General features: G+C 73.0%; 215 protein-coding genes and 5 pseudogenes (2 of these 220 cut by a window edge). 122 read left to right on the plus strand and 98 right to left on the minus strand.

The features are described 5' to 3' along the window. Window positions 1-312, minus strand: partial view of an MFS transporter gene (locus tag OVA32_RS02110; protein WP_122054753.1) — the 5' portion only. It extends 924 nt beyond the left edge of the window; 312 of the gene's 1,236 nt are visible here — the first part of the coding sequence; its start codon is at window positions 310-312; its stop codon lies off the left edge, out of view. Window positions 313-336: 24 nt separating this feature from the next. Between OVA32_RS02110 and OVA32_RS02115 the strand changes: the two genes are divergently transcribed. Next, window positions 337-846, plus strand: a complete 510-nt coding sequence (locus OVA32_RS02115) for a MarR family winged helix-turn-helix transcriptional regulator (protein WP_122054751.1) — start codon at window positions 337-339, stop codon at window positions 844-846. Between the two features lie 15 nt (window positions 847-861). Here OVA32_RS02115 and OVA32_RS02120 read toward each other — a convergent pair whose 3' ends face one another. Next, window positions 862-1,680: a spermidine synthase gene (locus OVA32_RS02120; protein ID WP_122054749.1), complete on the minus strand. Its 819-nt coding sequence runs from the start codon at window positions 1,678-1,680 to the stop codon at window positions 862-864. A 35-nt stretch (window positions 1,681-1,715) separates the two neighbouring features. On the opposite strand from OVA32_RS02120, the gene OVA32_RS02125 reads away from it, so the two are divergent. Together OVA32_RS02125 and OVA32_RS02130 are read left to right on the plus strand one after the other, a co-directional pair. Then, the gene (locus OVA32_RS02125; protein ID WP_119217677.1) at window positions 1,716-1,970 is read left to right on the plus strand and encodes a glutaredoxin family protein; all 255 of its coding nucleotides are present in this window, start codon (window positions 1,716-1,718) and stop codon (window positions 1,968-1,970) included. A gap of 73 nt (window positions 1,971-2,043) precedes the next feature. Continuing rightward, window positions 2,044-2,523, plus strand: coding sequence for an SRPBCC family protein (locus OVA32_RS02130; RefSeq protein WP_063189385.1), 480 nt, complete (start codon window positions 2,044-2,046; stop codon window positions 2,521-2,523). A gap of 161 nt (window positions 2,524-2,684) precedes the next feature. On the opposite strand, the gene OVA32_RS02135 is transcribed toward OVA32_RS02130, so the two are convergent. Together OVA32_RS02135 and OVA32_RS02140 are read right to left on the minus strand one after the other, a co-directional pair. After that, complete coding sequence (locus OVA32_RS02135) at window positions 2,685-3,983, minus strand: fatty acid desaturase family protein (protein WP_061873189.1); 1,299 nt, start codon at window positions 3,981-3,983, stop codon at window positions 2,685-2,687. A 67-nt stretch (window positions 3,984-4,050) separates the two neighbouring features. Next, entirely contained in the window at window positions 4,051-5,103 is a 1,053-nt protein-coding gene (locus OVA32_RS02140) for a ferredoxin reductase (protein ID WP_036314533.1), read from the minus strand. A gap of 86 nt (window positions 5,104-5,189) precedes the next feature. On the opposite strand from OVA32_RS02140, the gene OVA32_RS02145 reads away from it, so the two are divergent. From OVA32_RS02145 to OVA32_RS02160, 4 genes are all read left to right on the plus strand, one after another. After that, window positions 5,190-6,428, plus strand: a complete 1,239-nt coding sequence (locus tag OVA32_RS02145; RefSeq protein ID WP_036314531.1) for a PucR family transcriptional regulator — start codon at window positions 5,190-5,192, stop codon at window positions 6,426-6,428. Between the two features lie 99 nt (window positions 6,429-6,527). Then, window positions 6,528-6,872, plus strand: coding sequence for a hypothetical protein (locus tag OVA32_RS02150; protein ID WP_010079880.1), 345 nt, complete (start codon window positions 6,528-6,530; stop codon window positions 6,870-6,872). A 267-nt stretch (window positions 6,873-7,139) separates the two neighbouring features. Continuing rightward, the gene (locus OVA32_RS02155; protein WP_036314529.1) at window positions 7,140-8,255 is read left to right on the plus strand and encodes a type I restriction endonuclease; all 1,116 of its coding nucleotides are present in this window, start codon (window positions 7,140-7,142) and stop codon (window positions 8,253-8,255) included. Window positions 8,256-8,390: 135 nt separating this feature from the next. Beyond that, window positions 8,391-8,603 carry a hypothetical protein gene (locus OVA32_RS02160; RefSeq protein WP_010079881.1) on the plus strand — a complete coding sequence of 71 codons (213 nt, stop codon included), beginning with the start codon at window positions 8,391-8,393 and terminating at the stop codon, window positions 8,601-8,603. Between the two features lie 35 nt (window positions 8,604-8,638). Here OVA32_RS02160 and OVA32_RS02165 read toward each other — a convergent pair whose 3' ends face one another. Next, window positions 8,639-9,184 carry a GNAT family N-acetyltransferase gene (locus OVA32_RS02165; protein WP_113914261.1) on the minus strand — a complete coding sequence of 182 codons (546 nt, stop codon included), beginning with the start codon at window positions 9,182-9,184 and terminating at the stop codon, window positions 8,639-8,641. A gap of 128 nt (window positions 9,185-9,312) precedes the next feature. Here OVA32_RS02165 and OVA32_RS02170 point away from each other — a divergent pair, with 128 nt between their 5' ends. Next, entirely contained in the window at window positions 9,313-10,320 is a 1,008-nt protein-coding gene (locus tag OVA32_RS02170) for an IS481 family transposase (RefSeq protein WP_267715000.1), read from the plus strand. A gap of 59 nt (window positions 10,321-10,379) precedes the next feature. Then, complete coding sequence (locus OVA32_RS02175; protein ID WP_044659331.1) at window positions 10,380-10,889, plus strand: GNAT family N-acetyltransferase; 510 nt, start codon at window positions 10,380-10,382, stop codon at window positions 10,887-10,889. Here the strand turns inward: OVA32_RS02175 and OVA32_RS02180 are convergent. Both OVA32_RS02180 and OVA32_RS02185 read right to left on the minus strand, forming a co-directional pair. After that, window positions 10,879-11,568 carry a M23 family metallopeptidase gene (locus tag OVA32_RS02180; RefSeq protein ID WP_020624712.1) on the minus strand — a complete coding sequence of 230 codons (690 nt, stop codon included), beginning with the start codon at window positions 11,566-11,568 and terminating at the stop codon, window positions 10,879-10,881. The genes OVA32_RS02175 and OVA32_RS02180 overlap by 11 nt on opposite strands. 12 nt (window positions 11,569-11,580) lie before the next feature. Next, window positions 11,581-12,837: an NAD(P)/FAD-dependent oxidoreductase gene (locus tag OVA32_RS02185; protein ID WP_036382323.1), complete on the minus strand. Its 1,257-nt coding sequence runs from the start codon at window positions 12,835-12,837 to the stop codon at window positions 11,581-11,583. 74 nt (window positions 12,838-12,911) lie between these two features. Here OVA32_RS02185 and OVA32_RS02190 point away from each other — a divergent pair, with 74 nt between their 5' ends. Further along, entirely contained in the window at window positions 12,912-13,679 is a 768-nt protein-coding gene (locus tag OVA32_RS02190) for a sulfite exporter TauE/SafE family protein (protein ID WP_078025647.1), read from the plus strand. A gap of 21 nt (window positions 13,680-13,700) precedes the next feature. Here the strand turns inward: OVA32_RS02190 and OVA32_RS02195 are convergent, their stop codons facing one another. Beyond that, a complete protein-coding gene (locus OVA32_RS02195) occupies window positions 13,701-14,309 on the minus strand; it encodes a TetR/AcrR family transcriptional regulator (RefSeq protein WP_020624715.1) in 609 nt (202 codons plus the stop codon). Window positions 14,310-14,381: 72 nt separating this feature from the next. Between OVA32_RS02195 and OVA32_RS02200 the strand changes: the two genes are divergently transcribed. From OVA32_RS02200 to OVA32_RS02210, 3 genes are read left to right on the plus strand one after another with little or no spacing between them, the layout of a single operon-like run. Then, window positions 14,382-15,167 (plus strand): ABC transporter ATP-binding protein, encoded by a 786-nt coding sequence (locus OVA32_RS02200; protein WP_069941208.1) that lies wholly within the window; start codon window positions 14,382-14,384, stop codon window positions 15,165-15,167. After that, window positions 15,167-17,626, plus strand: coding sequence for a YhgE/Pip domain-containing protein (locus tag OVA32_RS02205; RefSeq protein WP_267715006.1), 2,460 nt, complete (start codon window positions 15,167-15,169; stop codon window positions 17,624-17,626). Before OVA32_RS02200 ends, OVA32_RS02205 begins: the two co-directional genes overlap by 1 nt. Window positions 17,627-17,632: 6 nt before the next feature. Next, a complete protein-coding gene (locus tag OVA32_RS02210) occupies window positions 17,633-18,193 on the plus strand; it encodes a GNAT family N-acetyltransferase (protein WP_036382331.1) in 561 nt (186 codons plus the stop codon). Window positions 18,194-18,205: 12 nt separating this feature from the next. Here the strand turns inward: OVA32_RS02210 and OVA32_RS02215 are convergent, their stop codons facing one another. Continuing rightward, window positions 18,206-18,736, minus strand: coding sequence for an SgcJ/EcaC family oxidoreductase (locus tag OVA32_RS02215; RefSeq protein ID WP_036382333.1), 531 nt, complete (start codon window positions 18,734-18,736; stop codon window positions 18,206-18,208). A gap of 29 nt (window positions 18,737-18,765) precedes the next feature. Continuing rightward, complete coding sequence (locus tag OVA32_RS02220) at window positions 18,766-18,906, minus strand: hypothetical protein (protein WP_179288595.1); 141 nt, start codon at window positions 18,904-18,906, stop codon at window positions 18,766-18,768. Window positions 18,907-19,213: 307 nt separating this feature from the next. Between OVA32_RS02220 and OVA32_RS02225 the strand changes: the two genes are divergently transcribed. From OVA32_RS02225 to OVA32_RS02235, 3 genes are read left to right on the plus strand one after another with little or no spacing between them, the layout of a single operon-like run. Next, window positions 19,214-20,464: a polysaccharide deacetylase family protein gene (locus OVA32_RS02225; protein WP_036382336.1), complete on the plus strand. Its 1,251-nt coding sequence runs from the start codon at window positions 19,214-19,216 to the stop codon at window positions 20,462-20,464. Between the two features lie 10 nt (window positions 20,465-20,474). Further along, window positions 20,475-21,029: a TIGR03086 family metal-binding protein gene (locus OVA32_RS02230; protein WP_036382338.1), complete on the plus strand. Its 555-nt coding sequence runs from the start codon at window positions 20,475-20,477 to the stop codon at window positions 21,027-21,029. 39 nt (window positions 21,030-21,068) lie between these two features. Next, window positions 21,069-21,377: a hypothetical protein gene (locus OVA32_RS02235; protein WP_036382387.1), complete on the plus strand. Its 309-nt coding sequence runs from the start codon at window positions 21,069-21,071 to the stop codon at window positions 21,375-21,377. 17 nt (window positions 21,378-21,394) lie between these two features. Here OVA32_RS02235 and OVA32_RS02240 read toward each other — a convergent pair whose 3' ends face one another. The 4 genes from OVA32_RS02240 to OVA32_RS02255 all read right to left on the minus strand — a co-directional run bounded on the left by OVA32_RS02240 (window position 21,395) and on the right by OVA32_RS02255 (window position 25,208). Next, window positions 21,395-22,192, minus strand: a complete 798-nt coding sequence (locus OVA32_RS02240) for a TVP38/TMEM64 family protein (protein ID WP_036382340.1) — start codon at window positions 22,190-22,192, stop codon at window positions 21,395-21,397. Window positions 22,193-22,354: 162 nt separating this feature from the next. Then, window positions 22,355-23,227, minus strand: coding sequence for a GTP pyrophosphokinase (locus OVA32_RS02245; protein WP_069941204.1), 873 nt, complete (start codon window positions 23,225-23,227; stop codon window positions 22,355-22,357). A gap of 65 nt (window positions 23,228-23,292) precedes the next feature. Continuing rightward, complete coding sequence (locus tag OVA32_RS02250; protein ID WP_036382344.1) at window positions 23,293-23,748, minus strand: acyl-CoA thioesterase; 456 nt, start codon at window positions 23,746-23,748, stop codon at window positions 23,293-23,295. Then, entirely contained in the window at window positions 23,745-25,208 is a 1,464-nt protein-coding gene (locus tag OVA32_RS02255; protein WP_228070574.1) for an FAD-binding oxidoreductase, read from the minus strand. Before OVA32_RS02255 ends, OVA32_RS02250 begins: the two co-directional genes overlap by 4 nt. Before the next feature lie 86 nt (window positions 25,209-25,294). On the opposite strand from OVA32_RS02255, the gene OVA32_RS02260 reads away from it, so the two are divergent. From OVA32_RS02260 to OVA32_RS02270, 3 genes are all read left to right on the plus strand, one after another. Then, entirely contained in the window at window positions 25,295-25,957 is a 663-nt protein-coding gene (locus tag OVA32_RS02260; protein ID WP_036382347.1) for a GNAT family N-acetyltransferase, read from the plus strand. A gap of 1 nt (window position 25,958) precedes the next feature. After that, complete coding sequence (gene glsA, locus OVA32_RS02265) at window positions 25,959-27,329, plus strand: glutaminase A (protein ID WP_101967473.1); 1,371 nt, start codon at window positions 25,959-25,961, stop codon at window positions 27,327-27,329. A 126-nt stretch (window positions 27,330-27,455) separates the two neighbouring features. Next, window positions 27,456-28,235, plus strand: a complete 780-nt coding sequence (locus tag OVA32_RS02270) for a Pr6Pr family membrane protein (protein ID WP_267715018.1) — start codon at window positions 27,456-27,458, stop codon at window positions 28,233-28,235. 27 nt (window positions 28,236-28,262) lie between these two features. Here OVA32_RS02270 and OVA32_RS02275 read toward each other — a convergent pair whose 3' ends face one another. The 6 genes from OVA32_RS02275 to OVA32_RS02300 form a co-directional block, all read right to left on the minus strand. Then, the gene (locus OVA32_RS02275; RefSeq protein ID WP_041104097.1) at window positions 28,263-28,928 is read right to left on the minus strand and encodes an SDR family oxidoreductase; all 666 of its coding nucleotides are present in this window, start codon (window positions 28,926-28,928) and stop codon (window positions 28,263-28,265) included. A 98-nt stretch (window positions 28,929-29,026) separates the two neighbouring features. Next, a complete protein-coding gene (locus OVA32_RS02280) occupies window positions 29,027-30,082 on the minus strand; it encodes a siderophore-interacting protein (protein WP_041104096.1) in 1,056 nt (351 codons plus the stop codon). After that, window positions 30,079-30,948 carry an ABC transporter ATP-binding protein gene (locus OVA32_RS02285; RefSeq protein ID WP_069941200.1) on the minus strand — a complete coding sequence of 290 codons (870 nt, stop codon included), beginning with the start codon at window positions 30,946-30,948 and terminating at the stop codon, window positions 30,079-30,081. Before OVA32_RS02285 ends, OVA32_RS02280 begins: the two co-directional genes overlap by 4 nt. After that, on the minus strand, window positions 30,945-32,015 hold the full coding sequence (locus tag OVA32_RS02290) for a FecCD family ABC transporter permease (protein ID WP_119217686.1): 1,071 nt from the start codon (window positions 32,013-32,015) through the stop codon (window positions 30,945-30,947). Before OVA32_RS02290 ends, OVA32_RS02285 begins: the two co-directional genes overlap by 4 nt. Next, the gene (locus tag OVA32_RS02295; protein ID WP_036314493.1) at window positions 32,012-33,070 is read right to left on the minus strand and encodes a FecCD family ABC transporter permease; all 1,059 of its coding nucleotides are present in this window, start codon (window positions 33,068-33,070) and stop codon (window positions 32,012-32,014) included. Before OVA32_RS02295 ends, OVA32_RS02290 begins: the two co-directional genes overlap by 4 nt. A gap of 9 nt (window positions 33,071-33,079) precedes the next feature. Then, window positions 33,080-34,156 (minus strand): iron-siderophore ABC transporter substrate-binding protein, encoded by a 1,077-nt coding sequence (locus OVA32_RS02300; RefSeq protein WP_248086804.1) that lies wholly within the window; start codon window positions 34,154-34,156, stop codon window positions 33,080-33,082. A 202-nt stretch (window positions 34,157-34,358) separates the two neighbouring features. Here OVA32_RS02300 and OVA32_RS02305 point away from each other — a divergent pair, with 202 nt between their 5' ends. The 4 genes from OVA32_RS02305 to OVA32_RS02320 all read left to right on the plus strand — a co-directional run bounded on the left by OVA32_RS02305 (window position 34,359) and on the right by OVA32_RS02320 (window position 38,363). Further along, entirely contained in the window at window positions 34,359-35,102 is a 744-nt protein-coding gene (locus OVA32_RS02305; RefSeq protein ID WP_267715024.1) for a ubiquinone/menaquinone biosynthesis methyltransferase, read from the plus strand. 333 nt (window positions 35,103-35,435) lie between these two features. Then, the gene (locus tag OVA32_RS02310) at window positions 35,436-36,164 is read left to right on the plus strand and encodes a response regulator transcription factor (protein WP_036382391.1); all 729 of its coding nucleotides are present in this window, start codon (window positions 35,436-35,438) and stop codon (window positions 36,162-36,164) included. A 94-nt stretch (window positions 36,165-36,258) separates the two neighbouring features. Next, a complete protein-coding gene (locus OVA32_RS02315) occupies window positions 36,259-37,836 on the plus strand; it encodes a HAMP domain-containing sensor histidine kinase (protein WP_257966166.1) in 1,578 nt (525 codons plus the stop codon). Between the two features lie 140 nt (window positions 37,837-37,976). Beyond that, window positions 37,977-38,363 (plus strand): WGxxGxxG family protein, encoded by a 387-nt coding sequence (locus OVA32_RS02320; RefSeq protein WP_036314487.1) that lies wholly within the window; start codon window positions 37,977-37,979, stop codon window positions 38,361-38,363. A gap of 94 nt (window positions 38,364-38,457) precedes the next feature. On the opposite strand, the gene OVA32_RS02325 is transcribed toward OVA32_RS02320, so the two are convergent. Then, window positions 38,458-39,381, minus strand: a complete 924-nt coding sequence (locus OVA32_RS02325) for an ArgP/LysG family DNA-binding transcriptional regulator (protein WP_080695961.1) — start codon at window positions 39,379-39,381, stop codon at window positions 38,458-38,460. Window positions 39,382-39,450: 69 nt separating this feature from the next. Between OVA32_RS02325 and OVA32_RS02330 the strand changes: the two genes are divergently transcribed. The 5 genes from OVA32_RS02330 (at window position 39,451) to OVA32_RS02350 (ending at window position 44,989) form a co-directional block, all read left to right on the plus strand. Further along, on the plus strand, window positions 39,451-40,281 hold the full coding sequence (locus OVA32_RS02330) for a LysE/ArgO family amino acid transporter (protein WP_235186484.1): 831 nt from the start codon (window positions 39,451-39,453) through the stop codon (window positions 40,279-40,281). Between the two features lie 25 nt (window positions 40,282-40,306). Then, window positions 40,307-40,777 (plus strand): NUDIX hydrolase, encoded by a 471-nt coding sequence (locus OVA32_RS02335; protein WP_036336764.1) that lies wholly within the window; start codon window positions 40,307-40,309, stop codon window positions 40,775-40,777. 58 nt (window positions 40,778-40,835) lie between these two features. Then, window positions 40,836-42,719: an ABC transporter ATP-binding protein gene (locus OVA32_RS02340; protein ID WP_036382365.1), complete on the plus strand. Its 1,884-nt coding sequence runs from the start codon at window positions 40,836-40,838 to the stop codon at window positions 42,717-42,719. 178 nt (window positions 42,720-42,897) lie between these two features. Continuing rightward, complete coding sequence (locus OVA32_RS02345; protein ID WP_036314481.1) at window positions 42,898-43,893, plus strand: hypothetical protein; 996 nt, start codon at window positions 42,898-42,900, stop codon at window positions 43,891-43,893. A gap of 118 nt (window positions 43,894-44,011) precedes the next feature. Then, complete coding sequence (locus OVA32_RS02350; RefSeq protein WP_095695092.1) at window positions 44,012-44,989, plus strand: bile acid:sodium symporter family protein; 978 nt, start codon at window positions 44,012-44,014, stop codon at window positions 44,987-44,989. A 15-nt stretch (window positions 44,990-45,004) separates the two neighbouring features. Here OVA32_RS02350 and OVA32_RS02355 read toward each other — a convergent pair whose 3' ends face one another. The 3 genes and pseudogenes from OVA32_RS02355 to OVA32_RS02365 form a co-directional block, all read right to left on the minus strand. Beyond that, entirely contained in the window at window positions 45,005-45,400 is a 396-nt protein-coding gene (locus OVA32_RS02355; RefSeq protein WP_228070611.1) for a VOC family protein, read from the minus strand. A 9-nt stretch (window positions 45,401-45,409) separates the two neighbouring features. Beyond that, window positions 45,410-45,865, minus strand: a complete 456-nt coding sequence (locus OVA32_RS02360; RefSeq protein ID WP_231866301.1) for a VOC family protein — start codon at window positions 45,863-45,865, stop codon at window positions 45,410-45,412. Between the two features lie 119 nt (window positions 45,866-45,984). Continuing rightward, window positions 45,985-46,464, minus strand: a pseudogene (locus OVA32_RS02365) (ABC transporter ATP-binding protein); the annotation flags it as partial. A gap of 165 nt (window positions 46,465-46,629) precedes the next feature. Here OVA32_RS02365 and OVA32_RS02370 point away from each other — a divergent pair. Continuing rightward, complete coding sequence (locus OVA32_RS02370; RefSeq protein WP_041105146.1) at window positions 46,630-47,205, plus strand: TetR/AcrR family transcriptional regulator; 576 nt, start codon at window positions 46,630-46,632, stop codon at window positions 47,203-47,205. 13 nt (window positions 47,206-47,218) lie between these two features. On the opposite strand, the gene OVA32_RS02375 is transcribed toward OVA32_RS02370, so the two are convergent. The 4 genes from OVA32_RS02375 to OVA32_RS02390 form a co-directional block, all read right to left on the minus strand. Continuing rightward, window positions 47,219-47,485 carry a hypothetical protein gene (locus tag OVA32_RS02375; protein WP_020625619.1) on the minus strand — a complete coding sequence of 89 codons (267 nt, stop codon included), beginning with the start codon at window positions 47,483-47,485 and terminating at the stop codon, window positions 47,219-47,221. 370 nt (window positions 47,486-47,855) lie between these two features. Further along, a complete protein-coding gene (locus OVA32_RS02380) occupies window positions 47,856-48,548 on the minus strand; it encodes a response regulator (RefSeq protein WP_020625618.1) in 693 nt (230 codons plus the stop codon). A 56-nt stretch (window positions 48,549-48,604) separates the two neighbouring features. Continuing rightward, a complete protein-coding gene (locus tag OVA32_RS02385) occupies window positions 48,605-49,948 on the minus strand; it encodes a sensor histidine kinase (protein WP_063189408.1) in 1,344 nt (447 codons plus the stop codon). Window positions 49,949-50,013: 65 nt separating this feature from the next. After that, entirely contained in the window at window positions 50,014-51,168 is a 1,155-nt protein-coding gene (locus OVA32_RS02390; protein WP_144818892.1) for a nitronate monooxygenase, read from the minus strand. Between the two features lie 81 nt (window positions 51,169-51,249). Between OVA32_RS02390 and OVA32_RS02395 the strand changes: the two genes are divergently transcribed. The 3 genes from OVA32_RS02395 to OVA32_RS02405 all read left to right on the plus strand — a co-directional run bounded on the left by OVA32_RS02395 (window position 51,250) and on the right by OVA32_RS02405 (window position 55,033). Beyond that, window positions 51,250-52,704, plus strand: coding sequence for an L-lactate permease (locus tag OVA32_RS02395; protein WP_144818894.1), 1,455 nt, complete (start codon window positions 51,250-51,252; stop codon window positions 52,702-52,704). 317 nt (window positions 52,705-53,021) lie between these two features. Further along, on the plus strand, window positions 53,022-53,687 hold the full coding sequence (locus OVA32_RS02400) for a response regulator transcription factor (RefSeq protein WP_036316202.1): 666 nt from the start codon (window positions 53,022-53,024) through the stop codon (window positions 53,685-53,687). Then, window positions 53,684-55,033: a sensor histidine kinase gene (locus OVA32_RS02405; RefSeq protein WP_051995287.1), complete on the plus strand. Its 1,350-nt coding sequence runs from the start codon at window positions 53,684-53,686 to the stop codon at window positions 55,031-55,033. Before OVA32_RS02400 ends, OVA32_RS02405 begins: the two co-directional genes overlap by 4 nt. A gap of 128 nt (window positions 55,034-55,161) precedes the next feature. On the opposite strand, the gene OVA32_RS02410 is transcribed toward OVA32_RS02405, so the two are convergent. Then, window positions 55,162-58,539: a beta-phosphoglucomutase family hydrolase gene (locus OVA32_RS02410; protein ID WP_041103426.1), complete on the minus strand. Its 3,378-nt coding sequence runs from the start codon at window positions 58,537-58,539 to the stop codon at window positions 55,162-55,164. A 286-nt stretch (window positions 58,540-58,825) separates the two neighbouring features. On the opposite strand from OVA32_RS02410, the gene OVA32_RS02415 reads away from it, so the two are divergent. Beyond that, the gene (locus OVA32_RS02415; RefSeq protein WP_041103424.1) at window positions 58,826-59,416 is read left to right on the plus strand and encodes a hypothetical protein; all 591 of its coding nucleotides are present in this window, start codon (window positions 58,826-58,828) and stop codon (window positions 59,414-59,416) included. 16 nt (window positions 59,417-59,432) lie between these two features. Here the strand turns inward: OVA32_RS02415 and rlmC are convergent, their stop codons facing one another. Next, a complete protein-coding gene (rlmC, locus tag OVA32_RS02420; RefSeq protein ID WP_036384552.1) occupies window positions 59,433-60,644 on the minus strand; it encodes a 23S rRNA (uracil(747)-C(5))-methyltransferase RlmC in 1,212 nt (403 codons plus the stop codon). Window positions 60,645-60,654: 10 nt separating this feature from the next. Next, complete coding sequence (locus OVA32_RS02425; RefSeq protein WP_020628173.1) at window positions 60,655-61,263, minus strand: HEAT repeat domain-containing protein; 609 nt, start codon at window positions 61,261-61,263, stop codon at window positions 60,655-60,657. A 120-nt stretch (window positions 61,264-61,383) separates the two neighbouring features. Here OVA32_RS02425 and OVA32_RS02430 point away from each other — a divergent pair, with 120 nt between their 5' ends. The 14 genes from OVA32_RS02430 (at window position 61,384) to OVA32_RS02500 (ending at window position 77,947) form a co-directional block, all read left to right on the plus strand. Continuing rightward, on the plus strand, window positions 61,384-62,358 hold the full coding sequence (locus tag OVA32_RS02430; protein ID WP_036316197.1) for an acyl-CoA thioesterase: 975 nt from the start codon (window positions 61,384-61,386) through the stop codon (window positions 62,356-62,358). 24 nt (window positions 62,359-62,382) lie between these two features. Beyond that, the gene (locus OVA32_RS02435) at window positions 62,383-63,651 is read left to right on the plus strand and encodes a phospholipase D-like domain-containing protein (RefSeq protein ID WP_267715046.1); all 1,269 of its coding nucleotides are present in this window, start codon (window positions 62,383-62,385) and stop codon (window positions 63,649-63,651) included. Between the two features lie 301 nt (window positions 63,652-63,952). Further along, on the plus strand, window positions 63,953-65,356 hold the full coding sequence (locus OVA32_RS02440) for an MBL fold metallo-hydrolase (protein WP_036384546.1): 1,404 nt from the start codon (window positions 63,953-63,955) through the stop codon (window positions 65,354-65,356). 34 nt (window positions 65,357-65,390) lie between these two features. Continuing rightward, a complete protein-coding gene (locus tag OVA32_RS02445; RefSeq protein ID WP_052007121.1) occupies window positions 65,391-65,984 on the plus strand; it encodes a rhodanese-like domain-containing protein in 594 nt (197 codons plus the stop codon). 6 nt (window positions 65,985-65,990) lie between these two features. Next, window positions 65,991-66,773: a sulfite exporter TauE/SafE family protein gene (locus OVA32_RS02450; protein ID WP_080696032.1), complete on the plus strand. Its 783-nt coding sequence runs from the start codon at window positions 65,991-65,993 to the stop codon at window positions 66,771-66,773. A 72-nt stretch (window positions 66,774-66,845) separates the two neighbouring features. Continuing rightward, the gene (locus OVA32_RS02455; RefSeq protein ID WP_036384544.1) at window positions 66,846-67,121 is read left to right on the plus strand and encodes a metal-sensitive transcriptional regulator; all 276 of its coding nucleotides are present in this window, start codon (window positions 66,846-66,848) and stop codon (window positions 67,119-67,121) included. A gap of 522 nt (window positions 67,122-67,643) precedes the next feature. Continuing rightward, window positions 67,644-69,401 carry an ABC transporter ATP-binding protein gene (locus tag OVA32_RS02465; RefSeq protein WP_036384543.1) on the plus strand — a complete coding sequence of 586 codons (1,758 nt, stop codon included), beginning with the start codon at window positions 67,644-67,646 and terminating at the stop codon, window positions 69,399-69,401. Continuing rightward, complete coding sequence (locus tag OVA32_RS02470) at window positions 69,398-71,386, plus strand: ABC transporter ATP-binding protein (protein ID WP_036384541.1); 1,989 nt, start codon at window positions 69,398-69,400, stop codon at window positions 71,384-71,386. The genes OVA32_RS02465 and OVA32_RS02470 overlap by 4 nt, the downstream gene beginning before the upstream one ends. A 624-nt stretch (window positions 71,387-72,010) precedes the next feature. After that, window positions 72,011-72,616, plus strand: a complete 606-nt coding sequence (locus OVA32_RS02475) for a hypothetical protein (protein ID WP_230594463.1) — start codon at window positions 72,011-72,013, stop codon at window positions 72,614-72,616. Next, on the plus strand, window positions 72,613-73,668 hold the full coding sequence (locus tag OVA32_RS02480) for a hypothetical protein (RefSeq protein ID WP_036384988.1): 1,056 nt from the start codon (window positions 72,613-72,615) through the stop codon (window positions 73,666-73,668). Before OVA32_RS02475 ends, OVA32_RS02480 begins: the two co-directional genes overlap by 4 nt. Beyond that, the gene (locus OVA32_RS02485; protein WP_010079956.1) at window positions 73,665-74,309 is read left to right on the plus strand and encodes an ABC transporter ATP-binding protein; all 645 of its coding nucleotides are present in this window, start codon (window positions 73,665-73,667) and stop codon (window positions 74,307-74,309) included. Before OVA32_RS02480 ends, OVA32_RS02485 begins: the two co-directional genes overlap by 4 nt. A 16-nt stretch (window positions 74,310-74,325) precedes the next feature. Then, window positions 74,326-75,420 (plus strand): permease, encoded by a 1,095-nt coding sequence (locus OVA32_RS02490; RefSeq protein ID WP_010079957.1) that lies wholly within the window; start codon window positions 74,326-74,328, stop codon window positions 75,418-75,420. A gap of 324 nt (window positions 75,421-75,744) precedes the next feature. Further along, window positions 75,745-76,371, plus strand: coding sequence for a hypothetical protein (locus tag OVA32_RS02495; protein ID WP_010079958.1), 627 nt, complete (start codon window positions 75,745-75,747; stop codon window positions 76,369-76,371). 58 nt (window positions 76,372-76,429) lie between these two features. Next, on the plus strand, window positions 76,430-77,947 hold the full coding sequence (locus OVA32_RS02500) for a SulP family inorganic anion transporter (protein WP_041103419.1): 1,518 nt from the start codon (window positions 76,430-76,432) through the stop codon (window positions 77,945-77,947). 79 nt (window positions 77,948-78,026) lie between these two features. Here the strand turns inward: OVA32_RS02500 and OVA32_RS02505 are convergent, their stop codons facing one another. Beyond that, window positions 78,027-78,440, minus strand: coding sequence for a VOC family protein (locus OVA32_RS02505; protein WP_041103417.1), 414 nt, complete (start codon window positions 78,438-78,440; stop codon window positions 78,027-78,029). A 143-nt stretch (window positions 78,441-78,583) separates the two neighbouring features. On the opposite strand from OVA32_RS02505, the gene OVA32_RS02510 reads away from it, so the two are divergent. The 4 genes from OVA32_RS02510 to OVA32_RS02525 all read left to right on the plus strand — a co-directional run bounded on the left by OVA32_RS02510 (window position 78,584) and on the right by OVA32_RS02525 (window position 82,185). Further along, window positions 78,584-79,537: a CPBP family intramembrane glutamic endopeptidase gene (locus OVA32_RS02510; RefSeq protein ID WP_012751117.1), complete on the plus strand. Its 954-nt coding sequence runs from the start codon at window positions 78,584-78,586 to the stop codon at window positions 79,535-79,537. 1 nt (window position 79,538) lies between these two features. Continuing rightward, window positions 79,539-80,951, plus strand: a complete 1,413-nt coding sequence (locus OVA32_RS02515) for an MATE family efflux transporter (protein ID WP_036385008.1) — start codon at window positions 79,539-79,541, stop codon at window positions 80,949-80,951. Between the two features lie 60 nt (window positions 80,952-81,011). Next, window positions 81,012-81,593 carry a hypothetical protein gene (locus OVA32_RS02520; protein WP_010079963.1) on the plus strand — a complete coding sequence of 194 codons (582 nt, stop codon included), beginning with the start codon at window positions 81,012-81,014 and terminating at the stop codon, window positions 81,591-81,593. A gap of 190 nt (window positions 81,594-81,783) precedes the next feature. Next, window positions 81,784-82,185, plus strand: coding sequence for a hypothetical protein (locus OVA32_RS02525; protein WP_036317513.1), 402 nt, complete (start codon window positions 81,784-81,786; stop codon window positions 82,183-82,185). 10 nt (window positions 82,186-82,195) lie between these two features. Here the strand turns inward: OVA32_RS02525 and OVA32_RS02530 are convergent, their stop codons facing one another. Further along, window positions 82,196-83,182 (minus strand): L-lactate dehydrogenase, encoded by a 987-nt coding sequence (locus OVA32_RS02530; protein ID WP_041103415.1) that lies wholly within the window; start codon window positions 83,180-83,182, stop codon window positions 82,196-82,198. A gap of 96 nt (window positions 83,183-83,278) precedes the next feature. After that, a complete protein-coding gene (locus tag OVA32_RS02535; RefSeq protein ID WP_095353837.1) occupies window positions 83,279-84,040 on the minus strand; it encodes a CGNR zinc finger domain-containing protein in 762 nt (253 codons plus the stop codon). Between the two features lie 167 nt (window positions 84,041-84,207). Here OVA32_RS02535 and OVA32_RS02540 point away from each other — a divergent pair, with 167 nt between their 5' ends. Next, window positions 84,208-85,863, plus strand: coding sequence for a thiamine pyrophosphate-dependent enzyme (locus OVA32_RS02540; protein WP_095353838.1), 1,656 nt, complete (start codon window positions 84,208-84,210; stop codon window positions 85,861-85,863). A gap of 32 nt (window positions 85,864-85,895) precedes the next feature. Here OVA32_RS02540 and OVA32_RS02545 read toward each other — a convergent pair whose 3' ends face one another. Then, a complete protein-coding gene (locus OVA32_RS02545; RefSeq protein ID WP_095353839.1) occupies window positions 85,896-86,447 on the minus strand; it encodes a GNAT family N-acetyltransferase in 552 nt (183 codons plus the stop codon). 265 nt (window positions 86,448-86,712) lie between these two features. Between OVA32_RS02545 and OVA32_RS02550 the strand changes: the two genes are divergently transcribed. The 4 genes from OVA32_RS02550 (at window position 86,713) to adhP (ending at window position 91,305) form a co-directional block, all read left to right on the plus strand. Then, window positions 86,713-87,150 (plus strand): DUF779 domain-containing protein, encoded by a 438-nt coding sequence (locus OVA32_RS02550; RefSeq protein ID WP_010079970.1) that lies wholly within the window; start codon window positions 86,713-86,715, stop codon window positions 87,148-87,150. Beyond that, a complete protein-coding gene (locus OVA32_RS02555; RefSeq protein ID WP_267715062.1) occupies window positions 87,147-88,574 on the plus strand; it encodes a helix-turn-helix domain-containing protein in 1,428 nt (475 codons plus the stop codon). The genes OVA32_RS02550 and OVA32_RS02555 overlap by 4 nt, the downstream gene beginning before the upstream one ends. 122 nt (window positions 88,575-88,696) lie before the next feature. Then, the gene (locus tag OVA32_RS02560) at window positions 88,697-90,220 is read left to right on the plus strand and encodes an aldehyde dehydrogenase family protein (protein WP_145015936.1); all 1,524 of its coding nucleotides are present in this window, start codon (window positions 88,697-88,699) and stop codon (window positions 90,218-90,220) included. Window positions 90,221-90,273: 53 nt separating this feature from the next. Continuing rightward, window positions 90,274-91,305 carry an alcohol dehydrogenase AdhP gene (gene adhP, locus OVA32_RS02565; protein ID WP_036316753.1) on the plus strand — a complete coding sequence of 344 codons (1,032 nt, stop codon included), beginning with the start codon at window positions 90,274-90,276 and terminating at the stop codon, window positions 91,303-91,305. Between the two features lie 154 nt (window positions 91,306-91,459). On the opposite strand, the gene OVA32_RS02570 is transcribed toward adhP, so the two are convergent. Next, complete coding sequence (locus OVA32_RS02570) at window positions 91,460-92,365, minus strand: alpha/beta fold hydrolase (RefSeq protein WP_020624651.1); 906 nt, start codon at window positions 92,363-92,365, stop codon at window positions 91,460-91,462. 61 nt (window positions 92,366-92,426) lie between these two features. Between OVA32_RS02570 and OVA32_RS02575 the strand changes: the two genes are divergently transcribed. Next, window positions 92,427-92,867: a hotdog fold thioesterase gene (locus tag OVA32_RS02575; protein ID WP_020624653.1), complete on the plus strand. Its 441-nt coding sequence runs from the start codon at window positions 92,427-92,429 to the stop codon at window positions 92,865-92,867. Beyond that, window positions 92,864-93,181 carry a putative quinol monooxygenase gene (locus OVA32_RS02580; protein ID WP_020624654.1) on the plus strand — a complete coding sequence of 106 codons (318 nt, stop codon included), beginning with the start codon at window positions 92,864-92,866 and terminating at the stop codon, window positions 93,179-93,181. The genes OVA32_RS02575 and OVA32_RS02580 overlap by 4 nt, the downstream gene beginning before the upstream one ends. Window positions 93,182-93,330: 149 nt before the next feature. On the opposite strand, the gene OVA32_RS02585 is transcribed toward OVA32_RS02580, so the two are convergent. Next, the gene (locus OVA32_RS02585) at window positions 93,331-93,888 is read right to left on the minus strand and encodes an SRPBCC family protein (RefSeq protein WP_020624655.1); all 558 of its coding nucleotides are present in this window, start codon (window positions 93,886-93,888) and stop codon (window positions 93,331-93,333) included. Between the two features lie 98 nt (window positions 93,889-93,986). After that, window positions 93,987-94,881, minus strand: a protein-coding gene (locus OVA32_RS02590) for an IS5 family transposase (RefSeq protein WP_119217444.1) whose coding sequence is annotated in 2 segments (ribosomal slippage) — window positions 93,987-94,523 and window positions 94,525-94,881 — 894 coding nt in all. Because the reading frame shifts where the segments join, the coding sequence is not laid out codon by codon here. A gap of 59 nt (window positions 94,882-94,940) precedes the next feature. Here OVA32_RS02590 and OVA32_RS02595 point away from each other — a divergent pair. Then, complete coding sequence (locus tag OVA32_RS02595; RefSeq protein WP_036316745.1) at window positions 94,941-95,354, plus strand: DUF4259 domain-containing protein; 414 nt, start codon at window positions 94,941-94,943, stop codon at window positions 95,352-95,354. Window positions 95,355-95,405: 51 nt separating this feature from the next. Here the strand turns inward: OVA32_RS02595 and OVA32_RS02600 are convergent, their stop codons facing one another. Genes OVA32_RS02600 through OVA32_RS02615 form a run of 4 tightly spaced genes read right to left on the minus strand, consistent with a single transcriptional unit; the run spans window position 95,406 to window position 99,326 of the window. Further along, window positions 95,406-97,874, minus strand: a complete 2,469-nt coding sequence (locus OVA32_RS02600; protein ID WP_267715073.1) for a heavy metal translocating P-type ATPase — start codon at window positions 97,872-97,874, stop codon at window positions 95,406-95,408. Window positions 97,875-97,878: 4 nt separating this feature from the next. Continuing rightward, a complete protein-coding gene (locus OVA32_RS02605) occupies window positions 97,879-98,097 on the minus strand; it encodes a heavy-metal-associated domain-containing protein (RefSeq protein WP_036339566.1) in 219 nt (72 codons plus the stop codon). Between the two features lie 41 nt (window positions 98,098-98,138). Beyond that, window positions 98,139-98,519, minus strand: coding sequence for a metal-sensitive transcriptional regulator (locus OVA32_RS02610; RefSeq protein ID WP_010079981.1), 381 nt, complete (start codon window positions 98,517-98,519; stop codon window positions 98,139-98,141). 39 nt (window positions 98,520-98,558) lie between these two features. Then, window positions 98,559-99,326, minus strand: a complete 768-nt coding sequence (locus tag OVA32_RS02615; protein WP_267715076.1) for a low molecular weight phosphatase family protein — start codon at window positions 99,324-99,326, stop codon at window positions 98,559-98,561. Between the two features lie 198 nt (window positions 99,327-99,524). On the opposite strand from OVA32_RS02615, the gene OVA32_RS02620 reads away from it, so the two are divergent. After that, window positions 99,525-100,769: an isochorismate synthase gene (locus tag OVA32_RS02620; RefSeq protein ID WP_129867022.1), complete on the plus strand. Its 1,245-nt coding sequence runs from the start codon at window positions 99,525-99,527 to the stop codon at window positions 100,767-100,769. A gap of 256 nt (window positions 100,770-101,025) precedes the next feature. On the opposite strand, the gene OVA32_RS02625 is transcribed toward OVA32_RS02620, so the two are convergent. Next, complete coding sequence (locus OVA32_RS02625) at window positions 101,026-101,298, minus strand: three-helix bundle dimerization domain-containing protein (protein ID WP_081091283.1); 273 nt, start codon at window positions 101,296-101,298, stop codon at window positions 101,026-101,028. Between the two features lie 345 nt (window positions 101,299-101,643). Here OVA32_RS02625 and OVA32_RS02630 point away from each other — a divergent pair, with 345 nt between their 5' ends. Further along, the gene (locus tag OVA32_RS02630) at window positions 101,644-102,516 is read left to right on the plus strand and encodes an oxygenase MpaB family protein (protein ID WP_267715082.1); all 873 of its coding nucleotides are present in this window, start codon (window positions 101,644-101,646) and stop codon (window positions 102,514-102,516) included. Then, window positions 102,509-103,906: a 23S rRNA (adenine(2503)-C(2))-methyltransferase RlmN gene (gene rlmN / locus OVA32_RS02635; protein ID WP_036384305.1), complete on the plus strand. Its 1,398-nt coding sequence runs from the start codon at window positions 102,509-102,511 to the stop codon at window positions 103,904-103,906. Before OVA32_RS02630 ends, rlmN begins: the two co-directional genes overlap by 8 nt. Before the next feature lie 75 nt (window positions 103,907-103,981). Here rlmN and OVA32_RS02640 read toward each other — a convergent pair whose 3' ends face one another. Together OVA32_RS02640 and aroQ are read right to left on the minus strand one after the other, a co-directional pair. Continuing rightward, entirely contained in the window at window positions 103,982-104,464 is a 483-nt protein-coding gene (locus OVA32_RS02640) for a pyridoxamine 5'-phosphate oxidase family protein (protein ID WP_036316730.1), read from the minus strand. A gap of 96 nt (window positions 104,465-104,560) precedes the next feature. Next, window positions 104,561-105,013: a type II 3-dehydroquinate dehydratase gene (gene aroQ / locus OVA32_RS02645; RefSeq protein WP_144819710.1), complete on the minus strand. Its 453-nt coding sequence runs from the start codon at window positions 105,011-105,013 to the stop codon at window positions 104,561-104,563. Window positions 105,014-105,225: 212 nt separating this feature from the next. Here aroQ and trxA point away from each other — a divergent pair, with 212 nt between their 5' ends. After that, window positions 105,226-105,666, plus strand: a complete 441-nt coding sequence (trxA, locus tag OVA32_RS02650) for a thioredoxin (RefSeq protein WP_051995255.1) — start codon at window positions 105,226-105,228, stop codon at window positions 105,664-105,666. Between the two features lie 30 nt (window positions 105,667-105,696). Here the strand turns inward: trxA and idi are convergent, their stop codons facing one another. Beyond that, window positions 105,697-106,326, minus strand: coding sequence for an isopentenyl-diphosphate Delta-isomerase (gene idi, locus OVA32_RS02655; RefSeq protein ID WP_020626536.1), 630 nt, complete (start codon window positions 106,324-106,326; stop codon window positions 105,697-105,699). Between the two features lie 146 nt (window positions 106,327-106,472). Between idi and OVA32_RS02660 the strand changes: the two genes are divergently transcribed. The 9 genes from OVA32_RS02660 to crtX all read left to right on the plus strand — a co-directional run bounded on the left by OVA32_RS02660 (window position 106,473) and on the right by crtX (window position 113,788). After that, on the plus strand, window positions 106,473-107,021 hold the full coding sequence (locus OVA32_RS02660) for a hypothetical protein (RefSeq protein WP_020626537.1): 549 nt from the start codon (window positions 106,473-106,475) through the stop codon (window positions 107,019-107,021). A 161-nt stretch (window positions 107,022-107,182) separates the two neighbouring features. Then, window positions 107,183-108,259, plus strand: coding sequence for a polyprenyl synthetase family protein (locus OVA32_RS02665; protein WP_267715090.1), 1,077 nt, complete (start codon window positions 107,183-107,185; stop codon window positions 108,257-108,259). Between the two features lies 1 nt (window position 108,260). After that, window positions 108,261-109,157 (plus strand): phytoene/squalene synthase family protein, encoded by an 897-nt coding sequence (locus tag OVA32_RS02670; protein WP_063189943.1) that lies wholly within the window; start codon window positions 108,261-108,263, stop codon window positions 109,155-109,157. After that, on the plus strand, window positions 109,154-110,854 hold the full coding sequence (gene crtI, locus OVA32_RS02675) for a phytoene desaturase family protein (protein ID WP_101966188.1): 1,701 nt from the start codon (window positions 109,154-109,156) through the stop codon (window positions 110,852-110,854). Before OVA32_RS02670 ends, crtI begins: the two co-directional genes overlap by 4 nt. Beyond that, the gene (locus OVA32_RS02680; RefSeq protein WP_036384345.1) at window positions 110,851-111,735 is read left to right on the plus strand and encodes a prenyltransferase; all 885 of its coding nucleotides are present in this window, start codon (window positions 110,851-110,853) and stop codon (window positions 111,733-111,735) included. Before crtI ends, OVA32_RS02680 begins: the two co-directional genes overlap by 4 nt. After that, the gene (crtYg, locus tag OVA32_RS02685) at window positions 111,705-112,094 is read left to right on the plus strand and encodes a C50 carotenoid gamma-cyclase subunit alpha CrtYg (RefSeq protein WP_036314902.1); all 390 of its coding nucleotides are present in this window, start codon (window positions 111,705-111,707) and stop codon (window positions 112,092-112,094) included. The genes OVA32_RS02680 and crtYg overlap by 31 nt, the downstream gene beginning before the upstream one ends. After that, window positions 112,091-112,447 (plus strand): C50 carotenoid gamma-cyclase subunit beta CrtYh, encoded by a 357-nt coding sequence (crtYh, locus tag OVA32_RS02690; RefSeq protein WP_036384348.1) that lies wholly within the window; start codon window positions 112,091-112,093, stop codon window positions 112,445-112,447. Before crtYg ends, crtYh begins: the two co-directional genes overlap by 4 nt. A gap of 1 nt (window position 112,448) precedes the next feature. Next, window positions 112,449-113,000 (plus strand): hypothetical protein, encoded by a 552-nt coding sequence (locus OVA32_RS02695; RefSeq protein ID WP_180949560.1) that lies wholly within the window; start codon window positions 112,449-112,451, stop codon window positions 112,998-113,000. Next, window positions 112,997-113,788, plus strand: a complete 792-nt coding sequence (gene crtX, locus OVA32_RS02700; RefSeq protein ID WP_036384352.1) for a C50 carotenoid glucosyltransferase CrtX — start codon at window positions 112,997-112,999, stop codon at window positions 113,786-113,788. Before OVA32_RS02695 ends, crtX begins: the two co-directional genes overlap by 4 nt. Here crtX and OVA32_RS02705 read toward each other — a convergent pair. Next, window positions 113,773-115,458 carry an SDR family oxidoreductase gene (locus tag OVA32_RS02705; protein ID WP_044659278.1) on the minus strand — a complete coding sequence of 562 codons (1,686 nt, stop codon included), beginning with the start codon at window positions 115,456-115,458 and terminating at the stop codon, window positions 113,773-113,775. The genes crtX and OVA32_RS02705 overlap by 16 nt on opposite strands. 134 nt (window positions 115,459-115,592) lie before the next feature. On the opposite strand from OVA32_RS02705, the gene OVA32_RS02710 reads away from it, so the two are divergent. The 3 genes from OVA32_RS02710 (at window position 115,593) to OVA32_RS02720 (ending at window position 122,121) form a co-directional block, all read left to right on the plus strand. Next, window positions 115,593-119,024 (plus strand): DEAD/DEAH box helicase, encoded by a 3,432-nt coding sequence (locus OVA32_RS02710; protein WP_036384356.1) that lies wholly within the window; start codon window positions 115,593-115,595, stop codon window positions 119,022-119,024. 156 nt (window positions 119,025-119,180) lie between these two features. After that, window positions 119,181-120,449, plus strand: coding sequence for an aminotransferase class I/II-fold pyridoxal phosphate-dependent enzyme (locus tag OVA32_RS02715; protein WP_041103388.1), 1,269 nt, complete (start codon window positions 119,181-119,183; stop codon window positions 120,447-120,449). 244 nt (window positions 120,450-120,693) lie between these two features. Then, the gene (locus OVA32_RS02720) at window positions 120,694-122,121 is read left to right on the plus strand and encodes a PQQ-binding-like beta-propeller repeat protein (RefSeq protein ID WP_041103386.1); all 1,428 of its coding nucleotides are present in this window, start codon (window positions 120,694-120,696) and stop codon (window positions 122,119-122,121) included. A 24-nt stretch (window positions 122,122-122,145) separates the two neighbouring features. On the opposite strand, the gene OVA32_RS02725 is transcribed toward OVA32_RS02720, so the two are convergent. The 7 genes from OVA32_RS02725 to OVA32_RS02755 form a co-directional block, all read right to left on the minus strand. After that, on the minus strand, window positions 122,146-122,559 hold the full coding sequence (locus tag OVA32_RS02725) for a DUF805 domain-containing protein (RefSeq protein WP_036381342.1): 414 nt from the start codon (window positions 122,557-122,559) through the stop codon (window positions 122,146-122,148). 10 nt (window positions 122,560-122,569) lie between these two features. Continuing rightward, entirely contained in the window at window positions 122,570-122,866 is a 297-nt protein-coding gene (locus OVA32_RS02730; protein WP_036381344.1) for a DUF7010 family protein, read from the minus strand. Further along, window positions 122,845-123,168 carry a hypothetical protein gene (locus OVA32_RS02735; RefSeq protein WP_036381347.1) on the minus strand — a complete coding sequence of 108 codons (324 nt, stop codon included), beginning with the start codon at window positions 123,166-123,168 and terminating at the stop codon, window positions 122,845-122,847. Before OVA32_RS02735 ends, OVA32_RS02730 begins: the two co-directional genes overlap by 22 nt. A gap of 560 nt (window positions 123,169-123,728) precedes the next feature. Continuing rightward, window positions 123,729-124,241: a GNAT family N-acetyltransferase gene (locus OVA32_RS02740; RefSeq protein WP_036381349.1), complete on the minus strand. Its 513-nt coding sequence runs from the start codon at window positions 124,239-124,241 to the stop codon at window positions 123,729-123,731. Window positions 124,242-124,319: 78 nt separating this feature from the next. Further along, window positions 124,320-124,733, minus strand: a complete 414-nt coding sequence (locus OVA32_RS02745) for a VOC family protein (protein WP_036381449.1) — start codon at window positions 124,731-124,733, stop codon at window positions 124,320-124,322. Window positions 124,734-124,778: 45 nt separating this feature from the next. Beyond that, a complete protein-coding gene (locus OVA32_RS02750) occupies window positions 124,779-126,104 on the minus strand; it encodes an MFS transporter (protein WP_230594459.1) in 1,326 nt (441 codons plus the stop codon). Then, window positions 126,101-126,829, minus strand: coding sequence for a class I SAM-dependent methyltransferase (locus OVA32_RS02755; protein WP_041103385.1), 729 nt, complete (start codon window positions 126,827-126,829; stop codon window positions 126,101-126,103). Before OVA32_RS02755 ends, OVA32_RS02750 begins: the two co-directional genes overlap by 4 nt. A 294-nt stretch (window positions 126,830-127,123) precedes the next feature. On the opposite strand from OVA32_RS02755, the gene OVA32_RS02760 reads away from it, so the two are divergent. From OVA32_RS02760 to OVA32_RS02785, 6 genes are all read left to right on the plus strand, one after another. Then, on the plus strand, window positions 127,124-128,473 hold the full coding sequence (locus OVA32_RS02760) for an O-acetylhomoserine aminocarboxypropyltransferase/cysteine synthase family protein (RefSeq protein ID WP_020626562.1): 1,350 nt from the start codon (window positions 127,124-127,126) through the stop codon (window positions 128,471-128,473). A 1-nt stretch (window position 128,474) separates the two neighbouring features. Next, the gene (locus OVA32_RS02765) at window positions 128,475-129,785 is read left to right on the plus strand and encodes a cystathionine gamma-synthase (protein ID WP_041103384.1); all 1,311 of its coding nucleotides are present in this window, start codon (window positions 128,475-128,477) and stop codon (window positions 129,783-129,785) included. After that, entirely contained in the window at window positions 129,782-130,828 is a 1,047-nt protein-coding gene (locus OVA32_RS02770) for a DUF1852 domain-containing protein (RefSeq protein WP_052520042.1), read from the plus strand. The genes OVA32_RS02765 and OVA32_RS02770 overlap by 4 nt, the downstream gene beginning before the upstream one ends. Next, window positions 130,825-131,856 (plus strand): methionine synthase, encoded by a 1,032-nt coding sequence (locus tag OVA32_RS02775; RefSeq protein WP_036314939.1) that lies wholly within the window; start codon window positions 130,825-130,827, stop codon window positions 131,854-131,856. The genes OVA32_RS02770 and OVA32_RS02775 overlap by 4 nt, the downstream gene beginning before the upstream one ends. 196 nt (window positions 131,857-132,052) lie before the next feature. After that, window positions 132,053-132,394 (plus strand): luciferase family protein, encoded by a 342-nt coding sequence (locus OVA32_RS02780; RefSeq protein WP_041103383.1) that lies wholly within the window; start codon window positions 132,053-132,055, stop codon window positions 132,392-132,394. A 75-nt stretch (window positions 132,395-132,469) separates the two neighbouring features. Continuing rightward, entirely contained in the window at window positions 132,470-132,982 is a 513-nt protein-coding gene (locus tag OVA32_RS02785; protein WP_041103381.1) for a helix-turn-helix domain-containing protein, read from the plus strand. A gap of 37 nt (window positions 132,983-133,019) precedes the next feature. On the opposite strand, the gene lysE is transcribed toward OVA32_RS02785, so the two are convergent. Beyond that, window positions 133,020-133,634 carry an L-lysine exporter gene (gene lysE, locus OVA32_RS02790; protein ID WP_041103379.1) on the minus strand — a complete coding sequence of 205 codons (615 nt, stop codon included), beginning with the start codon at window positions 133,632-133,634 and terminating at the stop codon, window positions 133,020-133,022. A 71-nt stretch (window positions 133,635-133,705) separates the two neighbouring features. On the opposite strand from lysE, the gene OVA32_RS02795 reads away from it, so the two are divergent. Further along, window positions 133,706-134,326 (plus strand): LysR family transcriptional regulator, encoded by a 621-nt coding sequence (locus OVA32_RS02795; protein ID WP_041103377.1) that lies wholly within the window; start codon window positions 133,706-133,708, stop codon window positions 134,324-134,326. A gap of 24 nt (window positions 134,327-134,350) precedes the next feature. Here the strand turns inward: OVA32_RS02795 and OVA32_RS02800 are convergent, their stop codons facing one another. Next, window positions 134,351-135,421, minus strand: a complete 1,071-nt coding sequence (locus OVA32_RS02800) for a GNAT family N-acetyltransferase (RefSeq protein ID WP_041103375.1) — start codon at window positions 135,419-135,421, stop codon at window positions 134,351-134,353. A gap of 558 nt (window positions 135,422-135,979) precedes the next feature. On the opposite strand from OVA32_RS02800, the gene OVA32_RS11685 reads away from it, so the two are divergent. Both OVA32_RS11685 and OVA32_RS02805 read left to right on the plus strand, forming a co-directional pair. Further along, on the plus strand, window positions 135,980-136,270 hold the full coding sequence (locus OVA32_RS11685; protein ID WP_101967483.1) for a helix-turn-helix domain-containing protein: 291 nt from the start codon (window positions 135,980-135,982) through the stop codon (window positions 136,268-136,270). A gap of 636 nt (window positions 136,271-136,906) precedes the next feature. After that, window positions 136,907-137,260 (plus strand): annotated as a pseudogene (locus tag OVA32_RS02805) (IS5 family transposase); the annotation flags it as partial. 128 nt (window positions 137,261-137,388) lie between these two features. Here the strand turns inward: OVA32_RS02805 and istB are convergent. Continuing rightward, complete coding sequence (istB, locus tag OVA32_RS02810) at window positions 137,389-138,174, minus strand: IS21-like element helper ATPase IstB (protein ID WP_010078636.1); 786 nt, start codon at window positions 138,172-138,174, stop codon at window positions 137,389-137,391. After that, window positions 138,171-139,694 carry an IS21-like element ISMlu14 family transposase gene (locus OVA32_RS02815; RefSeq protein ID WP_031943827.1) on the minus strand — a complete coding sequence of 508 codons (1,524 nt, stop codon included), beginning with the start codon at window positions 139,692-139,694 and terminating at the stop codon, window positions 138,171-138,173. The genes istB and OVA32_RS02815 overlap by 4 nt, the downstream gene beginning before the upstream one ends. Window positions 139,695-139,910: 216 nt before the next feature. Here OVA32_RS02815 and OVA32_RS02820 point away from each other — a divergent pair. After that, a pseudogene (locus tag OVA32_RS02820) lies at window positions 139,911-140,453 on the plus strand (IS5 family transposase); the annotation flags it as partial. On the opposite strand, the gene OVA32_RS02825 reads toward OVA32_RS02820, so the two are convergent. The 5 genes from OVA32_RS02825 to OVA32_RS02845 all read right to left on the minus strand — a co-directional run bounded on the left by OVA32_RS02825 (window position 140,450) and on the right by OVA32_RS02845 (window position 145,194). Continuing rightward, a complete protein-coding gene (locus OVA32_RS02825) occupies window positions 140,450-141,352 on the minus strand; it encodes a cytochrome c oxidase assembly protein (RefSeq protein ID WP_036317477.1) in 903 nt (300 codons plus the stop codon). The pseudogene OVA32_RS02820 and the gene OVA32_RS02825 sit on opposite strands and share 4 nt — an antisense overlap. Before the next feature lie 98 nt (window positions 141,353-141,450). Further along, the gene (locus OVA32_RS02830) at window positions 141,451-142,458 is read right to left on the minus strand and encodes an IS481 family transposase (protein ID WP_135019828.1); all 1,008 of its coding nucleotides are present in this window, start codon (window positions 142,456-142,458) and stop codon (window positions 141,451-141,453) included. A gap of 101 nt (window positions 142,459-142,559) precedes the next feature. After that, window positions 142,560-143,903, minus strand: coding sequence for an IS256-like element ISMlu11 family transposase (locus OVA32_RS02835; RefSeq protein WP_042752856.1), 1,344 nt, complete (start codon window positions 143,901-143,903; stop codon window positions 142,560-142,562). 248 nt (window positions 143,904-144,151) lie between these two features. Next, window positions 144,152-144,865 (minus strand): cation diffusion facilitator family transporter, encoded by a 714-nt coding sequence (locus OVA32_RS02840; RefSeq protein WP_036317504.1) that lies wholly within the window; start codon window positions 144,863-144,865, stop codon window positions 144,152-144,154. Continuing rightward, entirely contained in the window at window positions 144,862-145,194 is a 333-nt protein-coding gene (locus OVA32_RS02845) for an ArsR/SmtB family transcription factor (RefSeq protein ID WP_020628509.1), read from the minus strand. Before OVA32_RS02845 ends, OVA32_RS02840 begins: the two co-directional genes overlap by 4 nt. Window positions 145,195-145,371: 177 nt before the next feature. Between OVA32_RS02845 and OVA32_RS02850 the strand changes: the two genes are divergently transcribed. Next, entirely contained in the window at window positions 145,372-146,121 is a 750-nt protein-coding gene (locus tag OVA32_RS02850) for a cytochrome c biogenesis CcdA family protein (protein ID WP_041102740.1), read from the plus strand. Between the two features lie 85 nt (window positions 146,122-146,206). Here the strand turns inward: OVA32_RS02850 and OVA32_RS02855 are convergent, their stop codons facing one another. The 5 genes from OVA32_RS02855 to arsB all read right to left on the minus strand — a co-directional run bounded on the left by OVA32_RS02855 (window position 146,207) and on the right by arsB (window position 150,173). Further along, window positions 146,207-146,809, minus strand: a complete 603-nt coding sequence (locus OVA32_RS02855; RefSeq protein ID WP_041102739.1) for a cadmium resistance transporter — start codon at window positions 146,807-146,809, stop codon at window positions 146,207-146,209. Continuing rightward, a complete protein-coding gene (gene cmtR / locus OVA32_RS02860) occupies window positions 146,806-147,165 on the minus strand; it encodes a Cd(II)/Pb(II)-sensing metalloregulatory transcriptional regulator CmtR (protein ID WP_041102738.1) in 360 nt (119 codons plus the stop codon). Before cmtR ends, OVA32_RS02855 begins: the two co-directional genes overlap by 4 nt. A gap of 98 nt (window positions 147,166-147,263) precedes the next feature. After that, on the minus strand, window positions 147,264-148,601 hold the full coding sequence (locus OVA32_RS02865) for an FAD-dependent oxidoreductase (RefSeq protein WP_153043221.1): 1,338 nt from the start codon (window positions 148,599-148,601) through the stop codon (window positions 147,264-147,266). 28 nt (window positions 148,602-148,629) lie between these two features. Beyond that, a complete protein-coding gene (locus OVA32_RS02870) occupies window positions 148,630-149,058 on the minus strand; it encodes a low molecular weight phosphatase family protein (RefSeq protein WP_002855764.1) in 429 nt (142 codons plus the stop codon). A 23-nt stretch (window positions 149,059-149,081) separates the two neighbouring features. Next, window positions 149,082-150,173: an ACR3 family arsenite efflux transporter gene (gene arsB, locus OVA32_RS02875; RefSeq protein ID WP_036381392.1), complete on the minus strand. Its 1,092-nt coding sequence runs from the start codon at window positions 150,171-150,173 to the stop codon at window positions 149,082-149,084. Between the two features lie 82 nt (window positions 150,174-150,255). On the opposite strand from arsB, the gene OVA32_RS02880 reads away from it, so the two are divergent. Then, complete coding sequence (locus OVA32_RS02880; RefSeq protein ID WP_044658723.1) at window positions 150,256-150,621, plus strand: ArsR/SmtB family transcription factor; 366 nt, start codon at window positions 150,256-150,258, stop codon at window positions 150,619-150,621. 84 nt (window positions 150,622-150,705) lie between these two features. After that, window positions 150,706-150,942: pseudogene (locus tag OVA32_RS02885) on the plus strand (ISL3 family transposase); the annotation flags it as partial. 118 nt (window positions 150,943-151,060) lie between these two features. On the opposite strand, the gene OVA32_RS02890 reads toward OVA32_RS02885, so the two are convergent. The 3 genes and pseudogenes from OVA32_RS02890 to OVA32_RS02900 all read right to left on the minus strand — a co-directional run bounded on the left by OVA32_RS02890 (window position 151,061) and on the right by OVA32_RS02900 (window position 153,643). Then, complete coding sequence (locus tag OVA32_RS02890; protein ID WP_233437106.1) at window positions 151,061-151,885, minus strand: aldo/keto reductase; 825 nt, start codon at window positions 151,883-151,885, stop codon at window positions 151,061-151,063. 177 nt (window positions 151,886-152,062) lie between these two features. Continuing rightward, window positions 152,063-152,254: pseudogene (locus tag OVA32_RS02895) on the minus strand (DJ-1/PfpI family protein); the annotation flags it as partial. A gap of 45 nt (window positions 152,255-152,299) precedes the next feature. Beyond that, window positions 152,300-153,643 carry an IS256-like element ISMlu11 family transposase gene (locus OVA32_RS02900; RefSeq protein ID WP_104307161.1) on the minus strand — a complete coding sequence of 448 codons (1,344 nt, stop codon included), beginning with the start codon at window positions 153,641-153,643 and terminating at the stop codon, window positions 152,300-152,302. Between the two features lie 359 nt (window positions 153,644-154,002). Here OVA32_RS02900 and OVA32_RS02905 point away from each other — a divergent pair, with 359 nt between their 5' ends. The 3 genes from OVA32_RS02905 to OVA32_RS02915 are packed head-to-tail and all read left to right on the plus strand — an operon-like array spanning window position 154,003 to window position 156,061. Beyond that, window positions 154,003-154,668: a biotin transporter BioY gene (locus OVA32_RS02905; protein ID WP_044658727.1), complete on the plus strand. Its 666-nt coding sequence runs from the start codon at window positions 154,003-154,005 to the stop codon at window positions 154,666-154,668. Then, window positions 154,665-155,426 carry an energy-coupling factor ABC transporter ATP-binding protein gene (locus OVA32_RS02910; protein WP_044658728.1) on the plus strand — a complete coding sequence of 254 codons (762 nt, stop codon included), beginning with the start codon at window positions 154,665-154,667 and terminating at the stop codon, window positions 155,424-155,426. The genes OVA32_RS02905 and OVA32_RS02910 overlap by 4 nt, the downstream gene beginning before the upstream one ends. Further along, window positions 155,426-156,061, plus strand: a complete 636-nt coding sequence (locus OVA32_RS02915) for a CbiQ family ECF transporter T component (protein WP_044658729.1) — start codon at window positions 155,426-155,428, stop codon at window positions 156,059-156,061. Before OVA32_RS02910 ends, OVA32_RS02915 begins: the two co-directional genes overlap by 1 nt. 36 nt (window positions 156,062-156,097) lie before the next feature. Here the strand turns inward: OVA32_RS02915 and OVA32_RS02920 are convergent, their stop codons facing one another. Beyond that, a complete protein-coding gene (locus tag OVA32_RS02920) occupies window positions 156,098-156,550 on the minus strand; it encodes an acyl-CoA thioesterase (protein ID WP_049147545.1) in 453 nt (150 codons plus the stop codon). Between the two features lie 125 nt (window positions 156,551-156,675). On the opposite strand from OVA32_RS02920, the gene OVA32_RS02925 reads away from it, so the two are divergent. Both OVA32_RS02925 and OVA32_RS02930 read left to right on the plus strand, forming a co-directional pair. Next, entirely contained in the window at window positions 156,676-157,188 is a 513-nt protein-coding gene (locus OVA32_RS02925) for a hypothetical protein (RefSeq protein ID WP_210079080.1), read from the plus strand. Beyond that, entirely contained in the window at window positions 157,185-157,331 is a 147-nt protein-coding gene (locus OVA32_RS02930) for a hypothetical protein (protein ID WP_267715134.1), read from the plus strand. The genes OVA32_RS02925 and OVA32_RS02930 overlap by 4 nt, the downstream gene beginning before the upstream one ends. Before the next feature lie 6 nt (window positions 157,332-157,337). On the opposite strand, the gene OVA32_RS02935 is transcribed toward OVA32_RS02930, so the two are convergent. The 3 genes from OVA32_RS02935 to OVA32_RS02945 all read right to left on the minus strand — a co-directional run bounded on the left by OVA32_RS02935 (window position 157,338) and on the right by OVA32_RS02945 (window position 161,404). Next, on the minus strand, window positions 157,338-159,869 hold the full coding sequence (locus tag OVA32_RS02935; protein ID WP_210079079.1) for an HAD-IC family P-type ATPase: 2,532 nt from the start codon (window positions 159,867-159,869) through the stop codon (window positions 157,338-157,340). 93 nt (window positions 159,870-159,962) lie between these two features. Next, on the minus strand, window positions 159,963-160,529 hold the full coding sequence (locus tag OVA32_RS02940; protein WP_010080071.1) for a DinB family protein: 567 nt from the start codon (window positions 160,527-160,529) through the stop codon (window positions 159,963-159,965). Window positions 160,530-160,798: 269 nt separating this feature from the next. Then, entirely contained in the window at window positions 160,799-161,404 is a 606-nt protein-coding gene (locus tag OVA32_RS02945; protein ID WP_044658732.1) for a TetR/AcrR family transcriptional regulator, read from the minus strand. Window positions 161,405-161,622: 218 nt separating this feature from the next. Here OVA32_RS02945 and OVA32_RS02950 point away from each other — a divergent pair, with 218 nt between their 5' ends. From OVA32_RS02950 to OVA32_RS03000, 11 genes are all read left to right on the plus strand, one after another. Beyond that, entirely contained in the window at window positions 161,623-163,305 is a 1,683-nt protein-coding gene (locus OVA32_RS02950; RefSeq protein ID WP_113914455.1) for a long-chain-fatty-acid--CoA ligase, read from the plus strand. Between the two features lie 45 nt (window positions 163,306-163,350). Then, the gene (locus OVA32_RS02955; protein ID WP_036336657.1) at window positions 163,351-164,565 is read left to right on the plus strand and encodes an acetyl-CoA C-acetyltransferase; all 1,215 of its coding nucleotides are present in this window, start codon (window positions 163,351-163,353) and stop codon (window positions 164,563-164,565) included. Between the two features lie 46 nt (window positions 164,566-164,611). Further along, a complete protein-coding gene (locus tag OVA32_RS02960; RefSeq protein ID WP_049147533.1) occupies window positions 164,612-166,789 on the plus strand; it encodes a 3-hydroxyacyl-CoA dehydrogenase NAD-binding domain-containing protein in 2,178 nt (725 codons plus the stop codon). Then, entirely contained in the window at window positions 166,786-167,637 is an 852-nt protein-coding gene (locus tag OVA32_RS02965) for a CoA transferase (RefSeq protein WP_210079078.1), read from the plus strand. Before OVA32_RS02960 ends, OVA32_RS02965 begins: the two co-directional genes overlap by 4 nt. Window positions 167,638-167,682: 45 nt before the next feature. Then, entirely contained in the window at window positions 167,683-168,864 is a 1,182-nt protein-coding gene (locus OVA32_RS02970; protein ID WP_210079077.1) for an acyl-CoA dehydrogenase family protein, read from the plus strand. A gap of 40 nt (window positions 168,865-168,904) precedes the next feature. Next, entirely contained in the window at window positions 168,905-170,485 is a 1,581-nt protein-coding gene (locus OVA32_RS02975) for a long-chain-fatty-acid--CoA ligase (protein ID WP_245245393.1), read from the plus strand. A gap of 85 nt (window positions 170,486-170,570) precedes the next feature. Beyond that, window positions 170,571-171,482, plus strand: coding sequence for an LD-carboxypeptidase (locus OVA32_RS02980; protein ID WP_050773895.1), 912 nt, complete (start codon window positions 170,571-170,573; stop codon window positions 171,480-171,482). Continuing rightward, complete coding sequence (locus tag OVA32_RS02985; protein ID WP_267715149.1) at window positions 171,472-172,773, plus strand: DEAD/DEAH box helicase family protein; 1,302 nt, start codon at window positions 171,472-171,474, stop codon at window positions 172,771-172,773. The genes OVA32_RS02980 and OVA32_RS02985 overlap by 11 nt, the downstream gene beginning before the upstream one ends. 35 nt (window positions 172,774-172,808) lie before the next feature. Beyond that, window positions 172,809-173,703 (plus strand): IS5 family transposase gene (locus OVA32_RS02990; protein WP_267715151.1). Its coding sequence is split into 2 segments (ribosomal slippage): window positions 172,809-173,165 and window positions 173,167-173,703, totalling 894 coding nucleotides; the frame shifts between segments, so codons are not numbered across the junction. After that, window positions 173,673-175,592 (plus strand): DUF3427 domain-containing protein, encoded by a 1,920-nt coding sequence (locus tag OVA32_RS02995; protein ID WP_267715153.1) that lies wholly within the window; start codon window positions 173,673-173,675, stop codon window positions 175,590-175,592. The genes OVA32_RS02990 and OVA32_RS02995 overlap by 31 nt, the downstream gene beginning before the upstream one ends. Window positions 175,593-175,707: 115 nt before the next feature. Continuing rightward, a complete protein-coding gene (locus OVA32_RS03000; RefSeq protein WP_267715000.1) occupies window positions 175,708-176,715 on the plus strand; it encodes an IS481 family transposase in 1,008 nt (335 codons plus the stop codon). Between the two features lie 143 nt (window positions 176,716-176,858). On the opposite strand, the gene OVA32_RS03005 is transcribed toward OVA32_RS03000, so the two are convergent. From OVA32_RS03005 to purB, 5 genes are all read right to left on the minus strand, one after another. Beyond that, entirely contained in the window at window positions 176,859-178,415 is a 1,557-nt protein-coding gene (locus OVA32_RS03005) for a DUF1846 domain-containing protein (protein ID WP_081097767.1), read from the minus strand. 66 nt (window positions 178,416-178,481) lie between these two features. Further along, a complete protein-coding gene (locus tag OVA32_RS03010) occupies window positions 178,482-179,495 on the minus strand; it encodes a trimeric intracellular cation channel family protein (RefSeq protein WP_060775426.1) in 1,014 nt (337 codons plus the stop codon). A gap of 72 nt (window positions 179,496-179,567) precedes the next feature. Further along, window positions 179,568-180,467: a trimeric intracellular cation channel family protein gene (locus OVA32_RS03015; protein WP_210079074.1), complete on the minus strand. Its 900-nt coding sequence runs from the start codon at window positions 180,465-180,467 to the stop codon at window positions 179,568-179,570. Between the two features lie 150 nt (window positions 180,468-180,617). Beyond that, complete coding sequence (locus tag OVA32_RS03020) at window positions 180,618-181,781, minus strand: hypothetical protein (protein ID WP_180949569.1); 1,164 nt, start codon at window positions 181,779-181,781, stop codon at window positions 180,618-180,620. A 207-nt stretch (window positions 181,782-181,988) separates the two neighbouring features. After that, window positions 181,989-183,428, minus strand: a complete 1,440-nt coding sequence (gene purB / locus OVA32_RS03025) for an adenylosuccinate lyase (RefSeq protein ID WP_210079073.1) — start codon at window positions 183,426-183,428, stop codon at window positions 181,989-181,991. A 184-nt stretch (window positions 183,429-183,612) separates the two neighbouring features. Between purB and OVA32_RS03030 the strand changes: the two genes are divergently transcribed. Next, window positions 183,613-185,193, plus strand: coding sequence for an AMP-binding protein (locus tag OVA32_RS03030; protein WP_095695027.1), 1,581 nt, complete (start codon window positions 183,613-183,615; stop codon window positions 185,191-185,193). Window position 185,194: 1 nt separating this feature from the next. On the opposite strand, the gene OVA32_RS03035 is transcribed toward OVA32_RS03030, so the two are convergent. Continuing rightward, window positions 185,195-188,785, minus strand: coding sequence for a TM0106 family RecB-like putative nuclease (locus tag OVA32_RS03035; RefSeq protein WP_210079072.1), 3,591 nt, complete (start codon window positions 188,783-188,785; stop codon window positions 185,195-185,197). Between the two features lie 217 nt (window positions 188,786-189,002). Here OVA32_RS03035 and OVA32_RS03040 point away from each other — a divergent pair, with 217 nt between their 5' ends. The 3 genes from OVA32_RS03040 (at window position 189,003) to OVA32_RS03050 (ending at window position 191,547) form a co-directional block, all read left to right on the plus strand. Continuing rightward, complete coding sequence (locus OVA32_RS03040; RefSeq protein ID WP_020624995.1) at window positions 189,003-189,419, plus strand: PaaI family thioesterase; 417 nt, start codon at window positions 189,003-189,005, stop codon at window positions 189,417-189,419. Between the two features lie 71 nt (window positions 189,420-189,490). Continuing rightward, a complete protein-coding gene (locus OVA32_RS03045) occupies window positions 189,491-190,840 on the plus strand; it encodes a phenylacetate--CoA ligase family protein (RefSeq protein WP_210079071.1) in 1,350 nt (449 codons plus the stop codon). 95 nt (window positions 190,841-190,935) lie between these two features. Then, window positions 190,936-191,547, plus strand: coding sequence for a TetR/AcrR family transcriptional regulator (locus OVA32_RS03050; protein ID WP_102708800.1), 612 nt, complete (start codon window positions 190,936-190,938; stop codon window positions 191,545-191,547). 13 nt (window positions 191,548-191,560) lie between these two features. Here OVA32_RS03050 and OVA32_RS03055 read toward each other — a convergent pair whose 3' ends face one another. From OVA32_RS03055 to paaZ, 3 genes are all read right to left on the minus strand, one after another. Further along, window positions 191,561-192,508, minus strand: a complete 948-nt coding sequence (locus OVA32_RS03055) for a hypothetical protein (protein WP_267715168.1) — start codon at window positions 192,506-192,508, stop codon at window positions 191,561-191,563. 115 nt (window positions 192,509-192,623) lie between these two features. Continuing rightward, a complete protein-coding gene (locus OVA32_RS03060; RefSeq protein ID WP_144824947.1) occupies window positions 192,624-193,556 on the minus strand; it encodes a 3-hydroxyacyl-CoA dehydrogenase in 933 nt (310 codons plus the stop codon). 138 nt (window positions 193,557-193,694) lie between these two features. Next, the gene (gene paaZ / locus OVA32_RS03065) at window positions 193,695-195,815 is read right to left on the minus strand and encodes a phenylacetic acid degradation bifunctional protein PaaZ (RefSeq protein WP_210079067.1); all 2,121 of its coding nucleotides are present in this window, start codon (window positions 195,813-195,815) and stop codon (window positions 193,695-193,697) included. A 286-nt stretch (window positions 195,816-196,101) separates the two neighbouring features. Between paaZ and OVA32_RS03070 the strand changes: the two genes are divergently transcribed. Further along, on the plus strand, window positions 196,102-197,094 hold the full coding sequence (locus OVA32_RS03070; RefSeq protein WP_267715170.1) for a DUF559 domain-containing protein: 993 nt from the start codon (window positions 196,102-196,104) through the stop codon (window positions 197,092-197,094). A gap of 185 nt (window positions 197,095-197,279) precedes the next feature. Then, on the plus strand, window positions 197,280-197,717 hold the full coding sequence (gene panD / locus OVA32_RS03075) for an aspartate 1-decarboxylase (protein WP_036318106.1): 438 nt from the start codon (window positions 197,280-197,282) through the stop codon (window positions 197,715-197,717). A 21-nt stretch (window positions 197,718-197,738) separates the two neighbouring features. Here the strand turns inward: panD and OVA32_RS03080 are convergent, their stop codons facing one another. From OVA32_RS03080 to paaA, 12 genes are all read right to left on the minus strand, one after another. Next, a complete protein-coding gene (locus OVA32_RS03080; RefSeq protein ID WP_257746890.1) occupies window positions 197,739-198,233 on the minus strand; it encodes an SRPBCC family protein in 495 nt (164 codons plus the stop codon). Beyond that, window positions 198,233-198,616, minus strand: coding sequence for an MmcQ/YjbR family DNA-binding protein (locus OVA32_RS03085; protein ID WP_257746889.1), 384 nt, complete (start codon window positions 198,614-198,616; stop codon window positions 198,233-198,235). The genes OVA32_RS03080 and OVA32_RS03085 overlap by 1 nt, the downstream gene beginning before the upstream one ends. 115 nt (window positions 198,617-198,731) lie before the next feature. Then, window positions 198,732-199,619, minus strand: coding sequence for a 3-hydroxyacyl-CoA dehydrogenase family protein (locus tag OVA32_RS03090; protein ID WP_267715174.1), 888 nt, complete (start codon window positions 199,617-199,619; stop codon window positions 198,732-198,734). A gap of 8 nt (window positions 199,620-199,627) precedes the next feature. Further along, window positions 199,628-200,413 (minus strand): enoyl-CoA hydratase/isomerase family protein, encoded by a 786-nt coding sequence (locus OVA32_RS03095; RefSeq protein WP_036318113.1) that lies wholly within the window; start codon window positions 200,411-200,413, stop codon window positions 199,628-199,630. A gap of 4 nt (window positions 200,414-200,417) precedes the next feature. After that, window positions 200,418-201,635: a thiolase family protein gene (locus OVA32_RS03100; RefSeq protein ID WP_036318114.1), complete on the minus strand. Its 1,218-nt coding sequence runs from the start codon at window positions 201,633-201,635 to the stop codon at window positions 200,418-200,420. Window positions 201,636-201,932: 297 nt separating this feature from the next. Then, the gene (locus tag OVA32_RS03105) at window positions 201,933-203,291 is read right to left on the minus strand and encodes an MFS transporter (protein WP_145950838.1); all 1,359 of its coding nucleotides are present in this window, start codon (window positions 203,289-203,291) and stop codon (window positions 201,933-201,935) included. 231 nt (window positions 203,292-203,522) lie between these two features. Further along, window positions 203,523-204,308 (minus strand): enoyl-CoA hydratase/isomerase family protein, encoded by a 786-nt coding sequence (locus OVA32_RS03110; RefSeq protein ID WP_119217754.1) that lies wholly within the window; start codon window positions 204,306-204,308, stop codon window positions 203,523-203,525. A gap of 31 nt (window positions 204,309-204,339) precedes the next feature. Next, window positions 204,340-205,509 carry a 1,2-phenylacetyl-CoA epoxidase subunit PaaE gene (gene paaE / locus OVA32_RS03115; RefSeq protein ID WP_267715179.1) on the minus strand — a complete coding sequence of 390 codons (1,170 nt, stop codon included), beginning with the start codon at window positions 205,507-205,509 and terminating at the stop codon, window positions 204,340-204,342. Then, window positions 205,509-206,018, minus strand: a complete 510-nt coding sequence (paaD, locus tag OVA32_RS03120; protein WP_069941109.1) for a 1,2-phenylacetyl-CoA epoxidase subunit PaaD — start codon at window positions 206,016-206,018, stop codon at window positions 205,509-205,511. Before paaD ends, paaE begins: the two co-directional genes overlap by 1 nt. Next, window positions 206,015-206,848, minus strand: coding sequence for a 1,2-phenylacetyl-CoA epoxidase subunit PaaC (gene paaC, locus OVA32_RS03125; RefSeq protein ID WP_069941110.1), 834 nt, complete (start codon window positions 206,846-206,848; stop codon window positions 206,015-206,017). Before paaC ends, paaD begins: the two co-directional genes overlap by 4 nt. Beyond that, window positions 206,845-207,147, minus strand: coding sequence for a 1,2-phenylacetyl-CoA epoxidase subunit PaaB (gene paaB, locus OVA32_RS03130; RefSeq protein WP_020624884.1), 303 nt, complete (start codon window positions 207,145-207,147; stop codon window positions 206,845-206,847). The genes paaC and paaB overlap by 4 nt, the downstream gene beginning before the upstream one ends. Window positions 207,148-207,150: 3 nt before the next feature. Continuing rightward, window positions 207,151-208,158 carry a 1,2-phenylacetyl-CoA epoxidase subunit PaaA gene (paaA, locus tag OVA32_RS03135; protein WP_069941111.1) on the minus strand — a complete coding sequence of 336 codons (1,008 nt, stop codon included), beginning with the start codon at window positions 208,156-208,158 and terminating at the stop codon, window positions 207,151-207,153. A 259-nt stretch (window positions 208,159-208,417) separates the two neighbouring features. On the opposite strand from paaA, the gene OVA32_RS03140 reads away from it, so the two are divergent. Together OVA32_RS03140 and OVA32_RS03145 are read left to right on the plus strand one after the other, a co-directional pair. Beyond that, window positions 208,418-208,855: a hypothetical protein gene (locus OVA32_RS03140; RefSeq protein ID WP_145950840.1), complete on the plus strand. Its 438-nt coding sequence runs from the start codon at window positions 208,418-208,420 to the stop codon at window positions 208,853-208,855. Then, a complete protein-coding gene (locus tag OVA32_RS03145; RefSeq protein ID WP_101967625.1) occupies window positions 208,852-210,384 on the plus strand; it encodes a hypothetical protein in 1,533 nt (510 codons plus the stop codon). Before OVA32_RS03140 ends, OVA32_RS03145 begins: the two co-directional genes overlap by 4 nt. A gap of 34 nt (window positions 210,385-210,418) precedes the next feature. Here the strand turns inward: OVA32_RS03145 and OVA32_RS03150 are convergent, their stop codons facing one another. Then, on the minus strand, window positions 210,419-212,332 hold the full coding sequence (locus tag OVA32_RS03150) for an FAD-binding monooxygenase (protein ID WP_267715184.1): 1,914 nt from the start codon (window positions 212,330-212,332) through the stop codon (window positions 210,419-210,421). A gap of 198 nt (window positions 212,333-212,530) precedes the next feature. On the opposite strand from OVA32_RS03150, the gene OVA32_RS03155 reads away from it, so the two are divergent. The 9 genes from OVA32_RS03155 to OVA32_RS03195 all read left to right on the plus strand — a co-directional run bounded on the left by OVA32_RS03155 (window position 212,531) and on the right by OVA32_RS03195 (window position 220,988). Continuing rightward, window positions 212,531-213,259 (plus strand): IclR family transcriptional regulator, encoded by a 729-nt coding sequence (locus tag OVA32_RS03155; RefSeq protein ID WP_078026209.1) that lies wholly within the window; start codon window positions 212,531-212,533, stop codon window positions 213,257-213,259. Window positions 213,260-213,315: 56 nt separating this feature from the next. Beyond that, window positions 213,316-214,446, plus strand: a complete 1,131-nt coding sequence (locus OVA32_RS03160; RefSeq protein ID WP_201749619.1) for a histidinol-phosphate transaminase — start codon at window positions 213,316-213,318, stop codon at window positions 214,444-214,446. A gap of 22 nt (window positions 214,447-214,468) precedes the next feature. Further along, window positions 214,469-215,257: an IclR family transcriptional regulator gene (locus OVA32_RS03165; protein WP_020624878.1), complete on the plus strand. Its 789-nt coding sequence runs from the start codon at window positions 214,469-214,471 to the stop codon at window positions 215,255-215,257. A 123-nt stretch (window positions 215,258-215,380) separates the two neighbouring features. Beyond that, window positions 215,381-216,565: a 4-hydroxybenzoate 3-monooxygenase gene (locus tag OVA32_RS03170; RefSeq protein WP_267715188.1), complete on the plus strand. Its 1,185-nt coding sequence runs from the start codon at window positions 215,381-215,383 to the stop codon at window positions 216,563-216,565. A gap of 69 nt (window positions 216,566-216,634) precedes the next feature. Beyond that, on the plus strand, window positions 216,635-217,444 hold the full coding sequence (gene pcaH / locus OVA32_RS03175; RefSeq protein ID WP_420709550.1) for a protocatechuate 3,4-dioxygenase subunit beta: 810 nt from the start codon (window positions 216,635-216,637) through the stop codon (window positions 217,442-217,444). Then, window positions 217,444-218,091, plus strand: a complete 648-nt coding sequence (pcaG, locus tag OVA32_RS03180) for a protocatechuate 3,4-dioxygenase subunit alpha (RefSeq protein ID WP_020625037.1) — start codon at window positions 217,444-217,446, stop codon at window positions 218,089-218,091. The genes pcaH and pcaG overlap by 1 nt, the downstream gene beginning before the upstream one ends. Before the next feature lie 104 nt (window positions 218,092-218,195). Then, window positions 218,196-219,635, plus strand: coding sequence for a lyase family protein (locus tag OVA32_RS03185; protein ID WP_051995299.1), 1,440 nt, complete (start codon window positions 218,196-218,198; stop codon window positions 219,633-219,635). A gap of 66 nt (window positions 219,636-219,701) precedes the next feature. Further along, entirely contained in the window at window positions 219,702-220,499 is a 798-nt protein-coding gene (locus OVA32_RS03190; RefSeq protein WP_020625038.1) for an alpha/beta fold hydrolase, read from the plus strand. Between the two features lie 63 nt (window positions 220,500-220,562). Then, window positions 220,563-220,988 carry a carboxymuconolactone decarboxylase family protein gene (locus OVA32_RS03195; protein WP_036383603.1) on the plus strand — a complete coding sequence of 142 codons (426 nt, stop codon included), beginning with the start codon at window positions 220,563-220,565 and terminating at the stop codon, window positions 220,986-220,988. 68 nt (window positions 220,989-221,056) lie between these two features. Here OVA32_RS03195 and OVA32_RS03200 read toward each other — a convergent pair whose 3' ends face one another. Continuing rightward, a complete protein-coding gene (locus OVA32_RS03200; RefSeq protein ID WP_129867092.1) occupies window positions 221,057-221,683 on the minus strand; it encodes a DUF4352 domain-containing protein in 627 nt (208 codons plus the stop codon). A gap of 449 nt (window positions 221,684-222,132) precedes the next feature. Here OVA32_RS03200 and OVA32_RS03205 point away from each other — a divergent pair, with 449 nt between their 5' ends. After that, window positions 222,133-222,556 carry the start of an NAD(P)-binding domain-containing protein gene (locus OVA32_RS03205; protein WP_036383606.1) on the plus strand. Its footprint extends 929 nt past the window's final position, so only the first 424 of its 1,353 coding nucleotides appear in the window; its start codon is at window positions 222,133-222,135; its stop codon lies off the right edge, out of view.

Below are 222,556 nucleotides of genomic sequence, written 5' to 3' on the forward strand. Positions count from 1 at the left end.
CAGGGCCGGCAGTGAGGAGGCGACGAGGTAGAGCGTGCAGGACAGTGCGACGGCGACCAGGGCCGCCACCAGGACGCGGCGCTTGCCGAAGCGGTCCACCACGTGGCCGGTGACCACGCGGCTGAGGGTGGCGCCGATGACGAAGGCGCTCGAGGCCAGCCCCGCCCCGGCGTCCGAGGCGGCGAACTGCCGGACCGCGTACACGGCCATGGTGGTGACGAGGGCGTAGAACGCGAGGAACTGGAGGAAGGAGACCACCCAGGCGAGGACGAAGGTGGGGGAGGCGATGCGTTCCTGCTCGGCGATTTGCATGATGCAAAAGGTAGCATCGTTTGCATGATGCAAACATCTGAGGGGGCGTGGGCCGACCCGGTCCGCGGGATCATGTACGAGCACATGCTCCTGCTGCGGGTGGCCACGCAGGGGGTGGCCCCCTACGGCCGGTCGAGCGCGCTGGAGCGCAGCGCCACCGTGCTGCTCGCCCGCCTGGAGGCGGGCGGGGCCATGAGCGTCGCCGAGCTGGCCGAGGCCTTCGACCTCGACGTCTCCACCGTCCACCGGCAGGTGGCCGCCGCCATGAAGGCCGGCCTCGTCGAGCGGGTGGCGGATCCCGACGGCGGCTCCGCCCGGCTGCACCGCCCCACGGAGGAGGGGCGCGCCCGCCTCGCCGCGGAGCTGAGCTCCCGCGCGGACAACGTGGCGCAGATCGTCGCCTCCTGGCCCGCCGAGGACGTCGTCGAGTTCAGCAGGCTCCTGCGGCGTTTCAACGAGGGGGCGGAGGAGCGCCGGGGCCACCCGTGGCCCCGGCCGCAGACGGGCCCCGGTGCGGAGGACCCCCGGCCCTGAGCGCCGCGCCCGCCCTCAGGCGCGACGGATGCGGGCGGCCAGCGCGGCCGATTCCGCCGGGTCCAGCACGGCCGCCGGATGCGGCCCCGCCGCGGCGAGGCGCTCCGTGCAGCCGGCCTCTCCCAGCGGCGCCCCCGCGGCCAGCACGACGTTGCCCCAGTCCAGGCGCTCCAGCATCCCCTGGTCCGCGAGCGTCCACGGGCCGGGCACCCCGGCCTCGGCGGCCGCCTCCTCGAGGGCGCCCAGCTCGGCGCCCAGGAAGTGCAGGCCGGCGTCGTCGCCGATGTTCACCAGCAGCACCCCACCCGCCGTCAGCAGCTCGAGCAGCTCCCCGTAGAACACGGCGCCGCGCAGGTGCTCGGCGCCCTCCTCGCCGGTGCCGATGTCCAGCACGACGGCGTCGAACCGCTCCCCGTCCAGCGCGAGGTCGACGGCGGCCAGGCGCGCGTCCGCGACCACGGAGACGAGGTCCGTGCCCGCCGGCAGGGGCAGCTCGGCGAGCACGAAGGACACGAGCTCCCGGTCCAGGTCGACCACCGTCTGCTCCGAGCCGGGTCGGGTCGCCTGGAGGTAGCGCGGCAGGGTCAGCGCGCCCGCGCCGAGGTGCAGGACCCGCACCGGCGCGCCCGTCGGGGAGGCTGCGTCGAGCACGTGGGCCATGCGGCGCAGGTACTCGTAGCGGATGCGAGCGGGGTCGGCCAGGTCCACGTGGGACTGGACAGCCCCGCCGATCTCCAGGACGAACCCGCCGAACTCGTCGGGGGCGATGCGGGCGTCCACGCCCGACGTGGACAGGTGGACGGTGTGGCCGGAGGGGGAGGGCTGGGCGGGCATGCCCCCAGCATCCCACCCCTCAGTACGCTGGACGGATGAGTCAGAACGACCTCACCGTCTACGGCGCCGACTGGTGCCGCGACTGCCTGCGCACCAAGCGCCAGCTCGATGAGCTCGGCGTCGCCTACGACTACGTGGACCTCGTCGCCGACCCGGCCCAGGCCGATGCCGCCGAGCGGATCTCCGGCCGGAAGAACATCCCCGTGGTCGTGTTCCCCGACGGCGACCACCAGGTGGAGCCGACCAACGAGGAGACCGCGGCCAAGCTCACCGCGCTGGGCCTGATCTGAGATCGGGGGCCGCTCCCCGCGCGAGCCCCGCCGGCCCTCTCGGCGGGTGCGCATCGGGGTCTACGCTCTCCCCATGGAGCACATCGACGAGACCGCCCTGCCCGCCCCCGAGGACCGCGTCGTGTCCGCGACCCACCACGTCGACGCCCCGGCCGGCGTCGTCTTCGAGCTGATCGCGGACCCCTCCCGCCAGCCCGAGTGGGACGGCAACGACAACCTGGCCGAGGCCGCCCCCGGGCAGCGGGTGACCGCCGTCGGGGACGTGTTCGTGATGACCCTGCAGAAGGGCGTGGACCGCGCGAACCACGTGGTCGAGTTCGAGGAGGGCCGCCGCATCGCCTGGAAGCCCTCCGAGGTCGGCGGGGAGCCGTTCGGCCAGCTGTGGCGGTGGGAGGTCGAGGGCGACGACGAGGGCGGCTGCCGCGTCACCCACACCTATGACTGGACCGCCCTGACCGACCCGAAGCGCATCCAGAAGGCGCTGCGGACCGGCGAAGAGCAGCTCCGTGCGTCGATCGACCGGCTCGCGGAGCTCGCCGAGCGCCAGGGCTGACCGGCCTGCCTCGGCTCATACGGAATCCGTTGCGGTTCTGACCCTTCTGACGGCCGAACCGGCGGCCAGAAGGGTCAGATCCGCAGAAGATCCGGCCCCGGCCCCGGCCCCGGCCCGGGCGCGGGACGGTGCCGACGTGGTCTGCCCCGTCGTGCGCCGCTTCACGGCAGCGCCAGCCGGAACACCTTCTTCCACGCGGAGCCCACCTGCCGCAGCAGCGGGCCGGTCGTGTACGGCAGGCCGTAGCGGGCGCAGATCTCGCGGACCCTGGGCGCCACCTCGGCGTACCGGCTGGACGGCAGGTCCGGGAACAGGTGGTGCTCCACCTGGTGGGAGAGGTTGCCGGTCATGAAGTGCATCAGCTTCGAACCGGAGATGTTCGCGGAGCCGATCATCTGCCGCACGTACCAGTCGCCGCGGGTCTCGCCGTCCACCATCTCCTCGGAGAACGTCTCCGCACCCTCCGGAAAGTGCCCGCAGAAGATGACCGCGTGCGCCCAGATGTTGCGCAGGCCGTTGGCCAGCAGCGTGCCCGCGAGCGTGGCCTTGCCCGAGCCCGTCAGCACCTCGGCGACGGCCGGCGTGGCCACGTAGTCCTTGGCGAACTGCCGGGCCGCCTTGACGCCCACGGAGCGCAGATCCGTCATCAGCTCCTCGCGGGACTTCTCGCCGCTCTGCACGCGGTCCAGCTCGAGGTCGTAGAGGGCGATGCCCCACTCGAAGATCGGCGCCAGCCCCGCATTGATCACGGGGTTGAGCAGGTGGCGGGGCCGCCACGGCTCGGACTCGTCCATGCGCAGGACGTTGTAGCCCACGTCGCGGTCCTTGCCCACCACGTTGGTCCAGCGGTGGTGCAGGTCGTTGTGGGTGTTCTGCCACGCCCGCGACGGCGTCACGAAGTCCCACTCCCACGTGGTGGAGTGGATGTCCGGGTCGCGCATCCAGTCCCACTGGCCGTGGAGCACGTTGTGCCCGATCTCCATGTTCTCCACGATCTTCGCGACCGTGAGCATGGCTGTGCCCGCCACGAACGCGGCGGGGTGGCGTGCGTTGAGCAGGAGGGCGCGGCCGCCGAGCTCGAGCCGGCGCTGCCAGCGGATGACGCGGCGGATGTAGGCCGCATCGGAGGCGCCGCGGCGGGCGAGCACGTCGTCGCGGATCGCGTCCAGCTCACGGCCCAGCTCGGCCACCTGCGCGTCCGTCAGGTGGGCGGCGCCGGGCGGGCGCACCGCCGGGCTCCCGACGACGCCCGGCAGCCCCGGCGTCGTGGCGGCGGCGGTGGAGCGGGACGTGGCGGCACGGGACTCGGCGGTGTGGGGAGCCCAGCTCGTGGTGTCGGGGCGGTCCTGCGGCAGGACCCGGGCGGCGCGGCCGCGCACGGTGGTGCCGGGGATGGCCAGGGCCAGATCGTCCGGGGCGGTGGCGCCGGTGCGGTCGGGGGCGGTGGGGGTCTGGGTCATGTGATGCTCCTGGGGGCGGGAGGCGGGGATGGTCAGGGAGGCCCGGGTCGCGGGCCGGGCGTCAGGTTCACAGGCCGAGGCTCAGCGGGCCGGCGGCGGCGCTCACGCAGGTCTGGATCAGTTCGCCGGGCTCGCCGTGCACCTGTCCGGTCCGCAGGTCCGTGACCTGGCCCGAGCGCAGCGGCGTGAGGCATGCGTGGCAGATGCCCATGCGGCAGCCGGCGGGCGCGGCGACGCCGGCGTCCTCGGCCACCACGAGCAGCGGCACGTCGCCGGGGGCGTCCACCTCGACGTCGGCGTGCTCGAACACCACGCGGCCGCCGGCCCCCGCCACGCCCGGGGCGAAGTCGGCCTGGAACCGCTCGATGGTGAGGTCCGCGGCCGCCTCGCGCCGCCACAGGGCCTCGGCGTCGTCGAGGAACCCGGCCGGCCCGCACGCGTAGGCGGCCCGCTCGCGCCAGTCGGGGCAGAGGCCCTCGAGCTGCGCGGGGGAGGAGAGGTCGAGGCGGCCCGCCTCCGCGGTGTGGTGGTGCACCACGCGCAGGCCCGGGAACTGGTCGGCCAGCTCGGCCAGCTCCTCGCGGAACAGGGCGTCCTCGGGGGTGCGGGAGGAGTGGATGAGCACCACGTCGGCATCCCGGCGCGTCGGCACGAGCGTGCGGATCATGGACATCACCGGGGTCAGGCCTGAGCCGGCGGTGAGCATGAGCAGCGGGCGCGGCTCGTCCGGCAGGGTGAAGTCGCCCTCGGGGATGTCGAGGAAGAGGACGTCGCCGGGCTTCGTGTGGCGCACGAGCGTGCCGGAGACGAGGCCGATGTCGGACACCGTGATCTCCGGGTCCGCGCCCGCGGGGGCGGAGAGCGAGTAGGAGCGCCACTGCCGCACCCCGTCCACGTCGACGCCGATGCGTGCCCACTGGCCGGCGTCGTGGGCCCGCCAGCCCGGTCCGGGACGGAACGCGATGGTGACGGCGCCGGGCGTCGCGCGGGCGACGGAGGTGACCACCCCGCGCAGCTGGCGGGAGGAGTGCACGGGGTCGAACAGGCCGAGGACGTCCTGCGGTGTGAGCGGGTGCAGGAGCGTCGTGACCAGGCGGGTGAGCAGGAAGGGGCCGGGCATGCCCCCACGCTATGGCGCAGCGCGCCATGATTCTTCATGTCGGACGTACGATCGACCCGCAGGATTCATCGTGAGGAGACAAGATCATGGCCTCAACCCCCGCCCCGACGCGCGGCACCGACTGGCACCCGCCGTGGCTGTCCCTGCCTTCGGACCTCCCCGGCCGGCTGGCCCCCGCGATCCCGGCCATCATGCAGCGCATCATCGAGACGGTGCCGGAGCAGATCCCGGCGTACGTGAGCGCCCGGGACGGCCGCTACGGCGAGAACCTGACGCGCGGGGTGACCGCGGCGCTCGAGCAGCTGATGAGCCTGCCAGGCACCGCCCGTCCCGCGCTCAGCCCCGAGACGCGGGCGCTCATGGCCTACCTGGGCGCGGGGGAGTTCCGGGAGGGCCGCACGATGGACGCCCTGCTCGGCGCTTACCGGGCCTCCGCACGGATCGTGTTCCGGGACCTGTCCGCCGAATGCGCCCACCTCGGCATGGGCATGTCCGTGGTGATCGACCTCGGCGAGTCCATCTGGGCCTACATCGACGAGCTCTCCTCGGTCAGCGCCCAGGCGTACGCGGAGGCGCAGTCCGCCCAGGCGGGCGTGCTCGAGCTGCACCGCGCCGCCCTCGCCACCGCCCTGGTCCGGGGCGGGACCGAGGAGAAGGAGGTGCAACGGCTGGCCGCGCTCGCGGACTGGCGGCTGCCGCGCCGGCTGGCGGTGGTGGTGCTGCCCGCGGACGCCGGCGTCGCCGTCCGGGAGAGGCTGGGCCGGGCCGGGCTCGTGGTGGAGCGGGACTCGGAGGTGGTCGCCGTGATCGACGCGACGCCCTCCCAGGGCCGCCGCGAGCGCATGCTGCGCCTGCTGGCGGGGACGGCCGCCGTCGTCGGGCCGGCCGTGGACTGGCCGCTCGTGCCCCACTCCTACCGGGTGGCCCGCACGCTGGCCGTCCAGGAGGCGGCGGGCCGGACGGCGGAGCCCGCGCAGGGGGAGGACGACGACGGCGCCCCGTCCCCGATCCTCGCCGCGGACCACCTGGCGCGCGTGGTGCTGGGGGCCGAGCCGCGCGTCGTGACGCAGCTGGCCGAACGCGTGCTGGCGCCCCTGGACGAGGTGAGCGAGGCGAAGCGGGCGGTGCTGGAGGAGACCCTGCTCGCCTGGCTCACGCACTGGGGCCAGCGGGCGCCGATCGCCGCGGAGCTCGGCGTGCACCCCCAGACCGTGGGGTACCGGGTGGGCCGGCTGCGCGAGCTGTTCGGGGAGGCCCTCGAGGACCCCGACGCGCGGTTCGACCTGGAGATCGTGCTGCGGGCGCGGCGGGACGGGGTCGGGTGAGCGGGGCGGCAGGGGGTGCCGTCTGACGGGGGCCTTCACTAGCGTGGGTGGACCACGCATCCCGACGAGGGACCCCGACGAGAGAAGAGGGACAGTGCCATGACGAACGCCCCGAACCGCGACGAGCTCCCCCTGCCGGACTACGACCACATCCCCAACGGCACGCTGCCGACCCGGATCACCGGCCTCGACGAGTCGCAGGTGGAGCAGCTGCTCGCCTACGAGCGCGCCCACGGCGACCGCCTGCCCGTGGTGCAGGTCCTCGAGACGCGGCTCGAGGCGCTGCGCTCCGGCGCCCAGCCCTCCGGCGATCAGGTGCCGGACACCCCGGAGGTCGGCGGCTCCCGCACCGGCTCGCCCGTGACCCCGGAGACGAGCGGCCCGCCCGTGGAGCCCCTGAGCCGCGGCATCCCGGCCGACCCGCAGCACCCCGGCAACCGCTGAGCCGGCCGGGCGTCGCCTGACAGGGCGGCCCCCCGCGGAACGCGGCCACGACGCCCCGTCTCCTTCCTGTGAGAGGCGACGCGTCGTGGCCGCCTCGCGTTCCGGGCGATCCCGCGGTCCGGCCACGGAGCGCCTGCGAGGGTCCCCGTAGCGTGTTTGTGAGCTGGGTTATATTTCGACACAGCTGCGGCGGGCCTTCGGGCGCTGACGTGCGAGGCTGCCGGATTCCCGGCTGTCCGGCTCCTACTCACGGATGGGTGAAACGGCATGACTGAATTCGAGGACAAGCTTGCGCAAGTGGCTCGGCGAGCCCGCGACTACGCAAGCTCCCTGGACACGGAAGAGGCGACGAAGAACGCGCTCGTCATGCCATTCATCTCGCAGGTGTTGGGCTACGACGTGTTCGATCCCCAGGAGGTCGTCCCGGAGTTCGTCGCAGATCTGGGCCTGAAGAAGGGGGAGAAGATCGACTACGCCATCATGCGGGAGGGGAAGGTCAACATCCTCGTGGAGGCCAAGAAGGTCGGCTCGGAGCTGTCCCTGGCGCACGCGAGCCAGCTGGTGCGCTACTTCCACACCAGTGAAGCGCGGATCGGCGTGCTCACCAACGGGCGGGTGTGGAACTTCTACACGGACCTCGACAAGGCCAACATCCTCGACGAGCGTCCGTTCCTCGTCCTCGATCTTCTGGACATCGACCCGGTCACCGTGCCGAAGCTCGAGCAGCTGGCGAAGGGATCCTTCGATCTCGACTCGGTCATCGCCGCAGCCGAGGAGCTGAAGTACGTATCGGCCATCAAGCGCGAGATTTCTGCCGAGATGGCTGCGCCGAGCGATGAGTTGGTGAAGGTCCTCGCCAAGCGCGTGTACTCCGGGTACATGAACGCCAAGGCGGTGGAGACCTTCACCCGGCTCACCGAGGAGGCTGCGCGCCAGTACATCAACGATCGCGTCAACGCGCGGCTGAAGACTGCCCTGGGCGACCAGGTCGCTCCGGTACTGGCGGCTCCCGCTGAGCCCGTGGCCACCGGCGATCAGACGGTCCTGTCCGACGAGGAGAACGGTCAGGAGGGCCAGCTCAAGCCGGGCGTGGTGACGACCGAAGAGGAGATCGAGGGTTTCCGCATCATCAAGGCGATTCTCGCCGGAATCGTGCCGATGAACCGCGTCTACATGCGCGACGCAGCCTCGTACTGCAGCGTCATCCTGGACGACAACAATCGGAAGCCGATCGCGCGCCTTCACTTCGACGGGAAGGTGAAATATCTGGTGCTGTTCGATGCGGACAAGAACAGGACGCGGGCCGACCTCGAGAACTTGGAGGACATCTACGAATCCGCCGAGGCACTGCGGAGCGTCGTCAGCTCCTACGTCGGGGCCTGAGCGGACTCTGACCCGCCTACTGACCGGATCCGGCCCGCGGGCGGGCAGGACTGTGCCCCGCCGCCGTCGATGCGCCACCCTGGTGCGCACGCCCCGGTGGGACAGACCCGCCGGGCGCCGACCCGAGAGGACGTCATGACCCATCACGAGCGCGACGACCGCCAGGCCCTGGCCGCCGGCGAGACCTACCTGATCCACGTGCTGGAGACCTCCGACCCGCCCGGCAACCCGGACCACTACCGGATCACGGACGCGGTCGAGGCCCACCACGCGTCCACCGGCTCCTACGACGTCGAGGCCGGCGGCCTGGACGCCGCCCGCGAGCTGCTCGCCCGCCACGCCAAGTGAGCGACCGGGGCTGAGACGTCCGGCCGGGCCGCGCCTCACGCGCCCGGCCGGAGCCTCATCCCCAGCACGGTGCGCGCCTCGAGCCCCAGAGCCGCGCGGGCCTCGGGCGCGCCGGTGCGGTCCTCGCCCACCACGGTCATCCCGATCCGCTCGGCCACCCGGCGCGAGGCCGTGTTCTCCGGGTGGATGATCGCCACGAGCTCGTGGTGCCCCAGCACGTCCCGGGCGTGGTCCCGGCAGGCGGCGGCCGCTTCGGTGGCGTAGCCGCGCCCCCACAGGTCGGCCCGCACGTGGTAGCCGACCTCCAGGCGAGGCTCCCCGTTGACCTCCTGCCACGTCAGGCCGCAGTCGCCCACGAAGCCGGACCCGCCGTCGTCGTGGGTCTCGATGATCCACAGCCCGTGCCCGTCCTGCGCGTACCGGCGCCGGTTGCCCGCGATCCACGCCGCCGCCTCCGCGCGCGTGCGCGGGGCGGGGTAGAAGCGCATCACCACGGGATCGGCGAGGAGGCCGGCCAGGTGGTCGAGGTCGGCGTCGGCCATCTCGCGGAAGCGCAGACGGGCGGTGGGGGCGGGCGGCATGCGCCCAGGCTAGCTGTTGTGGGTCATGAGGTTCTTGACACGAGGCACGGGCTGAGATGAGACGAGCGGGCTCCGCCCCGCAGGATGGGAATTGCGACATCCACTCATCCGCGGAAGGAAGCCCGCTCGTGACTCACGCTAACGCACCTCTGACCCCCACCGGCCGGCTGCGCATGGTCCACCGCCACCTGAACGACGGGATCCCGCAAGCACACGTGGCAGCCGAGTTCCGCGTGAGCCGGCCCACGGTGGCCACCTGGGTCGCCCGCTACCGCGCCCAGGGAGAAGCCGGCCTTCAGGACCTGCCCAGCCGGCCGCACCGTTCACCTGCCCAGCTCGATCCGGTCCTGGTCGCCCAGATCCACGCCCTGCGGCGGGAGCGCAAGTGGTCCGCCCGGCGCATCCATCACCATCTGGTCGGCGAGGGCCACCAGGTGTGTCTTCGCACCGTGGGGCGGTGGCTGCACCGACTCGGGATCTCCCGCCTACGGGACCTGACCCCGGCCGGAGAAGACCTGCGCCAACGACCCCAGAAGATCACCGCCCGCGGCCCGGGGCACATGGTGCACCTGGACGTGAAGAAAATCGGGCGCATCCCCGAGGGGGGAGGCTGGCGTGCTCACGGCCGGGACTCCGAGAACGCGCGAGCGGCCAAACGCGGGCCTGGCCGACGGGTCGGGTACACCTACCTGCACTCGGCGATCGACGGGTACACCCGCCTGGCGTACACCGAGGCGTTGGAGGACGAGAAGGCGGTGACCACGATCGGGTTCTTCTGCCGGGCGAGGGCGTTCTTCGCCGCCCACGGCATCACCGTGGACCGGGTGATCACGGACAACGGCAACAACTACCGGGCCGTGGACTTCACCCGGAAGGTGGTCTCGCTCGGGGGCCGGCATCACCGGATCCGCCCCTACACCCCGCGTCACAACGGGAAGGTCGAACGCTACAACCGGCTGATGGTGGACGAGGTCCTCTACGCCCGCCCCTACACCTCAGAGCGGGCTCGGCGTGAGGCCCTTCAGGTGTGGGTGAATCACTACAACTACCATCGGCCGCATACCTCCTGCGGAGATGCTCCACCGGCCTCGTTGGCCCCGGTGCGTGTCAACAACGTCATGCCCTCCTACAGCTAGCGGCGGGCGGATGCGCCCCGCCTCTTGTCTGCGCGGGGCCGGGCTGGTCGACTGTGCCCATGCCGCATTCCCTCTCCCTGCGCCCGTTGCGGGTGGATGACGCCGAGGCCATGGCCGCGGTCCTCGCCGACCCGGACCTGTACACGTACACCGGCGGGACGCCGCCGGGCGAGGAGGAGCTGCGGCAGCGGTACGCGATCCTCGCGCGCGGTCGCTCCGAGGACGGCGCGGAGGACTGGGCCAACTGGATCGTGGTGCTGGAGCCGGAGGGCCGGCCGGTCGGCTACGTCCAGGCCACCATCCCCGTGGACGGGGGACCCACGCAGATCGCCTGGCTGATCGGCACGCCGTGGCAGGGCCGCGGGCTGGCGAAGGAGGCCGCCGGCCTCCTCAAGGGCGAGCTGCGGGACCGGGGGGTGCGGCGCCTCGTGGCGGATGTCCACCCCGAGCACACGGCCTCCCAGCGGGTCGCCCAGGCGATCGGCCTGGCGCCGACGGACGAGGTCGTGGACGGGGAGGTCCGCTGGGCCGGGTCCGTGGACGACGGCGGCGGCCCGGTCACCGGCTGAGGCCGCGGCGCCGCTCCGGGTAGGAGCCGCCGAGCTCCACGCCCCGCTCGGCCAGGTAGGCCTCCGGGTCCACCGGCTCGCCGTCCACGCGCAGCTCCAGGTGCAGGTGCACGCCGGTGGCGGCGCCGGTCTGCCCGACGCCGGCCAGGTGGTCCCCGGCGGAGACGCGCTGGCCCGCGTCCACCACGGTGGAGTCCGGGGCGGCGTGCAGGTAGCGCCACACGTGGCCGTCCCCGGCGTCCACGGCGAGCAGGTTGCCGCCCGCGTCCCCGCCGGCCTCCACGAATAGGACTCGGCCGTCGGACACCGAGTGGAAGGGCGTGCCCTCCGGCACCCCGCCGAGGTCCACGCCGTCGTGGCGGGTCAGGGCCTCCTCGGACACCCCCGAGGGCACCACGCCCTCGCCGAACGGGTTGGGGCGGGGCCCGAAGCGGGAGGTCACGCGGCCCTGCACGGGCTCGGCGTACCCCTGCGTGTTCACCGTGGGCGGGGCGGGGGTGAAGCCGCCGTTCCAGCGCCGCCGCTCGGCGCCCGCGCCGGCGTCGTCCCGGCCGGCCGGACCGAACGCGAGGACCAGCGCCAGGACGGTCGCGATCAGGGCCAGCGCCCCCACTGCGGCCAGCACGCCCCCGGCCACACCGCTGCCCGGGGAGCCGGCGCCGGGGGTCGGGGTGGTCATCCCCTCAGTCTGTCATGCAGGGTCGGGACGGCCCCGGCCTTCGCCCACGGCATCCCGGCCCGCCACCAGCTCCCGCCCGCGCTCGTAGTCCTCGTCCGCGTTGTAGGTCAGCACGCCCACCACGCGGTCCTGCGCGTCCGTGTACCAGAGAGTGAACCCGCCGGTGCGCTCCACCATGCGGGCCTGCTCGTGGCCGTCGCCCCACGCGGCGTGCTTGAGCGTGTGCTCGCCGATGGTGCTCCAGAACCCGGGCACGGCCTCCCACCGCCGCAGGGACTCCGGGTCCGCCGTCGCCGCGTGGGCCAGCACGGAGGCCTGGCCGGCGCCGCCCGGCACGCCGACCTCGGTGCGGGCCGCGTTGTGCCCGGCGACCTCGCCCATGCCGAGGGCGTCGCCCCAGTGCTCCACGGGGATCGGCCGGCCGGCCACGGCGTGGTGGGCGCGGGCCACGTCCCCGGCCACCCACACGCCCGGCGCCGCCGCCAGGTGCTCGTCCGCCACGATCCGCCCCTCGTGCATGGTCAGCTCGGAGTCCTCGAGCCACCCGCCCCCCGGCTCGACCCCCACCGCGGCGAGGATCAGGTCCGGGGCGAGCGTGGCGCCGTCGTCGAGGTGGACGGTGCGCGGGGCGCGCACCTGCCCCACCCGCACGCCGGTGCGCAGCTCGACGCCGGCGCCGATCAGCCACTGCGCGATCCGATCGCCCGCCTCGCGGCCGAGCCGCTTCTGCTGCGGCACCTCGTCCGGGGTGACCAGCGTGGTGGCCACCCCGCGCAGGGCCAGGGAGGCGGCCGCCTCGCAGCCGATGAACCCCGAGCCCACCACGACGGCGGAGCGCGCGTGCCCGGCGGAGGCCACCAGGCGGCGGGCGTGGTCGAGAGAGCGCAGCAGGTGCACCTCGGCGTCGTCGTCCGCGACGGGCAGGGGCTTCGGGTGCGCGCCGAGGGCGAGGATCAGGCGCTCGAAGCGGACCGGCTCCTCGGCGGCCCACAGCGTCCGCGCACCCAGGTCCGCGTGGGTGACGGTCACGCCCCGGCGCAGCTCGACGGCGTCCGGCAGCTCGTCCAGCACCGTCGGGTCGGGTTCGGCGGTGCCGCGCAGCAGCTCCTTGGACAGCGGCGGGCGCTCGTAGGGGTGGTCCACGTCCGAGGTGAGCATGAGGACGGGGCCGGGTCCCCCGGCGTCGACGTAGGCGCGGGCGGCGCTGACGCCGGCGGGGCCGCTGCCCACGATCACGAGCGGGTACGGAGTGGAGCTGTGCTGGGCCATGCGGCCAGCATGCGCACCCGTCACGGGCGGGCGCCAGGGCCGACGGGCACCCCCGGCTCCGGCATACTGCCCGCATGGACCCCTCCCTGGTGTGGCTGCCGGCCGTCGTCGCGCTGGCCGCGATCACCGTGGGCGGCACGCTCCAGCGGGTGAGCGGAATGGGCGTCGGCATGATCGCCGCACCCACGCTGTCCCTGCTCCTGGGCCCGGTGGCGGGGGTGACGCTGTCCAACGTGGCCGCCTCGGTGTCCGCGGTGCTGCTGTTCGCGGTGCTCCACAGGCACGTGGACTGGCCGCGCTTCGTCCGCCTCGCACCCCTGCTCGTGGCCGGCTCGTTCGCGGGGGCGTGGGCCGTGCGGGTCCTGGACGCCCACGCGCTCGAGATCCTCCTGGGGTCCTCCGTGCTGGTGGCCGTGGCCGCCGTCCTGGGCCTGCAGCAGCGCTTCACCGCCCAGGGGAACGGGGCCGTGTTCGCCTCCGGCGCCGTGGCCGGGTTCATGAACACCACCGCGGGCATCGCCGGGCCGGCGCTCGCGGTCTACGCGGTGGCGAGCCGGTGGGACCAGCGCTCGTGGGCGGCCACCCTCCAGCCCGTGTTCCTGCTGGCCAATCTCACCTCGCTGGTCACCAAGTCGCTGTTCGGCGCGGCCGTGCCCGCGGGGCTGCACGTGCCGTGGCCGGTGTGGGTCGCCGTGGTGGTGGGCGGTCCGCTGGGTGTCCTGCTCGGTTCGGTGGTGGCCCGCCGGGTGGACCCCGCGAAGGCGCGCGTCCTCGCGATCTGCCTCGCCGGCGTCGGGGGCACGGTGGCGCTGGTGCGCGGTGTGGCCGGCACCCTGGGCTGAGGCGGGGCCGGCGCGCAGGCGTCAGGGCAGGAGGGAGCGCACGGCCGCGGCCAGCGTGTCCCGCACGTCGTCCACCGTCAGGTCCTCCGGGGCCAGGTGCCGCTCGACCGACAGCGTGTGCACGAGCATCAGGAGCATGGCCGCGGTGTGCGTGACCTGCTCGTCCGGGACGTCGGCCAGCACGCGGTGCTCACGCAGCAGGCCGGCCAGGAAGTCCCGCCGCCGGACGGTGAGCGTCCGGTAGGCTCTCCCCACGGCGGGCTCGCGCAGGCCCACGGCCTGGAACTCGTGGAGGAGCAGGGGCCAGGAGCCCGTGGTCTCGAGCACGACGTCGGCCAGGGCCTCCGCCACGCGGGCCACCAGGTCCTCGCGCGGCAGGTCGGGGTCGTCCAGGGCGTCGGCGACGCCGTCCATGGCTCGGGTGGTCGCCCGCTCGAACTGGACGGTGCAGGCGGCGGCGAAGAGGTCCGGCTTCCCCGCGAAGCCGGAATAGACGGCGCCCTTCGTGTAGCCGGCCTCCGCCGCGATGCGGGCGAGGGAGGAGCGCGCGTAGCCCTCCCGTCCGAACACCCGGGCCGCGTGGTCGAGGATGGCCGCGCGGACATCCTCGCGGCGGGGTCGGGTGGCCATGTTGCCCTCTCGATGCCGATGGTATTGAATACCGATGGTATTGAATCCGCCTCGACTCGGCAAAGAGGGCCTATGTCTTCCACTCCCACCGACGCCGATCACCATGGCCCCGGGCCCGCCCCCGTCCCGGCGCACCTCGACGACCTCCCGCCCGCCACCCTCGTGGCGCGCGGTCTGACCCTGCGCGGCGGTCGCGGGCCGGTGTTCGGCCCCCTCGACCTCGTGCTGCCCCCGCAGACCCACCTGGCCGTGCTCGGAACCCAGGGCTCGGGCCGCTCGGCCCTGCTGCTCGCCCTCACGGGGCGCCTGCAGGGCGTGCGGGGCGAGCTCGTGCTCACCGGCGGCCCCGTGGACGTCGCCCTGGACGGGCCGGAGCGGCCCGCCGCCCGCGCGTACCGGCCCCCGATCGACGCCGCGCGCCACCCGCACGCCCTCCGCGCCCGCACCGCCGTCGCCCACACCACCGACGTGGTGGAGCTCGAGCCGGCGCTGACCGCGGCCGAGGTCGTGGACGAGCGCTGCCTCGCCGACGGCGTGCGCCGCCGCGCCGGCCGCGCGCGCTTCGCCCTCCTCGCGGACGCGGTGAGGCTGAGCGTGGCGCCGGAGGCCGTCGTCGGGGAGCTGCCTGCACCCGAGCGCGCGCTGCTGGCCGCCGTCGTCGCCTGCCTGCGCCCGGCCCGCCTCGTCACCTTCGACGACGTGGACGCCACCCTGACCATCGATGAGCTGGTCGCGCTCCACGCGGCCCTGGACGTCCTCAAGGACCACGGCCACCCGTTCGCGGTGAGCGCCGTGGCCTCCGCGCCCGTGCCGCGCGACGCCGTCGTCCTCACCCTGCCCCCCGTCCGGGAGAACTGATGCTGTTCCGCTACGAGCTGCGACGCTTCCGCCGTGGCCTGCCCCTGCTCGCCCTGCTGTTCATCTTCCTCGTCCCCGCCATCTACGGCGCCCTGTACCTGTCCGCGAACTGGGACCCCTACGGGGCCATGGACCGGCTGCCGGTGGCGATCGTCAACGAGGACGAGCCCGTCCAGCGCGGCGACACCACGCTGCGCACCGGCGCGGACATGACCGAACGCCTCAAGGACGACCGCGCCTTCGACTGGCGCGAGACCACGCGCGAGGAGGCCGAGGAGGGACTGCGGGAGGGCCGGTACTACCTCGTCCTGGAGATCCCCGCCGAGCTCAGCCGTGACCTCGTCAGCCCCGAGGGCGGCGGGACACCGCAGCAGGCGCAGATCACCCTGCGCCGAGACGACGCCAACGGCTTCGTGATCGGCTCCGTCACGAACGCGAGCCAGGCCAAGGTCGAGGCCGCCGTGAACCGGTCCGCGATCGAGGCGTACTTCGAGGCCGTCTTCTCCAGCCTCGGCGAGCTGCGGTCGGGCATGGTGGACGCCGCCGACGGCGCCGCGCAGCTGGCCGACGGCACGGCCTCCGCGGAGGACGGCGCGAGCCGGCTGGAGGACGGGATCGTCCAGGCCCACGACGGCTCGGGCAAGCTGGCCGAGGGCGCGGGCCAGCTCGCCACGGGTGCGGGTGACCTCGCGGACGGCGCCGCCCAGGCCGACGACGGCGCCCAGCGACTCGCCGAGGGCGCCGCGTCCGCGCAGGACGGGGCCGGGCGCCTGGCCGACGGGCTCGACCAGGCGCGCGAGGGCTCCCAGGCCCTCGCCGACGGCGCCGGGCAGCTCGCCGAGAACGCCCCCGCCCTGCGTCAGGGCGCCACGGACCTCTCCGACGGGCTGGCCCAGCTGCAGACCGGATCGGCCGAGCTCACCGACGGCGCCACGCAGGTGGCCGACGGCACCCAGCAGCTCTACGACACGGTGGTCCCCGGCCTGGACCAGGTGATCGAGCGCCAGGACGCGGTGGCCGCCGACGTCGCCGCGGTGGACGAGGACGTCCAGCGGGTCGCCGAGGTGGCCGGCACGGCCGAGGACGGCGCGGGCGCCCGCATCGCCGACGCGCAGACCGCCCTGGCCGCGCTCGCCGAAGAGGACCCGACGCTCGCCGAGTCCGAGCAGTACGCCGCGCTCCAGGAGGCGCTCACCGGCGCGGACGAGCGGGTGACCGCCGTCGCCGGCCGCGCCGAGGAGGCCGCCGCGACCTCCGCGGCCGCCAACGAGCGCGTCCAGGGCTTCGTCGAGGACGACGTCGCCGCCTCCGCCAAGGCGGATCTGACGGACCTCAACGACGGCGCCCACGCCGTGGCCGCGGGCGCCGAGAAGCTGCAGGGCGGGATCGGTGAGGCGAAGGACGGGGCCGACTCCCTCGCCGACGGCGCCGGGAAGTTCGCGGACGGCCTCGAGCAGCTGGGCTCCGGCGCGACCGAGCTCGACGGCGGCCTGGCCCAGCTCCAGGACGGCGCCGGGGAGCTGCAGTCCGGCCTCGGCGAGCTGACGGACGGGGCGACCACCCTCGCCGAGGGCAACGCCGCGCTCCACGACGGGGCGCTGACCCTGCAGGACGGTGCGGGCCAGCTGGAGTCCGGCGCCACCGAGCTCGACGACGGCCTGGCCCAGCTCCAGGACGGCGCCGGGGAGCTGCACACCGGCCTCGGCACCCTCGACGACGGCGCCCACGAGCTCGCCTCCGGGCTCTCCGACGGCGTCGACCGCGTCCCCGCCCTGACCGAGGACGAGCGGGACGAGGCCGCCCTGGTGATGTCCCGGCCGGTGGAGGCCGTGATGCAGGTGGACAACTCCGCGGAGGTCTACGGCCGCGGCATGGCGCCGATGTTCTTCTCCATCGCGCTGTGGGTGTTCGGCATCGCCGCGTTCAACATCATGCGGCCCATCAGCGGGCGGCTGCTGGCCGGGCGCCGCAACCCGGTGGCGATCGCGCTGGCCGCGTGGCTGCCCGTGGGCATCGTGGCCGTGGGCGGCGGCCTGCTCATGCTGGCCGCCACGCTGCCGCTGGGCCTGGCCCCCGTCCACCCGGTGCGGGCCGTGGCCCTGACGGTGCTCGTGGCCGTGGTGTTCTCCCTCATCGCGCACCTGGTGCAGACGGCGCTCGGCACCCCCGGTTCGGCGCTGCTGCTGGTCCTGCTGATCCTGCAGCTGGCCTCCACCGGCGGCACCTACCCGGCCGAGGTGCTGCCCGGCTTCTTCCAGGCGCTGCACCCGTTCATGCCGATGAGCTACTCCATCGAGGCGTTCCGCAACGCGATCTCCGGCGGTCTGGACCAGCGCTTCTGGGTGCCGGTGGTCGTGCTGATGGGCATCGGGGCGGCGGCGCTCGCCCTGGACGTGCTCGTGGTGCGGCGCCGGCGTCGGTTCCGCATGAAGGACCTGCACCCCGCGCTGCAGGCCTGAGCGGGGATGACTTCCGCACCCCGCGCCGCCGTCGTCCGTCCGGCCCGCCCCGAGGACGCGCCCGCGATCGCCGCGATCGCCGCGGCCACCTTCCCGGACGCCTCCCCGGCCTCGCTGCCGCGTGCCGCGGTGGACGCGCACATCGCGCTGCACCTGAGCGAGGCGGCCGTGGCCGCGTGGATCGCGGACCCGGAGCGGATCGTGCTCGTGGGCGCCGCGGCCGACGCCCCGGAGACCCTGCTCGGCTACGCCATGTACGAGACCGCCGCGACCCCCGAGGCACCCGTCACGGAGCGGCTCGGCGACGTGCCGGCCGGCCACCTCTCGAAGCTGTACGTGCTCGCCGAGGGGCGCGGCACCGGGCTGGCCGAGGCCCTCGTGCACGACGGCGTCGAGCGGCTGAGGCGGCTGGGGTTCCGGCACGTGTGGCTCGGCACGAACGCGCAGAACACACGGGCCAACCGGTTCTACGAGCGCCTTGGCTTCGCGACGATCGGGGCGCGGCAGTTCGTGGTCGGCGGGGAGCGCGTCGAGGACGACTGGGTGCGGCTGCTGACGGTGGAGTGAGCCCGCCGCCGCTCAGCAGGCCTCCGGGCCGTCGGGGTCGTCGTCGGGATCGATCCACGCCGACGGGTGGTAGTGCACCGCGGCCAGCCCGTCGTCGTCGGCCAGGTGGGTCTGCGCCTCGGGCACGGAGTCCGTGTTCTGCCCGGCTACCGCCTCCCACGCCCCGGCCTCGGTGCGGCGCACCACGAGCAGCAGGACGCCGGTGCGCTCGCCGGCCTCGTCGCCGTCGGGCGCGGTCTGCCCCGTCATGGTCCACGGCGCATGCACCACCGCCACGTCCCCGAGCTCGCGCACGCGCACCTGCCCGAGCACGAGCCGGGAGGCCGGGAACATCCAGCGGAAGCCGAGCGCGTGGTTCACCCGGATCTGCCGCCGCCGCGTCCACCACACACCCACCACGTTCACGAAGTCCGCGTCCTCGGCGAACAGGTCGGCGAGCGCGTCGGCGTCGGCGGCGTTCCAGGCGGCCGCGAAGGCCTCGGCCACCGCGGCGGGGCCGGTCGGTCGGGCCGCGACGTCGGCGGTGGGGTCCGCGGGGGGCATGGCTGCTCCTGGATCGGGGAAGGGCGGGTTCAGCGGGCGGGCCCGTAGGCCAGCATCAGCACGACGGCGGCGAACAGCACCGCCATCACGGCCAGGACCGTGAGCACGGCGCGCAGGGCCGCACGCATGCGCGGGTCGGCCGGGGGTGGCGCATCCGGACGTCGGGTCACGCTCGCCAGTGTGGCACGCGGCACGGCGCGAGGGGCGCGTGCGTCGGCGCGCGTCGAAGGCTCCTCCCAGCCGGCGCTCAGTCGACGCTGACGCTGCGGATGTGGTTGCTGAACACGAAGCGGTCGAACATGGTCCGCGCCGAGCTCGGGTCGTCCGCGTGACCACTCTGGGCCGTCTACGGCGGATCGAGCCCCGCCGCCGGCCGGCCTCCCATGCCCGGCCGGTTCCCACCTCCACCCGCCCGGCAGGGGTGGTCTCGGGCCGGGCGGCCTTGGGATGATGGGTGCCCCCGGAGAAAGGTGCCCGATGCCCCCGCCCGTGCCGCAGCCGACCCGTCGACAGATGCTCCTGGCCGGTTCCGCCCTGCTCGGATCAGGACTGCTGGCCGCCTGCGGGCAGGACGGGGAGGACGCGGCGTCGTCGTCCGTGCCGACCTCGTCCGCGCCCACCTCCGCCGCCCCCGCTGGTCCGCCACCCGCCGGCGACCCGGTGGCCTGGCCGGACGTGGCCCGGGTGCCGCACCTGTTCTTCCACTCCCTGGTGGTGGACCCGGCCCGCGCCTTCGACGGCGACGACAAGGCCGGCGGCTACCTGGACTTCATGGTCACGGTGGACGAGTTCGACGCCGTCATCCGGCAGGTCTACGAGCGCGGCTACGTGCTGGTCTCCCCGCACGAGCTGTACGAGGTGGGGGAGGACGACGTCGTGCGCCCGAAGACCCTCATGGTCCCCGAGGGCCGGACCCCGCTGATCCTCTCCCTGGACGACTGCTCGTACTACCTCTACATGGACGGCGACGGCTTCGCGGACCGCCTGATCGTGGCCGAGGACGGCCGCGTCCGCAACGAGTACACGGACGCCGAGGGCACCACGCACGTCGGGGCGTTCGACGTCGTCCCGCGTCTGGACGAGTTCCTCGCCGAGCACCCGGACTTCAGCCTCAACGGCGCCCGCGGCGTGCTGGCCATGACCGGCTACGACGGCGTGTTCGGCTACCGCACCTCGGCCCGCGAGTTCGGGGACAGCCCCACGTTCGACGCCGACGTCGCGGCCGCCACCGAGGTCGCCGACGCGCTCAAGGACAGCGGCTGGGAGTTCGCCTCCCACACGTGGGGCCACCGGACGGTGCCGAAGCTGACCATGGAGGAGCTCGAATTCGACATGGGGCACTGGCACGAGGAGGTCGAGCCGATCCTCGGCCCCACGGACATGCTCATCTACCCGTTCGGCGCGGACGTCACCGGCCCCGGCACGTACACGGAGGACAACGAGCGGTACCGCTACTTCCGCGAGCTCGGCTACCGCTCCTTCTTCCTCGTGGACGGCACCTCCAAGGCGTGGGGCCAGCTCGAGCCCGGCTACTACCGCGGCTCGCGCATCAACGTGGACGGCATCAGCCTCGCCGCGGCCGTCTCGGGCGAGCGGCCCGTGCTGGAGGAGTTCTTCGACCCCCGGTCCGTCCTGGACCCGGCCCGCCCCGAGTCCATCCGTGGCCCGAAGGCGCCGAGCCCGGCGCCGTCGTCGTCCGCCGCGGCCCCGAGAACCCCGCGACCCTGAGGAGAGCACCATGTCCATCCCCGCCACCGAGGTCGAGGCCCGCTGGAACGCGGCCGCCGAGCCGTTCACCGCCGTCGTCCGGGAGGTGCGGGACTGGGACGCGGCCACCCCGTGCGAGGGCTGGGACGCGCTGGACCTGCTGGACCACGTGATCGCCGGCCAGCGCGACTTCGCCGCCCGTCAGGGCCGGGAGGTGCCCCTCTTCGACGGCTCCCGCCAGCAGATGGCCACCCAGTGGGCCAAGCACGCCGCCGCCATGTCCGCCCTCGCCGGTGACGAGGAGTTCATCATGCGGCCCATGAAGACCGCGCTGGGGGAGATGACCGTGGGCGAGGCGTTGATCCGCTTCCACGCGTTCGACCTGATCGTGCACCGTTGGGACCTGGCCCGCTCGCAGGGCGTGGACGCGCGGTTCACGGACGCGGAGATCGACTGCGTGGAGGAGTCGCTGGAGCTGTTCGGCGACGCCGCCTACACGCCCGGCATCCTGGGCGAGCCCGTCCCCGTGGCTGACGACGCCGACCGGCAGACCCGCCTGCTCGGTCGCCTGGGCCGTCGGAGCTGAGACCCGGGCAGGACCCGTCCTCGAACCGCAGGAGGCACCGTGAGCGAGTCCACCGGTTTCAGCGCCGCGGAGCAGGCCGCGATCGCCGAGCGCGCGCAGGAGCTGCGCGCCCAGCGCGGCGGCAGGAAGAAGGCCGACGCCCTGCAGGACCTGCTGGCGAAGATCGAGGAGATGCCCGAGCAGGACCGCGCCATGGCGGTGGGGGTGCACCGGATCGTCACGGAGGTGGCCCCGGAGCTCGAACCCCGCACCTGGTACGGCATGCCCGCCTACGCGCGCGGCACGGACGTGCTCGTGTTCCTGCAGGTCAGCAGCAAGTTCGGCGTGCGGTACACAACCCTCGGCTGACGTCCGGCGCAGAGTGGTCACGACACGCCGCGTCGCGCACGCGGAGACGGCGTGTCCTGACCACTCCGCGGGCTTTCCGGCCCCTCCGAGCCCGCCGGCCCCTCCGCGGCCCGGGCTGCCCGTCGCCAGCGCCGCACCGCCCACAGGGTCAGACCGCCCACGGCGAGCCAGCCCACCCCGAGCAGCACGCCGTTCACGACGCCCGGGCGCACCGCGAACGCCCCCATCGCCACGAGGGAGAGCTGCCCGGGGATCACGCCGACCGCGGTGGAGCCGGCGAAGATCCCCAGCGGCACGGCGAGCGCGCCCGCCCCGTAGTTCACGGGCCAGTACGGCAGCCCCGGGGCGACGCGCAGGGTCAGCAGGGCGAGGAACCCGGTGTCCTCGAGCCGCCGCTCCACGGTCCCGGCGTGGCGGCCGAGCCAGCGCAGGACCACCTCGCGCCCGACCGCGCGCGCGATGCCGTACGCCCCGAGCGAGCCCAGCAGGGCCCCGACCACGGACAGCACCGTCCCCTCGATCGCGCCGAAGAGCACACCGGCGGTGACCGCCATGATCGTCACGGGGATGGGGGTGAGCGCCACGGCCGCGTACAGCACGGTGAACGCGAGCCAGCTCCACCAGCCGAAGCCGTCCAGCTGGGCGCGCAGCTCGTCCACACCGGGCAGGCGCACGGTGAGTGCCAGCCACACGAACGCCGCCACCACGAGGACGAGGGCGGCGGTGCGCAGGATCGACACCCCGCGGTGCCCGGTGCGGGCGGGCAGGGTGGAGGCGGCGCCGGAGTCGCGCGGCGGCACGGCGGTGGAGGGCATCGGCTCAGGCTACCGGCAGCCGCTCCCTCCGCATGTCCTCCCTGGTCTGCGGTCACGCCCTGCTCGGCTTCGGCGGATCACACGCGTGTGACTCATCCACACCTGTGGACAACTCTGTGGAGAACCCTGTGCACGCGGCCCGCCAGGTGTGGACGGAGGGGCTCAGACGGTGGACGCGCCGGGCGCGTCGTCGCCCGGCTCCGCGGCGCCCGGCCGCGCCTCGCCCGGCCGCGCCTCGCCCGGCCCTGCCGCCGGCTCGTCCTCGAAGGCGGGACCGCCGTCGTCCTCCCAGGCCGCGGCGGCGTCGTCGTCCCTGTCGGTCTCCTGCACCTGGTCGTGCAGGCGCTCCATGCGGGTGTCCAGGTCCGCGGCCACGCGGGCGGCGGCCACGAGCTCGGTCGCGATGTCCGGGGGCACGCCGCCGTCGAACTTGTAGTTGATCTTGTGCTCGAGCGTGGCCCAGAAGTCCATGGCGCTCGTGCGGAACTGCATCTCCACGGTCACCTGGATCGTGCCGGTGGACAGGTGGATCGGCACCTGCACGAGGCAGTGCAGGCTGCGGTAGCCGGAAGGCTTGGGTCGGGAGATGTAGTCCTCCACCTCGAGCACCCGGATGTCCGGCTGCTGCGTGAACTGGCGGAACACGCGGTACACGTCCCGGGCGAAGCTGACGATCACGCGCGCCCCGGCGATGTCCGTGACGTTGGTGCGCAGCGCGTCCAGGTCCAGGGACAGCCCGCGGGCGGAGGCCTTGCGCAGGATCGACTCCGGCGACTTCACCCGCGTGACGATGTGCTCGATGGGGTTGTAGTCGTGCAGGTGCGTGAACTCGTCCCGCAGCACCTCGAGCCGCGCCTCCACCTGGAGCAGGGCCGAGCGGTACTCGAGGTCGAAACGCTCGACGTCCTTGCGCAGCCGATCCAACGCCACGGACATCACGGGGGAGAGCTGCGTCAACGCGGACACGGGGGTGCCGCGCAGCGCCTCGACGTCCGCCGAGGGCACGGGCGCGTCCGGGGAAGGGTCCTGCTCCATGGCCTCAGAGCCTACGGCGGGATCCTGCGAGACGGCTGGCCGTCCACAGGCCCGACGGCGGCCCGTCAGTCCTCGGCGGGGATCAGCACGCGTTCGAAGACGGCGCGCTCCTCGTCGGAGACGGCCACGGGCCGCCCGGCCGCCGGGTCCACCTGCACGAACACGGCGTCGCACAGCACGCAGCGCCGCCCGTCCTGCCACAGCTCGTGGCGCAGCGTGAAGGACGTCCGGCCGATCCGCAGGATCCACACCCGCGCCGTCACCTCGGGCCCGGCGTAGACCACGGGCGCCTCGTACTGGACCTCCATGGACCGCACGACGCGCTGGACGTCCGGGGACGCCGTCGTCGTGGCCCACGCGGCCAGGGCGCGCACGCGCGCCTCCTCGGTGAGGGTGAGCAGGCGGGCGTTGTTGACGTGGCCGTAGCGGTCCTCGTCGGACCAGCGCAGCTGCAGCCCGACCTCGAACGGGGTCGGCGTGCCGGCGTCGGCGGGGGTCTCGGGGGTGGTCGGCTGCGTCACGGGGTGAACACCTTTCCTGGGTTGAGGATGCCGTGCGGGTCGAACACGGCCTTGATGCGCTGCTGGAGGTCGTGCTGGGCGTCGCCGAGCTCGTCCCGCAGGAACGCGCGCTTGAGCAGGCCCACGCCGTGTTCGCCGGTGAGCGTGCCGCCGAGTTCCAGACCCGCGCGGAACAGCTCGCCGGCGGCCTCCCACACGTCCGCCGGAATCGACGCGGCGTCCTCGGCCGCACCGCCCACCTGCGCCGCCGCGCCGAACAGCAGGATCGGGTGCAGGTTGCCGTCCCCGGCGTGGGCCGTGGTGGGGATGGCGACGCCGGTGCGTGCCTCGATCTCACGGATCCGCGCGAACATCTCGGCCATGCGGCTGCGCGGGACGGCCACGTCCTCCACGAGCGGGGTGCCGAGGCGCTCGAGTGCGGGGAACGCGGTGCGGCGCAGGGCCATGAGGGCCTCCCCCTCGGCGGGGTCCACGGTCACGGTGACGTCCCCGCTGTGGGCGCGCATGAGGGCGGCCATGGCCTCCCCGTCCGCCTCGGCGCCGGCGCCGTCGGCCTGCACCAGCAGGAACGCGCCGGACTCGGGCAGGGCGGCCCCGCGTTCGGGCCCCGCGTGCGCGCGCACCGCGGCGAGCGTCGCCTCGTCCATCAGCTCCATCAGGGCGGGCACGTGACCGGCCCCGGTGATCGCCTCGGCCGCGGCGGCGCCCGCGACGACGTCCGGGAAGAACCCGCCGAGCGTCACCGGCACGCCGCGCACGGCCGGCCGCAGCGCCAGCGTCGCACCCACGATCACGCCGAGCGTGCCCTCCGAGCCGATCATCAGCGCGACCAGGTCGTAGCCGGTCACCCCCTTGACGGTGCGGTGGCCCAGCCGCAGCAGGGTGCCGTCCGCGAGCACCACGTCCAGGCCCAGCACCGCCTCGCGCGTGACGCCGTACTTGGCGCACAGCAGCCCGCCGGCGTTCATCGCGATGTTGCCGCCCACCGTGGAGATGTCCTTCGACGCCGGGTCCGGGGCCCACCACAGCCCGTGCTCGGCGAGCGCGGCGTTCAGCGCCCCGTTGAGGATCCCCGGCTCGACGACGGCCACGCGGTCCGCGGGGGAGACCTCCAGGATCCGGTCCATCGCGGTCATGTCCAGGACGATCTCGCCCGCCCCCGCGACGGCGCCGCCGGCCAGCCCCGTGCCCGCTCCGCGGGTGACCAGCGGGGTGCGGGTGCCGTGCGCGACCCGGCACGCGGCCTGCACGTCCTCCACCGTCCGCGCGCGGACCACGGCCAGCGGCGCGGCGGGGGAGCGATGCCCCGAGCGGTCCGCCCGGGCGGCCTCGAGTGCGGCGACGGAGACGTCCACGCGGCCGGGCAGCTCCGCCTGCAGGCGGGCGACGACGTCGGCGGGCGGGGCGTCCGCGGTGGCAGGGCCGGTGGGGGTCGGATCGAGCGGTGCGGAGGAGTCCATGTCCACCAGTGTCGCCGATCACACGGGGTGGAACGTGCGTCGGCCGGTCCGATGACGCGTCCGGCCCCGTCCCTAGACTGGCGACCATGACCTCCCCGGACTCCGCTGCGCCGCGCCCTCGCGTCCACGTGCTCACCCTGCGCCCGGGTGGAGCCCGCGAGGACACCGCCCGCCGCGTGGGCGCCGTCCTCGCCGAGGCCTTCGCCACGGACCCCTACACGCTCGGGCTCGTGCCCGAGGACCGGCGCGAGGCCCGACTCGAGCGCAAGTTCACCACCGCCGTGCGCCACGGGCTGCGCGCGGGGGCCGACGGCGCCCCGCTCGGCGCCGTGGACGTCGCCGTGGACGCTGCCGACGGCACGCTGCTCGGCGCCGCCGTGTGGACCTCCCCCGCCGCCCCCCGCGGGGTCGACGTGCCGGGCCTGCTGGCGGGGCTGCCCACCGCCGTCGCCGTCCACGGCCGCCACACCCTCGCCCTGAAGCGGATCCAGGCCGCCTGCGAGCGTGCCCGCCCGGCAGGCCGGCACTGGTACCTTGAGGAGGTCGGCACCGTCCCGTCCGCCCGCGGGCGCGGGGCGGCGAGTGCGCTGGTGCGCCACGGCCAGCGCCGCGCGTCGGGTCTGCCCGTGCACCTCGAGGCGTCCGTGCCCGCCACCGTCCCGTTCTATGAGCGGCTCGGCTTCCGTGCGACCGGCCACGTGCCCGTGCCCGGGGGCGAGCCCCTGACCTGCCTGCGCTGGGAGGCCTGAGATGAGACACCCGATCCCCGACTACCTGGCGAGCCTGATCACCGAGCTCGGCGCCGTGAACCCGGGAGAGACGGCCCAGTACATCCCCGTGCTCGCGGAGGCGGACCCGGACCGCTTCGGCATCGCGCTGGCCACCCCCACCGGGCGGCTGCACTTCGCGGGCGACGCGGACGTGGAGTTCACCATCCAGTCCGCGTCCAAGCCGTTCACGTACGCGGCCGCGCTCGTGGACCGGGGCTTCGCCGCCGTGGACCGGCAGGTGGGGTTGAACCCCTCGGGCGAGGCCTTCAACGAGCTCTCCCTCGAGGCGGAGTCGCACCGCCCGGACAACGCCATGATCAACGCCGGCGCGCTCGCGGTGCACCAGCTGCTCGTGGGACCGGAGGCGAGCCGGAAGGAGCGGCTGGACCGGGCCGTGGAGATCATGTCCCTGCTCGCCGGGCGTCGGCTCTCGGTGGACTGGGAGACGTACGAGTCCGAGATGGCGGTCTCGGACCGCAACCTCTCCCTGGCGCACATGCTCCGCAGCTACGGGGTGCTGCAGGACTCCGCCGAGGAGATCGTGGCCGGGTATGTGGCGCAGTGCGCCGTGCTCGTCACCGCCAAGGACCTCGCTGTGATGGGCGCGTGTCTGGCGACCGGCGGCATCCACCCGATGACGGGAGAGCGGATGCTGCCGTACATCGTGGCGCGGCGCGTGGTGTCCGTGATGACCTCCTCCGGCATGTACGACGCCGCCGGGCAGTGGCTCGCCGACGTCGGGATCCCGGCCAAGTCCGGGGTGGCCGGCGGTGTGCTCGGCGCGCTGCCGGGCCGCGTGGGGATCGGCGTGTTCTCGCCGCGCCTGGACGAGGTGGGCAACTCGGCGCGCGGCGTGCTGGCGTGCCGCCGCCTCTCCGAGGACTTCCGGCTGCACCTCATGGACGGGGACAGCCTGGGCGGCACCGCCGTGCGCTTCGTAAAACGCGAGGGTGACCGCGTGTTCGTGCATCTGCAGGGCGTGATCCGGTTCGGCGGTGCGGAGGCGGTGCTGGACGCGCTCACGGACCTGGACACCGGGGCGGAGAAACCCGGCACCGGGTGGGACGCCGCCGTCTACCCGCGGTGGCAGGAGGCCGCGGCGGACAGCGCGGCGCTCTCGGCCGCGACCGGCGGCGGGGCGGTGCACGAGGCCGCCGCCGTGGCCGCCCGAGATGAGAACGACGGGCCCATCCGCACCGTGGTGCTCAACCTCACGCGGGTGGACCGGATCGACGACGTCGGCCGACGGCTGATCGCCGAGGGCGTGCGCCGGCTGCAGGCCGACGGCGTGCGCGTGGAGGTCGAGGATCCGGAGCGCATCCTGCCGCTGGAGGAGGCCGGCGCCCACTGAGGCGGCGGGGCGGGCAGGAGGGGGGGCGCGGCGGTGTTCTCCGTCTCGCCCCCTTTCGTTCAACTGCTGTTCATGTGAGAATGGGCGGTCTCATCCCTTGACCCCGCCGTTCGAGGACGACCCCCCATGCCCCTTTCCACCCTCCGCGTCAGCCTGCCCTCCGTCCGCCGCACCCGCCCCGCCCCGCAGGGGGTCCGTGAGCGGATCGCGCACGCCGTCGTGTCCCGGCTGCAGCCGCGTCCCGTGCCGCCGGTGGACCGTCGGAGCCGCCTGGCGTGGCAGGTCTCGGGGGCACTGCCGCTGATCGGGTGCCTGACCTCGTTCCCCATCGGCATGTCCAAGGACTCCATGGTGATCCCGGGCGTCGGCTATCAGGGCGGTTTCCCCGCGGGCTGGTCCCACGCCCTCAACCAGCCGGCGTACTTCACGTGGCTGTCCAACGCGCTGGTCGCGGGCACGTCGCTGACGCTGGCCGCGCGTCGTGAGGCGCCCACGTCGGACGCGTTCTGGGCCGTGCGCACCGCCGGCCTCGGCTCGGTGATGGTCACGGGGACCGTCTACAACGCGGTGCTGCGTGGCCGCGAACAGGACACCTTCCTCTACCGGTTCAACGACGCGCTGCAGCACATCGTCAACCCCGTGCTCGCCCCGGCGGTGTGGGCGCTGTTCGACCCGCGCGGGCAGATCACGCCGCGGCGCGCCGGCCTGGCCTCGGTCATCCCGCTGATGTGGGCGGCGGTGACCATGGCGCGCGGGCCCCGCATCGACTGGTACCCGTACCCGTTCCTCGACGTGCCGCGGCTCGGCCGCCGCAGCGTGGGCGTCGTGCTCGCCGGGATCCTGGCCGGCTTCACCGGGCTCATGGGCGTGCTCGGCACCGTGGACCGCCGCCTCGGCCTGGCCTGAGGGGCCGTCCCCGGCGCTGGCGGCGCGTCAGTCGCCGCGGACGGCCTCGGCCACGGGCACGTCGCCGTCCACGAAGTCGATCTTCCGGCCCACCGTGCCCGGCTCGCTGAGCACGGCCACGATCGCCCGGGCGACGTTGCCGCGGCTGGCCCCACGCTGCGGGGCATCGGAGTCGGAGAGGTCCGGGTCCACGGTGATGCGGCCGGACGGCTCCTCGTCGGTCAGGGCGCCGGGACCGAGGATGGTCCAGGCCAGCCCGGAGTCCCGCAGCGCCTCGTCCGCCTCGGCCTTGGCCTGCGCGTAGGTGTAGAAGGGGTCGTCCTCGGGCACGTCGTGGTGCAGGGACGCGCCGAGGTAGGACACCATCACGTAGCGCCGCACGCCCGCGGCCTCGGCGGCGCGCATGCTGGCGACGGCGGCGTCGTGGTCCACGGCCCGGGTGCGCTGGGCGTCCCCGCCGCCCGCGCCCGCGGAGAACACGACGTTGTCCGCGTCGCGCAGCGCGTGGAGCAGCTCCTCCTGGTCCGCCTTCTCGATGTCCAGGACGAGCGGTTCGGCGCCGGCGGCGCGGACGTCCTCGGCGTGATCGGGGTTGCGGATGATCGAGACGACGTCGTGGCCGGCCTCCGCCAGCAGAGGTGCGGCGAGCAGGGCCACCTTGCCGTGGCCGCCGATGATCACGGTGCGGGTCATGGGAATCTCTCCTTCGGTTCGATCGGGTGCTGAACTCCCACAGTAGGGAGAGCCCGACGCCGGTGCGAGGGCGGAGCGGCGCTCCACCACCCCACTCCTCAGCTCTCCGCCTGGCCCTCCCGCCAGTAGCCCATGAAGGAGACGTGCTTCTTCGGCACGCCGCCGGGGCCCACGCTGAGCCGGCGCAGGGCGCGCACCATCGCGGACTCCCCGGCGAGGAACACGTAGGCCTCGGGCCGTTCGTCGGCCTCGAGGGCGGCGACGGTCCACTCGCGCTCGACGGAGGCCGCGGGCGGCGCGACCGGCCCGCCGGCGTCGTCGGGGTCCACGCCCAGCAGGGCGGCGAGGCGGGCGTGCGCCCAGGACCCCGACGGCGCCCCCGGCGCCCGGCGGCCCACGTGCAGGCGCACGCGGCCCCGGTCCGTCAGCTCCGTCACGGCCCGCCAGTCCCACGGCTCGGGGACGGCCAGGCGCTCGGCGATGAGGTCGGCGGCCTGCCCGTCGTGGGGCAGCTCGAGCACGAGGTCCGCCTCGCCGTCGAACCCGCCGAACGGGTCCGCGAGCTCCTCCGCCACGGACACCAGGGCGGGGACGGCGGTCTCGTCGCCCACGGCCAGCACACGGTGCGCCCCCGTCTGCCGCCAGCCGGACCACGCCGGCGCCTCCGCCGAGGGCACCAGCACGTTCACCGCGTCCCCCGCCTGGACGGCGCGCGCCCAGCGCAGGCCCGGCCCCTGATGCGGGTCGGCGGGGTCGTCCGGGTCGCCGTGCAGCACCACGTCCACGGTCAGCGAGGGCACCTGCCGCCCGTCGAGCCGCACGAGCCCGGCCGAGCGCACCGTGTACGTGCGCATCCAGCCGCGCTCCTCCTCGGGGATGGCCAGGAACCCGGCGCGGAACCCGGCGGACAGGTCCGGGTCCGCCGACGTCCCGCCCGGCGGGGGGATCAGCAGCTTCACATAGGCGTCCCGGCGCGGCCGCGCGCCCCGGTACAGGGCGTGCAGGTCGGCGACGCCGGGCGGCAGCAGTCCCAGCAGGTCCCCGCTGGCGGCCTCCAGGTCCGGGCCCGCCAGCACGATCCGCCGGAACCCGCGGCACGGCTGCTCCACGGACACCACGCGCGTGTGCGCCACGATCATGCCGTCGGCGCTCATCGGCGGTCCCCGTCCCCCCGCGGCAGCACCACGGGGTGGCCCAGCAGCGGGTCGGCCACCACGTCCGCGTCCAGGCCGAACACCTCGGCCAGCACCTCCGGCACGATCACCTCGCCCGGCGTGCCCTGCGCCACCACCCGGCCCGCGGCCATCGCCACGATGTGGTCCGCACTGCGCGCCGCCAGGTTCAGCTCGTGCAGCACCGCGACGACGGTCGCCCGGCCCTCGCCACGCGGGTCCGGGAGCGTGCGCACCAGGTCGAGCACCTCCACCTGATGGCTGAGGTCGAGGTAGCTCGTGGGCTCGTCGAGGAGCACCACCGGGGTCTGCTGGGCGAGCACGAGGGCGAGCCACGCCCGCTGCCGCTGCCCGCCGGAGAGCGTGCCGGCCTCGCGCTCGGCGAGCTCCACGAGGTCGGTGCGCTCGAGCGCCGCGGCGACCGCGGCGTCGTCGCCGGCGGCCCGGCCGCCCAGGAGCCCGCGGTGCGGGTGACGGCCGCGCGCCACGAGCTGCGCCACCGTCATGCCCTCGGGCGCCACGGGATGCTGGGGCAGCAGCGCCACGGTGCGGGCGTAGTCGCGCGCGGACACGCGGGCGGCGTCCCGACCGAGCACCTCGATGCTCCCGGCGCGCGGGGCGAGCTGGCGGGTCAGGCCGCGCAGCAGCGTGGACTTGCCGCAGCCGTTGGCGCCGATGATCGCGGTGACGCGCCCGGCGGGCACGTCCAGGTCGAGGTCCGCGACGATCGGCGGCGCCGAGGCCGGGCCGTAGCCGAGCGTCAGGCCGCGCAGGCGGATCGCGACGTCGTCGGCGGCCCCGGCGCGCGGTGCGGCGGGGGACGGGACGGTGAGCGGGGGAGCGGTCATGCGGAGCGCACGCCTCCTGGGGTCCGGCCCTGGCACAGCAGCAGCCAGAGCATGAGCGGGGCGCCGGCGGCGCCGGTGAGCACACCGGTGGGCAGGGCGGCGCCGGTGAGCAGGGGGACGGCCTCACCGGCCACGAGGTCCGCGAGCAGCACGAGCGCGGCGCCCGTGAGCGCCGCCGCGGGCAGGGAGGGCAGGCCACGGGTGAGCCCGCGCGCCACCGGGGTGGCCAGCAGCGCCACGAACGCCAGCGGCCCCACGACGGCGGTGGCCACGGCAGCGAGCACCGCGCCGAGCCCCAGCGCCGCGGCCGAGGTGGGGCGCGGCCGGGCGCCGAGGGCGTGCGCGAGGTCCGGGCCGACGTCGGCGGGGGCCAGCCGCGCGTGGAGCGCCCCCGCCAGCGGCAGGGCGACCACGAGCACGCCCGCGAGCAGCGCGATGCGGCCCCACGTGACGCCGTTGAGCGAGCCGGCGATCCAGACGGTGGCCGACTGCAGGTCGTGCTGGGCCAGCGAGAGCATGGCCCCGGCCACCACGGCCTGGCCCGCCGCCGCCACCGCGATGCCGGCCACCACGAACCGTTCGCCGCCCACCGAGCGGGCCGTGGCGAACACGGCGGCCACCGCCGCGAGGCCGCCGATCAGTGCCGTGGCGGCGCGCGTCAGGTCCGATGCGCCGCCGGTCTGCCCGGCGGTCGCCAGCATCCCCAGCACGACCGCCGCCGCGGCGCCCTGGGTGACGCCCAGGATGTCCGGCGAGGCCAGGGGGTTGCGCAGCGTGCGCCGGTAGAGCGCGCCGGCCGCGCCCAGGGCGGCGCCGGTGAGCACTGCGGCCACGGCGCGGGGCAGCTTCTCCTCCAGCACGATGAAGCTCGCTCCCGGGATCGTCTCCCCGCCCAGGATCCGCACGAGGTCCGGGACGGTCACCTGGTACGTGCCCCACACCACGCGCAGCAGGGCGAGGACCAGCACGGCCACGGCGAGGCCCGCGCAGGCCCGTCCGAGGCGGCGCCGGTCGGAGCGGCGCAGGCGGGCGACGACGTCGTCCGGGGCGGTGTGCTGGAGGTTCATGCGGCCACCCCCGGGCGGCGCAGCAGCGCCAGCAGCACGGGCACGCCGAGCAGGACGGTGGTCACCCCGAGGTGGATCTCCCCGGGCGCCACGACGAGCCGCCCGGCGAGGTCCGCGAGGATCACGAGGACGGCGCCCCACAGGGCGCAGCCGGCCATTAGGGCTCGCGTGCTCGGCGGCCGCAGACGGCGCAGCGCGTGGGGCACGAGCAGCCCCACGAACCCGACCGGCCCGGCCAGCGCCACCGCCGCGGCCGTGAGCAGCACGACCGCGCCCAGCAGCACCGCGCGCACCCGCTCCGGGCGCCCGCCCAGACCGTGCGCGAGGTCGTCGCCGAGGGCGAGGGCGTCGAGCCCGGGGGCCACGGCGACGGCGGCGAGCAGCCCGACGGCGATCACGGGCGCCAGGGCGAGCGCCTCGCCGAGGTCGGCGCGGGCCACCGTGCCCACGGCCCAGAAGCGCAGTCGGTCCTGGACCGTGGGGGAGAGCACGAGCAGCGCCGTGGTGCCGGCGGTGGCGCCGGCGGTGATCGCGGCGCCGGCCAGCACGAGCGCCATGGGGGAGGGGGCGCCGGGTGTCGTCCGGCCCCTCCGCGTGGCGGCCGCCGCCACCGCGTAGCCGAGCGCCGCCGCGACCAGCGTCCCGACGGCGGCCAGCGCCAGCACCCCGAACGTGGAGCCGGCGACGCCGAGCGCCATGCCCGCCGCCACGGCCAGCCCCGCGCCGGCGGAGAGCCCGAGCAGCCCCGGGTCGCCGAGCGGGTTGCGGGTGGCCCCCTGCAGGGCGGCGCCGGCCACGGCCAGCGCCGCCCCCACCAGCGCCCCCGTCACCACGCGGGGCACGCGGGAGGCCACGGCCGCCGCCTCGATGCCCTCCGGCACGGGGTGCCCGGTGAGGACCGCGCCCAGGGTGTCGAGCGCCGTCGTCGCCGGCACGGTGCGCGCGCCGAGGGCGACGCCGGCCACGAGCGCCGCCAGCAGCAGCGCCGCGGGCAGGGCGCCCATCAGCACGCCCGCGCGGACGCGGGCCGGGGAGGCCAGGGCCGTGGACGGCATGGGGAGGGATCAGCCCTGCGCGGTCTTCGCGGCCTCGGCGATCGGCGGGACGACCTTCTCGAGCGCGAACGGGATGGACAGCGGGGAGATCGCGGAGACGGAGAGGACCTCCTGCTCGTCCGTCTGCAGGACGAGGGCGCCGGCCTTCACGGCCGGGATCGAGCCCAGCAGGGGGTCGGACTCGATGGCCTCGCGGACCGAGTCCTGGGCGGCCCAGGAGACGAACACGTCCGACTCCAGCTCGTCCGCGCGCTCGGGCGACCACGTGAAGAAGAACGCCTGGTCCTCCGGGGAGTTCTCCGTCACCACCGGCGCCTGCTCCATGCCGAGCAGCTCGAGGAACTTCGGGCGGTTGTCCACGTCCGTGTAGATGCTGATCTGGTCCGCGGCGGCGGGGTCGATGGTGCCGTAGACGAAGGACGCGCCCTGGAGGCCCGCGTGCTTCTCGCCGGCGTCCTTGATCTGCTGCTCGAGGTCCGCGATGAGCTCCTCCGCCTCCTGCTCCTTGCCGAGCACGCGGCCGATGACCTCCGTGGACTGCTGCCACGAGGTGCCGTAGGCGGGGACGTCCTTCGGGTAGGCCACGGTGGGGGCGATCTTCGAGAGGCGGTCGTAGTCCTCCTGCGTGATGCCGGAGTAGACGGCGAGGATGACGTCCGGCTTCACGGCGGCGATCGCCTCGGCGTCGATGCCGGAGGCCTCGGACCACTGCACGGGCTTCTGGGCGCCCTCGGTCTCGGCGAGCTTCGCGTCGAACCAGTCGGTGGACTTCTCCGCGTTCCCCCCGAACTCCACGGCGGCCATGCCCACCGGCACCACCCCGAGGGCGAGGGTCACGTCCTGGTTCACCCAGGACACGGTGGCCACGCGGGTCGGGCGCTGCGGGATCTCGGTGGTGCCGTAGACGTGCTCGATGCTGCGGGGGAACGCGGCGTCCCCGCCCGCGGCGTCCGACGACGACGCACCGGCCGACGAGGACGAGGCCGAGCCTCCGGCCGGGCCGGTGGAGCACGCGGCGAGCAGGAGGGTGAGGCCGACTCCCCCGCCGGCGAGGAGGGAGCGGCGGGACAGGGGGGACGGTGCCATGGTGGTGGCCTTTCACGGTCGCGACGCGCGGGCGCCGGGCGGAGGGGGTCGGGTCTGCGGTCGGAGGATGCGTCGGCCCTGCCGGGCCGGCATTAGCAAACACCGACGTGAGGTAACTCCGGAAGATTAGGGCAACCTAACGCCTCTGTGCAATCCCGGTGAGGGGCGTCGTCGGGGGAGGTGGGCGGGATACGGTGGCCTGGTGAGCCAGAACCCCCTCCCCGCCCCGCGCGGCGACGCGCAGCGCGGCGCCGCCGACCACCACGACCGGGTCTCCGCGATGTTCGACGCCATCGCCGGCCGCTACGATCTGATGAACGCCGTCATGACATGGGGTCAGGAGCCGCGCCTGGTGCGCCACACGGTGGCGCGGGCCAACATCCCCGCGCAGGCCCGCGTGCTCGACCTGGCCACCGGCACCGGCGACCTCGCGTTCGAGGTGCTCAAGCGGCACCCCGACGCACAGGTGGTGGGCGCGGACATCGCCGCCGAGATGATGGAGGTCGGCCGTGCCCGCGCGGGCGGGGACCGCATCGAGTGGGTCGTCGCGGACGCGACAGACCTGCCGTTCGAGTCCGGCTCGTTCGACGCCGTGACCCACGGCTACCTGCTGCGCAACGTCGCGGACATCCCGGCGACTCTCGCCGAGCAGTTCCGCGTGCTGCGCCCCGGCGGCTGGGTCGCGGCCCTCGAGACGTCGCCGGCGCCGGACAACGTGCTCAAGCCCTTCTCCTCCTTCTACATCCACCGGGTGATGCCACAGCTGGCGAAGCTGATCGCCGACCGGCCGGAGGCCTACGCGTACCTGTCCTCCTCGACGAAGGCGTTCCACACGCCGGACGAGGTCGCGGACCTCTTCGCGGACGCCGGCTTCGTGAACATCGGCCACGAGACCCACATGTTCGACACCCTGGCCACGCACTGGGCCATGAAGCCGGTCGACTGACGCCGGCCACGCGGCGCGGCGTCAGCACAGGGCGGCCCCGGTGGCGCCGCCGGATGCGTCAGGGCTGTGACGAGTCACGCTGATGTCCGCAATCCGAGAAGACTCTGGGCCGACCCGGCTGATCCGCGTAGCATGGGGCTCCGTCGAGGGGGATCCGCGCACCCCCCGGCCTCCGGTCGCCGCCCGTCCGCCATCCCCCGGAACGGCGTCGCCCCTCCGTCGCGAGGCGCTCGTCCCCCGCAGCCCGCGACGTCCGCGTGGGCACCGTGAACCGTCTCCCGAACGTAGAGGAACTTTGTGAGCCCCATCCAGAGCACCACCGGCCCGTCATCCATGGCAGAGCTGAAGGAGGTCCTGCCCGAGCTCTCGCACCCGGACGGCGCACCGGTGCGGGTGCTCGTCGTGGACGACGAGCCGATGATCGCCGACCTGCTCTCCATGGGCTTCACCCTCTGCGGCTGGGAGGTGATCGTGGCCCACGACGGCGCGACCGCCGTCGAGCTGGGCACCGCCGGCCGGCCGGACCTGGCGATCCTGGACATCATGCTGCCGGACATGGACGGCCTGGACGTCCTGGAGCGCCTGCGCGCCCACTGGTCGGAGATGCCCGCCATGTTCCTCACCGCCAAGGACGCGACGGAGGACCGCGTGGCGGGCCTGGCCGCCGGCGGCGACGACTACGTGACCAAGCCCTTCTCCATGGAGGAGGTGCTCATCCGCGCGCACCGGCTCGTGCAGCGCTCCGGCGTGGTCTCGGGCGGCTCCGAGGTGCTCGTGGTCGGCGACCTGGTGATGAACACCCGCACCCACGAGGTGACCCGCGGCGGCGACGAGATCGAGCTGACCGCCACGCAGTACAACCTGCTGAAGTTCCTCATGGCCAACGTCCGCACGGTGCTCTCCAAGGAGCGCATCCTGCAGGACGTCTGGGGCTACGACTTCGGCGGCCGCGCGAACATCGTCGAGCTGTACATCTCCTACCTGCGGAAGAAGATCGACGCGGACCGGGATCCGATGATCCACACCATCCGCGGCGCCGGGTATGTCATCCGGCCTGCCTGAGACCGCCGCGGTCCCGTCGGGGCACGGCAGCACCCGCCGCAGGCGGCCCACGTCGCTGGCCCGCCGCATCGGCGCCGGCGTCCTTCTGATCCTGGTGGCCACCATCCTGGCCTACTCGTTCTTCGCGACCGGCATCACGAAGGCCCTGCTGACCGAATCCGCCTCTCGGGATGCCTCCGAAGCCTGGATCCGCGCCTCGGAGCAGCTGACGGTCCCCTCGCCGGGCGGAGGGGACGACGTCGGCCCCGGGGAGGGGTACCTGCGCGCGCCAGGCACCCTCGGCCAGCCCGAGGGCACGGTGGTCGCGCTCGTCCCGCTCTCCGGTCTGGAGGAGCATCGGCAGGACGCCCTCACCGGGCACCGGGTCGGTGACGCCGGGCAGTCCGTGCCGCTCACGGCGCGGGAGGCCCACGACCTTCTGCGCGCCGTCCGGGACCGGCCCGGCGGGCCGATGCTGGACGCCGTCGTCGGCGACGTCTCCTATCGCGTCCAGGCCCAGACCCTGACCGCGCCGGGCCCCTGGGTGGCCGCGGACCAGGTGCTCGTGGTGGGGGCGCCGACGGGCGCCATGTCCGACGTCGCGCGCCAGGCGCTGCTCGCGGTCGCCGTCGGACTGTCCGTCACCGTCCTCACCACCGCGATCCTGGTGACCCTGTGGCTGCGTCGGGGCCTGGCCCCGCTGCGCGAGGTCGCCGCCGTCGCCGAGCGGGTCGCCCAGGTGGACATGGCCCGCGCCGGGCTCGATTCGGAGGACTCACGCATGCCGCCTCGGCTCCTGCAGGGGCCGGACGAGGTGGCCGTCGTCGCCCAGGCGCTCGACCGGTTCACCGGCTCGGTCGAGGCGGCCCTGGAGCAGCGCCGCGTGCAGGAGCAGCAGATGCGCCGGTTCATGGCGGACGCCTCCCACGAGCTGCGCACGCCGCTCGCCTCGGTGCGCGGCTACGCCGAGATGATCGCGATGACGGAGGAGCTCTCCGCGACTGGCCGGCGGTCGCTCGACCGGGTGCTGTTCCAGGCCGACCGCATGGCCGCCCTCGTGGACGACATGCTCCTGCTCGAACGGCTCGAGTCCGTCTCCCGCGGCCGGGCCATGGGCCTGGCGCCCTCCGGGGAGGTGGCGCTGGCCGAACAGGTGGACCTGTCCGAGGTGGTCCTCGAGGGCGTGATGGACGCCCGCGCCGCGTGGCCGGACCACACGTGGGTGGTGGACCTGCCCGCAGGGGTGGAGCCGGGCACCCAGCGGTGCGTCACCGGCGACCGGTCGCAGCTGGCCCGCGTGGTCGGCAACCTGCTCTCCAACGCGGCCAAGCACACCCCCGTCGGGACCACCGTCACGGCCTCCGTGCGGCAGGACCAGCCCCGGCCCGGCTTCATGCTCGTCAGCGTCCACGACGACGGCGGCGGCATCCCGGCCGACCGACACGCCACCCTCTTCCACCGCTTCGTCCGGGGCCCCGGGAAGGGCCGGACGAGCGCCCCGGGCACGGAGCCGTCCACGGGTCTGGGTCTGGCCATCGTGCGCTCGATCGCGCGCAGCCATGGCGGGGACGTGACCGTGGCATCCGAGGGCGGGTGGACGCGTTTCGACGTCGTCGTGCCCTGCACCCCGGGGCGCGCCGGGCCGGGGGCTGCGGGCTCCTGCTGCGGCTCCGCCCGGGCCGGCCGGCCCTGACCCCGGGACGGCAACCGTTGACGTACCCCCACCCCCCTGTACGTACGGTGCCTGTGTATGACCGAAAGGGTCGTCCGGGACTTCCGGCCGATCCACCCCGACGCCGGTCGGCGAAGGCCGCCGGTGAGAGGAGCACGAACATGACTGACATCCGCCGAACCGCCACTGCCCTGACCCTCGCCGCCGCCGTCGTCACCGGCCTCGGTGCCCCCGCCGCCGTCGCGCAGACCACGGCCCCGGCCACCGAGGCCGCCACGACGGCACCGGCCTCCGAGTCGCCCGCCCCCCAGGAGGAGGAGAAGGACGACAACGGCAACTGGGGCCTGTGGGGCCTGGCCGGCCTGCTGGGCCTGGCGGGCCTGGCCGGCCGCCGCAAGCGTGAGGTGCACGCCGAGCCCGTGCGCCGCGACCACCACGTGGGCGGCGCGCACCGCGACCATGACGTGCACCGCGTGGACGACCGCGCCGGCGACGTGCGCGCCGAGGGCGCGGACACCCGCCGCCCGGGCACCGGCGACGCCCGCTGACCCGACCCCGGCCGCCCCGAGCGGCCCGTGACCGCGACCCCCGCCCCTCCGGCGGGGGTCGCGGCGCGTCCGGGGCGGGTCTCGAATGCGCCCGTCAGTCCGCGGTGTCCCCCGCCGAGGGCGCGGCGCGCAGCACCGCGTCCGTGAGGCGGTCCAGGGCCGCGGTCCCGGCCGTCCAGCGCTGCCAGTGCAGGTGCACGTCGGCCGCGCCGAGGGCCGGGATCGGCTCGAGGTCGGGGTGCCGGCCCTCGAGCACGCCCGGCGGGATCTGCACCGAGGGGAGCATGCCCCAGCCCAGCCCGAGCTCCACCGCCCGCAGATACGCGTGCACGGACGGCACCAGGTGGGTCGGCGGGACGATCGCGGGGCGGCCCCGGGTGACGCGGCGCAGCACCGTGTGCTGCAGGCCGTCACGGGGGCCGTAGTCCACGATCGGCAGCGTGCCGAAGTCGACCCGGCCCCGCGCGTCTCGGTGCAGCTCCAGCAGGAAGGACGCGCACACCGCGTGATAGCGCATCGTGCCCAGCGGGGTGGAGGTGCACCCGGCCACGGGCGTGGGGTCGTCCGTCACGGCCGCCACGACCGCGCCGTCCCGCAGCAGGACGGCGGTGTGCTCCTGGTCCTCGGACTGCATCTGCAGGACGACGTCGTCCCACGTCGCCGCCTCGCGCAGCACGGGCTCCCACCACGTGTCGAGGGAATCCGCGTTGAGGGCCACGCGCAGCGGCACGCGTCCTCCGTCGCCGCGGCCGAGCGCGGCGAGCGCCTCGTCCTCGAGTGCGAGGGTCTGCCGGGCGAGACGGAGCATGCGCTCGCCGGCCGCGGTCGGCCGGACGGGGACGGTGCGGGCCAGGAGCACCTGGCCCACCTGCCGCTCGAGGGCCTTGATCCGCTGCGAGAAGGCCGAGCCGGAGATCCGCAGGGAGTCCGCGGCGGCGTCGAAGGTGCCGTGGTCGACGGCCGCGACGAGGGCGCGCAGGTGGTCGGAGTTCATGCGGTCCAGGGTAGGGGTGGTCATGAAGGATGTCTTCAGATCTTGAAGAAGATCGCGATGGCACGGACGTGGGACGGCTCCTATCCTCGCTCGGTGACCATCTTCGCCACCGGATTCCTGACCTACCTCGCCCTCATCGTCGCCATCGGCGCGCAGACCCTGTTCCTGCTGCGCCAGATCGTCCGGCGCGACCGCGTGTGGACCGTCCTGACGGTGTGCTTCGTGGCCGATGTGGCGCTGCTCGTGCTCGGCGCCGGCGGCGTGGGCGTGGTGGCCGAACGCTGGCCGTGGCTCGTGCCCGCGCTGACCGTGGCCGGCGTGGTCTACCTCCTCGCGTTCGCCGTGGGCGCGCTGCGCTCCGCCTGGCGCGGGGACCGGACCCTCAGCACCTCGGCCGCGGACGGCGCGGGGACCGGGCACGGCCCCGACCGCATCGACCTCGCGGTCCTCACCGGTGAGCTGCCGCTGATCGACCCGGCGACCGGCCGCCTGGCCGATCGCGAGCCGGCCGGGGCCGGCGTCGGGCGTCACGACGACGGCGCGCCCGGCTTCGGCACCCCCTCGGGCGGCGGGTCGGTGGCGGTGCGGCAGCGCGTGCAGCCGCGCCGCGTGGCGCTGGACCGCCCACAGACGCCGCTGCCGCGGATCATCCTGCTGGCGCTGTCCGTCTCCCTGGTGAACCCGCACGCCATCCTCGACACGGTGGTGATGATGGGCACCTTCGCGCAGACGTTCGGGGCGGCGAAGTGGGCGTACGTGGGCGGCGCGGTGGCGGCCTCGCTCGTCTGGTTCACCGCGCTCGGCTGGGGCGGCACCAAGCTCGCCCCGTCCGTGGACTCGGCGCGGACGTGGCGGATCGTGGACGCCGTGGTGGGCGTGCTCATGCTGGGAATCGCCGTGAAGGTGGGGCTCACGCTCCTCTGAGCCGCCCGGGGAGGATGATGGGGGCATGAGTCCTTCCCCCTCCGACTCCGCCCCCACGCCGACCGTCGCAGCCGGGGAGGTCATCCGCGTCTCCGCCGTCGTGCTGGCCCGCCCGGACCGCCGCGTGCTGACCGTCCGCAAGGCCGGCACCGCCATGTTCATGTTCCCCGGCGGCAAGCACCTGCCCGGCGAGGCCCCCGTGGACACCGCGGTGCGCGAGGTGGCCGAGGAGACCGGGCTGCGCCTGCGCCCGGATGAGCTGACCCGCCTCGGCGCGTGGGACACCGCCGCCGCCAACGAGCCCGGCGCCGCCCTGCACTCGGAGGTGTTCGCGCTGTGGCGGCCCGTCGCCCGGCACGAGGTCCCCGAGCCGACGGACGAGATCGTCGAGCTGCACTGGATGGACCCCGCCGCCCCGGCCGCACCGGGCGGGCACGGCGTGGCCCCGCTGCTGCACCCCGTGCTGGCCGCCGTCGCCGCAGCGCCCCCGTTCTGACCTCCAGGCGGGCCGACCGGCCCGCGCTGATGTCCGCACCGGCCACTAGCCTGGCCGGGTGACGTCGCTGCTCCGCATCCTGCGCTTCGCGCCCCGGCTCCACCGCCTCTACCTCGGCATCGCCGTCAGCTCCGTGCTGGCCGCGGTGCTGGCCCTGGCCACCCCGTTCCTGATCGGTGCGGCCACGGACCGGATCGTCGCCGCCGTCGCGGGGGAGACCGACGTGGCCGAGGCCGTCACCGCGGTGACCTGGCTGGCGGTCGCGTTCCTCGCCGTCGAGGTGGCGACCACCCTGGTGGTGAGCGTGGGCGGCTACTGGGGCGACGTGATGGCCGCGCGCATGCGCACCATTCTCTCCACGCGGTACTTCGAGCAGCTGCTGCACCTGCCCCAGCGGTACTTCGACACCGCGATCACCGGGCGGGTCGTCAACCGGTTGAACCGCACCATCAACGAGATCACCCAGTTTCTGCAGTTCTTCGCGAACAACGCGTTCACCATGCTCGTCACCACCGCCGCGGTGCTCGTGATCACGGCGTTCTACTGGTGGCCGCTGGCGATCCTGCTGGCCGTCGTCTTCCCCGTGTACATGTGGCTCACCGCGCGGACGTCCGCGAAGTGGCAGGTGTGGGAGGGGGAGAAGAACACGGAGGTGGACGTCGCCTCGGGGCGGTTCGCCGAGGTGGTCTCCCAGATGTCCGTGGTGCGGGCCTACAACCGGCAGGACCACGAGCTCACCGGGTTCCGCGACCGGTTCCTGCGGACCGTGGAGATCACCCGGCAGCAGTCCCGGTTCTGGCACGGCATGGACGCCGGGCGCCGGCTCGCCCTGAACGTGGCCTTCGGCGCGATGTACCTGATCGTGTTCGTCCGCACCGCGCAGGGCCTGTTCTCCGTGGGCGACATGGTGATCCTCCTGCAGCTGATGAACATGGCCCGGCAGCCGATCTTCTCCATGAGCTTCCTCGTGGACTCCGCCCAGCGCGCCGTCGCCGGGTCGAAGGACTACTTCGAGGTGCTCGCCGAGGAGCGCGAGCGGGCCGGCGGGGCGGCGCTCGCGGCGGCGAGCGCGAGTGCGGAGTCGGCGGGTGCGGACGCACCGCGCGTGCCGGCGGAGCCGCGGGCCGACGTCGTGCCGGGTGCGCCGGACGTCCCCGCGGACGTGCCGGCCGTGCGCTTCGACGACGTCTCCTTCGCCTACGACGCCGACGCCGCCCGCCCCGTGCTGGACCGCGTGTCCTTCGACATCCCGCAGGGTGCCAGGGTGGCGCTCGTGGGCGAGTCGGGTGGCGGGAAGTCGACCATCGCGCACCTGCTGCTGGGTCTGTACCCGGTGACGAGCGGACGCATCGAGGTGTTCGGACAGGACGTCGCCGGGCTGGACCTGGCCGTGCTGCGCGGGCGGATCGCCACCGTGTTCCAGGAGCCGAGCCTGTTCTCCGGGACGGTGCGCGAGAACATCGCCTACGCGGACCCCGACGCCTCCGACGAGCGCGTCCGGGCCGCCGCCAAGGCCGCGTACGCGCACCGGTTCGTGGAGGCGTTCGACGACGGCTACGACCAGGTGATCGGCGAGCGGGGGCTGCGGCTGTCCGGCGGGCAGAGGCAGCGGATCGCGGTGGCGCGGGCCGTGCTGAAGGACGCGCCGATCCTCGTGCTGGACGAGGCCACCTCCGCACTGGACACGAAGTCAGAACGGCTCGTGCAGGCGGCCCTCGAGGACCTGATGGTGGGGCGGTCGAGCCTGATCGTGGCGCACCGGCTGAGCACGATCGCGTCCGTGGACCGGATCGTCACGCTGCGCGGCGGGCAGGTGCAGGAGATCGGGACCCCGGCCGAGCTGGCCGCGTCCGGCGGGATCTACGCGCAGCTGCTCGAGCTGCAGAGGGCCGGCACCCAGGAGGCCCGGAAGATGCTGAAGGAGTACGGGCTGAGCGGGTGATCCCGGAATCTTCTGCGGATCCGACCCTTCCGAGCGCTGCGCGGCGGCCCAGAAGGGTCAGATGTGCAACGGATTCCCAGCGCGCGGCAGGACGTCCACGACGACGTCGGCCCGACGCCTCCGCAGGGCCTGTGGACAACCGGGCCCGCCGACGTCGGGAGCGAGCAGGATCGGGGCCATGCGCGTGCCCGGACCCTTCCCCGCCCACCTCCAGGACGCCCCGTTCACGCGGGCGCAGGCGCTGGCCGCCGGGGTGTCCGGGTCGCGGCTGCGCAGCCGGGACGTCGAACGCGTCGCGCACGGCCACTACCGCTGGATCGGCCCCGTCACCGGGGCGACGCCGCCCGCGCGTCCCCTCGCCACCGAGCTGTCCCGGCTGCAGGACCTGGCGGCGATGCGTCCCGACGTCGTGGTGACCGGAGAGTCCGTGGCCCGGTTGCTGGGCTGGCCCCTCCCGGACGACGTGAAGGCCCGGGTGCGTCCTACCGTCCTGCGGTCCCGCACCCGCCGGGTGCTACGGGAGCCCGGCGTGCGCACCCGGCTCGTGGACCTGGACCGCGTCCTCGTGCGGAGGGACCGGCTGCACGGGCTGCGATGGACCTCGCACGCCGACACCTGGTTCCACCTGGCCACCGTCCTGGACCGAGACGCGCTCGTGGCGGTCGGAGATCGGCTGGCACGGGAGGACGAACGGCGGGGGAAGGTCGCGCTGGCCACCCGCCGGGAGCTCGGCGCCGCGCTCGAGCGGCACACCGGCGAGGCCGGGATCGTGCGGGCGCGGGAGGCGCTCGCGCTCGTGCGCACCGGTTCCGACTCCCCGGCCGAGACCGAACTGCGCCTGGCGCTGATGGCCGCGGGGCTGCCCGAGCCGGACCTGCAGATCGAGCTCTGGGACCCGGACTACTCGCTGTGGCACCCCGCCAGCGCGGACCTCGGCTACCGGCGGTGGCGGATCGCGATCCACTACGAGGGCAAGACCCACGACGGCGCCGCGCAGGTCGGCAAGGACACCCGCCGGGACGCGGTGTTCCTGCGTCAGGGCTGGCTCAACATCCGGGTGGCGGGGACGGACCGGTGGCGGGGATTCGTCGAGACGGCGGGGCTGGTGCGGGCCGCGATCGCGGAGCGTGGCGGTCTCGACGCCGGTGGCGCGGAGGATCGTCTGCGGAACTGACCCTTCTGGGGCGGGAGCGGACGTCCAGAAGGGTCAGGGGCGCAGAAGATTCCGGAAGGCCGACGACGGCGCCGCGTCACGCGACGACGCACCGCGGTCGCGCTCCTACCATGACGGGATGACCGCACCGGATCCCGCCCCCACCGACGCCCGCCGCGCGGAAGACCGCTCCGCGCGCATCGCCGTCACCGTCTTCCCGCTGCTGGTGCTCGCCGCCGCGCTCGTGGGCTTCCTCGCCCCGACCGCCGCGAAGACGCTGCTGCCCCAGGTGAACCTGTTCCTCGGGATCATCATGTTCGGCATGGGCCTGACGCTGACCCTTCCGGACTTCGGCCTCGTCGCCCGCCGGCCGCTGCCCGTGCTGCTGGGCGTGGTGGCGCAGTACGCGATCATGCCGCTGCTGGGGCTCGGCGTCGCCGTCGTGCTCCAGCTGCCGCCCGAGCTCGCGGCGGGCGTGATCCTCGTGGGCTCGACCCCGGGCGGCACGTCCTCGAACGTGGTCAGCTATCTCGCCCGCGCCGACACAGCCCTCTCCGTGGCCATGACCTCCGTGTCCACGCTCCTGGCTCCGCTACTCACGCCGCTGCTCACCCTGTGGCTGGCCGGCCAGTACATGGCCGTCGACGGCGGCGCCATGGCCAAGTCCATCGTGAACATCGTGCTCCTGCCGGTCCTGGGCGGACTCGTCGTGCGCCTGCTGCTGCGCCGCGTCGTCGACCGCGTGCTGCCCGCCCTGCCGTGGGTCTCGGTGGTGTTCATCGCGCTGGTGGTGGCCGCCGTCGTCGGCAACAGCGCCTCCCGCGTGCTGTCGGCGGGCCTGCTGGTGTTCGCAGCGGTGGTGCTGCACAACGGGCTCGGCTACCTGCTCGGCTACGGCGCGGCGAAGCTGTTCCGGCTGCCCACGCCCGTGGCGCGCACGGTCTCGATCGAGGTCGGCATGCAGAACTCGGGCCTCGCTGCGGGCCTCGCGGCGCAGTACATCTCGCCGGCGGCGGCCCTGCCGGGCGCCGTGTTCTCGATCTGGCACAACCTCTCCGGGGCCGTGCTCGCCATGGCCTACCGCCGTGCGGACGGCCGCAGGGCCGCGCAGGAGTGAGGGCCGCGGCGCAGGTCAGCCCTGCGCGGGCGGCTCGTTGATTTGGAACGTGGCCCCGGCGGGGTCCTGCACGGTGGTGACGCGGCCGAACGGGGAGTCCTGGGGGCCGTCCAGGACCGTGCCGCCGTGCTCGCGGATCACCTCGAGCGCGCGGTCCGTGTCCGCGACGGCGATGTACATGCGCCAGTACCCCACCGCGTTCGGCGGCAGCCAGGCCCGCGCGTCGCACAGGCCCGCGGTCGCGCGGTCGAACGGGTGGTTCGTCGCGTAGCGGGGGCCGTCGTGGGCCGCGTCCTCGGCGTCGGCCGCGGTCTGCGTGTCCTCCGGGGCGCCGTCGTCCCCCAGCGGGGTGGGCTGCCAGCCGGCCACGGCGCGGTAGAACTCGGCGGACTCGTCGAAGCGGGTCGTCATGAGCTCGAATCACACGGAGGTGCCGGGGGTGAGCGGCAGGTCATGGCCGGCCAAGGTGCCGGACTGCCAGAAGCCCACCACCTCGTGGCCCGGGCCCTCGGCCATGGCCATCACACCGAGGTCGCCGACGGGCATGGCGTCCACGAGCACGGCGCCGCCGTTCTCCCGCACGGCGGTGAGGGTGGCGTCCATGTCCTGTGTGCGCAGGTACACGGTCCACGCGGCGGGCGGGGCGTCCTCGCCGGTCATCTGCGAGAGCTGGTCGGCGTCCATGGCGCCGCCCACGGAGGCGCCGTCCTTGGTGATCATGCGGTAGTGGCCGAACTCCTCGCCGGAGTCGGTGAAGGACCAGCCGAAGAGGGCCTCGTAGAAGGCCTGCTGGCGGGCGAAGTCGGGGGCGGTGTAGTCGATCCAGGCGGGGGAGCCGGCGGGGGCGGCAGGGGCAGCGAGGAGGGTCTCGCTCATGCGGCTCAGCGTAGGGCGCGCCCGGGACCCCGTCACGAGGTCTCGGGCGCGTCGCCGGGGCCGCGGACCGGCGCCGAGCTGTGGGGCGCGGCTCGCACGCACCGCGCCCCGCCTGCTCACACCTCGGTGGAGGTGGCGGTGTCCAGGTTGCCGGTGGGCTCGTCCCCGAACACGACGCCCGGTCGGGTGAGCAGGGCGCGGGCGACGGCGACGCGCTGCTGCTGACCGCCCGAGAGCTCGTGCGGGCGGTGGCGCAGGCGGGTCAGGGCGGTGTCGTCCAGTCCTGTGATCTCCGTGCCGCCGATCCTCACGGAGCCCGAGGTCCGCGCGTCCAGCCCGGCCAGGCAGTGCAGGAGCGTCGACTTGCCCGACCCCGAGGGCCCCATGATCGCGGTGAACGCGCCCGAGGCGAAGTCCACGTCCACCCCGCGCAGGGCGTGCACCTGCGCGTCACCGCGCCCGTAGGCGCGGGTGAGGCCGCGGGCGCAGACGGCGGGCGCCGTCGTCGTGGTGGCGGACGACGACGGCGTGCCCGGCCCCGGCGCGACGGGGCCGGGGGTCGTGGGGGAGAAGGGGTGTGCGGGGGAAGAGGTGTCCATGGCGGCCACTCTCCCGCGCGGACCCGGCGGGGCGGATCGGAGGAGGGGACCACCTCCGCGGGCGGCGGGTCATGCCCGGGGATGAGGCGGGCCGGCGAGGCGTGGACCCGAGGGCGTCAGGTCCCCGCCGCCGGGCGGTGCGGGGTGGAGTGGGATGATGGGGACATGAGAGCCGACGCCCGCGCCAACCGCCAGGACCTGCTGGCGGCCGCCGGCCGTCTCATCGCCACCCAGGGGGCGGCGATGTCCCTGCGCGGGGTGGCGCAGGAGGCCGGGATCGGCGTGGGGACGCTGTACCGGCACTTCCCCACGCGTCGGGATCTGCTGGACGCCGTGCTCGAGGACGTCGTGGCCCGCACCGGGGGGATCCTGCAGGCCTTCCTCGACGGGGTGGGCGGGGACGGGCACGGCGGTGGGACCGAGGCGCGGTGGCGGAGGCTCGCGGAGGACCTGGGGGCCGTGAACCTGGCCTCGCTCGCGGCGGCCCGGGACGACTTCGACCCCGCCGACCGGCCGCCCGAGGCCCTCATCGCCGAGGCCGAGCGTGTGATCCTCGAGCTCGCGGACCAGGTGGTGGCCGAGGCGCGGCGGGCCGGGCTCGTGGGCCCGGACGTGACCGGGGCGGACTACCTGTTCGGCCTGCTCATGGTCACCCGGTCGCCGGAGTGCGCGCTGCTGGGCCACGGCCCGGACCAGCGGGGCTGGCTGCTGGACACGTACCTGCGCGGCCTGCGGCCCTGAGGGCGCGGCCGGGTCAGTCGCCCGGGGCGTCGTCCTCCAGGACGGGGCGGGCGGTGGCCCACGCGACGGCGCCGGCGAGCAGGCCGGCGCCCGCGGTGAGCGCCAGGCGGAGCAGCCCCTCGACCCCCGTGAACAGGCTCAGGCCCAGCATCACGACGGCGGCCGTCACCAGCGCCACGAAGAAGGCCACGCATTCACTGTCCCGCTGCGCCTGCTCGGCGGCTGGGTCGGAGGCGCGGGACGTCGTCGGGGTGGGGTGGTCCAGGATGCTGCCGGTCATGGTGCCTCTCCTCCAGTGCGCGTCGGGCCGGGGCGGCCATCGGCGCGTGCACCCCGGCGGCGGACCCGCTGCGGGGCCTGCGTCCAGCATCGCGGAGGGGGTGGGCGCACCGGCAGGGCCATGAGGATGAACCTCGGGGCGTCCGACTCATACCCAGGTATGACCTGTGATTGTGCTGGCAGGCGCCTGGGGAGTGGCTCAGGGAAGGGCCCCGCCGCCCCGGCCGACCGCCCCGGCCGACCGCCGAGGCCGGCCGTTGAGGCCCGCAGACACGCCGCTACGACGACGGCGTAGCGGCGTGTCTGCGGGCCTCGACGAGGGGTGGGGCAGGGGCTAGGGCGGGGGCTGCAGGGCGTGCCGGAACGGCGGGTCAGAACTGCACGAGGCCCGCGCGGTGGGCGATGAGCACGGCCTGCACGCGGTCGCGGGCGCCGAGCTTGGCCAGCACCCGGCCGACGTGCGTCTTCACCGTGGCCTCGGAGAGCACGAGCTCGGCGGCGATCTCCAGATTCGCGGCGCCCTGCGCCATGAGCACCAGCACCTCGTGCTCGCGCGGGGTCAGCGACGCCACGGCCGCCTGCTGCTCCTCGCACTCGGCGCTGCGGACCTGGTCCGAGCGCAGACGCGGGGCCATGTGCGTCAGGAGCCGGCGCGTCGTGGACGGGGCGATCACGGCGTCGCCCCGGTGCACCGTGCGGATCGCGGCGAGCAGCTCCTCGGGCGGGGCGTCCTTGAGCAGGAAGCCGCTGGCGCCCGCCTCGATCGCGTCGAAGGCGTACTCGTCCAGGTCGAAGGTGGTCAGCACCACGACGCGCGGGGCGTCCGGCCGGCGCAGCAGCGCGCGGGTGGCCTCGATGCCGTCCATCTCCGGCATGCGCACGTCCATCAGCACGACGTCGGCGCCCGCCACGGACACCGACGCCACCGCCTCGCGCCCGCTGCCCGCCTCCGCCACGACCGTCAGGTCCGGCTGCGAGTCCACGAGCATGGCCAGCCCGGAGCGGATCAGTGCCTGGTCGTCCACCAGGGCCACGCGGACGGGGGCGGTCTCCTCGGAGCTCATGGGGTCATCCTCTCAAGTCGGGCGGGGTGAGCGGGCGAGACGGGGGCGGCCACCCCTCACACCGCCGAGTACGGCAGGTGGGCGGACACGCGGTACCCGGCCCCGACGCGCGGCCCCGTCTCGAGCGTCCCGCCGAACAGGGCCGTCCGCTCGGCGGCCCCCCGCAGACCCTGGCCGCTGCCCCGGGTGGCGGGGTCGGCGGCGGCGCCGCAGCCGTCGTCGTCGATCTGCAGGTCCAGGCCGTGCGCCGTCCAGGCGAGCGTGACGAAGGCGTCCGCGTCCGGCCCGCCGTGGCGCAGCGTGTTGGTGAGCGCCTCCTGCACGATCCGGTACGCCGCCAGCTCCCCACCCGCCGGCAGCGTGCGGCGGGGTGTGCCGGTCTCCAGCAGGGACACCTCGAGCCCGGACAGGCGCATCGTCTCCACGAGGGCGGGCAGGTCCGCGAGTCGCGGCTGGGGCCGGCGGCCCGGGGGCAGGCGGGTGCCGCGGCCGTCGGGGGAGGCGACGACGTCGGCGGCGGGTCGCCGGGCGTCGTCGTCGGTCACGCCGGGCACCCCGGCCACGGTCTCGCCGGTCTCGCGGAGCACGCCGAGCAGCTGGCGCATGTCCGCGAGCGCGGAACGGCCGGTCTGGCCGATGGTCTCGAGCGCGGTGACCGCGAGCGCGGGCTTGGCGGCGGCGGCGTACCGGGCGCCGTCGGCCTGGGAGATGATCACCTGCAGGGAGTGGGCGACGATGTCGTGCATCTCCCGGGCGATGTGGCTGCGCTCGTCGGCGGCGGCGAGCTCGCGCTCCTGCCGGGACTGCACCTCGAGGCGGTGGGCGCGGTCCTCGAGGGCGCGCACGGCGAGGCGGCGGTTGCGCACGACGTCGCCGAACGCCCACGCGGTGAGCACCACGAGCCCGCAGCCGATCGCCATGATGACCATGGCCAGCGGCTCCGCGGGGGAGCGGACGGTGAGGCCGTCGGGGGTGACGAACTGCGCCGGGAACAGCCACACCTTCACCCCGTTGGCCACGCCGCCGACCAGCCCCAGGAGGAGCCCGGCCACGGAGACGCTCCGGGGCGCGTTTGCAGCGAGGTTGTAGACGGTGAGCGGCACCATCAGCAGGGACAGGCTGAACTCGGGCCCGGCGAGCAGGTGCAGGACGGCCGCGGCCGTCACGACGGCGGCCGAGGCCACCGGGCGCACCCGACGCACGGCCCACGGCAGGACCATGCCGGCCCCGGCCAGGAGGGAGACGGCCGTCTGCCGGCCCTGGGGGTCCGGGGCGACCATCGGCCCGAGCGCGATCCACGGCAGCGCCACGAGCACGGTGAACAGTGCCGCGGCGGCCATCACGTCGGTGCGCACGGGGTGCAGGCGCGTCCACTGGTCGAGGCGGCGCAGGGGGTTCACGCGGGCCAGCCTAGGCCGCAGGCCGAGGGGCCGGCGTCAGTCCGCGGGATGATCCGGGACGGTCCTCAGGGCGCGAGGGAGGCGAGGACGTCGGCGGCCGGCGCCTCACGGACCCGGTGCGCCTCGGTGCCGGCCCACAGGTGGACGCGTTCGAGGTCGCCGGCGGCCGCGGCGGCGGCGCGCAGCCCCTTCGTCAGGACGTTGACCTCGGGGTACGCGGCGGGGGCGTCCGGGTGCTCCGCCATGAACGCGGTGGCCAGCGACCGCGCCCACCGCCCCGTGTAGGCGCGGGTCAGGCCGGTGCGGGCCCGGCCGTCGTCGGCGGAGAAGCGTGTCCCGGCCGCACACGCCGCGACGGCGGCCCGGTGCGCCGCCGAGGTGCCCGCCTCCGGGGTGAGGAGGAACGCGGTGCCGGCCGAGACGGCGTCCGCGCCGGCGGTCAGCAGGGCGCGCACGTCCTCGGCGGTGCCCACGCCGCCGGCGGCCACCACGGGCGCGGCGCTCGCGGCCCCCGTCCCGACGACGTCGCGCACCGCCGCCAGCACCGTCGGCATCTCGGCGCGGGTCGGCTCCGCGGCCGGGTCCGACGTGCCCCGGTGCCCGCCGGCGCGGTGGCCCTGCACCACGAGGAACGCGGCCCCGTGGTCGAGGGCGGCCCGCGCCTCGGTCGCGTCCGTCACGGTGGCTCCGGCCGGGATACCCGCGGCGGCCAGCCGGGCGAACACGTCGGCGGCCGGCAGGCCGAACGTGAAGGAGACCAGCGGCCACGCCTGCTCCTCGGCGGCGGTGAGCAGGGCGTCGAAGTCGGCCCGTTCGGCGTCCGGGTCCGGGACGACGTCCGCGGCGGTGGGCAGGCCGGCGGCGCCGTCGGCCGTCAGGCCCGCCCGGTACGCGGCGACGGCCGCCGTCCGCGCCGACCGTGCCGCCTCCGTGCGCGCCGCGTCCGGGATGGCCGTGTTCACCGCGTCCGGCACGAACAGGTTCACGCCCCAGCGGTCCGGCCCCTCCGCGCCCAGCAGCGCGCGCAGCGCGTCCACCTGCGCGCGCATCTGCGCGGCCGTCCGCATGCCGCCGGCGAGGAACCCGCCGCCGCCTGCGCCCACGACGGCGGCGACCAGCTCCGGGGTCGAGGGGCCGCCGGCCATCGGGGCCACCGCCACGGGCACGGGCGGGATCAGGCGGGCGCGGGTGACGTCGTCGGGGTGGGATGGCTGCGTCATGACCCCCAGAGTAAGGGGAGGGGTGTCGGCCCCACCCCGCGCCTACAGTGGGGCGCAGTACACGAGGGAAGGGGGTGCGCCGTGGAGGTGCTGCTCGCGCTCTCACCCATCCTGCTCACCCTCGTGCTGCTGCTCACCCGACTGCCCGCGTGGGTGGCCCCGGCCGCCGGGACGGCCGTGGCCGTGCTGCTGGCCCTCACGGCCTTCGGCGTGGCCCCGGGCGACCTGGGCGGCGCGATCGGCGCCGGCGTGCCCACGCTGCTCGAGATCCTGGCGATCATCGCGGGCGGCATCACCCTGTCCCGCGTCATGGAGTACTCGGGCGGGCACGCGCGCCTGGCCGCGTGGCTGTCGGCGGGCAACGGCCCCACGATCGCGACCGCGCTGCTCATGGTGCACGGCGTCATCCCGTTCCTCGAGACCGTGACCGGGTTCGGCGTCTCCCTGATCGTGGGTGTGCCGCTGCTGCTGGGTCTGGGCTACACGGCGTTCCGGTCCGCGCTGATCTCCGTCCTCGCGCTCACCATCGGCCCGTGGGGGTCCATGGCGCCGGGCACGCTCATGGGCGCCCGCCTGTTCGGCCTGGACTTCCGGGAGATCGGGGTCACCGCCGCGGTGTTCAACCTGCCGGCCTGCCTGGTGGCGGGCGTGGCCACGGTGCTGCTGCTGCGCGGGGCGCGCGGCATGCGAGTCGACGTCGGCCCGGCCCGGACACTGCCCTGGCTCGGCGTCGCCGTGCTCTCCGGGGTCGCCCAGTGGGCGCTGATCCTGGGGGCGAACCTCGTGGTCGGCACCGCGCCGGCGGGCGCCGTCGCCACGTTCGTGCTCACCGTGGCCTGGCTGCTCGTGATCCGCGGCGGCCGGCTGCTGCCCGGGCCGGGGCGGGACGTGGTGCCGTACCTGACGCTCATGGCCGGCACCGTGCTGGGCACCACCGTGAAGGGCGCGTTCGGGCTCGAGGGGGCGGCGGCCCTCGTGGGGACGCCGGCGCTGTGGGCGTTCGTGGCGGTGGGCGTGGGCGTGTGGCTCCTCCACCTTGACGCCGCCGCCCGCCGCCGAGTCCCCCGCGAGGCCGGGAAGCTGTGGGTGGGCACCGCCATCCCCAACGCGCTCTACGTGGCGTTCGGGCTCATCCTCTCCGCCGGCGGGGTCTCGCAGGCGCTCGCGGGCGCACTCAGCGGGATGGGGGAGTCCTACCTGGTGGCGATGCCGTTCCTCGGCGCGTTCGCCGGCTTCATCACGGCCTCGAACACCGGGGCCATGGCCCTGATCGGCCCCCTGCAGATGGACACAGGCGCCGCCCTGGGCGTCCCCCCGCCCTGGTCCAACGGCCTGCACAACGCGGCCGCGGGCTGGGGCATCGTCGCCGGGCCCGCTCGCATCCAGGTGGCCCACGGCATGGCCGCGGGGGCGCAGTCGCCGCAGATGCCCGGCTGGGCCGTGACGCGGCGGAACCTGTTCGTGGTGCTGCTGCCGGCCATGCTCGCCGGGATCCTCGGCATGGCCGTGATGGGCTGGTTCCTGCTGCCGCGGTGACGCGCGGGGGGTGGAGCGGGGCCCGGGTGGGGCGGCCCGGTTCCTTGGGCGGAAGCGGCAGGCCAGAGCGTTCCGTGGGCAGAAGTGCCCTCTCTTCTGCCCACGGAGGCGACGGGGTTGTGGGTTCTGCCCACGGAGGCGCCGGGGTTGTGGGTTCTGCCCACGGAGGCGACGGGGTTGTGGGTTCTGCCCACGGAGGCGCCGGGACTGCGGTGGCCGGCCGGGCGCGGGAGCCGGCCCGGTCCGCCCCGAGGCGGGGGCCGACGTCGACCTTCGGTGGACGCGCGGCGGCCTGTGCGCCTCCTAGGCTGGACGCCATGATCCGAGTAGTCGTGGCCGACGACCAGGCGTTGATGCGCACCGCCCTCGAGCACTTCGTGGCCCAGGCTGAGGACCTCGAGGTGGTCGGCTCCGCCGAGGACGGGGTCCAGGCCCTCGAGGCGGCCCGCACGCTGGCCCCCGACGTCGTGCTGATGGACATGCAGATGCCCCGCATGGACGGCGTCGAGGCCACCGCGCGCATCTCCGCCGAGGCCCCGGGCGTGCGCGTCCTGGCGATCACCACCTTCTCCTCCGAGCAGTACCTCGTGCCCGCCCTGCGCGCCGGCGCCGCCGGCTACCTCGTGAAGGACGCCCCGCCGGCCGAGGTGGTGGACGCCATCCGCCGCGTCCATGCCGGGGACGCCGTGTTCTCCGCCCGCGTGGCCGCGGACCTGGTGGAGGCCGTCACCGCGGCCCCCGAGCACACCGCCCCCTGCCCGGCCGAGCCCCTCGCCCCGCACGAGCGCCTCACCGAGCGCGAGCTGGACGTGGTCCGCGAGCTCGCCAAGGGCGCCTCCAACGCGGAGATCGCCGGCGCCCTGTTCCTCGCGGAGGCCACGGTGAAGTCCCACATCGGCAAGGTCCTGGACAAGTGGCAGGTCCGTGACCGCGTGCAGATCCTCATCCGCGCCGCCCGCGCGGGCCTCGTGGACATCGGATGAGCATCGCGGCGCCCGCCCCGGCTCGGACGACGACGGCGACGTCGCCCCCGCCCGCCGAGTCTCCCCTGGGCTCCCGCCTGCCGGCGATCCTGCGCACGGAACCCGTCTCCCGGCACACGCGGATCGTCCTCTACGTGATCGTCGGGCTCATGGTGCTGGGGGAGATCCTCACCCTGATGCTGGGGCCCACGGTGGCCGCCGGGCTGAGCGCCGACCCCGAACTCGCGGGCATCCTCGAGGAGGACGGCGGGCTGACGGGTGAGGGGCGGGAGCCGCTCCTGCGCTGGGTCCTGTTCCTGGCGAGCGTGCTGGTCACGCTGCTGTTCGGGTGGCAGCCCACCCTCGCGGCGGTGTTCGTGCTGCTCGGGTGCACGTTCGGTCTGGTGGGCCTCGTGGAGGCGGACCACGCGCACCTCACCCCGCAGGCGTTCAGTGGCGGGGTCGTCCTGGGCGCGGCCATGGTGACGCGGTACTCGCACCGGGTGTTCGTCTGGTTCGCCCTGGGCGCCCTCATCCTGCTCACCGTCGCGGGCGAGGTCCTCACCGACGGCACGTGGGCGGACGAGGACAGCCTCAAGGGCGTCATGGTCATCACGCTCATCGTCGCGCTGTGCGTGGCGGTGCCGGCCTTCATGATCCGCCGATCCCGGCATCGGGCCCGGGACCGCGAGGCGGCCCTGCGCCGGGCCGAGGAGGCCGCCGCCTGCGCCGCGGAGGCCGAGCGGCAGCGGATCGCGGCGGAGCTGCACGACGTCGTCGCGCACGGGCTCACCGTGATCTCGATGCAGGCCGCCATGCTGCCCACCCAGAGGGACCCGGACAAACGGGCCGCCGCGGAGAAGGCCATCGAGGAGGCCGCCCGGCAGTCCCTCGTGGACCTGCGCCGCATGCTCACCGCGCTGCGCGGCTCCTCCCGCAACGCGCAGACGGCGGAGGGGGACGCCGTCGTGGACCTGCCGGCCCGCCTCGACGAGTTCGAGGCCCAGCTGCACGCGGCCGGGTTCGCGGTCGAGCGCTCGCTGACCGAGCTGGACGAGCTGCCGCGCTCCCTGGAGCTGACCGTGCTGCGTGTGGTGCAGGAGTCGGTGACGAACATCCTCAAGCACGCCCCGCGCCGCGGCACGGTGCGCCTGACCTCGCAGCTCGAGGGCGCGGACCGCCTGGTGCTGTGCATCGCCAGCCCCATGGACGAGGGCGAGCCCCGCCGCGACCGCGTGGTGGTCGCGATGGCCAGCGGCTTCGGCCTGGCCGGCATGCGCGAGCGGGTGGCCGTGTTCGGCGGCACCCTCACGGCCGGCCCGCTGGGCGGCTGCTGGGTGGTCCGGGCCGAGCTGCCGCTGCGCTGAGCCGGGGCGGCAGCCGCGTCCTCCCGCGTTTTCCCGCGTCCGGGGGCGAAAGTGGGCGGTATCCGCGCGGGATACCGCCCACTTTCGCCCCCAAAGGGACGGGGTGGGGTGGCCGACGACGGCGGCCCTCAGCCCAGCGGGACCGTCAGCTTCTCGCCGGGGGACAGGGTGTGCTCGCGGCCGGCGATGATCATCGGCACGTCGTGCCACATGCCCTCGCCCGCGGCCACCGTCACCTCCCGCTGGGTCATCTGGATGACCACGGGCTGCTGGCGGAACCGGATGGTGAACCGGGCGCCGGGCAGCTGGGCGGGCATGCGGGGGTGCAGCCGGACGACGTCGTCGCGCGTCTCGAGGCCCGCGTAGCAGCGGATCACCGTGTCCACGGTGCCCGCCATCAGGCCCAGGTGGATGCCCTCCTTCGTGGTGCCGCCCTGCGTGTCCGAGAGGTCCGACTCGAGGGCCTCCGTGAACAGGTCCCAGGACCGGTCCGGGTCCGTGCGGGCCGACACCCACGCGTGCACCAGCCGGGAGAGCGTGGAGCCGTGCGTCGAGCGGGCCTCGTAGTACGTGACCATCCGCTCGAACGCCTCCTGCGGCAGCTCGTAGCCCATGCGGCGCAGGATCCGGTCCAGCTCCTCGGCGGAGAACAGGTATCCGAGCATGAGGGTGTCGGCCTGCTTGGAGAGCTTGTACCGGTTGGTGGCGTCGCCCTCGGCCTGCAGGATCAGGTCCATGCGGCCGATGTTCCCGTACTTGGCGCGGTAGGCCTCCCAGTCGAACTCGAGCAGGTCCTGGTAGCCCTCGAACTGGGCGAGGATGCCGGCCTCCTCGCCCTCCTCGAAGAACGGCACGGTCAGACGGGTGCTGACCTCCTCCCAGCGCTCGATCTCCTCCTCGGAGATCTCCATGAGCTCGGGCAGGCCGTCGTCGATCGTGTCCAGCCAGCGGACCAGGCGGGCGGTCTCCGCGAGCACCCACGAGGTCAGCACGTTCGTGTACGCGTTGTTGCGCAGGCCGGAGCCGGGGGTCTCGGGATAGCCGTCGTGGAACTCGTCCGGGCCCATGACGCCGTGGATCTCGTAGCGGTCCGTGACGGCGTTGTGCAGGGTCATGGACATGAAGAACCGGGAGATCTCCACGAGCATCTCCGCGCCGTAGTCCGAGATGAAGGACGTGTCCTTCGTGATCTCGATGTACCGCAGCACCGAGTAGGCGATGTCCAGGGAGACGTGCCGCTGGTTGTGGGAGTTGTCCGGCATCCACATGCGCGAGCGCGGGTTCCACAGCTCGGTGGGCGTCTCCTCGGAGCCGTCCGCCCCGGACTGCCACGGGTACATGGCACCGGCCCAGCCCTCGGCCTGGGCGTTGGCGCGGGCCTCGTTGAGACGCCGGTAGCGGTACATCAGCAGGCCCCGGGTGATCTCGGGGCGGCGCAGCGTGAGCATCGGGTAGACGTAGATCTCGTCCCAGAAGATGTGGCCGCGGTAGCCCTCGCCGTGCAGGCCACGCGCCCCCACGGAGGCGTCCAGGTCCCGGCGGCGGCCGTAGGCCGTCTGGAGCACGTGGAACGTGTGCAGGTTCAGGGCGAGCTGCTGGCGCAGCGACGCGCCGTCCTTGCCCATCGGGACCGCGGACCCCACCGGGGCCGAGTGGCCGGCGGCGACGACGGGCGGCGCGTATTCGCCGCCGGCCTCCGCCGCCGTGGAGCGGCGCTGATGCCGGTACGGCTCAGCCAGGTCGATGCGCACGGAGAACCGGTCCCAGTTGGTGCCCCAGCGCTGCTCGTGCAGGGTCAGCAGGTTGCGGAAGTTCTGGGCGCGCTGGACGTCCTTCACCGCCGACTCCCACACGGAGGCGTTGGCGTGGTCGTGGCTCGTGGCGACGGCGGCGACCTTCTCCAGCACGAGCGGCACGCCCTCGTCCACGTGGAGGAGGATGTCCTGGCCGACCACCAGGTCCGAGCCGTCCACGGGGCGGCGGATGGGCTCGTGGTGGCCCACCGGCGCCACCTGGCGGGTGCGGGTGGCCATGGCCACGTGGATGCCGGACTGGTTGGTGGCGGTCTCGAGCAGGACGGTCTCGCCGTCGATCTCCCGGGCCTGGACCGGCTCGAGGTGCTGGTTGGCGAGGGTGCGGTCGTCGGAGACGTTGAGGTTGGCCACGCGGCCCTCGATCTTCGAGCGCACCGTGAGGTCCCCGGACCAGTTCTCCGCCACCACGGTCAGCTCGATCGCGGCGAGGTGCCGATTGGCCAGCGAGGTGAACTGCCGGGTGTGGACCGTGGTGCGCCGGCCCTGCTCGTCCTCGAAGGTCATGGTGCGGGAGAGCACGCCGCGGCGCAGGTCCATCTCCTGGCCGTACTCCACGAGGTTCTCCTCACCCGGCAGCAGCGGGCGGCCGTGGCGCGGGGTCACCACGAGCGGGGTCCAGTCCTGGATGTTGACCATGTGCTCGGTCTCCACGACCCGGCCCTGGACCATCGAGGTCAGCCGGTTGAACACGCCGGCCATGTAGGTGCCGGGGTAGTGGACGGAGGAGATGCGCGTGCCGGGCACGGCGCCGCGGGTGCCCCAGTACCCGTTGGCCAGGGTGCACAGCACCTCGCGTGTGCCCTCGGAGGCCGGGTCGAAGCGGTCCCAGCGCAGCACCCACGCGGGGTCGAACGGGGTGGTGGTGCGGTCCTCCAGATGCAGGGTCCCGTAGTCCTGGACCACCAGGTGGGCGCCGGCCGCCTTGAGTCGGCCCTTGCCGAGCTCGGGTTCGCGGTCCACGCCGATCACGAGGCCGAAGCGGCCGTCCGCGGCGGCCTTCACACCGGAGACGGCGTCCTCGAGGACCATCGCGTCCGCGACGTCGACGCCCAGCTCGCGGGCGGCCTCCCAGAACATCGCCGGGTCCGGCTTGCCCGGCAGCCCGCGCTCGACGGCGGTGTTCCCGTCCACGATCACGGGGAAGAAGTCCAGCACGCCGCCGGCCGTGAGCACGGCGCGGGAGTTCTTGGAGCTGGTGACCAGTGCGACCGGCACGCCCTTGGCCCGCAGCCGCTCGAGGAGGTCCTGGGCCTCCGGGAACACGCGGACGCCGTCGCGCTCGAGCACCTGCTCGAAGTAGCCCTGCTTGCGCTCGGCGAGGGCGAGGACCGTCAGCTCCGGGGCCGTGTCCGCTTCGGGGGAGTCGGCCTCGGGCACCTGCAGGCCGCGGGAGGCGAAGAACGTGCGGACCCCGTCCTCGCGGGGACGCCCGTCCACGTGGTGCAGGTAGTCGGCGGCGGCGTCGAAGGGGCGCAGCACGTCCGGGTCCGCGGCGACGACGGCGGCGTTGGCGGGCAGCGCGCCCACGGCGGGCAGCGCCCCGTCGAAGAGCTCCTTCCACGCCTGCGCGTGCACGCCGGCGGTGTCCGTGATGACCCCGTCCATGTCGAAGATGACGGCGCGGTAGCGGCGGAGCCGGTGGCGGCGGGCGTTCAGGTCCTGCGGAGCGGCGGGGGTGAGCGTCTGCGACATGGGAACCAGCCTACGGGCGGGGAAGTGGGGCCGCACGGGGAGTGCCGCGGCGATGTTCACCGCAGCGAGCGCGCCGTCGTTCCGGCCGACCGCACCGCAGCGACATCACAGCGGTTCTCAGCTGCGGTGATGTCGCTGCGGCGCGGTGGGTTCCGGGAATAGGGTCGTGCCGACGGGGCGGACGTGTGCCCCCGCGCGCCGGAAGCGTGGCCCGGGAACGAGCAGGACACACTCGGCGGAGATGGCCGGGGGGCGGAGGGCTCATGAACTGGATGAGGAGCAAGTGATGGATGCGAAGCCGACGCGGTTGCGGAAGAAGGCGACGCGGGAGGAGATCCTGGCGAGTCTGCCGGTGCAGGCGCGGGTGCGTCCGGCGCGGTGGCTGCTCCTGTGGCTGATCGTCGTGGTGTGCATCGCGGTGTTCGTGTGGGTGATCTTCCGGCCGCCGGAGGATGTCTCGGCCGGGTTCGGGGTGTGGCGTGCGGCGTCGTTCATCGGGTTGGCGCTGGCGTTGGCGGTGCTTCCCGCCGCGACGATGGGTCTGTTCCGGCCTCGGCATGTCACGTTCGATGAGCGACGGGTGTGGACGCGGGACTGGTCCGTGGACTGGGCGGACGTGAAGGAAGTCCGTGCTGTGGCGCCAGAGTCGGAGCACACGATGAAGGTGGCGCTCAAGGTGGACGAGCGGCTGTGGAACGAGGGTGGTCTGCGCAAGGCCAACCGGTGGGACTCGGGACGGCCGTTGCAGGGTGGCGGGTTGACGAACCCCCAGCCGTGTGTGCGGACGCAGGCGGCTCTGGCGCCCTCGACGAACACGCTGTTCGACGTGTTCGACGAGTTGAAGAAGCGGAACCGTCGGGCGGGGAGCCCGCGGTGACGCGCCCCGGCTTCCGTCACCGCCGGGTCAGCAGCGTGAGCACCTCCGCGTGCCGGGTCTGGGGGAACATGTCGAACACCTGCACCCGCGCCACCCGATAGCTCGGCATCCGGGCCAGGTCCTGCGCGAGCGTCGCCGGGTTGCAGCTGGAGTACAGGACGGTGGGCACACCCGAGTCCTCCAGCGCGTCGGCCAGCTCGGCGCCGATGCCCCGCCGGGGCGGATTCACGACGACGGCGTCCGGGCGGGGCCGCCGTTTCTTGGACGAAAGCGCCTCCGGAGCCCGCCGTTTCTCGAACGAAAGCGCGGAGGTGGCGTCGCCGGCGGAGAAGCGCGCCCGGTCGGCCAGGCCGAGCTCCGCGGCCGTCTCCCGGGCCGCGGCCACCGCCTCGGCGGAGGACTCCATGCCCCACACGTCGCGCACGCCGGCCCGGGCCAGGTGGAACGCGAACCCGCCCACCCCGCAGTACAGGTCCCACGCCGACGCCGGCACACCGCCCTCGGCGACCCACGCCGCCGCCGTCGCGTACAGCCCCTCGGTCACCGCGGTGTTCGTCTGGAAGAACCCCTGCGGGCGCAGCCGCAGGCCGATCCCGTTCAGTTCCATCCGCAGGGTCGGCCCGCCGGCGAGCACGATCTCCTCGTCGCCCTCGGGCAGGGCCACGTGCTCGGGCAGCAGGTTCGCGCTCACCACGGCGGCGGGTGTCCCGCGCGCCGCGAGGTCATCCAGCAGCCCCGGCACCGCCGCGCGCAGCGCGTCCAGCCGGTCGGCGGAGCGCAGCACGAACCGGACCATCGCCTCCCGGTCGGGGGAGAGCGTCACGATCACGTTCTTCAGCTCGCCCGTGCGGGCGGCGACGTCGTAGGGCTCCAGCCCGGCCGCCGTCACCGCCGCCGCGCACGCCTCGAACACGCCCTCCATGCCGGCCTCGTACAGGCCGCAGTCGCGCAGGTCCACGCCGGCGCCGTCGTGATGGCGGGGGTGCTGCCGCGGGTCCAGGATGCCCAGCCGCGGCGCCGCCGCCGACCCCGTGACCACGAGCTTCGCCTTGTTCCGGAACCCGGCCTCCGCGGAGGCGAACGGCTCGGCCACGACCGTGTCCGCATCGAGCGCGTCCGCCAGCGCGGCCAGGACCGCGGCCTGCTTGTCCGCGAGCTGCCGGGCGTACGGCACGCCCATCAGCGGGCAGGAACGGCACTCGCCGACATCGAAGTGGGGGCACTGCACGGGCGTCGCCTCAGCCCTCGAGGCTGACCCGCAGGCCGGGCCGGTCCAGGCGGATCGCGAGCTGCTCGAGGGCCAGCTCGGCGGCTGCGGCCAGGTCCGCGTCCACGTCCATCACCATGCCGGTGAGCACGGGCAGGGCGGACTCGAGGTCCTCGGGGCGGGCGAGGGCACCCAGTGCGGACGCGGCCGACGCGCGGACCTCCGGGTCCGGGTCGGCACAGCCGGCCCGCACCGCGTCCACGAGGGTGCGGTCGACGGCGGCATCGCGGCGCAGCGAGCCGGCGCGGGAGGCGAGCACGAGGTGGGCCGCCGAGCGGACGTCCGCCTCGGGGGCGGTGAGCGCCCCGGTCAGGGCGGGCAGCGCGCTGCGGTGCCACGCGTGCATCAGGGCCAGGGCGCCGGTCGCGGCGGGGCTGAGGTCGCCGTCGTCGCCGGTGAGGGCGCGGGCGGCGCCCGAGGTGACGTCATCGGGAGTGGCCGCGCCGGTCATCAGGCGCACCGCCAGCCCGGCGACGGCGGCCTCCCCGCGCTCGGCGACGGCGGCCTCGGTGCGGCGGCGCAGGCGGTCGTGCGGAGTCTGGGGCTCCGCGGGCAGGGGGAGACGGTCGAAGGCGGTCATGGGTCCATTGTCCCCCGTGCGCGGACCCGCCTGGGGCGCGGCCGGGAGGTTCCCCGCAGACTCCTGGACGGGGCGTGACCGGCCGCACAGGGCCCGGACTCGGGTGATACGTTCGACGGCATGAGACCCCCCGGAGCCCTCGCCCTCGAATTCCGGGCGGACAGCTTCGATCATCCCACCGGCCTGGTGGACGCCGGCACCGTCATCTCCTGGATCGAGAAGGCCGGCTACGCCGTCGCGGCGAGTTGGGCCGGGACGTTCGTGCGTGCCCGCTACATGGGGCACACCCAGTTCCGGCACCCCGTGCCGGTGGACCGCCGCGCTGTGGTGCAGGCGCGCGTGGTCCACACGGACGGCGCCGAGGTGCACGTCCAGACCCGCCTGCTGCTGCCGGAGATCCGCGACGACGACGGCGACCCCGTGGTCGCCACCTCGTCCCTCGTGGTCTACGCCGCGGAGGAGGGCGGGGTGCCCGTGACCGTGCCGGTCTGGGAGCCCTCGACCCCCGGCCAGATCGAGCGCGACGAACAGGCCCGCCGCTCCACCGTGGCCCGCCGCGCCGTCGAGCGCGGCATGGCCCGACTGCCGTTCCCCGCGCCCGGGGAGGCCCCCGAGGAGATGAGCACCCTCGCGTTCCTGGCCCCCAACGCGGAGGCCACCGTGGGCGGCACCATCAACGCGGGCGCGATCCTGCGCTGGGTGGACGAGGCGGCCGCCGTCTGCGCCGCCCGCTGGACCGGACATGAATCCGTGGTCGCGGTGTTCGGCGGCGGTGTGCGCTTCGTGCGGAACATCCACGTGGGCGACCTCGTGCGCGTGGAGGCCCTCCTGGTGAACACCACGGAGCGGTCCATGCATGTGGCGCTGCGCGTCTACGCGAGCCGACGCACCGGGGCGGAGTCCCGCCTGGTGGCGCACTCGATCGCCGTCATGGTGGACGTCTCCGCGGAGGACCAGGCCCAGCGGGTGCGGCAGTACATCCCCGAGAGCGAGAGCGCCCGGAGGCTGCAGGAGACGGCGATCGAACTCGTGCGCATGCGCTCCGAGGTGAGCGCGGCCTGGACCGAGATGCGCCGCTCGACCGATCCGCGCTGACGGGGCCCTGAGTAGACTGAGCGAATGCGTCGACCGTCCCTGCCGTCCCTGTCCCGCCTGCCGGTCCGTCGTCTCCTCCGGGGAGCGGCCGTGGCCGCGGGCGTCGGTCTCGTGGGACTGCCGCTGACGGTCGCCGCCGGGCTCACCGGCGTGGACATGGTCAAGCGCGGCGGCCGAGTGCGCCGACCCGCGCCGAACCCCGGCGTGTTTGACGCCCACGTGGAGGGCTCCGAGCTGCGCATCTTCACCTCGGGTGAGGACCTCTACAAGGAGATGATCGCCGCGATCGACGGAGCGCAGCGGATCATCAAGTTCGAGACCTTCATCTGGAAGGGCGACCCCACGGGCCAGCGGTTCATGGACGCCTTCAACCGGGCGGCCGTGCGCGGCGTGGAGGTCTACGTCTCCTACGACGGGTTCGGGAACCTCGTGGTCCCGCCCCGCTTCTACCGTCAGCTGGACCCGCGCATCCACGTGTTCCGGCTGCCGGCCTTCGCCCGCCCGATCTGGCGAGGCGTGGTCCGGCACAGCGGGTTCAACCACTCGAAGATCATGGTGGTGGACGACGAGGTCGGCTTCGCCGGCGGCTTCAACATCGGCGACGACTACGCCCGCCTGTGGCGGGACACCCACGTGCGTGAGCGCGGCCCGGCGGTGTGGGCGCTGGGCCAGTCGATCTCCATCAAGTGGAACGCCCACCACCGCGCGGGCGAGCAGATGTCCTGGCGCCCCCCGGACACGTGGGACCCGCGCGTCACCGTGGCCGCGAACCAGCCGCCGCTCCTGGTCTACCCGATCCGGCTGAGCTACCTCGACGCCATCCAGCGGGCGCAGCACCGCATCCTCATCAACACGCCGTACTTCATCCCGGACCAGCAGGTCCTCGAGGCGCTGCTGCACGCGGCCCGGCGCGGGGTGGACGTGCAGGTGATGGTGCCGGAGGACTCCAACCACATCGTGGCGGACTGGGCCTCGCGCGGCTTCTTCGGGAAGATGCTCGAGGCCGGCATCACGATCCTGCTGTACAGGGCCAGCATGATCCACGCGAAGACCGCCACCGTGGACGGCATCTGGTCCACCGTGGGCTCGGCCAACGTCGACCGCCTCTCCCTGGGCTTCAACTACGAGTCCAACGTGGTGGTCGTGGACCGCGACTTCGCCGCCCGGATGGAGGAGATCTTCGCTCTCGACGCCCAGCGGGCCGTCCGGATCGACACCCCGCGCTGGGAGGACCGTCACGGCCTCGCCCGCGTGGTCGAGGCCCTGCTGGTACCACTGCGTCCCCTGCTCTGAGGACCCCGGGCGCTGAGCCAGACGTTTCTGCAGTTCTGACGCCCGATCCGCAGCGGAATCATCTGGCTCACGCCCCCCGCCGCGTGAGCCAGACGTTTCTGCCGTTCTGACGCCCGATCCGCAGCGGAATCATCTGGCTCACGCCCCCTGGCGACGTCTCCCGACCGTGCCGTCCCTTCCCGTCGCCGCCCGGGCTCACCCTCTCTCTTGCATACCCCTGGGGGTATACCCTACGCTCGTTCTCGACATACCCCAGGGGGTATCGGATGGACATCGAGACCCCCCGACCCGGAGGAGAACCATGCTGCTCGAGCGCATCTACGACGAGGACCTCGCCCAGGCCAGCTACGTGATCGGCTGCCAGGCGAAGAACGAGGCGATGGTGGTGGACCCCCGCCGCGACATCCAGGTGTACCTGGACCTGGCCGCCAAGAACGGCATGACCATCACCCACGTGACCGAGACCCACATCCACGCGGACTACCTCTCCGGCACCCGCGAGCTGGCCCACGCCACCGGCGCCCAGATCCACCTGTCCGGCGAGGGCGGCGAGGACTGGGCCTACGGCTTCGAGGGCAACCTCCTCAAGGACGGCGACACGGTGACGCTCGGCAACATCACCGTCGAGGCCGTGCACACCCCGGGCCACACCCCCGAGCACCTGTCCTTCCTCGTCACCGACGGCGCCTTCGCGGACGCCCCGGGCTACATGCTCACCGGCGACTTCGTGTTCTCCGGCGACCTCGGCCGCCCGGACCTGCTGGACGAGGCCGCCGGCGGCGTCGACACCCGCTTCGAGGGCGCCCAGCAGCTCTTCGCCTCCCTCAAGGCGAAGTTCCTGACCCTCCCGGACCACGTGCAGGTGTTCCCGGCCCACGGCGCCGGCTCCGCCTGCGGCAAGGCACTCGGCGCGCTGCCCTCCACCACGGTCGGCTACGAGCGCAAGTACGCGTGGTGGTCCGACTACCTGAAGAACGACGACGAGCAGGGCTTCATCGACGAGCTGCTCGACGGCCAGCCCGACGCCCACGCCTACTTCGCCCGCATGAAGCGCCAGAACAAGCAGGGGCCAGCCATCCTGGGCGAGCTGCCCGAGCTCGAGGAGCTGGACGCCGGGGGCGTGCAGGCGACGCTCGCCGAGGGCGCCGTGTTCGCGGACACCCGCGGTGTGGACGAGATCCTCGCCGGCACCGTGCCGGGCGCGCTGGCCTTTCCGTCCCGCGGCAAGGTCGCCACGCACGCCGGCTGGGCCTACGACCCGGAGAGCGACGACGCCGCCCTCGTCCTGCTCGCCGAGGACCGCGAGGACGCGCACACGATGCGCGACCACATGATCCGCGTGGGCGTCGACGCCGCCGCCGCGTTCACCACCTCCGTGGACGGCCTCACGTTGGAGCCGGTGCCCACCGTGCAGGCCGACGAGCTGCGGTCCCGCATCGAGGCCGGCGAGGTCGGCGCGGAGCAGGACACCGTGCTGGTGGACGTGCGCAACAAGACCGAGTTCTCCCACGGCACCGTGGCGGACGCCCGGCAGCTGAACGCCGGCAAGGTGCTCTTCCACCAGGAGGAGCTGCCGAAGGACAAGACCCTGGTGACCTTCTGCCAGTCCGGCCTGCGCAACATCGTGGCCGCCCAGGCGCTGCGCCGCGCCGGGTTCGACGTGATCGAGCTCGAGGGCAGCTACGCCGCCTGGCAGCAGTCCTGACACACCCCCAGACCAACCCCGAGGAGCCCCTCCCATGAGCGTCACCCTGTCCCCCGTCGCCCCGCGCGACCTGAAGGCCGAGCTGGCCGCCCGCCCCGACGCCGTCGTGCTGGACGTGCGCACCCCCGGCGAGTTCGAGACCGAGCACATCGCCGGCTCCTACAACGTGCCGCTGGACCTGCTCCAGGAGCACGCGGACGAGGTCGCCGCCCGCCTGGACGGCACCGCGGTGCTCGTCTGCCAGTCCGGCAGCCGGGCCGGCACCGCCCAGGACCGTCTGGCCCAGGCCGGCTTCACCTCCGCGCGCGTCCTGCAGGGCGGCATCTCCGCCTACGCCGAGGCCGGCGGCGAGGTCGTCCGCAGCGGCAACCGCTGGTCCATGGACCGTCAGGTCCGCATGACCGCCGGGTCCATCGCGCTGGTCGGGGCCGTGGCCTCCCAGGTCGGCTCGAAGCGGTTCGGCCTCATCCCCGCCGCGATCGGCGCGGGCCTGTCCTTCTCCGCCGTGTCCAACACGTGCGCCATGGCGTCCGTGCTGGCCAAGATGCCGTGGAACCGCCCCGCGCAGGAGCGCTCCGCGGGCGACGTGATCGGCCGCATCCCCACCGGCGCGGGGAAGCGGAGCTGACCCGTGATGTGGATCGTCCTCGCCCTGGCCCTCGTGGTCGGCCTGCTGCTCGGCCTCATGGGTGGCGGCGGGTCGATCCTGATGGTGCCCCTGCTGACGTACGTGGCCGGCCTCGAGCCGAAGCAGGCCATCGCGGGCTCCCTGTTCGTGGTGGGTGTGACCTCGCTGGTCTCAGTGCTGCTGCACTCGCGGCACGGCACCGTCCGGTGGCGCACCGGCCTGATCTTCGGCGCGGCCTCGATGGTGGGTGCCCTCCTGGGCGGCGTCGTCGGCGGCTTCCTGCCGGGGACCCTGCTGCTGATCGCCTTCGCGGTGATGATGCTCTTCACGGCGTGGGCCATGATCCGGCCCAAGAAGACGCAGCCGGCGGCCGCCCCCTCAGTGGAGGCCTCGGCTGACGTCGAGCCCCGCCGCCACCCGCTCGGGAAGATCCTGCTGGAGGGCGTCGTCGTCGGCTTCGTCACGGGCATCGTCGGCGCCGGCGGCGGGTTCCTCGTGGTCCCTGCGCTGGTCCTGCTCGGCGGCCTGCCGATGTCCGCTGCGGTGGGCACGTCCCTGCTGGTGATCGCCATGAAGTCCTTCGCGGGCCTCGGCGGCTACCTGACCAGCGTGACGCTGCCGTGGGACCTGCTGCTGTGGGTCACCGGTGTGGCCGTGGTCGGTGCGCTGATCGGCGTTCCGCTCATGAAGCGGGTCCCGGAGAAGGCGCTGAAGAAGGGCTTCGGCTGGTTCGTGCTGGCCATGGGCCTGGTGATCCTCGTCCGGGAACTCATCGGTCTCCTCGTGTGACCTCCGGCGACGTCGCCGGATACCCCTGGGGATATGATTCCCCTCCCCGCCACCGTGACAAAGGAGGTCGCCGTGCGCACCGCCGACGCCGAGACCCAGCGCAAGATCCTCAACCGCCTCAAGCGGGCCCGCGGCCAGCTGGACGCCGTGATCCGCGAGGTCGAGGGCGAGGGTCGCTGCAAGGACGTGGTCACGCAGCTCTCCGCCGTCTCCACCGCGCTGGATCGCGCCGGCTTCGCGATCGTCTCTGCGGCCATGCAGTATTGCCTCGCCGACCCCGAGAAGGCGGAGGACGAGGAGAAGCTCACCGTCGCCGAGCTCGAGAAGCTCTTCATGACCCTGGCCTGACCGGCCACCCCGAAGCCCCCTCGCCGAAAGGATCCCTCATGTGCCGTCCTGCGCGCTGCCGCGTCTGCCGCAGGGCCACCTGGGCCGGATGCGGCCGGCACGTCGAGTCCGTCAAGGCCGTCGTCCCCGCGGCGCAGTGGTGCGATGGCCGTCACTCTGATGCCGAGCGCGACGCAGCCCGCGCGGGCCGTGCCGGGGCCGCAGGGTTCTTCGCGAGGCTCTTCGGGCGCTGAGCCAGGCGTTCCGGGGGCGTGAGCCAGATGTTCGTGCTGTTCTGAGGGACCCTCAGCAGCGGAAACGTCTGGCTCACGCCCCCCGTCTGGCGTCGCTCAGTCCTCGTGCGGGTCCGCCAGCGGGTGGTTCGGCAGCCGGCTGTCCGGGGTGCGCCCGCGGCGTCCGACGACGACGGCTGCTGCCCGACCTCCTCGCCCGCGGCTGGGGCACAATGAACCCGGCCCACGTCGGCCCACCTCACTGCGGCCCCACGCGGCCGCGCGCCCATCCCGACTCCCTGGGAGCCCCATGCTCTGGACCCTGCTCCGCCGTCACGGCCGGCGCTATCGCGGCGCCGTCGCGGCCGTCGTCGTGCTGCAGCTGATCAGCACGCTGGCCATGCTGTACCTGCCCAGCCTCAACGCCCGCATCATCGACGAGGGCGTAGCCCGCGGTGACACCGCCCGCATCTGGGACATCGGCCTCGTGATGCTCGGCGTCGCGCTGGTGCAGGTGGTCGCCGCGATCGCCGCCGTGTGGTTCGGGGCGAAGGCCTCGATGGGCGTCGGCCGGGACCTGCGCCGCGCCGTCTACACCCGCGTGGACGCGTTCTCCGCGGAGGAGCTCGGCCGCTTCGGCGCCGCGACCCTCATCACGCGCGGCACCAACGACGTCAACCAGGTCCAGATGCTCACCCTCATGGCCCTGAACTTCATGGTGGCCGTGCCGATCATGGCGGTCGGCGGCATCATCATGGCCATCCGCGAGGACCCGGGCCTGTCCTGGCTCGTGTGGGTCTCCGTGCCGGTGCTGCTGGTGATCGTGGCGTGGATCGTCGCCCGTCTCATGCCGCTGTTCCAGCGGATGCAGGACAACATCGACGACGTCAACGGCGTGATGCGCGAGCAGATCCAGGGCATCCGCGTGGTCCGCGCGTTCGTGCGCGAGCGCCACGAGACACGCCGGTTCACGGACGCCAACGCCGCCCTGACGGAGACGTCCGTGCGGATCGGCCGGCTGTTCGTGCTGCTCGGCCCGGTCATCACGATGATCCTCCACCTCGCCACCGCCGCCGTCCTGTGGTTCGGCGGCGAGCGCGTGGACGCGGGGCTCGTGCAGGTCGGCGCGCTCACCGCGTTCATGCAGTACCTGCTGCAGATCCTCATGGCGGTGATGATGGGCACCTTCATGATGATGATGCTCCCGCGCGCCGTGATCTCCGCCCGCCGCATCGGCGAGGTCCTGGACACCGTCCCCACGCTCGCTGAGCCGGTCCGCCCGGTGACCCCCGCGCGTCGCGACGGCGCCGTGGAGCTGCGCCACGTCACCTTCCAGTACCCCGGCGCCGAGGCGCCGGTGCTCGACGACGTCAGCTTCGCCGTCGCCCCCGGCACCACGACGGCGATCATCGGCTCGACCGGCTCCGGCAAGTCCACGCTGATCAGCCTGCTGCCGCGGCTGTACGACGCGACGTCCGGCGAGGTGCTCGTGGACGGTGTGCCGGTGACCGACCTGGCCCGGGCCGAGCTGACCGAGGCCGTGGCCCTCGTGCCGCAGAAGCCGTACCTGTTCTCGGGCACCGTGCGGGAAAACATGCAGTTCGGGGCCCCGGACGCCTCGGACGAGCGCATCTGGGCGGCCCTCGAGACGGCCCAGGCCGCCGACTTCGTGCGCGCCCGCACCACCGGCAAGGCAGAGACGGCGGCCTCCGGTCTGGACTCGCGCCTCTCCCAGGGCGGCACGGACGTCTCCGGTGGCCAGCGCCAGCGCCTGTCCATCGCGCGTGCCCTCGTGGCCGAGCCGCGGATCCTCGTGTTCGACGACTCGTTCTCCGCGCTGGACGTCACCACCGACGCGCGGCTGCGGGCGGCGCTCGACCGCGCGGCGGCCGGGGTGACTCGGATCGTCGTCGCCCAGCGGGTGGCCACCATCACCGACGCCGACCAGATCATCGTGCTGGACGAGGGCCGCGTGGTCGGCCGCGGCACCCACGCCGAGCTGCTGGCGGACAACCAGACCTACCGGGAGATCGTGGACTCCCAGCTGACCGCGGAGGACGTGGCATGAGCGAGCACCTGACGGACGAGGAGATCCTCGAGATCCAGGAGCAGGGCGCCACCGACGACTGGGGCGGCGGGCCGGCCCGCAAGGCCAAGGCGTTCTGGCCGTCCGCGAAGCGGCTCATGAGCCTGTTCCGCACGGAGAAGCTGGGCCTGGTGGTGGTCGCGCTGATGGTGCTGGTCGCCGTCGTGCTCAACGTGTGGGCCCCGCACGTCCTGGGCCGGGCGATGGACGTGATCTTCGGCGGCGTGGTCTCCGCGCAGATGCCCGGCGGGCTGAGCCGCGAGCAGGTCATCGACGGGCTGCGCGCCCAGGGCGAGGACCAGGCCGCAGAGATGCTCTCCGGCATGGCGTTCACGCCGGGCGAGGGGATCGACTTCACCGAGCTGGGCCGGCTGATCCTCATCGTCCTGGGCATGTACCTGGTGGCGCAGACCTTCATGTGGCTGCAGGGCCGCGTGCTCAATGACATCGTCATGCGCATCGTCTTCCGCCTGCGCGAGGAGATCGAGGCCAAGATCAACCGGCTGCCGCTGAGTTACTTCGACCGCGGGCAGCGCGGCGACCTGCTCTCCCGCGCCACCAACGACGTGGACAACGTCCAGCAGGCCCTCCAACAGGCGTTCGCCTCGCTCGTGTACTCGGTGCTGACCGTGATCGGCATCGTCGGCATGATGTTCTGGCTGTCCTGGCAGCTGGCGCTCATCGCCCTGATCGCGCTGCCGGTGGCCGGCGTGGTGGTGGGCGTGATCGGCAAGAAGTCCCAGGCGCTGTTCTCCGCGCAGTGGCGGGAGACGGGCCGGCTCAACGGGCACATCGAGGAGTCGTTCACGGGGCATGAGCTGGTGACCGTGTTCGGCCGTCAGCGGGACATGGCCGCGCGCTTCGACGAGCGCAACGAGGAGCTGTACGAGGCCGCGTTCACGGCGCAGTTCTACTCGGGGATGATCATGCCGATCATGCAGTGGGTGAACTGGCTGGGCTACGTGGGCATCGCGGTGGTCGGCGGCCTGCGCGTGGCCAACGGGCAGATGACCCTCGGCGCCGTCACCGCGTTCATCCAGTACTCGCGCGAGTTCAACCAGCCGCTCGGGCAGATCGCCGGCATGTCCAACATGCTGATCTCCGGCGTGGCGTCGGCCGAGCGCATCTTCGAGCTCCTCGACGAGCCGGAGGAGACCCCCGACGGCGACGTCGTCGCCCACCTCCCGCGCCCGCTGCGCGGTCGCGTGGAGTTCGAGCACGTGCGCTTCTCCTACACCCCGGAGAAGCCGCTCATCACGGACCTGAACCTCGTGGCGGAACCGGGGCAGACGGTCGCGATCGTCGGGCCGACCGGCGCCGGCAAGACCACCCTGGTCAACCTGATCATGCGGTTCTACGAGGTGGACGGCGGGCGGATCCTGCTGGACGGCGTGGACACCCGCACGGTCAGCCGCAGCGAGCTGCGCGCCGCCACCGGCATGGTGCTCCAGGACGCGGTGCTCTTCGGCGGGACCATCCGCGAGAACATCCGCTACGGCCGACTCGACGCCACGGACGAGGAGGTCGTCGCGGCGGCGAAGGCCACCTACGTGGACCGCTTCGTGCACACCCTGCCCGAGGGCTACGACACCGTCATCGAGCACGACGCCTCCAACGTGTCCGCGGGCGAGCGCCAGCTCATCACCATCGCCCGCGCGTTCCTGGCCCAGCCCTCCCTGTTGATCCTGGACGAGGCCACCTCCTCCGTGGACACCCGCACCGAGGTGCTGGTCCAGGGCGCCATGGCGGCGCTGCGCTCGGACCGCACGAGCTTCGTGATCGCCCACCGCCTCAGCACCATCCGCGACGCCGACGTGATCCTCGTGATGGAGCACGGCGACATCGTGGAGCAGGGCAGCCACGCCGAGCTGCTCGCGGCCAAGGGCGCCTACCACCGGCTCTACATGAGCCAGTTCAAGGGCGGGGAGGACGACGACGGCGCGGCCTCACGAGACGACGCCCGGTGATGGCTGCAGCAAGCGCAAAGGGAATCGGGACGGCCTGAGGAGGCCAGGAAGAATCCCTTGCCGTGGGAGGCCTTAGCGCCTAGTGTGTGACGCGGCTCATATTTGAGCTTGAATCCTGAGGAGGATCGTCACGGGTATGAAGCAGCGGGTTGCAAAGGTCGGGGCCGGTATCGCCGTCGCGGGATTGTTGGCCGTTTCTGGGGCAGTGCCGGCACAGGCATTGACGGACTCCGGGCGACAGGACTGCAGTGCCGGAGGTGGATATGTCGGCGTCCGTGGCGAGCAGCAGCGGTACGGGGATTACCTCACGGTGTCGGTTGGGGGAGTGTCGAGTACCAAAGCCAACTACTACGTGAGGTACTGGGAGCCTGGTCTCCGAGGCACCCAGACCTGGAAGGCCGATTCGGTCTCATTGCTTCTTTCGGGTAGCAATGGCTACTGCTACTACCCCTACTGATATTTTCTCTGCGAGCGCTGGGGTGTCTTGTGCCTGAGGGGCGAATGACAAGCGGTTTCGCTGGTGCCATGGTCGGACTCGTCGGGGCCCTCTTGTTGGCGGGGTGTGCTTCCGGCGCGGACGCAGGAGCGTCGGCGCACGCGGAGACAGGCAGTACCCCCTCAAAGGTGTGGGATGCCGCCACATGGAAACCGACCGAGGTCATCGAACCCGTTCTGGCGACGGAGCCGGAGAAGGAAGCGGCCTACCGAGAACAGATGGACCGCCTGGCAGAGAGCGGGGGAACTCCCGAGATCCTTCAGGTCCAGCGGAAGGACTGGTCCACGACTCCCCTGGAATCAGATCAGAAGGTCGCCTCGTGCATGAGGGCAGACGGATTCCCCGTCGAGGTCTCGCCGACGGGCGGTCTCCGATACTCCACGCCGCCGGCTGCGCAGGCTCGCGCCTGGGCGCTGGCGATGAACACCTGCATCGCCCAGCACCCAGTCGACCCGAGCTATACCCAGGATTGGAGCGAACCGCAGCTTCGCCTTGTCTATGACTACTGGGACCAGTACCTCATCCCCTGTCTCGAAGCGCAGGGGTTCACTGTGGACACCAGCACACGGCCGTCCAAGGAGTCCTTCGTGACGGCCTTCTTCACACCAGGCCGCCATGACTGGTGGCCCTTGCAGGCGACCATGAGAGGCGTGCCCGAGGAGCGCCAGACGCAGGTCGTCCAGACCTGCCCGGAGCTGCCCCCGCAGGACGTCTTCTGGGGCACCTCCGGATGACCCGGCCGCTCCGCTGGGCCACGCTGGCCGGGGTGCTCCTGATCGTGGCCGTCCTGGCCTTCTGGGCCGGCCGGGCCACGCTCACCCCTCCGGCCCAGGCCGAGCAGCGTCCGTCCGAGGACGCTCTCGTCACCGTCGCCGAGCAGGAGCTCGGCCGCGTCATCACCCTCGGCGTCTCCGTGACGCGCGAGCAGGCGCCCGCCGCCGTGAACGCGCTGTCCGGCGTCGTCACCCGGGCCGGGGAGTCCGGTGAGGTGGCCGCCGGGGACGTGCTGTACGCCGTCGCGCAGCAGCCCGTGATCACCGTGCAGGGCGAGCTGCCCCAGTGGCGGGCGCTCGGCGAGGGCGCCACCGGCAGCGATGTCGCCGCGTTCCAGCGCATGCTCGCCGCCACGGGGGCGAAGGTGGAGGTCACCGGCACCTGGGACGAGGCCACCGCTGTCGCCTGGAACGGCTGGCTCACCGAGCGCGACTACCCGGCCGCGGACACCGTGGAGCTGGGCCAGCTCGTGGTGCTGGAATCACTCCCCGCCGCGCTCAGCGTGGACGCGAAGGCCACGGCCGTCGGCGGCGCGCTCGCGGGAGGCGAGACCATCGTCGCCCGCCCCGGCGACGAGCCCACGTTCGCCATCGAGGTCAACCAGGACCAGGCCGCCATGATCCCGGCCGGCACCGCGGTGACCGTGCCCCACGGCGAGCACGAGTGGGAAGCCGTGGCCGGCGAGTCCACCGCGGACGACCAAGGGCTGATCCGCATCCCCCTGACCGCCCCCGACGGCGGCGCGGTGTGCGGCGCGGACTGCGACTCCCTGCCCGCCGAGGCCTCCACCTCCCTGCTCTCGAAGGTCAACGTGGTCCCGCCCGTCACCGGGCCCGTGGTCCCCGTGTCCGCGCTGCGCACCCAGCCTGACGGCGCCGCGAGGGTCACCGTGGTTCGCGACGGCGTCCAGGAGGAGCGCACCGTCATCGTCCGCGGCTCCGCGGACGGACTGGCCGTGGTGGACGGCGTGGACGCCGGGGAGACCGTGCGCGTGCTGAACGGCGCCCCGTGAACGCGGAGCTCTCCGTGGCGGACCTGCGCTTCGCGTACACGCGCGGCGCGGAGGAGCTGTTCGACGGCCTGACCCACCGCTTCACCCCTGGCGCCGTCACCGCGCTCACCGGCCCGTCCGGGCGCGGCAAGTCCACGCTGCTGTACGTGCTGGGGCTTATGCTCACGCCCTCGGCGGGCGTGGTGCGCCTGGGCGACGTCGACGCCTCCGCCCTCCCGGACCGGCGCCGGGCGCGGCTGCGGGCCACGTCCGTGGGGTTCGTGTTCCAGGACGCCGAGCTGGACCCGTCCCGGCCCATCCTGGACTCGGTGGTGGAGCCCGGCCTCTACGCCGGCCTGTCCCGTCGCGAGCTCGAAGGCCGGGCCAGGATCCTGCTGGAGCGGTTCGGCCTCGGGCACCGGGCCGAGCACCGGCCGGGCCAGGTCTCAGGCGGCCAGGCCCAGCGCGTGGCGGTCTGCCGGGCACTCGTGAACACCCCTGCGGTGGTGCTGGCCGACGAGCCCACGGGCAACCTCGACCCGGACAACGCCTCCCTCGTGCTCGACGCGCTGGCCGAGGCCGCGGGGGAGGGGCGCACCGTGGTGGTGGCCACGCACGACCCGGCCGTCGTCGCCCGTGCGGACGAGGTGGTGCGACTGTGAACCCGGAGGCCCGCCCGTGAACCTGAGGACCCTGCTGCGCGAGGCCCTCACCGCCGCCCGCACCGCGCCCGTGCCCTCCGCCCTCGTGCTGTTGGTGGTGGCCGCCATGTGCTTCGCGGCCGTCGCCACGGTGGGCCGTCAGGCGGCCACGGAGGCCGCCGTCGCCGCGGAGCTCTCCGGGCCCGCGGCGCGCGTGCTCACCGTGACGGACTCGGGTGGCACCGGCTTCCTCACCGGCGCCACCGTCGCCACCCTCGCCGGTCTCGACTCCGCCGAGGCCGCCCTGGCCCGCGACATGCCCGTGGACACGGTGAACGCCGCGATCGGTGCGGGCGGGACTCGCGTGGCGGTGACCCACGTGGTGGGCACCGTCGACCGCGGCGTCGAGCTCACGCGCGGCCGCCTGCCGGGCCCCGGGGAGGTGGTGGTGCCCGAGGCGAAGCTGGCCGAGCTGGGCCTGGCCCAGCCCTCCGGAGCGCTCGAGTCCGGAGACGGACGCCAGTGGGCCGTGGTGGGCGCGTTCGAGGCGCTCACCCCGTTCGAGGACCTCGCGGACTACGCGATTGCCGTGCCCGCCGCGCCGGCCTCCCTCGTGGTCCAGCAGGTCCGTGTCCTGGCCCCGGACACCGCCGGCACCCGCGCCATGCAGGACTCGGCCCTGGCCGTGATCGACCCCGACCCTCGCTCCTCGCAGGTGCAGACCGCGCGGGCGCTGGCCGCCGGGAACGCGACGATCACCGGGGAGCTGGCCGGACTCGGCCGGTCCCTGCTGCTGCTCATCCTCGGGGCGGGCGCCTTCTTCGTGGCGATCGTGGTGCTCGCCGACGTGCTCATCCGTCGCCGCGACCTCGGCCGCCGCCGCACCCTGGGCATCGGCCGCGCGGACCTCGTGCTGCTCGTGGCGGTCCGCACCGCCGCGCCGGCGGTGCTCGGGGCGGTGGTGGGCGCGGGGACGGGCTACGCCGTCGTCGTGGGGCAGGGCGGGGCGCTGGGGCTGGACTTCGTGGCGGGGGTGGCCGTGCTCGCCGCGCTGACCGCCGTGGTGGCGAGCCTGCTCCCGGCGGCCTTCGCGGCGTTCCGCGACCCCGTGCGGGTGATGCGCACGGCGTGACGGGTGCGCGCGGGGGTGGCCCGTTGCCTGCGGGGGTGGGTGCCGGCGCGGGTGCTCCCTGGCGATGCCGCCCGAGTCGCCTCTCGGGGTTCCGTGGGCAGGGCAACCGGTTCCGTGGGCGGGTCAGCCGGTTCCGTGGGCAGAAGAGTGACTCCTTCCGCCCACGGAACCTGAATCGCCGCCGGTTCTGCCCACGGAACCCTGCCCACGGAACCCTGCCCACGGAACCCTGCCCACGAAGCCCTGCCCACGGGACGCGGGGATTCTGGAACACTGGGACGCACGCCTCATGCGGCCGGACCGCGGCGGGCGGAGAGGAGGGCCATGACGCGCACCAGCACGTACGGGTTCCGGGAGGGGACGCTGGACACCGTCCGGCGCAGCATGCGGACCGTCGCGGTGCATCGCGACGACGGCGAGCTCGTCGGCCGGGTGGTCCGTGGGGAGCTGGCGGGCTGCGAACGCACCGGCACGTTCCGCTGGGAGTCGATCGGCGGTGCCGCCACCACGGTGGGGATCCGCCGGGCCACGTGGCGCAGCGCGGTGGGCCGCCTGCTGCGCCCGACCTATGCCGTGACGCATCGACCGGACGTCACGGCACCGGCCGAGGGGGAGCCACCGGCGCCCGTGCATGACGAGCTCAAGGAGATCTGGGGCGAGAACGTGCTCTACTTCGCCGTCGACGGGACGGTCCAGGGGCGTCGCGTGGTGGCCCGCGCGGACTGGGACGGCTCCGTGGAGGTGCGGGCACAGGGGGAGGACGGCGGCCGGCCACGGCGGGTCGCCCGGTTCCACTCGGGTGGGATGTTCTCCCTGACCCGCGTCGAGGTGGATCACGAGGCCGCCGGCACCACACGGGACGGTGCGCTGTTCGGCGTGCTCATGCTGCTGCCGTTCGTGGCGCGCCTCCATCGGGAGGAGTCCTCGCTGATCGAGGAGCTGCTCGGCTGAGTGCACGCTCCGCGTCGTCCGCGCCTGCCGCGTCCGGGGCCGCCGCTACCCTCGAGGCATGCCCGCCCCCGCCGCCACCACCACGACGACGCCGCCCGCCACGCCCCGCGAGCGGCAGTCGGTGCTGCGCACCCTGCGCACCCCGCGGTGGCTGCGCACCGAGGTCCTCGCGGGCCTCGTGGTGGCGCTGGCGCTCATCCCGGAGGCCATCGCGTTCTCGATCATCGCGGGCGTGGATCCGCGCGTCGGGCTGTTCGCGTCCTTCACCATGGCCGTCACCACCGCGATCGTGGGCGGCCGCCCCGCCATGATCTCCGCGGCCACGGGGGCGGTGGCGCTCGTCGTCGCACCGCTGTCCCACGCGTACGGGGTGGGGCACCTGCTTGCCGCGATCATCCTCGGCGGTGTCATCCAGATCCTGCTCGGCGTGCTCGGTGTGGCCCGGCTCATGCGGTTCGTCCCGCGGTCGGTGATGGTGGGGTTCGTCAACGCGCTGGCCATCCTCGTGTTCACCTCGCAGCTGCCCGAGCTGATCGGCGTCCCGTGGCTCGTGTACCCGCTCACGGCGCTCGCCCTGGTGATCGTGGTGCTGCTGCCGCGGCTCACCACGGCGGTGCCGGCGACCCTGGTGGCCGTGGTCGTGGTCACCTCCCTGGTGATGGCCGCCGGTCTGACCGTGCCGCGCGTGGGGGACCGTGGCGCGCTGCCGGACGCGTTGCCCGCGCTCGGCCTGCCGGACGTCCCGCTGACGTGGGAGACGCTGTGGCTGATCCTGCCGTTCAGCATCGGCATGGCGTTCGTGGGGCTGCTCGAGTCCCTGCTCACCGCGAAGCTGGTGGACGACATCACGGACACCCGCTCGGACAAGACGCGCGAGTCCTGGGGGCAGGGGGTCGCGAACGTGGTCTCCGGGCTGTTCGGCGGGATGGGCGGCTGTGCAGTGGTGGGGCAGACCATGATGAACGTCAAGGCGAACGGCGCCCGCACCCGGATCTCCACGTTCCTCGCGGGCGTGTTCCTGTTGGTCCTCGTGGTGGCCCTCGGCGAGTTCGTGGCGCAGATCCCCATGGCCGCGCTCGTGGGCGTGATGATGTTCGTGGCCGCCGCCACCTTCGATTGGCATTCGGTGCGCCCCGCCACCCTGCGCGCGATGCCGCGCTCGGAGACCGCCGTCATGGTCGTGACCGTGGCGGCCACGGTGCTCACTCACAACCTCGCGATCGGCGTGGGTGTGGGCGTGCTCGCTGCGCTGGTGCTCTTCGCTCAGCGCGTCTCGCGTCTGGTCACGGTGGTCCGCGAGGTCCACGACGACGGCGACGCCGTCACGTATCGCGTGCACGGCGCCCTGTTCTTCGCGTCCTCGAACGACCTCTACTCGCAGTTCGAGTACGCCCTCGACCCGCCGCGCGTCGTGATCGACATGAGTGCCGCGCACGTGTGGGACGCCTCCACTGTGGCCGCGCTCGACTCGGTGCTGACCAAGTACGCCCGGCACGGGATCCACGCCGAGGTGACGGGGCTGAACGAGGCCTCCGCGGCGATGCACGCGCGCCTCACCGGGCGACTCGGCGCCTGAGCCGGCGGGCTCCCGTTTCGGCAAGGGAAGCGCCCCGGGAGGCCGTCGTCTCGGCAACGAACGCGGGCCCCGGCCGAGGTCACGTGGTGATGAACTCCCACTGGTGCCCGTCCGGGTCGACGATCTCGCGGGAGTGCATGCCGGAGTCGGCCATCTCCTCGCGCAGGTCCTCGGGCAGGGGCACCTCGGCGGCGCCGAGCTCGATCGCCCGGTCCGCCAGGGCGTCCACCGCCGCGGCGTCGCCGACGGTCAGCGCCATGAGGGCGGAGTTGGTGGTGAGGCAGTCGGCGATCTCACGGTTGCCGATGAAGTCGGTGTAGTAGCCGGGGCTGAGGTACATCGCGTACGTCGACTCGGTGAGCTCGATGCACACCGAGTGCTCGTCCGAGTAGTCGTCCATCGCGGTGGCGCCCAGGGTCGTCCAGAACTCACGGATCCGCTCGGGGTCCGTCGTCGGGAGGTTGATGAACACCGGCTGGGAGAACAAGGCCATGGGGAGCACCGTAGACGAGGCGGTCGGCCCGCCGCCACCGCGCGCGTGTCGCGGGCGCGCGGGCGTGGCGTGGGCCACGGAGCCGCTCCCGACGACGGCGCCCGCGGCCTGGCGCGTCCGCCCCCGTTGGTAGCGTGGCCGCCATGAGCGTTCCTCCCTCCGGCCCGCCGGCCGGTCCGCCCGCCGGCTGGCCGCCGTCGGGCCGGCCGTCCGCCCGCCGCGCCGCCGTCGCCCCGAGCCTGCACGGGCACCCCGGCGCCCCCGGTGGCGTCCCCGCCGGCTGGCCCGGCCGCCGGCCCGCGGCCCGCCCCGCGCCGGACTGGACCCCGGGTCGGTTCCACTGGGGCGACGCCGTCGTGGTGCTCGTGTACGTGGCGCTCATGGTGCTCGGGCTGGGGCTGTGGCTGGCGGTGTCGCTCGGCCTGGTCCCCGGTGACCTCGAGGCGTTCGACCTGGTCCGCGACGGGTTCACGGTGAACATCGTCAGCTACGCGATCCTCGTGGTGCTCGTGCTGGCCGTGGCCTGGCGCCCGCTCGTGACGTCGCTGCGGGTGTTCCGCACGGGCACGTGGTGGAAGCTGTTGCTGCTGCCCGCCACGTGGCTGGCGTGCATCGTCGTGAACGTGATCGTGCTGAGCCTCATCGGGGAGGCGCAGACCAGCGCCAACCAGGCCGCGCTCGAGGAGATGACCACGCAGGCCCCGCCCGTGCTCATGATCCTCATGACCGTGGTGGCCGCCCCGCTCGTGGAGGAGTACCTGTTCCGCCACCTGCTGATCGGCAAGCTCTCCCGCTGGATCAACGTGTGGGTGTGCGCCGTGGTCTCCGTGCTCGCGTTCACACTCCTGCACTTCCTCGGCACCGGCGGCGACTTCCGGCTCGTGGAGACCGTCCCGTACCTGACCCTCGCGGTGGCGATCACGGTGTCCTACATCCTGATGGGCCGCTCGTTCGGGTACGCGGTGCTGCTGCACATGGTGAACAACGGCATCGCCATCGCGATGCTCTACCTCGTGGCCCCCCTGCTGCCGGACACGCTGCCCGAGCCCACGGCCCCGACCACGGCGCTGGCCCCGCTGCTGGCCCTGCTGGGCTGAGATGGCGGGACCCTCCGGCTCGACGGCGGCGCCCGCCCCGCAGGACGCGCGCGCCCTCACGCGGCGCATCCTCGCGCTCGCGGTCCCCGCGTTCGGCGCGCTCATCGCGGAGCCGCTGTTCCTGCTGGCCGACACCGCGATCATCGGGCACCTGGGCACGGCCCAGCTGGCCGGCGTCGGGATCGGCACCACCATCCTGCACACGCTCACCGGCCTCATGATCTTCCTGGCCTACGCCACCACCCCGGCGGTGGCCCGGCTGATCGGGGCGGGGGACCCGGCCGCCGCGATGGACCGCGGCCGCGACGGCATCTGGCTGGGCCTGCTGCTCGGCGCGGTGCTGGCCGTCCTCGGCTGGCTCGCGGCCCCCGCGCTGACGGCGGCCCTCGGCGCGACGGGCGAGGTGCAGGCCCATGCCGTCGCCTACCTGCGCTGGTCCATGCCGGGGCTGCCGGCCCTGCTGGCCGTGCTCGCCGCCACCGGGGTGCTCCGCGGCCTCCAGGACACCGTGACGCCGCTCGTGGTGGCGGGTGTGGGCTTCGGCGCGAACATCGGGCTGAACGTGGCCCTGGTGTACGGGCTGGGCTGGGGCGTGGCCGGCTCGGCCATCGGCACGTCCGTGGTGCAGTGGGCGATGCTCGTGACGTACCTGTTCGTGCTGGCCCCGCGCTTCCGCCGCTCGGGCACGGCGTGGGCGCCCCGTGCCTCGGGCATGCGCGCCACGGCCCAGGTGGGGTCGTGGCTGCTGCTGCGCACCGCGAGCCTGCGCGCGGCCATCCTCATCACCGTCATGGCCGCCGCCGGCGCGGGCGACCTCACCCTCGCCGCGCACCAGCTCGTCTTCACGCTGTTCTCCACGCTGGCGTTCGCCCTCGACGCCCTCGCGATCGCCGCGCAGGCCCTGATCGGCGCCGAGCTCGGGGCCGCCCGGCCGGACGCCGCCCGTCGCCTCACCCGGACGATGGTGCACTGGGGGCTGGGCTTCGGCGTCGTGACTGGGGCCGTCCTGGCCCTCGCGGCGCCGGTGCTGCCGGGGCTGTTCACCACGGACCCGACCGTGCAGGCCGCCGCCACCGTGGGCCTGTGGGTGCTGGCCGCCGGGCAGCCGGTGGCCGGGTACGTGTTCGTGCTGGACGGCGTGCTGATCGGCGCCGGCGACGCCCGCTACCTCGCCCTCGCCGGCCTCGTGAACCTCGTGGTCTACGCGCCGGCGCTCTGGGTGCTCGCGCAGCTCGCCACGGGCGGGTTCGGCTGGACCGCGGTCTGGCCCGGACCGAACGCCGCCGTGCCCGACGCCGGCGTGCAGCTGGGCCTGCTCTGGCTCGGCTTCGCGGGGGTCTACATGGGGATGCGGGCGCTCACCCTCGGCTGGCGGGCCCGGCGCGACGACTGGATGCGGCTCGGCGTCGTGTGAGCGCGTCCGGGCGGTGACGCGCGGGCCGGGCCGCGGCCGCACGGCTCCTAGACTGGGGCGGTGGCTACCGTGCAGACCCCCCTCGAGATCTCGTCCGTGGTGTTCAAGCCGATCCTGATCCGCGCCGTGGTGGCGCTGGCGTTCGGTCTGACCACCGTGTTCGTCGCCGAGCCGGGCCTGACGTGGATGAAGGTCATGTTCGCGCTGTATCTGGCGTTCTCCGGTTCGGCGATGTGGGAGTACCTGCGCCGCGACCCGGTGCCCGTGGCCATGCGCTCCCCGCTGTCGCTGGCGGCGGCCGCGTGGATGCTCGGCGTGATCGTGCTGCTGTTCCTGGGGTCCCCGGCCGCGGTGGGCGTGGCGGCCGGCGCCGCCCTCGTGCTCGGCGGGGTCGCCGAGCTCGTGGCGTGGGCCCGCCACCGCCGCGAGTTCATCCCCGCGCGGGACCAGCTGTGGACCGGGCTCGTGGGCCTGCTCTCCGGGGGCGGCGTGGTCGTGGCGGCCCTGCAGGGCTTCGGCCCGCACGCCCTGCTCGGCATCGCCGGCGGCGGGGCGATCCTGATCGGGGTGCTCCTGATGGTCTCCGGTCTCGGCTTCCACCACGAGGTGCGCCGGGATCGCGGCACGGCCAGGGGCCTCTGAACCGGGTCGACGTCGCCGTCCTGACCCGCGGGGCGGACGTTCGCCGGGGGAGGACCTCGGGGCCCCGCGGGGCCACCCGCCGGCCGGACGCGTAGACTGGCTCCGGTCCGCCGCGCCCCGAAGGCCTCAGCCCCGAGCGCCTGTGCGGGCCGTGCCGCCCCAGCCGCCCCCAGCCGTCAGGAGTCCCGCCGTGAGCGCACCGTCCCCCCGCCCGTCCGCCGATCGCGCCGGATCCGGCCGCCCGGCACGCGGCGGTCTGCGCACCACGGTCAAGGGCCCGCTGGTCTTCTCCGCCGTGCTCGGCGTGGTCGGTGGGGTGATCGCCGGCATCACGGCCTCCGGCGGCACGCAGAATCCGCTGCGCATCGACATCGCGCTGATCGCCTTCGGCGTCTTCTTCACGACCTCGCTCGTGGTGGTGGCCATGCTGCAGCTCGCCGCCCGTGAGAACCCGGACCACCTCTCCCAGGGCTCCGGCGTCAACCGCTCCTCCGAGGAGATGTTCCGCAAGACCGCCGCCGACCGCCGCGCCCAGGCCGCCGCCGAGCGCCGCGCGCAGGGCGGCACCGGAGGCGACGCCCCGCGCGCCTGAGGCCGGCGCCTCAGAACCCGAGGCTGCGCGCCTCCCGACGCAGCGCGTCCGCCGAGGCGTGCAACGCCCGCATCTCCGCCGCGTCCAGTTCCGGCTCGATCACGCGCGTGACGCCGTCGCGCCCCACCACGGACGGCATGGACAGCGCGACCCCCGAGAGCCCGTGGACGCCGTCGAGCACGGTGGAGACCGGCAGGATGGCGTGCTGGTCGCGCAGGATCGCCTCGAGCAGGCGGGTCGTGGCCACGCCGACCGCGTACGTGGTGGCGCCCTTGCCCTGGATCACCTCGTAGGCCGCGTTGACCACGGTGTCCGCGACTTCGTCCAGGTCGGCGCGGGTGAACAGCGGGTCGGCCGGCGTCGGCCACTCGAGGAGGGGCGTCGGGCCGATGCGCGCCGAGCTCCACGCGGGGAACTCCGTGTCCCCGTGCTCGCCGAGGATGGCCGCGTGCACCGACGACGCGTGGACCTGCGCCCGCGACGCCAGCAGCCACCGCAGGCGGGACGTGTCCAGGAGGGTGCCCGAGCCGATCACCCGGCCGGCAGGCAGACCGGTGAGGCGCTGGGCCACCAGCGTGAGGACGTCCACGGGATTGGTGACGAGCACGACCAGCGCGTCCGGCGCGTGCGCCTGCACCTGGGGCAGCAGACCGCGCAGGATCTCCACGTTGTGCGCGCCGAGGTCGAGGCGGGTCTGCCCCGGCCTCTGCTTGGCGCCGGCCGTGATCACCACGACCTCGCAGCCGGCCAGGACGTCCGGGTCCGCGCCGCCGGTCATCGCGGACGCAGAGGTGAACGGGGTGCCGTGGGCCAGGTCGAGGACCTCGGCGCGGACCTTGGGCTCGTCGATGTCGTAGAGGGCGACCTCGCGGGCGACGCCGCGGATCAGCGCCGCGTAGCAGATCGCCGTGCCGACGCCGCCGGCCCCCACGACGCCGACCTTGCGGTGGGCGGGTCCGAGGGACGAGGGGGAGTGGACGGGGGTGTGCTCGCTCATGCCGCGCAGGCTAGGGGTGCCCGGCCGGCCGACGGAACCAGAGGCCGCCCCGTCCCCCGATGTTCAGCGCCGGGTCACCTGGCGGGCAGGGCCGGGTCAGTCCTTCTTCTTGTCCGACTTCTTCTTGCGGGCCTTCTTCTCCGCCTTCTTCTCCGCCTTCTTGCGCTCCTTCTTCTCCTTCTCGGTCTCCCGGCGGGGCTCGTCGGCGGCGGCCTCGGAGTCCACGACGGCCTCCGGCGCCTCCGCCTCCTCCGGCCCGGCCGGCCCGGCCGGATCCGTCGCGGGTGCGGCCTCCGCCGCCTCGGCCAGGCGTGCCCGGTAGGAGCGCACGTGGGTGCGGTTGGCGCAGTTGGCCTCGTCGCAGAACCGCTTGGACCGGTTCCGGCTGGCGTCCACGAGCGCGTTCTCGCAGTCCTCGCCCTCGCACACGCGCAGGCGGGTCAGCTCGCCGTCCATCGCGGTCTCCGCCAGCGCGAGGGCGGCCATCGCGGCCAGCCGCTCCACCGCGTCGGCGGGGACCTGCGCCGGGGCCAGCCCGACGACGTCGCCCCCGGCCGTCAGCCGCAGCGGCCCGGCCGCGGCGAGGAGGGCGTTCACGCGCTCCACGGCGGTCGCCTCGTCCCCGGCGGCGAGGGCCCAGACCTCGGCCAGACGGCCGCGGAGCTCGCGGCCGCGCACGGCCGCGGCGGCGGCCAGGCGGAGGCGGACCTCGTCCTCCTGGAGTTCAGGGACGAGGGAGGGCAGCTGCGTGGCGGCGGTGAACCGCTCGTCCGCCGGCTGACCGCCCCGCAGTCCGGGGGCGGTGTTCAGGAACGCGGCCAGGGAGGCGAGGCGGGAGAGCGTCGGCGCGGAGAGCATGGGGAAAGCGTACGGCGGGCCCGCCCTCCCGTCACCGGCTTCACGCCGCGTATCGGGTCGCCTCCGGCGCCGCCCCGTCCAGTACCCTGACCCCCACGGACCCCGTCTGCGCGGCGGGGTGCACCCACGGGGCCGGAGGGGCCCCCGAACCAGCACAGGAGACCTCCATGTCCCAGACCTCCCAGGCGACCGGTCGCCTCTCCGCCGGGCACGTCATCGTCAAGACCCTCGAGTCCCACGGCGTGAAGCGCGTCTACTCCGTGCCGGGCGAGTCCTACCTGGACGTCCTGGACGGCCTGCACGACTCGGACATCGAGAACGTGGTGTGCCGCCACGAGGGCGGCGCCACGTACATGGCCGAGGCCGACGGCAAGATGAACGAGGTCCCCGGCGTCGCCATGGTGACGCGCGGCCCGGGCGCCGCGAACGCCCACGTCGGCCTGCACACCGCGTGGCAGGACTCGACGGCGCTCGTGCTGTTCGTCGGCCTGATCCCGTTCGAGCACCGCGACCGCGAGGCCTTCCAGGAGTTCGACCCGCACGCCTGGTTCGGCACCGGTGCGAAGCGCGTGATGGTCCTGGACCACCCGGAGCGCGCCTCCGAGATCGTGGCCGAGGCCATGTTCGCCGCGAGCTCGGGCCGGCCCGGGCCCGTCGTCGTCGGCCTGCCGGAGGATGTGATCCGCCAGGAGATCGACGCGCACCTGCACCCGCAGATCCCCGTGGCCCCAGGCGGCATGACCGTGGAGGACTGGAAGTCCCTGCACGCCGCGCTCAAGGAGTCCCGCAAGCCGCTGTTCATCACCGGTGGCAACGACTGGACGGACGAGGGTGCGCAGACCCTGACGACGTGGCTGGAGGAGCACAAGATCCCCGCCGCCGCCGAGTGGCGCACTGAGGGCACCGTGCCGTTCTCCTCGCCGTCCTACGTGGGCCCGATCGGCTACGGCCGCCCGAAGCCGACCTACGACATGCTCGAGGAGACCGACCTCATCGTGTTCGTCGGCACCGTGCCGGGCGACGTCGTGACCAACGGCTTCACCATCCGCCAGAACTGGGACAAGAAGAACTTCCTGGTCACCATCGACCCGTCCCTGCGCGGCCGCTCCGGCCCCGTGTCCCACCAGATCGTGGCCAAGCCGGATGTGTTCATCCGCGACCTCGTCCGCATGGAGCTCGAGGTCAAGCCGGAGTGGGAGGAGTGGACCTCCCGCATGCGCGGCGAGCAGGAGAAGTTCGCGGCCCTGCCCCCGGCCGAGCCGTCCGAGGGTCAGGCGAAGATGGCCACCCTCATGGCCAACCTGGTGCCGAAGCTGCCGAAGGACTCGATGATCTCCCTCGGCGCGGGCGAGCACACCAACTGGGCGCACCGGTACTTCCCGACCGAGGGCTACCGCGCCATGATCTCGGCCCGCAACGGCTCCATGGGCTACTCGGTGCCGGGCGCCGTGGCCGCGTCCCTGAACTTCCCGGACCGCACCGTGGTGACCATCGCCGGCGACGGCGAGTTCCTCATGAACGGTCAGGAGCTGGCGACCGCCGCGCAGTACGGCGCGAAGCCCCTCGTGATCGTCATGGACAACCAGGAGTACGGCACCATCCGCACCCATCAGGAGCGCGAGTACCCCGAGCGCGTCTCCGGCACCCAGCTGAAGAACCCCGACTTCGCCGCCATGGCCCAGGCGTTCGGCGGCTTCGGGGTGCGCGTGGAGCGGGACGCGGACGTGCCGGCGGCCGTGGACGCGGCGCTCAAGGCGGTCCAGGAGGAGGGCCGGTTCGCGCTCATCCACCTGATCGTGGAGCAGCGCGTCAAGGCCTACTGAGGCCGGCGGCGCGGTCCCCGCCGTCCCTCCGGTCAGGCCGCCGTCGTGGGGACGTCGAAGCGCAGCTGGGGCACGGGGAAGGGCGCACCGTCGAGGTCCGCCTCGACCCGGTCCCGCAGCACGCCCCCGCACGCACGGATCGTGGCCACGGAGGCGGTGTTCGTCTCGTCGCACGTGAGCAGGGCGGCGGGCACCCCGCGTGCGGCCAGCAGCGTCAGGGCGCCGCGCAGCAGCCGCGCGGCGTGGCCCCGCCGCCGGAACGCGGGGCGCACCGCATAGCCCACGTGTCCGTTGACGTGCCGCAGCGCCTCGTTCAGCTCCCACCTCACGGACACCCGGCCCACCAGATGGCCCGCCTCGTCCACGCCCACGTAGAAGGAGGCGGGCACGCGGCCGGGTTCGACGTCGCCGCGCGCCTCGGCGGCGAACGCGCGGCGGATCGCGGGGAAGGAGCGGGTGCCGGCCATCAGGAAGTCGAACCCCTCCCGATGCAGCTCGGCGTCCGCCTCGCGCGCCGCGATCTCGTCCGCGGCGCGCAGCAGGAGGCCGTCCACGGTGACGGTGGGGCTGGGGTCCGGGAGCATGTGCCGAGTGTACGAGGGGGACGCCGGGCGTGGCCGCGTGAGCCGCCCGCCGCCCCAGCCCTCGTGCTTTCCCCACCTCCGCGCCACCCCCGCGCCGTGAGCCAGACGTTTCGGTCGTGATCAGCCCCTGATTGCAGCCGAAACGTCTGGCTCGCGGCACAGCCCCCGGGCCGCCGCGCCCCCCACCACGCCGGCTGGGGTGACGTGGATCACGTTGCAGGCTAGGGTGGGGGGACCGACGATCGCCCATCCCCAGGAGGCCGCAATGACCGTGCCGTCCTCGTCGGCGGAGCATGCGCCCGCGCTCGAGGCTCGCCCCGAGATGCCGGGCGAGACCCTGTCCCGCGTCGCCATGACGTCCGCGGCGCTCGAGCTGATCCGCCGACTCCTCCCGATCCATGGCCCGCTCATGTTCCACCAGTCCGGCGGCTGCTGCGACGGGTCCGCGCCCATGTGCTATCCCGCCGGCGACTTCACGACCGGCGCCGCCGACGTCCTGCTGGGCACCTTCGCGCTGCCGGCCGAGGGGGACCAGGCCGCCGTGGAGATCCCGTTCTGGATGTCCGCCGCCCAGTTCGAATACTGGAAGCACACCCACCTCACCCTGGACGTGGTGGACGGGCGCGGCTCCGGCTTCTCCGTCGAGGCCCCCGAGGGCAAGCGGTTCCTGATCCGCTCGCGGTTGATGGCAGGCTCGGGATGAGCTCGACCCTCGCCACCGGCGCCTACCGACGCGCCGTGGACCGGGCCCACGAGTCCCTCGCCGCGGTCCGCCTGTCGCTCGCGCCGTCGTCGCCCACCGCTCCGGCCGGCGCAGACCAGGGCCTGCGCGCCGCCCTGCAGGGGCTGCGGCGAGAGGTCCGTGAGTCCTGGCTGCGCTCCCTCGGCGCCCTCACCCCCGCGGTACCCGGCCAGACCGACCCGGCCACCCTCTCCGACGACGACCTCGCCGCCGCCCGCCGAGACCAGCGCCTCGCCGTGGCCCTGCCGGTGGTCCGACGCATGCTCATCCACCCCGCGGCCGAGGCCGGGATGCTCGCCGCGATCGGCAACGCGCGCGGCCACCTGCTGTGGGTCGAGGGCGACCGGACCGCGGTGCGCCACGCCGAGACCATGGGCTTCGTGGCCGGCGCCGACTGGTCCGAGGCGTCCATGGGCACCTCCGCCCCCGGCATCGTCCTCGCGACCGGCGCCCCCACGCAGGTCAGCCGCGGCGAGCACCTGAGCCCGCGCGTGCACCCGTGGAGCTGTTCGGCCGTCCCGCTCACGGACCCGGCCACCGGGCGGCTCGTCGGGGTCCTGGACCTCACGGGCGGCGAGGACGCCGTCAGCCACCTCGCCCTGCCGCTGCTCCAGGCCACCGTGGACGCCGTGCACGCCGCCTGGCGGGACCTGCCCGCCCCGTCCCGGGGCCGTCCCCGCGGCACCGCCCCGACGCCGGGCCCCTCGGCTCCGCCGTCCGCCTCGCCGGCGCCGAGCCCCGCCGCCGCGCCGCACCGCCACGACGCCGCCGCGGGCCTGCTGCGCGTCACCGGCCACCTGCCGCCCACGCTGGACGGGGTCGAGCTCACCGGCCGGCACGCCGAGATCCTCACCCTCCTCGCGTGGCACGGCCCGGGCCTGACCGGCGCCGAGCTCGAGGTCGCGCTGTATCCGGAGGAGACGGCCGGGCCCCGGTCCGCGCCGGGCGACGCCCCCGCCCGCGCCATCTCGCTGCGCGCCGAGGTGCATCGACTCCGCCGGGCGCTGCGGGACGTGGGGGCGCCGGTGGAGCTGCTGTCCCGGCCGTACCGGCTCGTGGGGGAGGTGCACGCGGACCTGCTGTGCGCGCGGGAGGCGCTGCGCGCCGGGGATCTGGACCGTGCGCTGCACGCGGCGGTTGGGCCGGTGCTGCCGCGGTCGGCGTCCCCCGGTGTCGCCTCGATCCGCGCGGAGCTGGGGGAGGCGCTGCGCGAGGCCGTCGCCCAGGACGCAGATGTCGACCAGCTCTGGGCTTACCTGGGCCGCCCCGAGGCCCGCGACGACGTCGAGCTCTGGGGCGCCGCCCTGCGTCTGCTGCCGACGGACTCGCCGCGGCGCGCGCTCGCCGTGGCCACGCTCGAGCGGATCGAGCGGGACCTGGCCTGAGCCGGCCCGCCCCTCACCCGCGCCCGGCTGCAACCTTCGTGCAACCTCCCTGTGACTAGGGTCACAGCCACGGCAGGGCGCCACCCGGCGCCGAGGCAACCGCAGGCAAAGGAGCCAGCACCATGACCGTCTACGCATTCCCGGGCACCGAGGGAGCCAAGGTCGAGTTCAAGTCCCGCTACGAGCACTTCATCGGCGGAGAGTGGACACCCCCGGTCAAGGGCCAGTACTTCGAGAACGTCACGCCCGTGACGGGCAAGGTGTTCTGCGAGGTCGCCCGCGGCACGGCCGAGGACATCGACGTCGCCCTCGACGCCGCCTGGAAGGCCGCCCCGGCCTGGGGCGCCACCTCGGCGGCCGAGCGTGCGCTCGTGCTGCACCGCATCGCGGACCGCATGGAGGAGAACCTCGAGATGCTGGCGGTCGCGGAGACCTGGGACAACGGCAAGGCCGTCCGGGAGACCCTCAACGCGGACCTGCCGCTGGCCATCGACCACTTCCGGTACTTCGCCGGCGCGATCCGCGCGCAGGAGGGCGGCCTGTCCCAGGTGGACGAGGACACCGTCGCCTACCACTTCCACGAGCCGCTCGGCGTGGTCGGCCAGATCATCCCGTGGAACTTCCCGCTGCTGATGGGGGTGTGGAAGCTGGCGCCCGCGCTGGCCGCGGGCAACGCCGTCGTGATCAAGCCCGCCGAGCAGACGCCGGCCTCGATCATGGTGTTCATCGAGCTGATCGCGGACCTGCTGCCGGCCGGCGTCGTCAACGTGGTCAACGGCTTCGGCCTCGAGGCCGGCAAGCCGCTCGCGCAGTCGCCGCGCATCCGCAAGATCGCGTTCACGGGTGAGACGACGACGGGCCGGCTGATCATGCAGTACGCCTCGGAGAACATCATCCCGGTGACCCTGGAGCTGGGCGGCAAGTCGCCCAACGTCTTCTTCGAGGACGTCATGGCGGCCGACGACGCCTACTGGGACAAGGCGCAGGAGGGCTTCACCCTGTTCGCGCTGAACCAGGGCGAGGTCTGCACGTGCCCGTCGCGGGCGCTCGTGCAGGAGTCGATCGCGGAGAAGTTCCTCGACGCCGTCGTGGAGCGGACCTCGCGCATCGTGACCGGCAACCCCCTCGACACGGACGTGATGATGGGCGCCCAGGCCTCCAACGACCAGCTCGAGAAGATCACGTCCTACCTGGACATCGGCCGTCAGGAGGGCGCCGAGGTGCTGATCGGTGGCGCCCGCGCCGAGATGGAGGGCGAACTGGCCGGCGGCTACTACGTGCAGCCCACGATCTTCCGCGGGGACAACTCGATGCGCATCTTCCAGGAGGAGATCTTCGGGCCGGTGGTCTCGACGACCACGTTCACCGACTTCGACGACGCCATGCGGATCGCCAACGACACGCTCTACGGGCTCGGCGCCGGCGTGTGGTCCCGGAACGGCAACACCGCCTACCGCGCGGGCCGGGCGATCCAGGCCGGCCGCGTGTGGGTGAACAACTACCACGCCTACCCGGCCCACGCCGCGTTCGGCGGGTACAAGTCCTCCGGCATCGGCCGCGAGAACCACCTGATGATGCTCGACCACTACCAGCAGACCAAGAACCTGCTCGTCTCCTACTCCGAGGACAAGCTCGGGTTCTTCTGAGCCGACGCCGGCACCGCACGACCCCCCTCCCCACTCCACGAAAGGTGATCCCCATGACCACGATGAAGGCAGCCGTCGTCACCCAGTTCGGCACAGAGGCCGACGTCACGGAGGTCGAGCGCCCGACGCCCGGCCAGCACCAAGCGCTCGTGAAGCTCATCTCCTCGGGCGTCTGCCACACGGACCTGCACGCGATGGAGGGCGACTGGCCGGTGAAGCCGACCCCGCCGTTCATCCCGGGCCACGAGGGCGTGGGCATCGTCGAGGAGGTCGGACCCGACGTCGAGAACCTCAAGGTCGGGGACATGGTCGGCAACGCGTGGCTGTGGCGAGCGTGCGGCCACTGCCAGTACTGCCGTACCGGGTGGGAGACGCTGTGCGAGGAGCAGGTCAACGGCGGCTACTCCGTGGACGGCTCGTTCGGTGAGTACATGCTCGTGGACGCCCGCTACGCGCCCGTGATCCCCGAGGGCGCGGACCCGATGGAGGTCGGCCCGATCCTGTGCGCCGGCGTCACGGTGTACAAGGGGCTGAAGCAGACCGAGGTGCGGCCCGGGCAGTGGGTCGTGATCTCCGGCATCGGCGGCCTGGGGCACATCGCGGTGCAGTACGCCGTGGCGATGGGCATGCGCGTGGTGGCCGTGGACGTCGCGGACGACAAGCTGGCGCTCGCCTCCCGGCACGGCGCGGAGCTGACCGTGAACGCGAACGTCGCGGACCCCTCCGTGGAGATCCAGGAGAAGATCGGCGGCGCCCACGGCGTGCTCGTCACGGCCGTGCACCCGCAGGCGTTCGGCCAGGCCATCGCGATGACCCGCCGCGGCGGCACCATCGTGTTCAACGGCCTGCCCCCGGGCGACTTCCCCGCGCCGATCTTCGACATCGTCCTCAAGGGCCTGACCATCCGCGGCTCGATCGTGGGCACCCGGCAGGACATGGTCGAGGCGCTCGAGTTCTACGCGGCCGGGAAGATCCACCCGACGTTCCACACCCGCCCGCTCACCGAGATCAACGACGTGTTCGAGGAGATGCGCCACGGCAAGATCGAGGGCCGCGTCGTCATCGACTACGCGATGCAGGACTGACGTGCCGCCTGGGCATCCGCTGGGCGCGGGGTAGTATCGACACATCACACGCACCAGTGCGACGGCGGTCGTCCCGCCCGGAGATCCGGGCCGGGGCGGCCGCCGTCGTCGTCGCGGGGACGGGACGGGCCGCAGCGATTCCGGTGCGCGAGCCTCAGCGGGCCGCGGCCGGGGCGACGCCGTCGCGCAGCCACTCCAGCGTGGCCGGCCAGAAGGCCGGCGCGAACCGAGCGTGGAACAGTCCGAAGTGCCCGATCTCCGCGACACCGAGCTCCTCCGGCCGCACCCGCCAGCGCACCGTCTGCCGACCCGGCGAGTAGGCGTCCGCGCGGTCGAGGGCGGCGTCGGTGCCGAAGTCGTCGTCCACGGGCGCCACGATCAGCGCGTCCGCCGTGAACGCGGCCAGACGACGGCGCAGCTCGTCCCGGCCGGCGCCGGTGCGGGCGCTCGCGGTGAAGTCGCGGCGACTGCGCGCCCAGTCCAGGGCGACCCCGCGCGGCAGGTCCTCGAGCCAGCCGAGCCGCCGCCCCGGGAAGTGCCCGCGGGCCAGCGTGATCGCCGGCATCGCCGCGTGCCACCGCGCCCACATCCGTGCACGCCCCGGCCGCGCCCGGTAGTCCCGCCAGTGGGCGTGCTGCCCGCCGACGGCCACGTGCCGGGCCACATGCCGCGCCTCGTCCGCGAGCCCGATGCCGAACCCGCCGTAGCTGTGGCCCACCGTCAGGAGGGGGCCGGGCAGGCGCGTCCGGGCCCAGCCGAGCACGGCGTCCGCGTCGAGGGCGCCCCAGTCCGCCCACCGCGCCCGCCGCGCCACGGCGAACGGCTCACGGGACTCCCCGACGCCCCGGTAGTCGAACGTGACCGCGTGGAACCCGTGGCCGGCGAGGAACTCCGCGTAGCGCCGGTAGTACGTGGCCTTCACCCCGGTCGCCGAGGCGATCACCACCGCGCCGGCGGGCCGGGCCGGGGGCGTCGTCGTCGTGGGGGCGAAGTGGCGGGCCGCGAGCACGAAGCCGTCGCGGGCGCGGAGGCGCACGGGGGTGGAGGGGGTCTGCGTCACGCCGCCACCCTAGGCGCGGGGCGGCGCGACCTGCGACACAGACCTGCGACACAATGGGCCCATGACTGAGACCCCCCAGAGCTCGTCCGGCCAGAGCCGGGACGAGATCCTCGCCCGCCTCGAGGAGATCTACGCGAACGACCCCGCGGTGCGCGAGCACGGCGTCACCCTCGGCGAGGTGGCCGAGGGGCGCGTGGTGCTGCACCGCGACGTCACCGCGGACATGGTGAACTCCCACGAGATCTGCCACGGCGGCTTCCTGTTCCACCTCGCGGACTCGGCGCTGGCGTACTGCGTGGCGACCTTCGGCGCCGCCCCCGTCACCCGGCGCGCCGAGATCACCTACGTGGCGCCCGCCAGGCTCGGCGCGCACCTCGTGGCGACCGCCCGCCAGTCGGTGGAGTTCGGCCGCGACCGCATGATCGAGGTCGGCATCGAGGCGGACGGCCAGCTCGTCGCCTGGTTCACCGGCCACTCCACGAGCCCGCGGGTGCACGCGTGAGCGCCGGGCAGGACGCGACGACGGCCGGGCCGGTCGTCGAGTCGGTGGAGCTGCACGTGGCCGCGGGGGCGGAGGCGGCGTTCGAGGCCGCCGTCGCCGAGGCCGAGCCGCTGTTCCGGGACAAGGGCGCGACGTCCTTCGCGCTGTCCCGGCAGGTGGAGGACCCGGCGCGCTACCGGCTGCTGATCGGCTGGCGCACGCTCGAGGACCACACCGTGGCCTTCCGCGAGTCCGACGCGTTCCTCGCGTGGCGGGCGCTCGTCACCCCGCACCTGGCGCAGCCGCCGGCCGCGACCCACTGGTCCGCCGTCTGACCCCCGCGCCCCCCGCTCTCGTTCGGGAAACGGCGGTCCCCGGCGCGTTTTCGTTCGAGAAACGGCGCGAGGGCCGACCGTTTCCCGAACGAAAGTGCCCGACACGCCGCCGTTTCCCGAACGAAAGTGCCGACTGAGACGCGGTCGGTTCAGAGGTGACGGCCGGCCAACCGCGTGAGGCTCGACTGGATGCCCCGCCCGTTGTCCGCCGGCACCCGCAGCAGCTCGTACGCGCGGCGCACGGCCGGCCGGGCCCACGAGTAGTCGAAGGTCTCGGTGACCTCGGTGGTGCCGTCCCCGTTGTCCCGGAACGCCCAGCGCCACCGGTGTCCGCCCGGGTGGGCCCACTCCACGAGCTCGTCCTCGTCCACGGCGGTGGCGGTCAGCGTCATCGTGTACGGCACCCCGTACTTTCGCATGGCCACGCGGAACCGGTCGCCCACGGCCAGCCGGTGCGGCCCGCTCACCTTCGGCCGCACGGTCCCGGATCCGTCCGCCTCGTGATGGCGGTGCGGGTCCGCGAGCATCGCCCACAGCTCGTGCGCCGGCGCGGCCACGGTGACCCGGTAGGACACCTGGTGCTCGCCGGTCTCCACGCGCTCGGGCCACGCCGCCTGCGGGGCGGCCTGCGGCAGCCCGGACGACGACGGCGCGGCGGCGGACTCGGTCTCGGGGGTGGCGGACGAGGGGGTCGGCTCGGTGCTCATGCCGCCCAGTCTAGGAACCGCCGCGGACACCGGAAGCGGAGGCGACGGCACCCCTCGGCGGGACACCACAGGACTCTTGCCGGGGGCCCGCCCCGGGCCTAGGGCATGTCTGACAATCGTTTGGACCATGCGATCACAGCATTCAGCACCACAGCGGACCGGTAGACGATCGCGTACTTGTCATACCGGGTCGCCAGACCCCGCCACTGCTTCAGGTGCGCGTACTGACGCTCGATGACGTTGCGGCCCTTGTAGGCGTCCGCGTCGAGGCTGACGGGGCGCCCGCCGCGGGCACCGCGCCGTCTGCGGTGGCCCTGCTGGTCGGCCGGTTCGGGGATGACCGCTTTGATCCCACGGGCACGTAGGTGGGTGCGGATCGCCCGGGAGGAGTACGCCTTATCGCCCAGCACGGCCTCGGGGCGGGTCCGGGGCCGCCCTACTGGCCGGGTCACGCGCAGCTGCGCCAGAAGAGGAAGCAGCATCGGGGAGTCCCCTGCCTGGCCGGGGGTGATCAGGCTGACCAGCGGCAGCCCGGTCCCGTCCACGAGCTGATGGATCTTCGTGCTCAGCCCGCCACGGGAGCGCCCGATGCCGTGATCGGCCGGCTCCTCACGCGGATTCTTGTAGTTCGATCCATCCCCCTGTGTGGCGGGTGATGTTCGTCGCGTGCTGGTGGGCGCGGGCGATCGTGGAGTCCACCGAGACCGACCAATCGATCAGGCCTTCGGCGTCAGCGGCGGCGGTCAGCGTGGCCAGCACCGTGTCCCATGTGCCCTCTTCAGCCAAGCGCCGATGCCAGGTCCACACGGTCTGCCAGGGCCCGTAGACCTCGGGCAGATCCCTCCAAGCGATTCCGCACCGGTACCGGTAGATGATCGCCTCCACCATGGTGCGGGCGTCGGCGAACGGCCTGCCGGCGCGGCCGGTCCGGGTCGGGAGCATCGGGGCGATCAACTCCCATTGGGTGTCAGAGAGCATCTGGAACCGGGACATGTCCCCAGGGTCTCAGCTGACTCGTGCATCTATTCTCAGACACGCCCTAGGGTCAGGTCATGGGCGCATGGGGCAGAAACGTCTTCCAGAACGACACCGCGCTGGACATCGTGGACGAGGTCCTCGACGGCACCTTCGACCTGGACGAGTTCCGCAAGAACTTCCGTCGCGACGAGGACGAGGGCCACCTGACCGCGAGCCAGGGCGCCGCACTCCTCACCCTCGGGGCGCTCGTGCGGATCGCCCGGAACGAGGACCACGCGGACCTCGAGGCCCTGCTCGAGCACGCGGAGACGGACGAGGTGGACCTCACCGCCTTCATCGACCAGTTCTCGGACGAGGACGTCGAGACCCTGCGCGAGCTGATCGGCGTGGTCATCCGCGAGCCCTCCTGCTCCGAGCTCTACCAGCTCTGGGAGGAGTCCGGGGAGCTCGAGCAGTGGCTCGAGTACTCCCGCGAATGCCTGCCCTGACCGGCCGGCCGGGCCGGGGTGGACCCGGCCCGCGCTCGGCCCCGCCCCGGCTCAGCGCGCGTAGCGGGTGAGCCGCAGCGAGTTCAGCACCACGAGCACGCTCGAGGCCGCCATCGCGCCGCCGGCGATCATCGGGTTGAGCAGGCCCAGGGCCGCGACCGGGATGCCGAGCACGTTGTAGAGGAACGCCCAGAACAGGTTCATCCGGATGATCCCCAGGGTGCGGCGGCTCAGGTCGAGCGCCTGGACCACCTGGTGCAGGTCGTCGCCCATCACGGTGATCTGCGCGGCCTCGCGGGCCACGTCCGTCCCCGAGCCCATGGCGATGCCCATGTCCGCCGCGGCGAGCGCCGGGGCGTCGTTGACGCCGTCGCCCACCATGGCCACCACGGCGCCCTCGGACTGCAGGCGCGTCACCACGTCCACCTTGTCCTCGGGGCGCACGCCGGCCACCACGTCCTCGGCCGGGATCCCGACGGCGGCCGCCACCTGGGTGGCGACGGCGGCGTTGTCCCCGGTCACCAGCAGCGGGCGCAGGCCGAGCTCCTTGAGCCGGGCGATGGCGTCCGCCGAGGTCTCCTTCACGGTGTCCCGCACGGACAGGACGCCGGCCACGCGGCCGCCGACCGCGACCCATACGGCCGTGGCGCCGGCCTGCTCCGCGGCCTCGAACGCGGCCCGGTGCTCGGCGGGGATGCCGCCGTCGAGGGCGGTCTCGAGGACGGAGCCGCGGCCGACGGCCACGCGGACCGGGGCCGGGCCGGCGGCGTCGTGCGCGCCGGAGCCGAGGGCGCCGTCGTCGTGGGGGAGGGCGACCAGCCCGGACACGCCGCCGCCGGCTGTGGAGGCAAAGTCCGCCACGTCGGGCACGGTCAGGCCGCGTTCCTCGGCGCCGGCCACGATCGCGCGGGCGATCGGGTGCTCGGACCCGCGCTCAACGGCGGCCGCCAGGGTCAGCAGGACGTCGGCGGCCTGGTCCGGCGCCGTCTCGGCCACGAAAGCGCTCCGGGAGGCGCCCGTTTCGGCCACGAAAGCGGGGTCGAGGACGAGGACGTCCGCGAGCGCCATGCGGCCCTCGGTCACGGTGCCGGTCTTGTCCAGCACGATCGTGTCCACGGTGCGCGAGTCCTCGAGCACCTCGGGGCCGCGGATGAGGATGCCCAGCTGCGAGGCGCGGCCGGTGCCGGCCAGCAGGCCGACCGGGGTCGCCAGACCGAGGGCGCACGGGCACGCGATCACGAGCACGGCCACGCCGGCGCGCAGCGCGGACGGCAGGTCGCCGGTCACCAGCATCCACACCGCGAAGGTCAGCACGGCGATCCCGAGCACGATCGGCACGAACACGGCGGAGATCCGGTCGGCCAGCCGGGCCACGCGGGCCTTGCCGGTCTGCGCCTCGGAGACGAGCCGTCCCATCTGGGCGAGCGTCGTGTCCGAGCCGACGCGGGTCGCGCGGGCCACGAGCCGGCCCGAGGTGTTCAGGGTGGCGCCGGTGAGGGCGTCCCCGGGGCCGACCTCCACGGGCACGGACTCGCCCGTGAGCAGGGAGGCGTCCACGGCGGAGGTGCCCTCGAGCACCTCGGCGTCCGTGGGCACTTTCTCGCCGGGGCGGATCAGCACGACGTCGCCCGGCGCGAGGGACTGGGCGGGCACCGTGCGCTCGTCGTGGGTCTCGGGGTCGTAGAGGGTGGCCTGGGCCGCGCCCAGGTCCAGGAGGGCCCGCAGCGCGGCGCCGGCCTCGCGCTTGGCGCGGGCCTCGAGCCAGCGGCCCAGCAGCAGGAACGTGGTGATGACCGCGGCCGTCTCGAAGTACAGGCTGTGGTGGGCCATCTCCGCCATGGTCCCGCCCACGTGGGCGGTCATGTCCGGCGCCACGATCAGCTCCACGGCCGAGAAGGAGAAGGAGACGAGCACGCCCAGGGACACGAGGGTGTCCATCGTGGACGAGCCGTGCCGGGCCGCGCGGAACGCCGCCGAGTGGAACGGCCACGCCGCCCACAGCGCCACGGGCGCCGCCAGGGCGAACGCGACCCAGCCCCAGTGCGGGAACTGCAGCGCCGGGACCATGGAGATCAACACGAGCGGCACCGTCAGCACCGCCGCGCCGATCAGGCGCGGCTTCAGCACGTCCTCGCCCGGACCGTGGGCCATGTGGTCGTGGTGGTCCACGCCGTCATGGTCCGCGGTGTGCTCCTCGCCGTGGTCGGAGGTGTGGGCGTGCCCGGCGTGTGCCGCGTGCCCGGCCTGGCCGGCCGGCGGGGCGGGACGGCGCACGGTGGCGCCGTACCCGGCCTTCTCGACGGCGGCCACGAGCTCCTCGTCCGAGACGCCGGCGGGCGCGGTGACGGTCGCCTGTTCGAGCGGCAGGTTCACGGACGCCGTGACGCCCTCGAGCTTGCCCAGCTTGCGCTCGACGCGGCCCACGCACGAGGCGCAGGTCATGCCGGTGACGTCCAGGTCGACGCGGCGGGTGGTCTCGGACTGCGGGCCGGCCGGGGTGGAGGAGGCGGGGTGGGTCATGGGGTCAGGCCTCCACCAGCGTGTAGCCGGCCTCCTCGACGGCGGCGCGCGCGGCGGCGGGGTCGAGGGGGCCCTCGGAGGTGACGGTGGCGGTGGACACGCCCCCGGCGTTCAGGTCCACGTCCACGGCGGAGACGCCGGCGATCTCGCCGAGCTCCTCCCGGACGGAGGCGGCGCAGTGGCCGCAGGTCATGCCGGTGATCTTCAGGTCGGTGGTGGTCATCTCGTGCTCCTCGTGCGGTGGTGGGTGGGCGACGGCGCCGGTCAGCGCAGCAGGCGGCCGAGGGCGGCCGTCGCCTCGGCGACCTTCTCGTCGATGAGCTCGGTGCGGCCTTCCGCCTCGGCCTGCACCGCGGCCTCGGCCACGCAGTGACGCAGGTGCTCCGAGGTGAGGTTCAGGCTGAGGGACTGCAGCGCCTTCGTGACGGCGGCGATCTGCGTGAGGACGTCGATGCAGTACACGTCCTCGTCCACCATGCGGTGGAGGCCGCGCACCTGCCCCTCGATGCGGCGCAGTCGCGCCAGGTGCTTGGCCTTGTCCCGGTGGACCTCGTGCGGGGGCCGGTGGCCGTCGCAGGCGTCCGCCGCGGCGGACGGAAGGGGCGAGGCGGCGGCGGGCGCCGTCGTCGTGCTGTCCGTGCTCATACCCCCGTTCTATACCCCAGGGGGGTATAGGTCAAGGGGTCAGCCGGTGCGGGTGTCCGCGTCCGGCAGCGGGGCGGCGGGGGCTTCGCCCAGATCGGCGATCAGGCCGCGGACCTCCAGGTCCAGGGCGTCGCGCACGCCGCGCACCTGCTCGAGGCTCATGCCGCGGATCGACGGCACGGACCACTTCTGCACCTGCGCGCCCTCGGGGATCTCGAACGGATCCGCGCCGTCGAAGAGCACCACGATCTCGGCGGCCCGGAGCACGTCCGGGTCCAGGCCCTTGGTGTACGTGTGGTGCAGCGGGATGCCGATCTCGTTCATCGCCTCGAACGCGGTGGAGATGACCTCGCCGGCGGGCTCCGTGCCGGCCGAGCGGGCCCTGACCTCGCCGTGGGTGCGGTTCTCGAGCAGGGCCGCGGCCATCTGCGAGCGGCCGGCGTTGCCGTGGCAGACGAACAGCACACGCGGGTGGCGGGACTCGATGCTGCCCTGGTTGATCGCCCTGGCGCGCAGGCGCGAGGCGGCATGCTGCACCGAGATGGTCGGCAGCATCTCCGGGTGGCGGCTCGTCTCGGCGAGCTCGGCGTAGGAGTCGAACAGGAGCTGACGCACCGTCGCCTCGTCGGCCACGCCGGGGAAGCGCGCCATCAGCGGCCCGACCTCGCGCTCGAGCACGTGCGCGGCCATCCCGTGCGGCACGGGGTCCACCGCGGCGGGGATGTCCGGCGCGGCCGTCGTGTCCAGCGGCATGTCGTCCACCGCCGGTGCGTGATCGGCGTGGGGGTCCGGGGGGATGGGTGCCATGATGCGAGTCCTCCGGGGAAGGCGGTCGGCTGAACGCGAGGTGAACGGGTGCCCCCACCCTGCGACGTCGGGTGTGCCGGCGCAAGCCTTGACGGGATCCCACCGCGCCCGACGACGCCGCTCGCCGCCGTCGTCGGGGCGGCGGCCGAGGCCCGGGCCCGGAGCGGGGGTCCGCCGAGGTGGGAGAGAATGGGGGCCATGTCTGTCCGCTCCCTGCTCCCGGACCTCGGCGCCCCCGCGACCGGGGCCCCCGAGGCCGCCGTCCCCCCGTTCGCCCGGGCGGTGCTGTGGGCGCACGGGGACGACGCGTGGCGGGGCGAGGGCGGCTGGACCGTGCTCCTGGACGGCACCGACCGGCTCCACCGGCTCTCCGCGCTGTGGCAGGCCGCCGTCGCCGGACGACCGGACCCGACGGCCCCGCTGCGGGGCTGGATCTCCTCGACCTTCGCCGATGACTCGCCCGAGCCCGCGGTCCTGCGGATCCCCGCGGATCTGCGCCGCGCCACGCCGTCCGGCGTGCGAGACGTGGCCCAGCACGTGGACGCGGACGCGCTCGCAGCCGCCGTCGCCGCGGACGGTGCAGCCCGGTTGCTGGCCGACGGCGCGGCGCCCCTGCCCGCCGACGTCGCCGACCGTGCCTGGGACGACGCCGGCTACGCGGCCGGGGTGCGCGAGCTGCTGACGCGGATGGCCGACTCGGGCGGGGAGCTGGCGAAGGTCGTGATCAGCCGCACGATGACCGTCCCCGCGGACGACGCCGACCTGTGGCGGGCGATCGGGGCGCTGCGCCGCGAGTACCCACAGACCTGGGTGTTCGCCGTCGGCGGGCTGCTGGGCGCTACGCCCGAGGTCCTCGCCACGCGGCACGCGGGGCTCGTGGGCTCGCGGGTGCTGGCGGGGTCCATGCCGCGCGGCGCGGACGAGGAGGAGGACGCCGCGCTGCGGGAGCGGCTGGCCTCTGATCCGCGGTTGGCGGAGGAGCATCGCTGGGCGGCGCGGTCGGTGCTGGACGCGCTGGCGCCCGTCGTCGACCTCGCCGATGACGACCCCGCGCCCACCGTCCTGACCCTGCCGAACGTGCACCACCTGGCCACGTCCGTGCGCGGCCGGCTGCGGGATGGGCGGGGGACCGTGCTGGACGTGGTGGCCGCGCTGCATCCGACGGCGGCCGTCGGCGGGACCCCCACGCCGGACGCGGTGAGGGTGATCGCGGAGGTCGAGCCCGTGGACCGCGGCCGCTATGCGGGCCCGGTCGGGTGGCTCGACCAGGACGGCGACGGCGAGATCGCCCTGGCGCTGCGCTGTGGCCAGCAGGTGCCCGGCGGGGTGCGGCTGCAGGCCGGGGGCGGGATGGTCCCGGGAGCGGTGCCCGAGGAGGAGGTCACGGAGATCCGGGCCAAGTTCCTGCCGATGCGCCGAGCGCTGGGCGTCGCCGAGGACTGAGGCCTCCCGTGCCGGTCGCGCTTTCGTTCGGGAAATGGCGGCGTGTCGCGGTGCTTTCGTTCGGGAAACGGCGTCGCACGCCGGATTCGCGTGGGCGGCGATGGAACGGCGTCCAGGAGCGGAGGTGCCGGATGGCCGCATCAGCAAGGAGCGGTGACGCCGTTTCTCGAACGAAAGCGTCCGGGGAGGCGAGAAGACCCGCCGGCCACGGCCCCTCGCGGGGCGGGCCGACGGGTCGTCGCGTCGGTATGGGGGATCAGGCGGCGACGGCCATGGCCTCGTGGGCCGGCGTCGCGGCCTGGAGGCGGCGGGTGGCCTCGCGCTCGGCGAGGGCCGGCAGGAAGGTGGTGATGCGGGCGCCGCGCTTGAGGTCGGCGACGACCTCGCGGACGACCGAGCGGACGGTCTCGGCGGTGACGGTGCCCTCGAAGCGGCGGAGGAGGGTCTCCTCGACGCGCTGGAGCACGTGGCGCTGCATGAGGGGGCTCGGGGTGGCGGGCAGGTGGTGGCTGGTCGTGTTGATGCTCACGGTGAGCACCTCCTTCGGTTGCCGGACCATGAGTCCGGCGGATCGTCGCGGCGGGGCCGCGGGTGATGGGTTCGGTGGAGTCCCAACCTCGCGTTCCGTAAACGCTAGGTGAACTGCTTGTGAACAAGTTTACAGATTTCCTCCCGGAGTGCAACTCCGTGTTCACCAACGTGACCTGTGACACCCTGTTGCGCCCGCCTGTATGCCGCGAAATCGGCGCCATCACGCTACTTTCGTGTCGAGGCGCCACGAGCGGCAGGCGAACAGCAAGATGAACAGAAGGTGAACGGCACCGTTCATCTCGGCCCCCTGCCCCTCCGCCCGGCCCGGTGCGAGGCTGGGACCATGCGCCCCGACTGCCACTCCGCCCCGACCTCCGCGGCCGCCCTCGCCCGCGAGGCCGTGATCCTCGCCGGTGCCGGTGCGGCGATCCTGCTCCAGGTGGCGCACCGGCCGGTGGGGGCCGGCGTCGCCGTCCACTCCCGGTTCACCGAGGACCCGATGCGCCGGCTCCGCCACACGCTCGCCTACATCTACGCGGTCACCCTCCCCGAGGCCGCGCCGTTGCGCGACGCGGTCGTCGACCGGGTGCGGGCGGCGCACCGCCCGGTCCGCGGGCTCGACGCCGGAGGCCACCCCTACGACGCCGCCGACCCGGACGCCCAGCTCTGGGTGGCCGCCACCCTCTATGCGATGGGGGAGCAGGTGCGCCGCCGGATGTGGGGCGCCCTCGACGCCGAGGACGCCGACCGCCTCTACCGCGGGTACGCCCCGCTCGCCACGAGCCTCGAGGTCCCCGCCTCCGCCTGGCCGGTCGACCGCGCAGCGTTTGCGGACTACTGGGACGACCGGGTGGCCCGGCTCGAGGTCACGGACGACGCGCGGCGGGTCGCCGCCGACCTGTTCTCCGGCCAGGGCGTCCCCGCGCCGCTGCGGGCGGCTATGCCCCTGGCCCGGTTCGTCACCGCCGGTCTCCTCCCAGGCCGCGTGCGCGCCGGCCTCGGCTGGTCCTGGACTGGGCGGGACTCCGTCCGGGAGGCACGCCTCTGGGGGCTGGCGCGCACCCTGTACCGGCCGCTGCCGGCGACGGTGCGCGGCGTCGTCGTCCGCTGGGTCCTGCGGGGGCTGCCCCGGATGCCGGAGCTGGGCGACGCCGTCGCCGTGAGAGCGACCCGCCGCGATGTCCGCCCCGTCTGGGAGAATGGTGCCGATGTCTGACTACCAGCCCCGCCGCCCCGGATCGAAGCCCACCCCGAACCGCCAGAGGGACCGCGCCGGCAAGCCGGCCCTCGGCCGCCCCGAGCGCGGCCTGATCGACGAGTCCGAGGCGCGCCAGCTCGCCGAGGACCGAGAGCGCATGCGCCGCGCCGGCGTCGGCCACCAGCTCTCCGCGCCCAAGCGCCGCGAGGCCGCCACCGCCGAGCGCCCCCAGGTGATGCCGAAGACCGAGGGCTGGACCCAGCCGATGGGCCCGGACGGCCGACCGCAGCTGCAGTTCAAGCAGCCGCGCGTCTCCCAGCCGCCCACCCACCTGGCCGACCTCACGCTGAAGGAACGGCAGGAGAAGGCCAAGGAGATCGGGCTGCCGGCGTTCCGCGCCAAGCAGCTCTCGGTGCACTACTTCGAGCACTACACCACCGATCCGGAGCAGATGACGGACCTGCCCAAGGACAAGCGGGAGGCGATCGCGGAGGCGTTCTTCCCGCCGCTGCTCACCGAGGTCCGGCGCATGGAGACCGACCGCGGGGACACCGTCAAGTTCCTGTGGCGGCTGTTCGACGGCGCGCTCGTGGAGTCCGTGCTCATGCGGTACCCCGGCCGCGTGACGCTGTGCGTGTCCAGTCAGGCCGGCTGCGGGATGAACTGCCCGTTCTGCGCCACGGGCCAGGCCGGGCTGACCCGCAACATGTCCACGGCGGAGATCGTGGAGCAGATCGTGCTGGCCAACCAGGTGATCGCCCAGGGCGGACTGGGCGGCAAGCGCAAGGACGGCGGGCACGACGCCGACCGCGTCACCAACGTCGTGTTCATGGGCATGGGTGAGCCCCTGGCCAACTACAAGCGCGTGATGGCCGCCGTGCACCGCATGGTGGACCCCTCGCCTGAGGGCCTGGGCATGTCCGCGCGGAACATCACGCTGTCCACCGTCGGCCTGGTGCCGGCCATCCGGAAGCTGGCCGAGGAGGGCGTGCCGCTGACGTTCGCGCTGTCCCTGCATGCGCCGGACGACGAGCTGCGCGACGAGCTGATCCCCGTGAACTCGCGCTGGAAGGCGGACGAGGCGATCGACGCCGCGTACGACTACTTCGTGGCCACCGGCCGCCGGGTGTCCATCGAGTACGCGCTCATCAAGGACATGAATGACCACGCGTGGCGCGCCGACCTGCTGGCCAAGAAGCTCAACGCCCGGGGCAAGGGCTGGGTGCACGTGAACCCGATCCCGCTGAACCCGACGCCGGGCTCCATCTGGACCGCCTCGGAGAAGGACGTGACGCGCGAGTTCGTGGACCGGCTCAACGCCGCCGGCATCCCCACCACCCTGCGCGACACCCGCGGCAAGGAGATCGACGGCGCGTGCGGCCAGCTGGCGGCCGAGGACGTCGACTGACCCGCCAAGGCCCCTCGCGCGGCGCTCGCCGGCCCCTCCGCGGGCGAGTCGCGAGGCCGGCGTCGGGAAGCGCCGTCAGAAGCGAACGGTCTCGCTGTCGCCCGGCTCGGCGGTCCCGCCGGTGACCTTGGCCTTCACCATCTCGACGGCGGTGGCCACCGCGCCCGGGGACTCCCAGAACTGGGCGGTGTTCACGTCCACGCGCACGAGCACGATCTGCGGATCCTCGGGGCTCGAGCCCTCACCGAAGAACGCCTCGGTGGCGGAGTTCCAGAACTCCTTCTTGCGGGCGTCGTCGCGGACGAGCTGACCGTGGCCCGCGAGGGAGGCCCAGAAGTCCTTGTCCTGGACGGCGACGTTGACCGGGCGCTGCGGGGCGTCCGCGGCGACGTCGGAGGTGGAGCGCGTCATGAACCAGAGCGTGCCGCCGTCCTCGGCCTGCTGCAGGCCCATCGGGCGGGTGACGAGCGTGCCGTCCGCCTCGGCGGTGGTCAGCATGCAGACGTGCACCTTCGCGAGCTTCTCGAGCAGATGGGTGCGGGGATCCTGGGTGCCCATGGCGTGACTCCTTCGTCGTCGGGTGCCGGCGCCCTGATGCGGCCACCGGCTCGTCGAACCGACCCTAGGCCCGACCGGCCGGGTCCTGACCAGCGCTCAGCGGCGCACAGCCGCGGCGAGCCAGTCGACGGCGAGGGCGTAGCCCTGGACGCCCGCCCCGGCGATCACGACGTCGGCGACGGCGGAGACGTGCGAGTGGTGTCGGAACGCCTCGCGCCGGTGGACGTTGGAGATGTGCACCTCGGCGATCGGCCGGTCGACGGCGGCGAGGGCATCGCGGATCGCGACGGAGGTGTGCGAGTACGCGGCCGGGTTGATGAGGACACCCCCGTGGGAGGTGCGGGCCTCCTGGATCCAGTCGACGAGCTCGCCCTCGTGGTTGGACTGTCGGAAGTCCACGGTCAGCCCGTGCTCGGCCGCGCGGGCCTCGGTGAGCGCACGGACGTCGTCGAGGGTGGCCGTGCCGTAGACCTCGGGCTCGCGGGTGCCGAGCAGGTTCAGGTTGGGGCCGTTGAGCACGAGCAGGGGCAGGGCGGGAGTGGCGGTCATGCGGTCAGTCTAGGAAGCGACGACGACGGCTCCCGTCTCGGCCGCGACAGTGCGTGGAAGGCGCCCGTTTCTCGAACGAAAGTGCCGGGACACGCCGCCGTTTCCCGAACGAAAGTGGGGTGGGGCGGAATAGGTGCGGCGGGGTGTCCGTTGTGGTCGGCAGGACGATCGCCGGCGTGAGCGCGTCGGCCCCGCTGACGAAAGGACCCACCGTGGCCACCAAGGACCTGACCCTCGAGGAGTTCGGCTCCACCGTCGCCGAGAACGACACCGTGCTCGTGGACTTCTGGGCCGGCTGGTGCGGCCCGTGCCGCCAGTTCGCCCCCGTGTTCGAGGCCGCCTCGGAGAAGCACGACGACGTCGTGTTCGCCAAGGTCGACACGGAGGACCAGCAGCAGCTGGCGGCGATGGCCGGCATCACCTCCATCCCCACGCTCATGGCCTTCCGCGGCGGCGTGCTCGTGTTCTCCCAGGCCGGCGCCCTGCCGGGCACCGCGCTCGAGCAGCTGCTCGACCAGGTCAAGGGCCTCGACATCGCAGAGGTCCGCCGCCTGGCCGAGGAGCAGCAGGGCCAGCAGGGCGACGCCGAGCCGGGGCAGGACGAGGCCGTGCAGTCCACCGCCGCCCACCTCGACGACGTCAACGGCCGCTGACGGCCCGCGCGGCGTCGCCGCGCCGGCCGCTCACCGCGGGTCGAACGCCCCCTGCTGCCACTGCTCCACGAGCCACGGGCTGAACGCCCGGGGGACGGCGGCCAGGGCGGCGGCCAGATCGGCCGGCTCCACCCAGCACCACTCCGCGACCTCGTCCCGCTCCGGGGCGGGGTCGCCGTGCATCCGGGCCCGGAACACCGGGCAGATCTCGTGCTCCTCCATGCCGGAGGCGTCCGCGGCCCGGTAGCGGAAGTCGGGGAGCACCTCGACGACGTCGGACACCTCCACGCCCAGCTCCTGCGGGGCGCGGCGCAGCACGGCCTCCGCGGGGGACTCGCCGGGGCCGGGGTGCCCGCAGAACCCGTTGGTCCACACCCCGGGGAACGCCGCCTTGCCCAGCGCCCGGCGGGTGAGCAGGAACCGGTCGGCCTCGTCGTACACGTGACAGGAGAAGGCCAGGTGCAGGGGCGTGCCGCCGTCCTCGGTGCGGCGGTGGACCGTGGCCTTGGCCTCCGTGCCCACGGCCTCGCCCGCCGGGGACAGCAGGACCACGCGCTCGACGTCGTCGGGGCCTGCGACCGGGACGTCCGAGGCCGCCATCCACGGTCGGGCGACGGGGGAGGGGTGGTCGTGCGGGGAGGGCGTGGCCGGGGTCTGCATGCCTCTCAGTGTGGCAGGCGAGCCGGGCCGCCCATCAGATGTGGGCCATGTCACCCCGGCCCGATCCTGATGGCCGGGCGTGGCTAGAGTGCTGAGGTCGGCGCCACACCCCGGCGCGTCCCACGTCACTCGAGGAGAGCACCCCCATGGCCTTCGCCGCCCTGTCCCGTTCCGCCCGTCTTGCCGGCCTGTCCGCTGCCGCGCTGCTGGCCCTCACCGCGTGCGGCGGTCAGGACTCGTCCGACGCCGACGCGTCCGCCTCGACGACGGCGCCCGCCTCCGCGTCCGCGCAGGGTGCGGAGTCGTCGTCCGCCTCGGCGTCGTCGCTGTCCGCGGCCCCGGCCGACTACGAGGCCGGCACGTGCTTCACCGCCCCGCTCGGCGCCCGTGACCTGTCCTCCTTCGAGACCACCGACTGCGAGGGCGCCCACACCGCGGAGTACCTGTGGGCCGTGCCGGCCGTGGCCGAGGGCGAGGAGGCCGACCCGGCCGCCGCCCAGACCTGCACCGCCCAGGCCCAGCGCCTGAGCGAGGAGAAGGAGGACCAGCTGAACGGGGCCGTCCTGACCTCCTCCGAGCTGGGCAACTACGGCACCGACGAGAAGCACTGCGTCGTGTACGGGGTCTCCGGTGAGTGGGAGGGTCAGATCGTGGACCCGGAGATCACCCTGGAGACGGCGTCCGCCGACGCCTGATCCCGACGGCGGCCCCGTGCGTCGTGAGATCGCGCCGCCCGGGACCGCCGCGCATGGACGCGGGACCGGCGAGGCCCGTAGTGTCTTCTGCGTCCAGAAGTTAGACGGTCGAACAGATGCGGCGGTCGGTGCCGCGTCGTGTCCGCCACCGAGGAGGCGCCATGGGTGAAGCGAGGACGGGCGGCGAGGCCGCGCTCTCCGGGGTGACCGCCGAGCTGGACGCCGCGCTCCGACATGCCACGGCCCAGGCACCCGGATCCGCCGCCTTCGCCGAGCTGCTCGACTCGCTCCACGTCCATGTGGGCGCCGGCAAGCTCATCCGCCCCCGTCTCGTCGAGCTCGGCTGGCGCCTGGCGACCGCCGACCCGGTCCCTCCGTCCGGCCGCGCTGCCGTCGACCGACTCGGGGCCGCCTTCGAACTGCTGCACACCGCGCTGCTCGTCCACGACGACGTCATCGATCGGGACGTGCTGCGGCGCGGCCAGCCCGCCGTGCACGCCTCCGCCCGGCACCGCCTCGAGGCCCGCGGGGTGCCCGCCGCGGACGCCGCCCACGCCGGGGTCGCCGTCGCCCTCATCGCGGGGGACGTCCTGCTCACCCAGGCGTTCCGGCTCGCCGCCACCTGTGCCGCCGACACCGCCCGGGCCGCCGAGGCCGCCGCCGTCGTCTTCGACGCCGCCGCCGTGACCGCGGCCGGCGAGCTCGAAGACGTGCTCCTGGGGCTGTCCCGCCACACCGGTGAGGAGCCCGATCCCGACCGCATCCTCGCCATGCAACGGCTCAAGACGGCGCACTACACGGTCGGCGCGCCCCTGCGCGCCGGCGCCCTCCTGGCCGGGGCGGATCCCGACCTCGCCCGGGCGATGGGCGAGGCCGGCGCCGACCTCGGCGCCGCCTACCAGGTGATCGACGACGTCCTCGGCGTGTTCGGCGATCCCGGGGAGACCGGCAAGTCCGCCGACGGCGACCTGCGCGAGGGCAAGGCCACCGTGCTCACCGCCCACGGCCGCCGCATCCCCGCCGTCCGCGCCCTGCTCGACGCGGGCCCGGCCACCCCCGCGGACATCGAGGCCGCCCGCCGCGCCCTCGAGGCGGCCGGTGCCCGGGAGCACGCCCTCGACGTCGCCGCCGAGCTCACCGTCCGCGCCCGCGAGCGCATCGCGGCCCTGCCCCTGGACGAGACGGTCCGGGCGGAGTTCGCCGACGCCTGCCACGCCGTGCTGACCCGGAGGTCCTGAGATGGCCGCGCCCACCCCGAGCCCTGCCGCGCTGTACACGCGGACGGCCCACGCCGCAGCGGCCCAGGTGATCCGCCGCTACTCCACGTCCTTCTCCTGGGCCTGCCGCACCCTGCCCCGGCAGGCACGCCAGGACGTGGCCACGATCTACGCCATGGTCCGCGTCGCCGACGAGGTGGTCGACGGCGTCGCGGTGGCCGCCGGGCTCGACGAGGCCGGGGTCCGCGCCGCCCTGGACGACTACGAGCGGGCGTGTGAGGCCGCGATGGCGTCGGGCTTCGCCACCGACCCGGTCCTGCACGCCTTCGCCGACGTGGCCCGTCGCCACGGCATCACCCCGGAGCTGACCCGTCCCTTCTTCGCCTCCATGCGCGCGGACCTGGGGATCCGCGAGCACGGCGCCGAGTCGCTGGACGCCTACATCCACGGCTCGGCCGAGGTGGTGGGGCTGATGTGCCTGCAGGTCTTCCTCTCCCTCCCCGGCACGCGGGCCCGGACCCCGGGCCAGCGGCAGGAGCTGCGCGCGCAGGCCTCCCGGCTGGGGGCGGCGTTCCAGAAGGTCAACTTCCTCAGGGACCTGGCCGCGGACCACCACGAGCTGGGCCGCACCTACCTGCCCGGTGCCGCACCGGGCGTGCTCACCGAGGCCCGCAAGGCCGAGCTCGTGGCCGAGGTCCGCGCCGACCTCGACGCCGCCCTGCCCGGCATCCGTGTCCTGGACCCCGGGGCCGGGCGCGCCGTGGCCCTGGCGCACGGACTGTTCGCGGCCCTGGTGGACCGGATCGAGGCGACCCCGGCGGCCGAGCTGGCCCACCGCCGTGTCCGGGTGCCGGACCATCAGAAGGCCCGGATCGCCGCCCGCGTCCTGGCACGGGGCCGCCGGGGAGGCCGCCGATGAGCGCCCGGGACACCGCTCTCGGCCCGCGCACCGTGGTGGTGGGCGGCGGGTTCGCCGGACTGGCCACGGCGGGCCTGTTGGCCCGCGACGGGCACCGGGTGACGCTGCTGGAGCGCGGCGCCGTCTTGGGCGGCCGTGCCGGACGCTGGTCTGAGGCGGGGTTCACCTTCGATACCGGGCCCTCCTGGTACCTGATGCCCGAGGTGATCGACCGCTGGTTCCGCCTCATGGGGACCTCCGCCGCCGAACGGCTGGACCTGCGCCGTCTGGACCCCGGCTACCGGGTGTACTTCGAGGGGCACCTCCACGAGCCCCCCGTGGACGTGCGCACCGGCCACGCGGAGACGCTGTTCGAGTCCCTCGAGCCCGGCGCCGGGCGCCGGCTGCGGGCCTACCTCGACTCCGCGTCCCGGATCTACGGGCTCGCCAAGGAGCACTTCCTCTACACGGACTTCCGCCGGCCGGCCGCCCTGGCCCACCCGGACGTCCTGCGCGCCCTGCCGGCCCTCGGGCCCCAGCTGCTGGGGGGCCTGCGCTCCCACGTGGCGGCCCGCTTCCAGGATCCCCGGCTGCGCCAGATCCTGGGCTACCCGGCGGTCTTCCTCGGCACGTCCCCCGACCGTGCCCCCGCCATGTACCACCTGATGTCCCATCTGGACCTCGCCGACGGCGTGCAGTACCCCCTCGGCGGGTTCGCGGCCCTCGTGGACGCCATGGCGGAGGTCGTGCGCGAGGCCGGCGTGGAGATCCGCACCGGGGTCGAGGCGACCGCCGTCGAGGTGGTGGACCGTCCCGCCCCCGCCGGCCGCCTCGGACGCCTGGCCGCCCGCCTGCCCAGGCCGGGAGCAGCCCGCGGGGACGAGGGCCGACGTCGCCGCCCGGGCCAGGTGACCGGCGTCGCCTGGCGGTCCGACGACGGCGCCGCGGGACGCCTCGACGCCGATGTGGTGGTGGCCGCCGCGGACCTGCACCACGTGCAGACCCGTCTGCTGCCTCCCGGCCGGCGCGTCGCGGAGTCCACGTGGGACCGGCGCGACCCCGGCCCCTCCGGCGTGCTCGTGTGCGTGGGGGTGCGCGGATCCCTGCCCCAGCTGGCCCATCACACCCTGCTGTTCACGGCGGACTGGGAGGACAACTTCGGGCGCATCGAGCGGGGAGAGGACCTCGCCGCGGACACGTCGATCTACGTCTCGCGCACCTCCGCCACGGACCCGGGCGTGGCCCCGGAGGGCGACGAGAACCTCTTCATCCTCGTCCCGGCCCCCGCCGAGCCGGGGTGGGGGCGCGGCGGCATCCGGGTCCGTGACGGCGAGGGCTGGCGGGTGGACCGCGCCGGGGACGCCCAGGTGGAGGCCGTGGCGGACCGGGCCCTCGACCAGCTGGCCCGCTGGGCCGGGATCCCGGACCTGGCCGAGCGCATCGTGGTGCGGCGCACCTACGGGCCCGGTGACTTCGCCGCGGACGTGCACGCCTGGCGGGGTTCGCTGCTGGGCCCCGGGCACACGCTGGCGCAGTCGGCCATGTTCCGTCCCTCGGTGCGGGACGCGGACGTGGCCGGCCTGATGTACGCGGGCTCCTCGGTGCGCCCGGGCATCGGGGTGCCCATGTGCCTGATCTCCGCCGAAGTGGTCCGGGACGAACTGCGCCACGACGCGCGCAGGGCCCGGCCCGCGGGCCCCGGGGGGAGCGGCGCATGATCCGCACCCTCTTCTGGGCGTCCCGGCCGGTCAGCTGGGTGAACACGGCCTACCCGTTCGCCGCCGCCGCGATCCTGACCGGGGGGCTGCCCGCGTGGCTGGTGGTCCTGGGCGTCGTGTTCTTCCTCGTGCCCTACAACCTGGCCATGTACGGCATCAATGACGTGTTCGATTTCGCCTCGGACCTGCGCAACCCCCGCAAGGGGGGCGTGGAGGGCTCCGTGCTGGGCGACCCCGCGGTGCGCCGCCGGGTGCTGGCGTGGTCGGTGCTGCTGCCCGTGCCGTTCGTGGCCGTGCTCGCGGGCTGGTCCGCCGTGCGGGGCGAGTGGGCCGCCGTGCTGGTGCTGGCGGTGAGCCTGTTCGCGGTGGTGGCGTACTCCTGGGCGGGGCTGCGGTTCAAGGAGCGGCCCTTCCTGGACGCCGCGACCTCCGCCACCCACTTCGTCTCCCCCGCGGTCTACGGCCTCGTGCTCGCCGGGGCGACCCCCACGCCCGCCCTGGCGGCGCTGCTGGGGGCGTTCTTCCTGTGGGGCATGGCCTCGCAGATGTTCGGGGCGGTGCAGGACGTGGTGCCGGACCGGGAGGGGGGCCTGGCCTCGGTGGCCACCGTGCTGGGCGCTCGGCGCACCGTCCTGCTCGCCGCCGGCCTGTACGCGGCGGCGGGCCTGCTGCTGCTGGCCACCGACCCGCCGGGCCCGCTTGCGGCGCTGCTGGCCGTGCCCTACGTGGTGAACACCCTGCGCTTCCGCCGCGTCACGGACGCCACCTCGGGCGCGGCCCACCGCGGCTGGCAGCTGTTCCTCCCCCTGAACTACGTGACCGGCTTCCTCGTGACCCTGCTGCTGATCGGGTGGGCGCTGACCCGGGGGGCGGCGGCATGATCTACCTGCTGGCCCTGCTGGGTGTCATCGGCTGCATGCTGCTGGTGGACCGGCGCTTCGAGCTGTTCCTGTGGCATCGCCCGCTCCCGGCGCTGCTGGTGCTGGCCGCCGGGGTGGCCTACTTCTTCGCCTGGGACCTGTGGGGGATCGCCGAAGGCGTGTTCCTGCACCGGCAGTCGCCCTACATGACCGGGGTGATGCTCGCCCCCCAGCTGCCCCTGGAGGAGGGGTTCTTCCTGCTCTTCCTCAGCCAGATCACGATGGTGCTGTTCACCGGGGCGCTGCGCCTGCTGCGCGGCCGGCGAGGTGACGCCCGTGCCGCGACGCCGGCCGATCCGACCGACGGGGGCAGCCGGTGACCTTCCTCGACCTCGTCCTCGTCTTCGTGGGCTTCGCCCTGGCCGTGCTCGTGGGCGCCGCCCTCGTCGGCCGCGTGCGGGGCGAGCACCTGCGGGCCGTGGCGGCCACCCTGGTGGCCCTGTGGGCCCTCACGGCGGTCTTCGACAACGTGATGATCGCCGCGGGGCTCTTCGACTACGGCCGTGAGCTGCTGGTGGGTGCCTACGTGGGCCAGGCGCCCGTGGAGGACTTCGCCTACCCGCTCGGCTCCGCCCTGCTGCTGCCGGCGCTCTGGCTGCTGCTGACGAGCCGTGGTCGTGCCGGTCGGCGCGGCCCTCGGCCGGGACGCCGCCCCCACCCGGACGATCGCTGACATGCTGCCGCTGATCCCCGCAGACCTGCTGCGCGCGCTCGGCCTGATCCTCGTCCCGGTCGCGGCGGTGCACGCCGGATGGCCGTCCGCGGCGGCGATGCTGCTCGTGTTCGGCTCCCAGTGGCTCACCCGCTGGCTCGCCCCGGGCGGTGCCCTGGACTGGGCCGCGCAGGCGGTCCTGCTGCTGGCCGGGTGGCTGAGCGTCATCGGCCTCTACCCACGGGTGCCGTGGCTGGACCTGCTCGTGCACGCCGCCGCCTCCGCCGTGGTCGCCTGCCTGACGGCACTGGTGGTGGGGGCATGGCTCCGGCGTCGGGGGACCGAGGCCGGGCAGACCGTGGCGCTGCTCGGCCCGGGCCTGGCCGGGCTGGGGATCGCGGCCGCCGCCGTGGCCCTGGGCGTGGTGTGGGAGCTGGCCGAATGGTGGGGGCACACGGCGGTGACCCCCGAGATCGGTGTGGGCTACACGGACACCATCGGCGACCTCGCCGCCGATCTCGTCGGCGCCGGGATCGGCGCCGCCCTCGCCGTGCGCCGGGAGCGCACCCGGTGACCCCGGCCCGCCCCACGGTCTCCGTGGTCGTCCCGGTGCTCGACGACGCCGAGCACCTGCGCGTGTGCCTCGCCCTGCTGGCCGCCCAGAGCCGGCCGGCGCTGGAGGTGGTGGTGGTGGACAACGGCTGCGTGGACGACTCGGCGGTGCTCGCCCGCGCCGCCGGCGCGCGGGTGGTGCACGAGCCGCGCCGCGGGGTCCCGGCCGCGGCGGCCGCCGGCCTGGACGCCGCGGTCGGGGAGCTGCTGGTGCGCTGCGACGCCGACACGCGGATGCCCGCGGACTGGCTCGAACGGATCGTGGCCCGGTTCGACGCCGACCCCGGGCTCGACGCCCTCACCGGGCCGGGGACCTTCCACGACCAGCCCGGCCTCCGGGGACAGGTGCGGGCGGCGCTCTACACCGGCGCGTACCGCTGGGGGGCGGGCGCCGCGGTGGCGGCCACCCCCGTCTGGGGCTCCAACTGCGCCCTGCGCGCCGAGGCGTGGCAGGCTGTGCGGACCCGCGTCCACCGCGAGCGCGGGGACGTGCACGATGACCTGGACCTGTCCTTCCAGCTGGCCTTGGCCGGCCGCCGGATCCGGTTCGATCCGGACCTGCGGGTGGAGGTCGCCGGGCGCATCTTCCACTCCCTGCGCCAGCGGGTGCGGCAGGGCCGGATGGCGGTCACCACCCTGCAGGTCAACTGGGCCCGGCTGTCCCCCGGGCGGCGGTGGCTGCGCCGGGCGGCCCGGTCACGCCCCCGGCCCCACTGGGGGCGTGGCCCCGACGGTCAGTCCCGCGACTGAGCCCCGCCGGCGCCGCGGGCTCGCCTGTCCAACGGGTTGCGACGCAGGGGCAGCCGGTCCACCAGCGGCCGCAGCAGGCCGCGGGTGCGGGGACGCTCGCCGCCGTCGTGCCGGCGCCTGGCCTCGGCCAGAATGTTCGCGGCCATCTCCGGGAACACCACGGCGTGGAAGGGCAGGATGGCGGTCCAGTAGGCGCGTCCGAGCAGGCCGTCCGGCATGAAGACCGCCCGCTGGCGGTAGACGGAGCCTCCGCCCTCCCGCGGCTCGGTGCTCAGCTGCAGCCAGGCCCGCCCGCCGGCCTTCATCTCCGCCCGCAGGGTCAGCCGCCGCCCCGGCTCCACGTCCTCCACCCGCCACCAGTCCACGGCGTCGCCGCGTCGCAGGTGGTTCGGGTCCCGCCGGCCGCGGGTCAGGCCGGGCCCGCCGGCCAACTTGTCCATCAGCCCGCGGATCTTCCACAGCAGCGGGGTCGAATACCAACCGTTGGCGCCGCCCACCGACTCGATCACCGGCCACACCTCCTGCGCGGGCAGGTCGGACTCGCGCTCGCGCTCGTCCGTGTAGACCGTGGTGCCGGCCCACTCGGGATCCGAGGGCAGGGGGGCGGCCGGGTCCGCGGAGCTCTGGAGGTCCGCGTCGAAGGTGACGTCCAGGGGGCCCTCCTTCTCCCGCTTCAGCGCCAGCCGCACGGCGTCCATGTAGGAGGTCAGCCCGCCCGGCGGGTCCGGGATGAGGTCGCGGACCGAGCGGTCCTCCACGACCGCCTCCTCGGCGAGGGATGCGGCCAGGGGCAGGGCCACCGCGACCGGGATGGGGGTCACCATGCCGATCCAGAAGCCCGCCAGGGTCTTCAAGGGCAACGGGGTGGGGATCACGATGCGCCGGGACAGGCCGGCGGCCTTGGCGTAGTCCACCAGCACGCTCGCGAACGGCTGGGGGTGCCCGTTGCCGATCTGGGCCCGCAGCTGCACGGGCTCCGGGAGGGCGCAGGCCTGCAGGAGGTAGTACAGGACGTCGCGGATGGCCAGCGGCTCCACCCGGTTCCTCAGCCAGGACGGGCCGGGCATCACGGGCAGCCGCTCGGCGAGGTGGCGGATCATCTCGAACGAGGTGGAGCCCGAGCCGATGATCACCCCGGCCTCGAACGTCAGTGCCGGGGTCGCCGCCCGCTCGAGACGCTCGGCCACGAGGGCGCGGGAGCGCATGTGGTCGGACAGCTCCGCGACGGGGACCGTGTCCGGGTGCAGGCCGGAGAGATAGACGAGCTGGGCCACGCCGGCCGTGTCCGCGGCGGTGCCCACGATGTCCGCGATCCGCTGCTCCTGGGCCACGAAGTCGCCGCCCCCGCCCATGGAGTGCACGAGGTAGAGCACGGTGTGCACGTCCTGCATGGCGGCTTCGACGAGGTCCGCCTCGGTGAGGTCGAGCTCCACCGCCTCGATGCTGTCCGACCACGGTCGGTCCGCGAGGTCGGAGGGGTTCCGGGCGCCGGCCCGGACGTCGAAGCCGGCGGCGAGCAGCTCGGGGATGAGGCGCCCGCCCACGTAACCGGTGGCACCGGTGACGAGGACGCGACGGCCCCGGCCGTCCGGCAGGGACAGGCCGAGGGGGGAGGTGTGGGACGCCGGCGTGGCACCGGCGGGGACGGGGGAGGGCTGTGTGGACGCCATGGGCGCACTCTAGGGTCCGGGGCGGGTCGGGCTGAAGGTCTCAGGTGTGCGGACCCGGGGCCCGTGAGTGGGCACGCCGCCGGACCTGCGTCGGTCGGAGCGGGCCCGGCACGGTCCGTGAAAGACTGCTCGCTATGGCCACTGCAGATTCCGGAGACGTCCTGCCGCACCTGCGCACCGAGGCCATCCGCGCCGTCGTCGGGCCCACCAGTGCGGACCGCGGCTTCGCCGTGGCCGCGTCGGGTGCCGTGGGGCGCCTGCGCTATGACGCCGCCACCGGCCGTCTGAGCGCCTCCGTCCAGGGCACCGCGCCCAGCCCCTACCGGGTGCAGGTGCAGCTGCAGGAGGCCTACGACGACGCCGCCGAGGACGGCGCCGGCGCCCTCATGGAGCCGGTGGGCGGGCGCTGCACGTGCCCGGTCGGGACGGACTGCAAGCACGTGGCCGCCGCGCTCTACCAGGTGGTCCGCCTCGACGCCGACCAGGCCCTCGACGACGCCCGCCGCAAGCTCGCCGAGATGGTCACCACGGCGGACGCGCTGCCCGCGCCCGCCGGCCGGGGCCACGACGGCGGCGGCCCGGCCGGCCTCGACGCCCCGGCCGCGGACGGGGCGGCGCCCCCACCCGCTGCCGGCCTGGACTGGCGACGGGTCATGGAGCCGCTGGCCGGGCTCGACGGTCCGCGCCGGCTGGGCACGCCGCCCGCGCTGGCGATCGGCGTGGAGCTCGTGGCCGAGTCCTCCCGCAACGCGTTCCAGCAGTGGGGCCCGGCGACGGCCGGGGAGGAGCAGGTGCGCGAGGGCCGCCCGCTGTACGTGACCGTGCGCCCGCTCAAGCGCGGGGCCAAGGGGACGTGGATCAAGGGCGGGCTGACGTGGAAGGCGTTCCAGTTCCCGCGCGCCGAGTTCGCCCCCGCCCAGGAGCGGGCGATGCGCCTGATCTGGCGTCAGGTCCAGGCCGAGGACTCCTACCCGGGCGACGCCTGGTTCGGTCTGCACGTCTTCGACTCCCCGCGGATCTGGCAGCTGCTCGCGGAGGCCCGCGAGGTCGGGGTGGAGCTCGTGCCGCTGGGGCTGCTGACGGACGTGGTGCTGGAGGCGCCCGCCGCCGTCGGGCTGGACGTCACCGGCGCCCCCGACGGCGGCCTGGACGTGGCCCCGGCCCTCGACCCGGCCCCGCCCGTCCCCGGGCTGAGCGGTGTGCACGCCGTGGGCGGCATCGGCTTCTACCGCGTGGAGCTCACGGACGAGGAGGCCGTGCTCCACCTGATCCCCGCCGCACGCCCCGTCCCCGAGGCCGTGCAGCAGCTCGTGCTCGCCGGCGGGCCCGTGCGCGTGCCCGCCGCGGACCGCGAGGAGTTCCTCGGCCGGATCTACCCGCGGCTGCGTGGCGCCCTGCCCGTGACCAGCGGCGACGCCTCCGTGGAGCTGCCCGAGTTCGAGCCGCCCGTGCTGCGGCTGCGCGCCGACTTCCGACCCGGCCACGAGCTCGTGCTGCGCTGGTCCTGGCTCTACTTCGACCCGCCCCGCGAACTCGGCCTCGACGCCGGCGGCGACCCCCTGCGGGACACCCGGCACGAGGACGCGGTGCTGCGCGCCGTGGCCGAGCTCTGGCCGCGCGCCGGCCGTGCGGAGGAGCAGGTCCTCGAGGGCGTGGGCGCCGCCCGGTTCTCCGAGCAGGTGCTGCCGCTGCTGCAGCGCGCGGACCACGTGCGCGTGGACGTCACCGGCGACCGCCCCGACTACCGCGAGCTGAAGGCCGCCCCGCGCATCGAGGTCGGCACGAAGGCCACGCAGAACGACTGGTTCGACCTCGGCGTGCAGGTCTCCGTGGACGGGCACGTGCTGCCGTTCGTGGAGCTGTTCACCGCGCTCGTGCAGGGCAGGACCACGCTGATCCTCGCGGACGGCTCCTACCTGGGCCTCGACCACCCCGCCTTCGACCGGTTGCGCGCCCTGCTCTCCGAGGCCGCCACCCTGCAGGAGTGGACCCCGGAGCACACCCCCGTCTCACGGCACCAGGTCGGCTTCTGGGAGGACCTCAAGGAGCTCGCGGACGAGGTGGACGAGGACCCGGAGTGGACCGCCGCCGTCGGGCGTCTGGCCGCCGTCGAGCGCCTCCCCGAGGCCCCGCGCCCCGCCGGCCTGAAGGCCGACCTGCGCCCCTACCAGGAGGAGGGCCTGCGCTGGCTCGCGTTCCTGTGGGAGCAGGACCTCGGCGGGATCCTGGCCGACGACATGGGCCTGGGCAAGACCGTCCAGACCCTCGCGCTCTTCGCCCACGCGCGCCAGGCCCGGCCCGAGCGGCCGCCGTTCCTCGTGGTCGCGCCGAGCTCCGTGGTGTCCGTGTGGGCGGCCGAGGCCGAGAAGTTCACCCCGGACCTCGACGTGCGCGTCCTGGACACCACCACCCGCAAGCGCGGCACCGCCGTGGCGGACGAGGTGGCGGGGGCGGACGTGGTGGTCACCAGCTACACGCTCCTGAGGATCGACGCCGGCCAGTACGGCGGACTCGACTGGGGCGGGGTGGTCTTCGACGAGGCACAGTTCCTGAAGAACCGCGCCGCGAAGGTGCACACGGTGGCCCGCGACCTGCGCGCCCCCTTCCGGCTGGCCATCACCGGCACGCCGATGGAGAACTCCCTCAGCGACCTGTGGGCGCTGCTGGGCGTCGTCGTGCCGGGCCTGTTCCCGAGCCACCGCCGGTTCCGCGAGACCTACGTGACCCCCATCGAGACCGGGGGGGACCCCGAGCGGATGGCGGCCCTGCGCCGCCGCGTGCGCCCGTTCATGCTGCGCCGCTCCAAGGAGCTCGTGGCGAAGGACCTGCCGTCCAAGCAGGAGCAGATCCTCCAGGTGGAGCTCGAGCCGGCCCACCGCAAGCTCTACGACCGCGTGCTCCAGCGCGAGCGCCGCAAGGTGTTGGGCCTGCTCGGGGACATGGACGGCAACCGGTTCACCATCTTCACGTCGCTCACGCTGCTGCGGATGCTCGCGCTGGCGCCGCAGATCGTCGACGACCAGTACGCCTCCGTGCCCAGCTCGAAGCTCGAGCGGTTCCTCGACGACCTCACCGAGGTGATCGGCGAGGGGCACCGCGTGATCGTGTTCAGCCAGTTCACGAGCTTCCTGCGGGTGATCGCCGAGGAGCTGGACCACCTGGAGATCGAGCACGCGTACCTCGACGGCTCCACGCGCGGGCGCGCCGAGGTGATCCGTGGCTTCCGTGAGGGCGAGGCGCCGGTGTTCCTGATCTCCCTGAAGGCGGGTGGCTTCGGCCTGACCCTGACCGAGGCGGACTACGTGTTCCTCATGGATCCGTGGTGGAACCCCGCCGCGGAGGCGCAGGCCGTGGACCGGGCGCACCGGATCGGGCAGGAGCGGACCGTGATGGTCTACCGGCTCGTGTCCGAGGGGACGATCGAGGAGAAGGTGCTCGAGCTGCAGCGGCGCAAGGCCGAGCTGTTCGGCGCGCTCATGGACGAGTCCGACGACTCCGGCGCCGGCGCCTTCACCGACTCCCTCACCGCCGAGGACATCCGGGAGATGCTCGGCGCCGAGGAGTGAGGGCCGCGCGAGGCGTACCGGACGTTTTCGTTCGGGAAACGGCGGCGTGTCGCGACGTTTTCGTTCGGGAAACGGCGGCCCGCCCGCCCGTTTCGTCAACGAAAGTCGTCCCCGGGGCGCCGTTTCCCGAACGAAAGCGGGGGGTAGCCTCGGGCCATGCGTCGCCCGTCCCGTTCCAGCACCGCCGACCCCGCCAGCACCGCCGCCCCTGCCCCCACCGCCACCCCCGCCTTCGCGCCGTCCGCCCGGTCTCAGGTGCCACCGTTCACGGTGATGAGCATCCTCGGCCGGGTCGCCGAACTCCGTGCCGCCGGCCACGACGTCGTCAGCCTGTGCGCGGGGGAGCCGGGCGGGGGCGCCCCGCCCGCCGTCGACGCCGCGGCCGCCGCCGTCCACGCCTCCGGCCGTGCCCTCACCTACACCCCGGCGCTGGGCCTGCCGGAGCTGCGGGCCGCCGTCGCCGGCCACTACCGCCGCTGGTACGGGCTCGACGTGCGCCCCGAGCAGGTCGCGATCACCACGGGCTCCTCGGGGGCGTTCATGCTCGGCTTCCTCGCGGCGTTCCCCCCGGGGGACCGCGTGCTCCTGCCGCGCCCCGGCTATCCGGCGTACCGCAACATCCTCACGGCGCTCGGGGTGGAGGTGGTGGACGTGGACGTCGACGCCGGCACCCGCTACCAGCCCACGGTCGCCCACCTGGAGGCGGCGCTCGCGGAGGGCCCGGTCGCGGGGCTCGTGCTCGCCTCCCCGGCCAATCCCACGGGCACGATGGTCAGCGCCGCCGAGCTCGCCGAACTCGCCCGCTGGTGCGAGGAACGCGGTGTGCGGCTCGTCTCGGACGAGATCTACCACGGCATCGTGCACACGGACGGGGAGGGGCTCGGCGCCTGCGCATGGCGCACCTCCCGCACCGCGCTCGTGGTCAGCTCGTTCTCCAAGTACTGGGGCATGCCCGGCTGGCGGCTGGGCTGGATGCTCATGCCGGACGACCTCGCCGCCGCGGTCGACGGCCTCGCCGGCTCGGTCGCCCTCTGCCCGCCCGCCGCGGCCCAGGAGGCGGCCGTCCACGCGTTCAGCGAGGAGTCCTACGCGTTCTGTGCCGAGCAGGCCGGCGGCTTCACGGCGACGCGCGGCGTCGTGCTGGCCGCCCTGCCCCGGCTCGGCTGGGCCGACGCCGCCCCCGCCGACGGCGCCTTCTACCTCTGGGCCCGTCTCGCCCCGGGCATGCTGGCGGAGTTCGGCAGCGCCGTCGGCTACTGCGCCGCCCTGCTGGAGGAGGCCGGCGTCGCGCTGACCCCCGGCGACGACTTCGACGCCGTCCACGGGCCCGAGTCCGTCCGGCTCTCCTTCGCCGCCGGCCCGGACGCCGTCCACGAGGCGCTCGAGCGGATCGCCGCCTGGCATGCGGCGCGCGGCCTGGCCTGACGGGCTCCGCCGCGCGCCGCACCGCCCGACGCCTCAGCCGCCCAGCCGGTAGTGGCGCCCGAGCGGCGTGCCGTTGACGGCCCGGTCGCCGCGTCGAGGGCGTCACGTGCCGGTTCCCGCGACGGGGGCGCGCCGTCGGCGCCGCCGAGATGCCGGGGCGGGGTCCACCGCAGTATTGCGAACCATCCGCAACAGTTCTTATTGTGAATCAGTCGCATCTTCTCGCCCTCGTGAAAGGCTCCCCGTGTCCCACTTCGCCCCGCAGCGCCGTTCCACGCGCACCGCCACCTTCTCCGCCACCCTCGCCGCCGCGGCCATCGCACTGACGGCGTGCGGCGCGGACGCCGACCCGTCCGGCCCGACGTCGGCACCCGCCTCCGCCGCGGGCGGCTCCGAGTCGCCGGCGGGTGAGGCGACGGCGGCCTCCTCCGTCTCCGCGGAGGACCGCGTCGACCCGACCCAGACCACCGAGGTCTCCGCGGTGACGCCGCGCATCCTGCTCTCGCACGAGGACGGGCTCACGCTGCTCGACGCCGAGTCCGGTGAGGTGGTGAAGGAGCAGGACATCACGGGCTTCAAGCGGCTGAGCAACGCCGGCAACGGCAAGGACGTCCTGGTGACCACCGGGAAGGGCTGGGAGGTGTTCTCCACCGGCATCCAGGCCAAGGCCCACGGCGATCACTTCCACAACTACGAGTCCGCGCCCGGCATGACCGGCGTAACGTTCCCGGGTGAGCATCCCGGCCACGTCGTCACCCACAACGGCAAGACCACCCTCTTCGCGGACGGCACGGGCGCGATCCGCACCTTCGACTCGACCCACCTGGACAAGGCGACCCCGGACCTCATGCCCGTCATGACGGAGGCCGAGACCGAGGACCCGCACCACGGCGTGGCGCTCGAGCTCTCCGACGGCACCCTCTTCACCACGCAGGGCACCGAGGACTCCCGGAACACGCTCCAGGTGATCGACCCGAAGACCGGCGAGGTCACGGCCGAGACCGACGACTGCCCCGGCAGCCACGGCGAGGCCGCGGCCCAGCCGACGGAGGCGGGCGACGTCGTCGTGATGGGCTGCGAGAACGGGCCCGTCGTGTACCGGGACGGCGAGTTCCACAAGGTGGAGGTCGAGACCGAGTACCAGCGCTCCGGGAACCTGTTCGGGTTGCATGACTCACCCATCGTCCTGGGTGATCACAAGGTCGAGGAGGAGCCGAAGGAAGCCGTCGAGCGGCCCACGGGGATCGCCCTCATCGACACCCGCACCGATGAGCTCACCACCGTGGACCTCGGCTCGTCCTACTGGTTCCGCTCGCTCGGCCGCGCTGAGGACGGCTCCGCGGTCGTGCTGACCTACGACGGCGAGGTCACCGTGATCGACGAGGAGACCGGTGAGGTCACCGCCGAGTACCCGGTGATCGAGCCGTGGAAGGAGAAGGACGAGTGGCAGGAGCCCGGTCCGATCCTGAAGGTCGCCGGGAACACCGCCTACGTGACGGACGCGGAGAACCGGAGGCTCGTGGCCGTGGACCTGGAGACCGGTGAGACCGTCCTGGAGAAGGACCTGGAGTTCGCCCCGGTCGAGATGGCCGTGGTCACCGGCCAGCCGGAGTCCGTGAAGCCCGAGGAGGGCGCGCACGGTGACGAGGACCACGACGACCACGACCACTGATCGGGCCGGACATGGCGGCGGGGGTCAGCGCCGCGCGGCCGTGGCCCCCGCCGGAACCGGGTCCGACGCATCGGCGGGGTGTCCGAGGCGCGGGGCGGACGGCTGGAGCGCGAACACGAGCAGCGTGAGCGGGCCGACGAACGGTACCAGCCCGAGGAACAGCCACGCGCGGCTGAAGCCCGCATCGTGGAGGCGCCGGGCGAGCAGGGCGAGCGAGGGGAGCGCGTGCGTGATCCCCACCAGGAGGACGGCCGCGTCGCGGAGGGACAGGTCCGGCGAGCCGAGGACGAACACGTCCAGGGCGGTGGACACGAAGTGAACGACGGCCTGCAGGAGCCATAGGTAGAGCGCCGCGAGCCAGAAGTCGGCGCGGGAGGCGCGCCCGCTGAACTGCACGTAGCCGGCGTAGTAGCGGCGGATGGCCTGGAGCATGTTCATGGTCCGGCCCTCAGTCCTGCCGCGGGGACGCCAGCAGCCCCTGTGCCGCGACGATCACGAGCATCGCAGCCCCCGCTGCGGTCGCCCCCGCGGGCCCGGCCACGGGATCGCCGAGAGCCGCGAGTACGGCACCGGCGAGCCCCAGCACGGCCATCGCCCCGCCGATCCACCAGAACACCGGGGCCTGGAATGCCCGAGCGAACGGGAGGAAGTGGCCACCCACCACGGCGGCCACCAGGGCGATCTGGGCCGTCGGTGCGTCGAGTCCGAAAGCCACCAGGCGGGTCACGGGGAGGAGCGCCAGCATTGTGACGACGGCGATCCCGTAGACGCGCCGCGGGCGGGCGTCGGCACGGTGGGCAGCATCCGCCGGCGCAGCAGCACCACCACCAGGGTGAAGCTGATGAGCGAGACCGCGACGCCCCGCAGCGTGCCCTGGTGCTCTGGCGGCAGCCCCGCGATCCCGCCGAACAGGAAGGCGCCGCCGCCGACCACCCCGATCAGCCCGCCCGACACCACCGGGTGCCGGAGGTGGCCGATCCCGCGGACGGGCGGGTCGTCGTCGAAGTGGGCCGGCCGCATGGGGCGGGCCGTGGTCGTGTCCGTCATGGTTCCCCCTCGCATCACGTGTGACATGCGTCATCCTGCCATGACGGGTGGACGGGTCAGGCCCCCTGTGGACAGGCCTCGATGATCATCAACGGGTGCTCCGCCGCGTCGAATGGGCGGCCGTGCCAGTCGCTCCAGACGCGGTCCACGCCCTCGTCCGAGTACTCGGTGCGCCATCGGTGCACGACGACGCCGTCCGCGTCCGGCGTGCTCGTGGCCTCGGACTCGAGTAGGGCGACCGGCCGCCGTCGTCCGTTCCGTGGGCTCCTGCTGCCAGTCCTGGTCGATCAGGTGCATCGCCACGTTCCCGCTCATGATCACCAGGTCCGCCGACGCCGGCTCGATCAGCTCCGCGGTGCCCCGCCGCCACTCGACGCGGTCCCCGCCGGCGCGCGCCCGGGCGACGCGCAGCATGGCCTCGGCCGGGTCCGGATGCATGGACGGCACCGTATCGTGCAGATGACCGCAGCCCCCACCACGAAGACGCAGAAGCGCCTGGCCGGCTGGGTCCAGGGCGTGTCTTCTCACTGGGCACGCACCCATGGCGGCAGTTCAGTGCGTCATGCCTCGTGGCCGTGGCTGCTGTAGACCACGATCGGCGCCCCACTGGGATCACGCGTGCTCTTCCACACGGTCATGCCGATTCGTTCGGCCACGCGACGGGAAGCCGTGTTGTCGGGGTTGATGATCGCGGTGACCAGCGTTGCGTCCAGGGTCTCGAACCCGTATCGCAGGCAGGCAGAGGCCCCCTCGGTTGCCAGTCCCTGTCCCTGGTGTTCGGGCAGGACGTGGTAGCCGACCTCGAGGACCTCTTGGCCGTCGACGTTCTGCCAGGTCAGGCCGCAGTCACCGATGAAGTCGCCGGTGGTCCAGTGTTCGATGACCCACAGGCCGAACCCATGCGTGGCGTAGTTGTCCTTCGACCAGTTGATCCACCGCCGCACCTCATTGCGCGACTTGGCTCGCGGGTAGTAGCGCATGACCTCCGCGTCTCCGAGGAGCCTGAACATGTCGTCGAGGTCAGCGTCGGTCATGCACCGGAACGTGAGTCGATCGGTGGGTTGCGGGATCACCCGACGACCTTACCGACGGCACTGAACCGGCTTCTTGTCTTCGACATGTGCGTGAAACCGCCCCGCGGTCTGCCGCGCTCACCCCACGAAGACGCAGAAGGGGTGGCCGGCCGGGTCCGCGAACACGTACAGGGGCTCGTCCTCGTCGTCGGAGCGGTCCAGGATGAGGCGTCCGCCCAGGTGCAGCGCGTGGTCGTGGGCCGCGTCGAGGGACTCGCGGTCCGGCACGGTGAAATCCAGGTGCAGCTGCATCGGCACCTCGGGTGACGGCCACGTGCTGGGCTTCAGTTCGTCGGTGCGCTGGAATGTCAGGACGCGGCGGCCGTCGTCGTCCAGCAGCACGAGCCAGTCCGCGCTGTCCGGCTCGCGGCCGTCCGCGAGCTCGTCGCCCGCGCGGTAGTGGAGGCCGAGGAGCTCGCGGTAGAACTCCGCGACGGAACGGATGTCGACGGCGTCGATCACCGGCTGCTGGAGCGCAGGATGGGTGACCATGGCCACACATTAAGCAACCTCGGTGTCCGCGTCAGCGTCTCGGCCTCAGTCGACGTCGTCGCGCCCCGCATCCACCCACCGCGCGGCCGGCACGACGGCGGCCAGCGAGACCACCGCCAGGACCTGCCACCCCGCGAGCGCCCAGCCGACCCCGAGCGTCGCCCCGAGCGCACCTCCCGCGAGGGTCGCCAGCGGCACGGAGCCCCGGGTGAGGGTGCGCCGCATCGCGGTGACCCGCCCGAGCGTGCCCTCGGGGCAGGCGCGGGCGGTCACGGCGGCCTGGGTGATGTTCCCGAGCAGGACCATGAACCCCCAGAGGGCGGCGCCGGCCAGCAGCCACGGCCCGGCATGAGCACGGTCGGCGTAGGCCAGCAGGTGCAGCCCCACGGCCACGGCGCAGCCGACCGAGCCGAGGAGGATGCACCGGCGCTCGCCCAGGCGGTCGATGGCCCGGCCCGCCAGGGACGAGGCCGCCAGTGCCCCGACCGCGCCCGCGGTGATCTGGATGCCCAGGAACTCCGGCCCGAGCCGCAGGTCGGTCAGGATCCAGACCGCCTCGACCGGGGCGAAGAGGGCCATGCCCACGTTGGCGGCCACCGACCCCATCGTCAGCAGCCACAGGACCGGGGTGCGCCGCAGGACCGTCCACCCCTCCGCGGCGTCCTTCCCGAACCGGGCCCAGCGGGACAGGACGTCCGCGACGCCGGGGTCCCCGTCGTCGTCCGGGACGTCCGCCGCGGCGGAGGGCCGCAACCGCACCCGGAGCGCGACGATCGCCGCCGCGAAGAGGAACGCCGTCGCGATGCCGAGCACGGGCCCTGCGCCCAGCGACCCGACGAGGACGCCCGCCGCGGCGGGCACGATCAACACGAGGGCGGCGTCGGCGGACTCGAGCCGCGCCGTCAGGCGGGCGACGGCGGTGGCCGGCACGACGCGCGGCACGAGCGCGGTCTGGGTGGTCTCGGCCAGCACCGTGAGCACGCCCAGCAGGGCCATGACGGCGGCGAGGTGGCCGAACGTGAGCGCGTCGAGCGCCCACGCCACGACGAGCGAGCCGAGCACCGCCGCCTTGGCGAGGCCGGTGGCCGCGAGCAGCTGCGGGCTGAGGTGCCGGTCCACCACGATGCCGATGGGCACGCCGAGCAGGAGGAATCCCAACCCGGAGAGCGTCATCAGCACGCCCATGCCGTCGGCGCCCACGCCGAGCAGGAGCACCGCCAGGACGTCCAGGGCGACGTCCGTGGCGGACCGGCCACCCGCGTCGAGGGCGTTGGAGGCGACCAGCCACCGCGCCCGTCCTTCCGGCGGCGGGGGCGTCTCAGCGTCAGGGGTGCGGGGGGCAGGCGTCTGACGACGCGGGTCCGTGCTCACCGCCACACGTGGAGCAGGTAGCCGTAGCTCAGCGACGTCGTTGCGGGGTGCTCGGCGAGCCACGCGTCGGCGACCCCTCGCTCGAACTCCAGCCGCAGGACGGCCTCGAGGTCGGCGCGGGAGTCGAAGGTCCACGAGCTCATGACCTCACGGGTCTCGGCCCCGATGCCGGCCCACCACTCGCGCGCGTACGTGTCCTGGCCCTGCGCCGCCGCGTTCGTGCTCGCCCGCAGCAGCTCGGCGAACTGGCCGCGCTCGGTGTCGTTGTCGATCACCACGAGCGCGCCGCCGGGCCGCAGCACCCGGGTGACCTCGTCCAGGCCGGGTCGGACGTCCCAGCGCGGGTGCGGGAAGAAGTACGCGAACCGGGCATGCACGACGTCGACGCTCGCCTCCGGCAGCGGGATCTGCTCGGCCGAGCCGTACAGCACGCGCGCCCCGCCGGGGCGGGCGCGGGCGGCCCCCAGCAGGCGCACGTCCGGCTCGACGGCGATCGTCTCGGCCGCGTCGGCGTAGCGGGGCAGCCAGAAGCCGGTGCCCGCACCGAGGTCGAGCAGCGTCCGCCCGGCCCAAGGCGCCGCCTCCTGCAGCGCCGCCCAGAGGGCGCCCTCACGGTCCATGGCCGCGTTCTCTATCTCGTACAGCGCCGGGTCCACGCCCTGGTTGCCCGAGGGACGGAAGTCGGGCAGGCCCGTGGCCGGTCCGCCCGGTGTGCTCTGCGTCATGCCCGGGAGTCTGACACACCCCCCTCCACGCCGGTCCGTCACACGGGTCTGCCACGGCCCGCCGCGCCCCGGAGAGGCTCCGGCCGGTCCTGGATGGCGCGGTGGCGGCTCATGTGACGCGCGAGCCGGCCGCCCGCTGGACTCGCGGCGGCCCACCGCGTGGGATGGGCTCACCACCCATCCAGAGCGGCCGAGAGATCTGGCTCGACGACGCCGCAGCAACCCGCCCGCCGGACCCGGACCCCCGGGAACGGCAGGCCCGGTGCTACCGCCAGGACCGATGGAGGAGAGCAGATGCCCCGTCACGCCACACAGCAAGTCCACGCCGGCTACGAGCCCGCCGCACCCCACCGGCCGGTCGTCCCGCCCATCCACCAGACCACGGCGTTCCGTTTCCCGGACCACGCCACGGCGGCATCGATGTTCCGGCTCGAGACCCCCGGCTTCACCTACAGCCGCACGGGCAACCCGACCGTCGCGGTGTTCGAGAACCGCCTCGCCGCACTGGAGGGCGGCATCGGCGCGATCGCCACGGCCACCGGCCAGGCCGCCGTCGCGCTGTCCCTGCTGGCGCTGCTGCAGGGCGACAAGCACCTGGTCGCCTCCAGCCAGCTCTACGGGGGCACCGTCGACCTGCTGACGGACACGTTCGCGGACTTCGGCATCGAGGTCACCTTCGCGGACCCGGCGGACCCGCCCGCGTGGGCCGCCGCGGTCCGGCCCGACACGCGCGCGTTCTTCCTCGAGGCCATCACCAACCCGCTCGCCACCCTCCCGGACCTGCCCGCGCTCGCGGACCTCGCCCACGCGGCCGGTGTGCCGGTGGTGGTGGACAGCACCCTCGCGACGCCGGCCCTCTACCGGCCGCTGGAGCACGGCGCCGACGTCGTCGTGCACTCGGCCACCAAGTTCCTCGGCGGACACGGCGCGGTGCTCGGCGGCGCGATCGTGGACGGCGGCACGTTCGACTACGGCGCGGCGCCGGACCGGTGGCCGCAGCTGGCCCGGCCCAAGGCCCGCTACGGCGGGCAGACGCTGGTCGAGCGGCACGGCCGTGGCGCCTACCTGACGCTGGCCCGCAGCAAGTTCCTGCACGACCTCGGCCCCACCCTCGCCCCCGCGAGCGCGGCGCAGTTCATCCAGGGGCTCGAGACGCTCGACCTGCGCGTGGCCCGCCACACCGCCACCGCGCTGGCCGTGGCCCAACACCTGGCCGGGCACCCCGCGGTCGCGCGGGTGCACCACCCCGGTGTGGCCGGGCATCCCAGCGCGGCGCTGGCCGCCCGCGACTTCCCGGACGGCGTCGGCTCGGTGTTCTCCTTCGACCTGGCCTGCGGCCCCGAGGCCGTGGCCCCGTTCCTCGACGCGCTCGAGCTGTTCCAGCTGGTGGTCAACGTCGGTGACGCCCGGTCCCTCGTCTCCCACCCGGCGACCATGACGCACTGCCGCCTGACGCGGCAGCAGCGCGAGGCCGCCGGGATCGCCGAGACCACCGTCCGGCTCTCCATCGGGCTGGAGTGTCCCGACGACCTGATCGCGGACCTGGACCGTGCCCTGGCCGCGGTGTCCGCCGCCGGGCCGGCCGTCCCCGCCGCCACGCCCGCCGTCCCCGAGACCGCCGCCGTCACCCAGGAGGTGCGCTGAGATGACCGCCGTCCACCACACCACCCGCTCCGTGTCCCGCCCCGCCGTCCGCGGCTTCACCACCACCGCCGTGCACGCCGGCCAGGAGCCCGACCCGCTGACCGGCGCCGTGGTGCCGCCGATCTACCAGACCAGCACCTTCGTGCAGGACGGCATCAACGTGCTGCGCGCCGGGCATGAGTACAGCCGGGGCTCCAACCCGACCCGGAACGGCTTCGAGACCCAGCTCGCCGCCCTCGAGCACGGCGACCGGGCGTTCGCGTTCGCCTCCGGGCTCGCCGCCGAGGACGCCCTCCTGCGGGCCGTGCTGCGCCCCGGCGACCACATCGTGCTGGGCGGCGACGGCTACGGCGGCACCCACCGCCTCATCACCACCGTCCTCGAGCCGTGGGGCGTGTCCAACACCCCCGTGGACATCACCGACCCGACGGCGGTCGCCGCGGCCGTCCGTCCCGGCCGCACCGCGCTGCTGTGGGTGGAGACGCCGTCCAACCCGCTGCTCGGCATCGCGGACCTGGCCGCCTGGGCGCAGATCGCCCACGACGCCGGCGCGCTGCTGGTCGTGGACAACACGTTCGCCTCGCCCTACCTCCAGCGGCCCCTCGACCTCGGCGCGGACGTCGTGGTGCACTCCACCACCAAGTACATCGGCGGGCACTCGGACGTGCTCGGCGGCGCCGTGGTGGTGGCCGACCGCGAGTTCCGCGGCCGGGCGCTGGCCGAGGCGGTGGCCTACCAGCAGTTCGCCGCCGGTGCGGTCGCCGGCCCGCAGGACTCCTACCTCGCCGCCCGCGGCCTCAAGACGCTCGGCCTGCGCATGGACCGGCACGGCGCCAACGCCGCCGCGCTCGCGGGCTGGCTGCAGGGCCGCCCCGAGGTCGCCCAGGTCTTCTACCCCGGGCTGCCCGACCACCCGGGCCATGCACTCGCCGCGCGGCAGATGGACGGCTTCGGCGGGATCGTCTCCATCCGGTTGGCTGGGGGAGAGGCCGCGGCCCGCGCGTTCGCCGAGGCCACCGAGCTGTTCGCGCTCTCGGTCAGCCTCGGCGGGGTCGAATCGCTGCTCTGCTACTCCTCCGAGATGACCCACGCCTCCGTGCGGGGCACGCCCCTGGCCGTCCCCACGGACCTGGTCCGGCTCTCCGTCGGCATCGAGGACGTGGCCGACCTGCAGGCGGACCTCGAGGCCGGCCTCGAGTGCGCCGCACGCGTCGCCGCCGGCCGCGGGGCGCCGTCGTCGTCCGCGGTGCCCCGTCCCGCCCCCGCCCACCACCGCACCACCCACGCCCGCACCCCGGAGAGGACCCGATGAGCCACGCCACCCTTGTCCCGAGCACCGCGCCCACCCGCGTGGACGACCTGACGTTCAGCATCCACACCACGCCGTTCGACGAGGACTACACGCCCGCCGCCAGCACGCGCGCCACCACGAACTTCGCGAACCTCGCCCGCGGTGCGGACCGGCGGGAGAACCTGCGCGCCGCCCTGGCCATGATCGACGGGCGCCTCAACGACCTCGCCCCCTGGGACAACCCGGAGCGGGACCGCTACACGGCACGGATCGAGATCGTCTCGATCGACGTGCACTTCACCGCCGACGACGGCGCGGATGTCGACTTCCCGCTCATGGAGATGCTCGACGTGCGGGTGGTCGAGCGTGCGACGGGCGCTGTGCTCGGCCGCAGTGTGGGGAACAACTTCTCCTCCTACGTCCGCGACCACGACTTCTCCGTGGTGCTGCCCGCGCACGCGGCGACGTCGCCGGGGACCGAGGAGCCCGACGGCTTCGGCGACCTGCACGGGCGGCTGTTCCAGCACCTGCTCGACTCGCAGGCGTACCGGGAGCGGTTCCCGCAGCCGCCCGTGATCTGCATCAGCGTGTCGACGAGCCGCACCTACCGGCGGCTGACGAACGAGCACCCGGTGCTCGGGGTCGAGTACCGCCAGGACGAGCCCTCCCGCACGGACCGCTACTTCGGCCGGATGGGCCTGGGGATCCGGTGCTTCCTGCCGCGCGGGGCCGTGGCGCCGCTGGCGTTCTACTCGCGGGGCGACCTGCTCAACGACCACGCGAACCTCTCCCTGGCCGGGCTGATCGCCACCATGGAGACCTTCCAGCGGATCTACCGGCCGGAGATCTACAACGCGAACGCCGGGGCCGGCGAGGTCTACCGGCCGCGCCTGGACCACGGCGACTTCTCGCAGACCCGGATCGCCTACGACCGCGAGGAGCGGGCCCGCCTCGGCCGGGAGCAGGGGGAGTACACGCAGGAGCACTTCGTGGGCCCGCACCGCGACCTGCTGGAACGCTGGGCCGCCGCCCACGCCGCACGAGACACCGAGGAGACCCGATGACCACCCTGATCCCCACCGCCCTCGTCGGCAGCCTGCCGAAGCCCGGCTGGCTCGCCGAGGAGGAGACGCTCTGGTCGCCCTGGAAGCTCGAGGGGGAGCAGCTGCGCGAGGGCAAGCTCGACGCGCTCGCCCTCGCCGTGGCCGATCAGGAGCGTGCGGGCATCGACATCGTCTGCGACGGCGAGCAGACCCGCCAGCACTTCGTCACCACGTTCATCGAGCACCTCGGCGGTGTGGACTTCGACCGGCGCGAGACGGTGCGGATCCGCGACCGGTACGACGCGAGCGTGCCGACCGTCGTCGGGGAGGTGGGCCGGCCGGCGCCGGTGTTCGTGGACGACGCGAAGGCCCTGCGCGCGCGGACGGACCGGCCCATCAAGTGGACCCTGCCCGGGCCGATGACCATGATCGACACCCTCGCCGACCGCCACTACGGCAGCCGCGAGAAGCTCGCGTGGGAGTTCGCGCGCATCCTCAACGAGGAGGCGCGGGAGCTGGCGGCGGTGGGCGTCGACGTCGTGCAGTTCGACGAGCCCGCGTTCAACGTGTTCTTCGACGACGTCCGCGACTGGGGCGTGGCGACGCTCGAGCGTGCGGCCGAGGGCCTGACGTGTGAGACGGCCGTGCACATCTGTTACGGCTACGGGATCAAGGCGAACAACGACTGGAAGGCCACGCTCGGGGAGGAGTGGCGCCAGTACGAGACGTCGTTCCCGCTGCTGCGCGAGTCCACGATCGACACGATCGCCCTGGAGCGGCACCACTCCCGGGTGCCGGCGGAGCTCATCGGCCTGCTGCGCGGCAAGAAGGTGATGGTCGGCGCGATCGACGTGGCGAGCGACGAGATCGAGACGCCCGAGGAGGTCGCGGCGACCCTCCGGGAGACCCTCGAGTTCGTGGACGCGGACAAGCTGATCGCGAGCACCAACTGCGGCATGGCGCCGCTGGCTCGCTCCGTGGCGCGGGACAAGACCGCCGCGCTCGTGGCCGGCGCGCGGATCCTCCGGGAGGAGCTGGGCGGGGAGTGAGGGGGGCCTGATGGCCTTGCCTGGCCGGCGGGGCCCCGTCAGGATCGTCTGCATGGATCCTGATGCGAGCCCCCGTGTCCGGCTCACCGCTGACGATCCCCGGCCGGGCAGTCGTCCCGCGACGTCGACCGAGGGGCCCCACCGACAGCTTGATCAGCGATCATCGCCGGAGCTGTGGGGCCGTCTGGTCGCTGCGGTGTTCGCCCTCGACGGCGTCGAGGAGGGCCACAGCACCGTCTCGCCAGCAACGTCGCGCGCCCTCCACCTGACAGGCCGGCCGGAGGAGCGCACCCCGGAGGTCAACCTCTCACCAGGCCGGCGCTGGGAGCCGGTGCACCTGCATGGGGTGGACGACACGTCAGTGCACCTCGTCCTGGCACCCGAGCGCGGCGCCCGTCTGGCCGAGCTCGGATGGCTCGAACCGCATGGCTACGCAGACTTCGGCACGGAGTGGATGCTCTACGGCCCGCGGGACGAGGCAGAGCTGGCCGTCGTCGTCGGGATCATCGAGGAGTCGCTCGACTACGCGCGGGGCTGACGCAGCGCCCCGGAGCGGGGAAGTGGAGGCGGGAGGGGACTGCGAATTTTTCGTTTTCGCGGGTAGTCTTGCTCCATGACTGCGACGGTGAATGACAAGCACACGGTGCTGCCGCCGACGGATCTCGAGGAGATGCTCGACGTCGGCAGGTTCCTCGACGGCCTGACGCAGCCGGCCGCCCTGGTCGGCCCTGATGGGCAGAAGGTTCCCCTGCCGCCAGAGGCTTTCAACGTCCTGCGGGACGTCGTCGAGGCGATGCGGGTGGGCAAGGCGATCACGGTGGCGCCCGTCGACCAGCTGCTCACTACGCAGGAGGCGGCGAACTTCCTCGGCATCAGTCGTCCCACGCTGGTGAGGCTGCTCGAGGAGGGCGCGTTGCCGTACGAGAGGACGACCGGTGGTCGGCACCGACGCATCCGGCTCCAAGACGTCGTGTCCTATCAGCGGCGAAAGCGTGGGGAGCGGCGCGCCTCGCTGAGCGACCTCGTCGGGGAGGCCTCGTCTGCGGGGCTCTACGACCAGAAGGCGGAGTCCTACCGCGAGGCGTTGCGTCAGGCTCGCGCCGGCCTCCGGGGTGAGCGCGGGTAGTGGCTCGTGCCGGAGGCGCGCTCGGGCGTCTGCCTGCTCACCCCCACACGCCGGAACCGGCGATGAGCCGGACCGCGAGCACCGCCATGACCACCGCGATCACCACGTCCACCACGCGCCACGCCTTCGGGTCGGCGAGCACCCGGGCCAACAGGCGCGCACCGTAGCCCAGCCCGGTGAACCACAGCACCGAGGCGGCGACGGCGCCGGCGGCGAAGACCCACCGCGCGTCGGGACCGTGCTGGTTGGCGAGGCTGCCCAGCAGCACCACGGTGTCCAGGTAGACGTGCGGGTTGAGCCAGGTCAGCGCGAGCGTGGTGGCGATGACCGAACCCGCGGTGCGCGGCGCCTGCTCGGCGACGAGCCCCTGCGGGCGCAGGGCGGCACGCAGGGAGGAGACCGCGAACCAGAGCAGGTACAGGGCGCCGCCCCAGCGCAGCACCTCGAGCAGCCACGGCACGGCCTGCACGAGCGCACCCACCCCGGCGGTCCCGGCCAGGATCAGCACGGCGTTCGAGGCCATGCACACCAGCACGACGGCGCCCACATGCTCCCGGCGCACGCCCTGGCGGAGCACGAAGGCGTTCTGGGCGCCGATGGCGACGATGAGGGCGAGTCCGGTGAGCAGGCCGGTGCCGGCGAGGGTCCACATGGGTGAGGACGCTAGGGCCCGGCCGGGCCTGAGCCAAACGAAGAGAACTGCAGGTGCCTCAGCTCTGCTTCATGAACCTTGATCAGCTGCAGGCGCTGCGTGCGATCGCGGACGAGGGCTCGTTCGAGGCGGCCGCGTACGAGCTCGGCGTCAGCGCCTCGGCGGTCAGCCAGCGCATCCGCGCCCTGGAGCGGGAGGTGGGCCAGGTGCTGCTCCGGCGCGGCGAGGTGCTGGCCGCCGTCACCACGGAGCCGCAGCCGGTGCAGGGGTGCGCGGCGGAGCCGCTGGGGAGCATGCGCTACGTCCCGCTCGCCTCGCCCGCCCTGCTCGCCCGGCACGCGGCGGGCGACGTCGTCGACCTCGGCGCGATGCCCATGATGCGCTACAACGCGAAGGACGACCTGCAGCGCCTCGCGCTGAGCGGCGCCGGGCTGGACGTCGCCCCGCCCACGCACCTGGCGCCGTCGTTCGACGGGTTCCACCGGTCCGTCCGGGCCGGCCTGGGGTGGGGGATGCTCGTGGACGCCCAGGCCGTCGAGGACGTGCGCGCCGGCCGGCTGGTCCGCGTGCCCGGGCTCGACGACGTCCTCGTGCCCCTGTACTGGCAGGCGGCCACACTGCCCGTGACGCGCCTGGTGCGGCTCACGCGGGCGGTGCGGGAGGCGGCCCAGCGGACGCTCGAGCGGGGGTGAGGCGGCACCAAGGGGCGCGGGCCGTCAGCGACGTCGCAGCGGTGCCGGCGCCTCCATGGAGGCCTCGACCAGCACCGGCCGGAAGCCCAGTGCCTCGTTGACGTCGAGCATGTGCCGGTTCTCCTCGGCGTTCCACGTGATGATCGCGCGGGCCTCGGGCAGCGCGTCGCGCACGGCGATGAGGTTCGCCGCCTTCACGCGCATGCCGAGGCGGCGGCCGCGGTGCTCGGGCAGCACGATGGTGTCCCACTGGTCGATCAGCCCGTCCGGGCGCGAGCGGGGCGCCACCAGCTCGCTCAGGGCGACGATCCGACCGGTGGCACGGTGCCGCGCCACCGCACGGAAGAGCCGCCCGGTCGTGAGGATCTGCTCGTCCATGCGACGCACGCGGGCCGCATCCCAGACCTGCTCCACCACGGTGCGTTCCCCGGACGGCACGTCCGTGGCCATGCGGGCCTTGAGGACGGCGAGGTCGTCCTGCAGGGACGCGTCGGCCGCGCCCTCCCAGGCGTGGAGCACGTAGTCCGACGAGACGCGTTCGGCCTCGGCCAGGGCGACGGCGGGGTCGATCCCCGGATCGGCGAAGTCATACCGGCTCACCCGCTCGATCTGGACGAGCGCGAAGCCGTAGGACTGGGCGAGACGCACACCCGGATGCTCGGCGGGCACCACGCCGGCGCCGTTGGGCGGGGTGAGCGTCCGTTGCCCGGCCACCGGTCGCGGCGTCAGCGGCCAGGTCTCGAAACGGGTGAGGCCGGCGGTGTCCTGGACGAGCCGCTCGGCCAGTGCGCGGCCGTGGCCCCGTCCGCGGTGCCGCGGGTGGACGTAGACGTTGAGGGCGGCCGCGTCAGGGTCGTCGACGTGGTTGATCAGGACGCGGGCGTAGCCGACCGCCTCGCCGTCGACGTACGCCAGGTAGCGGCGCTGCGTGTGGTCGGTCTCGGCGGCGGCCTGGATGAGCGCGTCCGTGGGGGTCTCGTCCCACTCGGTCGTGCCGATCAGCTCGTGGTTGTACTCGTCTCCGAGCTGGCAGTAGGCCCGCCAGTGGGGGTCGTCCGACGAGGCGGGCAGGGGGAATTCGATGATGTCAGGCATGCGGTGACTGCTTTCTGCAGAAAGGGGTGGGCGCAGAGGCACCCGTCGAGCCGTGCTCGAGACGGGCGCGTGGGGAGGCCGGTGGTGGGTCGTCGGACCCCCGGGGTCACTGCTGCTGCATCATGGGGTGAACTGTGTCACGACGCGGATCGGTGGGCAAGGGCTTTTGCCGGAGAGATGCGACCCAGATTTCACCTGACGCGCGGGGAACTCTTCGCATATCGGGCGGGATCCGATCGGCGTGAAAACTGGGTGTCCAGGTGGGCGCCCCCGCGCGCCCCGAGGCTCGCCAGAAACGTACGGGCGGCTGCCGCTCTGGCGGGTTGATTGTGGCGAGTCATGTGGCGGGCGGACAGGGCCGGAGGTGGCGCACACGACGCATGGCGGGACCCCTCGCCACAAACGACCGATTCCGCCGGATGGATCCACATGATCCGTCCTGCTGCCGGAAGTCGAATGGACTGGAGGAGGTCATCTAGCGCGTGTCTGAGAATGGATCCAGGGGCCCGCTGACACCTTGGAAGGCATGTCCCGGTTCCGGATGCTCTCCGACGCCTAGTGGGAGCAGCTGGCCGCCCCGATGCTCCCAGCCCGGACCGGCAGGGCCGGCCGCCGGCCGACCAGCAGGGCCACCGCAGATGCCGCGCCTCGGCCGGCGGACGAAAGTACGGCCGCCCGCGCAACTACGACGGGAAGAAGGTGGCCCTTGCGAAGCGGCTTCACGCCGGCGGGGACATGAGCGCGCGTGAGATTGCGGACGAGGCTGGCGTCTCCGCTTCCACAATGTACCGGCCGCTCCGCATTGAGACTGCTGCGGTTTTGTTTAGCGGTTTGACCGTCTCCCCTTAATACCACCTGTCTGGCGAGGGAGGCACGTAATCATACCATTTACTCACCGCATTTCCATGGCCATGCTCAACGACTGCCCTAATGCGACGCGGAGGTCCGCCTGCCGCTATGAATTCCTGCTCTGTCGCGCCCTCCCGACTGATTGAACGGGGAAAAATTATTTCCTCACCCGGCTTTAGAACTTTCGGGAGGGGGTACGGTTCCAGCATGGGCGGTCCGTATAGCTCCATCTGACGGTGGTAGTAGGTCCATGGGAACGCGTCTGGTCTGGCGAACCGATGTCTCTGGACTTCAACATGAACTGCATGTAACACACAGTCATCGCGCCTACCTAAATTGCGGACCAGGATGTTATCGCCGGCGCCCCTCGCAAAAGGGCTAGTCAGTTGGACATTCACTCGCGCAACATCGTCGCGCCGAAACTTGATCGTCGTTAAGGCCGAGACAATCGTGATAACCGTAGACAGGGCGGCCACGATAAGGGCGGCCAGGGCCATGGGGTCGGGTCCCCCGGATTCGACCAGCTCCACCCGCGTAACCTGCCCAGCTGATAGCCATAGCATGCCCATCAGGTTACCGGCCCCCTAGGGCGTGTCTGAGAATGGATCCAGGGGGCCAGCTGACACCCTGGAAGGCATGTCCCGCTTCCAGATGCTCTCCGATGCCCAATGGGAGTTGATCGCCCCGATGCTCCCGACCCGGACCGGCAGGGCCGGCAGGCCGTTCTCGGACGCCCGCACGATGGTGGAGGCGATCATCTACCGATATCGGTGCGGGATTGCATGGAGGGATCTGCCCGAGGTCTACGGGCCTTGGCAGACCGTGTGGACCTGGCACCGGCGCTTAGCTGAAGAGGGCACCTGGGATGCGGTGCTGGCGAGGCTGACCGCCGCCGCGGACGCCGAAGGCCTGATCGATTGGTCGGTCTCGGTGGACTCCACGATCGCCCGCGCGCATCAGCACGCGACGAACATCACCCGCCTCACAGGGGTGTCAAGGGCCATTGAGTTCTGCCCATAGGCGGCCAGTGTTTCTTCCCGCTGGTGGCCATCAGAACTGCCCACTGGTGGCCAGCTGGTTTGCCCGTTTGGGTGGTGGTGCTGGCCACCGTGATGGGATCAGTTCAGTGGCATGACTCCCTTCCCGGCCATTGCCTGGGTCATCCGTACGGAGTCTCCGGTGGTCTGGCACACGTGGGCGTGGTGCAGGAGCCGGTCCACGGTGGCGGTGGCCAGGGTCTTGGGCATCAGCTCGTCGAAGCCGGCCGGGTGCAGGTTCGAGCTGATCGCTACGGAGCGTTTCTCGTAGGCGGCGTCCACGATGCGGTAGAGGCCCTCGGCGGCATCGTCGGCGACCGGCAGCAGGCCGATGTCGTCGATGACGATCAGGTCGGCGCGCAGGATTCGGGCGACGGCTTTGGTGATGGTGTCATCGGGCCGGTGGGCCCGGATCATCGCCCCGAGGTCCTCCAGGGTGAACCAGGCCACCCGCTTGCCCTCCTCCACGGCCTGCTGGCCCAGGGCCTCGAGGAAGAAGGTCTTGCCGGTGCCGGAGGGCCCGCAGACCACGAGGTTCTCTCTGCGCGAGAGCCATTCCAGGGTGCGCAGGGACTGCTGGGTCGGGGCCGGGATCGAGGAGGCGCCCGGATCCCAGGTCGTGAAGGTCTTGCCGGTGGGGAACCCGGCGGCCTTGCGCCGGGCGGCGAGCATGGATCGGGCCCGACCGGTGGTCTCCTCGACCAGCAGGGCCTTGAGGACCTCGGCCGGCTCCCAGCGTTGGGCCCGGGCGGTGGCCAGTACCTCGGCGGCGATACCGCGGGCGTGGGGCATCTTCAGCTGCCGCAACAGCGCCTCCAAATCGGCCGGCAGCGCCGGTGCGGCGGTGTTCGGGGTGTGGATGCTCACCGGGCTGCCCCCTCGGTGTTGGAGGTACCGAGGCCGGCCCAGCCGGCGGTGCCCTGGGTCAGGGACCGTTCCTCGGTGGCGGTGTGCATCCCGGTGCGGTGGCCGGCGGCGGTGAGCAGGGAGGCCAGGTCGCCGTGGGCGAAGCGCTGGTGCACCGCGGCCACCCCGAGGGCGCGGTCGACCTGGTCGGTGCCGGCGAGCTTGGCCAGGGTGACGGCCTCGGCCATCTTCTGACCGATCCGGCTGGTGCCGGCCGCGGCGGCCTCCACCAGCCAGGTCCTCGCTCCGGCCCCGATGGCCAGGAACTCGGCCTCCGCCGCCGAACGGGGCACCGGGGTGTAGTCCCCGGGCACCTTGTCCGTCTCGTGGCCGGGGAAGTGCGCGTCGTCGATGGCCGGGGACCCGGGCCGGGCCACCCGGTGCCGGGCGACCTCCACCGGCCCCTGCGCACCGGCGTGCATGATCACCACCATCGAGTCCGGTCCGGTGCCGTGATGGCGCACGAACACCTCGGCCCCGAGCAGGTGCGCGGGCACCGAGTACTGGGCGTTTTCGAAGGAGACCATCGGCGTGTTCTCCGGCACCTTCCGTCCCACCCCGTAGGCCACGGTGTGCGCCGTGGCGGGGATCCGATGCAACGCGCTGGTCTCCTCGGCGAGCATGTGGTCCGGGCGGCGCCGGGTCACCCGGTGCTCCCGGGAGTTCACCATGGCCATGAACCCCGCGCAGGCGGCCTCGAGCTCAGCGAACGAGGCGTACTGGTCCCGCAGGTTGGTGTCCTTCGGGACCAGGTCGGCCTTGGCCAGCTTCACCGCGTTCTCCACCCCGCCCTTGGCGGCCGGATCCGCTGGCTGGCAGGTCAGCACCTCCACGCCGTAATGCCGAGCAAACGCCACGGTGGCCTGGTTACGCACCGGCACCCCGGCCACATGAGAGACCGTCACTGTCTTCTCGTTATCCGTCAGCACATAGGTCGGCGCGCCCCCGATCAGCCGGAAGCACCGGTCCAGGGCGGCGAACACACTCGGAGCCGTCCTATCACGCAGGGCGATGACGATCCGGTAGCGGGACCAGGCCAGCCAGGCCACGAACAGCACCGTCTTGGCCCCGTCGATCGCCGGCCCATCGCCGAAGTCGTACTGCAGCCATGCGCCCGGCTCGGTGATCCAGGGCCGGTGCACCCGGCGCTTCCCGGCCCGCCAGGCGGCCTTCACCTCGGCCACCGCCCGCCGGGTGGAGCGCTCAGAGCCGGTGTAGCCCATTGCGGTGAGCTTGGCGTGCACGACATCGGCGCGGATCCTGCCCGTGGAGGCCTCGACCCATTCCTCGATCTTGGGCAGCCAGACATCGGTGACCTTCGGGCGGCTGGCTCCGGATCCAGGGGTCTGGCCGGCGTCGCGGGCCCGCACCAGCCGGGCCACGGTGTGATGGGAGCAACCGGCCAGCTCGGCGGCGCCCCGCAATGACTTGGTCAGGTCATAGGCACTGAGTATTTTCATGGTTTCTGCGGCATCCTTCATTCAGGGCCTCTTCCTCGCTGGATTCGATTCGACACCGATATCCAACCCGGGGAGGAGGCCCCCGCCGGCTCACGACGCGGCGGGCAACGAGCAACGCGGGCAAACCAGATGGCCAGCACCGGGCAGTTCCCGTGGCCATCACTGGGCAGTCCTCATGGCCGTCAGCGGGTCATTCCCTGGCCACCTATGGGCAGCTTTTCATGGCCGCTTACACAGGGGGATGGGTCGAACTACAGGAATCTGCATGAGGAGCCGGCCGATCACGGCATCGGGCGCTCCCGGGGAGGGCTGAGCACGAAGATCCATCAGCTCGTCGATGGGACCGGGCTGCCGCTGGTCAGCCTGATCACCCCCGGCCAAGCCGGGGACTCCCCGATGCTGCTGCCGCTGCTGGGGCGGCTGCGCGTGGCACGGCCGGTAGGGCGGCCCCGGACCCGCCCCGAGGCGGTGCTGGGCGACAAGGCGTACTCCTCCCGGGCGATCCGCACCCACCTGCGTGCCCGCCGGATCAAAGCCGTGATCCCCGAGCCGGCGGATCAGCAGGGCCACCGCAGGCGCCGCGGCTCGGCCGGTGGCCGTCCCGTGGGCCTGGACTCGCAGGCTTACAAGGGCCGGAACGTGATCGAGCGCCAGTACGCGCACCTGAAGCAATGGCGGGGCCTGGCGACCCGGTACGACAAGTACGCGATCGTCTACCGGGCCGCCGTGGTGTTGAACGCTGTGCTCGCGTGGTCCAAACGATTGTCAGACATGCCCTAGCTCTCGTTCCGTCTTCGGGAGAGGCTGGCGAGGTACTCGTTGTAAGAGTCGAGTTCGGCGTCCTCGGCTTTCTGTCGCTGTCTCGAGGTGCGCACGTCGCGGGCTCGCCAGCGGGACAGGCAGACGATGAGCACTACGAACATCGGCAGCTCCGCGTAGGTCCATACCAGCGTGCCGGCGATCGCCTGGTCGATGACGGGGTCATGGCTGCCTGTGGGGGTGGCGTATGCGCTGAACAGCGGTGTGGCGGTACGGAGCAGGATCAGGCCGAAAATGGCGTGGATCTGGATCTCGACGGCGATATCGACGAATCGTGCGGCGAAGGAGGGTTGGCGCGGTAGCGGATCGGAGGACCATAGCGGTGTTGCCGAGACGATGCCGAGGACGAGGATGACGAAGAGCAAGGCGTCCTGGCCGAAGGGGATGCGCATGATGACGCTGATCGCGTCGGTCAGGTAGAGGACCGGGTACAGCAGTATCGCAATGACGATGGCGACCACAGGGTGCAGTGCGGCGCTCCAGAATCGTGAGCGCAGTCCCCCGTGCGCGGCACGGAGCACGAGACGCCCGAGGCCGGTGTGCGGTGTGCTGCGCAGGAGCAGCAGCCCGGGTGACCCTGCGATGAGGAGCGGCGGAACGACGGTCAGCAGGGTGATCTGCTGGAACACCAGCGCTGTGATGGATTCCGTCGCGAGACGGTTCACACCGAACATCGTGATAGCGAAGATCAGGGCGCACCCGATCAGGAACGATGCTGTGCGGGCGATCGCCCAACGGCGCCTGTTTCGCCACATCCAGATCGCTCCTCGCAGATACAGTGCCGCGAACAGCAGAGCGGCGATGCCGACGGGTGAGCCGGTGAGGGGTTCGAACGTGACCCACTGGTCGATCGGCGGCATAGCGAATTTCCCTTCATCGAGGCGATCAAACGTCGGCGACTTCGGCCGCGGTGGTGGTGCCGGAGCGGGGTCAGGTGAGGCCCGAGTAGGAGTGGGGCCTAGGTGTAGGAGGGCATGACGTTGTTGACTCGGGTCGGTGCCAGTGAGGCCGGAGGAGCGTCTCCGCAGGAGGTATGAGGCCGATGGTAGTTGTAGTGGTTCACCCACACCGTCAGGGCCTCACGCCGAGCTTGCTCTGAGGAGTACGGGCGGGCGTAGAGGACCTCATCGACCATCAGCCGGTTGTACCTCTCCACCTTCCCGTTATGGCGCGGGGTGTAGGGGCGGATCCGGTGGTGCCGGCCTCCGAGCGAGACCACCTTCGCGGTGAAGTCCACGGCCCGGTAGTTGTTTCCGTTGTCCGTGATCACCCGGTCCACGGTGATGCCGTGGGCGGCGAAGAACGCCCTCGCCCGGCAGTAGAAGCTCACGGTCGTGGCCGCCCGCTCGTCCTCCAACGCCTCGGTGTACGCCAGGCGGGTGAACCCGTCGATCGCCGAGTGCAGGTAGGTGTAGCCGACCCGCCGGCCAGGCCCGCGCTTGGAAGCACGGCCTGCTTCACTTTCACGTCCGTGGGTGCGCCAGCCGCCCCCGTCTGGGATCTTCCCGATCTTCTTCACATCCAGGTGCACCATGTGCCCCGGCCCTCTCGCGGTGATCTTCTGGGGTCGTTGGCGCAGGTCTTCTCCGGCCGGGGTCAGGTCCCGTAGGCGGGAGATCCCGGCCCGGTGCAGCCACCGTCCCACGGTACGAAGACACACCCGGTGGCCCTCGGAGACGAGGTGGTGATGGATGCGCCGTGCGGACCACTTGCGCTCCCGCCGCAGGGCGTGGATCTGGGCGACCAAGACCGGATCGAGCTGGGCAGGTGAACGGTGCGGCCGGCTGGGCAGGTCCTGAAGGCCGGCTTCTCCCTGGGCGCGGTAGCGGGCCACCCAGGTGGCCACCGTGGGCCGGCTCACCCGGAACTCGGCTGCCACGTGTGCCTGCGGGATCCCGTCGTGCAGGTGGCGTTGGACCATCCTGAGACGGCCAGTGGGGGTCAGGGGTGCGTTAGCGTGAGTCATGAGCGGGTCTCTTCTGGCAGGTGGGTTGTTGAGGAACTTCCATCCTGCGGGAGAGGTCCGCTCGTCTCGGGCGTGTCAACTTGTCTGTGTAAGCGGGGTGGTCACAGGTAGGGGTTGATCCGGTCGGGGTAGGCCGCGGCGAGCTGGGCGAGGGCCTGCTTCCAGTTCGTGACGGCCTGACCTTCGACGAGCCGGCCCTGGGCTTTGCGCTGGCCGGCGGGTTTGCCCCGGTCCCGAGCGCGTTCGGCGGCGCGTTTGTCTTCGATGTTGCAGATCGCCAGCCAGAGCAGCTTCACCGCCGCCTCGGTCGAGGGGAAGTGGCCGCGGTTCTTGGTCACCTTCCGTAGCTGGAAGTTCAGCGACTCGATGCTGTTGGTCGTGTAGATGACCTTGCGGAGCATGGGTGGGAACTGCAGGAACGGGATGAACCGCTCCCAGGAGTTCGCCCAGGTCGCGGCTGCAGACGGGTACTTCGTGCCGAGCTCGGAGGCCTCGAACTCGGCCAGCGCCTTCCTCGCGGTCTCTTCGTTGGGGGCGGTGTAGATCGGCTTCAGCGCGGCGGCGACCTTCTTGCGGTCCTGGTAGGCCACGAACCGCATCGCGGCCCGGATCAGGTGAACCACGCAGGTCTGGACCATCGAGTCCGGCCACGTCGCCTCGATCGCCTCCGGCAGGCCCTTGAGCCCGTCGCAGCACACGATCAGCACGTCCTGCACGCCCCGGTTGGCGAGATCGGCGCAGACGTGGGCCCAGAACGCCGAGCCCTCGGTGTCCTGGACCCAGATCCCCAGCACGTGCTTGATGCCCTCGAGGTCCACGCCGACGGCGATGTAGGCGGCACGGTTGAGGACCTGGCTGTTCTCTCGGATCTTGATCCGGATTGCGTCGAGATAGATCACCGGATAGAACTCCTCCAGCGGCCGCGACTGCCACGCCAGGACCTCTTCGCTCACGGCGTCGGTGATGTTGGAGATCGTCTCGTGCGACAGGTCCGTGCCGATCGTGGAGGCCAGGTGGTGCTGGATGTCCCGGATCGTCATTCCGCCGGCATAGAGGCTGATGATCATGTCATCCAGGCCCCCGAGGCGCCGCTGGCCCTTGGGCACCAGGCGCGGGGTGAACGACCCGCCCCGGTCTCGCGGGACGTCCAGCTCGATCGGCCCGACCTCGGACTCCACGGTCTTCGGGGTGGTCCCGTTGCGGGAGTTGGCGTGCTTCGGCGCCTCGCTCGAGCCCTTCTCGTAGCCCAGATGGCTGGTCAGCTCGGCCTGCAGGCCCCGCTCGAGCGCGGCCTTGACCAGCGCGGGCACGAACCCGCCGTCACCGGTGAGCTCGACGCCGCCCGCGTCGATCTGCGCGAATAGGGAATCAAGCTGCCCTGAGGCTTTCAGCTGCTCGACCAGGTCCTGGCCCGAGGGCTCGCCTGGGTTCTTCTCGTCGATCATGGTCATGATTCTTACCGTTCCTCTCGGTACGGCTTACACAGACCATCTGACACGCCCGAAGCCAGCGCGCCGATGACCTCGGCGACCATGATCGTCGCGGTGATGGAGAAGACCACGGCCAGCCGGCCCCGCCGGCCCGCCGCCGGAAGAGCATGGGAATGATCGTGTCCGCTCATACCAGGGTCTCTTCCACTCGATGAATCATCAGCTGAACGTCACCATCCTGTCCGGCGATACTGAAGGCACGCTCAATGCGCACAGCAGGCGCAATCCGCCCCGCAGCCATCGCCGTCCTTCTCGTTCTGGTCCCCGGCGATCAGCGCGGAGGCGGGGGTGCAGCAGGCATCCCCGCGCCAGGCCTCCACCCCTTCCTTGAGGGCGACGGCGGCGATCACCAGGGCCGCGACTGGGTCGGCCCAGGTCCAGCCCAGGGTGCTGTTGAGGACCAGGCCCACCAGCAGGACCGCCGAGAGGTAGGTGCAGATCAGGGTCTGTTTGGAGTCGGCCACCGCGGAGGCGGACCCGAGTTCGCGGCCAGTGCGCCGCTCGAACCAGGACAGGAACGGCATGATGGCCAAGCTCACGGCGGCCAGCACGATCCCCACCGTGGAATGCTCCGGTTGCCCGGCCCCGAACAGGGTGCGCACGGCGTCGACGGTGATGAAGGCGGCCAAGCCGAAGAAGGAGAAGGCGATCAGGCGCAGCGCCACCTTCTCCCGGCGGTGCGGGTCCGGGGTGGCGAACTGCCAGGCCACCGCGGCGGCGGAGAGGACCTCCACGATGGAGTCCAAGCCGAAGCCGATCAACGCGGAGGACGAGGCCACGGTGCCGGCGGCCAGGGCGATGGCCGCCTCGATCACGTTGTAGGTGATGGTTCCGGCCACGATCCAGCGGATCCGGCGGTGCAGGACCGCACGGCGGTCGTCCGTGAGGGGCTTGGAGCTCAGCGTGAGGGTGCTCATGCGCAGGTGCATCCCGCAGCGGAGCAGCAATCCGGGTCGATGGTCAGCGTCAACTCCAGCAGCTCCCCAAGGGTCTGGCCCAGCCGGGGGTCGGCCAGGGCGTACCAGACGTTGCGGCCCTCGGCGGTAGTGGTCACCAGCCCGCAGCCGCGCAGGCAGGCCAACTGGTTGGACATCACCTGCTTGGACACCCCCAGCTCCCCGGCCAGCGCCGACGGGCGGGCCGGCCCATCACGTAGGGCCAGCAGGATCCGGGTCCGGGTGTCATCAGAGAGGGCATGGCCCAGTCGGGACAACGCCGAGACATGAGTGAGGGTCGTGGTGCTCATGCCTAGAACGGTACAGCATAACGTGTACCCTTGTCGGGGTGCCGCCCGGCAAGCGGCCGGCACCATGGCCCGATCCCAGGAGGTCCGCGCAACCGTGCCCCACTCTGATGTCCCGCTGACCGAACCATCCCGGCTCCTGCCCGTCCCATTGTCGGACGGCAGGAGAAGGGGCTCGGTGTGAGCATCGGGAACTACTTCGCCGAGACCGTGAACTCCGGGGCTCTGCTCATCGCCGCCCCGCTGGCGATGATCGCAGGGATCGTCTCGTTTCTGTCCCCGTGCATCCTGCCGCTGGTGCCCGGTTATCTGGGCTACGTCTCCGGACTGTCCAACCCCACACATCCGGACAACCGCCGCCGGGTGCTGACCGGGGTCGGGCTGTTCATCCTGGGCTTCGCCGCGGTCTTCACCCTCTACGGGGCCGCCTTCGGCACGATCGGTCACTGGCTGGTGCGCTGGCAGGACCCGATGATCCGCGTCCTGGGCGTCCTGGTGATCGTTATGGGCCTGGTCATGGTCGGCAAGTTCTCCCTTTTCCAGCGCACGCTCAAGCCCACCCTGGCACCGCGGACCGGGCTGGCCGGGGCCCCACTGCTCGGGGTGGTGTTCGGCCTGGGCTGGACCCCCTGCATGGGCCCGACCCTCAGCGCCGTGCTGGCGCTGAGCACCACCACCGGGGACCCCTGGCGCGGGGCCCTGCTGGGCTTCCTCTACTGCCTGGGGCTGGGCATCCCCTTCCTGCTGGCCGCGGCCGGCATCAACTGGGTCACCACCGCCCTGAGCTACATCCGCCGCAACATCCGGGTCTTCAACATCATCGGCGGCTGTCTGCTCGTGCTCGTGGGCGTCTTGATGGTCTCCGGGCTGTGGATGCTGTGGATGTACCAGCTGCAGAACCTGGCCGGCACCTTCACCACCCCCGTCTAGGACCGAACGCACCCCGCCGGCCCGGTGGCCGTGTGGCGTCCGGGTCGGCGGGGTGCGGGCCTTCCGTGGCCGAGGGCGAACGCGGTCAGAGGCCGAAGGCCCCGCCGCTGATGAGGATGAAGACACCCAGGCCGATCAGCACGATGGGGAACAGGATGTGCTCCCAGCGCTCCAACACCTCGGCGATCGGGCGGCGGGTGGCGACGAACTTGGCCAGGCCCACCAGCCCCGCGACCAGCACCAGGAACACGACACAGTACGCGACCACGGCCCCCGGGCCGACGCTGAGGAAGACCGGGACGTAGACGCCGATGTTGTCCCCGCCGTTGGCGAAGGTCACCCCGGCCACGGTCCAGGCGGCGACGTTCTTGCCCTCGATCTTGGCCTCGTCATCATCGTCGTCGTCGTCCCCGCGCCAGGTCTGCCAGGCCGCCCACAATCCCAGGCCCAGCGGGATGAGCCCGAAGTAGGGGATGACCTCCGGGGGCAAGAACACGCCCGCGCCTAAGGACACGAGCACTGCCGCACCCAGGATGCCGGCGAAACCGAGGTACTGGCCGACCAGGATTCGGACGGTGGTCCCACGCTGGCCCGCACCGCGGCCGAAGAACAGGGATAGCACGATGAGGTCGTCGATGTTGGTAACCAGGAACAGACCGATCGCCTGGAGGGCTGAGGACAGGGTCACGCGCCCACCCCCTTCTCGCAGCAGCCGGGCACGGAGCAGGCCGGGTCCAGGCACGGGGCACTCTCATCCACCGCGAGGGTGACCTCGACCAGAGCAGTCAGCGCCCGCGCCAGGTGTGCATCGGCGATCTCGTACCGGGTCTGGCGGCCCTCGGCCACGGCGACCGCGATCCCGCAGTCCCGCAAGCACGCCAGGTGGTTCGACACGTTCGACCGGGTCAGCCCCAAGTCCCGCGCCAGTTCGGCCGGGTAGGCCGGCCGTTCCAGCAAGGTCATCAGGATCCGCGACCGGGTGGGGTCGGCCATCGCTCGGCCCAGCCGGTTCATCACGTCAACACGAGAGGCAATAGTCAGCATTCACTGAACTATACAGTATGAGCTGAACTTACAGTGTCGCCTCGTAAAGCTATACCCCAGCGGGGCGGCACAGAACGTCGTGCCGTCCCGCTGTTTGCTCATCGGCCGACGGAGAGCTCGATCAGTTGCGGGCTGCTGCAGCAGGCGTCGCCGGCTGGGGCTGGGGCGTCGCAGCTGCCGCCGAGGTCGGTGGTGCATACGCCGGTCTCGGGTAGTTCGAGGTGGACTGCGTCGGCTGCTTTGCGGTCGCCGGCCAGGGCTGCTGCGATGGAGCGGACCTGTTCGTAGCCGGTGGCCATGAGGAAGGTGGGGGCGCGGCCGTAGCTCTTCATCCCCACGATGTAGAAGTTCGTCTCCGGGTGGGCGAGGACTCGCTCACCGTGAGGCTCGACGGATCCGCAGGAGTGGAACTCGGGATCGATCAGCGGCCCCAGCTGGGACGGTGCTTCGACGGCCGGGTCCAGGGCCAGGCGGAGTTCGGAGAGCATTCCGAGATCAGGGCGGAACCCGGTGGCGGGCACCAGCACATCGACGCTCACTTCTCGCTCCCCGTCCGGGGTCACAGCGTGGACGGTCAACGTGTCGTCGGCTCTGAAGCGAGTGATGGTGAAGGAGGTGAGGACCTCGATGCGTCCGGAGTCGACCAGCTGGCGCAGTCGCGAGCCGAGCGCTCCTCGGGCTGCGAGTTCGTCCTGGTCGCCGCCCCCGTAGACGCGGGTGAGGTCTGCGGTGCGAGCGGCCCAAATGATGGTGGTGTCGGCCTCCAGGCCTGCGAGGTCCAGCAGGGTATTGGCGGCTGAGTGGCCGGCACCGGTCACCATGACTCGCTTGCCGGCGAAGCGGTCACGGTCGCGGCCCTGCACGTCAGGCAGCGGCGCGGTGATGTGGCCCGCGGCGCGGGCCTGCTGCTCGCCGGGAGCAAGGAGCCCGGCCTGTCCGAGGGGGTTGGGCGTGGACCAGGTGCCGGAGGCGTCGATGACCGCGGAGGCGAGCACGTCTTCGCTGTGCCCGTCGGTGGTCTGGATCCGGACGAGGAAGGGGGTCTCCTCGCGGCGTGCGGTGCGGGTCTTGTCGATGCCGGCGCGGGAGACGGCGGTGACCCGCGCCCCGCAGCGGATCGACTCGGCGAGCTGGGGAAGCTGCGCGAGCGGTTCGAGGTAATGCTCGCGCAGTTCGTGACCGGTCGGGAGAACGTCGGCGTCGGGTGCGGTCCAGCCGGCAGCTTCGAGGAGACGCTGTGCGGCGGCGTCGAGGCTGTACTGCCACGGCGAGAAGAGCCGCGTGTGCCCCCACTCGGCGATCGCGGCTCCTGCCGCGGTCCCGGCCTCGAGGATCAGGAACGGCAGGCCGCGCTCAGAGAGGTGGGCAGCGGCGGCAAGGCCGATGGGGCCAGCGCCGATGACGACAATGGGATGTGAGTTCGTTGCGGTGGTCAAGATGATGAGTCTCCTTGCTGCGGGGCGGTCAGTTCGCGGTGCCGGTGAGGTCGGTCAGGAGCTTGCGGACGTGGGTGTCGATGTCGTCGCGGACCAAGCGCATCCGCTCCATCCCTTCGATGCCGCGCTGAGAGGGCTCATCGGTGTGCCAGGTCGTGACCGGCGCGGTCATGCCCTCGACGGGTTTGATGACGGCTTCGTCGCCGATGACGATCACGTGGTCGACGCTTCGCAGCAGCTCGGGGGTGACCGGCTGCGGGACGGCGGAGGACATGTCCGCGCCGACCTCGGCGATCGCCTCCGCGGACTGGGCGTTGATGGCGGTGCCCGGGCGGGTGCCGGCGGAATGCACGTCGACCTCATCCCCGGCGTGATGGCGCATGAGGGCGGCGGCCATCTGGGACTTGCCGCCGTTCTTCACGCAGACGAACAGGACTGAAGGGCGCTTCGTGGTCATGGCGAGGGGATCCTTCTGTGGGGTCATCGGGTGGGGGCGGTGGTGTCGCCGGGGAACAGGCGCCGCCCCATAGCGAGGGCGACGTAGACGAGGGCGACGAGGACGGGGACTTCGATCAGCGGGCCGACGACGCCGGCGAGGGCCTGGCCGGAGGTGACTCCGAAGGTGCCGATGGCGACGGCGATGGCGAGCTCGAAGTTGTTGCCCGAGGCCGTGAACGCGACGGTCGTGGACTTCGCGTAGTCGAGGCCGATCGCGCGGCCGAGCAGGAAGGACCCCAGGAACATGACGACGAAGTAGACCAGCAGCGGCAGGGCGATGCGGGCCACGTCTCCCGGTGCGGAGATGATCGCGTCGCCCTGGAGGGCGAACAGCAGCACGATGGTGAACAGCAGCCCGTACAGCGCCCAGGGACCGATCTTCGGGAGGAACCGCTCCTCGTACCAGGTCCGGCCCTTGGCTCGCTCACCGAGGATGCGGGTCAGGAACCCTGCGACCAGCGGGATCCCGAGGAAGATCAGCACGCTGAGGACGATCGCACCGATCGAGAACTCGGCCGACGTGGTCGGCAGCCCCAGCCAGGACGGCAGCGCCTGGAGGTAGAACCAGCCCAGGGCACCGAAGGCGATCACCTGGAAGACGGAGTTGATCGCGACCAGCACCGCGGCTGCTTCTCGGTCACCGCAGGCGAGGTCGTTCCAGATGAGGACCATCGCGATGCAGCGTGCGAGCCCGACGATGATCAGGCCGGTGCGGTACTCCGGAAGGTCGGCCAGGAAGATCCAGGCCAGGGCGAACATGAGTGCCGGGCCGACGATCCAGTTCAGCACCAGCGAGGTCACCAGCAGGCGTCGGTCCGCGCCGATACGCCGGGTCTCGTCGTAGCGGACCTTCGCCAGGACCGGGTACATCATCACCAACAGTCCGATCGCAATGGGCAGGGACACGGATCCGATCTTCACCGCCTCCAGCGCGGTGTTCAGGCCGGGGATGAACCGCCCCAGCAGGAGACCCACTGCCATGGCGGCCAGGATCCACACCGGGAGCCAGCGATCGAGGAAGGACATCTCCTTCATCACGCGGGGCTGCTCCACATCCTTGGTGGTCGTACTCATGAGGGGGGCCGAACCTTCCATCGACGGATATCGATGCGAACGCTATGCTTCACATCGATGACTGTCAATGTAAGGTGGGGGCATGTCCACGACGACCGCGATCACAGCTGCCGGGCTCGAGACGATGAACGGCCCTGAGGAGTGCTGCAGGCTCTCAGCGGGGCCCGTCGACAGCGTCGAGGCCGAGAGGATCGCGTCCTTGCTCAAGGCGCTTTCCGACCCGACCCGTCTCCGGCTTCTGTCCCATGTCGCTGCTCAGGGCTGCAATTCGGTCTGCGCCTGTGATCTCACCGAGCCGCTGGGCATCAGCCAGCCGACCGTGAGTCACCACATGAAGAAGCTCGTCGACGCTGGCCTGCTCACGCGCGAGCAGAAGGGCCGCTGGGCGCACTACTCCGTCGTGCCGTCGGCCTTCGCCGAGCTCCGTTCCTTCCTCGACATCGCCTGAACCCCCGCCGCCGACTTTGGAGATCCTCCTGACCGCACGGCCCAGTGTCCAGGTCGTCTGCGTCCACAACGCCGGTCGCTCGCAGTCCGGTTAGCCGGCGACGCGTTGGTCCGCTGCCACCGCCGGGTCCAGCAGGACCTGCATGGCCACCGCGGCCGCACGGGCGACCCGCTCTACTCCGCCCGTCGAACCCTGCACGCCGGAACCGGGTTGCTCACCGACAAGCAGAGGGCCCGGCTCGAGGCCACTTGGGGGACCTGCCAGCGGATGATCAGCGCCTACCGCGAACCCGACAGGGCTCGAGGAAAGGAGTCGATGGATGGCGTGCACAGGTTCAGGAGGAGGTGACAGGCAGGTCCTTCGGAGACTTGCGCTGACCGGAGCGCTGCCCGGACTGCCCGGACCGCCCGGACCGACCGGGCTGCGCCCTTGGGCAGGGTCACAGCATTTCCAGTGGTCGCGGTCCGCTCGGGGGCGGAAACGCACGGTCCAGAGCATCCAGGTCTTCGCGGGTCAGCTGCACGTCCAGTGCTGTGGCGTTGTCGCGCACGTGCTGCGGGCTGCTCGCCTTGGGGATCGTGCAGAGCGAGTCGCGGCGCAGCACCCAGGCAAGGGCCGCCGCCGCGGGGCTGACGCTGTGACGGGCCGCGACGTCGTTCAGCGTCGTGTCGTCAAGGATGCGGCCCTGCTCGATCGGCGAGTACGCCATGACCGGCAGCTGGTGGTCGGCGCACCACGGCAGGAGGTCGTACTCCGGTCCTCGCCGCGACAGGTTGTACAGCACCTGATCCGTGGCCAGCCCGCTGCTGCCCGGCACGTCCTGCAGCTCGGCGAGGGCCCGGTGGTCGAAGTTGCTGACGCCCCAGTATCGGATTTTCCCGTCCTCGACGAGCTGGTGGAAGGCCGCGACGGTGTCCTCCAGCGGGTACCGGCCCTGCCAGTGCAGCAGGTAGAGGTCGATCCGATCGGTGCCCAGGCGTTTCAGGCTGCGTTCGCAGGCCGCGATCGTGCCGGAACGGGAGGCGTGGGACGGCAGGACCTTGCTGACCACGAACGCCTCGTCGCGGCGACCCGCCAATGCTTCACCGACCACCTCCTCCGCGCCGCCGTCGGCGTACATCTCGGCGGTGTCGACCAGCGTCATGCCCAGCTCGAGGCCGGCGTGCAGCGCGGCGACCTCGTCGCCGCGGCGGCCGGGGTCCTCACCCCAGCCCCAGGTGCCCTGGCCCAGCACAGGGATGGACTCCCCGCTCGGCAGCGTCATCCGTCGCATCCGCGATCACTTCCTTCTGGTTGTCCTGAGGTGGGACGTGGGCTGAGATCCTCGAAGGGCCGGCGCGTCCCCGGCCGGTGCTGGCTTATAGGAGGGTTGCGGGTACCGAGGTGCCGGGTGTCGAGCCGGTAGTCAGCCCCGCCTGTGCCATGTGGCGTACCGGGCTGCTCAGGAGCGGTTTCCGGCGCCGGTGGGCTGGACGGTACCACCACGGCGGAACAGAAGGCAGAGGTCATCGGGTGAGCGGCTGGTGGCCAGGTTCCCGTCTCGGGCGGCCTCTTGGTCCACCACGTTCACGCCGGCGTTGCGCAGGTCGGTGCGGATGCTGGGGAATGAGGTCAGGGCCCGGCCGGTCACGAGACGTCATGGCCCGGGCGTGTCAACTTGTCTGTGTAAGCGGGGTGGTCACAGGTAGGGGTTGATCCGGTCGGGGTAGGCCGCGGCGAGCTGGGCGAGGGCCTGCTTCCAGTTCGTGACGGCCTGACCTTCGACGAGCCGGCCCTGGGCTTTGCGCTGGCCGGCGGGTTTGCCCCGGTCCCGAGCGCGTTCGGCGGCGCGTTTGTCTTCGATGTTGCAGATCGCCAGCCAGAGCAGCTTCACCGCCGCCTCGGTCGAGGGGAAGTGGCCGCGGTTCTTGGTCACCTTCCGTAGCTGGAAGTTCAGCGACTCGATGCTGTTGGTCGTGTAGATGACCTTGCGGAGCATGGGTGGGAACTGCAGGAACGGGATGAACCGCTCCCAGGAGTTCGCCCAGGTCGCGGCTGCAGACGGGTACTTCGTGCCGAGCTCGGAGGCCTCGAACTCGGCCAGCGCCTTCCTCGCGGTCTCTTCGTTGGGGGCGGTGTAGATCGGCTTCAGCGCGGCGGCGACCTTCTTGCGGTCCTGGTAGGCCACGAACCGCATCGCGGCCCGGATCAGGTGAACCACGCAGGTCTGGACCATCGAGTCCGGCCACGTCGCCTCGATCGCCTCCGGCAGGCCCTTGAGCCCGTCGCAGCACACGATCAGCACGTCCTGCACGCCCCGGTTGGCGAGATCGGCGCAGACGTGGGCCCAGAACGCCGAGCCCTCGGTGTCCTGGACCCAGATCCCCAGCACGTGCTTGATGCCCTCGAGGTCCACGCCGACGGCGATGTAGGCGGCACGGTTGAGGACCTGGCTGTTCTCTCGGATCTTGATCCGGATTGCGTCGAGATAGATCACCGGATAGAACTCCTCCAGCGGCCGCGACTGCCACGCCAGGACCTCTTCGCTCACGGCGTCGGTGATGTTGGAGATCGTCTCGTGCGACAGGTCCGTGCCGATCGTGGAGGCCAGGTGGTGCTGGATGTCCCGGATCGTCATTCCGCCGGCATAGAGGCTGATGATCATGTCATCCAGGCCCCCGAGGCGCCGCTGGCCCTTGGGCACCAGGCGCGGGGTGAACGACCCGCCCCGGTCTCGCGGGACGTCCAGCTCGATCGGCCCGACCTCGGACTCCACGGTCTTCGGGGTGGTCCCGTTGCGGGAGTTGGCGTGCTTCAGCGCCTCGCTCGAGCCCTTCTCGTAGCCCAGATGGCTGGTCAGCTCGGCCTGCAGGCCCCGCTCGAGCGCGGCCTTGACCAGCGCGGGCACGAACCCGCCGTCACCGGTGAGCTCGACGCCGCCCGCGTCGATCTGCGCGAACAGGGCATCAAGCTGCCCTGAGGCTTTCAGCTGCTCGACCAGGTCCTGGCCCGAGGGCTCGCCTGGGTTCTTCTCGTCGATCATGGTCATGATTCTTACCGTTCCTCTCGGTACGGCTTACACAGACCATCTGACACGCCCCATGGCCCTGCCCGGACTGCCCGGCCACCCCGCCTTACGCCCCCGCTCGCCAGTACTGGCCGCGGTCCGCGAGATGCTCGGCGGGCCGCAGACCTCGTTCCTGCTGATCGCCGGTCAGCACAACGCCCAAGCCGACCGCTGCCTCGGTGTCGCCCCGGGAACGCACCCCGGCCGCCCACACCTCCGCCCCTGCAGTAGACTCCTGAACACTGTTCAACGTTCAACTCGTCGGGCACTCGCCATGCGCCCCGCGCCTCGGCTGAGCGCCCCCTCGCACTCGCTTCCGCACCAGGAGTCCCTCCATGAGCACTTCCGTGCCCTCGTCCCACGACGGCCACGTCCGCCCCGCGGCCACCACGACGGCGGACCGCCCCACCGACGCCGGCCGCCCCCGTCGCGGTTCCGCCGGCGGCAGCCTCGCGCGCATCGCCGTCATGACCGCGTTGATGGCCGTCCTCGGTCTGGTGCCGCCGATCGCCGTCGCCGGTGTGCCCGCCCCGATCGTGCTGCAGAACATCGCCGTGATCCTGGCCGGTGTGATCCTCGGCCCGTGGCGCGGGGCCGCCTCGATGGCGCTGTTCGCCGGCCTCGTGGCGCTCGGCCTGCCGCTGCTCAGCGGCGGCCGCGGCGGCCTGGGCGTGTTCGCCGGCCCGACGGCCGGCTTCATCCTCGGCTGGATCCCGTCCGCGCTGATCGTCGGCCTGATCTTCTGGGCCCTCACCTCCCGGGCCCGCCCCGGCCTCGGCGCCGGACGGGTCGCGCTCGGCGCGGCCGTCGCCGGGCTGATCGGCGGCGTCGTGATGGTCTACTTCTTCGGCGTGCTCGGCTTCGTCGGGATCGCCGGGATGGAGTTCGGCGCCGCCGTCCTCTCCATGGCCCCGTTCGTGCCCGGTGACCTGATCAAGCTCGTCGTGGCCGTCATCCTCATCGTCGGCCTGTGGAAGGCCTACCCCCGCGCCTTCCGATGAGCCCGGACCGTTCCGTCACCCTCACGGGCGTCCGCGTCGAGGCCGACGGCCCCGAGGGCGTCGTCGTGCTCCTCGACGGCGTGGACCTCACCCTCACAGCCCCGCGCGTGGCGGTGATCGGGGAGAACGGCTCCGGCAAGTCCACGCTGGCCCGCGCGATCGCCGGACTGGCCGACGTCGTCGCCGGGGAGGTGAGCGTGCACGGGGTGGACGCCGTCCGGGACGTGAAGGCGCTGCGCCGCACCGTCGGCTTCGTGTTCGCGAACCCGGCCGCGCAGGTGGTCATGCCCACCGTCCGGGAGGACGTGGAGCTGACCGTGAAGTCGCTCAGGGACGACGCCGGCCGCCGCCTGACCAAGGACGACGTCGCCGCGCGCGTGGCCGCGGCGCTTGAGGAGCACCGGCTCACCGCGCTCGCGGACCGGGCGTGCCTGTCCCTGTCCTCGGGGCAGGCGCAGCGGCTGGCGATGTGCTCGGTGCTGACCGCCGGGCCGTCCCTGGTGATCGCCGACGAGCCGACCTCCCTGCTGGACGGCCGGCACCGGCGGATCGTGGCCGACCGGCTGCTGGCCGCCGACCCCTCGGCCCCGGACGGGTTCCAGCTGCTGCTGGTGACCCACGACCTCGAGCTGGCCCGTGCGTGCGACGAGGCGGTGTGGATCCACGGCGGCCGTGTGGAGCGGACCGGCCCGGCCGAGGACGTGGTCGAGGCGTACGAGCGCTTTCTGGACCACGCCGTGGCGGCGGAGCTGCGCTGATGCTCTCCCTGTACATCCACGGCGACTCGCCCCTGCACCACGCCCGCGCCGGCCTCAAGACGGGCCTGTTCGCGGTGTGGGTGCTGGCCCTGACCCTGCTGCCGCTGTCCCTGTGGGCCGCGGGCGCCGCCGTCGTGGGTGCCGTGACCGCGTATCTCGTGGGCTTCGGGCTGCGGCGCGGTGCGGCGATGATCGCCTCCGACCTGCGCGCTCTGTGGCTGTTCTACGTGGTCCTGTTCGCGGCGCAGTGGATCTTCACCGACGCGTTCGCCGCCGGACTCATGGTGGCGCGCGTGCTCGGGCTCGTGCTCACCGCGCAGGTGCTGACGCGCACCACCCGGATCGCGGACATGACCGGGGTGGCCGAGGCGGTGCTGCGGCCGGTCGAGCGGATCCCGTGGGCGGGGCCACGCCTGGCACGGGCGGGGTTCCGCGCCGACCGCGTGGGCCTGGCGATGGGCCTGGTGCTCTCCTCGATCGGCCACCTGCGCGCCCTGGCTGAGCAGATCCGGCATGCGCAGGCCGCCCGCGGGGTGCGGATGGCGCCGTGGGCCTGGGCGCTGCCGCTGCTGGTGCTCAGCTTCAAGCACGCCGACGACGTCGGGGACGCCCTGGCCGCCCGCGGCATCGACTAGAGCCGCCCGCCCTCCCGCGTGGGGTGGCGGGCCGGCTCAGAGGGGGTTGTCCAGGGGCAGACGGTCGCGGTCGTAGGTGATCTCGGTGAAGCCGTGGGGCACGGGCTTGCCGTCCTCGCCCAGGGACACGAACACGATCTTGTCGATGGTCAGGATCATTTCGCCGGTCACGATGTTCCGCACCTTCGCCCGCATGGTCAGGGACGTGCGCCCGAACTCGGTGGCGCGCAGGCCCATCTCGATCATGTCGCCCTGCTTCGCCGAGGCCAGGAAGTTGATCTCCGAGATCAGCTTCGTCACGCACCGCGGGTTGCCCAGCTGCAGGGTCGCGTAGATGGCCGCCTCCTCGTCGACCCAGCGCAGCAGCGAGCCGCCGAAGAGGGTGTTGTTCGCGTTGAGGTCCTCCGGCTTGACCCACTTGCGGGTGCGGAAGTTGACGTCGTCGTGGGCGGCGCGGTCTGCCGAACGGGTGAAGAGCGTGGAGTCCATGCCCCCACGGTAGAGCGACGCCGACGCCGGCACGAGGGAGGGCGCCCGATGCGCAGACGTGCTCGACCGGGCCGTAGGGTCGCCGGCAGGGATCCGCAACGGAGCACACAGGAGGGACCCGACCGATGACCATCCGCCCCCACCCCGACCCCGCCGCACCCGACGCCACCTGGCGCGATGTGCCGGTGGTCGGCTTCACGGTCGCCGCCGGCACCGCCGTCCTGTTCTGCCTGGTCTGGCTGCTCCGGGATGGGCTCACCACCGACTACACGTGGGGGCTGCTGCTGGCCCCGGTGCTGATGGGTGTGGCCGGGGTGGCGGTGATGGTGCTCTGGGAGCGGCTCCTCGCCCGCGTCCCGCGGCTGGCTGCCACGCTGGTGGCCGCCGTCGCCCTCCTGGCCTTCGTACTGGTGCTCGCCTGGTGGCTCGTCGAGGTGAACGCGCAGACGCACCTGTTCACCGGGAGCACGTTCTGGCTGCTCGCCGTCGCCCCGGTCTGCGCGGGCCTCGCCTGGCTCGCACACCGGCTGCTCCCGGCGGCCCGCCGGCCCGTGGAAGAGCCCCCCGCCGCCCTCGACGACGACGCCTGGGCCCGCCGCCTCGCCGGCGGGCCTGGGCGGTCACCGCGTTCGTGGTGATCATCCTGGCCACCCGTCTCCCGGGCGTGGTGGCCGGGGAGCGGCTCAGCGCGTGGGACGTCGCGTACCCGCTGGTCGCCGTCGTCGTGCTGGTGTGGACGTGGCTCGACTACCGGGCCGCCGTGCGTCGCGCCCGCCGCTGAGGGGTCTCAGGCCCCCGCGGCGGCCAGCACCCGCGCCACGTGGCGGCGGTGCACCTGGTGGATGACCTCGATCAGTCCGCACCCGACGGCAGCGATCACCAGCGCGGCCACGAGCACGTCCGTGGGCGGGACCTCCATCTGGTGGTACCAGCGGGAGGCCGGCACCAGCACGACGGCGGCCAGCACCGCGTACATCGCCAGGATGAGGACCACCACGCGCGCGCTCAGCGGCCGGGACATCACGCTGAGCACCCACAGGCCCAGCAGGGTCAGGGTGATCATGAAGGCGGCCTGCTGGCGGGGCAGGTCGACGTCGCCGGCGGTGAGGCGCACGTACGTCTGCAACGTCACCATGGACAGCAGGATCACCGCGCCGGAGGGGATCGCGAACCGCAGCGCCCGCCCCAGGAAGCCGGGCACGTAGCGGCGCGGGTTCGGCAGCAGGGCGAGGAAGAACGTGGGTGCGCCGATCATGATGAAGTCCACGGTGGAGGCCTGCCGTGGCAGCAGCGGGAACTGCCACGCGAACAGGGAGAACACCACGCCGAACAGCAGCGCGTACGTCGTCTTCGTCAGGTAGATGTGGGCGAGCCGCTCCATGTTGGCGATCACCTGGCGGCCCTCGCCGAGCACGCGTGGCAGGCGGTCGAAGCGCCCGTCCAGGAGCACCATCCGGGACACCGCCTTGGTGGCCGGGGCCGCGTTGCCCATGGCGATGCCCAGGTCCGCGGTCTTCAGGGCCAGGGCGTCGTTCACGCCGTCGCCGGTCATGGCCACCACGTGCCCGCGCGACTGCAGCGCCTGCACCATCGCCTTCTTCTGGTCCGGGCTGACGCGGCCGAACACGTCGTGCTCGGCCATCACGTCGGCGAGCGCGCCGGGGTCCTCCGGCAGGGTGCGCCCGTCGTAGGCCTGGCCCGCCACCTCGAGACCCACCTCGCGCGCCACGGCGGCCACGGTGCGCGGGCTGTCCCCGGAGATCACCACGGTCCGCACGCCCTGCGCGTGGAAGTAGTCGAGGGTCTCGGCGGCGTCCGGGCGCACGTTCTCGCGGAACGTCACGACGGCGACCGGGACGCCTCCGGCGGGCAGCGCCTCCCCGATCAGGGGCTCGTCCGTGCGGGCCAGCAGCAGCACGCGGCGGCCGGCGTCCGCGTCGGCGTGGACCTGGGCGCGGACGGCCTGGGCGGCATCGGGGCCGAGGAGCCGCTCGTCCACGAGGGCCTCGGGCGCACCGAGCAGCCACGTGCCGGCCGCCGCCCCGGCCTCGGGGCCGAACGCGACCGCCGACCACCGGCGCGCGGAGGAGAACGCCACCTGGGCCACGGGGTCCACCGCCGGGACGGCCGTGAAGGGCTCGCGCAGGGCCGCCGCGGTGGGGTTCACGTCCGGGTCCGCGCCGAACCAGGCGAGCACGGCCCGAGGCCCATCGCCGACCTCGGCCGGGGCGCCGTCGTCGTGGGCGTCCGGGGACGCGTCCGCCGAGGCGGGCGCGGCGAGCCGGTCGAACCGGACGCCGCCCTCGGTGAGGGTGCCGGTCTTGTCCAGGCAGACGGTGTCCACGCGGGCCAGGACCTCCACGGCGGGCTGCTCCTGGATGAGGACCTCCTGCTGGGCCAGCTTGAGCGCGGCCACCGCGAACGCGATGGTCGTCATGAGCGCCAGGCCCTGCGGGATCATGCTGGTCACCGCCGCCACGGACGCGATCAACGCGGGCTCCAGGGCGGCCTCGCGCGGCTGGGAGAGGGCGAGGGCCCAGCCGCCGACCGCCGTCATCTGGCCGTGCACGATCACCGCGATGATCGGCACCAGGGCGATCGTCAGCCAGCGGGCCACCTTCTCCAGGGCGCCGCGCAGCTCCGAGCGGATGGCGGAGTAGCGGCGGGCCTCGGCGCTGAGCCGGGCGGCGTGCGAGGCCGAGCCCACCGCCGTCGCGCGCACCAGGCCCGCGCCGGCCACGACGGCCGAGCCCGAGAGCACGGCGTCCCCGGGGGTCTTGGGCACGGGGTCGTTCTCCCCGGTGAGCAGCGCCTCGTCCATGTCCAGGCCGTCCGAGACGAGGACCTCGCCGTCCACGGGCACCTGGTCGCCGCGGCGCAGCACCACGACGTCGTCCCGCACGATCTGCGCCATCGGCAGGGGCACGCGCGCCCCGTCCCGGATGACGACGACGTCGTCCTGGTGCAGCAGCGCGATCCGGTCCAGCTTCCGCTTGGCCGAGTACTCCTGGACCACGCCGATCACCACGTTGGCCACGGCCGCCAGCGAGAACAGCAGGTCCAGCCAGCGGCCCATCAGGATCACGACGACGGCGCACAGCGCGATCGCCAGGTTGAACAGCGTGAACACGTGCACGCGCAGGATCTGCCCCAGCGAGCGGGACGTGTCCCGCGACTGGACGTTGACCAGGCCCGCGGCCTCCCGCTCGGCGACCTCGGCGGCGGTGAGCCCGGTGATCCCCGCCGCGCCGGTGAACCCCAGGCCCGTCCCGCTCTCGGGGGCGGACGGGTGCGCGGACGCAGGGGAGGGGGAGGCCATGGCACAGAATCTACCCAGCCGGCGTGGGGCCGGGCATCCGACGAGGGGATGAACCCGGGTGCGACCGCAGGCGGGACCGCGGGTGGGGCGGGCTCACTCGCCGGTCTGGCCGTCGATCCCCTCGCGCAGCAGGTCGGCGTGGCCGGCGTGGCGGCCGTACTCCTCGATCATGTGGGTGAGGATCCACCGCAGCGAGACCGGGTCGCGCCCCTCCCGGATCCGGTGGGCGCGGGCCAGGGCCGCGGCGCCGTCGTCGCCGTCCGCCGCGAGCAGGTCCACCACGATCTGCCGGGACCGCTCCACCTGGCCCTGCCAGAGGGCGCGCAGGTCCGCCGCGGAGTCCTGCGCCGCGCTGTGCCAGTCCCAGTCGGGGTCCGCGTCGAAGTCCGCGCCCACCCAGGGCGCCGAGGTGGGCTCGCCGAGGGCGACGGCCTCGAACCACCAGAACTCGACGAACGCGAGGTGCTTGAGCAGGCCGCCGAGCGTCATCGCGGACGGGTGCCCCGGCAGCCGGCGGTGCAGCGCGGCCGTGTCCAGGTCCGCCGTCTTCCACTCGATCGTGGCGCGCAGGAAGTCGAGGAAGCCCAGCAGGGTGGCGGCCTCGCCCGCGGCGAAGGGCGGCTCGGGGCGGCCCTGGTCGTCGTAGAACACGGTGGTCATGGCGGCCAGGCTACGCCCCACCTCGCGTTTTCGTTCGGGAAACGGCGCGTGCGGGGGCGGGGGCGGGTGGGGGCGGGGCGCCCGCGGACCTGGAACGCGTGCGGTCGCTCTGAGCCTGCAAAGTGCGCTCATACCGACCGCAGGCGTTCCCGGAACGGGCGGGCCGGCGTCGTGGCCACCCAGGAGGACCCGGAGGAGCTCGTCGGGGTCAGCGAGGACTGGGCGGCGCAGGCGTACGCGGACGCCGCCGCGGTGGGCGGCGATCCTGCTCACCGCGGCGGATCCACCACGAGCCGCACCCGCGGGCTCGCCTGTTCGGCGGCGCCCTCCTGGGTCTCGGCGATCCGGCGCCAGATGCGGTCCGCCGACGGGTCGACCATCAGGTGCCCCATCTGCCGGATGACGGTGCCGAACACGGACGTCGGCATGCTGCGCCGCGGGGCGAAGCCGGACCGGCGCAGGCGCTCGGTCTGTTCCGTGGTCAGGTCCACGAGGCGCTCCAGCAGGGACTCGGTCTCCCCGCCGGCCTCCAGCAGCGAGCGGCGCACGTAGGCCCCCACCACCGGGTGGTCGGCCAGCAGGTCCGCGAACGCCGCGTCGCGGGCCGCGGACACCTCCTGTGGGGTGCCCACGAGCGGGACCTCGTCGAGGGTCGCGGCGATCAGGCGCAGCACGTCGTCGTCGACGGCGCGGGTCAGCCCCGCCTTGCTGCCGAAGTGGTGCCGCACCAGCCCGGGGGCGACGCCGGCCCGTTGCGCTATCTCGCGGACGCTGGCCATCTCGACCCCCCGCTCGGCATACAGCTCGAGGGCCGCCAGGCGCAGGCGCGCGGGGGAGGAGAGATCGTCCTGGTCGAAGGGCAGGGGGGTGTTCATCGGGTCCTCGGGGCTGGGTCGGCGGATGGGATGGCCCGTGGTCGGGAGATGAGGATGCGGGGGCTCGCTGAACCCTACGGCAGGGATCGAAACGCCCCCCGCACCCTTCTTGCACGCTAGTGCAACATCGTGCTTGAGTGTGCAACATCAGCTCAGTGAGGCATGTCACAGACGACTGCCGCCCGCCTCCGCGACCACCACACCTCCCAGGGGGACCCATGCAGACCACCGACACCGTCCTCGGCACCCCGTCCACCATGGGCGACGACGAGCAGCTCACCACCACTCGCCTCCTGCGGGACGCCGCCCGGACCTTCGGGGATCAGCAGATCATCCACACCCGCGGCGGCGGCTCCCGGTGGCAGACCACCACCTACGCGGCCGTGTGGGAGCGGGTGCGCCGCATGGCCGCGGCCCTGCGCGCCGAGGGCGTCGGGCCGGGGGACCGGGTCGGCCTGCTGCTGTGGAACGACGTCCGCCACCTCGAGTCCTACTTCTCCGTCCCGCTGCTGGGCGCGACCATGGTGCAGCTCAATCTGCGCCTGGCGCCCACGGACCTGGCCTACGTGATCACCCACGCGCAGGTGGGGACGATCGTCGTGGACGAGACCCTCCTGGAGCTCGCCGCCGCGCTCGAACCGCACCTGCCCGGGGGCATCCGCTGGATCGTGGCCGGCGACGGCGAGCTCCCCGCCGACTGGGCCGGTCGCGGCGACGTCCTCTCCTACGAGGCCCTCCTCGACGGGCAGGAGCCGCTCGAGACAGCGGACCTGCCGAACGTGAGTGAGCGCTCCGCCTCCGGCGCCTGCTACACCACGGGCACCACCGGCCGTCCCAAGGGCGTCTTCTACTCGCACCGGGCCACCTGGCTGCACGCGCACGCCGTGGTGTCCACCCTGGGCATGACCATGGCGGACACCGCCCTGCTGCTGACCCCCATGTTCCACGCGCAGTGCTGGGGCCTGCCGTTCGCCGCCGTCGCCGTGGGCGCGCGCCTGGTGCTGCCGGGCCGGTTCAACCTCACGGACACCCCGTGGCTGACCTCCACCCTCGTGGACCACGGCGTCACCGTGGCCCCGGCAGCCCCCGCGATCCTCATGCCGATGCTCCACCACCTCCGCACCCTCGAGACGCCCCCACGGATGGACGGCGTGCGCCTGCTGTGCGGCGCGACGGAGCCCCCCGTGGCCATGATGCGCGGCTTCGACGAGCTCACCGGCGCGGAGGTCATCCACGCCTACGGCGCCACGGAGACCTCGCCCATCGTCTCCCTCAACCGCATGAAGCCGAGCCTCATGGACACCCTCTCCGAGGATGAGCGGTGGAACCTCAAGCGGTTCCAGGGCCTCGTCGTCGTCGGGGTGGACGTGAAGATCACCGACCCGCTGGGCGAGCTGCTGCCGCCCGGCGAGGAGAACGTGGGCGAGATCCGCCTGCGCGGGCCCTGGGTGACCACCTCCTACGCGGACAACGCCGAGGCCACCGAGGCCGGCTTCGACGACGAGGGCTACTGGCGCTCCGGGGACCTGGGCTACCTCTCCCCGGAGGGCTACCTCAAGGTCACCGACCGCCTGAAGGACGTGGTCAAGTCCGGTGGCGAGTGGATCTCCTCGATCGACCTGGAGAACCACATCATGACCGTCCCCGGGGTCCGCGACGCCGCCGTGATCGGCGTCCCCCACCCCCAGTGGGAGGAGCGTCCTCTGGCCCTCGTGGTGCGGGACGAGGACTCCGACGTCGACCAGGACGCCGTCCTCGCCGCACTCGCCGAGCGCTTCGCCACCTGGCAGCTGCCGGACGAGGTCCGCTTCGTGACGGAGATCGACCGGACCGGCGTCGGGAAGGTCAACAAGCGCAAGCTGCGCGCCGACTACGCCGACGCCCTCACCTCCGGCCGCTGACCGGCCCGCCACCTCCCCAGACCCACCCCGACCCCAGGAGACCCCGTGACCCAGGACGCCTTCCTCTACGACGCCCTCCGCACGCCGCGCGGTGCCGGCAAGCCCTCCGGCTCCCTCCACGAGGTCAAGCCGATCGACCTCGTCGTCGGCCTGACCCACGCGCTGCGCGACCGCCATGAGGGGCTCGACCCCGCCGACATCGAGGACATGATCCTCGGCTGCGTCAGCCCGGTGGGCGACCAGGGCGCGGTCCTGCCCCGGGTGGCCGCCCTCAAGGCGGGCCTGCCGCAGACCGTGGCCGGCGTGCAGCTGAACCGGTTCTGCGCCTCCGGGCTCGAGGCCGTGAACCAGGCCGCCGCCCGCATCCGCTCCGGCTGGGAGTCTCTGCTCGTGGCCGGCGGCGTGGAGTCCATGTCCCGCGTGCCCATGGGCTCCGACGGCGGCGCGTGGGCCATGGACCCGGCCACCTCCCTGGCCACCGACTTCGTCCCGCAGGGCGTCTCCGCGGACCTGATCGCCACCCGTGAGGGATTCAGCCGCGCAGAGCTGGACCGCTTCGCCGCGCAGAGCCACCGCCGTGCTGCGGCGGCGTGGCAGGAGGGCCGGTTCGCCCGCTCCGTGGTCCCGGTGACGGACATGAACGGGATGACCGTGCTGGACCGGGACGAGACCATCCGCCCCGACTCGTCCGTGGAGACCCTGGCCACGCTCAAGCCCTCCTTCGAGGCGCTGGGCCGGGAGGCGGGCTTCGACGCCGTGGCGCTGGAGAAGTACAGCTCGCTGGCGGGGATCGAGCACCTGCACCACCCCGGCAACTCCTCGGGCATCGTCGACGGCGCCGCGCTGACGCTGATCGGCTCCGAGGAGGCCGGCCGGCGGGCCGGGATGAGTCCGCGGGCCCGGATCGTCTCCGCCGCCGTCGTCGGCTCCGAGCCCACCATCATGCTCACCGGCCCCACCCCGGCGTGCCGCAAGGCCCTCGAGGTGGCCGGCATGACCGCCGCGGACATCGACCTCGTGGAGATCAACGAGGCGTTCGCGGCCGTGCCGCTGCTGCTGATGAAGGAGATGGGCTGGACCGAGGAGCAGACCAACGTCAACGGCGGCGCGATCGCCATGGGCCACCCCCTGGGGGCCACCGGCGCCATGATCCTCGGCACCCTCGTGGACGAACTCGAGCGGCGCGACCTGCGGACCGGCATCGCCACGCTCTGCATCGGCGCCGGCATGGGCGTCGCCACGATCGTCGAGCGCGTCTGAGCGCCCCACCCACCCGACCGACCAGCACGGCAGGAAGAGCACCGGCATGAGTGAGCACATGATCACCTGGGACCAGGACGCCGACGGCGTCGTCACGCTGACCATGGACGACCCGCAGGCGCGGGTCAACACGATGAACGAGCGGTACCAGGACGCGATGGACGCCGTCGTGGACCGCCTGGAGGCGGAGCGGGACACGGTGACCGGCGTCGTCCTGACCAGCGCGAAGAAGACCTTCTTCGCCGGCGGCGACCTGGACTCCCTGGCCCAGGCCGGCCCCGAGGACGTGGAGTCCGTGTTCGCGCTGACGCAGCGGGTCAAGGGCCAGCTGCGCCGCCTCGAGACCCTCGGCCGCCCCGTGGTCGCCGCGATCAACGGCACGGCGCTCGGCGGCGGCCTGGAGATCGCCCTGGCCTGCCACCGGCGCATCGCCGTGGACGACCCGGGGCTGAAGGTCGGCCTCCCGGAGGTCACCCTGGGCCTGCTGCCCGGAGGCGGCGGCATCACCCGCCTGGTGCGCATGGTGGGCGTGGAGCGCGCCCTGATGGAGTGGCTGCTGCAGGGCACCGCCCGCGACGCCCGGGCCGCGATGGAGAAGGGGATCATCGACGAGGTCGTGACCGACCCCGCGGACCTGGTGCCCGCCGCCAAGCGCTGGATCCTGGAGCACCGCGACGACGCCGACGCCGCCGCGAAGCCCTGGGACGTCAAGGGCTTCAGGATCCCCGGCGGCACCCCCGCCCAGGCCTCCTTCGCCTCCCGCCTGCCCGCGTTCGCCGCCACCCTGCGCCGGCAGCTCCACGGCGCGGACCTGCCCGCCCCGAAGGCGATCCTCAGCGCCGCGGTGGAGGGCTCGCAGGTGGACTTCGACACCGCCTCGCGCATCGAGACCCGGTACTTCGTGTCCCTCGTGACGGGCCACACCTCCTCCGCCATGATCCAGGCGTTCCACTCGGACATGCAGGCGCTGCGCTCCGGCGCGGCCCTGGGCGGTCCCTCCCGCGAGCGCAGCACGATCACCACGGCGGCGGTGCTGGGCGCCGGGATGATGGGCGTGGGCATCGCCCACGCGCTCGCGCTCAACGGCGTGGACGTGATGCTCAAGGACGTCAGCCTGGAGGCCGCCGAGCGCGGCCGTGAGCGGGTGGGCGCCCTCCTCGAGGGGCGCGTGGCGAAGGGGCGCATGAGCCGCGAGGACGCCGACGCCGTCCTGGCCCGCGTGCAGCCCACCGAGGACTATCAGGACCTCGCGCACGTGGACGCGGTGATCGAGGCCGTGTTCGAGGACGTCGAGCTCAAGGACTCGGTGTTCGCCGAGGTGGAGAAGGTGGTCGGCCCGGACACCCTGCTGTGCAGCAACACCTCCACGCTGCCGATCACCCTGCTGCAGGGCCCGCGGGAGCGCTCCCAGGACTTCATCGGCCTGCACTTCTTCTCCCCGGTGGACCGGATGAAGCTCGTGGAGATCATCCGTGGTGAGCAGACCTCCCCGCGCACGGTGGAGCGCGCCTACGACCTGGTGCAGCAGATCCGCAAGCTGCCCATCCTGGTCAACGACGGGCGCGGCTTCTACACCTCCCGCGTCTACGGCACGCTCGTGCTCGAGGCCGCGGCCCTCGTGGAGGAGGGCGTGGACGCGCAGCGGATCGAGCGGGCGGCCCGCCACGCCGGCTTCCCGGCCTCCCCGCTGGCCATGATGGACGAGGTCTCCCTGACCCTGATCCAGCACATCCGCCGCGAGGAGGAGAAGGCCGTCGCCGAGGCCGGCGGTGAGCGTCCGGTGCGTCCGGGCGAGCGCGTGGTGGAGCGCATGGTGGACGAGTTCGGCCGCCCGGGCCGCGCTCAGGGCGCCGGCTTCTACGAGTACCCGGAACAGGGCCCCAAGCACCTGTGGCCAGGCCTGGCCGAGCACTTCGCCACCGGGGCGGACGTGCCCGAGCAGGACCTGCAGGACCGCCTGCTGTACCGCATGGCCATCGAGACGGCCCGCTGCTTCGACGACGGCGTCCTCACCGACGCCCCCTCGGCGAACCTCGGCGGCGTGTTCGGCATCGGCTTCCCGCCGCACACCGGTGGGCCAGTGACGTTCATGACGCACCGCGAGGGCGGACCGGCCGCGTTCGTGGCCCGCGCCGACGAGCTGGCCGACCGCTACGGCGAGCGGTTCCGTCCCGGCGACACCCTCCGGCAGCTGGCCGAGCGAGGCGAGGGGCCGGGCCGATGAGCGCCGCACCGCTGGCCGGGGTGCGCGTGGTGACCATCGCGCTGAACCTGCCCGGGCCCGTCGCCGCGGCCCGCCTGCAGGAGCTGGGCGCCGACATCGTCACGGTGCTCCCGCCCAGCGGGGACCCCGTGGCCACCCTGGTGCCGGCCCTCTACGAGGAGCTGCACCGCGGGCAGTCGGTGCGCACCGTGGACATGAAGTCCCAGGCCGGGGCTGCCGAGATGGAGCAGATCCTGGCCGAGGCGGACGTGTTCCTCACCTCCCACCGCTCCGGGGCGCTGCGCCGGCTGGGCCTGGACGCCGACGCCGTCCGCGCCCGCCACCGGCGGATCTGCCAGGTGGACATCACCGGATACGACGGGGACCGCACGGACGTGCCAGGCCATGACATCAACTACCAGGCCGCGGCGGGCCTGCTGGCGCCGGGGGCTCCACCGCGGATCCTCGCGGCGGATCTGCACGGTGCCGAGCGGGCCGTCTCCGCCGCGCTGGCCCTGCTGTGGGCCCGCGGCGCGGACGGGGACGGCGGGCATGCCACGGTGGCGCTCGCCGATGCGGCGCACGCCCTGGCCCTGCCCAACCGGCACCGCATGACGGGCCCGCGCAGCCCCCTGGGCGGGGCCCTGCCCCACTACGGGGTGTATCCGGCGGCCGAGGGCCATGTGGCCGTCGGCGCGCTCGAGCCGCACTTCGCGGCCGCGCTCGTCGAGGGCCTCGGGCTGGACGCGGACGGGGACGTCCGCGCGCAGCTCACCGAGGCCCTCTCCCGGCACGACGCCGCCCACTGGCAGGCATGGGGGGAGAAGCGGGGCATCCCGCTCACCGCCCTGGCCAGCCCCACCGCCTGACCCCCACGACTCAGCACCCCCTCGAACGACCTCCAGGAGCCCCTCATGACCACCACGGATTCCCGCACCCGCTCGCTGATCGACGTCGACGTCCTCGAGTACCACCGCCTCCTGACGCCCGAGCAGCAGGACAAGCTCACGGAGATCCGCGCCGCCCTGGCCGAGATCGTCACCCCGCACGTCGCGGAGGCCTGGAGCCGGGACGAGTTCCCGCACGAGATCGCCCGCCGCGTCGGGGAGCTGGGCTACGACCACATCAGCGGCATGACCGAGGACCCGCTGTTCCGCGGGCACCTGATGGCCGAGCTGGCCCGCGCGGACATCTCCCTCAGCGTGTACTTCGCCCTGCACAACGACCTCGTGGGAGCCACCCTGGAGGCCCTGGGCTCGGAGGAGCAGAAGCAGACGTGGCTGCCGGGCCTGTACGCGATGGAGTACACCGGCTGCTTCGCGCTGACCGAGCCGGAGCACGGCTCCGACGTCGCCGGCGGCATGGCCACCACGGCCCGCCGTGAGGGGGACGAGTGGGTGATCAACGGGGCCAAGCGGTGGATCGGCAACGGCACCATGTCCCGGATCGCGATCGTGTGGGCCCGGGACGAGGAGGACGACCAGGTCAAGGGCTTCATCGTGGAGACCGACACCCCCGGCTACGAGGCCACCAAGATCGAGCACAAGACCGCGGTGAAGATCGTGCAGAACGCGGACATCACCTTCACGGACGTGCGCATTCCGGCGGAGAACAAGCTGGAGAAGGCCGACACCTTCGCGGACACCAACGTGATCCTGCTGGGCTCCCGCAACGGCCTGGGCTGGCAGGCCGTGGGCGCGCAGCAGGGCATCCTCGACGCCGCCCGCCGCTACGCGCTGGAGCGCACCCAGTTCGGCCGCCCGATCGCCGGGCATCAGCTGGTGCAGTCCCTGCTCGTGCAGATCGCCGGCAACCTGGCCGCCACGCTCGGCATGGCCCACCGCGCCGTCCAGCTCGAGGCCGAGGGCGAGGTGTCCATGACCCAGGCCTCCCTGGTGAAGCTGAAGACCTCCCAGATGTGCCGCGAGTCGGCCGCGCTGGGCCGGCAGATGATGGGCGGCAACGGCATCCTCGCCGACGTCGGGCTCGGCCGGTTCTTCTGCGACGTCGAGGCGATCTTCACGTACGAGGGCACCTACGAGGTGAACTCGCTGATCGTGGGCCGCGGGCTCACCGGCCACTCCGCCTTCCTCTGAACCCCTTCTGACGACCGTCCCCACCAGATCAGGAGCCACCGTGACCACCTCCGAGACCCCCGACACCTCCGCGACCACCCACGGCCGGCCCACCGAGCGCCGGGGCCATGTGGCCGAGCTGCTCTCGGTCACCGTGGCCCGGCAGCCGGATGCCGTGGCCCTGCGGATCGGCGAGGCCAGCATGACCTACCGCGAACTGGACCAGGTCACGGCCGCGACGGCCGGCTGGCTGCGCCACCGCGGGGTGGGCCCGGGGGACCGGGTGGCCGTGATGCTGCCCAACGTCCCGGCCTTCGTGGCGGTCTACGAGGCGCTCATGCGTCTGGGTGCGGTGGTGGTGCCGCTCAACCCGCTGTTCACCGCCCGTGAGCTGGAGTACTTCCTCGAAGACTCTGGGGCGCGCATGCTCTGGGCCATGCCCGGGCTGCCGGCCGTGGACGAGGTGGCCGCGAACGTCGACGTTGAGGTGGTCACCCTGGACCTCGAAGCGGTCGGGCGGGAGTGCGCCGCCGAGGGCATCGACCCGGCCACGGAGATCACCCCGCGGGACCCCGACGACGACGCCGTCCTGCTCTACACCTCGGGCACCACGGGGCGGCCCAAGGGGGCCAGGCTGACGCACACGAACCTGCGTTCCAACGCCATGGCGACGGCGACCGGCCTGGGCCGGCTCGGCCCGGACGACGTCGTGTTCGCGGCGCTGCCGATGTTCCACGTGTTCGGGCTCTCGGTGGTGCTCAACGGCGCGGTGTTCGCCGGGTCCACCCTGTCCCTGATGCCGCGGTTCGTGCCGGAGGCCGCCTACGACCAGCTGCAGGACCACGGCGTGACGTTCCTGCCCGGCGTGCCCACCATGCACGGCGCGTTCCTCGCCGTCGCCCGGGCCCGCCGCGAGGCCGGGGCCGAGCCCGCGGACTTCTCCCGCCTGCGCCTGCCCCTCTCCGGCGGGGCGAGCATGCCCGTGGAGACCCTGCGCGCGGCGGAGAAGCTGTACGGCGTTCCCGTGTTGGAGGGCTACGGGCTGTCCGAGAACGCGGGTGCGTGCTTCTTCAACCCCGTGGACGCCCCGATCCGCCCGGGCACCGTGGGCCGGCCCGTGGACGGCTTCGAGGCCCGGATCATCACCGTGGACGGGACCGTGGTGCCCGAGGAGGACCTCGAGACCGCCGGCGAGCTGCGCATCCGCGGCGAGGGCATCATGGCCGGCTACTGGGGCCGCCCGGAGGACACGGAGGCGGCGTTCGACGAGGACGGCTGGTTCCGCACCGGGGACATCGCCCGCCGGGACGAGGCCGGGTACGTGATGATCGTGGACCGGCTCAAGGACGTGATCATCCGCGGCGGCATGAACGTGTACCCCCGCGAGGTGGAGGAGGTCCTCTACGAGCACCCGGACGTGGTCGAGGCGGCTGTGGTGGGTATGCCGGACGAGCGGCTGGGCGAGGAGATCGCCGCCTTCGTCTCGCTGGCCCCGGGCAGCGCCGTCACGGGGGAGCAGCTCCAGGCGTTCGCGGCCGAGCGGCTGGCCCGCTACAAGCAGCCGCGGGAGGTGACCGTCCTGGACGGGTTGCCGAAGAACGCCACGGGCAAGATCCTGCGCCGCGAGCTGCGTCAGGGGTGAGGGGCGTGCCGGGCGGTCTGGGCGCGGGTGGTCTGGTCTGAGTGAGAGGAACGACGGACAGATGGCCTCTCGCTACGCTCCCGGTATGACTCAGCCGCTCGTCCACCCGCCCAAGGCCCAGCCGGGCGACAGGATCGCCGTCGTCTCGCCGTCGTTCGCGGCTCCCGGCTTCGCGCCCGCGGTGCACGAGCAGGCGATGCGCCGCCTGGCCGAGGTGACCGGACTGGTGCCGGTCGAGTACCCCACCACCCGGCAGCTCGGGGCGAGCGCCGAGGACCGGGCGCGGGACCTGAACGCGGCGTTCGCGGACCCCCAGATCCGTGCGGTGATCGCCACGGTGGGCGGGGAGGACCAGATCACCGTGATCGGTCACCTGGACGCGGACGCCGTGCGCGCGGACCCCAAGCCGTTCCTCGGTCACAGCGACAACACCAACCTGCACCAGTGGCTGTGGGCGAACGGCGTGGCGAGCTTCTACGGAGGCTCCACCCAGGTGCACCTGGGGCCGGGACCGGCTGTGGATGAGGTGCACGCCGCGTCCCTGCGGGCCGCCCTGCTGACGGGAGGGCGGCTGGAGATCACGGAGCCGGGGGAGTCGGAGGACCACGGCGTCGACTGGCTGGACCCGCGGGCGCTCAGCGAGTTCGGGACGCGCGAGCCGGTGCCAGGCCCGCACGACGACGGCGCGCGCGGCGTCGGCGGCGCCTCACCCTGGCGCTGGGCCGGGCCGCGGCGCGCGGTGACCGGCCGGACATGGGGCGGCTGCCTCGAGGTGCTGCTGTGGGTCGGGGAGGTGCGTCGGATGCTGCGCATCCTGGGGGAGCGCGCTGTGCACGCCGTGCTGGCGGCCCGGCCGCCGACGAGCTCCTTCGAGGTGCCGCGCGGCGCGGTCGAGCGCGCGCGGCGGCGCAGGCCACTGGGCAGTACTCATCGGTCGTCTTTGGGAACTCCTCCACGTGCCCGGGTGGGGTGTCAGAATCAGCACCGTGAGCACTAACGACGAAGCGGTCGCAGGGCGTCTTCTTAGGCTGCCCGCGGGAGCATATGAGCAGGTAGAAACCCTGCACGTGCGGCAGCAGCTGGCCGCCGCGCAGAATCTCGAGCCGGGGTTTGAACCACTCAGTGACACTGCTTTGCCCCATCAACTTGCCGTTCATGTCGGCGGTCTGCTTCGGCATGCGCTGACGCAGGCGAAAACGCCGGAGAAGCAGGTCGAGCTGGTACAACGCGTCATCGCAGCCTTGGGGGCGGACTATGCGCCTGATCTTCCGGTCTCAGAGCCCGGACGACCGGGACGACTGCGGACGCTCCAGGAGATCCGACCTGCCGCATCGCCCGTCAAGGAGCGACTGGCCCGGCCGGCGACGCCTCTCTCCGAGGTTGCCTTGCTGACGAACGCGGTGGGGGAACCCAGCATCGGCGCTGAGATTCGCGACGAACTAGCCTCGGCCGACCGCGTCGATCTGTTGTGCGCGTTCGTGAAATGGCACGGGCTGCGCACTTTAGAGAAACAGTTGGCCTCTTTGGCTGAGCGCCAGGTGCCGTTCCGCGTCATCACGACGACCTACGTGGGGGCGACCGAACGGGCAGCACTGGATCGCATCGTGGGTGAGTTCGGCGGCGAGGTGCGCGTGAACTATACGACCGCCTCGACGCGCCTCCATGCAAAGGCATGGCTGTTCCACCGCGAGAGTGGCTGGAGCACGGCTTACGTTGGATCATCCAACCTATCCAAGGCCGCGATGCTGGACGGTTTGGAGTGGAATGTCCGGTTGTCCTCCATCGCGACTCCATCACTAGTCAGGAAGTTCCAGGCCACGTTCGACACGTACTGGGCCGACCCGGCGTTTGAGCCCTACGACCCGGAGCGGGACGCCGAGCGCCTCGACCGCGAACTGCGACAGGGATCATTCACAGACCGCGGGGACCGCATCGACCTCAGCGGTCTGGACGTACACCCGTATCCGCACCAGGCGAGGATGCTTGATGACCTCAACGCTGAGCGCGCGCGTGGTCATCACCGCAACCTGCTCGTCGCGGCCACCGGCACGGGCAAGACGGTGATAGCTGGCCTTGACTACCGGGACATGGCACTGCGTGCCGGTTCGCCCCCAACTCTTCTCTTTGTGGCGCACCGGGAAGAGATTTTGCGCCAGGCCCGGAAGACCTACCGCGCCATTTTGAACGACGGCACCTTCGGGGAGCTGTTCGTCGGGGGAGAGCATCCGTCGCAGTGGAAGCACGTGTTTGCGTCCGTTCAGTCCTTGGCTCGGCTAGGGCGTGTCTGAGAATAGATGCACGAGTCAGCTGAGACCCTGGGGACATGTCCCGGTTCCAGATGCTCTCCGACGCCCAATGGGAGTTGATCGCCCCGATGCTCCCGACCCGGACCGGCCGCGCCGGCAGGCCGTTCGCCGACGCCCGCACCATGGTGGAGGCGATCATCTACCGGTACCGGTGCGGAATCGCTTGGAGGGATCTGCCCGAGGTCTACGGGCCCTGGCAGACCGTGTGGACCTGGCATCGGCGCTTGGCCGAAGAAGGCACATGGGACACGGTGCTGGCCACGCTGACCGCCGCCGCTGACGCCGAAGGCCTGATCGATTGGTCGGTCTCGGTGGACTCCACGATCGCCCGCGCCCACCAGCACGCGACGAACATCACCCGCCACACAGGGGGATGGATCGAACTACAAGAATCCGCGTGAGGAGCCGGCCGATCACGGCATCGGGCGCTCCCGTGGCGGGCTGAGCACGAAGATCCATCAGCTCGTCGATGGGACCGGGCTGCCGCTGGTCAGCCTGATCACCCCCGGCCAGGCAGGGGACTCCCCGATGCTGCTTCCTCTTCTGGAGCAGCTGCGCGTGACCCGGCCAGTAGGGCGGCCCCGGACCCGCCCCGAGGCCGTGCTGGGCGATAAGGCGTACTCCTCCCGGGCGATCCGCACCCACCTACGCGCCCGTGGGATCAAAGCGGTCATCCCCGAACCGGCCGACCAGCAGGGCCACCGCAGACGGCGCGGTGCCCGCGGCGGGCGCCCCGTCAGCCTCGACGCGGACGCCTACAAGGGCCGCAACGTCATCGAGCGTCAGTACGCGCACCTGAAGCAGTGGCGGGGTCTGGCGACCCGGTATGACAAGTACGCGATCATCTACAGGGCCGCTGTGGTCCTGAATGCTGTGATCGCATGGTCAAAACGATTGTCAGACATGCCCTAGGTGTCGCCACGTTGTCTCCGGACCTGTTCGATGTCGTCGTCATCGACGAGTTTCATCACGCCTCTGCGAGTTCCTACGAGGCACTCCTCCGCCATCTCAGGCCACGCGAGGTCCTCGGTCTGACGGCGACACCGGAACGCGCCGATGGGGTCAACGTCAAGGACCTGTTTGAAGGACGCATTGCCTCCGAAATGCGCCTCTGGGACGCGCTTGAGGCGGACATTCTTGTGCCCTTCCACTACTTCGCCGTGAACGACGACGTCGACCTTCGAGGAATCGAATGGCGTAATGGCCAGTACGACGTGGGTGCACTGGGTCGGATCTACACCGGCGACGAGGCCCGTGCTCGGAAGATTCTGGCGGCGCTCAGCGACAAGGTATCTGACCTCGATGCCATGAAGGCCCTGGGGTTCTGTGCCACGGTGGACCATGCTCACTTTATGGCCGAGGTGTTCAACCGCGCGAAGGTCCCGGCGGCCGTGGTGGTGGGGGACACCGGGTCAGAAGAACGAGCCGCTGCCTTCAGAGACCTCCGTGCTGGGACCCTGAAGGTGCTCTTCGGCGTCGATGTGTTCAATGAGGGGCTCGACATCCCTGAGGTCAACACGGTCCTTTTTCTTCGACCGACGCAGAGTGCCACGATCTTCCTCCAGCAGCTCGGACGAGGGCTCCGCCGCTCTCCCACCAAGAGCGTGCTGACAGCGCTAGATTTTGTGGGCCATCAGCGCAAAGAATTCCGTTTCGACCTCAAACTGCGCGCGCTGACGGGCAGTGGTCGGCGCCAGTTGATCGACGACGTTGAGGCAGGATTCCCCTACCTCCCGCCGGGATCGCAGATCGTGTTGGACCGGGTGGCGGAGGAAAACATCCTGGCCAATCTCAAGAATCAGGTGGGTTTGAAACTGTCGGACCTAGTCAGGGATGTGCGGGACCACGCCACTGCGGCGCGCGTCGGACTTGCCGACTATGCGCTGGCGCGGTACCTCGAGGAGGCCGGCCGTGGGCTGGAGGACGTGTACCGGCCAGGAAAATCGGGACGGAGCTGGAGTACCGTCAAAGACCTCGCGATGGGTAACCACCTCGGGGTCATCATGACTCCCGACGACCGTGGGATGACCCTCCGTGCTATCACGCTGCGCCACGTGGACGATGCCGAGCGGGCCGATGCGTACCGCCGGTTGCTCACAAATAATACACGCTATGAAGAGCTGACTCCGCAGGATCAGCAGTACGCGCGCATGCTGTATTTCACCCTCTTGCATGGGGCGGGGCCAGCCCCATTTTCCGATTTCGACGAAGCTTTCGACTGGGTTCGGGGGTTGCCCGCATTCGTGGAGGAGGTCGACCAGTTGCTCGACGTCGTCGTGTCGAGCGCCCGGACCGCTCCCGAGCACCTGCGGTTGGGGAAGCCGACGGCCCTCCGTAGCCATGCACACTATCGACGGACGGAGATTCTGGCCGGCCTGGACATCTCATCGTGGGAGCGCACGCAGTCGAGTCACCGGGAAGGCGTGGCCTTCTCCCCGGACTACAACACCGATGCTCTCCTCGTGACCCTTAAAAAGGATGCTCGGCAGTTCTCACCCAGCACGATGTACCGCGACTTTGCCGTCAGCCGGTCCGCATTCCACTGGGAGAGTCAGAACGTCACGACCGCTCGCTCCCCCACGGGCCAGCGCTACCTCAGCAAGGAGCACGGCGAGTCGCACACCCTAATGTTTGTTCGAGGGTCGGGTAGGGATGCGATTGGAGAGGGTGCTGCCTATCTGTGTCTGGGAACGGTGCAGTTCGCGGATTGGTCGGGCACAGAACGGCCGATGCAGATCACTTGGGCACTGGATCGCGAGATGCCTACCTCGGCGTACCAGGAAGCGAGGGCCGCTAGCTAGGTGTTGTGGGTCATGAGGTTCTTGACACGAGGCACGGGCTGAGATGAGACGAGCGGGCTCCGCCCCGCAGGATGGGAATTGCGACATCCACTCATCCGCGGAAGGAAGCCCGCTCGTGACTCACGCTAACGCACCTCTGACCCCCACCGGCCGGCTGCGCATGGTCCACCGCCACCTGAACGACGGGATCCCGCAAGCACACGTGGCAGCCGAGTTCCGCGTGAGCCGGCCCACGGTGGCCACCTGGGTCGCCCGCTACCGCGCCCAGGGAGAAGCCGGCCTTCAGGACCTGCCCAGCCGGCCGCACCGTTCACCTGCCCAGCTCGATCCGGTCCTGGTCGCCCAGATCCACGCCCTGCGGCGGGAGCGCAAGTGGTCCGCCCGGCGCATCCATCACCATCTGGTCGGCGAGGGCCACCAGGTGTGTCTTCGCACCGTGGGGCGGTGGCTGCACCGACTCGGGATCTCCCGCCTACGGGACCTGACCCCGGCCGGAGAAGACCTGCGCCAACGACCCCAGAAGATCACCGCCCGCGGCCCGGGGCACATGGTGCACCTGGACGTGAAGAAAATCGGGCGCATCCCCGAGGGGGGAGGCTGGCGTGCTCACGGCCGGGACTCCGAGAACGCGCGAGCGGCCAAACGCGGGCCTGGCCGACGGGTCGGGTACACCTACCTGCACTCGGCGATCGACGGGTACACCCGCCTGGCGTACACCGAGGCGTTGGAGGACGAGAAGGCGGTGACCACGATCGGGTTCTTCTGCCGGGCGAGGGCGTTCTTCGCCGCCCACGGCATCACCGTGGACCGGGTGATCACGGACAACGGCAACAACTACCGGGCCGTGGACTTCACCCGGAAGGTGGTCTCGCTCGGGGGCCGGCATCACCGGATCCGCCCCTACACCCCGCGTCACAACGGGAAGGTCGAACGCTACAACCGGCTGATGGTGGACGAGGTCCTCTACGCCCGCCCCTACACCTCAGAGCGGGCTCGGCGTGAGGCCCTTCAGGTGTGGGTGAATCACTACAACTACCATCGGCCGCATACCTCCTGCGGAGATGCTCCACCGGCCTCGTTGGCCCCGGTGCGTGTCAACAACGTCATGCCCTCCTACAGCTAGGGAGGGAGTGGGCGTCGAGTGTGACGGTCGTCGTGCGCGATAGGCGCGGGCGCGAGTTTTCCGGAGGTGTCCGGATCCCGAACGGAAACGGCCCGGGAGTCGCCCGGATCTCAAACGGAGGCGTTCGAGATCCGGGCCCACCGTCACCGCTTCCGGTACAGCCCCTTCTTCTGGAACTTCGGCTCGCTCGTCACGAGCATCCCGAGGGACCGGAAGATGCCCTCGTCCACGGAGCCGAGGATCGTCGTCGTGTGCACGTCGCAGCCCTCGAGGCTCGCCAGCTGCTCGACGGCCGCCTTCGCGTTCTCGTCGGTCGCCGCGGACACGGACAGCGCGATCAGCACCTCGTCCGTGTGCAGCCGCGGGTTCTTGGAGCCCAGGTGCACCGTCTTGAGCGTCTGGATCGGCTCGATCGAGGCGGGGGAGAGCAGGTGCACGTCGTCCTCGATGCCGGCCAGCACCTTGAGGGCGTTGAGCAGCACCGCGGCGGAGCAGCCCAGCAGCTCCGAGGTCTTGCCGGTCACCAGGGTGCCGTCCGCCAGCTGCACGGCCGCGCCGGGCTCGCCGGTGCGCTCGGCCACCAGCTGCGCGGCACCCACCACCGGGCGGTCCTCCGAGCTCAGGCCCAGCTTGGACATCACCAGGGCCACGCGCTCGGATTCGGTGTCGTCCGCGCCCTCCAGGGCCTCGTTGACCTGAGCCTTGTAGTAGCGCCGGATGATCTCCTGCTTCGCGGCCGCCTGGCACACCTCGTCGTCCACGATCGCCGCGCCGGCCATGTTCACGCCCATGTCCGTGGGGGACTTGTACGGGGTGGTGCCCGTGACCTTCTCCAGCAGCGCGGACAGCAGCGGGAACACCTCGACGTCGCGGTTGTAGCTCGTCACCCGCTCGCCGTACTCGGCCAGGTGGAACGGGTCGATCAGGTTGATGTCGTCCAGGTCCACGGTGGCGGCCTCGTAGGCGGCGTTCACCGGGTGCTCGAGCGGCAGGTTCCAGATGGGGAACGTCTCGAACTTCGCGTAGCCGGCCGGGATGCCCCGCTGCCGATCGTTGTACACCTGGCTCAGGCACGTCGCCAGCTTGCCGGAGCCCGGGCCGGGGGCCGTCACGACGACGAGGTCCCGCGTGGTCTCGGACCACTCGTTCGCGCCGAAGCCCTGCTCCGAGACGATCGTGGACATGGCGTGCGGGTAGCCGGGGATCACGCGGTGGCGGGCCACCTTCAGGCCGAGCCGCTCGAGCTTCTCGAGGAACGCCAGCGCGCGGTGGTTGGCGTCCTCCAGCTGCGTGACCACCACGTGCTCCACCAGGAACCCGCGCTCCCGGAACACGTCCACGAGGCGCAGGACGTCGTCCTCGTACGTGATGCCCAGGTCCGCGCGGACCTTGTTCCGCTCGAGGTCCTTGGCGTTGAAGCACACCAGGATCTCGGTCTCGTCCTTGATGCGGTCGAGCATCGCGATCTTGTTGTCCGGGGTGAAGCCGGGCAGGACGCGGGAGGCGTGCAGGTCGTCGAAGAGCTTGCCGCCCATCTCCAGGTACAGCTTCCCGCCGATCTGGCGGCGGCGTTCCTGGATGTGCTGGGACTGGAGCTCGATGTACTTCGCGCGGTCGAATCCGACGCGGTGGAGGGGGCCGGAGGCCGCGGCCTCCGTGGTGGTGCTGGCGGGGCGGGCGGTCTCATGCGTGCCGGTCATGGACTCTCAGCATAGACCTGTCCGCGGGGCGCGTGGCCCCGGCCCGGCGTCGGGCCCCCGCATCCCTCAGTCCCTCGGGTCCTCCGGGTCGTCCGCGATCCAGTCGTGCTCGGGGTCGTCGAAGCTGCGCGTGCGCCCGGTGCGCAGGTCGGTGACGTCCATGACGCCGGTGCCGCGGTCCAGGCGCACCTGCTGGTGTGAGGCGGGGTCGACGACGGTGATCGTCTGGGTCTGCGGGTCGTAGTCGTCCACCCGCACCTGGTCCTCGTACTCCTGCCGCGGTCCGTAGGACCCGTCCGCGTCGTCGTCGGGGAAGGCGGGGGCGCCGGGGGAGCGCAGCCGGCGCTCGAGGGTGCGCTCCACCCGGCGCGCGGCCGCCTCCTGCGCCTGCGTGGCCAGGCGCCGCAGACGCGCGAGGGACTCCTTGTCCTGGGAGATCTCCGCGCCGAAGAACCGCCACTGGTAGCGGTAGGCGATCATCCGCACCGCGAAGATCAGGAACGCGATGAGGAAGCCCGTGAACGCGTTGAGCGCGCCGTTCATCGCCACCACGGTCGCCAGCACCGCGCCCAGGAACGTGGGGAGCACGTAGACGCCGCGGGGGTCGAAGATGGACGGGACCTCGTTGGCGACGATGTCCCGCAGCACGCCGCCGCCGAGCGCCGTGACCATCGCGATCACCACCGTGGACACCGGGTGCACGCCCATCGAGTGCGCCAGCAGCACACCGGACACCGTGAACAGGGCGAGCCCGGCGGCGTCGAACAGGGTGATGGTCAGGTTCAGCCGATTCGGGTGGATCACCTTGACGTACACGAGCAGGGACACCAGCACGGGCGGGGCCAGGTAGACCGGGTTCTCCAGGGACGCGGGCAGGCCGCGGTCCAGCAGGATGTCCCGGGTGAAGCCGCCGCCCAGCCCGGCCAGCAGGGACAGCGCCAGCGAGCCCACCAGGTCGAACTGCTTGCGCGCCGCCAGCAGCGCCCCCGAGGTGGCGAAGAAGAAGATCCCGATCAGGTCCAGGGTCGTGAGCAGCCACGGGACGTCGGTGAGGGTGGCGAAGAACTGCTGCACGTCCACGGCGGCTCCTTCCGTCGGGTCCGGGGATTCACCGGCCATTGTCCCGTGCGGCCCGCGCAGTGGCTCGTTTGTTCACCCGGGTGTCCCCGGAGGTGTGACGTCCTCGCCGGCTCCGGGCGTCTCCTCGTTCGCCGGGGGGCCGTCCTCGCCGGGGTCGGCGGGCGGCCCGTCCCGGCCCTTGCGGTCGCGGATGTCCGGCACGGGCGGCTCGTCGTGCGGATCCAGGCGCTGGCGCTGGGTCACCCCCGAGATCTCGGCCCCCGGGGCGAGCCACTCCCTGCGCAGCGACACCACGCGCAGCACCAGCACGAGCACCATCACCGCGGCCGAGGTCAGCGGGTTCAGGAGCTCCGCCTGGCCGAGGGCCGCCGTCGTGCCCGCGCCGAGGATGGCCGGCAGCGCGTACCAGCCGCGCCCGCCGAACACGGCGGGCGGTTCCCCGGCGACGACGTCGCGCAGGATGCCGCCGCCGACGGCGGTCACCAGGCCCAGCACCGCGGCGGCGACCGGGCTCAGGCCGGCGAGCAGGGCGATGCGCGTGCCCACCACGCAGTACACGGCCAGGCCGATGGCGTCGAAGGCCATGACGGCGTGGTGGCCGCGCTCGCCGTCGAAGATCCGGAGGAACACCGCCAGCGACGCGACCGCCGGCAGGATCAGGTACCAGGGGTTGTCGAAGGCCGCGGGCACGTCCCGGCCGACCACGAGGTCCCGGACGACGCCGCCGCCCGTGCCCACCATGAGGGCCAGCAGCAGGGAGCCGACGATGTCGTAGCCCTTGCGCACGGCGAGCACGGCGCCCGAGATCGCGAAGAAGAACACGCCCACGAGGTCCACGGCGGTGATCGCCGCGGTGATCGCCTCGGCGAGCTCGCCGTGCGCGTCGATCGGCTCGGGCACGTCCCGTTCGAGTTCGGCGGGGTCCTTGGGGGTGGCGGACAGCAGCCAGAGGGGGAGAGACGGAAGCAGCACCCGCCCATCGTCCCCCGTCAGGCGGTCCCGGGTCAGTCCTGGGCCGAGGCCGGCCCCGTCACAGGGCGGAGCCGGCCTCTCCCGGAGGGGCGGGAGCGGCGCCTGGTGGTGCCGCGGGTCAGCGGACGAGCAGCACTCCGGCGCTCCGGGTCAGCGGGCCAGGCCGAAGCGACGCCGGCCGGCGACCAGGGCGCCCGTGCCCGCGGCAGCGGCGGCGGCCAGCCACCAGGCCTGGCCGGAGCCGGTCTCCACGGTCTCGGGGACGGTGTGCTCGCCGGCGGGCTCCGAGGGCTCGGAGGCCTCCGGGGCGTCCGCCGAATCCGGGGCGGGGGTCGCCGGGGACTCCGGTGCGGGTGCCTCGGACGCGTCGTCCTCGCCCTGGGCCTCGAGGGCCTCCCACACGCGGGCCTCGTCGAACGGGAGACCCGTGCCCTGGACCCCCAGGTGGGGGTCGGCGGCCCGCGGGTCCCCGATGGAGAACGTCACGACGAGCGTCTTCTGCTCGCCGGTGCTGCCGTCAGTGAGGGTGAAGACGGCCTGGTCGGTGCCGGTGAAGCCCTCGTCCGCCACGTAGACGGTGCTGGCGAAGCTGCCGCGCTCCTCACCGGGAGTCCAGACCGTGGGGTCGCCGATGCGGGGCAGCTCGACGAGGGTGCCGTGCTCCGGCTGCTCGGTGACGGTCAGCGTGGCCACGCCGGGGGCATCGCCGCTGGAGTTGCCCTGCAGGTGGACCAGGCGGGAGCCGGGAGCGGCGAGGTACGTCTGGTGGTCCACCGTCGGGCGTGCGCCGAATTCGTATGCCTGCGGGCCCTCGGCGTCCAGGAACATGCCGGGGACGTCGTCACCGAGGTTCCGGTCCTCCCCGAACACCAGAGTCGCGGTGGCCTTCCCGTCCACGTAGAGGGTGAAGACGGCGCCGGCGGTGCCCTCCTCGCCGAGGACCCGACGCTGCTCCAGGACGTCCACGTAGCCGGCCTCGAGCTCGGCGTCGTAGGTGAAATCCACATCCGTCTCCGGGCCCATCTCACCGGGGACCTCATAGGAGATCTCCTCGAGATCCGTGAAGGACGGGTAGAACGGCGCCACGGTCACGCGGACGTCCTTGACAGCGTGCTGCGTGTAGAAGCGGCCCGTCAGGGGCGAGAACTCCGTGGAGCCGAAGGTGCCCCCGACGAAGTGCCCGTTCTGCCACCCGTCCGTGGTCTCGGCGGGGGCGGCCAGGGCCGGGGCGGCCGCGGTGGCGGCGAGGCCGCCCGCCAGGACGGCGGCGGCGAGGGCGGTGGACAGCGGGCGGGTGGTGCGGCGAGCGGACATCAGGTCTCCTCGGGGCGTGCTCTACGGCGGGTCGTGGCCGCCGGGTGGCGGCCACGCCCTCAGCCTGCCCGCGTGGCGCCCGCCACACCAGAGGTGTGCTCTGGTTGTGATCATCCTGTCCTCGGATCGTGACCTGGGCGTCGGAGCCCGCCGCGGGGCTGACGCCCAGGCCGCCCCGGGCGGGCCGGCCCGGGGCCGCCGCTCCGGTCAGCCCTGCGCCGGTCCGAACTCCTTGGCCAGCTCCGCCGCCACGCCGGTGTACCCGGCCGGGGTCAGCTCCAGCAGGCGGGCCTCGGCGCCCTCGGACAGGCCCAGGCCCTGCACGAACTCGCGCATGCGGGCGGCGTCCACGCGCTGGCCGCGGGTGAGCTCCTTGAGGCGCTCGTAGGGGTTGTCCATGCCCGGCACGCCGGCGATCGCTTCGGCGCGCATGACGGTCTGGATCGCCTCGCCGAGGACCTCCCAGTTCGTGTCGAGGTCCTCGGCCAGCACGGGCTCGGCCACCTGGAGCTGGCCCATGCCCTTGGTGACGTTGGTCAGGGCGAGCACCGAGTGGCCGAGGGCCACGCCGATGTTGCGCTGCGACGTCGAGTCCGTGAGGTCGCGCTGCCAGCGGGACTCCACGAGGGTGGCGCCCAGCGAGTCGAGCAGGGCGCAGGAGAGCTCGAGGTTGGCTTCCGCGTTCTCGAAGCGGATCGGGTTCACCTTGTGCGGCATGGTGGAGGAGCCGGTCGCGCCGGCCACGGGGATCTGCGCGAAGTAGCCGATGGAGATGTAGCTCCACACGTCCACGCAGAAGCCGTGGAGGATCCGGTTGAAGCGCGCGACGTCGGCGTACAGCTCCGCCTGCCAGTCGTGGGACTCGATCTGGGTGGTCAGCGGGTTCCAGGTGAGGCCGAGGTGCTCCACGAAGGAGCGGGAGAGGGCCGGCCAGTCCGCGTCCGGGGCGGCGGCGAGGTGGGCGGCGTAGGTGCCGGTGGCGCCGTTGATCTTGCCCAGGTACTCCTGGGCGGCGATGCGCCGGGTCTGGCGGGTCAGACGGTGCACGAACACGGCCATCTCCTTGCCCAGCGTGGTGGGCGTGGCCGGCTGGCCGTGCGTGCGGGAGAGCATGGGGGTCCCGGCGGCCTCGGCGGCCATCGCGGCGACGGTGGCCACGGCGGCGCGGGCGGCCGGCAGCCAGACCTGCTCGACGGCGTCGCGCACGCCCACCGCGTAGGCGAGGTTGTTGATGTCCTCGGAGGTGCACGCGAAGTGCACGAGCGGCTTCAGCCGGCCCAGGCCCAGCCCCTCGAGGCGGTCGGCGATGAAGTACTCGACGGCCTTCACGTCGTGCACCGTGACCTTCTCCGTGGCGGCCAGCTCGGCCACGGACTCCGCGTCGAAGTCCGTGACGATCGCCCGCAGGCCCGCCTGCTGCTCGGCCGTGAGCGGCTCGAGACCCGGCAGCACGCGGTGCTCGGCCAGGTGGATGAACCACTCGACCTCCACGTGGATGCGGTTGCGGTTCAGCGCCGCCTCGGACAGGTGCTCCACGAGCGGCTCCACCGCCGCACGGTAGCGGCCGTCCAGGGGGCCGAGGGCGATGCCGGCCTCGGCGAGGGAACGGCGGTGGGCGGTGGACGCGGGCGCGGGCTGCGAGGTCATGGCCCCCATTCTGGCAGGCGCCGCGGGCGCCCGACGAAGGCGACGACCGGGTCCGCCCTCGGGCGCGACGGAGTGGCCAGTGCAACATGCGGACGCGTCTGGTGGCCCGAGGCGCGGTGGACCTACCGTGGCTGACGTCGCCGTCGCCCGGCGTCGGCGTGCCGCGAGGGATGAGGAGACCGAGATGACGGAACGGACCGGGCAGGCCCACGAGGCCGGGACGATCGACCGGCTGATGGCCGGGTGGGTCGCCGACGTCGAGACCCCGGACGCCTGCGCCGCCCACCTGCTCTGCGACCGCTGGCCGGCCGACGCCGTGGCGTTCCGGTTCGTGGCGGAGGACATGTCCGCCGTCGACCTCACCTTCGGCGAGCTGGCCGACCGCTCCCGCCGCCTCGCCACCGGCCTCGCCGCCCGCGGCGTCACGCGCGGCGACCGGGTCCCCGTGATGATGTCCAAACGGGAGGAGCTCGTCATCACGCTGCTGGCCCTGTGGCGGCTCGGCGCCGTGCACGTGCCGCTGTTCACCGCGTTCGCCGCGGGCGCCGCGCGGATGCGCATCGAGGGCGCGGCGGCGCGGCTCGTCGTCGCCGAGCCCCGCCAGGCCGAGAAGCTCACGGACATCCCGGGCATCGAGATCATCCGCACCGGCCCGGAGTGGGACGCGCTCGCGGACTCCGCGCCGCTGGCCGAGGACGTCGCCGTCGGCGGGGACGGGCCGATCGCCCTGCTGTTCACCTCCGGCACCACCGGCCGCCCCAAGGGGGTGCCTGTGCCGCTGCGCGCGGCCGCCGCGTTCGCCGTCTACCTCACGTGCGCGGTGGACCTGCGCCCCGAGGACCTGTTCTGGAACGCGGCCGACCACGGCTGGGCGTACGGGCTGTACTACGGGATCGTCGGCACGCTGGTGCTCGGGGCGACCTCGGTGCAGTACCGCGGCGCCTTCTCCCCGGCGACCATGGTCGAGGTGATCCGCTCGCAGGGCATCACGAACCTCGCCGGCGCCCCCACGATGTTCCGCGCGCTGGCCAAGGCCGGGGAGGTCACCGAGGACGCCCCGCTGCGGCTGCGGCGCGTGTCCACGGCGGGGGAGCCGCTGCCGCCGTCCGTGCTCGAGTGGGGCCGGACGGCCCTCGGCACGGAGATCCGCGACCACTACGGCCAGACCGAGCTGGGCATGGTCATCTGCACCCTCGCGCACCCCGAGCTGGCCGCGCCGCCCCGCCCGGGTTCGATGGGTGTGCCCCTGCCGGGGATCGCCGCCGAGATCCGGGACGGGCAGATCGCGATCGACGCGGCCTCGCCCCTGTTCTGGTTCCCCGGCTACCTCGGGGAGCCGGAGAAGACCGCGGAGCGTTTCACCCCGGACGGGCGCTGGTACCTGACCGGGGACACCGCCCGGCAGGACGACGACGGCTGGTTCTTCTTCTCCTCCCGGGACGACGACGTGATCCTCGCCGCCGGGTACCGGATCGGCCCGTTCGACGTGGAGTCCGTGCTCATCGACCACCCGCGGGTGCAGGAGGTCGCCGTCGTTGGCCTGCCGGACCCGGAGGGAGTGCGGGGCGAGGAGGTCGTGGCGTTCGTGGTGCCCGCCGGGGCCGTCGCGGACCCGGACGCCCTGGCGGCCGAGCTGCAGGCGAAGGTCCGTGACGAGTACTCCAAGCACGCCTACCCGCGCCGGGTGCACTTCGTGGACCGGCTGCCCAAGACCCCCTCCGGCAAGCTGCAGCGGTTCCTGCTGCGCCAGGGCGCCGCCGACTGAGTCAGCGGTGCACGAGCCGCAGGAACGCGCCGATCATCGGCAGGTCCTCGGGGCTGGTGGGCAGCGCGTCCGCGAGGGCGGGGGAGTGGACGAGGTAGGCGGCCCACTGTCCGCGCGAGATCGACACGTTGAGCCGGTTCCGGTTCAGGAGGAAGTCCAGCCCGCGCGGCACCTCCTGCGGTGAGGACGCGGCCATCGTCAGGATCGCGACGGCGGCCTCCCGGCCCTGGAACTTGTCCACGGTGCCGACGGTGGTGCCCTCGAGACCGGCGGCGTCGAGCGCCTCCCGGACCGTGGCGACCTGCGCGTTGTACGGGGCCACCACGATCACGTCGGACGGCTCGAGCGGTCGGCCGGGGTCGTCCGGGCCGGTGGACCAGGCGCGGCCGAGCAGTGTCCGGATGATCTCGACGACGGCCGCGGCCTCCTCCGGCGAGGAGACCGCGTTGCCCGTGTGGGAGACCGGCCACGGGTGCAGCCCGGGCTCCACGCCGTCGAGCCGGCGGGCGTCCGTGACCTCCTCCCGCGCGCCGAGCTCGCCGGCGTAGGAGAGCGTGGAGACGGCCTCCGTCAGCGCGGAGTGCATACGCCAGGAGGTGTCCAGGAAGAAGCCGCGATCGGGGCGGAGCACGGGGGCACCCTCCGCGATCCAGGTCAGGGCCGCGTCGCCGATGGGCTGGGGGTGCTCGCCCCTGCTGACCTGGGGGAGCTGCTGCGGGTCACCCAGCAACAGCACCGTCTCGGCCAGGGCGCTCGCGCCCAGGAGGTGCGCGAGGGAGAGCTGCCCTGCCTCGTCCACCACCAGGAGGTCGACCGGCTGGGCCGCGGCGTTCGCGAAGGTCCACGCGGTGCCGCCCAGGACCCGGCCCGGTGCCAGGAAGGCATGGACCTCCGATGAGCCCAGGGACGTCCAGCGGTGCGGTCCGTCCGGATCCTTGGGCTCCTTGCCCACGCGGTCGGGGTCCACGCCGACGCCGATCAGCTGGTCGAGGAAGTTCTCCACCACCGCGTGGGACTGGGCGGTGACGCCGACCGTCCAGCCCCGGTCCAGGAGCTCCTTCACCGCGCGGCTGCCCACGTACGTCTTGCCGGTGCCGGGAGGGCCCTGCACGGCCACGTAGGAGCCGCGTGCGGACTCGACCGCCTCGACCAGGCCCCCGACGCCGTCCCGCCGGCCGTCTCGTACGTCCGCCCCGATCGCGGCGAGGGTCCGGCCCGCGGTGCGCGGGGCACGGCGCGCCAGGATGTCGAACACCGCTCCGTCCGGCAGTCGGCCGCGGCGGGCGGCCTCGGCGGCCTGCTCCCGGATGCGTTCGAGGAGGCCACCGGGCCGGACGTAGTTGAGGTGGAAGACCGCCATGGGCACCTCCGCGTGCGGTTCCGGCTCGTACTTGGTGCTGAGGCGCTGCAGCAGGCTGACGCGGAACCGGCCCGGTGCGATCTCCTCCACCTCGGTCACGTCCACGGGCGATCGGCTCTGCCAGCGGACGGCGTTGGGGGCCAGCTCCGCCCAGCGCGGCGGCTGCTCGTACAGGGCGTTGAGCTTGAACCTCTCCTGGCTGTTCCGACGCGGCCGGACCTCGGTGCCCGGCTCGAGGCGCCCGGTCACGGTCAGCGTCCGGGCGGGGTTGCTCCGCGGGGTGGGCCGTTCCCACGCACCCACCGACTCGACGGTGTCGAACACCAGGTTCGCGCGCGGCTCCTGCCACTCGTCCGGGGCGGACACGGCCCGATCGAACATAGCCCACCACAGCGGCTTGTTCTCCCTGGCGAAGTAGCCCAGCCCCGCGGCCAGCAGGGCGATACCGCGCCGCCCGCCGTCGAGCTCCGCCTCCGGGGCCCCCGTCCCACCCGCCTCGTCCCTCTCGGCGCCCGCCAGCGCCTGCAGCGAGGCGGCGAGGGCCGCGTCCTGCTCTTGGACCGACGGCGCGGCCTCGACCAGCGGCTCGTTCCCGGTCGCGGCGTCGTCGACGGGACGCTCCGCGACGGCGGCCTCCTCGGGCTCGACCTGCGCCCGCAGCCAGTCCCGCAGCCGCGCCGTGGAGACGCAGTCGTACCGGTTGTAGTCCTCGATGTCGGCGCGGATCGCCCGCGCGACCTCGGTGTCCCCGGCCTCCATCGCGGCGACGTACCGGTGGTACTCGGTGACGCTGTCCGCCGCCGTCGTGACGCCGTCCTCCGCCCGGTGCTCCGCCCCCATGTAGAGGGGCTCCAGCTTCTTGATGGAGTAGCTCGGCACACCGGCCCGCAGGGCGGCGCGGACCGTGGAGTAGAGGTCCACGAACAGCCCCGCGCGCAGCCAGTCGTCCAGCTCGCGCTCGCCCACACCGTGGCGCACGGTCAGGCGTTTCAGCGCGGTGACCTCGTACGCGGCGTAGTGGTAGATCCGCATCCCCGGGTGGGCCGCGCGTCGCGCCTCCACGAACGCCACGAACTGCTCGAGCGCCGCCCGCTCGGCGGCACGGGTGTCCGCCCACAGACCCGTGAACCGGAAGTCGGCCGAGGCGGTGCGCGCGGTGTCCCCACCCGGCGCCTCGACCCAGCCCCACAGGTACTCGAGGCCCTCCATGCTCCCGTCCGCGGAGACCCACAGCGGGTCCCCCTCGAAGTCGAAGAAGACGTCTCCGGCGTCCGGCGCGGGCAGCCCCGCCACGGCGCGCGGGTCCACGATCCGATGCGGCGGCAGCCCGTCCGCCCCGGCCGGCTCCAGCTGGATCGCCGCCTGTTCCCGCAGCGCCTCCCACGTGCGGCGGGCCATGCCCTCCGGCGGTGCGACGGACACCGCGAGCTGCTCGATGGTCGTGATGCCGGCCTCGCGCAGCCGGGTGCGCTGCAACCGCGTGGCCCCCGCCGTGAGCAGCACGTCCCGGTGCTCGGCGACGGCCTCCTCGCACGCCTCGCATGCGCCGCAGACGCTCAGGCGGTCGTCGCCCCAGCGAGTGGGCTCCCCGGCGGCCACGTGATCCTGCAGCAGCGCCTCCAGCCGGGCGCGCTGGTGCCGGTACACCGGGATCACCTCGTCCAGGTCCGCGACGTGCCGGGAACCGTCCCCGAGCCACAGGCTGCCCTGCCGCGCCCGCGGCACGTCCATGCCGTCCAGCAGGTCTGCGTACGCGGCGATCTGCAGCAGCGCCGTCACGCGCGCATGCCGGGCCAGCTTCGTGTCCACCACCTCGTACGCGCCCTCGGGGTGCTCCTCGTCCGTGCGGAGCATGAGGAAGTCGGCCAGGCCGCCGAACGCGCCGTCGTGCAGCATCCCCTGGAACACGACGGCGGGGCGCGCGGCCAACGCCGCCGCGGTGCGCTCGCGGGCGGCCCGCACACCCTCGGGCGTGTAGCGCTCCGGGCGGGCGAGCCGGACCACCTGGTCCGCGCCGTGCTCCGCCTCGAGGCGCGCGAGCACGCGAGACTCGTGCTCGTCCCCGAGGCGGGAGACCCGCTCGAGGAACGCGTCCTCCGCGCCGATCCGCGGGGCACGTCCGAGCGCGGGGTCCACCGTCCCGCGCAGCCACCCATAGGTACACGTGGCGGCGGCGGTGATGTCCGAGGGGCTGAGCATGAAGGAGGCGCGGTCCGGCGCGAAGGTCACCATGCGGTCACCCTAGACAGGCGCCGCGGACACGATAGGCGGGGGCCGCGCACAGGTCCCCCGGTGTGCCCCGCTCCCACGGCATGACGGCGGGGGGCGGCGCGCGTCACACACCGGACCGGACTTGACGTGGGTCACATCCAGAGAGTTACCTAATGATCGTTCAGTAATTCTCTGCGCCGCCGCGCCGGCGCGCCCGTGCCGGCAGGGAGGCCCGCCCATGACCGAGACCGCCCACCACCCCATGCTCGCCGAGGACCGCGTGGCGCGGTGGCTCGGCGTCACCCTGGAGGCCGCCGAGAAGGACCACGCGCGCATCCGGATGACGCTCACCGAGGACCAGCACAACGGCTTCGGCCTGGCCCACGGCGGCGCCGTCTTCGCGTTCGCGGACACGTGCTTCGCGCTGACCTGCAACGACCCCGCCTCGGACGGCTCCACCCTCACCGTGGCCTCCGGCGTGGACGTCAACTTCCTCGCGGCCACCCGCGCCGGGCAGACCCTCGTCGCGGAGGGCCGCCTGGTCGCCGCCGCCGGCCGCTCGGCCGTCTATGACATCACCGTCACCACCGACGACGGCACCCCGGTGGCCGCCTTCCGTGGCCGCTCCCGCACCATCCCCGCCCCCGGACGCTGACCGACGGGCGCACCCGCCGGTGCGCCGCCGTCGTCGACCGCCGCCCGACCCCGCATCCCCAGGAGAACGCCATGCTCAAGGCCTCGATCCCCAACCCGTACACGCCGGCACCCCTGCCCGCCCCCGCCGACCGCGGGGCCCCGGACCCCGAGGAGACGATGAGCCGGGACCAGATCGAGGCGCTCCAGTTCGAACGCCTCCGCTGGACCCTGCACCACGCCTACGAGAACGTGCCCGCGTACCGCGAGCACTTCGACACCCACGGCGTCCACCCCTCGGACTTCACGGAGCTCGGGGACCTCGCCAAGTTCCCGTACACGGACAAGGAGTTCCTGCGGAAGAGCTACCCGTTCGGCGCGTTCGCCGCCACGGGCCCCGAGCTGCGCCGCATCCACGCCTCCTCCGGCACCACCGGCCAGCCCACCGTAGTCGGCTACACCGACGACGACCTGGCCACGTGGGCCACCCTCGTCGCCCGCTGCTTCCGCGCCGGCGGCATCCGCCCCGGTGACCGCGTGCACAACGCGTACGGCTACGGCCTGTTCACCGGCGGCCTCGGCGCCCACTACGGCGCCGAGCGCATCGGGGCGGCCGTGATCCCGATGTCCGGCGGGCAGACGGAGAAGCAGGTGCAGCTGATCACCGACTTCCAGCCGCGCGCCATCCTCTCCACGCCCACCTACCTGTTGACCATCGCGGACGGCTTCAGGAAGCTCGGCCTGGACCCGCGCGAGTCCTCCCTCGAGGCCGCGATCCTCGGCGCCGAGCCGTGGACCGACGAGATGCGCCGCGAGATCGAGCAGACCTTCGACCTCGACGCCCTGGACATCTACGGCCTCTCCGAGGTCATGGGCCCGGGCGTGGCCGGCGAGTCCGCGGCCACCAAGGACGGCTCCCACATCTGGGAGGACCACTTCCGCCCCGAGATCATCGACCCGCTCACGGACGAGGTCCTCGAGACCGGCCGCCACGGCGAGCTCGTCTTCACCTCGCTCACCAAGCAGGCGCTGCCGATCATCCGGTACCGCACCCACGACCTCACCCGCCTGCTGCCGGGCACCACGCACCCGGGTCATCGACGCATGGGCCGCATCACCGGCCGCTCGGACGACATGATCATCCTGCGCGGCGTGAACCTGTTCCCGTCGCAGATCGAGGAGCTGGCCCTCAAGGAGCCGGCCCTGTCGCCGCACTTCACCCTCGAGATCACGCGCCCGGACCGCATGGACCAGATGGCTGTGAACATCGAGCGCCGTGATCATGCGACCCTCGAGGAGGCCCAGGCCTGCGCGGCGCACCTGCGCATGGAGATCAAGACGAAGATCGGCTCCTCGTGCGTGATCAACGTGGTGGAGCCGGAGTCCCTGGCCCGCTCCTCCGGCAAGCTCAAGCGGATCTACGACCTGCGCGACCAGGCCTGATCCCGACCCCGCGGCCGAACCCCACGCCGGCGTGCCCGGTAGAGTGGACCGGTGCGCCGTCGTCGTCGGCGTCCGCCCGCCCCCGAAGGAGCCCCGTGCCCCAGAGCAGCCCCACCCCGCGCCGCGGCCGGCCCGGCTATGACCGGCAGACGCTGCTGGCCGAGTGCGTCGAGCTCTTCAACCGGCACGGCTACGAGGCGACGTCCATGGGCATGCTCGCCACCCACCTGGGCATCTCCAAGTCCGCGATCTACCACCACGTGGAGTCCAAGGAGGCGATCCTCGACCACGCGGTGACGGAGGCGCTCGACGCCCTCGAGGCGTGCCTGGACGATGTGGTGGCCAGCGGGGTCGACGCCGGCGCGCAGGTCGAGGCGGCCATCCGCGGCACGCTCGGGGTGCTGGCGGAGAAGCAGCCCGAGGTGACCCTGCTGCTGCGCCTGCGCGGGAACTCGGCGGTCGAGGTGGCCGCCGTCGAGCGCCGGCGTGAGATCACCCGGCGCTTCGGTGACCTGCTCGAGGCCGCCCAGGCCGCGGGTGCGGTGCGATCCGACGTGACCCCGCGCAACCTCGCCCGTCTGGCGCTCGGCATGATCAACTCGATCGTCGACTGGTACCGGCCGGATCGCGGCGTCCCCGGCCAGCAGGGACCGGACCAGATGATCGACGCCGTCACGGGCGTGGTGCTCGGGGGCCTGCGGGGCTGAGGGCCCGCTGTCCTCAGCCCTCGCCGTCGAGCGCGGCGAGCACCTCGGCCACGATCGAGGCTGCACGGTCCTCGGCGTCCGCGGGCACCCCGCCGTCCGCGTCGGCCTGGGCCACGGCCACGGTGCGGGCGCCGTCCTGCACGGCAGTGAGGTGGGAGTAGACGGATCCCCCGGGGGCCGGGAGCGCCGTGTACGCGGTGCCGCCCTCGTGCTCGGTCCGCGTCACGCTCTCCACGTCGAGCCCGGCCAGGTCCACCCCGGTGCAGGCCTGCGCCGCCGCTCGGGCGTCCTCCAGGGCGGCGCGGGCGGCCTCCTCCGTGGGGTACACGGTGACGCGCACGCCGAGCGGAGTGACCTCGGCGTCGGGGGACGCCGTGAAGGAGGGCGCCGGCGTCGTGGTGGGCCCGCCGCCGGTGGTGGCGGCCGTCTCCGGCTGGGCCGTGAGCCCCAGGTCCGCCGCCCCGGCCTCGGCGTCCCGCTCCAGGGCGGAGCGGGTGGCGTCCAGGCAGGCCTGCTGTTCCGCGCTGCGGGTGGGAGCCGGGCTCGCACCGGCGTCGACCGCCTGCTCCAGGCCGGCGGCCCGCTGGCGCAGCTCCGTCTGCCGCTCCAGCGGCGAGGCGGCGCTCAGCCCCACCTCGGACCCCGGCCCCGCGGCCCGCTGCACGGCGGTCTGCACCGCCAGGGTCCGCTGCCCGTCCAGCGCGGGGGGCATCTCGAGGGACAGGCTGCTGGAGGCGGAGGCGCCGGCCGTGCTCTCCGTGGAGGCGCTGGCCGCGGGTGACGTGGGGGCCGTGGAGCTGCTGGCCGCGGGCGACGTGGACGCGGACGAGGCCGCCGTCGTCGTGGACGACGCCGACGAGGGGGCGGGGGAGGAGGGCTCCCCGCCGCCGCCCGCGCACCCGGCGAGGGCGAGCGCGCCCACGGCGAGGGCGCCGAGCAGGGGGAGTCGGGAGGTCGTCATGGCTCGACTCTACGTGCGCTGTGACGGATGCCACAAGGAAGCGGCGGGGGCATGCGTCGGGGCCGCCCGATGCGGGGTGCGCACCGGACGGCCCCCGATCCGTCAGTCGAGGAGGTCAGCCGAGCGGGGTGTCCTTGTCGCCCAGGTTCCAGTCCTCCACCGGGCCGAGGTTCTCCCCGTCCGGCCCGTAGCGGTAGAAGCCCTGGCCGTCGGCCACGCCGCTGTGGCCCTCGGCGATGCTCTTCTCCAGCAGCTCGGCGAAGCCGCGCTGCCAGTCGGCGCCCGCGTTGCGGGAGACGTTGGCGGCCACGTGGAAGCCCACGATGTCGTAGGTCTGGAACGGGCCGCGCTCGTTGCCGGTGGCCACGCGCCAGGTGCGGTCGATGTCCGCCGGGTTGCCCACTCCGTGCATGTACAGCTTGGAGCCGGCCTGCAGCCACGGGATGAGCAGGGAGTTGAGGAAGTAGCCCGGGATCTCCTTGCGCACGTGCACGGGGACCATGCCGGTCTCCTCGGCGAACTGCAGGGCTCCCGCGACGGCCTCCGGCGAGGTGGCGGCGGTGCCCATGACCTCGGCGGTGTTCTGCGCCCAGATGCGGTTGGCGTAGTGCAGGGCCAGGAAGCGCTCCGGATGGCCGCTGGCGTCGGCGAAGTCCGAGGGCAGCAGGGAGGAGGTGTTCGTGGCGAACAGGGTCGTGGCGGGGGCGAGCTCGCCCACCTGGGCCCACACCTTGCGCTTGAGCTCCAGGTTCTCCGGGACGGCCTCGATCACGATGTCCGCATCCGCCAGGGCCTCGCCGAGGTCCGAGGTCGGCGTGATGCGGGCGATGGCCTCGTCGAAGCGCTGCGGGTCGTAGCCCTCCCCGAGGTCTGCTTCGTAGCCCTGGCGGATCCACGCCCAGCGGCGCTCGATCCCCTCGAGGGCGGCGGGGACGGCGTCGTAGGCCATCACCTTCTTGCCGTGGTACGCCGCCTGCATGATGATCTGCGAACCCAGCACACCGGTGCCCAGCACGGTGACCTGATCAAAACGGGTGAACTCGGACATATATGTCGACCTTCTTCTCTCGCGGTCCGAATGGGACGTACAGGTGAACGTCCCGGGCACGCTCCTTGTTCCCGGGGACGACGACGGGCCACCCGGCGCGCAGCGGGCGCACGGGACGGCCCGTCGAAGCAGGGGGGCTCAGCCCTGGGAGGTCTCGGACGGGGCCATCGGCCAGGTCTTGGCCACGAGCGTCAGCACGTCGTACTGGGCGCAGAGCTCGTCCTTCTGGTTGTGGATCCGGCAGTCCCAGGCCACCTCGCCGTACTCGTCGCTCACGCGCGGGGTGATGCGCTTGGCCGTCAGGGTCACGCGGATGGCGTCGTCGTAGGTCACCGGCGTGATGAAGCGCAGGTTCTCCAGGCCGTAGTTGGCCAGCACCGGGCCCGGATCCGGGGCCACGAACAGCCCCGCGGCCCACGAGACCAGCAGGTAGCCGTGGGCCACCCGGCGCGGGAAGAACGGGTTGGCCATGGCGGCCTCCTCGTCCGTGTGGGCGTAGAACATGTCCCCGGTCTCCTCCGCGAAGGCGGTGATGTCCTCCAGGGTGACGGTGCGCAGGCCGGAGGCGAACTGGTCGCCCACCGTCAGCTCGGCCAGGGACTTGTAGAACGGGTGCACGGCCGTGCCGGCCTCCACGTCCTCGCGGGTCACCGTGTGGGCCGCGGCGCCCTGATGCCACACGCCGGTGATGGCCGTGAGCATGTCCGGGGAGCCCTGGATCGCCGTGCGCTGCATGTAGTGCTTCACGGCGCGGACCCCGCCGAGCTCCTCGCCGCCGCCGGCGCGGCCGGGGCCGCCGTGGATCAGCACCGGCACGGGGGCGCCGTGACCGGTGGTGGTCGTGGCGGTCTGGCGGTTCAGGACGTGCACGCGGCCGTGGTGGGCGCCGATCCCGGCGGCGAACGCGCGGGCGGTCTCACCGTCGTTCGTGGCGACCGTGGCCACGAGCGATCCCGAGCCCAGGGCGGCCAGGGCCACGGCGTCGGCCACGTCCGTGTAGCCGATCACCGAGGTGACCGGACCGAACGCCTCGATGCTGTGCACCTCGGGGGTGCGTGCGTCCTCGAAGGTGAGCACCGTGGGGGCGAAGAACGCGCCGGACTCGGCGTCGGCGTCGCCGGTCGAGCCCTCGGGGCCGCCGAGGCGGACCTGACCGCCGGCGTCGACCAGGCGCTGCACCGCGCCGCGGACCTCGCCCTGCTGCTCCTTCGAGGCCAGGGCGCCCATGGTGGTGCCCTCGACGCGCGGGTCGCCCAGGACGACCTTCGCGGCCAGGCGCTCGGTGAGGGCGGCGGTCACGGCCTCGACGCGGTCCTGCGGGACGATCACCCGGCGGATGGCGGTGCACTTCTGGCCGGCCTTGACCGTCATCTCCTGGAAGACGACCTTCACGAACGCCTCGAACTCGGGGGACTCCGGGTCCGCGTCCGGGCCGAGGATGGCGGCGTTGAGGGAGTCGGTCTCCGCGGTGAAGCGGACGCCGCCCTCCTGCACGTTCGGGTGCTTCTTCAGCGTGGCCGCGGTGGCGGCGGAGCCGGTGAACGCGACGTGGTCGCGGTAGTCCAGGTGGTCCAGCAGGTCGCGGGCGGAGCCGGAGATCAGCTGGATCGAGCCCTCGGGCAGCACGCCGGACTCGAGCATCAGCTCGACACACTTCTGCGTGACGTAGCCGGTGGGGGTGGCCGGCTTGACCACGGTGGGCACGCCGGCGACGAAGGCCGGGGCGAACTTCTCCAGCATGCCCCACACGGGGAAGTTGAACGCGTTGATCTGCACGGCCACGCCCGGGATGCGCTGGTAGATGTGCTCGCCGATGAAGGAGCCATCGCGGGAGAGGGGTTCCACGTCGCCGTCGATGATCACGTTGGAGTTCGGCAGCTCGCGGCGGCCCTTGCCGGAGAACGTGAAGAGGGTGCCGATGCCGCCGTCGACGTCGAAGGCGTGGTCCTTCTGGGTAGCGCCGGTGGCGAAGGAGACGTCGTAGAGCTCCTGGACGCGGGAGTTCAGGTAGAGGGCGAGCTCCTTGAGCTTGAGAGCGCGCTCGTGGATGGTCAGCGCGCCCAGGGCCTGCTGGCCGACGGTGCGGGCATGCTCGATGGCGGCGGCCGTGTCGAGGCCGTCGGTGGAGACGCCGGTGAGGCGCGCGCCGGTGTTCGCGTCCGTCACGTCGGTGACCTTGGACGGGTGCGACGGCGTCCACCAGCTGCCGGAGACGTAGCTGGGGAGGATCTCCGGGAGGGAGGGGGCGGTGACGGTCACGGGGTCTCCTGGTGTCGGGGGCGCGGATGAGTCCCGACCGATCGGTCGGTTATTGCCCCTCACCCTAGCCGAGACGTGCATCACGCGGGAGGAGGAGCCGGGCCGGTGACGCCGTCGTCGTGGGGAGGGGTGGGGTGGGGTCTGGCGGCGACCCGTGGCGCCAAAGCCCGCAGACACGCCGCTATGGCCAGGACGTGGCGGCGCGTCTGCGGGCCTCGGCGGGGCGTCGTCCACAGATCCCGGCGGACGACGACGGCGGCCCGCCCGGATCGGGCACGCTCGGCGCATGCCCCGCTCGCCCGCGCCCCTGCCCCCGATGCGCTGCGGACTGGACGGCCGCCTCCGCGCTCCGACCGTGTTCTCGACCCCGGCCGCGCGCGAGGCGGGGGTGAGCGCGGCCCGGCTGCGGCGCGGGGACGTGGTCTCCCTCGGCTGGGGGCTCTGGGGCCGGCGCGGCGTCGAACCGGACCCCATGGACCATCTGCGGGCGCTGCAGGATCTGCACCCCGAGGGCGTGTTCAGCCACGTCACGGCCGCCCGGGTGCTCGGCCTGTGGCTGACCGGGCCGCTCGCCGCCGACCGGTCCGTGCACATCGCGACCCCGCGCGGCCACGGCACGGCGTCGAACCGGGCCGGGATCCGCTCACACCGCCTCCGCGCCGACGCACCGATGCGGATCGTGGACGGGGTGCGCGTGACCGCGCCGGGGTGGATCTTCGTGGACCTCGCCGCGCAGGCCGGGCCGCTCGACCATCTCGTCGCGCTCGGGGACAGCATGGTGCGGACCGCCCCGACGGAGGCCCGCCGCCGTCGGCTGCCTCCCGGGGTGACGGACGTGGCCGAGCTGCGCGCCGCCGTCGAGGAACGCGGACGGGTGCGCGGGATCCGCGCGGCCCGGGAGGCGCTGGAGCTCGTCCGCCCCGGGGCCGACTCGCCGCAGGAGAGCCGACTGCGGGCGCGGCTCGTCCTGGACGGCGTCCCCGAGCCCGCAGTGAACCCGTGCATCCGGCTCGCCACGGGACAGCGGCTCCGCGTGGATCTGGTGTGGGCGGAGGCCAAGGTGGCGGTCGAGTACGACGGCGATCAGCACCGCACGGATCGCCGGCAGTGGCGTGAGGACCGCGAGCGGGACGCGGCCCTGCGCGCGGAGGGGTGGGAGGTGATCCGGGTGACCGCCGACGTGTTCCGGCCAGGGCACTGGGAGCTGTTCGTGCGGCAGCTGCGGGGCCTGGTGGCTGCGCGGACCCCGCCGGGCCGAGTGCCGCCGTCGTGGATCTGACCCGCCCAGGCCTGCAGACACGCCGCTACCGCCAGGGCGAAGCGGCGTGTCTGCGGGCTTCGGCGAGAGGGGCGGGAGCCTCGGGCCGGCGCCGACCCCCTGCCCCTCGTCTCCGGACCGGCGTAGAATCGACCACCGGTCCCCTCGGACCCGCCCCACCCCCTTCATCCGGAGAGTTCTGCCGCATGCTGCGCACCATGTTCCACGCCAAGATCCACCGGGCCACCGTGACCCAGGCGGACCTGCACTACGTGGGCTCCGTGACCGTGGACCAGGACCTGCTGGACGCCGCGGACATCCTCCCGGGCGAGCTCGTGTCCATCGTGGACGTCACCAACGGCGCGCGACTGGAGACCTACACCATCGCGGGCGAGCGGGGCTCCGGCGTGCTCGGCATCAACGGCGCCGCCGCCCACCTGGTGCATCCGGGGGACATCGTCATCCTCATCGCCTACGGGCAGATGGACGACGACGAGGCTCGCAACTTCCAGCCCAAGGTCGTCCACGTGGACGCGGACAACAGGATCGTCGAGCTCGGCGTCGACCCCGCCGACGGTCTCCTCGACGGCCTCTCCCGCCCGCCGCTGTCCCGCGAGTGGAACGAGGCCCAGGCCGAGCTCTGAGCCGGCCGGCGCGCCGGGCCGTCATGGACGAGCCCTTCGAGCGGGATCAGCGGTCGGCACGGCCTTGGCCCCGAGCGCCCGACGCGCGGAGCGCATCGCGGCCGCGTGGCTGAGGCCCATCGCGGCGCGGGCGCCCGGCACGCGGGCCACGGCGCGCATCCACGGCGAGGTCAGCACCACCTCCTGCTCCCACACCACGACGCAGTGCGGCGCGTGTCCGGCCGGGGCGCCGTCGTCGTGGACGGTGACCCGCACGGTGCCCGTCAGGTCCCCGCTCAGGTGCGCGACCAGAAGGCCGCGGGCGCGGTCGTCGATGAGACGCTCCATCGTCAGACGCACCGGCACGAACCCGCGCAGCCGGACCGTGGCGCGGTCGGGGCCCAGGCGATGGGCGCGCGGGACGGCCGGCCACCAGCGTGGGTAGCCGGCCGGGTCGGCGAGCAGGGCCAGCACGGACCGGGCGTCCGCGGGGACGGCCCAGCGGTGGGTGAAGCGGAAGGGGCGGTCGACCGACATCAGACCCGGCCGAAGATCTCGGCGTCCACGGGGCGCCGGGTGCGGGGGAGCTTCGCGACGATCAGCAGGTACGACTCCGTGACGAGGTCCCGGACGAGCTGCTCGTCGAGGTCCGGGTGCGCGGCCAGGCTGAGCCAGTGCCGCTTGTCCATGTGATAGCCGGGCGTGATCGCCGCGGGCAGGGCCGCGCGCAGCTGGGCGCCGTCCTCCGGGCGGGCCTTGACGTTCACGAGGCGGCGCCCGTCGTGGTCGATGAACACCGCGAACAGCTTCCCCTGCACCTTCATGACCTCGGTGTCCGGGCCGAAGGGGTGCGACGCGGCGCTGCCCGGCAGCTCGAGGGCGCGGTCGCGGGCGACGCGCAGCAGCGTGGGCTCGTCCATGCCCGTCACGTTAGCCGCGCCGGCCCCGCACTTTCGAACGTGATATCGGGGGAATGGGCGCTTTCGAACGGGAGATAGGCCCTATCTCACGTTCGAAAGCGCCCGCCCCGGGGGCTCAGCGGTAGTCGAAGAAGCCCTTGCCGGACTTCCGGCCGAGCTCGCCGCGGGCCACCATGTCCCGCATGAGCTGCGGCGGGGCGAAGCGCTCACCCAGCTGGGACTCGAGGTACTCCGCGATGCCCAGGCGCACGTCCAGGCCCACGATGTCGGTCAGGGCCAGCGGGCCGACCGGGAACTTGTAGCCGAGCACCATGGCGGCGTCGATGTCCTCGGGGGAGGCCACACCCTCCTCGACCATGCGGATGGCCTCGAGCGCGATCGCCACGCCCAGGCGCGACGAGGCGAAGCCCGGGGCGTCCTTGACGACGACGGGGGTCTTGCCGAGCCCGCGGACCCACTCGGTGGACAGGGCCTGGAGCTCCGCACCGGTCTGCTCGCCGATCACGACCTCCACGAGCTTCGAGGCGGGCACCGGGTTGAAGTAGTGCAGGCCGCAGAAGCGCTCGGGACGCTGCAGATGCGTGGCGATCTCGTCGATGGACAGGGAGGAGGTGTTGCTGGCCAGCCAGGCGTCCTCGCGCAGGTGGGCCTCGACGTCGGTGAGCGCCTCGATCTTCACCTGCATGTCCTCGAACACGGCCTCGACCACGAGGTCGCAGCGGGCGAAGTCGGCCCGGTCCACGGAGACGGTCAGGCGCTGCGCCCACACGTCCAGGTCGCCGTCGATCTTGCCGCGCTCGAGGGAGGCGGCCAGATCGGCCTCGATGCGCTCCCTGGCGGCCTCGGCCGACTGCGGGTCGCGCTCGACGACGACCACCTCGGACGAGCCGGAGACGAGGAACGCGTGGGCGATGCCGCCACCCATCCGGCCACCGCCGAGGAGGCCGACGACGGCGGGCACGGAGGACGGAGCGGTGTCAAGGGTGCGCTGCTGATCGGTCATGTCAGTCCTCACTTCTTCTTGCGGTCCAGGAACGCCTGCATGCGCTCGAACTTGGCCTCGGACTCGAACAGGATGGCCTGCGCGATCTCGTCCACGTGGGGGTGGACCTCGCGGGGGAGGTGGAAGACGCGCTTGGACAGCCGCACCGCCAGCGGGTCCTGCTGCGCGATGCGGTCAGCGAGGGCGTCGGCGGCGTCGAGGAGGGCGTCCGGCTCGTGCAGCTCAGTGACGAGCTTGAGCTCGAGGGCCTCCTGCGCGTCCAGGATCCGTCCGGCGAGCAGCAGCTCGAGGGCCACCGGCTCACCCACCAGCTCCTTGAGCCGCCACTGGGCGCCCGCAGCGGCCGTGATCCCCAGACTCGTCTCGGGCTGGCCCATCTTCAGCGCCGGGGTGGCGATGCGGAAGTCGGCCGCGTAGGCCAGTTCCGCGCCGCCGCCGAGGGCGAAGCCGTCGATCGCCGCGATCACGGGCATGGGCAGCCGGTGGATGCGGTCGAAGACCTGCGAGTTCACACCGCGCAGGGCGTCGTCGCGGCGGCGCTCGCGCAGCTGTCCGATGTCCGCGCCGGAGGCGAAGATGCCGGAGAACGTCCCCGGCTCGCGCTTCGACTCCACCTGCGTGCCCGAGATGATCAGGATCTTCGGCTCGCGTTCGAGGTGGGCGCAGAGTTCGTGGAACTCGTCGACCATGGTCTGGTCGATCGCGTTGCGCACGCCCGGGCGGTCCATGCGCGCGTGGACGCGGTCCTCACGCTCCTCGACGCGCAGTGCCGTGAAGTGGCTGAAGCCGGTCATCTGCTCAGACCCTCTCGACGAGCATCGCGGAGCCCTGACCCACGCCCACGCACATCGTGGCCAGGCCCCTGTCCGCGCCCTCACGCTCCATCCGACCGAGCAGCGTGACCACGAGACGCGACCCCGAGGAGCCCAGCGGATGGCCCAGGGCGATCGCGCCGCCGTCGGCGTTGACGGTCTCCGGGTCCAGGCCGAGGCGCCGCATCGAGGCCAGGGACTGGGTGGCGAAGGCCTCGTTGAGCTCGACGGCGCCCAGATCCGCCACGGACCAGCCGGAGCGCTCGAGGGCCTTCTCGGTGGCCGGGACGGGGCCCAGACCCATGATCTCGGGGGCCAGGCCCGCCGAGGTGGACTCCACGACGCGGGCTCGCGGGGTCAGGCCGTACTTCTGCGCGGCCCGCTCGGAGACGACGAGGATCGCCGAGGCGCCGTCGTTGAGGGAGGAGGAGTTGCCGGCGGTGACCACGCCGTCCTTCTTGATGATCGGGCGCAGGCCGGCGAGCACCTCGGGGGTGGAGCCGGGGCGGGGGCCCTCGTCCGTGTCCACGATCGTCTCGGCGCCCTTGCGGCCCGTGACGACGACGGGCACGATCTCGTCCGTGAAGCGGCCGGCCTCGATGGCGGCCAGCGCACGCTCGTGCGAGCGGGCGGCGAAGGCGTCGGCGTCCTCGCGGGTGATGCCGTCCACCTCGCCGACCTCCTCGGCGGTCTCTGGCATGGAGAAGGTGAACTTCTCCCCGAACTCGCCGTCCGCGAAGCGCGGGTTCACGAAGCGCCAGCCGATCGCGGTGTCGAAGGCCGCGCCGGGCTTGGCGAACGCCGTCGTCGGCTTCTCCATCACCCAGGGGGCGCGGGACATCGACTCCACGCCTCCGGCCACGACGACGTCGGCCATCCCGGAGCGCACCATCGCGGTGGCGATGCCGATCGCGGACATGCCGGACGCGCAGAGGCGGTTCACGGTGATGCCTGGGACGGTGTCCGGGAAGCCGGCCAGCAGCCAGGCCATGCGGGCGACGTTGCGGTTCTCCTCGCCGGCGCCGTTGGCGTTGCCGAGGATGACCTCGTCCACGACCGACGGGTCGATGCCGGCGTCCTCGATCACGGCCTTGATGGTCAGGGCGGCGAGGTCGTCGGGGCGGACGGAGGAGAGGGCGCCGCCGTACTTGCCGACGGGCGTGCGGCGACCGCCGACGAGCAGGGCCTGGGACTGTGCGGACATGGAGACTCCTTGAGTGACCGACGACGGGGCGGGCGCGGCGAATTACCGACCGTGCGTTCAGGTTCAGTATCCCGGGCCGGTGTGACGGGGGTCAACTGCGGGGGTGGGTGTGACGGGCCAGGGGCGCGCCCGCGCGGAGGCCCGCAGACGCGCCGTTACGTCCCCGAGGTAGCGGCGTGTCTGCGGGCCTCCGCGCCGGTCAGGCCCGCGCACCCCACGACGACGGCGCGCCCTTCCGGAGGAGGACCCGCCGTCGTCGTGGGGTGGGGACGGGCGGAGCCCGTCAGGCGGGCCGGATCAGGCCGGCACCACCGGGTTCGAACGCGTGGCCACGACCTGCTCGTCGTGCAGCTCGCGGTCCTGGATGCCCTTGGGGACGAACAGGACGGCGATGAGCGAGATCGCGGAGATCACGATGATGTACCAGGCCACGTTCTCCCAGCCGGTCTTCACGAGCTGGTCGGCGAGCAGCGGGGCGAAGGCGCCGCCGATGATGGTGCCGAGCGCGTAGCCGATGGAGACGCCGGAGAAGCGGACGCGGGCCGGGAACATCTCGGCGTACATCGCCGACTGCGGGCCGTAGGACGGACCCAGGCCCAGGGTCAGGACGAACAGGCCCAGCGAGAACAGCGGCAGAGACGCGGTGTTGAGCAGCCCGAACAGCGGGAAGGCCCAGATGATCAGGAACCCGTAGCCGAGGACGAAGGTCAGCTTGCGGCCGATCTTGTCCGAGACCCAGCCGCCGAGCAGGGTGAAGATGAACCAGCCGACGCCGCCGACGAGGCTCGCGATGAGCACCTCGGAGGAGGTCATGCCCAGGCCCTTCGGACCGCCGTACTTCGAGAACCACGCGATGAGCAGGTAGCCGACGCCATTGTTCGCGGCGAAGATCACGGCGGCGAGGATGACCTCCTTGGTGTGGTGCCGGAAGAGCTCGCCCAGCGGGGCGGACTCGTCCACCTTGAGCTGCTGCATCTCCTTGAAGACCGGGGACTCCTCGACGGCCTTGCGGATCAGGTAGCCGACGACGATCAGGACCACGGAGATCAGGAACGGGATGCGCCAGCCCCAGGTGAGGAACTGCTCCTCGGACATGGTGGAGCGCACGATGAACAGCACACCGGTGGCCAGGATCATGCCCAGCGGCACGCCGATCTGCGGGGCGGAGCCGAACAGGCCGCGCTTGCCGTGGGGGGCGTGCTCCACGGACAGCAGCGCCGCGCCGCCCCACTCGCCGCCGGCGGACAGGCCCTGCAGCAGGCGCAGCACGACGAGCAGGATCGGGGCCCACACACCGATCTGGGCGTAGGTGGGCAGCAGGCCGATGAGGGTGGTGGCCAGGCCCATGCCGATCAGCGTGAGGGACAGGACGAACTTGCGGCCGAAGCGGTCGCCGAGGTGGCCGGCGACGATCGCGCCGAGCGGGCGGATGAGGAAGGAGATGCCGAGGGTGGCCCACGCGGCGATCTGGGAGCCGCTCTCGCCCATCGGCTGGAAGAAGAGGGCGGCGAAGACGAGTGCGGTGGCCTGGGCGAAGATGAAGAAGTCGTACCACTCGATGGTGGTGCCGACGACGGTGCCGGCGATGACCTTGCGCTCCTCGCGGCGATCGCGCGTGGGGGCGGTCGCCGCGGGGGATGCGACGGTGTGGCTCATGGGTGCTCCTGGGATGCGGTGCGGCGGCCGACCGTGAGACGGCGGCGGGACGGTGTGGCACCCGACCGATCGGTCGGGAAGTGACACCCGTCACCGTATACGATCCCATGTGACTTACGCCACGATCCAGGCTGATGACGGGAATGTGACGCGGCCGGGCCGGGACGACGACGGCGCCGCGCCCCTCGCGCGAAGGGTGCGGCGCCGTCGTCGGTGGCGGGGTGCGGCGGCTCAGCCGCGGCCGGTGAACTCCGGCTTCCGCTTCTCCTGGAAGGCATGGAAGCCCTCGGCGTAGTCGGCGGTGCCGCAGAGCTCGCCCTGGGCGATGTTCTCCGCGTCGAGGGACTCCCACAGGCCCACGCGCCGGTCGCGGACCTGGGCCACGAGCTCCTTCGACGCGCGGAACGCGAGGGTCGCGCCGGAGGCCACCTGGGCGACCTTCGCACGGGTGAACTCGAGCAGCTCGTCCGCGGGCAGGGCCCGGGAGAACAGCCCGGCCTGGACGGCCTCGACGCCCGAGAGGAGCTCGGCCGTGTAGATCAGGTCCAGGGTGCGGTGCGCGCCCAGGCGCTCGGTGAACAGCCAGTGGCCGCCGGAGTCCAGGGTGGCCCCGAGGTTCGCGAACGGCGAGCCGATCTTCGCGTCCTCGGCCACGTACACCACGTCCGTGGCGATCGCGAGGCCCAGGCCCACGCCCAGGCAGGCGCCCTGCACCGCGGCGAAGGTGGGGACCGGGATCTCGGACATGGCCCGCAGCACCGGGGTGACCCTGTCCCGCAGGTAGGCGGTGGCGTCGTCCTCGGCCGGGACCACGGCGGAGATGTCGCGGCCCGCGCAGAAGCCGCGGCCCTCGCCGCGCAGCAGCACGGCCCGGACCTCACCGGACTCGACGCCGGCGGCGGCCCGCTCGTAGGCGGCCTGGAGTTCGGCCAGCGCGGCCTCGTCCAGGGCGTTCATCCTCTGGGGGGCGTCCAGCACGATCTCGGCGACGCCGTTCTCGACGGTGATCTCGATCATCGGGGGCTCCTTCGGTCTCGTGGGCGGGCGCTCAGGCGTCGAAGTCCAGCGTGATCGAGTCGGAGGTCGGGCGGGTCTGGCACGTGAGCACGTAGCCCTTCTCCACCTCGTCCTTCTCGAGCGCGTAGCTCTCGTCCATCTCGTACGCGCCGTCGACGACCTTGGCGCGGCAGGTGCCGCACACGCCGCCGGCGCAGGCGAAGGGCACGTCCGAGCGGACGCGCAGCGCGGCGTTGAGGACCGTCTCGTGGGCGGACTTGGGGGACTCGACCTTGGCGGTGAGGCCGTCGAGGTTGAACTCGATGGTCACGTTGTCGCCCTTCGGGTCCACCTCCACCACGCGGCCGGAGTGGCCCTGCGGGTTCTCCGGGCGGCCGGTGGTGAACAGCTCGAAGCGCACGTCGTCCTCGGACACGCCGCGGGCGGCGAGCGTCTCACGCGTGAGCTGCACGAGCTCGAACGGGCCGCAGAGGAACCACTCGTCGGTGCCCTCCACGTCGATCACGCGGTCCAGGAGGGTGGTGAGCTTGTCCTCGTCGATGCGGCCGGAGAGCAGCGGGGACACGCGCTGCTCGCGGGAGAGCACGTGGTGCACCGTGAACCGGGCCGGGTACTTGTCCTTGAGGTCGCCGATCTCCTCGGCGAACATCACGTCCATGGCGGAGCGGTTCGCGTAGACCAGGTCGAAGCGCGAGGACTCGGAGGCCGCGAGCACGGCCTTGGCGATCGCCATGATCGGGGTGATGCCCGAGCCGGCCGCGAACGCCACCAGGTGCGTGTCCTTCTTCTCCGCGACCTTCTCCGCCGCCACCTTCTGGGCGTCGTTGAGGGAGGTGACGTGCGTGCGGGACGTGAACGCGCCCTGCGGGTTCATCACGTCGATCCTCTCGCCGACCTCGAGGCTCTCGTTGGCCCACGTGGAGAACGTGCCGCCGATGTCCTTCTTCACGGCCACGCGGATCTCGCCGCGCTTCGGGACGGCGCAGATCGAGTAGGAGCGGCGCACCTCGGCGCCGTCGAGCTCCTTGCGCAGGGCCACGTACTGGCCGGGCACGTAGTCGTAGTCGTCGGCGAGCTCCTCGGGCACCGCGAAGGTGACCTCCACGGAGTCCTCGGTCAGGCGGCGCAGCTCGGACACCTCGAGGGTGTTGAACGTGGCGCGGCGCTTGCCGGTGGTGGGGGCGTCGGGGGTCTCGGTCATCAGTGCACCTTGAAGTAGTCGAAGGGCTCGAGGCACTCCCGGCAGGTGTAGAGGGCCTTGCAGGAGGTGGAGCCGAAGCGGGTGATCTCGCGGGTGTTCAGGGAGTGGCAGCGCGGGCACTTCACGGCCATGCCGATCATGACCGGGCCGTCCGTGGTGCGCGCGACGGGCGGGGCGATGCCGTACTCGTTGAGCTTGGCCTTGCCCTCGTCCGTCATCCAGTCCGTGGTCCATGCCGGCTGGAGCACCAGGCGCACCTCGGCGTCGGGGAACCCGGCGCGCTCGAGCGCGCGGGTGACGTCCGTGGTGATGGTGTCCATGGCGGGGCAGCCGGAATAGGTGGGCGTGATGACGACGACGGCCTTCTCACCCTCGACCCGTGCCTCCCGGAGGATCCCCAGGTCCGCGATGGACAGCACGGGGATCTCCGGGTCGTGCACGGTGGAGGCCGCATCCCAGACCCGCGCGTCGGCGGGATCGGCGGGGCGCAGCTCGCTGGCGGTGGTCACCAGGTCGCTCCCGGGTGACGGCGCGCCAGGGACTGCATCTCCGCGAGGATGTACCCGCGGTACTCGCTCATGGCGCCGGAGCGGTCGCCGCCGCGGGCGGTGCCCGTCGTCGGCACGGTCAGGCCGGCCTCCTCGATGGCCGCGCGGATGCGGGCCATCGTGGGCTCCTCCAGCGAGGACGGCAGCACGGCGACGCCCTGCTCGGCGAGGGCGCGGACGACGTCGTCGTCGTGGAAGAGCTCGGCCACGTAGGGCCACAGCTCGCCCAGGCCGCGCTGCATGCGGCGCTTCGACTCCTCGGTGCCCAGGCCCAGGCGCTGCAGCCACAGGGCGGCGTGGTCCTGGTGGTACAGGACCTCCTTGAGGGCCTTGTCCGCGATGGCGGCGAGCGTGGGGTCCGTGGACTCGCGCAGGCGGGTGTACAGCTCGTACGAGTAGAACGAGTAGTACAGCTGGCGGGCGATCGTCTTGGCGAAGTCGCCGTTCTCGGCCTCCACGAGGCGGACGGAGCGGAACTCCTCCTCGTCGCGGAAGTACGCGAGCTCGTCCTCGGTCTTGCCCCACGCGGTGCCGGCGTAGGAGAGGAGGAAGCGGGCGTGGCCCACGAGGTCCAGGGCGATGTTGCCCAGGGCGATGTCCTCCTCGAGCTCCGGGGCGCGGGAGATCCACCAGGACAGGCGCTGGCCGAGCATCAGGGCGTCGTCGCCGAGGGCGAGGGCGTAGCGGGCGACGTCGTCGCTCGCCTTCTGCTCGCCCGCCGCGATCTCCTCGGCGGTGATGGCCACGCCCGCGGAGTGCTTCGTGGCGGAGTCGTTGGTCGCGAAGCTCACAGGTGCGGCACCCCCTCGGACTGCTGGTAGTAGGTGGCATGACGGTAGGACTTGCCCTGCGCGGACTCGAAGAAGCCGCCCTTGGAGTCCGGGTCGGAGGCCGCGATGGCCTCGGCCGGGACGACCCACACGGAGGTGCCCTCGTTGCGGCGGGTGTACAGGTCACGCGCGTTGCGCAGCGCCAGGGTGGCGTCCGGGGCGTGCAGTGAGCCGGCGTGCACGTGGGAGAGGCCGCGGTTGGCGCGGACGAAGACCTCCCACAGGGGCCAGGCGTGGGAGGCGGCGGTGGTCTCGCTCATGGGTCAGGCTCCGATCAGGTGGGTCTCGGCCGGCGCGTTCTGCTCGGCCTGGCGGCGGGCGTAGGCGGCGGCGGCCTCGCGGACCCAGGCGCCCTCCTCGTGGGCCTGGATGCGGCGGGCCATGCGCTGGGTGTTCATGGGGCCGTCGCCCTTGATCACGGACATGAACTCGTCCCAGTCCAGCTCGCCGAAGTCGTAGTGGCCGCGCTCCTCGTTCCACTTCAGGTCCGGGTCCGGCAGGGTGAGGCCGAGGGCCTCGGCCTGCGGGACGATCATGTCCACGAAGCGCTGGCGCAGGTCGTCGTTGGAGAAGCGCTTGACCTTCCACGCCATGGACTGGCGGGAGTTGGGGGAGTCCTCGTCCGGCGGGCCGAACATCTGCAGGGCCGGACCGTAGAAGCGGTTCACGGCGTCCTGGGCCATCTGCTTCTGCGCCGGGGTGCCGTGCGAGAGCTCGTAGAGGATCTCCCAGCCCTGGCGCTGGTGGAACGACTCCTCCTTGCAGATGCGCACCATCGCGCGGCCGTACGGGCCGTAGGAGGCACGGCACAGCGGCACCTGGTTGCAGATCGCGGCGCCGTCGACGAGCCAGCCGATCGCGCCCATGTCCGCCCAGGTGCGGGCCGGGTAGTTGAAGATCGAGGAGTACTTCGCGCGGCCGGAGAGCAGCTGCTCGTTCAACTCGTCCCGCGGGGTGCCGAGGGTCTCGGCGGCGGAGTACAGGTACAGGCCGTGGCCGGCCTCGTCCTGGACCTTGGCCATGAGGATCGCCTTGCGCTTCAGGGAGGGGGCGCGGGTGATCCAGTTGGCCTCCGGCTGCATGCCGATGATCTCGGAGTGCGCGTGCTGGGAGACCTGGCGGGTCAGGGACTTGCGGTACGCCTCGGGCATCCAGTCGCGGGGCTCGATGCGCGAGTCCTCCGCGATCAGGCGATCGAAGTTCTCCTGGCCGGCCGCATCCTCGGGGGACGGGACGGAGGCCAGGTGCTGGGGGGAGCTGGTCTGCGTCATGGGGATCACCTCACGCTGAGTGCGGGCTGGTTCCGTGGTCAGGGAGCACCGGGGCGCACCGAATTACTGACCGCTCGTTCAGGATAGGCCAGGGTGTGACCTCGGTCAACACGCCGGAGCCGGCGCGACCCCGGTGCGACGCGGCCGCCGGGACGGTGCGGGACGGTTCGCTCCTGCACAGGCGTCCCGACGGCGTCCCCCATCCCCGGATCGTCCCCCGCCGCGGTCGCGGGGCCCGGGCCCTCCCTACGGTGGCCGCATGTCACCCCTCATCGGACCTCAGCAGATCGCCACGGCCCTGCGGGCCGTCGGACTCGACGACGACGCCGCCCGCCTGGCCGCGTGGGCCGACCCCGCCCGGCGCGAGCGGGAGGCCGCCGAGCAGGCCCTCGCCGACCTCGCGGTGGCCCAGACGCAGCTGCGCACGGCGCTGGGCGGGCTGGTCAGCGCCGCCACGGACGTGCGCTCGGCGATGCACTCGGCATGGCGCGGGGAGGCCGCCGGCGCCTATGGGGAGGCCGTGCGGCGGGCGGCGACCCTGGCGGCGGAGCTCGAACGGGAGGCCGGGGAGTGGCTCGCCCTGCGGGCCACCGCCGAGCGGGAGGCGGAGGACGCACGCCGGAACGCGGAGGCCCGGCAGCGGGCGGCCGAGGAGACGGCGCTGGCCGTCCTGCGCTCGCTGGCGGTGGCGGCATGACCGGCGGGCGGGGTGCGGGCCCGGGGGCGGTGGCCTTCAGCACGCACGGCGGACCGGGCTCGATCTACGCGGAGGCCGAGGAGATGCGCGTCGTGGCCGGGCGGCACGAGCACGCCGCCGAAGAGGCGGCCGGAGCCTCGTGGCAGGTCGACGCGGCCGCCTTCGGGCTGGGCCGATCGGCCACGTGGCTCGCCTCCGCCGCCCTGCTGCAGGACCGGCTGGCGGAGGCGGTCGGTCGCGTGCGGAGCCTGTCGGAGCAGTGCGCCGAGCTGCACCGCGACCTGCTCTCCGCGGCGGCCCGCTACGAGGAGGCCGAGCGCGCGGCGGCCGGCATCATGGCCGCCGAGGACGCCTCCCTGGAGGAGCTGCCGGCGCTGCTCTGGCGGGACGGCCATGACGGCCTCACCACCCGCGAGGCGGAGCGGCTCGTGCAGGACCTCGTCCAGGCGGTGCCCGAGGCCATCGTGGCCGCCATGCTCACGGCCGCCGGCTTCCCCCTGCTCGCGGCCCTGGCGCGGATCGACGTGAAGATGCTGACGAGGGCGCAGAAGCTCGTGCTGAAGCGGCCCGTCTCCTCCGCGGCGAAGAAGGGGACGGATGCCGCGTCGGACCTCACCGAGGCGCTGCGGGTCTCCCCGGACGAGGCGTGGACCGTGGCGGCGGACGCCCTGACCCTCGCCGGCGCGGCGCCCCGGGGCGCGGTGACCCCGCACGGGGCGCCGCAGGACCGGCCGACGGCGCCCGCCCTGCTGGACGGCTCGGCCACGGGGCTGGCCTCTCTCATCCCGCGTGGGGAGGGGGACGGGGACCTCACGGTCACGGAGGTGGTGCGAGAGAACGGGAGCCGCGCCTGGGTGGTGGGTCTGCCGGGCACCCGCGGCGGCCTGATCCCGGATTCCGAGTCGACCGACCCGTGGGACGCCGGCGGACTCCTGGACGCCCTCGGCTCCGAGTCCGAGGTCACGGCCCCGGCGGTGCGGGCGGCGCTCGAGGCGGCCGACGTCCCGCACGGGGCCCCGCTCGTCCTGGCCGGCTACTCCCAGGGCGGGGTGCACGCCGTGAACCTGGCCGGGCGCGAGGACTTCACGTCCGTGTACCCCGTGACCGGCGTCATGACGGTCGCGGCGCCGTCCGGCAACGCGGTGGAGACCGGGCGGACCGCGGTGCTGGAGTTCTCCGCGGACGGGGACCTGGCCGTCGCCGCGGACGGGGCGCCCACCCCCGTCTCGGCGCGCCGGGCCGAGGTGGTCTTCCACCCGGCCGGCCACGGGTGGGATGCGCCCGGGGGCGGCTTCCGGACCACCTCTCCGCTGGCGGCCGAGGACGACCTGGACGCCGCCCACGACTTCGACGTCCAGGTGGACCTGATCCGGCAGTTCGAGGCCGCCGAGCCCGCATCCCGGGCGGAGGTCGCCGGGCTCTCCGCCGCGTTGGCCGGGCTGACCGCCGGCACCGTGGCCTCGAGCCGGGCGGTGCGCCTGCGCCGCACGCCGCCCGAGCGGGGCCACCTGCCCCCGGGATCCCGGTGAGCGCGCCGGCGGCGGGGCGCCCGCCGCCGCCCGCTCAGTTCGCGTCGAGCAGCACGCCGGCGAAGAACGCGTTCAGGCGGTCGACCTCGTCCAGGCCGAAGACGCCGGAGACGTACTGGTCCGGGCGGACCACGACGACGGCGCCGTCACGGCTGATGCCGCGGGCCTCGAAGATGTCCTCGCCGTGCTTGGGCTGACACGTGGCGAAGATGTTGTTCAGGTCGTGCAGGCCGAGGGAGCCGGTGGTCGGCCGGAAGATCGACGGCACGTCCGGGTGGGCGAACTCGGTCTGCTTCTGCTGGTACACGACCTTGATGTCGAAGCGGGCGTCCTCCGGCCCGTCCGACGGGGTGTGGCGGTTGCGGAAGGACCGCGGGTCCTCCTCGATCGCCTTCGCCCACGCCGCGACCTTCGAATCCTCGGCGCGCGGGGAGGCGGCGTCGGCGAACACGTAGACGCGCCAGCGGCCGTCCGCGCGGTGCAGGTGGCCCAGGTGCTTCACGTTGGTGTCGCACGAGCGCTCCACCAGCGCCGACTTGAAGCGCTTGCCGATGGGGTAGCCCTGCGCCAGCGCCTGGCCGGTGGCGTCCGTGGTGAGGAGGGAGGGCCGGTACTGCGTCATGAAGCCGGCCGGGAACTCGGCGGTCTTCGTGTAGAACTCGGCCACCTCGTTCGGGTCGCCCAGCTCGGAGGTGGGCTTGGCCATGAGCGTCGACCACTCCTTGTCGAAGTCGATCAGGTTCTTGGCGATCTCCTTGCGCTCCTCCGAGTAGGTCGGCACGAGCTCGACCGGGGCCATCCCGGAGAGCACCTGGCCCAGCTTCCAGCCGAGGTTCCAGCCGTCCTGCATGGACACGTTCATGCCCTGGCCGGCCTTCGCGGAGTGGGTGTGACAGGCGTCGCCGAGCAGGAACACGTTGGGGTGGGCCACGCGCTCGCGGTTGTCGAAGCCCGAGGTGAGGCGGTGGCCCACCTCGTACACCGAATGCCAGGCGACCTCCTTCACGTCCAGCGTGTAGGGGCGCAGGATCTGCTGGGCCCGGCGGATGATCTCCTCGAGCGGGGTCTGGCGCACCTGGTGGTTGTCGTCCGCCGGGACCTCGCCGAGGTCCACGTACATGCGGAACAGGTGGCCGCCCTCGCGGGGGATCAGGAGGATCGAGCCGCTGGACGAGTGGATCGCGCACTTGGTGCGGATGTCCGGGAAGTCCGTGTCGGCCAGCGCGTCCATGACGCCCCACGCGTGGTTCGCGGCGTCGCCGGTCAGGGTGTGGCCGATCGCCTTGCGGACACGAGAGCCCGCGCCGTCCGCGCCCACCACGTACTTGGCGCGCACCTGGCGGGTCGCGCCTGAGGCGGGGTCCTCGAGGGCGTTGCCCTCGGCGTCCACGGTGCGGCGCAGGGTCACGAGCACGGGGTGCTCGCCGTCGTTCGTGTCCTCGAGGGTCTCGAACGCCCAGCCGTAGTCCGGCCGCGCACGGGTGGGGGAGTTCTTCATGTACTCGGCGAACCAGTCCAGGATGCGGGCCTGGTTCACGATCAGGTGCGGGAACTCGGAGACGCCCTCCGGGTCGTCCTCGGCCAGCGAGGTGCGCACGATCGTGTCTGCGTCGTCCTCGGCCGGGTTCCAGAACGCCATGGAGGTCAGGTCGAAGGCCTCGTCGATGATCTCGCTTGCGAAGCCGAAGGCCTGGAAGGTCTCTACGGAGCGGGCCTGGATGCCGTCCGCCTGGCCGATCTCGAGGCGGTGGGGGCGGCGCTCGATGATGCGGGTGTGGACGTCCGGGAACATCGCGAGCTGGGCGGCGGCGATCATGCCGGCCGGGCCCGAGCCGACGATCAGCACGTCCATCTCGTCCGGCAGCTCGGCGGGGCGGTCCAGGCCGATGCCGGCCGCCACCTGGACGCGCGGGTTCGTGGAGACGTAGCCGTGGTGGTGGAAGAGCATGGGGGTCCTTTCGCTGCGGGGGATGTCGCTGCGCGGTGCGCGTGCCACCCGACGGCGTGTTCTCTCAGAGAACACGGTGTTCTCCCTGGGAACACATGTGTGCCAGACTGTACGCGGACGTGACCGGGTTCACAACCGGCGCGCGGGCCGACCACGCCCCGGGCGCGTCACGTCCGGCACCCGAGGCGAGGAGTACGGATGGCGGAGCACGACGGCGGCCCGGTCCGGGAGGGCGCGCCCTCCCAGACCCTCTCCCGCGCGCTCACCCTGCTCGAGGCCGTCGTGGAGGCGCCCGAGCCGCCCACCATCGCCGACCTCGCCGACGGCCTGGGCGTCCATCGCTCGGTCGCCTACCGCATGCTGCGCACCTTCGAGACCCATGGCCTGCTGCGCCGCGACGGCCTCGGCCGCGTCCACGCCGCCCCCGGCCTGGCCGTCCTCGCCCGCCGGGTGGAGCAGGATCTGCGCGCTGCGGCCATGCCGCACCTGACGGCCGTCTCCACGGACCTGGGCATGACCGCGTTCCTGGTGGTGTGGGACGGGGCCCACTGCCTCACCCTGGCCACGGCCGAGCCGCCCAGCGGCAACCTCGTCACGCAGCGGCCGGGGACCCGGCACCCCCTCGGGGTCGGTGCGCCGGGGATGGCGATCGCCGTCGCCCTGACCGGACAGGAGTGGGCGCGGCTGCCCGGCGAGGCCGCGCCCGAGCGGCCCGAGCTCGACGACGTGCGGGAGCGCGGCTGGGCCGTCAGCTCCGACGAGGTCATCACCGGCGTCTCCTCGGTGGCCGTGCCGCTGCGGGTCCCGGGCCAGCTGCCCGCCGCCCTCGCCGTGGTCTACGCGACGCGGCCGGAGGACCCGGCACGCCTCGGAGACCGGCTCGGTGAGGCGGCCCGGGCCGTCGCCGTCGCCTTCGGCGCAGCCTGAGCCCGGGTCCCGTGGTGCCGCTCACGGCGTCCGCGGCCCGCATTACCCTGGTGGCCATGACTGATGACGCACAGCAGACGCCCGCCGTGGTCGCGCCCCACAAGAAGGTCGGCATGCTGCCGCCGTACGCCGCCGGAAAGCCGCCGGTCGCCGTCCCGGGCCTGCACCCCTACAAGCTCTCCTCGAACGAGAACCCCTACGCGCCCGTGCCCGGCGTGATCGACCGGGTGCGTCAGGTCGTGACCGGCCCGGAGGGCGCGCCCAGCACCCTCTGCCGCTACCCGGACACCCTCTCCACCGGCCTGCGCCAGGCCCTGGCCGCGCACCTGGACGTCCCGGCGGACGACGTCGTGACCGGCGCCGGCTCCCTCGGCGCCCTGGCCCAGGTCATCACCGCCTTCGCCGGCCACGGCGAGGCCGGGGAGGGCGACGAGGTGATCTTCGCGTGGCGCTCCTTCGAGGCCTACCCGATCGTGGTCCGCACCGCCGGTGCCGTGGACGTGCAGGTGCCGCTCACCGCGGACCACCGCCACGACCTGCCGGCCATGCTGGAGGCGATCACGGAGCGCACCCGCGTGATCCTGCTCTGCACCCCCAACAACCCGACCGGCCCCGTGCTCACCACCGCCGAGGTCGAAGACTTCCTGGCGCGCGTGCCCGCGCACATCCTCGTGGTCATCGACGAGGCGTACGTGGAGTTCGTCCGCGACGAGGACGCGGTCAAGGGCCTGGAGATGTACCGCAAGCACGCGAACGTCGTCGTGCTGCGCACCTTCTCGAAGGCGCACGGCCTGGCCAACCTGCGCGTGGGCTACTCGGTCTCGCAGCCGGAGATCACCAAGGCCCTGCGCACCGTGGCCACCCCGTTCGCGGTGTCCACGGTGGCCGAGGAGGCCGCGATCGCCTCGCTCGAGCACCTGGACGAGGTCCTCGAGCGCGTGCAGATCGTCGTCGACGAGCGCGAGCGCGTCGCCGCCGCCCTGGCCGAGGCCGGCTGGGACCTGCCCTCCTCGCAGGCCAACTTCGTGTGGCTGCCGCTCGGCGAGCGCACGCAGGCGTTCGCCGAGGCCGCACAGGCCCGGGCCCTGTCCGTCCGGGCGTTCGCGGGCGAGGGCGTGCGCGTGAGCATCGGCGAGCAGGAGGCCAACGACCGCTTCCTCGAGGTCGCGCGCGACTTCCTGACGTGAGCGGGTCGGCGCGAGCGGCACGTTGGACCGGCTGATCCGGGTCCTCTTCGCGTTCGACGCGGAGCGTCCGGTGTTGACCGTGGCGGCCCTGGCCCGGCGCACCGAGCTGCCCCTGGCCACCGCCTATCGGTGGGTGGACCGGCTGGTGCGCGCCGAGCTGCTGCAGAAGGACGAGGACGGCGTGGTCCGGCCCGGCCTGCGGCTGTGGGAGATGGCCTCCCGGAGCGCGCCGAGCATGTCCCTGGCCCGGACGGCCATGCCGTTCCTCGTGGACGTGCAGTCGGTCCTGCGGCAGCACACGCAGCTCGCGGTCCTCGACGACGACGGCGTCCTCGTGCTCGCCCGGCTCTCCTCCCAGGGGGCCGTGGTGAACCAGGCGGACGTCGCGGGTCGGCTGCCGCCGTTCACCACCGCCCTGGGACTCGTGCTGCTCGCCCACGCCCCGGTCGAGACGGCGGAGCGGTTCATCGCCCGGCACCGGGACCGGCTCGGCGCCGTCGTGGATCACCATCCCCTCGAGTCGGGGCGTGCGGTGCCCGCGGGCGTGCGGGCGCGGGTGGCCACGCCCAGCGAGCCGCGGCTGCGAGCGCTTCTGGCGGATGTGCGGCGGGAGGGGTACGCGGCCGTGGACGGCGCGTTGGACGAGGAGTCCCGGGGGGTCGCCGTGCCGGTCCGCGGGGCCGACGGCGTGGCGGCGGCCGCGCTCGGGGTCGTCGTCCCCCGCGAGGCGCCGTACACCCCGGGGGTGCCGCCCCTGCTGATGACGGCCGCCCGGGGGATCGCCCGCGGACTCGGCGGCCATTCTCACTGAGTGAGAACGGCCGGGCGCGGGCCGTGTCCTGCGCCACAGGATGGTCGGGACCTCCGCCGCCGGCCCCGGCCGCGCGGCCCGACCCGCCCGGCCCGACCGGTGACGTCCCCCGGAAAGGACGCCATGACCCAGCCCCCCGTGACCCGCACCCGCGTCGGCATCGTCGGCGGCGGGCCCGCCGGCCTGATGCTCTCCCACCTGCTCGCGCGGCAGGGGATCGACAACGTCGTCCTCGAGTCCCGTGACCCCGAGACCATCGCGCACACCCACCGCGCGGGCATCCTCGAGCAGCCCAGCGTGGAGATGCTGACGGACATGGGCGTCGACGGCCGGGTGAGGACGGTGGGCGACGAGCACCGCGGCATCATCCTGCGCTTCGACGGCGAGTCGCATGCCCTGGACTTCCCGGAGCTCGTGGGTGCCACGGTCACCCTGTACGCGCAGAACGAGGTCTTCGTCGACCTCGCCGCGGCGCGGCGGCGCGACGGCGGCGACGTCCGCTTCGAGACCGAGGTGCTCGAGGTGCTCGACGTCGACTCGGACACCCCCGGCGTCCGGTTCCGCTCCGTGGCCGCTGGCGAGGAGGGGCCGGTCGAGGAACTGCGCTGCGACATCCTCGTGGGCGCGGACGGCTCGCGTTCCACCGTCCGCAAGGCCCTCCAGCGCGACACCGAGGGCGAGGACCACTTCCACGCGTACCCCTTCGCCTGGTTCGGCATCCTCGCCGAGGCGCCCAAGTCCTCGCCTGAGCTGATCTACGCCCGCTCCGAGCATGGCTTCGGCCTGATCTCGCAGCGCTCGGAGACCGTGCAGCGCATGTACTTCCAGTGCGACCCCTCGACCCGCGTGCAGGACTGGTCCGACGACCGGATCTGGGACCGGCTGCAGCGCATCGTGGCCGGCCCGGACGGCTTCACCCTCAAGACCGGCCCCATCATCGACAAGACGGTGCTCGGCTTCCGCTCCTATGTGCGCACACCGCTGAGTCACCGCAACGTCTTCCTCGCCGGCGACGCCGGACACACCGTCCCGCCCACCGGGGCGAAGGGCCTGAACCTCGCCTTCGCGGACGTGCGCGTCCTGGCCGAGGCGCTCGAGTCGTGGGCCGCCACGGGCTCGCGCGACCTGCTCGACGCCTACTCGGAGACGGCGCTGACCCGCGTGTGGAAGGACCAGAACTTCTCCTACTGGATGACCACCATGCTCCACGCCCGCCCGGACGCCTCGGAGTTCGAGGACATGCGCGTGCGCGGTGAGCTCCGCAACGTGGTCCAGTCCCGTTACGGACGGCAGTTCCTCGCCGAGTAGTACACCGGCTGGCCCTCCGCCTGAGCCCGACCGATCCCCGACCCCGCAGAGAAAGGAGCCGACGTGAGCATCGCCGCCCAGGCCAAGGACGACGACACGTTCGACAGCGCCCACGTGCTCGATCCAGCCGCCACCCGCGACTCGCAGGGGCAGATCAGTGAAGAGATCGCGGCCGTCCATGCCCAGGCCCAGGGCGAGACCCAGCCGCGGCTCGACTTCCCGCCCTATCGCTCGTCGGTGTTCCGCCACCCCACCAAGTCGCTCGTGCACGCCGACCCCGAGACCGTGGAGCTGTGGTCCCCGGCCTTCGGCCACCGCGACGTGCACCCGATCGAGGCGGACCTGACCGTCGGCCAGAACGGCGAGCCGATCGGCGAGCGCATCAAGGTGCGCGGCCGCGTGCTCGACGACGACGGCCGCCCCGTACGCCACCAGCTGGTGGAGATCTGGCAGGCCAACGCGGCCGGCCGCTACGTGCACAAGCGGGACCAGCACCCCGCGCCGCTGGACCCGAACTTCACGGGCATCGGCCGCACACTGACCGGCGCGGACGGGACCTACGAGTTCACCACCATCAAGCCGGCCCCGTACCCGTGGAAGAACCACCGCAACGCGTGGCGCCCGGCGCACATCCACTTCTCCCTGTTCGGCACGGACTTCACGCAGCGCATGATCACCCAGATGTACTTCCCGGGCGATCCGCTGTTCCCGCTGGACCCGATCTACCAGGGCATCACGGACCAGGCCGCCCGCGACCGGCTCGTGGCCACCTACGACCACTCGGTGACCAGCCACGAGTGGAACACCGGCTACTGGTGGGACATCGTGCTCACGGGCAGCCACCGCACCTGGATGGAAGACGAGGAGGGCGATCACTGATGCGGATCGACGAGACCACCGAGCGCACCGCCGACGGGAGGCTGGTCCCCACCCCGGGCCAGACCATCGGCCCGTTCTTCGGCTACGCGAACGGCTACGAGCAGGTCCACCTGCCGTGGCGCGACGGCCACCAGCTGGTCCCCGCGGGCCGCGCGGACGCGATGCGCCTGTTCGGCACCGTCTACGACGGCAACGGCGATCCGATCCCGGACGCCATGATCGAGATCTGGCAGGCCGACGCCGAGGGCGTCATCTCGCAGGAGGACGGCTCCCTCGTCCAGGACGGCTTCACCTTCACCGGCTGGGGCCGCTGCGCCGTGGACAACGCGGGCCGCTACACCTTCTCCACCGTGGAGCCCGGCGTGGTGAACGAGGACCGCGCCCGGTTCATCCACGTCGTCGTGTTCGCCCGCGGCCTGCTGAACAAGCTGCACACCCGCGTGTACCTGCCCGAGGACGCCGAGGCGATCGTGCAGGACGCGTTCCTGACCTCCCTCGACGAGGACCGCCGTCGCACCCTGATCGGCACCCGGAACGACGACGGCTCGCTCGAGTTCGACATCTGGATCCAGGGCCCCGGGGAGCACGCACCGAAGGAGACCGTGTTCCTGCAGTTCCCCGGCATCGAGTACCCCGAGCTCGACTGACGCCGGCCTCGGCCGCAGGCCCGGCCCCTCCCACACGCGGGACGGGTCGGGCCTGACGCCGCCTCCGGAGCCCGATCCCACCCCTCCGACCCCAGGAGCCCGCCATGACCTCAGCCGCCGCCGACCTCGCCGCCGTCGCCGACGTCGGCCTCCTGGATCCGGCCTGGGCCGGCAGTCGGGCGGAGGCCGCCACCGCGGACCGCACCTTCCTGGGGCACCTGCTCGACGTCGAGGCGGCCTGGGTGCGCGTGCTCGCCCGGCACGGGCTCGCCACGGAGGCGGAGGCGGCGGCCGCCGCGGCGGCGGGCGACCCGGACGCCTACGACCTCGCCGCGCTCGCCCGCGCGGCCCAGGGCGGCGGCACCCCCCTGATCCCGGCGCTGAAGGCGCTGCGCGCGCAGCTGCCGGCCGGCTCCCGCGCCGTGCACCTGGGCGCCACGAGCCAGGACGTCGTGGACTCCGCGCTGATGGTCATGGTGGGCCGGGTGGGCGCGATCCTGGCCGAGGACCTCGCCGCCGCGCAGGACGCGCTTGCGGAGCTGGCCCGCGCCCACCGCTCGACGCCGATGGTCGCCCGATCCCTCGCCCAGCACTCCCTGCCCTCCACCTTCGGGCTGCGCGCCGCGAACTGGCTCGACGGCCTCGGCCAGGCCGCGGATCGGCTCGCCGCCGCCGTCGCGGACCTGCCCGTCCAGTGGGGCGGCGCCGCCGGCACCCTGGCCTCCCTGTCCGGGCACGTCGACCGCGCGCACCGCGCGGGGACCCTCGGCCCCGAGGTCACCGCGTTCACCCTGGTCGAGGACCTTGCCGCCGAGCTGGGCCTCGCCGCCCCCGCCGGGCCCTGGGACACGAACCGCATGGCCGTCACGGGCGTGGCCGCGGCCCTGGCCGACGTCGTGGCCGCGTGCGGGAAGATCGCCAACGACGTGCTGACATCGGCGCGGATCGAGAACGGCGAGCTCGGTGAGCCGCTTGCGGCCGGCCGCGGCGGCTCCTCCCCGATGCCGCACAAGCAGAACCCCGTGCTCTCCGTGCTGATCCGCTCCGCCGCGCTGTCCGCCCCCGGGCTCGCGGCGCGGGTGTACACGGCGGCCGGCGCCGCGGACGACGAGCGCCCGGACGGGGCCTGGCACGCCGAGTGGCCCGCGCTGCGCCGCCTGCTGCGGGTGGCCGGCGGGACCGCGGCCCTGACCCGCGAGCTCGTCTCCGGCCTGCGCGTCCACGAGGACCGCATGCGGCGCAACCTGGAGCTCACCGGCCCGCTGCTCGTCTCCGAGCCGATCATGGCCGAGCTGGCTCCGGAGCTGGACGAGGCCTCCGGCGAGCCGGGCTCCGGGAAGCGGCTGATCCAGGACGTCGTGGACCGCTCCCTGGCGTGCGAGGGGAACTTCCGCGCCCTGCTGCGCGCGGCGGTCCCGGAGTCCGTTCCGGACGCCCGCCTCGACGACCTCCTCGACCCCGCCGCCTACACGGGGGAGGCCGAGGCCCTCGTGGACCGCCTCCTCGCCGCCCGCCGGGGCACGACGACGCCGCCCCGCACCTGAGACCATCTCCGTCAGAACCGGCCGCGCCCCTCGGGGTGCGGCGCCGCCGCAGAGGAAGGACCGCCCATGAGCACCCCCCGTGTCACCACCACCCTCCTGAAGCCCGCCCAGGACCCCGCCCGCGTGCTCGTGGTCGGCGCCGGCCTCGGCACCGGCGTCCAGGCCCTGTGGAGCCTCGCCGCGCAGCAGCTCCCTGAGGACACCGTGGTGGTCGGCTACGACCTGCCCGGCCACGGCGCCTCCGAGCCCCACGCCGAGCCGTTCTCGATGGCGGAGCTGGCGGACGCCGTCGTCGCCGCCGTGCAGGCGCTGCAGGAGGACGGCACCGTTCCCGCGGACCTGCCCGTGCACTTCGCGGGCGTCTCCCTCAACGGGTGCGTGGCGCTGCAGCTGGCCCTGGACCACGCGGACACCGTCTCCGGTGTGGCCGTGATCTGCTCCGCCGCGAAGATCGGCGAGGCGGGGTCCTGGCGCGAGCGCGCCGAGCTCGTGGAGCGTGCCGGCACCCCGACCCTCGTCGAGGGCTCGGCGCAGCGCTGGTTCGCCGACGGGTTCATCGCGGCCCACCCGGAGCGGACGACGGGCCTGCTGCACACCCTGCAGGAGGCGGACCGCCATTCCTACGCGCGCCTGTGCGAGGCGCTGGCCGACTTCGACGTGCGCGGGCGCCTCGGGGAGATCGCCGTCCCCGTCCTCACGATCCACGGCGTGGCGGACCAGGTCACCCCGCCCTCGGCGGGCGAGGAGATCGCCGCCGCGGTGCCGGGCACCGTGACCCACGTGTTCGACGAGACCGCCCATCAGGCCCCCCTCGAGCAGCCCGAGCGCACCGCCGCGGCCCTGGCCGCCTTCCCGGCGCGCTGAGCCGCCCGCCCCCTCCCGCCCTGCCCCGCACGACGACGCCCCCACCACGAGGAGAGACTGCGCATGAGCGCCGAGCAGCCCATCGGGCACGACATGGACCGCACCTCCCAGGAGGTGCTCGACGCGGGCATGGCCGTGCGCCGCGAGGTCCTGGGCGACGCCCACGTGGCCCGCGCCGAGGCGAGGAAGGACGCCACCACCGAGGACTTCCAGAACCTGATCACCCGCTACGCATGGGGGACGATCTGGACGCGGCCCGGTCTGGACCGGCGGATGCGCTCAGCCGTGACCATCTCCGCCATGGTGGCCGGCGGCTACTGGGACGAGTGCGCCATGCACCCGCGCGCCGCCCTGCGCAACGGCCTGACCCGGGAGGAGATCCAGGAGATCAGCCTGCAGACCGCGGTCTACGCCTCCGTGCCGGCGGCGAACATCGCGTTCAAGCTCGCCCAGGAGGACGCCGACCTCGCCGAGGGCAGGCCGCTCTGAGCGCAACGTTCACAGCGCGCACGAGGCCCCATGCCCGGGAAGGACATGGGGCCTCGTCTGCGCGCTGATCAGTCGAGCTCGACGACCACCGGCTGATCGAGGGAGAGGCCGCCCCCGGAGACCTTGACCTGGGTGATCTCGGTCCCTGCCGGAACGTCGAACCACAGGTAGCCGCTGGCCACGTTGCCCGGGTTGGTCGGCTCGATGTTCATGCCGTTCTCGGTGCCGTAGATCGATGCGTCCGTGCTGTAGCTGTACTCGGCCCCGTCTGCGCTGACGAGCTTCACGCTGTCGGCGAAGAACGTCCGCTCCTCCTTGGCGTTGTTCTTCGCGCTGATCTGCACGGGCACGAACTCGCCCTGGGCCTCCGTGGAGAAGCCGGACGGGCCGACGCTCGCGACGGGCGTATCGACCGACTCAACGGTCGTGGCCCAGTCGCCCACGGTGAACTCCTGGCCGAGGCCGACCTTGGCTGCCTCGTCGCTGGAGCTGGTCTCGCCCTGGGAGGCGGCCTCTCCGCCCCCCTCCGAGGTGCTGTTCGAACCGCCGCCCATCATGGAGGCGAGGACGGCGATCACGATCAGGGCGAGCAGGCCGATCAGGGCGTACTTGAGACACCCCCCTTTCTTCTTCGCGGGGGGCTGCACGACATTGCCGTTGGCGTCGTAATACACAGGATTGCTCTTGCGGGCCACGATGCTCCTTCGGGAGGGCGCAGTGATGTCACATGCCGTTGTGGCCAACGGCTGCCATGCACGGCGCGTGAATTGAGTAATGAATGATGGGAGTATCGCATGCCGTAGAGGAAGCTGGGAGTACTCCCCGGAGCATCGCGTTCCAGCTGGCCCAGGAGGTCTTCGCCCGGCACGATGCCGACCTTGCCGACGCCGGGTCCGGCGTCGTGCTGGGCATGTGGGACCCGGCCGGCCTCCTCTACGGCCTCGGACTCATGGCCGTGGCGGCCGTGACCCTTGTCCGCCGCGCCCCGTTCGGCGGGTCGATCATGGTGCGGGTGGCCCGCTGCACTTGTGACCCTTCTGGCGGCCGTTCCACCCCGGAGAAGGGTCAGAACCGCAGTCGATTCGCGGGGGCCGGTGCTACGGTCGGGCCGAGCCGCCCCACCCCCACTCTCGGAAGGACACCCATGCGTGAGCGCGTCGCCCTGATCGGAGCCGGCCCGTCCGGCATGGCCCTGCTGAGGAGCCTCGCCCTGGCCGAGGACGCGGGGGCGGCGGTCCCGGAGGTCGTGGCGTTCGAGCGCCAGGACGACTGGGGCGGCCAGTGGAACCTGGACTGGCGCACCGGCGCGGACCGCCACGGCGAGCCCGTGCACTCCGCCATGTACCGGGACCTGTGGATCAACGGGCCCAAGGAGTGCATGGAGTACCCGGACTACCCGTTCGATGCGCATTTCGGCCGCGCCGTGTCCTCGTACCTCCCGCGGGAGGCCATGCGGGACTACATCGTGGGCCGGGTGGCCGAGGTGGCCGGGCGCATCCGCCCGCAGATCCGGTTCGCCACGGCCGTCCGCTGGGTGCAGCCGCTCGACGACGGCGGGTTCGGGGTGA

It is taken from the genome of Micrococcus sp. SL257, from assembly GCF_026625585.1.
GTDB classification, from domain to species: Bacteria; Actinomycetota; Actinomycetes; order Actinomycetales; family Micrococcaceae; genus Micrococcus; species Micrococcus luteus.

What these genes read in the sequence shown, in the direction of transcription:
- OVA32_RS02480 (WP_036384988.1), top strand. Translation starts at nt 72,613, where the DNA reads ATGACCCGGCCGCTCCGCTGGGCCACGCTGGCCGGGGTGCTCCTGATC.
- OVA32_RS02910 (WP_044658728.1), top strand. Translation starts at nt 154,665, where the DNA reads ATGAGCCCGGACCGTTCCGTCACCCTCACGGGCGTCCGCGTCGAGGCC.
- OVA32_RS02280 (WP_041104096.1), bottom strand. Translation starts at nt 30,082, where the DNA reads ATGAGCGCCGACGGCATGATCGTGGCGCACACGCGCGTGGTGTCCGTG.
- OVA32_RS03070 (WP_267715170.1), top strand. Translation starts at nt 196,102, where the DNA reads ATGCCCCGCTCGCCCGCGCCCCTGCCCCCGATGCGCTGCGGACTGGAC.
- OVA32_RS03160 (WP_201749619.1), top strand. Translation starts at nt 213,316, where the DNA reads ATGACTGATGACGCACAGCAGACGCCCGCCGTGGTCGCGCCCCACAAG.
- OVA32_RS02225 (WP_036382336.1), top strand. Translation starts at nt 19,214, where the DNA reads ATGCCCCCGCCCGTGCCGCAGCCGACCCGTCGACAGATGCTCCTGGCC.
- OVA32_RS02230 (WP_036382338.1), top strand. Translation starts at nt 20,475, where the DNA reads ATGTCCATCCCCGCCACCGAGGTCGAGGCCCGCTGGAACGCGGCCGCC.
- cmtR (WP_041102738.1), bottom strand. Translation starts at nt 147,165, where the DNA reads ATGCTGACTATTGCCTCTCGTGTTGACGTGATGAACCGGCTGGGCCGA.
- OVA32_RS02870 (WP_002855764.1), bottom strand. Translation starts at nt 149,058, where the DNA reads ATGACCACGAAGCGCCCTTCAGTCCTGTTCGTCTGCGTGAAGAACGGC.
- OVA32_RS02215 (WP_036382333.1), bottom strand. Translation starts at nt 18,736, where the DNA reads ATGCCCCCCGCGGACCCCACCGCCGACGTCGCGGCCCGACCGACCGGC.
- OVA32_RS02190 (WP_078025647.1), top strand. Translation starts at nt 12,912, where the DNA reads ATGGACCCCTCCCTGGTGTGGCTGCCGGCCGTCGTCGCGCTGGCCGCG.
- OVA32_RS02770 (WP_052520042.1), top strand. Translation starts at nt 129,782, where the DNA reads ATGAGCCACGCCACCCTTGTCCCGAGCACCGCGCCCACCCGCGTGGAC.
- OVA32_RS03045 (WP_210079071.1), top strand. Translation starts at nt 189,491, where the DNA reads ATGCTCAAGGCCTCGATCCCCAACCCGTACACGCCGGCACCCCTGCCC.
- OVA32_RS02210 (WP_036382331.1), top strand. Translation starts at nt 17,633, where the DNA reads ATGACTTCCGCACCCCGCGCCGCCGTCGTCCGTCCGGCCCGCCCCGAG.
- OVA32_RS02620 (WP_129867022.1), top strand. Translation starts at nt 99,525, where the DNA reads ATGTCTGTCCGCTCCCTGCTCCCGGACCTCGGCGCCCCCGCGACCGGG.
- OVA32_RS02880 (WP_044658723.1), top strand. Translation starts at nt 150,256, where the DNA reads ATGTCCACGACGACCGCGATCACAGCTGCCGGGCTCGAGACGATGAAC.
- OVA32_RS02500 (WP_041103419.1), top strand. Translation starts at nt 76,430, where the DNA reads ATGCCCGCCCCCGCCGCCACCACCACGACGACGCCGCCCGCCACGCCC.
- OVA32_RS02515 (WP_036385008.1), top strand. Translation starts at nt 79,539, where the DNA reads ATGGCGGGACCCTCCGGCTCGACGGCGGCGCCCGCCCCGCAGGACGCG.
- idi (WP_020626536.1), bottom strand. Translation starts at nt 106,326, where the DNA reads ATGCAGACCCCGGCCACGCCCTCCCCGCACGACCACCCCTCCCCCGTC.
- OVA32_RS02845 (WP_020628509.1), bottom strand. Translation starts at nt 145,194, where the DNA reads ATGAGCACCACGACCCTCACTCATGTCTCGGCGTTGTCCCGACTGGGC.
- OVA32_RS02435 (WP_267715046.1), top strand. Translation starts at nt 62,383, where the DNA reads ATGCGTCGACCGTCCCTGCCGTCCCTGTCCCGCCTGCCGGTCCGTCGT.
- OVA32_RS02935 (WP_210079079.1), bottom strand. Translation starts at nt 159,869, where the DNA reads ATGGCCTCCCCCTCCCCTGCGTCCGCGCACCCGTCCGCCCCCGAGAGC.
- OVA32_RS02695 (WP_180949560.1), top strand. Translation starts at nt 112,449, where the DNA reads ATGCTGCCGCTGATCCCCGCAGACCTGCTGCGCGCGCTCGGCCTGATC.
- OVA32_RS03060 (WP_144824947.1), bottom strand. Translation starts at nt 193,556, where the DNA reads ATGTCCGAGTTCACCCGTTTTGATCAGGTCACCGTGCTGGGCACCGGT.
- OVA32_RS02775 (WP_036314939.1), top strand. Translation starts at nt 130,825, where the DNA reads ATGACCACCCTGATCCCCACCGCCCTCGTCGGCAGCCTGCCGAAGCCC.
- OVA32_RS02175 (WP_044659331.1), top strand. Translation starts at nt 10,380, where the DNA reads ATGCCGCATTCCCTCTCCCTGCGCCCGTTGCGGGTGGATGACGCCGAG.
- OVA32_RS02680 (WP_036384345.1), top strand. Translation starts at nt 110,851, where the DNA reads ATGATCCGCACCCTCTTCTGGGCGTCCCGGCCGGTCAGCTGGGTGAAC.
- OVA32_RS02470 (WP_036384541.1), top strand. Translation starts at nt 69,398, where the DNA reads ATGAGCGAGCACCTGACGGACGAGGAGATCCTCGAGATCCAGGAGCAG.
- OVA32_RS02965 (WP_210079078.1), top strand. Translation starts at nt 166,786, where the DNA reads ATGAGCGCCGCACCGCTGGCCGGGGTGCGCGTGGTGACCATCGCGCTG.
- OVA32_RS02185 (WP_036382323.1), bottom strand. Translation starts at nt 12,837, where the DNA reads ATGGCCCAGCACAGCTCCACTCCGTACCCGCTCGTGATCGTGGGCAGC.
- OVA32_RS02245 (WP_069941204.1), bottom strand. Translation starts at nt 23,227, where the DNA reads ATGGAGCAGGACCCTTCCCCGGACGCGCCCGTGCCCTCGGCGGACGTC.
- OVA32_RS02730 (WP_036381344.1), bottom strand. Translation starts at nt 122,866, where the DNA reads ATGCTGGCGCTCCTCCCCGTGACCCGCCTGGTGGCTTTCGGACTCGAC.
- OVA32_RS02310 (WP_036382391.1), top strand. Translation starts at nt 35,436, where the DNA reads ATGGCAGAGCTGAAGGAGGTCCTGCCCGAGCTCTCGCACCCGGACGGC.
- OVA32_RS02325 (WP_080695961.1), bottom strand. Translation starts at nt 39,381, where the DNA reads ATGACCACCCCTACCCTGGACCGCATGAACTCCGACCACCTGCGCGCC.
- adhP (WP_036316753.1), top strand. Translation starts at nt 90,274, where the DNA reads ATGACCACGATGAAGGCAGCCGTCGTCACCCAGTTCGGCACAGAGGCC.
- OVA32_RS02660 (WP_020626537.1), top strand. Translation starts at nt 106,473, where the DNA reads ATGGCCTTCGCCGCCCTGTCCCGTTCCGCCCGTCTTGCCGGCCTGTCC.
- OVA32_RS02290 (WP_119217686.1), bottom strand. Translation starts at nt 32,015, where the DNA reads ATGAACCTCCAGCACACCGCCCCGGACGACGTCGTCGCCCGCCTGCGC.
- OVA32_RS02760 (WP_020626562.1), top strand. Translation starts at nt 127,124, where the DNA reads ATGCCCCGTCACGCCACACAGCAAGTCCACGCCGGCTACGAGCCCGCC.
- OVA32_RS02140 (WP_036314533.1), bottom strand. Translation starts at nt 5,103, where the DNA reads ATGCCCGGCCCCTTCCTGCTCACCCGCCTGGTCACGACGCTCCTGCAC.
- OVA32_RS02335 (WP_036336764.1), top strand. Translation starts at nt 40,307, where the DNA reads ATGAGTCCTTCCCCCTCCGACTCCGCCCCCACGCCGACCGTCGCAGCC.
- pcaG (WP_020625037.1), top strand. Translation starts at nt 217,444, where the DNA reads ATGCGGATCGACGAGACCACCGAGCGCACCGCCGACGGGAGGCTGGTC.
- OVA32_RS02195 (WP_020624715.1), bottom strand. Translation starts at nt 14,309, where the DNA reads ATGGCCACCCGACCCCGCCGCGAGGATGTCCGCGCGGCCATCCTCGAC.
- OVA32_RS02640 (WP_036316730.1), bottom strand. Translation starts at nt 104,464, where the DNA reads ATGGGCACCCAGGATCCCCGCACCCATCTGCTCGAGAAGCTCGCGAAG.
- OVA32_RS02370 (WP_041105146.1), top strand. Translation starts at nt 46,630, where the DNA reads ATGAGAGCCGACGCCCGCGCCAACCGCCAGGACCTGCTGGCGGCCGCC.
- OVA32_RS03140 (WP_145950840.1), top strand. Translation starts at nt 208,418, where the DNA reads ATGTCACCCCTCATCGGACCTCAGCAGATCGCCACGGCCCTGCGGGCC.
- OVA32_RS02410 (WP_041103426.1), bottom strand. Translation starts at nt 58,539, where the DNA reads ATGTCGCAGACGCTCACCCCCGCCGCTCCGCAGGACCTGAACGCCCGC.
- OVA32_RS02980 (WP_050773895.1), top strand. Translation starts at nt 170,571, where the DNA reads ATGACTCAGCCGCTCGTCCACCCGCCCAAGGCCCAGCCGGGCGACAGG.
- crtI (WP_101966188.1), top strand. Translation starts at nt 109,154, where the DNA reads ATGAGCGCCCGGGACACCGCTCTCGGCCCGCGCACCGTGGTGGTGGGC.
- OVA32_RS02360 (WP_231866301.1), bottom strand. Translation starts at nt 45,865, where the DNA reads ATGAGCGAGACCCTCCTCGCTGCCCCTGCCGCCCCCGCCGGCTCCCCC.
- OVA32_RS03095 (WP_036318113.1), bottom strand. Translation starts at nt 200,413, where the DNA reads ATGACCGGCTTCAGCCACTTCACGGCACTGCGCGTCGAGGAGCGTGAG.
- OVA32_RS02120 (WP_122054749.1), bottom strand. Translation starts at nt 1,680, where the DNA reads ATGCCCGCCCAGCCCTCCCCCTCCGGCCACACCGTCCACCTGTCCACG.
- OVA32_RS02905 (WP_044658727.1), top strand. Translation starts at nt 154,003, where the DNA reads ATGAGCACTTCCGTGCCCTCGTCCCACGACGGCCACGTCCGCCCCGCG.
- OVA32_RS02380 (WP_020625618.1), bottom strand. Translation starts at nt 48,548, where the DNA reads ATGAGCTCCGAGGAGACCGCCCCCGTCCGCGTGGCCCTGGTGGACGAC.
- OVA32_RS03170 (WP_267715188.1), top strand. Translation starts at nt 215,381, where the DNA reads ATGACCCAGCCCCCCGTGACCCGCACCCGCGTCGGCATCGTCGGCGGC.
- OVA32_RS02300 (WP_248086804.1), bottom strand. Translation starts at nt 34,156, where the DNA reads ATGGCACCGTCCCCCCTGTCCCGCCGCTCCCTCCTCGCCGGCGGGGGA.
- OVA32_RS03090 (WP_267715174.1), bottom strand. Translation starts at nt 199,619, where the DNA reads ATGACCGATCAGCAGCGCACCCTTGACACCGCTCCGTCCTCCGTGCCC.
- OVA32_RS03080 (WP_257746890.1), bottom strand. Translation starts at nt 198,233, where the DNA reads ATGTCGGTCGACCGCCCCTTCCGCTTCACCCACCGCTGGGCCGTCCCC.
- OVA32_RS02755 (WP_041103385.1), bottom strand. Translation starts at nt 126,829, where the DNA reads ATGACGCAGAGCACACCGGGCGGACCGGCCACGGGCCTGCCCGACTTC.
- OVA32_RS02670 (WP_063189943.1), top strand. Translation starts at nt 108,261, where the DNA reads ATGGCCGCGCCCACCCCGAGCCCTGCCGCGCTGTACACGCGGACGGCC.
- OVA32_RS02995 (WP_267715153.1), top strand. Translation starts at nt 173,673, where the DNA reads ATGGTCAAAACGATTGTCAGACATGCCCTAGGTGTCGCCACGTTGTCT.
- OVA32_RS02145 (WP_036314531.1), top strand. Translation starts at nt 5,190, where the DNA reads ATGGCCTCAACCCCCGCCCCGACGCGCGGCACCGACTGGCACCCGCCG.
- OVA32_RS02275 (WP_041104097.1), bottom strand. Translation starts at nt 28,928, where the DNA reads ATGACCCGCACCGTGATCATCGGCGGCCACGGCAAGGTGGCCCTGCTC.
- purB (WP_210079073.1), bottom strand. Translation starts at nt 183,428, where the DNA reads ATGACCTCGCAGCCCGCGCCCGCGTCCACCGCCCACCGCCGTTCCCTC.
- OVA32_RS02600 (WP_267715073.1), bottom strand. Translation starts at nt 97,874, where the DNA reads ATGACCCACCCCGCCTCCTCCACCCCGGCCGGCCCGCAGTCCGAGACC.
- OVA32_RS02240 (WP_036382340.1), bottom strand. Translation starts at nt 22,192, where the DNA reads ATGCCCTCCACCGCCGTGCCGCCGCGCGACTCCGGCGCCGCCTCCACC.
- OVA32_RS03195 (WP_036383603.1), top strand. Translation starts at nt 220,563, where the DNA reads ATGAGCGCCGAGCAGCCCATCGGGCACGACATGGACCGCACCTCCCAG.
- OVA32_RS02575 (WP_020624653.1), top strand. Translation starts at nt 92,427, where the DNA reads ATGACTGAGACCCCCCAGAGCTCGTCCGGCCAGAGCCGGGACGAGATC.
- OVA32_RS02505 (WP_041103417.1), bottom strand. Translation starts at nt 78,440, where the DNA reads ATGGCCTTGTTCTCCCAGCCGGTGTTCATCAACCTCCCGACGACGGAC.
- aroQ (WP_144819710.1), bottom strand. Translation starts at nt 105,013, where the DNA reads ATGACCGCCACTCCCGCCCTGCCCCTGCTCGTGCTCAACGGCCCCAAC.
- OVA32_RS02795 (WP_041103377.1), top strand. Translation starts at nt 133,706, where the DNA reads ATGAACCTTGATCAGCTGCAGGCGCTGCGTGCGATCGCGGACGAGGGC.
- OVA32_RS02825 (WP_036317477.1), bottom strand. Translation starts at nt 141,352, where the DNA reads ATGCCGCCGATCGACCAGTGGGTCACGTTCGAACCCCTCACCGGCTCA.
- OVA32_RS02605 (WP_036339566.1), bottom strand. Translation starts at nt 98,097, where the DNA reads ATGACCACCACCGACCTGAAGATCACCGGCATGACCTGCGGCCACTGC.
- OVA32_RS02295 (WP_036314493.1), bottom strand. Translation starts at nt 33,070, where the DNA reads ATGCCGTCCACGGCCCTGGCCTCCCCGGCCCGCGTCCGCGCGGGCGTG.
- OVA32_RS02430 (WP_036316197.1), top strand. Translation starts at nt 61,384, where the DNA reads ATGAGACCCCCCGGAGCCCTCGCCCTCGAATTCCGGGCGGACAGCTTC.
- OVA32_RS02610 (WP_010079981.1), bottom strand. Translation starts at nt 98,519, where the DNA reads ATGAGCACGGACAGCACGACGACGGCGCCCGCCGCCGCCTCGCCCCTT.
- OVA32_RS02125 (WP_119217677.1), top strand. Translation starts at nt 1,716, where the DNA reads ATGAGTCAGAACGACCTCACCGTCTACGGCGCCGACTGGTGCCGCGAC.
- OVA32_RS02535 (WP_095353837.1), bottom strand. Translation starts at nt 84,040, where the DNA reads ATGCTCTCCGCGCCGACGCTCTCCCGCCTCGCCTCCCTGGCCGCGTTC.
- OVA32_RS02345 (WP_036314481.1), top strand. Translation starts at nt 42,898, where the DNA reads ATGCGCGTGCCCGGACCCTTCCCCGCCCACCTCCAGGACGCCCCGTTC.
- OVA32_RS02285 (WP_069941200.1), bottom strand. Translation starts at nt 30,948, where the DNA reads ATGACCGCTCCCCCGCTCACCGTCCCGTCCCCCGCCGCACCGCGCGCC.
- OVA32_RS02950 (WP_113914455.1), top strand. Translation starts at nt 161,623, where the DNA reads ATGCAGACCACCGACACCGTCCTCGGCACCCCGTCCACCATGGGCGAC.
- OVA32_RS02390 (WP_144818892.1), bottom strand. Translation starts at nt 51,168, where the DNA reads ATGACGCAGCCATCCCACCCCGACGACGTCACCCGCGCCCGCCTGATC.
- OVA32_RS02160 (WP_010079881.1), top strand. Translation starts at nt 8,391, where the DNA reads ATGACCCATCACGAGCGCGACGACCGCCAGGCCCTGGCCGCCGGCGAG.
- OVA32_RS02585 (WP_020624655.1), bottom strand. Translation starts at nt 93,888, where the DNA reads ATGAGCACCGAGCCGACCCCCTCGTCCGCCACCCCCGAGACCGAGTCC.
- OVA32_RS02705 (WP_044659278.1), bottom strand. Translation starts at nt 115,458, where the DNA reads ATGGCGTCCACACAGCCCTCCCCCGTCCCCGCCGGTGCCACGCCGGCG.
- arsB (WP_036381392.1), bottom strand. Translation starts at nt 150,173, where the DNA reads ATGAGTACGACCACCAAGGATGTGGAGCAGCCCCGCGTGATGAAGGAG.
- panD (WP_036318106.1), top strand. Translation starts at nt 197,280, where the DNA reads ATGCTGCGCACCATGTTCCACGCCAAGATCCACCGGGCCACCGTGACC.
- OVA32_RS02135 (WP_061873189.1), bottom strand. Translation starts at nt 3,983, where the DNA reads ATGACCCAGACCCCCACCGCCCCCGACCGCACCGGCGCCACCGCCCCG.
- OVA32_RS02350 (WP_095695092.1), top strand. Translation starts at nt 44,012, where the DNA reads ATGACCGCACCGGATCCCGCCCCCACCGACGCCCGCCGCGCGGAAGAC.
- OVA32_RS03005 (WP_081097767.1), bottom strand. Translation starts at nt 178,415, where the DNA reads ATGACCGGCACGCATGAGACCGCCCGCCCCGCCAGCACCACCACGGAG.
- OVA32_RS02155 (WP_036314529.1), top strand. Translation starts at nt 7,140, where the DNA reads ATGACTGAATTCGAGGACAAGCTTGCGCAAGTGGCTCGGCGAGCCCGC.
- OVA32_RS02745 (WP_036381449.1), bottom strand. Translation starts at nt 124,733, where the DNA reads ATGGTCACCCATCCTGCGCTCCAGCAGCCGGTGATCGACGCCGTCGAC.
- OVA32_RS02560 (WP_145015936.1), top strand. Translation starts at nt 88,697, where the DNA reads ATGACCGTCTACGCATTCCCGGGCACCGAGGGAGCCAAGGTCGAGTTC.
- OVA32_RS02815 (WP_031943827.1), bottom strand. Translation starts at nt 139,694, where the DNA reads ATGAAGGATGCCGCAGAAACCATGAAAATACTCAGTGCCTATGACCTG.
- OVA32_RS02445 (WP_052007121.1), top strand. Translation starts at nt 65,391, where the DNA reads ATGAGCGTCACCCTGTCCCCCGTCGCCCCGCGCGACCTGAAGGCCGAG.
- OVA32_RS02615 (WP_267715076.1), bottom strand. Translation starts at nt 99,326, where the DNA reads ATGGCACCCATCCCCCCGGACCCCCACGCCGATCACGCACCGGCGGTG.
- OVA32_RS02270 (WP_267715018.1), top strand. Translation starts at nt 27,456, where the DNA reads ATGCCCCTTTCCACCCTCCGCGTCAGCCTGCCCTCCGTCCGCCGCACC.
- paaE (WP_267715179.1), bottom strand. Translation starts at nt 205,509, where the DNA reads ATGACCGAGACCCCCGACGCCCCCACCACCGGCAAGCGCCGCGCCACG.
- OVA32_RS02710 (WP_036384356.1), top strand. Translation starts at nt 115,593, where the DNA reads ATGGCCACTGCAGATTCCGGAGACGTCCTGCCGCACCTGCGCACCGAG.
- OVA32_RS02150 (WP_010079880.1), top strand. Translation starts at nt 6,528, where the DNA reads ATGACGAACGCCCCGAACCGCGACGAGCTCCCCCTGCCGGACTACGAC.
- OVA32_RS03055 (WP_267715168.1), bottom strand. Translation starts at nt 192,508, where the DNA reads ATGACGACCTCCCGACTCCCCCTGCTCGGCGCCCTCGCCGTGGGCGCG.
- OVA32_RS02715 (WP_041103388.1), top strand. Translation starts at nt 119,181, where the DNA reads ATGCGTCGCCCGTCCCGTTCCAGCACCGCCGACCCCGCCAGCACCGCC.
- OVA32_RS02735 (WP_036381347.1), bottom strand. Translation starts at nt 123,168, where the DNA reads ATGACGGACACGACCACGGCCCGCCCCATGCGGCCGGCCCACTTCGAC.
- paaA (WP_069941111.1), bottom strand. Translation starts at nt 208,158, where the DNA reads ATGACGCAGACCAGCTCCCCCCAGCACCTGGCCTCCGTCCCGTCCCCC.
- OVA32_RS02920 (WP_049147545.1), bottom strand. Translation starts at nt 156,550, where the DNA reads ATGGACTCCACGCTCTTCACCCGTTCGGCAGACCGCGCCGCCCACGAC.
- OVA32_RS02915 (WP_044658729.1), top strand. Translation starts at nt 155,426, where the DNA reads ATGCTCTCCCTGTACATCCACGGCGACTCGCCCCTGCACCACGCCCGC.
- OVA32_RS02970 (WP_210079077.1), top strand. Translation starts at nt 167,683, where the DNA reads ATGACCACCACGGATTCCCGCACCCGCTCGCTGATCGACGTCGACGTC.
- lysE (WP_041103379.1), bottom strand. Translation starts at nt 133,634, where the DNA reads ATGTGGACCCTCGCCGGCACCGGCCTGCTCACCGGACTCGCCCTCATC.
- OVA32_RS02665 (WP_267715090.1), top strand. Translation starts at nt 107,183, where the DNA reads ATGGGTGAAGCGAGGACGGGCGGCGAGGCCGCGCTCTCCGGGGTGACC.
- OVA32_RS02785 (WP_041103381.1), top strand. Translation starts at nt 132,470, where the DNA reads ATGACTGCGACGGTGAATGACAAGCACACGGTGCTGCCGCCGACGGAT.
- OVA32_RS03105 (WP_145950838.1), bottom strand. Translation starts at nt 203,291, where the DNA reads ATGAGCCACACCGTCGCATCCCCCGCGGCGACCGCCCCCACGCGCGAT.
- OVA32_RS02725 (WP_036381342.1), bottom strand. Translation starts at nt 122,559, where the DNA reads ATGAACATGCTCCAGGCCATCCGCCGCTACTACGCCGGCTACGTGCAG.
- OVA32_RS02940 (WP_010080071.1), bottom strand. Translation starts at nt 160,529, where the DNA reads ATGACCACCGTGTTCTACGACGACCAGGGCCGCCCCGAGCCGCCCTTC.
- OVA32_RS02530 (WP_041103415.1), bottom strand. Translation starts at nt 83,182, where the DNA reads ATGAGCGAGCACACCCCCGTCCACTCCCCCTCGTCCCTCGGACCCGCC.
- OVA32_RS03185 (WP_051995299.1), top strand. Translation starts at nt 218,196, where the DNA reads ATGACCTCAGCCGCCGCCGACCTCGCCGCCGTCGCCGACGTCGGCCTC.
- OVA32_RS03155 (WP_078026209.1), top strand. Translation starts at nt 212,531, where the DNA reads ATGGCGGAGCACGACGGCGGCCCGGTCCGGGAGGGCGCGCCCTCCCAG.
- OVA32_RS02835 (WP_042752856.1), bottom strand. Translation starts at nt 143,903, where the DNA reads ATGATCGACGAGAAGAACCCAGGCGAGCCCTCGGGCCAGGACCTGGTC.
- OVA32_RS02900 (WP_104307161.1), bottom strand. Translation starts at nt 153,643, where the DNA reads ATGATCGACGAGAAGAACCCAGGCGAGCCCTCGGGCCAGGACCTGGTC.
- OVA32_RS02255 (WP_228070574.1), bottom strand. Translation starts at nt 25,208, where the DNA reads ATGGACTCCTCCGCACCGCTCGATCCGACCCCCACCGGCCCTGCCACC.
- OVA32_RS02800 (WP_041103375.1), bottom strand. Translation starts at nt 135,421, where the DNA reads ATGCCTGACATCATCGAATTCCCCCTGCCCGCCTCGTCGGACGACCCC.
- OVA32_RS03035 (WP_210079072.1), bottom strand. Translation starts at nt 188,785, where the DNA reads ATGGTGACCTTCGCGCCGGACCGCGCCTCCTTCATGCTCAGCCCCTCG.
- OVA32_RS02595 (WP_036316745.1), top strand. Translation starts at nt 94,941, where the DNA reads ATGGGCGCATGGGGCAGAAACGTCTTCCAGAACGACACCGCGCTGGAC.
- OVA32_RS02945 (WP_044658732.1), bottom strand. Translation starts at nt 161,404, where the DNA reads ATGAACACCCCCCTGCCCTTCGACCAGGACGATCTCTCCTCCCCCGCG.
- OVA32_RS02925 (WP_210079080.1), top strand. Translation starts at nt 156,676, where the DNA reads ATGACCATCCGCCCCCACCCCGACCCCGCCGCACCCGACGCCACCTGG.
- paaB (WP_020624884.1), bottom strand. Translation starts at nt 207,147, where the DNA reads ATGAGCGAGACCACCGCCGCCTCCCACGCCTGGCCCCTGTGGGAGGTC.
- OVA32_RS03100 (WP_036318114.1), bottom strand. Translation starts at nt 201,635, where the DNA reads ATGTCCGCACAGTCCCAGGCCCTGCTCGTCGGCGGTCGCCGCACGCCC.
- OVA32_RS02320 (WP_036314487.1), top strand. Translation starts at nt 37,977, where the DNA reads ATGACTGACATCCGCCGAACCGCCACTGCCCTGACCCTCGCCGCCGCC.
- OVA32_RS02555 (WP_267715062.1), top strand. Translation starts at nt 87,147, where the DNA reads ATGAGCTCGACCCTCGCCACCGGCGCCTACCGACGCGCCGTGGACCGG.
- OVA32_RS02130 (WP_063189385.1), top strand. Translation starts at nt 2,044, where the DNA reads ATGGAGCACATCGACGAGACCGCCCTGCCCGCCCCCGAGGACCGCGTC.
- OVA32_RS03190 (WP_020625038.1), top strand. Translation starts at nt 219,702, where the DNA reads ATGAGCACCCCCCGTGTCACCACCACCCTCCTGAAGCCCGCCCAGGAC.
- OVA32_RS02630 (WP_267715082.1), top strand. Translation starts at nt 101,644, where the DNA reads ATGCGCCCCGACTGCCACTCCGCCCCGACCTCCGCGGCCGCCCTCGCC.
- OVA32_RS02355 (WP_228070611.1), bottom strand. Translation starts at nt 45,400, where the DNA reads ATGACGACCCGCTTCGACGAGTCCGCCGAGTTCTACCGCGCCGTGGCC.
- OVA32_RS03030 (WP_095695027.1), top strand. Translation starts at nt 183,613, where the DNA reads ATGACGGAACGGACCGGGCAGGCCCACGAGGCCGGGACGATCGACCGG.
- OVA32_RS03150 (WP_267715184.1), bottom strand. Translation starts at nt 212,332, where the DNA reads ATGCTCTTCCACCACCACGGCTACGTCTCCACGAACCCGCGCGTCCAG.
- OVA32_RS02415 (WP_041103424.1), top strand. Translation starts at nt 58,826, where the DNA reads ATGGATGCGAAGCCGACGCGGTTGCGGAAGAAGGCGACGCGGGAGGAG.
- OVA32_RS02510 (WP_012751117.1), top strand. Translation starts at nt 78,584, where the DNA reads ATGAGCGTTCCTCCCTCCGGCCCGCCGGCCGGTCCGCCCGCCGGCTGG.
- OVA32_RS03085 (WP_257746889.1), bottom strand. Translation starts at nt 198,616, where the DNA reads ATGGACGAGCCCACGCTGCTGCGCGTCGCCCGCGACCGCGCCCTCGAG.
- OVA32_RS02165 (WP_113914261.1), bottom strand. Translation starts at nt 9,184, where the DNA reads ATGCCGCCCGCCCCCACCGCCCGTCTGCGCTTCCGCGAGATGGCCGAC.
- OVA32_RS03110 (WP_119217754.1), bottom strand. Translation starts at nt 204,308, where the DNA reads ATGATCGAGATCACCGTCGAGAACGGCGTCGCCGAGATCGTGCTGGAC.
- OVA32_RS02765 (WP_041103384.1), top strand. Translation starts at nt 128,475, where the DNA reads ATGACCGCCGTCCACCACACCACCCGCTCCGTGTCCCGCCCCGCCGTC.
- OVA32_RS02450 (WP_080696032.1), top strand. Translation starts at nt 65,991, where the DNA reads ATGTGGATCGTCCTCGCCCTGGCCCTCGTGGTCGGCCTGCTGCTCGGC.
- OVA32_RS02425 (WP_020628173.1), bottom strand. Translation starts at nt 61,263, where the DNA reads ATGACCGCCTTCGACCGTCTCCCCCTGCCCGCGGAGCCCCAGACTCCG.
- OVA32_RS02465 (WP_036384543.1), top strand. Translation starts at nt 67,644, where the DNA reads ATGCTCTGGACCCTGCTCCGCCGTCACGGCCGGCGCTATCGCGGCGCC.
- OVA32_RS02540 (WP_095353838.1), top strand. Translation starts at nt 84,208, where the DNA reads ATGTCCCAGACCTCCCAGGCGACCGGTCGCCTCTCCGCCGGGCACGTC.
- OVA32_RS02375 (WP_020625619.1), bottom strand. Translation starts at nt 47,485, where the DNA reads ATGACCGGCAGCATCCTGGACCACCCCACCCCGACGACGTCCCGCGCC.
- OVA32_RS02545 (WP_095353839.1), bottom strand. Translation starts at nt 86,447, where the DNA reads ATGCTCCCGGACCCCAGCCCCACCGTCACCGTGGACGGCCTCCTGCTG.
- OVA32_RS02205 (WP_267715006.1), top strand. Translation starts at nt 15,167, where the DNA reads ATGCTGTTCCGCTACGAGCTGCGACGCTTCCGCCGTGGCCTGCCCCTG.
- OVA32_RS02180 (WP_020624712.1), bottom strand. Translation starts at nt 11,568, where the DNA reads ATGACCACCCCGACCCCCGGCGCCGGCTCCCCGGGCAGCGGTGTGGCC.
- OVA32_RS03040 (WP_020624995.1), top strand. Translation starts at nt 189,003, where the DNA reads ATGACCGAGACCGCCCACCACCCCATGCTCGCCGAGGACCGCGTGGCG.
- OVA32_RS02840 (WP_036317504.1), bottom strand. Translation starts at nt 144,865, where the DNA reads ATGAGCACCCTCACGCTGAGCTCCAAGCCCCTCACGGACGACCGCCGT.
- OVA32_RS02115 (WP_122054751.1), top strand. Translation starts at nt 337, where the DNA reads ATGATGCAAACATCTGAGGGGGCGTGGGCCGACCCGGTCCGCGGGATC.
- OVA32_RS02495 (WP_010079958.1), top strand. Translation starts at nt 75,745, where the DNA reads ATGACGCGCACCAGCACGTACGGGTTCCGGGAGGGGACGCTGGACACC.
- OVA32_RS02405 (WP_051995287.1), top strand. Translation starts at nt 53,684, where the DNA reads ATGAGCATCGCGGCGCCCGCCCCGGCTCGGACGACGACGGCGACGTCG.
- OVA32_RS02960 (WP_049147533.1), top strand. Translation starts at nt 164,612, where the DNA reads ATGAGTGAGCACATGATCACCTGGGACCAGGACGCCGACGGCGTCGTC.
- OVA32_RS02830 (WP_135019828.1), bottom strand. Translation starts at nt 142,458, where the DNA reads ATGACTCACGCTAACGCACCCCTGACCCCCACTGGCCGTCTCAGGATG.
- OVA32_RS02400 (WP_036316202.1), top strand. Translation starts at nt 53,022, where the DNA reads ATGATCCGAGTAGTCGTGGCCGACGACCAGGCGTTGATGCGCACCGCC.
- OVA32_RS03145 (WP_101967625.1), top strand. Translation starts at nt 208,852, where the DNA reads ATGACCGGCGGGCGGGGTGCGGGCCCGGGGGCGGTGGCCTTCAGCACG.
- OVA32_RS02890 (WP_233437106.1), bottom strand. Translation starts at nt 151,885, where the DNA reads ATGACGCTGCCGAGCGGGGAGTCCATCCCTGTGCTGGGCCAGGGCACC.
- glsA (WP_101967473.1), top strand. Translation starts at nt 25,959, where the DNA reads ATGAGACACCCGATCCCCGACTACCTGGCGAGCCTGATCACCGAGCTC.
- rlmN (WP_036384305.1), top strand. Translation starts at nt 102,509, where the DNA reads ATGTCTGACTACCAGCCCCGCCGCCCCGGATCGAAGCCCACCCCGAAC.
- OVA32_RS02440 (WP_036384546.1), top strand. Translation starts at nt 63,953, where the DNA reads ATGCTGCTCGAGCGCATCTACGACGAGGACCTCGCCCAGGCCAGCTAC.
- OVA32_RS02550 (WP_010079970.1), top strand. Translation starts at nt 86,713, where the DNA reads ATGACCGTGCCGTCCTCGTCGGCGGAGCATGCGCCCGCGCTCGAGGCT.
- OVA32_RS03020 (WP_180949569.1), bottom strand. Translation starts at nt 181,781, where the DNA reads ATGTCCGCTCGCCGCACCACCCGCCCGCTGTCCACCGCCCTCGCCGCC.
- OVA32_RS02260 (WP_036382347.1), top strand. Translation starts at nt 25,295, where the DNA reads ATGACCTCCCCGGACTCCGCTGCGCCGCGCCCTCGCGTCCACGTGCTC.
- OVA32_RS02200 (WP_069941208.1), top strand. Translation starts at nt 14,382, where the DNA reads ATGTCTTCCACTCCCACCGACGCCGATCACCATGGCCCCGGGCCCGCC.